This is a genomic window from Delftia sp. WSY_22 (assembly GCF_043104185.1).
In the GTDB taxonomy this organism is placed as follows: domain Bacteria; phylum Pseudomonadota; class Gammaproteobacteria; order Burkholderiales; family Burkholderiaceae_C; genus Comamonas; species Comamonas tsuruhatensis.
In genome coordinates this window covers 276,697-500,482 of sequence record NZ_JBICKN010000007.1, presented here as the reverse complement: position 1 = coordinate 500,482, position 223,786 = coordinate 276,697, and the positions used below count along the sequence as shown (strand labels likewise).

Sequence of the window (223,786 nt, the reverse complement as noted above, 5' to 3'; positions counted from 1 at the left end):
GTCATGCAGCGCAATGTAGAAGCGCTCCTTTTGCACGGTCTCCCAGATGCTCTTGATGGTGGCATCGCGCTTTGCCTTGTCGCTCTCCGAGGACAGGGACAGGATCTTGGCATCCACATCGGCATTGCTGTAGTGCGTGGCATTTTGCGCACCCCGGCTGTCCTTGCCGCGCGTATGCACCAGGAAGTCGAAGATGTAGGCCGAGTCGTAGGTGGGCACGCCCCAGCCGTACAGGTAGAAGTCGCTGTCCGCCTTGGTCAGCGAGACGCTGTGCATGGCGATCGGCCGGGCCGAGACTTCGGTCTTGATGCCGATGCGACCCAGGAAACCGGCCACCGCCGTGGCGATGGCCTCGTCGTTCACATAGCGGTCGTTGGGCGTGTTCAGCGTGATGGTGAAGCCGTTGGGGTAGCCCGCCTCGGCCAGCAGTTGCTTGGCCTTGGCGGCATCCGCCTTGGGATAGGCCGCGAAGGCCTTGTCGTAGCCATTGACGAACGACGGCGCGATCACGCCCGTGGGAATCGACAGGCCGCGCATCACCGAGCGCTTGATCGCATCGCGGTCGATGGCCAGCTCGATGGCCTGGCGCACCTTGGGATCGGCCAGCGGATTCTTGCCCTTGACGTTGCTGCTCTTGAGCTCGGCCGCACCCACGTTCAGGCCCAGGAAGATGGAGCGGTTCTCGGGGCCTTCATTGATGCGCAGGCGCTTGTCCTGCTTCAGGCGCGCCACGTCCTGCGCGGGAATGTCCTGGGCGAAGTCCACCTCGCCCGACAGCAGGGCCGCCACGCGCGTGGCCGGGGACTTGATGGGCAGGTAGACCAGCTCGGTCACCTGCAGCGGGAACTGGCCCTTGCCCCAGTAGTCGGGATTGAGCTTCATCACCGTCCGGGAATCGACCTCGCGGCTGGCCAGCACATAGGCGCCCGTGCCGTTGGCCGCGCGCGTGGCGCCATTCTCGGTCTTGCTGGCCGTGTCCTGCGTGGTCTCGGCGCCGTTGGCCTTGGACCACTTCTCGCTCATGATGAAGAGATTGGTCAGGTTGTCCGGGAAGATCAGGTTCGGCCCCTTGGTCTTCACATGCACCGTGAGATCGTCCACGGCCTTGGCCTCCTCCATCGAGGACAGCAGGGACTTGACCTGGGCGTTCTCGCCCTTGGCGCGGTTCAGCGAGAAGACCACGTCGCGCGCCGTGAACGGCGTGCCGTCATGGAACTTGACGTTGGGACGCAGCTTGAACTCCCAGACCGACGGGTCGGAGGTCATCTTCCACGAGGTGGCCAGCGTGGGCACCAGCTTGCCGTCGGCCGAGCGGATGACCAGGGTTTCGTAGATCTGGTGCAGCAGCACGAAATTGGTGCCCACGTTGAAGGCATGCGGGTCCAGCGAAGTCGGATCGGAGCCGCGCGCCCAGCGCACGGTCTCGGCCTGGGCCAGCGCGGCCGAGGTCAACAGGCCTGCGGCCAGCAAAGAACTGCCCAGAATCTTCATGATCATTTGTCTGCTCCCCTGTGGATTGATTGGAAAGGCGGCGGCCATGCGACGCAGCAGCCCGGGCGCCGCAAGAAGCGGGCCATATAGATGCGCCCCACTTTAAATAACTTTTTCAGCTTGTTGAATTGATTTTTATACTTAAAAGCCATTTCCAAATAACAAGACTGCCGCCGCGGCCCGCCAATGGTGTGCGGCCATCATGGACAGGCCAACGGCTTTGACAGCTAGTGAAAACGCGAAAGACCGACACGGCCCGCTCTGGCAAAGGTTTGCAATCGGGCACAGGTCTGCGCCGCACGGCGTGCTAATTTCAGGCCCTGTATCGAGCCTGCGGGTTGCCGCGGAAAGGAAGCATCCATGAAGACATCCATTGCCAGCGCACTGCTGTGCGCCATGCTGGGCCTGGGCGCCCTGCCTGCCCAGGCGTCGGGCCTGGGCGACTCGCTGCGCCAGGCCTCGGGCCTTGGCGGTGACAAGGCCGCCGCCAGCAGCGAAGGCGCCGGCTCCGGCCTTGGCGGCATGCTGGGTGCGGGGGCAGGCGGTTCGGGCGCGCTGTCCGCCCTGGGCCTGAGCCCCTCGGCCACGGCCGGCAATGCGGCAGGCGTCATCTCCTACTGCATGAAGAACAACTACCTCAATGCCGACAAGGCGGCCCAGGTCAAGGACCAGTTGCTGGGCAAGCTGGGCATGCAAAAGCAGGAAGAGCCCAAGGACACGGGATTCCAGAACGGCCTGGGCGGCCTGGTCACCGGCTCCAACGGCAAGAGCTTCAGCATCGACAAGCTCAAGGGCGACCTCAAGGAAAAGGCCTGCGACTTCGTGCTGGACAACGCTAAATCGCTGATCTGACCCCCTGAGCGGCTGCGCCGCTTCCCCCTTCTCGCTTCGCGGAGGGGGACGACGCCTTCGGCTGGGCGCCCCCGCCGCGAGGCGGCTCTTGCTCGGCGTCCCTGAGTTGGGCCGCGCCAGTTTCAACGGCGGCGCGCGATGCAGGCTTGCCTGGCTTGCGGGACAATGCCTGCTCCTTTTTGCAGCACCCCACGCCAGCCCCTCATGCAAGCCACGCGCATCATTGCCATCCGCCACGGAGAAACCGCCTGGAATGTGGACGCCCGCATCCAGGGCCATCTGGACATTCCTCTCAACGACCTGGGCCTGTGGCAGGCCGCCCAGGCCGGCAAGGCCCTGGCGGGCGAGCCGGTGGCCGCCATCTACAGCAGCGACCTTCTGCGTGCCTATGCCACGGCCGAGGCCGTGGCCGCAAGCACGGGGGCGACGCTGACGGCCGACAAGGGCCTGCGCGAACGCTGCTTCGGCAGCTTCGAGGGCCAGACCTTCAACGATATCGAGGCGTCCCACCCGGAGGACGCGCTGCGCTGGCGCAAGCGCGATCCCGAGTTCGTGCCCGCTGGCGGCGGCGAGTCGCTGCTGATGCTGCGCGACCGCATCTCGGCCACGGTGGACCGCCTGGCCGGCCGCCACGCAGGCGAGCAGATCGTGATCGTGGCGCATGGCGGCGTGATGGACGTGCTCTACCGCCTGGCCACGCACCAGGAAGTGCAGGCACCACGCACCTGGGCGCTGGGCAACGCGGCCATCAACCGCCTGCTGTGGACGCCCCAGGGCCTGGGCCTGGTCGGCTGGGGCGATGTGCAGCACCTGGAAGGCGGTGCGCGCGACGAGGTTTTCAGCTGAACGCCCGCACTGCAGCGCAGTCCCTCATTCCACCTGGATATTGGCGGACTTGACAATCTGCGTATAGCTCGCCTTTTCCTTCTTCAGGAACTGGGCGAACGTGGCCGGCGTGCCCGAGCCGGGCGTGGCACCGCTGTCCTGCAGGCGCTTGCGGACCTCGGGCAGCTTCAGCACCTCGGCCAGTTCGGCGGCCAGGCGGCTGACCACGGGTTCGGGCGTGCGGGCGGGGGCGAACAGGCCGGTCCAGGCTTCCAGCTCGAAGCCCTTCAAATCAGGAGCCTCCGCAAAGCTCATCACCTCGGGAATCACGTCGATGCGCTGTGCCGAGGTCACGCCCACGCCTTCCAGCTTTTTCTGCTGCACCAGCGGCGTGGCGCCGGTGGTCATCAGAATGCCCAGATCGACCTGGCCGCCCATGACCTCGCTGGTCACCTGGGCCACGCCGCGATAGGGCACATGGACCAGGCGGATGCGGGCACGCTCCTGCAGCCGCTCCATGGCCAGGTGCAGCACCGTGCCCACGCCCGGCGTGGCATAGGTCAGCGCGCCGGGCCGGGCGCGGGCCATGCTGATCAGCTCGTTGAGGTTGTGCACCGGCAGGCCCGGGCGGGCCACGATCACCATGGGCGCCGCGGTGACCAGGCCCACGGGCGCCAGATCTCGCTCGGCGTCATAGCGCACGGAGGAGTTCACCAGTTGCGCAATGCTCACCGGCCCGTCAAAGCCCAGCAGCAGCGTGTAGCCATCGGCATGCGAGCGCGCCACCTTGCTCACGCCCAGCACGCCGCCGGAGGCCGGCACGTTGTCCACCACCACCGACTGGCGCAGCCGCGCACCCAGCTTTTCGGCCACCAGCCGCGCCGTGGCGTCCACATCGCTGCCCGCGCCGAAGGGCACGATCAGCGTGATGGGCCCGGCTGCCGGCCAGGGCTTGCCCGCGCCCGGCGCGGCATGGGCGGCGGGTGCAGCGGCAAGGGCCGCAGCCAGTGAGGCGGCAGCCGATAGCAGGGAGCGGCGGGACAAGGGCATGGGGCTTGGGCATGCAAGGCGCATGCCGGCAAAGGCGGTGCGGGCTGGCGATGGCCTGCAGGGCAAGCACGTCCAGCGCGTGGAAAGCGGGCGATTCTGCCATAGGGCGCAATTTTCCTGCCACGCGCTTGCCATGAAGCCCCATTTATTGCAATCCGTTTCAACCCTTGTGATTCCGTGTCCTAGGGTTCACGCCTAAGGCGCCGCACAACGGCCCTGTCCAGAATTGGCAGGCCATGATGCCCTCACCCAGCCAAATCATCGTCTTCGCCACGCCGGCCTTTTTGCTGCTGATCGCGCTGGAATGGGGCGTGAGCCTGTGGCGCGGGCGCAATGCCTACCGGCTGGCCGACGCCATCAGCTCCATCAGCCTGGGCATGCTCAGCCAGACCAGCGCCGTCTTCACCACGCTGCTGCGCGTGGGCCTGTACACGCTGGCCTTCGAGCACCTGGCGCTGTGGCGCAACGATGCCTTCTGGACCAGCATTCCCGGCTGGCTGCTGGCCCTGCTGTTCTACGACTTCTGCTACTACTGGCTTCACCGCATGGGCCACGAGGTGGCCGTGCTGTGGGCAGCCCACGCCGTGCACCACCAGAGCCAGGACTACAACCTGTCGACGGCGCTGCGCCAGACCAGCTCGGGCGCGCTGCTGGGCTGGCTGTTCTACCTTCCCATGGCGCTGGCCGGCGTGCCGCCGCTGGTGTTTGCCATCGTGGGCCTGATCGATCTGCTCTACCAGTTCTGGGTCCATACCGAGCAGGTGCGGCGCCTGGGCTGGTTCGACCGCTGGTTCTGCGCGCCCAGCAACCACCGCGTGCACCACGCCGTCAATGACTGCTACCTGGACAGGAACTACGGCGGCATCCTCATCGTCTGGGACCGCCTGTTCGGCACCTTCAAGCCCGAGGACGACAGCGAGCCCTGCGTCTACGGCACGCGCGGCCTGCTGCAAAGCTGGGATCCGCTGTGGGCCAACGCCGTGGTGTACCGGCAACTCATCCATGACAGCTGGCATGCGCGGCGCTGGGGCGACAAGCTGCGCGTCTGGCTCAAGCCGCCCGGGTGGCGCCCTGCCGACGTGGCGCAGCGCTTTCCCAGGCCGGCCTTCGACCTGGACGCGCACCGCGTGCTCTACGCACCCGACATGCAGCGCAGCCTGCGCTGGTTTGCGGGCCTGCAGTTCGTGGCGCTGATCGCCGGGGTGTCGCTGTTCCTGTGGCATGCCGACCAGTCCTCGACGGCGCGCAATGCGCTATGGTTTGGCGTGCTGCTGGCCTGCCAGTGGGCACTGGGCGCGGCCATGCAGGGGCGCATCAGCCTGTGGGTGGCCCTGGCCATCGAGGCCGGCGCGCTGGCCACCGCCACCAGCGTGCTGGACATGCTGCACTGGCACTGGCTGTTCAAGCCGCTGGCCATGGTCTTTGCGCTGATCGCCGTCATGCAGATGTGGCGCGGCAGCGCGGCGTTCTCGGCGCTGGCGAAACCCGCGCGCGGCGCCTGCTGGCTGGCCGCGGCGCTGGCGGCCTCGATGGCGGGCGACGTGTTCCTGATGCTGCCCGATCTGTTCATCCCGGGCCTGGCCAGCTTCCTGCTCGCCCACCTGGCCTATATCGTGCTGCTGCGCCAGGATGCGCCCTGGTTTGCGCACCGGCCCTCGCTGGCCGCCACGCTGGCCCTGGGCGTTGCCATGTATGCCGTGCTCTGGCAGGGCGGCCTGCCCGCCGCGCTGCGCCTGCCCGTGGCCGCCTATGTGCTGGTCATTGCGCTGATGGCGGCGCAGGCCCTTGGCCGCGCCAGGCACCTGGGCGGCCAGCCCGCCTGGACCGTGGCCATCGGCGCCTGCTTCTTCATGGTCAGCGACTCGCTGCTGGCCATCAACCGCTTCGTGCAGCCTTTCGACGGGGCGCAAGCTGCCGTGCTGACCACCTACTACGCGGCGCAGTTGCTGATCGTGCAGGGCTGGCTGGCCCGTGGCGCATCGACATCAGGGTTGACCCGAGGCAGCTCGCAAGGCACAATGCCGGGATCGCATTTTCAGGAGTCCTTCCGTGGACAGTGCCAGTTCAACCAGTGACAAACAGCGCGCCGCAATGGCTACGCTGCTGGCTGACTGACCGACTCCTGTGAAGGGAGCGGCCATGTCGGCCGGCTTCCTTCCATTGCTGCGTTTCCCCTTGGATCTTCGCGCCCGCCCGGCGCTGCAGTGGCATTTGGCTTGCATCAGGCATGCCGCCCCTGCACCTGAGATTCCAGTTGCTGTGGTTCACTGACCGCGTGTCCGTGCCTGCCCCGTTGCAGCGCCCGGCACACGCTGCTTGACGGCCCTGCCCGCGGCAGTCTTCCTGGTTCGCCAAGGAGAAAGCCATGTCCACACCGTTCGTCCGCCCCGCAATGCAACGCCTGCAGCCTGCCACTGCCGCGCCCTGCCCCGGCGCCACCGGCACGCGCGTGGCTGCCTCTCAGGCAGCAATGCAGGCCAAGGCACAGGCACAGATGCAAGCCCAGGCCCCATCGGCCATGGAGCACGCCATGCACCTGGACCTGCAGACCCACTGGCCCACGCACCGCATCCGCAGCTTTCTGAGCCTGCAGCCGCGCTGAGCGCGCGCCGCAGCCTTGTCCGCCCCATCGTCAGAAAGGAGTTCCCCCATGGACCCCGATCCGAGTCGATCTTGCCCTGACCCCTCCGATACGGTCCGGCCGCACATGCCTGCGGCCCTTCCGCCCCTTCCCAAGGCCCCGGCCGGGAGGCCCGCGCACGTCCATTGACGGATAGGTGCCGGGCTTCTTTCGGCCGCAACGAAAGAAGCCCGCCATGCAACACGTCATCACCGCGCTGCGGACCACGCCGGCAACCACGCCCGCCACAGCACCCGTCTCCACGCGCGCCAGCCGCACCTCCCACACCACCCGCGCCAGCACCTTGCAGCTGGCCCTGCAAGCCGCCATTGCGGCACGCCATACCGGGCAACTGCACACCCTGCTGCAGCAACACGGCCCCGATCTCTTCGCCCATTCCCTCGTGGCGCTCACGCAGCGCCAGCAGGCCGACGTCCTGTCCCTGCTGGCGGCGCAGGAGCGCGCCGAGGTCTACCGCCACCTGCCTGCCCATGCGCGGCGCCAATGGCTGCAGTCGGCCACCGTGGCCCGCCCGCCGCTGCGCCGCCGCCTGCTGTGCGCCTGCCAGCGCAACTGGCACTGGCTGCGCGCCACCCTTCGCTCGAGCCAGGCCTGAGCCACCGGGGAGGTCGCCATGAAAAACCTCAAGCACCTGTTCCAGGCCTTTTTGCGCAGCCGCCACGCCCTGGGGCTGTTCCGGCGCAATGCCCTGCCCTCGGGCACGGCCGTGCACCACTCGCGCTCGGTATCGCCGACCCTCACGCGCGAGCTGCTGCGCGCCTCGCGCGATGACATCGCCGCCGTGCTGGCGCGCACCAGCTCCAGCGAGGACGGCCTGACCCGCGAGCAGGCCCGCGCCGCGCTCACGCGTCTGGGCCCCAACGAGGTCGAGCACGAAAAGCCGCTGCCCGGCTGGCTGCACCTGTGGTACTGCTACCGCAATCCCTTCAACCTGCTGCTGACGCTGCTGGCCGTGGTCTCCTACGCCACGGAGGACATGAAGGCCACGGTCGTCATCGCCTCCATGGTGCTGCTGTCCACGCTGCTGCGCTTTGTGCAGGAAGGCCGCTCCAACCGCGCCGCCGCGCGGCTCAAGGCCATGGTCAGCAGCACGGCCACGGTGCTGCGCCGCAATGGCGGCCCACCGGCCCCTGCAGATGCCGACTCCGCAGACGCCCCGCACAGCGGCTTCGGCCAGCAGGCGCGCCGCTACGAGGTGCCGCTGCGCGAGGTCGTGCCCGGCGATTTCGTGGTGCTGTCGGCCGGGGACATGATTCCTGCCGACTGCCGCGTGCTCAGCGCCAAGGACCTGTTCGTGAGCCAGTCCGCCATGACCGGCGAATCCCTGCCCGTGGAAAAGCGCGCCGACGCCAGTGCATCGAATGGCACCGGCGTGCTGGACGCCAGCAACCTGCTGTTCATGGGCACCAACGTGGTCTCGGGCACGGCGCTGGCCGTGGTGCTGGCCACGGGCAACCGCAGCTATTTCGGCACCATTGCCACGCGGGTGACCTCCAACGACCGCGCGCCCACGGCCTTCGAGACCGGGGTCAACAGCGTCAGCTGGCTGCTGATCCGCTTCGCGGCCGTGATGGTGCCCGTGGTGCTGTTCATCAACGGCTACACCAAGGGCGACTGGGCCGAGGCCTTCCTGTTCGCGCTGTCCGTGGCCGTGGGCCTGACGCCCGAGATGCTGCCCATGATCGTGACCTCCACCCTGGCCAAGGGTGCCGTGGTGCTCTCGCGGCGCAAGGTCGTGGTCAAGCGGCTGGACGCCATCCAGAACTTTGGCGCCATGGACGTGCTGTGCACCGACAAGACCGGCACGCTGACCCAGGACCGCATCGTGCTGGAGCGCCACACCGACGCCTTCGGCCAGCCCTGCGACGAGACGCTGCGCTTCGCCTACCTCAACAGCCACTACCAGACCGGCCTGAAGAACCTGCTCGACCATGCCGTGCTGGAACACGTGGAGCTGCACACCCAGATGCGGCTGGCCGAGGACTACCGCAAGGTCGATGAGATCCCCTTCGACTTCGAGCGCCGCCGCATGTCCGTGGTGGTGGCCGAGCGCGGCCACCACCACGAGCTGATCTGCAAGGGCGCGGTCGAGGAAATCCTGGGCGCCTGCACCCGGCTGCGCGAAGGCGACGGCACGCGCCCGCTGGACGAGGAGCAACTGGCCCGCGTGCGCCGCGTGACGCGCGAACTCAACCGCGAGGGCCTGCGCGTGGTCGCCGTGGCCATGAAGGAAGTGCCGCCGCACAAGAGCGACTACGGCGTGGCCGACGAGTCGGAGCTGACCCTGATCGGCTACATCGCCTTCCTGGACCCACCGAAGGAAACCACGGCCGAGGCGCTGGCCGCCCTGGCCGCGCACGGCGTGGCCGTCAAGCTGCTGACCGGCGACAACGAACTGGTGGCCGCCAAGGTCTGCCGCGATGTGGGGCTTCCTGCAGACCACTTCATCCTGGGCACGCAGATCGAGCACATGAACGACGAGATGCTGCGCCAGACGGTGGAGCGGCACCAGTTGTTCGCCCGGCTCACGCCGCTGCACAAGGAGCGCATCGTGCATGCGCTGCGCGCCAACGGCCACATCACCGGCTTCATGGGCGACGGCATCAACGACGCCCCGGCCCTGCGCGCGGCCGACATCGGCATCAGCGTGGACAGCGCCGTGGACATCGCCAAGGAAGCGGCCGACATCATCCTGCTGGAAAAAAGCCTGATGGTGCTGGAGCAGGGCGTGATCGAGGGCCGGCGCACCTTCAGCAACATGCTGAAGTACATCCGCATGACAGCCAGCTCCAACTTCGGCAACGTGTTCTCGGTGATGGTGGCCTCGGCCTTCATCCCCTTCCTGCCCATGCTGCCGCTGCACCTGCTGGTGCAGAACCTGCTGTACGACCTCTCGCAGATCGCCATCCCCTTCGACAACGTGGACGACGAACTGGTGCGCCAGCCGCTGCGCTGGAACCCGGCCGACCTGGGCCGCTTCATGGTGTTCTTCGGGCCCATCAGCTCGCTGTTCGACATCCTGACCTTCGCGCTGATGTGGTTCGTCTTCGCCGCCAACACGCCCGGGCAGCAGACGTTGTTCCAGTCGGGCTGGTTCGTCATCGGGCTGCTCACACAGACGCTGATCGTGCACATGATCCGCACGCCCAGGATCCCCTTCCTGCAAAGCCGCCCGTCCTGGCCGCTGCTGCTGGCCACGGCGGCCGTGATGGCGGCCGGCATCTTCCTACCGATGGGGCCGCTGGCCGGCTACTTCAAGCTGCAGGCGCTGCCGGCGGCCTACTTCCCGTGGATGATTGCCATATTGCTGGGCTACGCTTGCCTGGCCACGCTGCTCAAGCGCGTCTACATCCGCCGCTACGGCTGGCAGTGACGCACCCTTCAACCCATTCACCAGGAAAGTCCGGAACCCCATGCAGGCCCTGCAGAACCTCAACCCCGGCGCCATGCTGGACACCTTCGTCAGCCTGACCACGGCCTTCGTGTTCGGCGCCCTCATCGGCCTGGAGCGCCAGGTGCGCCAGCGCACGGCGGGGCTGCGCACCAACACCCTGGTCGCCGTGGGCGCGGCCGTCTTCGTGGACCTGGCCGTGCGCCTGGGTGGGGCCGAGGGCGCCACGCGCGTGGTGGCCTACGTGGTCTCGGGCGTGGGCTTCCTGGGTGCGGGCGCCATCATGAAGGAAGGGGCCAACATCACCGGGCTGAACACGGCGGCCACGCTGTGGGGCTCGGCCGCCGTGGGCGCCTGCGCGGGCGCCAGCCTGGTGGCCGAGGCCGGCCTGGCCACGCTCTTCGTGCTGGCCAGCAACACCTTGCTGCGCCCCGTGGTCAACCGCATCAACCGCCGCCCGGTGGATGACGAATCCACGGAGTCGACCTACTACGTCTACGCCATCTGCCACCGCGGCGCCCAGGGCGATGTGCGAGAGCAGATGCTGGAGCTGCTGGAGAACGCCAGCTACCCCGTGCGCGGCGTGGAAACCCATGCCTTCGGCCCGCAGGACACCGAGATCGAGGCCATGCTCTACGCCACCTCGGTGGACTCCGACGAGCTGGACCGCGTGATCGCCGCCATCGAGGCCCTGCCCGGCGTGCTGCAGGCCTTCTGGAACGCCGGCACGGAGGAATGAGCCTGCGTCAGCTGGCGTCGTCGCCCGGCACGGGAAGGCCCAGGTGGCGGTACGCCGCCTGGGTCGCCATGCGCCCGCGCGGCGTGCGCTGCAAAAAGCCCTGCTGGATCAGGTAGGGCTCGATCACATCCTCGATGGTGCCCGCTTCCTCGCCGATGCTGGCCGCGATGTTGTCCAGGCCCACGGGGCCGCCGTCGAAGCGGTGCACCACGGCCTCCAGCAGCTTGCGGTCCATGATGTCGAAGCCCTGGGGATCGACATCGAGCATGGCCAGCGCACGGTCGGCCAGCTCGCGCGTGATGCTGCCGTCGCCGCGCACATCGGCATAGTCGCGCACGCGGCGCAGCAGGCGGTTGGCAATGCGTGGCGTGCCGCGCGAGCGGCGCGCGATCTCGAAGGCGCCCTCGTCATCGATGGGCGCGTTCAACAGGCCTGCACTGCGCCGCACGATGCGCGCCAGCTCCTCGGCCGTATAGAACTCCAGCCGCGCCACGATGCCGAAGCGGTCGCGCAGCGGGTTGGTCAGCATGCCCGCGCGCGTGGTCGCGCCCACCAGCGTGAACGGCTGCAGGTCCAGCTTGATGGAGCGCGCCGCCGGCCCTTCGCCGATCATGATGTCGATCTGGTAGTCCTCCAGCGCCGGGTAGAGGATTTCCTCGACCACGGGCGACAGGCGGTGGATCTCGTCGATGAACAGCACATCGTTGGCTTCGAGGTTGGTCAGCAGCGCCGCCAGGTCCTTGGGCTTTTCCAGCACCGGGCCGCTGGTCTGGCGCAGGTTCACGCCCAGCTCGGCCGCGATGATGTGCGACAGCGTGGTCTTGCCCAGGCCCGGCGGGCCGAACAGCAGCACATGGTCCAGCGCCTCGCTGCGCTTTCGGGCCGCGCCGATGAAGATCTCCAGCTGCTCGCGCGCCTTGGCCTGGCCCACGTACTCCTGCAGCAGCTTGGGGCGCAGCGCGCGCTCCATGGCCTCTTCCCCGCGCGAGACCGGCGCTGCCGAAATCATGCGCGGCTTGTCCGGTGCCTTGTCGGGCGGGAAGCCCCCCTGCGCAAAGCCGCCCTGCCCGAAATCGTCGGTATGGATGCTCATGCGCCGCTCACTTGGCCAGCGCCTTCAGCGCCAGCTTGATGCCTTCGGTCACGCCCACGTCGGGCGGCAGCTTCTTGAGCGCGGCGGCCGCATCCTTGTCGGAATAGCCCAGCGCCATCAGCGCCTGCACGATGTCGTTCTGGTCGTTGTTCACGAACAGCGACTGCGCGCCCGTATCGGCGCCGATCTTGCCCTTGAGCTCCAGCAGCAGGCGCTCGGCCGTCTTCTTGCCGATGCCCGGCACCTTGACCAGGCGGCCCACCTCCTGCAGCGTCACGGCCTGGGCCAGGTCCTCCACGCTCATGCCGCTGAGCACCGACAGCGCCATGCGCGGGCCGATGCCGGTGATCTTGATCAGCTCGCGGAACGCCTGGCGCTCGCTGTGCGTGCCAAAGCCGTACAGAAGCTGCGCATCCTCGCGCACCACGAAGTGCGTCAGCAGGCTGACCCTGGCCCCACTGGCGGGCAGGTTGTAGAAGGTGCTCATGGGCACCTGCACCTCGTAGCCCACGCCGCCGCAGTCCACCAGCACCTCGGGCGGGTTTTTTTCCAGCAGCGTTCCTGTCAATTTGCCTATCATTGGTGTCCTTTGCCGCCCCAGGGGCGGCTTTTCATGCCCGTCCGCAACCGAACGCCGGCCCATTCACAGGGTATGGCACCACGCCCTCGCGCTGGCCGCCGCCCGGAATCTCTGGAATTATCCGCGTGATCCTGCGCCACACATTCACACCCCACGACAACAACCGGTTGAGCCATCTGTGCGGCCCGGCCGACGCGCACCTGCGCACCATCGAGATCGCACTGGGCGTCAAGATCGCCCACCGCCACGAGCAATTCAAGATCGACGGCCCCAAGGCCAAGGCCAACGACGCACTGGAGCTGCTGCAGGCCCTCTACGAGATGGCCGACGACCCCATCCTGGACGATTCGCTGCAGCTCATGCTGGCCGGCGACACCGAACTCATCGAGCAGCCCCTGGACGCCATCCAGCTGTCCACGCGCCGCCCCGACCTGCGCGCGCGCACGGCCAACCAGTCGGCCTACCTGGAGAACATCGCCCGCCACGACATCACCTTCGGCATCGGCCCGGCCGGCACCGGCAAGACCTACCTGGCCGTGGCCTGCGCCGTGGACGCGCTGGAGCGCAGCGCCGTGCAGCGCATCGTGCTCACGCGCCCGGCCGTGGAAGCAGGCGAGCGCCTGGGCTTTCTGCCCGGCGACCTCACGCAGAAGGTCGACCCCTACCTGCGCCCGCTGTACGACGCACTCTACGACCTCATGGGCTACGAGAAGGTGCAAAAGGCCTTCGAGCGCAATGTGCTGGAGATCGCGCCGCTGGCCTTCATGCGCGGGCGCACGCTGAACAACGCCTTCGTCATCCTGGACGAGGCGCAGAACACCACGCCCGAGCAGATGAAGATGTTCCTCACGCGCATCGGCTTCGGCGCCCGCGCCGTGGTCACGGGCGACGTCAGCCAGATCGACCTGCCCAAGGGCGCCCTGAGCGGCCTGATTGATGCCGAGCGCGTCTTGAAGCGCGTCAAGGGCATCGCCATCAACCACTTCACCAGCGCCGACGTGGTGCGCCACCCGCTGGTGGCCCGCATCGTGGACGCCTACGACGCACGCGGCCAGGCCCCGGCGCGCCGTGCCGCACCGCGCCTTGCAGCGCCTTGATCCCGACAGCCACAGCAGACGCCCGCCCACGGGCGCTCCAAAGCACAAGCTCACGCCCACGCACTTCCCCATGTCCCTGAACCAACTGCAACTGTCCCTGCAATTCGCGCGCTTTGCCGAGGCGCCCGCCCACCGCGCCGTGCTGTCCCGCAGCAAGGTCACGCGCTGGATACGCCATGCCCTGGCCGTCGATGCCGAAATCACCGTGCGCATCGTCGATGCCGAGGAAGGCCAGCAGCTCAACCGCGAGTACCGGCAAAAGGACTACGCCACCAACGTCCTGACCTTCGACTACCAGCAGGAGCCCACTGCCATGGCCGACCTGGTGCTGTGCGCCCCCGTGGTCGAGCGCGAGGCGCGCGAGCAGAACAAGACGCTGGAGGAGCACTACGCCCACCTGCTGGTGCATGGCACGCTGCATGCCCAGGGCTGGGACCATGAAACCAGCGAGCAGGACGCTGAGGAAATGGAAGCCTACGAGACCGAGATCATGGTCGAGCTGGGCTTTGCCGACCCCTACGCCAAGTAGGCGGCACCAGGCCCCGCGCGGGCCTCAGCGCGCCGTATCGATGACGACCCGGCCGCGCACCTGGCCGGCAAGCAGCCGGGGCGCCAGCGCAACCGCATCGGCCAGGCCCGCCTCTTCGGTATTGCACTCCAGCACCTCGCGCGGCAGTTCGGCAGCCAGCCGCGCCCAGGCCTGCTCGCGCCGCGCCTGCGGCGCATAGACGCTGTCGATGCCCAGCAGCGACACGCCGCGCAGAATGAACGGTGCCACGGAAGCCGGCAGGTCCAGCCCCTGGGCCAGCCCGCAGGCCGCCACGCAGCCGCCGTAGCGCAGGCTGGCGCACACATTGGCCAGCGTATGGCTGCCCACGCTGTCCACGGCCGCCGCCCAGACCTCCTTTTGCAGCGGCTTGCCGGGCGCATCCAGGCTGCTGCGCTCCACGATCCGCGCCGCGCCCAGCGCCTTCAGGTGCTCGGCCTGTTCGGGCCGCCCGGTGCCGGCGTGCACCTCGAAACCCAGGCGCGACAGCAGGGCCACGGCAATGCTGCCCACGCCGCCATTGGCCCCCGTCACCAGCACCGGGCCGCTGGAAGGCGTGATGCCATGCGCCTGCAGCGCCATCACGCACAGCATGGCCGTATAGCCGGCCGTGCCTATGGCCATGGCATCCCGTGCGCTGAAGGCCTCGGGCCGGCGGATCAGCCAGTCGCCGTTCGCCCGCGCCTGCTGGGCGAGCCCGCCCCAGTGGGTCTCGCCCACGCCCCAGCCGTTGAGCAGCACGACATCGCCGGGCTGGAAACGCGCGTCCTCGCTGTCCAGCACCGTGCCGGCCAGGTCGATGCCCGGCACCATGGGGAACTGGCGCACCACGGGCGAGCGCCCCGTGATGGCCAGTGCATCCTTGTAGTTGAGCGTGGAATGCGAGACGGCCACGCGCACCGCGCCGGCGGGCAGGCTGGCTTCGTCCAGCTCCACACACTCGGCACGGGTTTCACGCGGTACGGGTTGGGTCAGCAGCAAGGCTTTGAACATGGGGTCTCCAGCAAGGCAGTGGCAAAGGAATCCAAAGGCAATCAGGACTGCGGCGCGCCCAGCACGCCGCTGCGGCACAGGCGGGCGATGGCGTCATCCGCCATCCCCAGTTCCCGCAGCAGCGCAAGGTTGCCATCGCCCAGGACGGGGGCCGGCGCACCCGGCTGGGGCTCGGCATCCATCCACCGGAACCCCAGTCCCGGAGTGTCCACCGCAGCGCTGCCGGCGCCATAGCTCACAGGTGACACGGTGCCGGCGGCGCGGGCCTCGCCCAGAAATTCACCCAGGCGCCGCACCCTGGCGGCAGGCACGCCCACGGCGTTGAGCCGGGCTTCCATGTCCCGTGCACTGCGTGCGGCGAAGGCCTCGGCCAGACATGCCTGCAGCCGCTGCAGCGCGGACGCATCGCGCGCGGCGACAAAGCCGCCCTCGGGCGCGTTGAAGGCATCGAGGTCCAGCAGCGTGGCGTCCTCGCACAGCGCATCGAGCCCCAGCACGCTGGCAAGCCTGCGGAACTGCTGCGGCGTGTTGGCGGCCGTGGACAGCCAGCCGTCGGCGCACCGGTAGGTGTCGGCCGCCGGGCTGCCCGTATAGCCCCGGTTGCCCACGCGCCGAGGCTCCACGCCATGGGTGAGATAGGTACAGGCATGCGGGTACATCAGCATCAGCGAGGCCTGCAGCATGGAGGCATCGATGTGCTGGCTGCGCCGCTCGCCAGGCGCCCAGGCGTTGCGCTGGTGCAGGGCCGCCGTGACCGACAGCGCCCCCAGCATGCCCACCGCCACGTCGATCACGGGAAAGCCCACCTTCACGGGCGGCGCTTCCTCGTCGCCCCCCGCCATCATCATCATCCCCGTGAGCGCCTGCACCACATGGTCATAGGCGCCCCGCCCGGCCCACTCGCCCTGCTGGCCAAAGCCCGAGATGGAGCAGTACACCACGTCGGGGCGCACCGCCCGGATGTCCTCGTAGCCCAGGCCGTGGCGCGCCACCACGCCGGGGCGGAAGTTCTCGATGAACACATCGGCCGTGCGCGCCAGGGCACGCACGATGTCCGCGCCCTCGGGCTGGCGGATGTCCACCGCCAGCGAACGCTTTCCCGCATTGAGCGCCACGAAGCCCGAAGGCATGCCGCCCCCGGGCTCGCCGGGCGCCCGGCTGTTGCGCATGACCTCGCCACGCGTGGGCTCGACCTTGATGACCTCGGCCCCGAGCTGGGCCAGGTAGTGCGAAGCCAGCGGCCCCGCGATCACATGCGACATGTCGATGACGCGCACTCCTTGCAGCGGCTTGTCCATACCCGTCTTGCCTTTCCCTGGTTCAACTGTTGGCGGTGATGCCGGCCAGCTCGATGATGGCGGCCCACTTGCGGTTCTCGCTGCGCACGAAATCGGCGAAGGCCTGCGGCGAAGCGCTGGCCGTGGCCTCGTTGCCGACAGCCTCGAACGAGGCGCGCAGCGCTGGCTGGGCGGCGGCCTGGCGCACGGCAGCGTGCAGGCGCTCGACCACGGCAGGGGGTGTCCTGGCCGGAGCCCACAGCCCGAACCAGGACTCCTGCACCGCCAGCTCGCTGCCCAGCACCTCCTGCAGCGTGGGCACCTCGGGCAACTGCGCCAGGCGCTTGCGGCTGGTCACCGCCAGGGCCCGCAGCTTGCCGCCCTGCACCTGGGGGATGCCGGTGCCCGCCACCGGAAACGCATACTGCGTATCGCCGCGGATCAGCGATGCCGCAATCTCCACCGATCCCTTGAGCGGTATGTGCGTGACCTGCAGGCCCGCCAGCGAGGCCAGCGTGGCGCCCGCCAGATGGGCCGAAGTGCCTATGCCGCCCGAGCCGTAGTTGGCCTGCGCCGGCTGGGCCTTCAGCCCCGCGATCAGCTCCCGGGCCGTGCGCCAGGGCGCATCGGCACGCACCACCAGCACCGTGGGCGACGAGGCCAGGTTGCTGACGGGCGTGAAGTCGCCGATGGGGTCGAAGCGCAGGCCCGGTTGCAGCAGCTTCTGGATCAGGTGGGTGTTGGAGCCCATCAGGCAGGTGTAGCCATCGGCGGGCTGCTGCGCCACATACTGCGCGGCCAGCACGCCGGCCGCGCCCACCTTGTTCTCGATCACGATGGACTGCCCCAGGATCTCCCCCAGCACCGGGCCGGCCTGGCGCAACTGCACATCAGGCCCCCCGCCCGCCGCATACGGGGAAATCACCCGCACCGGCCGGCTCGGAAAATCACTGGCCCGCACCAGCGGAAGCGCGGCAGCCGCCAGGCTGCCTGCCAGAAAGACGCGTCTGTCCATGGTCCTGTCTCCTTGTCGCTTGTCGTCGTGGGGTCACGATAGAACGGCAGGCCCATTTCCAATAGTGATATGTTTGGATGGATGGCAAACCTCCGGTAATCACTCCACCCCCGGGAACATGCACGACTTCGACCCGCAACGCTTGCTGTCGCGGCTGCGCTTCAAGCACCTGCAGCTCCTGCTGGCCCTGCACCAGGGAGGCAGCCTGCGCGCCGCCGCCGGCCTCATGCATTTGACCCAGCCCGCGCTGAGCAAGGCCCTGGGCGAGATCGAGGCGGCCTTCGGCGTGACGCTGTTCCTGCGCAATGCGCGCGGGCTCGAACCCACGGCCCAAGGCGAGATCGCCATCCGCGGCGCGGCCATGCTGCTGGCCGAGCTGCGCCATCTGGGCAGCGAGACCGCCCAGCAACCCGCCATCACCTTGCTGCGCATCGGCACCCCGCCCTTCGTGGCACAGGGCTACCTGCCCGGCGTACTGGCGGACCTGGCCGCACAGCAGCCCCATGTCCGGGTACAGCTCAAGGAAGAACGCGTACCTTTGCTTGTGCAATGCCTGCTGGACGGCGAGCTCGATGCCCTCATCACCAGCTACCCCACCGAACTGCCCGAGGCTGCAGGCCAGCCGCTGCGCTACGAAAAACTGTTCGACACCGGCTTCACCGTCATCGCCCCGCCGGACCACCCTGCAGGCCACGCGCGCAGCAACCGCTGGGAGGAGCTGGCGCGCCAGCGATGGATCCTGCCCACGCGCAGCTCCATGCTGCGCCGCATGATGGAAGAGGTGTTCCGCCGCGAAGGCGTGATCGCGCCCACGCCCGTCATCGAATCCACCAGCCCCTTCACCAACCTGCAACTGGTCCGGGCCGGCCTGGGGCTCAGCGCCGTGCCCGACTCCACGCTGCAGGCCTCGCCCCGGTCGCTGGGGGTGCGCAGGGTGCATGTCACACCCGCCATCTCCATGGGCCCCGTGGCGTTGATCTACCGCAGCGCCGTCGCCAACCCGCGCGTTGCCCTGCTGCGCGCCACGCTGGGCCTGCCCGGCCCGGCGGTGGAGCCGCCCTAGTCGCCAGGTGGCCACCACGCCGGCGCGATCCTGTCCTTTTGCGCAAAGCAGCCCTGACCCAGCCGCCATGCCGGTGCGACAGCCCGGCCGATGGTCCGGCACTAAGATCGGCCTCGACCTATAACACCGGCCTGGCCGCGCAAGGCCACGGCGGCCTGCCGATGCCCGGCTCCAGGAGGAGACAACACCCATGTGGGACATCGCACTGCTCATGAGCGCCGCCTTCGTGGCCGGCGCGCTCAATGCCGTTGCCGGAGGCGGCAGCTTCCTCACCCTGCCCGCCCTGGTCTTCACCGGCGTGCCGCCCGTGGCCGCCAACGCCACCGGCACCGTCGCCCTGCTGCCCGGCTACATGGCCGGTGCCTGGGGCTTTCGCCAGGACATGGAGCCGCCGCCCGGCCTGGGCATGCGCGGCGTCATCCTGCTGTCGCTCATCGGCGGCTCGCTGGGCGCGGCCCTGCTGCTGGTCACGCCAGACCACCTGTTCCGCAAGGTCGTCCCCTGGCTGCTGCTGGCCGCCACCGCCATGTTCGCCTTCGCGCCCCAGCTCAGGCGCATGGCATCACGCGGCAGCGCCGAGCATGCCGCCCATGCATCGCCCCTGAAGGCCGGCGCCGGCATGCTGGCCGTGGCCATCTACGGCGGCTACTTCAACGGCGGCCTGGGCATCCTGCTGCTGGCCCTGTTCGGCCTGCTGGGCCAGACCAGGCTGCATGCCATGAACGGCATGAAGAACCTGGTCTCCGCCCTGCTCACGGCCATTGCCGTCGCCATCTATGCGGCCGGCGGCGTCGTGCAGTGGGAGCAGGCCCTGGTCATGATGATCGCCGCCACCGCAGGCGGCTACGGCGGCGCCCGCCTGGCGCGCCGCATCCCGCCCGAATGGCTGCGCGCGGGCATCGTGCTGACGGGGCTGGTGATGGCGGGGGTGTTTTTCTGGAGGCAGTGAGGCCTGAAAGCTACTTCTTCGACGCCGCACTCTGCGCTGACTTCGATACGCGCTTGCCTGTGGATTTTTCCGGCGTCGCCGCATCCGTGTCTGGCTGAGGGCCGCGCTGTGGCAGGGCCAGGGCTTGCGCAAGCGATTGCAACCGCTCTTCGATACGCTTCACGGTTTCCAGCGTTTCGTCACCGACGCGGGTATTCAGATTCATTTGCGAACTACCGCTGTCCATGCCCGAAACGCGCGGCGCCGCAAAGGTCTGCTGTAGCCGAGACACGACCTCGGCAGTCATTGAGCGCCGGTTCTCTTCAGAAGCGGCATCCAGCAGATCCTTCAACTCCTGAGGGATACGCATGTAGATGGTTGGGTCGTCGCGTGCCATCCGCGCACTTTGCCATGGAACACGCTTGCCATTTTCTATGCACAATGCATAGAATATTGAGTGCATAGATCGTGCATAGAAAGCCCGAGTCATTGAAGCGACGACAAAGGAATCGATATGGCTGCGTCACGACACCCAACGAACAAGCCCTGCACGATGGACACCGCTGCCTGGCCCACCATGCAGCAAATGATCGCCCTGTCCATTGCCCGCGCAGAGATGGGGCTGGTTGCCCTGATCGAAACACGCTGTGCCGACAGGGACTGGCATGACGCGGATGTAGAGGTGGACCTGGCCGCAGACCTGGCGCTGAATCACATCCGGCAAATTCGGCACAAGGTATTCGAGGACGCCAGCGAATTCGACAACGAGTGGTATCTCGCCCGCGCAGCCATCGCCCTGGCAGCCCAGGCCTTCAACCGGCCACAGAGCCTCTACGCCCGGCGCCTCAAACTGCTCTTGCAACTGTTTGATGAAGCACCGTCCTTTGTGGAATACGCGGAGCATGGCCCGGAAGGTTGAATGCAGAGGCTTCTCTGTCGCCTCCAAGTCAGCAGCCTTTCTGAGCTGCCTAAGCGGCAACGAACCTGAGCGCCCCCCCCCCGCGCCGGGCGGCTCCGTTTTCTGAGTTGCCTACGCGGCAGCGAACCTGTTCAGCGGGCCGATGGTCCGCGCCCTGCTTTTCTGAGCTGCCTACGCGGCAGCGAACTTTTCGAGGAAGGCGCCGGCCCAATCCTCCAGTTTCTGAGCTGCCTACGCGGCAGCGAACCCGTGGCGGGTATCGATCCGAGCCCCCGGCGGTTTCTGAGCTGCCTATGCGGCAGCGAACGTTCCACGGCTACGAGCCGGGGGAGGGGGTCATTTCTGAGCTGCCTATGCGGCAGCGAACTGCCAGTTCATGGTGTGTCCTCAGATTGCATCTTTCTGAGCTGCCTATGCGGCAGCGAACGCAACTACCGACCGCGACCTGGCGATCAAGCATTTCTGAGCTGCCTATGCGGCAGCGAACACAAGCCCGCCAGGCCCCAGGGGTCGCCGTCATTTCTGAGCTGCCTATGCGGCAGCGAACGGTGGGATGCCGAGGTGTTCCCGCGCGGCACTTTTCTGAGCTGCCTATGCGGCAGCGAACGGATGGCTGCGGGGTGATCATCTAGACCTCCTTTTCTGAGCTGCCTATGCGGCAGCGAACTGCAGCGCCTTGCGCAGATCGGTGTCGGCCGGTTTCTGAGCTGCCTATGCGGCAGCGAACGACGTCATGGCGGGCCGGTTTGAAGCCGCCGTTTTCTGAGCTGCCTATGCGGCAGCGAACTCGCGTGAGGGTGGTGGGGATGAGTTGCAGCATTTCTGAGCTGCCTATGCGGCAGCGAACACTGGCTGGAGGAACACGCGCTGAATCCCGAATTTCTGAGCTGCCTATGCGGCAGCGAACGTCACTGCAGCTGGAGGCTACGTCGCTACGAATTTCTGAGCTGCCTATGCGGCAGCGAACCCAGGCCTCGCCATCCCAGCGTCTGGCCCCAGTTTCTGAGCTGCCTATGCGGCAGCGAACGTGGAGGTTCGCCCGCGCCGACGGCGACCCATTTTCTGAGCTGCCTATGCGGCAGCGAACCCAGCGACCCATGTGGTTCTGGTAGCGCCAAATTTCTGAGCTGCCTATGCGGCAGCGAACGTCGCCCACGAACTGCGCCCAGGCCTTCTGCGTTTCTGAGCTGCCTATGCGGCAGCGAACGAAAGGCATCAACCCCTCCTCGCCCAGAGTCTTTTCTGAGCTGCCTATGCGGCAGCGAACAACATTGACCTGAAAACGGGCTGGGGAACTGATTTCTGAGCTGCCTATGCGGCAGCGAACTAGGCAAAAAATTCCCTAATCCATTGATTTTGAAAGAGCTTTCACCTCCAGCTGGCGAACACCCCAAATTCCGGGGCATCCGCCAAGCTGTTGATTTACAAGGCAGTCTTCAGGCCGCCAGAAAAAGGGTCAGAACCAGGGAACAGCAGTTCCCAGGCTCAGCCCGTAGGTGTTGAAGCCTTCCTGGCCCGCCGTTCCCTGCACCGCTTTCTGCTCCACGAACAGGCAAAACGGCTGGCCGGTGCTGGCGCTGCGCAGTTGAACGTAGGGCAGGTCCGGGGTGCGCTCCACGCTGTCGGGGATGGCGGCCGCGGCCTGTTCAGCGGTTTCTCCCTTGCGCCGCATGCGGCGGCGGCGCAGGCGGTCGGGGCTGGTCTTGAATTGCCGGCGTTGCACCAGGTAGGGCACGGCGCCCTCTGGCACCAAAGCTGGCGGCGTGCAGTGCACGTGATCGCGCATGCCCTGCAGCCAGGGCTGTTCCATCAGACCGCGCAGCGCGGCTTCACTGCCATGCAGGCGCAGGATGGTGCCCAGAGTGCGTGGACGCAGGCTGTAGCCGGGAAAGCTGATGCCTATGTCAGCGCTGCCCAGTTGCACGAGCGCGCGGTGCAGCTTGGCGACCAGCGCGCCCAGCAGGTGGGCGTGGCTGAATTCCGGGTCAGGCAGCAGCGTGATGTCGATGTAGTGCGAGGTCATGGCCATCAGCTCGCATCGCCGAAGACGCCGCCACGGATCAGCACGGCCATCACGAAGTGCTGCTGCTCGACGGGCGGCACCTTGTCCTTGAGCAGCCAGTCGTCCAGCAGGGTGTAGAAGTCCTGCTTTTGCTTGGGCTGGCGCCAGGCCTTGCCCTGGGTAGTGACGGAGCCGTAGGGCTCGACCGCGATGGGTCCCAGGTCCTGCGCGCCGTCGTACCAGGTGTCGATGGTGCGCAGGGCGTTGCCGATTTTCTGGGAGTGGATGGCGGCGACCTCCTGGCCTTTTTCCCCGATCTGGTAGAGCGTCTTGCTCTTTTTGGTGCTGCCCTTGTCAAGGATCAGTTCCTGCGAGGGGAAGACTTCCTGGCCCGCGCCCAGGCGCACAAAGGCGGTGATCTGCAGCAGCACATGGGCATTGCCCTCAAGCCCCTGCGCGATCACGCTGCCCAACGCAGCCACTTTCTCGTCAGGCTGCTCCAGCGTGCGCAGGTTGTGGGCCAGCGCATCGAACGACCATGCCTGCCCGGCCTTGCCATCCTTGAGCTGCACCACCTGCACCTGCACGCTTTCCGCGCCCACGCGGTTGCGCCACAGAAAGCGTCCGTTCGCCAGGTTGGCCGCATAGCGGTTGGCCAGTTCGGCAAAGCCCTGGGCCGAGGCATAGGCCTGCACCGTTTGCGCGAGCCTGGCCTGGTATTCGGCGCTGTTGCAGGCAGACGGGGTGCCTGCGCCAGACAGCACGCGCAGCGTGAACTGCACCTTGAGCGTGTCGGCATCGGCGGGCAGGGCTGCCACGTCCACGGTCTGCAGGTTGGGGTTCTCGATGGCAGCGTCGAGCTTGGCCGGGTCCTGGTCCTTGGTCTTGAGGCGGTTGGAGATGGTGCCGCGCACGGATTTCTCGCGCAGCTTGACGGAGGGCCAGGAGGCGGAGGCCGCCCGGTCATCCCAGTTGCCTGCGTGGAAGACGGCGTCAGAGGGGTCGAGCTTGCGTTCGAAGGCGAGGACGGATGCGGTCTTGAGGGTGCTGGACATGGTGTTCAATCCTTTGGCAATACGGTGTGAAAGGCGGCGGTGCAAGGACGCGGGTCAGGTGTATGCATAGCTGTCGTCGTCTTCCTGCTCCTGGGCTGCGGCGTCGTCAGGGTCGGCCACGGCTGCGGGGTCTGGGACGTAGCCGCTGCGGCAGCGGTAAAGGCCCCGCTTTTCATCGGTGTGCGCATGCCACAGCAGTTGCTCCAGATGGGTGAGGCGGTGCGGGCTGATCCATTCGCCCAGCGAGTAGACCGACTCCACGAAGCGCAGCGGCGTGGTGGCATCGCGGGCGTTGAGCACTTCGCCTGCGGCATGTGATGGCGAGAGTGCCGCATAGCCCACGGGCACAGGCACGATCCAGCCGCTGCCGGGGCCGCGCCAGGGATCTGCCCATGGATGCTTGCCATCGGCAGGCGGGGGCTGGCCTTCGGCCGCTGCCACGGGCTCATGGTTGAAGCGCGATGCATGCAGCCAGGCGTCGAGCAGCGTGGTGTGCGCCGCTTTGTCGCGCAGCCTGTGCAGGCGGTCGGCCAGCAGGTCGTCACGCCCCACCAGGGCGAAGCCCGGCAGCCACTGGCGCCGCCATTCGCGGAACTGGCGGCTGCGCTCGGTGGCGTCTTCTGCCAGCACGGCCAGCCTGGGGCGCACGCGCCTGCCGGGTGCGGCACGTGATGGCAGCAGGCTGCCGCCGGCCACGCGCATTTGCGACAGGATTTGCCCGGCTTCATCGGCCCATTGCTGCATCGGCTCGGCAGCGCTTTGCACCAAGGTCGGGGCCGAGTTGGAGCCGGGGTCGCGTTTTTCCGAGACGGTGAAGACCAGGGAGATGTCGAGGTGAATGCGCCCTTCCTCCACGATGGCGGCGGTGCTGCCGTCTTTGTCCACCGGGTTGCGCGTGAGGTTGAAGCTGCGCACATAGCCCTGCGTCACCTGCTCCTGATGGTGGTGGCAGACCACGCCCACCGCGTGCAGGCGCAAGGGGATGCCGGCCTGCGCCAGCTTGCGCTCCAGCGCCCACATCAGGCCGGTGAAGGCGGTGATGGAGGGGAAGCCGTGCGTGAGCGGGCTGGAGATGGCGTTGGCGTTTTGCACGCGCAGATGGGGGAAGGTCAGGATGGCCTGCGGTTGTGGCGATTGCGTCATACCGCGCCCCCCCTGTGCATCACCAGTTCATCATGCGTTTTGCGGATAGGGATATAGGCCGGGGCGTCCAGCCTTTTGCGCAGTTCACGCAACTGCTGCACAAAACCATCCTCATCGGTCAGCAGTTCTTTCCGCCACACACGCGCCTCGGCGTCGCCCACAGGCAACTGGCCGAACAGCTGGCTGTTGAGCCAGTTGGCAAAGCGCTTGCCTACCTCGGCAGGCCAGTCCATCCAAAGCCATTCGCGGGCGAAATCTGCCTCATCGCGCAGTTCGGCCCGCAATGGGTCCAGCCACAATTGCTCTTCACGCACCAGCTTGCCGAAGCGTTCCGAGTCGCAGCTCCAGCCAGCTGGCAGGGCCTGCTGCACTTCGCCGGCGAGCGAGACCATTTCATCGATCAGCGCATCGACGAAGGCCTCGCGGCGCTCGCGCGTTTGCAGGTTGGGCTCCGGGTCGGTCGCAAGGAAGGCACGCAGCTTGCGCACCGTGCTGCGCACCTCGGGACGGCCGATGAACAGCTTGTCGAACACGGAGCTGGCATGCACCGGCAGCCGTACATCGCTACTGCGCCAGACCGGTGGCAGCGAAGCCAGCAGGTAGTTGACCCCGCCACGCTCGCTGTTGAGCTGGGAAATATTCTGTGGCTTTGTCCCTCCCATCTTCTGGACGGCCAGCCCCGGGTAGTCATGTAAGACGCCGTCATGCGCCTTGCGCTCGCGCCGCGCCTGCCGGGCCGCCTTGTTGCTTTCCCCAAAGCGGTCTTCCTGCACCTGTGCATGCACGGCATGCGCCAGCGAGGTGGCAAACAACGGCGCCAGCAATTCATAGCCTTCATCGGCACAGGCATCGCTGCCCGTCAGCCAGTACAACTGCTTGGCCCGCGTGTGCGAACTGGGTGCGCCCGCGCGCGGCTGGGTCAGGCCGACGAAGGCATCGCGCAAGCCCATGGCCTGCTGCGGGTCCTCATGCAGGGCCTGGAGCGCGCCCGGGTCTTGCTCCAACAGCGCGGCCAGCAGGCTGGTGCCGTCCACCTCGACCTTGAGGAACTTGTAGACGTCAAGCGCCGCCGCATTGCCCACCACGTCGCCGGCGAATGACTGCCCCAGCGCATGGCTGCCCAGTTCCTGCAGCACGGGCAGGCTGGCCGGCTCCACATAGAGATTGGTGCCGCGCGCGTCGGGGTGTATGGGTTTGAGGGAGTGGGTGACGGCCTGGATTTGATCGACGCGCTTGGCAGCACTGGCCACCCAGGTATCACGCAGGAATGATGCGACGAGTTCGTCGCGCTGAGGATCGTCAGGCTTGAGCTTTTCGAGCTTGGATTGCAATCGTTCTTGCAGGAACTGGTCGATTGCCGCACGAAAACCTGCCTTGCGCCCTGTTGCCGGGGCGTTGGACATAGGGATCACCTTTCGTGAGAAATGAAAGATAATTCCCCGGTCAGCACAAACCGACCGGAGAAAGTGGAACTGACGGCAAGCCGTCAACGAACTAATAAGGTGACGTGGTTGCTAATCACTGTTCCTCCAATCCTTTGGTAGCCTGGAAGCTGGTGTTGATGGACCGTCGCCGTTGTGGAGCAGCGGCGACGGCTCCTATTGTGGAGTGGGCTTTATGCAAAGTCAAACCATACCTCAGTGATCGTGTTCCGAGAAGGAAGCTCAGCAAATACCGCAGTGGTGGTGCTCTTTTTCTGCCGTGTAGGCAGCTATGTTTTCGGCAGCACCAACATGCAAACCGCCAGCATTACTTCTTAAGGCCGGATGACGCTGGCATATCGCACGTGCAGAAAACTTCAAGCACACCGAACACGTGAAGATAGGAGCAGGAACATGACGAGGAACGGCATGCGCCCCATACACCCAGGTGAAGTCCTGCGCGAGGACTACCTGAAGCCCATGGACATGAGCGCCAACGCGCTGGCCAGGCACCTGCACGTTCCCGCCTCGCGCGTGAACGACATCGTGCTGGAGCGGCGCGGCATCACGGCCGACACGGCGCTGCGGCTGAGCCGCTTCTTTGGGGGCGACGCCCAGTCCTGGCTGAACCTTCAGACCGCCTACGACCTGCGCACGGCAGAGCTGAACGCGGAGTTGCAGGCGTCCGTGAGGCAAGTTCATCCGATGCAGCTGCATACCGCCTGATCCTCAGGCACGGCCCACAAAGCCCAGCACGCCATGCCAGCGCCAGCCCTGTGTCTTGTCGGGCAGGCTGGCCGTGGCGTACTTGCTTGCACAGGCATCCAGCGCCAGCCCCTTGCCCTGCGCCAGGGCAAGCAGTTCATGCATCAGGTCGGCCTGCCCCCATGCAGTGACAGACCCCTTCCGTGGGTCCAATGGCTCCCGGTGCAGCAGGCTGTCCTGCACCAGCACATACAGCTTGTCACCCCGCCGCTGGCCATCGACCACGCCGTGCAGTTGCAGGCCCTCTTCCTCCTCGTCCGGCAGAAACACCACATCCACGCGCGGCAGCGGGTCGTAGCGGAAGCGCTGGAACTGCGGCAGCAGGCCCGTGAGCCAGAAGCAGGCTGGGCTGGCCCAGTGCAGGCTGGCGGCGCGCAGCACCGGCGTGGCATCCGGGCTGTCTGCGGGGCGCGGCAGCATGGTGTCGTGCATGCGGGCGTGTTCCAGGTCCACGAGGTTCCTGGCCGGGTGGAACTGCTCCCTGGCCACTTCGATGCGGGCGCGGGCATCCACGGGCCAGAGGGGCTCGCCCTTGGTGTGCTTGGCCAGCAGCGATTGCAGGTCATGCGAGCGCAGGTGGAAGTACCGCGCCGTGTCCGCCTTGTCATCCACCGGCTCCATCTCGAAACCCGGCTTGCAGAATGCCGCCCTGCCTGGATGCTCGAAAGCGCGCAGGTTGCTGTCCAGCACCCGCATGTTGGCCTCCTGCACCGCACCCGGCCGGTGGCGCCGCACGCGTCCGGCCAGCTGGATCAGCGAGCGCATGGACGAGGGCTCGACCACGGCCCAGTCATAGTCATGGTCGCGGCCCACTTCGGTGACGGGGGAGCCGAGCACGATGAAGAGGTGATCGGCCTCATCGTTGGCATCAAGCAATGCGCGGATGGCCGGCCTCTGGAAGATGGGGTCTGCGCCGTCGGGGGAGCGGCGGTCCAGCACAGTGTCCAGGTGCCGCTCGATGCTGGAACGCGCCAGCAGCGGAAATTGCGAGTGGTAGACGCACAGGTGCACACGCACGCCCGGTGCAGGAGCGCCCTGGCCATACATGGCCAGGGCCACGTCGAACAGCGGTTCGATGTTGGCCATGCGGATGAGGCCGAAGCTCACGCGCTTGCCGCTGGCGGGATCGATGCCATGGTTGCCCGGCTGCTGGTGCAGCTGCCATGCATGCTCCAGCGCGATGCGCGCAAAATCCCGGCGCCGCGCGGCCGGGTCCAGCCCCTGCCAGCCGGCAGGCAGGGGAGCGATGGCAGCCAGGCGCCGCACCTCGGCCCGGGCGAGCTGGGCCACGCGCTTTTGCACAAAGCCTTCATGGCCTGTGCGAAACCCTGCGCCATCGGCGCAGTCCAGTGCCTGCTGGTGGAACTCGTCCACCCACAGGCAGCAGATGGCCACGGGCTCGCCGGGCCGCTCGCCGCGATGGCGCTGGAAGATCTCGCGCCCGGCGCGGTAGGCCAGGTAGAGCCCCTCCACCAGCGCTGGCGGCAAGGTGGCCGAGGACAGCAGCACGCGCGAGCCCAGCAGGCCCGCCCAGTGCACGAGCCGCGTGAGCGCGGGCAGGTCGGCCATGTCGAAATCATCGGGCTCGTCCAGTACCAGGTCGCCCGTCATGAGGCGCAGCATGGGCGCGATCTGCCGGCCGCCGCGCAGGCTTTCGGTGGCGGGCGTGAGGTGGTCCACGGTGCAGGCCAGCACGGGCGCGGCGATCAGCGAGCGCACCTGCGCATCGTCGGTCAGGCGCTGCAGCAGTGGGTGCTGGTCATTGCCGTCGAACAGGACTTGCCCGCCTTCGTCGAGCAGCGCCTGGCGCGAGGCCGAACCCGTGGCCTCGGCCTGCGCTTCCCAGTACTCGAACAGCGCGCGGCTGGCCGCGCCGCCGACCTTGATGGCGAGCTGGTCGTCGCCCAGGCCCAGGTCGTTCTGGAACACCCGCCCCGTCTGCAGCGTGAGCGTGCGCAGGCCGATGGCGAAGGCACAGCGCATGCCCACGCCCGGGTCGGCCAGCGCGTTCATGATGCGGGCATTGCCCAGCGTCTTGCCGCAGCCGGTGGAAGCCATGTTGACGATGAAGCCGCCCTGGCTGGCGGCCCGGTGGCGCACGCTGGCAGCCAGGTCGGCAGCCTTGTCCTGCCACTGGAAGCGCGCGTTGCTGCTGCGCTTCTTGAGGCCGCGATGGCTGCGCAGTGCCGGCAGGCTGCGCGCCAGCGTGGGCAGCGAGCGCGCCACCAGCGTGGCATGGGCCTGCACGCCAAGCAGGTGCTCGTCCAGCGTCTGGTTGAAAGCGGACGCGGCGCCTGGAACTGCACTCTTGCGCCGGGTGTTGGCGTACAGCGGATAGCCCGCGTTGCGGAAAGGCTGGCGGCGCGCTTCGTCCTCGATGCTGGAGTAGTGGTGGTCGGCCAGCATCAGGCACAGGCGCGAAAGGTGCAGCGTGAACGGATCGCCCAGGCTTGCAGCGTCAAGCGACCGGCCCGTCAGTTCCTGCAGTTTGAGCGCATAGCGCGCCGCCTGCTTGCGCCAGGCGGCCGTGGCCACCGGAAGGCCCTGCGGGAAGTCCCAATGGGAGCGCACTTTCGCCGGGTCGGCTTTCTCGCGCGGCTCGTTCCAGTCGGCGCTGATGCACTGCAGCAGTTGCTCGATCTCATTGCTGTTGACGAAGCGCGGGCGCGCGCCGAAGCGGCACCATTGGCGGCGGTCGGGCTCCAGATCGTCGTCGGACTCCTGCCGGCCTGCAGCGACCGGCATGCAGGGCAGCCGATGGTGTGTCAGAACCAGCCAGGCCACGGCGGTGGCCAGCGGCGGCAGCGCCTTGAACGGCAGATGCTGGCTGGCCTGCGGCTCGTCCAGGCCATCGCGCAGAAGGCGGCCGCTGCGGTGATCCAGCCATTGCGCCTCAAAGGCCCGGGCATCGGCGGCCTCATCCACACAGGCTGCCAGCCTTTGCAGCCATGCCGCGTCGCCGTCGCCGCCCACGAAAGCCTGGAACAGCCGCACCGACACCCATTCATGGCGGTAGTGGTTGCGCTCGCGCAGGCCAGGATTCTTCAGCCGGTCCTGGAATGCCTGGGTGGCCTTGCCCAGGTCATGCACCAGGGCCGCCAAAGCGGCCAGCGCCGTGATCAGTGGCAGGTGGTGCCAGTGGCTTTCATCTTCGGCGCGCAGCACGTTGCTGGCCGAGGTGTTGGTGGGCACGGCGCCTTCGGCGTTGAACTGGCGCCCGTCGCCTACGATCCACAGCAGTTCACTGTGGTCACGTCCGCGTATCCAGTGGCAGGCCACGGCGGTGTTCTTGCGCGCGCTCTGGCGCAGCAGCTTGCGCACGGTATCGAGCCCGGCCGCCGTGATGGGTGTCTGCCAGGTGCGGTCGCCGCGCCGCTCGGCAAACTGGTCGAGGATGCGGCGCGTTTCGGTGAGGGCGCGCTTGCTGCACTGGGAGACGAAGAGCACGTTCATGTGCCGCCCTCTTGCGCAGCGCCGGGCGTTGTGGGCGTGGTGGGCGCGCCGGCCATGCGCGCCGTGTCGACGGCAATGCGCTTGAGCGTGTCGATGATGAAGTCCAGCGATTCGCTGCGCGTAAGGGCCTCTATGCATTGGCGGCGAAATTGCGGCTCGTCGTCGCCGCGCATGGCCGACAGGAAGGCCTGGGGCAGGATGGCGGCATCCTTGACCAGGTCGGCCGCATCGAACACCAGGCCGCCGCGCCGCGTCTTGCCATGCAGAACGGCCAGACCGTGGGGCAGGCCCAGCACCCAGGTGGCCGTGGCGCCCAGTCCGTAGGCCAGGTAGTTGCCATGGTCCAGATAGCGGTTGGCTGCATCGGTGCCGGTGCCGCGCTTGGCGCGCGTGAATTCGCCATATCCCACGGCGTCCACGGCGAGCTTGAACAAGGCCTTGGTTAGCCGTGCCTCATCGGTCAGCAGTGTCATGACATCGGGCGCATTGGCCATCAGCGCCGCAAATTGCTGCACCAGCGCCTTGAGGCGCTCCATGTCCACGGCAAAGCCGGATTCACGCAAGGCACGTGCACCCCATTCCTGCTGCAGCCGCTGCAATCGCAAAGCCTGCAATTGTTTGGCGGCATGCAGGCGCAGTTCATCGTCAAACCAGAATTGGACCCAGGCCTGCAGGTATTCAGTGGGGCGGTACTCGCTTTGCGGAGTGAGCCAGGCGACTTCAACGTCAACTTCATTGGCGCTGAACAAGGGCGTTCCACCGCCGCCGCAAAAGCCCACCAGCACCCCAGCCTTGGCCAGCTCCCGCATGGCCGCCTGCGTGATGGAGGTGCCGGTGCCCAGCAGGATGCTGGTGGTGTTGGCAATGGGAATATTCCAATACAGGCTGCGCTTGCCGGCATCGGTCACATATTCCACCCGCCCGCCATTGACCAGGACACGGCAGTGCTCAAGGTAATAGATGTTGGCGCGCTTGGAATGGAGAATGGTCTTGAGATCCTGGCCCTTGATATCCTGCATTGCAGCCTCCCGCAGGCAGTTGTATCAAATTGCCAATCCCCTTCAATGGCCTGTCCCAGGAACAAAAAAGGCGCCTTGCTTCCACAAGGCGCCTTTCTTTACATCCCAGTGAATGATCACTGCATCTGCTTCAGATTCCCGATGCGCACCAGCATTTCCGTGAACATCTGCATGTCGGCGCGCAGGTCGGGCAGTTCCTTGTATTCGAGCGCGTTGTGCGCCGTGTACTTCTTGCCGGGCATGGCGGGGCCGAAGTTGATGGCGTTGGGCATGAGCTTGGCCGTGGTGCTGCCGGCCGTGGGCACGGGCTTGGCGTCCAGGCCCGTGGTGTCGCCGAAGATGTTGAGCAGGGTGGACAGCCAGGCGCCCTTGGGATCGCGCGCCATCCAGTTGCCCTGGGTGTACTGCAGGGTGAGGGGAACCTTGGCGGCCTCGCTCCAGCGGGTGATGCGCTGCTCGACTTCGGTGCGCAGCTGCTCGGGCGTCTTGCCGCGCGGCATGCGCACGTTGGTGGTGACTTCGAGCTTGCCGTCGGCCGCCTTGATGAGGTTGGGCGACAGGGTCAGCGGGCCCATGAAGTCGTCGGCATAGGCAACGCCCAGCTGCTTGCCGAAGTAGTCGAGGCCGAAGGCGCCGTTGATGTAGCGCAGGGCGTTGCTGTAGGCATTGGGCTGGACCAGGGCCACGCCATCGGTGGGCATGAGCACCTGCTGCAGGAACAGCGTCAGGCGCGGCACGGGGTTGACGCCTTCCTCGGGGCGGGAGCCGTGGGCCGAGGTGCCCGTGACCTTGACGGTGGCCGTCGCGCCGCTGTGCTGTATGTCGATGGTGAACGGCCCGCCCTGCCCGGCATAACTGGTGGTGAAGTCACCCTTGGCCGCCTGCAGGCGCGCGGCGATGGCGGCAATGGCGGCTTCGTCGCTGGCCGTGATGGTGGCGGTGGCGGTCTGGGCAATGGCGTTGGCCGAGGCGGCGCCGGCCATGGCGGTGATGGCCGGGCGGGCGGGGTCGGTCTTCACGTCGTCGAACACGGCCTTGAGCGCGCCCGAGCCTTTTTCCGCGACGACGGCCGGGTACTTGCTGTCCAGCACGATGTTGTAGGCAGGCAGCGTGGTCTTGCCCTGGTAGTACTTCATGGCGTCGCCGCCGGTTTCCTCGGTGGTCTCGATCATGAGGCGTATGCCGCGCGACAGGGGCAGGCCGCTGTCCTTGACGGCCTTCATGGCGAACAGCACGGTGGCGATGGAGCCCTTGTCGTCGATGGTGCCGCGCCCGTAGAGCTTGTCGCCCACGCGCGTGACCTTGAAGGGGTCGATGGCCTGGCCGTCCAGCACCCATTCGGCGGGGACGACGGGGACGACGTCTGCATGGGTAAGGATGCCGAATTCATCGGTGCCCGCGTTCGTGGCGTTCGCGGTGTTCGCGGTGTTCGCGGTGTTCGCAGGCAGGGTGACTTCGAAGATGCGGTTGTCCACGTTGCGGTACTGCAGGCCGAAGTCCTTGGCCATCTGCTGCACCAGTTCGCCGAAGGCGAGGATGGCCGGGCTTTCGTGCGGCGGCACCTTGGCATCGCGCACCGTGGGCAGGGCGACCATGCGCTCGATGCTGGCCAGCACGGCCCGCTCCTGCGTCAGCCGCGTGTACAGGCCCAGCAGGCGGGCGATGTGGTCGAGGTCCTCCCCCGCAAGCGCCTGGCCTGCCGCATGTCGCTGCACGGCCTGGGCGATGGCAGGCTGCGCGGCCGCGGCCTGCTTCAGGAAGCTGGCGAAGTCGGTGGGTGCCGGCTGGGCCTGGGCCAGCGCGTCCAGCGCGGGCTTCCTGAGGGTGTCGGCGCCGGCCGCGCCGCTCCACGCCAGGGCCATGCTCATGGCAAGGGCCAGGGTGGAGGCTTTGAACGGATGGTTCTTCATGGTCGTCGGTCTGTCGATGAATGCTGAGGCCGCAAGAATACGGGCTTTGCAGGCATGTTCCGACCAGGCCGCGCTCGCAGATCGCGCCAGAATCCGCCCCAGAACAGCAGGTCTGCGGCGCGCTATGCCGCGGAGGCCGGAGCTATCGACAGCGGAATGGTCACGGGCCCGTCGTTGAGCAGGTGCACCTGCATGTCGGCCCCGAAGCGGCCCGTGGCGACTTCCGGGTGCAGGGCGCGCGCCCGCTGCACGATGTAGTCGTACAGGCGCTCGCCCTCGGCCGGTGGCGCGGCGCGCGTGAAGCTGGGGCGGTTGCCGCCGCCGGTGTCGGCCGCCAGCGTGAACTGGCTGACGATGAGCAGGCCGCCGCAGGCGCCCTGCCCGTCCAGGTCCTGCACGCTGCGGTTCATCTTGCCCGCGTCGTCGGCAAAGATGCGCAGCTTGAGCATCTTGGCCAGCAGCTTGTCGGCCTCGGCTTCGGTGTCGCCGCGCTCTGCGCAGACCAGGGCCAGCAGGCCAGGGCCTATGCTGCCGGCGACCTGGCCATCGATTTCCACGCGGGCCTGTTGCACGCGCTGCAGGATGCTGATCATGGTTCGGGGTTCGGTTTCTTGTCGGTGGATGGGGAAGAAGTGTCCGCCTGGCCTGCCGCCTCGATGGCGGCTTCCATGGCTGTCTGCATGCCCAGCGGCAGCAGCTCGATGCGCGCGTACAGGCCGGGCACGGCCTGCAGCAGTTCGGCCTCTATCTCGGTGCGCAGCCGCGCGGCGCGGGCCACGCTCCAGTCGCCGGGCACGTGCATGTGCAGGTCGGCAAAGCTGCGCTCGCCGGCGCGCCGGCTGGAGATGTTGTCAAAGACCACGCCATGCGCGCGGTGCGCATGGCGGTCCAGAACGGCGTCGATGCGCAGGCGCTCGGGCGCGTCCAGGGCCTGGTCCATCAGGCCCTGGGAAGACTGCCAGACCAGTTGCGCGCCCTGCACGCAGATGTTGATCGCAACCCCGATGGCCACGGCCGCGTCCAGCCACAGCCAGCCTGTGAGCGCTGCGCCCATCAGGCCGATGACCACGCCGGCCGAGGTCCAGACATCGGTGAGCAGATGGCGGGCATCGCCCTCCAGCGCCATGGAGCGGTGCTGGCGCGCCGAGCGCAGCATGGCCACGGCCAGCAGGCCGTTGAGGGCAGAGCTGGCCACGGACAGCGCCAGGCCCCAGCCCAGCTGCTCCAGCGGCTGCGGGTTCCACAGCCGCGCCAGCGCCGCCCAGCCAATGGCCAGGCTGGCTCCGATGACCAGGATGCCCTCGAAGCCCGCAGAGAAGTACTCGGCCTTGTGGTGCCCATAGGGATGGTCGGTGTCCGCCGGCCGCTTGGCGATGGTGACCATGGTCAGCGCGAACACGGCGCCGGCCAGGTTGACGAAGGATTCGAGCGCATCCGACAGCAGGCCCACCGATCCCGTCAGCCACCAGGCCAGGGTCTTGAGCACGATGGTCAGCAGGGCCACGGCCACCGAGATGCGCAGCAGGCTGTGCGGCGCCATCCAGCCGGCCGCGGAAGCGGGGGCGGGAGCGTTGGCAGTAGAGGGAGTGGGTTCGGCCATGCTGCGCTGCGGTACGTGGGGGGGTGCTCCGGATTAGACCACCGCGTGCCCACCGCGTGCGCGAGCCGCATGACAGAATCCGCGCCATGAATGGATGGCAGCGAGCAGCGGGGTGGGTGCTGGCCTGGGCCCTGGCCGCAGGCTGCGGCGCGGCGTGGCTGGCGCACAAGCGCCTGCAGTCGCTGCGCGAGGTCTTCGACACCGATGCCCGCATCGCCCACCGGCTGCTGAGCCAGCGCATGGTGCAGCACGACGCCGTTCTGGGCACGCTGGCCCTGCTGCAGCCGCGCCAACCCGCATCCGGCCAGGCGCCATGGAGGCAGCTGCAGCGCCTGTATCCCCAGGTGCTGGATGTGGCGCGCCGCGCGGCCACCGCAGGCGAGCCCTGGCCCGAGACCTGGCCGCCCGGCATGGCCGAGGCCGAGCGCCGCTCCCAGGCCAGCGGCCAGGCCGAACTGGCCCTGGCCGACCTGGTCCGGGGCCGGCTGTACCTGGTGCAGGCCGGGCTGCCGGCCAGCTACGCGCTGCTGCTGGACCTGCGCGCCACGATTCCCGCCGACGAGTGGCCGCTGCCGCCCGCCACCAGCCCGGTGCGCGCATGGCTGGCCCTGGGCGGGCAGGAATTCGTGATCCAGCCGGGCCGAGCCGCCGCGCACGGCTGGAGCACATGGTCGTGGGAGGTGAGCAAGACCCTGGCCTCGCCCAGCCAGCCGCTGGTGCTGCACCTGCGCCAGCCGCTGGACGCCTCGGTACTGCCCTGGACGGCCATGCTGGGCTGGGCCCTGGGCTGCGCGCTGGCGGTGGGCGCGCTGCGCACCCTGCTGCGCCAGCGCGTGGCCCGCCGCCGCGCCGAGCAATTGCTGCAGCTGGGCCAGGTGGCGCGGCTCAATACGCTGGGCGAACTGGCGGCCGGCATGGCGCATGAGCTGAACCAGCCGCTGACGGCCGTGCTGTCCAACAGCCAGGCCGCGCGCCGCCTGCTGGCCGAGGACCCGCCCGAGATGGACGCCGCACGCCAGGCCATGGGGCAGGCTGCCGAGCAGGCCAAGCGCGCATCGGCCGTGGTGGGCAGGCTGCGCCGCCTGGTGGAGCGGCCGGGGCTGGCGCCCCAGGCCGAGCCGCTGGATCTGGGCCAGGCCGTTGCCGAGGCGCTGTATCTGCTGGAGCCCGAGCTGCGGCGCCGCCAGGTTCAGGTCATGGTGCAGGCCGCCGATCTGCCCGCCGCCCAGGCCGACCCCGTGGCGGTGCAGCAGATACTGCACAACCTGCTGGTCAATGCACTGCAGGCCATGGACGAGCAGCCGCCCGCAGCCCGCCATCTGCGGGTGGAGCTGGCACGCCGCGACAGCCGCCTGATGGTGGCCGTGCACGACAGCGGCCCCGGCGTGGCGCCCGAGATGCGCCAGCGCCTGTTCACCCCGTTTGCCACGGGCCGCGCCCAGGGCCTGGGACTGGGCCTGACGCTCAGCCAGAGCCTGGCCGAATCCATGGGCGGCACCCTGGAGCTGGCCGCATCCGCCGCCACCCCGCCGCAAGGCGGAGCGCGCTTCGAGCTGCTGCTGCCTGCGGCCCATGGCCCGGCACCTGCCGCACCCAACGCCCCTCAGGAACCACCGACCCCATGACTGCCGCGCCCGCCCAAGACCTGTCCCCGCTGATCCATCTGGTCGATGACGACGAGGCCGTGCGCGACAGCCTGGCCCTGCTGATCGGCACCGTGGGCCTGCGCGTGCAGTGCTGGGCCGATCCGCTGGCCTTTCTCGACGGGCTGGACCGCCAGGGCATAGGCGCCATCGTGCTGGACGTGCGCATGCCCGGCATCGGCGGGCTGGCCCTGCTGGGCCGGCTGATGGAGCAGGGTGTGGACCAGCCCGTGATCATGCTCACCGGCCATGGCACGGTGGACATGTGCCGGCGCGCCTTCAAGGCCGGCGCGGCCGAGTTCCTGGAAAAGCCCGTGGACGACGAGGTGCTGATCGATGCGCTGCAAAGCGCCGTGCGCCAGCATGTGCAGTCGCGCGAACGCCAGCAGGCCGACCGCGATGCCCAGCAGCGCTTTGCGCAGCTTTCCGCGCGCGAACGCGAGGTGCTGGCGCTGATCGTGCAGGGCCTGACCAACAAGGAGATAGGCCGCAGCCTGGAGCTGTCGCCCCGCACGGTGGAGACGCACCGCGCCAACCTGTTCGCCAAGCTGGATGCGCCCAGCCTGGCGCAGCTCATACGCCGCTACGCCAGCCTGGCCGATCCGGCGGCAGGCGCCTGAAGCTCCACCGCCGCGCCCAGCGCGCCTGGCTTCTCCGTATTTCTACGCAGCGGCGCACGTAACCGTCCGAATGGTGCGCGGCGACGGCATTTTCTACAGTGCATGCATGCCGTCCGGGCTTGTGTCCCGGGCCGTCCTGACCCCCAAGGAGAAGACCATGCAACGCCGCACCACCAAGCTCGCCACCCTCGCCGCCCTGACCCTGGGCCTGATCGCCACCGCCGCCCAGGCCGATGCCGTGCGCACGGAAAAGAACATGTCGCTGGAGCTGGCCAACCAGATCGCCGCACGCAGCGTGGCCGCCTGCGCCGCCGACGGCTATGCCGTCACCGCCACCGTGGTGGACCGCGCCGGCACCGTGCGCGCCGTGCAGCGCGCCGACAATGCTGGCCCCCACACGCTGGAGGCCAGCCGCCTGAAGGCCTACACGGCCGCATCGGCCAAGAACAGCACGCTGGCCATCATGGAGGGCGCGCAGAAGAACCCCGGCGCCGCCAACCTGGTGAATATTCCCGGCTACCTGCTGCTGGGCGGTGGCCTGCCGGTGAAGGTGGGCAACGAGGTGATCGGCGCCGTGGGCATCGGCGGCGCGCCTGGCGGCCACCTGGACGACAAATGCGCCCAGGCCGCGCTGGGCCAGGTGCAGGAACTGCTCAAGTAAGGCGCACGCAAGGGCTACCACACTGCGCCGCACCGCGCCCGGCCGCGCCTGCCCTTGATGCGGCGCTGCAAAAAAAAGACAGGCCGCCACGGCGGCCCCTGATGCCCGACAGCCGCACGCGCCCCCACGCGTCAGCGGCCGCTCACCCTCGCACAAGAGCGCTATCAAAATCTCTGCGATTCCGCTATAAATCACCAGCGAGGGGGACGCATGCCAGAGAACATCGATGCGCAAGACACGGGGCCCGATGATGCGCTGTTGCGGCTGATAGCAGACACGGCTCCGGCCATGCTGGCCTATTTCGATGCGCGCACGCTGCGCTGCCGCTTCGCCAACATCAACTACGCACGCAATTTCGGCTTGACGCCCGCCGAGGCCGTGGGCAAGACCGTGCGCGAGATCGTGGGCGAGGCCGTGTGGCAGCTCATCGCGCCGCAGGTGGAGCGCGGCCTGCGCGGCGAGCATGTGCGCTACGAGCGCGAGGTGCCCCAGCCGGATGGACCGCCTCGCCATATCGAGTCGCTGCTGATGCCGCACTTCGAGCAGGGCCGGCTGCAGGGCGCCGTGGTGCAGATCACCGACGTGAGCCACCACCACCATGTGGCGCAGAAGGTGCGTGACAGCGAAGAGCGCATGCGCAAGTTCACCGAGGTCACGACCGAGGCCATCGTCATGCACCGCGACGGCCTCATCATCGACGGCAACGAGGCCCTGTCCCGCCTGGCCGGCTACACGCTGGACGAGCTGATCGGCCGCCCCATCCTCGACTACATCTGCCCGGAATTCCGCCTCTACGCGCTGCAGTACATGCGCAGCGGCCGCGAGGACCGTTTCGATGGCGCCCTCCAGCACAAGGACGGCCACCGCATTCCCGTGGAGATCGAGGCCAAGACCATGCCGGCCGGGGGCAGGCCCTACCGCATCGTGCTGGTGCGCGACATCACGCTGCGCCAGCTGGCCCAGGAGCGCATGGACTTCCTGGCCCAGCACGACCAGCTGACCCAGCTGCCCAACCGGGTGCGCCTGATCCAGATGCTGCGCCAGGCGCTGTCGCTGGCCTCGGTCAAGCAGCGCACGCTGGCCGTGCTCCTCATCGACCTGGACCATTTCAAGACCATCAACGACTCGCTGGGCCACCAGGCCGGCGACCTGCTGCTGTGCGAGGTCGCCCAGCGCCTGCGCGGCAGCGTGCGCGCCCATGATCTGGTGGCGCGCGTGGGCGGCGACGAATTCGTGGTCGTGCTCACCGATGATCCCGATCCGCAGGAGACCGAGACCCAGGCCAGGCACCTGCAACGCATCATCGAGGCACCCTGCACCATCGACGGCACGCCGCTGGTGGTCTCGCCATGCATGGGCATCGCCATGTACCCGGGCGACGGAAAAAGCGCCGAGGAACTGCTCAACCGCGCCGAAAGCGCCACGCACACGGCCAAGGACAGCGGCCGGCGCAACCTGCAGTTCTACGCACCCGCCCACGGCGGCCAGGCCACCCAGATGCTGATGCAGGAGCAGCAACTGCGCGGCGCGCTGGAGCGCGGAGAGTTCGAGCTGCACTACCAGCCCCAGACCTTCACGGCCGATGGCCGGCTGGCGGGCTTCGAGGCCCTGGTGCGCTGGCGCCACCCGCAGCGCGGCCTGGTGCTGCCCGGCGAGTTCATCGGCTTTGCCGAGGCGCGCGGCCTGATCTCGGCCATAGACCACTGGGTGCTGCGCGAGGCCTGCCGCCAGGCTCGCCAGTGGCAGGACGAGGGGCTGCGGCCCGTACCCCTGTCCGTGAATGTCTCCGCGCTGGAATTTCGCCAGCGCAACATGGCGCGCGAGGTGGCCCTGGTGCTGGAGGAAACCGGCCTGGAAGCGCGCTGGCTGCACATCGAGCTGACAGAGTCCACGCTGATGCACACCAGCGGCCAGGTGCAGGACACCTTGCAGGCGCTGCAGGCCCTGGGCGTGGGCCTGGCCATCGACGACTTCGGCACCGGCTATTCCTCGCTGGCCTATCTGCGCCGCCACCCCATCAACCAGCTCAAGATAGACCGGTCCTTCATCGCCGACGTGCCCGATAGCGAGGACGACACGGCCATCGTCACCGCCATCGTGCAGATGGGCCACAGCCTGCATCTGGACATCGTCGCTGAAGGCGTGGAAACACCTGCCCAATTGGAGCTTTTGCGCGACCTGGGCTGCGGCATGATGCAGGGGTACCTTGTGGCGCCGCCCATGCCGGCCGACAGAGCGCGCGCCTGGCAGTTGCACAACAGTCATCCAGTCCAACGACAATAGCCCATGGTTTCGCTTCACAACCCCTCGCAGGCCTCAAGGGCCGCAGCCACCTTGCACACCGACCCCCAGCGGGCCCTGGAGCATGTACAGCAGATCTACCGCGAGCAGATAGAGCACCTGCGCACGAACATGCAGCGCTTCGTCTCCGGTGAAACCCCGGCCGCCCCCGTCCACGCCTACTACCCCTTCGTGCGCATGCATACGGCCACCGTGTCACGCGCGGACACGCAGCTGGCCTACGGCTTTGTCGAGGGGCCGGGCACGCACGAGGCCACGCTCACGCGGCCCGACCTGTTCTCGCGCTACTACGCCGAGCAGTTCCGCCTGCTGATCAAGAGCCACGGCGTGCCGCTGGAAGTGGGCCTGAGCGACAAGCCCATCCCCATCCACTTCTCGTTTGCCGAGAACGACCACATCGAAGGCACGCTGTCGCGCGAGCGCCGGCAGCTGATGCGCGATGTGTTCGACCTGCCCGACCTCGAGGCCATGGACGACGGCATCGCCAACGGCACCTGGCGCCCCCAGCCGGGCGAGGCCCTGCCGCTGTCGCTGTTCACGGCCCCGCGCGTGGACTATTCGCTGCACCGGCTGCGCCACTACACGGGCACCCAGCCGGAGTGGTTCCAGAACTTCGTGCTGTTCACCAACTACCAGTTCTACATCGACGAGTTCATCCGCCTGGGCCACGCCGAGATGGCCCGGGAAGACAGCGAGTACGTGGCCTTCATCGAGCCCGGCAACGTGGTCACGCGCCGCACCGGCCTGCCGGCCCAGCCCAATGACGAGCTGGGCACGCCGCCGCCGCGCCTGCCGCAGATGCCGGCATACCACCTGGTGCGCGCCGACCACAGCGGCATCACCATGGTCAACATCGGCGTGGGGCCGGCCAATGCCAAGACCATCACCGACCACATTGCCGTGCTGCGCCCGCACGCCTGGATGATGCTGGGCCACTGCGCGGGCCTGCGCAACAGCCAGCAGCTGGGCGACTACGTGCTGGCCCACGCCTATGTGCGCGAGGACCATGTGCTGGACGAGGAGCTGCCGCTGTGGGTGCCCATTCCCGCGCTGGCCGAGATCCAGCTGGCCCTGCAGCAGGCCGTGGCCGACGTCACGCAGATGGACGGGCCCGACCTCAAGCGCATCATGCGCACCGGCACCGTGGCCAGCACCGACAACCGCAACTGGGAGCTGCTGCCCAACAACCTGCCCCAGCTGCGCTTCAGCCAGAGCCGCGCCGTGGCGCTGGACATGGAAAGCGCCACCATCGCGGCCAACGGCTTCCGCTTCCGCGTGCCCTATGGAACGCTGCTGTGCGTGTCCGACAAGCCGCTGCACGGCGAGATCAAGCTGCCCGGCATGGCCAACCACTTCTACCGCGAGCGCGTGGACCAGCATCTGCGCATCGGCATGCGCGCCATCGACATCCTGCGCGAGGGCGGCACCCAGCGCCTGCACAGCCGCAAGCTGCGCAGCTTCGCGGAGGTGGCGTTCCAGTAGCGCCCCGCCACCGGCCACCTGCTGCCAAGGGCCCCGCTTCGCACCGCCATCCAGGGACGCACATGCCATCCACGCTGCCCACCCTGGATTTTTTCTCCATGACCTCGGTCGTGGCCCTCAACATGATGGCCATGTCGGCCGCCCTGCCGCTGGCCATGGGGCGGCGCGTCAGCGGTGCCGCGCGCCATGCCCAGCATTTCTTCCTGATCCAGGCCGGTGCCTGGATCTTCATCCTCATCGCCAGCCGCCTGCCGCAAGGCCTGCTCTCGCGCGAACTGCTGTCGCTGGGCGCAGCAGCCTGCGCGGCATCGGCACAGTGGCAGATGGCGCGCGCCTTGCGCGAATGGCTGGGGCCCCGGCCGCCCTGGCTGGAACGCGGCCTGATCGCGCTGTGCTTTCTGGGGCCGCTGGGCTTCACCCTGCTGCTGCCCCACTTGTCCTTGCGCACCGGCTGGTTCAGCGCCGCCCACGGACTGAGCCTGCTGGCGCTGGCCGGCCTGTGCCTGGAGCCACGCCGCCCCGTGGCACGCAGCTGGCGCTATCTGATGTGCGGCGTGGCCGTCTTCATGGGGCTGGTACTTCTGGTGCGCAGCTACCTGGCCCTGGCCACGCCCTTCCTGCCCAGCTTCACGGCCGACAGCGGCGCCAACCAGATATTCGCCCTGCTGGTCACGCTGAGCAGCACGCTGCTGATGGTGGCCGTGCTGGTGGCCTGGCGCGACGAGACCAACCAGCAGCTGCGCGACATGGCCTTGCAGGACATGCTCACCGGCCTGCCCAACCGCCGCGCCCTGCTGGAGCGCGCCCCCGCCATGCTGGCGCATGCCCAGCGCCACCGGCAGGCCCTGGCCCTGGTGATGCTGGACCTGGACCACTTCAAGCATGTCAACGACGAATACGGCCATGCCACGGGCGACCGTACGCTGTGCCTCTTCGCCCGCCTGCTGCAGCAGCAATTGCGCAGTGACGAAATCGCTGCGCGCTGGGGCGGCGAGGAGTTCTGCCTGCTGCTCTACACCACGGACGACGGTGTGGATACCATGTGCACCCGGCTGCAGTCCGCGCTGCTGCAGGCCTCGACGCAGACGCTGGGCTTCGAAGTCCGCTTCAGTGCCGGCTGCGCCCACGCGCCCCAGGTCTGGGACGGCCTGCGCCTGGAAATGCTGCTGCCTGCCGCCGATGCCGCGCTCTACGCTGCCAAGCGCCGCGGGCGTGACTGCTGGACGCAGGTGCGGCTGAGCCCACCGCAGCAGCAGGCCTGCGCCGATGCGCCAGCTGTATCGGAGACGCCGGAGACGCCGGATGCGCCGGCCAGGCCCGCACTGGCCGCCAAGCCTGCGCGCTAGCCCCGGACCCCAGGAAAACGCTCCATGCCCGCGCTCTTCGACGCCCTGAACCTGCGCAAGCGCTACGGCGACACCACGGTGGTCGATGACCTGTCCTTTTCCATCGCTCCCGGCGAATGCCTGGGCGTGATCGGCCCCAATGGCGCGGGCAAGACCACCACGCTGCGCATCTGCCTGGGCCTGACGGCACCCGATGCGGGCCATGTTCTCTACCACCCCGAAGACGGCTCGCCGCCGCTGCACATGCCTGCCGATGCACTGGCCATCAAGGCGCGGCTGGGCGTGGTCTCGCAGAACGACACGCTGGACCCCGACTTCAGCTGCGCGGAAAACCTGGGCGTCTACGCGCGCTACTTCGGACTGGGTACGGCGCAGATGCGTGACCGCATACCGCAGCTGCTGGACTTCGCGGCGCTGTCGCACAAGGCCGCGGCCAGGCCGGGCGAGTTGTCCGGCGGCATGAAACGGCGCCTGTCCCTGGCGCGCGCCCTGGTCAACGACCCGCGCCTGCTGCTGCTGGACGAACCCACCACGGGCCTGGACCCGCAGGCACGCCACCTGATCTGGGAGCGTCTGCAGTGGCTGCTGCAGCAGGGCAAGGCCATCTTGCTGACCACGCATTTCATGGACGAGGCCGAGCGCCTGTGCTCCCGGCTGCTGGTGCTGGACCACGGCCGCAAGATCGCCGAAGGCCGCCCGCGCGAACTCATCGCCGAGCACCTGGAGCCCGAAGTGGTCGAGGCCTACGGCAACGGCGCCCTGGGCCTGGCGCATGACACGGCACTGCGCCCCCTGGCCGGGCGCACCGAGGTCAGTGGCGACACCGTCTTCTTCTATACGCACGACGCGCGCCCGCTGCTGCAGGCGCTGGCCGCGCACAGCCACCTGCGCACCCTGCACCGCCCGGCCAACCTGGAGGACCTGTTCCTCAAGCTCACCGGCCGACAGATCAGAACCGACGGCTGAACCACCATGACCGAACCCGCATCGGACACCCCCAGCATCTGGCGCCCCCCCGACCTGTCGCTGCGCTGGTGGCCGGTGTTCCTGCGCAACCTGCTGGTGTGGCGCAAGCTGGCCCTGCCCAGCCTGATCGGCAACATCGCCGAGCCGCTGATGTGGCTGGTGGCCTTCGGCTACGGCATGGGCGCCTTGGTGGGCGAGGTCACCGTGGGCGCCACGGGCCGGCAGGTGCCCTACATCCTGTTCCTGGCCAGCGGCTCCATCTGCATGAGCGCCATGAATGCCGCCAGCTTCGAGGCGCTGTACTCGGCCTTCTCGCGCATGCATGTGCAAAAGACCTGGGACGGCATCATGAACGCGCCCATCAGCCTGGACAGCGTGCTGCTGGCCGAGATGCTCTGGGCCGCCTTCAAGGCGCTGTTCACGGTCACCGCCATCCTGGGCGTGATGCTGGCGCTGGGCATCAGCCATTCGCCCAGGCTGCTGGTGGCCTGGCCCGTGCTGCTGTGCGTGGGCATCATGTTCTCCAGCATCGCGCTGATCTTCAACGCCCTGGCCAAGGGCTATGACTTCTTCACCTACTACTTCACCCTGGTGCTCACGCCCATGATGTTCCTGTCCGGCGTGTTCTTCCCGCGCGAGCAGCTGCCCGAGGCCGTGCGCCTGGCCTCGGACTGGCTGCCGCTGACCAATGCCGTGGAGCTGGTGCGCCCGCTGTTCATGGACGAGTGGCCGGCCCACCCGCTGCGCCACGGCCTGGTGCTGGCCGCCACCACGGTGGCGGCCTACTGGTTTGCGCTGGCGATGACGCGCAGGCGCTTCAGGGCCTGAGATCCGGCCGTTCTTCAGCGCGCTGCGGCGCGGATCATGTCCACCGCCTTCTCCGCGATCATCACCGTGGGCGCATTGGTGTTGCCGCTGACGATGCGCGGCATGACCGAGGCATCGACCACGCGCAGGCCCTTGAGGCCGTAGACACGCAGCTGCGCATCGACCACGTCCATGGGCCCCGGCCCCATGCGGCAGCTGCCCACGGGGTGGTAGATGGTGTCGGCATGGCTGCGGATGAAGGCCTCGATGCCCGCATCGTCCTGCGCGCCGGCCGAGGCCGGCATCTCGCGCCCGCCCAGGGCCGCCAGCGCCGGCTGGGCCAGGATCTCGCGGGCGCAGCGCACGCCGTTCACCATGCGCCGCAGGTCCTGCGCATCGGAGAAAAAGGCCGGATCCACCAGCGGCAGGGCCAGCGGGTCGGCACTGGCCAGGCGCAGGCTGCCCCGGCTGGCCGGCTGCAGCACGCAGACATGCAGGGAATAGCCGTGGCCCCAGACCGTCTTGCGCCCATGGTCCACCAGCTTGGCGACGACGAAGTGCAGTTGCAGGTCGGGCGCGGCCTCGCCGGGGCTGCTGCGGATGAAGCCGCCCGCCTCGGCAAAGTTGGTGGTCAGCATGCCGCGCCGCTGGCTGCGCCATTGGCCCACGGCGGCCAGCAATCTGCGCGCACCGCCCAGTGACAGGCCGAAGCTGTCGGTCAGCTGCGCGCCATCGACCACCAGCACCACATCCGGGTGGTCATGCAGATGGGCGCCCACGCCGGGCAGATGGTGGACCACATCGATGCCCAGCGAACGCAGGTGCTCGCCCGGCCCCACGCCAGACAGCATCAGCAGCTGCGGCGACAGCAGCGCGCCGCCGCTGAGCAGCACCTCGCGCCGGCAGTGCAGTTGCTGCACCGTACCGCCCTGCAGGTACTCCACGCCCACGGCGCGCCGGCCCTCGAACAGAATGCGCAGCACCTGGGCACCCGTTTCCACGCGCAGATTGGGCCTGGCACGGTGCGGCGCCAGATAGGCCTTGGCGACGTGGTGGCGCTCGCCGTTGCGCTGGGTGACCTGGTACAGGCCCACGCCCTCCTGCGCCTGGCCGTTGAAATCCGCGTTGTGCGCATGGCCGGCCTGCACGCCCGCCTGCACGAAGGCCCGGGACAACGGGTTGGGATCGCGCAGCTCGGCCACGTTCAGGGGCCCGCCCGTGCCATGCCAGGCGTCGGCGCCGCGCTCGTTGTGCTCGGCGCGCAGGAAGTAGGGCAAGACTTCGCTCCAGCTCCAGCCCGGGTTGCCCTGGGCGGCCCAGTGGTCGTAGTCGGCCGGCTGGCCGCGCACATAGACCATGGCGTTGACCGCGCTGGAGCCGCCCAGCACCTTGCCGCGCGGCTGGTGGCCACGCCGCCCGCCCAGGCCCGGCTGGGGCACGGTGGACAGGCCCCAGCTGTGGCGCCCGCCCTTGGCCATGGCGGCCATGCCTGCCGGACAGTGGATGAGCACGCTGGAGTCGGCCGGCCCGGCCTCCAGCAGCGCCACCTGCGTCTGCGCATCCTCGCTGAGCCGCCCGGCCAGCACCGAGCCCGCCGAGCCGCCTCCGATCACGATGTAGTCCAGCATGCCTCCCCCTCCCCTGCGGTGTAGCCATCCACTGTTGCAGTCGCCTGCGCGGCGCCGCAAGCCGGGGCAAACCCGGTGGATGCTCCGAATCCCGCTACGATCGCTGGATCGCATTCACGTTCGCATTCACTTTGTTCGTTTGAGGAGACTGACAGTCATGGCAATTCAAACCGTAGGCATCATCGGCGCAGGCACCATGGGCAACGGCATCGCGCAGGCCTGCGCGGTATCGGGCATCGACGTGGTCATGGTGGACATCTCCGATGCCGCCGTCCAGAAGGGCGTGGCCACCGTCTCGGGCAGCCTGGACCGCCTGATCAAGAAGGAAAAGCTGACCGAGGCCGACAAGGCCGCCGCCCTGGCCCGTATCAAGACATCGACCGACTACGCGGCGCTCAAGGGCGCGCAGCTGGTCATCGAGGCCGCCACCGAGAACTACGAGCTCAAGGTCAAGATCCTCAAGCAGCTGGACGCCCTGCTGGATGCCGACGTCATCGTCGCCACCAACACCTCGTCCATCTCCATCACCCAGCTGGCCGCCGTGACGGGCCGTGCCGACAAGTTCATCGGCATGCACTTCTTCAACCCCGTGCCCATGATGGCGCTGGTGGAGATCATCGTCGGCCTGCAGACCAGCGACGAGACGCACGCCACGGTCAAGGAACTGTCCGAGCGCCTGGGCAAGAGCCCCATCACCGTGAAGAACGCGCCCGGCTTCGTGGTCAACCGCATCCTGGTGCCCATGATCAACGAGGCCTTCTTCGTGCTCGCCGAAGGCCTGGCATCGGCCGAGGACATCGACGCCGGCATGAAGCTGGGCTGCAACCAGCCCATCGGCCCGCTGGCCCTGGCCGACATGATCGGCCTGGACGTGTGCCTGGCCGTGATGGAGGTCTACCTCAAGGAATTCGGCGACAGCAAGTACCGTCCCTGCCCCCTGCTCAAGGAAATGGTGGCCGCCGGCCGCCTGGGCCGCAAGACGGGCCGCGGCGTGTACAGCTACTGATACACCGCCCCCAAGGCCAAGCGAAGGCGAAGGCAGCTCAGGCTGGCCTTCGCCTTTTGTTTTGGTGGCCGCGCGCTACTTGGTTTTGCGCACCAGCGCCAGCATGTCCTCGATGACGATGTGACGTATCGACCTGAGCATTCTCAGGTGGGCACTTCTTGTGGAATGGTCCATTGCAGAGTCGGCAGGCTGGTGGAGCTGGCCAGCCTCGAATTCTGCGATCAACGTATCGGCCTGCGGAGCCAGCATGCCAAGCATCCTGTCGAGCACACGTCCGCTTGTGCTCTGGGTCAGGCCCAAGGCCGTACCTGCGGCCAGCAGCTTTCCGTAGGTCACGTCGGCAAAGAAGGCCGCACCCCCAAGCGGAACCGTCAGCCGCTCCTGTGGCCATACCGCATGTTCATCGGCGTAAGCCCGCGTGTGATAGACGGCGGTGCTCAGGAGATCGTAGAACGGCGCCAGCCTGACGCCGCCCCGGTCCACCAGGAACGACAGATTCTTCAGATGACTGTCGCTGTTGCCCACCAGGGTGTTGAACAGCAGCCACTGATAGATGCCCATCCGGGCTTGCGCCTTTTCGCGGCAGCGGTCCATCAACGACGCCAGTGTCTGGATGCTGGCTCCTTGATATTTGAAAGTCCGGGCCAGGTCGAGCAGTTGGCAGGCATCCACCACATGCAGTCGCAGCCACTCTTGGGACGCTTCATCAAACACGCGGTCAAAGCGGTTGATGACATAGGCCGGCTCGGGCGTGTACAGCAGGTGTACCGGCGGCACATCAAGCCCCAGGCGCCCGGCAAGCTTCATGGTGAAGGCCTCGTTGACGGTCGAGTGCGGATAGCCTTCGGCCGTGGAGTCCGGCTTGAGGATATGGCTGGAAGCCGTCCCTTGGAAGGGTTCCTGCAGGCGAGCGGTTTTCTCGTCGTACAGCACCACCATTTTGTGCTGCGCTCCAGCCAGGGACATGCGCTTGGGTGATCCGGCATGCAAGGATGTGCGCGGCAAGTTCCTGAGTCTCAGCGACAGTTCGCCGAACTCCAGCCTCCTTGCGCCGCGCTCGGCTGCACCCGCCCCAGGCGGCAGCAGGACCAGGGATCCGGCCGATTCCGCGCCAAGGGCCTGCAAAAGGCCGAAGGCATCGTGCTCATTCACCTCCAGCTCTTTGCTGATCGCACTGCGCAGTGCTTCCTCGGGCAGCAGGTTGTCGAAGAACCATTGGACGCTGCGGTGCGTAGATCCGTCGATGTGCCTGCGCTTTGCCAAGGAAATGCCGGGCGCCAATGGGAAAGCGCGAGGGTCGCCCATCCACTCCTCCTCATAGGCAAAGCCCCAGACATCCCTGTTTTCGACCAGCTTTCCGGCAAGCCGGCCGTTGATGAATACGTCCAGGATGCGTGCGGTCACGGCCTGTTCTTTTCGAAGGCGGTGCGGAAGAACGCATCGTCCGAGTCGCGGGCACCGGGCTCCTCCCTGACTTCAGCGGCTGGCCCTCCGTCCGGTGCGCCCTGGCGCGTTCGGTACTCGTGGGAACCATGGGACTCAGGTGGCAGCCTGGCCTGGCGGCGCTGCAGATAGGCCTGCTCGGTTCCCTCGGGAAGGTCGATGAGCACCTCGATTCCCAGTTCGGACAGCAGTTGCAGCACGCGCCCAAACTGGACCGTGGGCTTGCCGCGCTCCACGTCCCGCACAAAGACATGGCTCACGCCTGCGGCGCCTGCTGCATCGTCCTGGCGCAAGCGCCGCGCCTTGCGAACGGCCCATACCGCGTCACCGAGTGCATCCACAGAGTCGATGGAGATCTTCATGGCTTCAATGAAATCGAAAGCATGGTTTCGATCTTATCGATCGGCAATGGCGCTGGCAATGAATCGAAACGAACTTATCGATTTTCATCGATCAGCTTCCCAAACCTCAGAAAACGAAAGCATTGCTTAGATATTCATTTCGTTTTCAACCGTCCTCTGCGCGACTGCACCCATCCCTGGCCTGCTCTAAGGTCCATGCGCAGGAGACACGCATGGACATCAACACCCCCACCCCGCCGCCCGAAGGCTGCATCAGCTGCGAAGTGCGCGGCCATGTGCTGCTGATCGGCATCAACCGTCCCGCCAAGCGCAACGGCTGGACGCCCCCCATGTTCCAGCAGCTGGCCGAGGCCTATACCCGGCTGGACGACGACCCGCAATTGCGCGTGGGCGTGCTGCATGCGTTCGGCAGCCATTTCACGGCGGGGCTGGACCTGCCGGTGATGGCGGAGTACCTGCGCTCGGGCAGGAAGGCCATCCCGCAAGGCCTGGTGGAGCCGCACGACTACGGCCTGGTCGGCTACCGGCGCCGCGCCAAGCCCATGGTGGTGGCGGTCAAGGGCATTTGCTTCACGGTGGGCATCGAGCTGATGCTGGGCGCCGACATCGTGGTGGCGGCCGACGACTGCCGCTTTTCCCAGCTGGAGGTGCAGCGCTGCATCATGCCCACGGGCGGCGCCACGCTGCGCATGGCCGAACGTGCGGGCGTGGGCAATGCCATGCTGCACCTGCTGACGGCCGACGAATTCGACAGCGCCGAGGCCTATCGCCTGAACTTCGTGCAGAAGGTGGTGCCGGCCGGCGAGGAGCTGGCCGAGGCGCTGCGCATTGCCGAGCGCATTGCCGCCCAGGCCCCGCAGGCCGTGGTGGCCACGCGGCTCAATGTGCTCAAGGCCATCGAGCTGGGCCAGGCCGCTGCCGTGGCCGACTTCATTCCCGTGCAGCAGCGCCTGGCCAGCAGCGAGGATGCGGCCGAGGGCGTGCGCTCCTTCATCGAAAAACGCCCCGCTCGCTTCACGGGCCGATAGGCCCCCTCGGTCCCTCGACCCCTCGACCCCTGCGGATCTTCACCTTCCGATCCGAAGGGGTTTTTCAAATTAAGTTGTGCACAATTTAATTGACAGCAATAATTCAACCCATGCCCAGCAGCCACCCCCTTCCTCTCGACAGCTCCGAGCTTCTGCGCCTGGACAACCAGGTCTGCTTCGCGCTGTACTCGGCATCGCTGGCCATGACCAAGCTGTACAAGCCCCTGCTCGATGGCATCGGCCTGACCTATCCGCAGTACCTGGTGATGCTGGTGCTGTGGGAGCGCGACGGCCTGACCGTGTCCGAGATCGGCGAACAGCTGTATCTGGATTCGGGCACGCTGACCCCGTTGCTCAAGCGCCTGGAAGGCGCGGGCCTGCTGGAGCGGGTGCGCGATGCGCATGACGAGAGGCGCGTGCGCATCACGCTCACGCCGCAAGGCCGGGCACTGCGCGATGCGGCTGAAAAGATTCCCGCCTGCGTGCTGCAGAGCACGCAGTGCACGCTGCCCGAGTTGCAGGCGCTGACGCAGCAACTGGGCGCACTGCGCCAGCGGCTGGTGCCGCGCCGCAGCGATTGACGACCACCCGCAGACGATTTCCTCCACCCGTCCGCACGCCGGACAACTTTGCAAAAGGAAGACACCATGGCCCAGCTCGAAAAAGTCCTGTACACCGCACGTGCCCACACCACCGGCGGCCGCGACGGCGCCTCGCGCACCGATGACGGACGCCTGGATGTGACCCTGTCCTCGCCGGGCACCAGCGGCACGGGCACCAACCCCGAGCAACTGTTCGCCGCCGGCTACTCGGCCTGCTTCATCGGCGCCATCAAGGCCGTGGCCGGCAAGCAGAAGATCAGCCTGCCCCAGGACCTGGCCATCGACGCCGAAGTGGACCTGGGCACCATCCCCAACGCCTACGGCATCGCCGCGCGCCTGAAGGTCAGCCTGCCCGGCATGGACAGGGCCGCCGCCCAGGCCCTGGTGGACGCGGCCCACCAGGTCTGCCCCTACTCCAACGCCACGCGCGGCAACATCGACGTGCAGATCACCCTGGCCTGATCAGGCCCAGTCCGGCCTCTGCAGCCAGTGCAGCCTGCGGCGCAGGAGGTCGTAGCGGGCGTGACAGGTCAACGGCCCGTGCAGCACATCGGCTGCATAGCTGACCAGCGCGATCTCGCCCACGGCGGCCTGCCAGTGCTCCTGCATTGGCAGGCCGCTCATCCATTGCAGCACCTGGTCACGGGGCCAGGCAGCGCTCCAGGCGCCCAGCGTCACATGGGGCACGTAGGGGCGCATCGCCTCGGTCAGCGCCAGCCCTGGCCCTGTCTGCGCGAGCACGCCATGCAGTCCGTGCAGCGTGCAGCCGTCCGGCCTGACGTCGCGCACCTGAAGGTAGGGCGCCATCTCGAAACTTCCCCAGCCACCGAACTCCAGCTGCAGCGGCGCGGCCGGCAGGTGCTGCAGCGCGAGCAGGTCGCGCGACAGTTGCGCCGCGCCGTAGGCCTGCGGCAGTTGCGCACCGCCATCCAGAAAGCCCGCGGTGGCAAGGGTCACGTGCAGTTGCCGCTGGCAGTGCGGGACCAGCGCCGCGCCCAGCCAGCGGCGTGCCTGCGCACAGGCGGCTTGCACGGCGTCGCGCACAGGCGGGGCCAGCGCCTGCATCGTCACCACCCAGACCGCATAGCGGCCACGGCCGAGGTGCCAGGCGCTCCAGTCGTCGGATGGCCCGGCCGCACTGGCGATGGCATGGGATTGCAGGAAGTGGGGCAGCAGCGGCACGGCGGGCGGATCGGCGTTGTCGGGCGGACGCAAAGCTTAAGCCAGCCCGGCGACAATCGCCCCATGTCTGCCACACCATACGATCCTGATCTGAGTGCCGTCCCCGATGCCGGTTCGCACGCCTATGCCCGGCTCACGCCCGACGCCGTGCTCGACGCACTGGCCTCGGTCGGCCTGTGGGGCGATGGCCGGCTCACGGCCCTGGCCTCCTACGAAAACCGCGTCTACCAGGCCGTGCTGGAGGACGGCGAACGCGTGGTGCTGAAGTTCTACCGCCCGGGCCGCTGGAGCCGCGATCAGATCCTGGAGGAGCACGCCTTCAGCGCCGAGCTGACGGCCGCCGAAGTGCCTGCCGTGCCCCCGCTGGTGCTGGCAGGTGCCACGCTGCACAGCTACGCGGGCTTTGATTTCTCGGTCAGCCCCTGGCGCGGTGGCCGCCCGCCCGAGCTGGACGATTTCGAGGTGCTGGAGTGGACCGGGCGCTTCCTGGCCCGCATCCACACCGTGGGCGAAGCCCGCCCGTTTGTGCACCGGCCCGCGCTGGATCTGGCCACCTTCGGCCACGACTCCATGCAATGGCTGCTGGACCGGAAAATGATTCCGCTGGAGGTGGAATCCACCTGGAAAGCCGCCTGCCAGCGCGCCCTTGAGCTGATGGCACCCGCTGCCGACGGCCTGAGCGCAGCCGGCCACTTCGGCCTGCACAGCGCGCGCACGCTGCGCCTGCACGGCGACTGCCATCCCGGCAACGTGCTGTGGACGCCGCTGGACGACGAAGGCCATGGCGGCCCGCACTTCGTGGACCTGGACGATGCGCGCACGGGCCCGGCCGTGCAGGACCTGTGGATGCTGCTGTCGGGCGACCGCAGCCAGCGCACGCGCCAGCTGGGGGCCCTGCTGGATGGCTATGAACAGTTCCGCCCCTTCGACCGCCGCGAGCTGGCCCTGATCGAGCCGCTGCGCACGCTGCGCCTCATCCACTACAGCGCCTGGCTGGCGCGGCGCCAGGACGACCCGATCTTTGCCATCAACTTCCCCTGGTTCGGCACGCCCGACTACTGGCGCGGGCAGGTGGACATGCTCAACGAGCAGATCGAGGCGATGCAGGAAGAGCCTCTATACGCCTGAGGCCACCGGGCCGCCTGCCTGCCGAAGACAGAGATCTTTACAAATTGTCCAGACCTCCTGCGCCCTATCCAGGGCTGCGGGTTCCGGGGTATTCTCGGCCCGAAATCCCACCGGCCATGCCCTACTCCGCCTTCCCCCCTACGCTGCCCAACCCGCTACAGCCCTTGCCTGCCGGGCAGAAGGTGCTTGTGGTGGACGACGTCCCGGACAACGCCGCCATCATCTGCCAGGTGATCAAGGATCTGTGCAGCGTGCTCATGGCCCACACGGGCGAGGACGCGCTGACCCTGGCTCGCCAGTACCTGCCCGACCTCATCCTGCTGGACATCCGCATGCCCGAGATGGACGGCTTCGAGGTCTGCCGGCGCCTGAAGGCGGACCTGGAAACCGCCCACATCCCCGTCATCTTTCTCACGGCGCTGACCGAGCCCCATTGCGAGGAACTGGGACTGAACCTGGGCGCGGTGGATTTCGTGACCAAGCCCTTTCGCCCGCCCGTGCTCAAGGCGCGTGTGCGCACGCATCTGGAGATTGCACAGCAGCGCAAGATGCTGCAGCTGCTCTCGCACAGCGACGGGCTGACGGGCACGGCCAACCGGCGCTTTTTCGGCGCCCAGCTGGAGCGCGAGTTCATGCGCCTGCAGCGGCTGGGCGAGCCGCTGTCGCTGGTGATGATCGATGTGGACCACTTCAAGGCCTACAACGACCACTACGGCCATCTGGTCGGCGATGAATGCCTGAGCCAGCTGTCCCAGGCCATACAGGGCGCGCTGCACCGGCCTGGCGACCTGCTGGCGCGCTATGGCGGCGAGGAATTCGTCTGCCTGCTGCCCCATACGGCGCTGGACGGCGCGGTGCTGGTTGCGCAGGGCATCGTCGATGCGCTCAGGGCGCTGGACCTGCCCCACGCCGCCTCGCCCCTGGGCCATGCGCTGACCGTCAGCCTGGGTGTGGCCAGCATGGCGCCTTCGCCCGACAACAGCGCCGACCAATTGCTGGCCGATGCCGACCGGCGCCTGTACCTCGCCAAGAATGCGGGCCGGGACCGTATCGTCTGGGCGGGGTGAACCGAAGCTCCCCCTGAGCGGCTGCCCTAGGCTGGGCCAGGCGCACCTTCCAGGGCGACGCATACGCTTAAGCGTTAGCAACGCCCGTCGACGCGGCAGGCCGGTACGACCTGACCGCTGGCGTCGCGCCATTGCAACTGGCCGGCGGGGGTCTGGGAGGGCGCTGCAGGTGCGGGCTCCTGCGGTGTTTGGGTGGCGGAGCGCTGCGGGTCGTGCAGCACGGTGGACGAGCCCACGCCCACACCCACCCGCGCGCCGCCCACGCCCGTGGAGGCGCCCACGCCGGCGCTGCCCAGTACCTGGCCGCTCTGGTTGACGCCCACCCCAACGCCCAGCGGCCCCACGCCCGTGCCGACACCGGCGCTCAGCCCGCCGCTGCCCAGCCCGACGCCCACCGATACCGGGCCGACGGGAATGCCTATGCCCACGCCGCCGCCTACCGAGCCGCAACCGGCCAGCAGCAGCGCGCAGGCGGCAAGCGCGGCCCCAGCCGCCTTGCGCAATGGCGGGCAGGTGATGAATGCGGTGGGTGGAACTGGCATGCCGGACTCTCAGGACAAGGGGAAAACACAGGGACGGCCACAGGGTACACCCGCCCGCCTGGCGCACGATGCCAGCGGTATGCCCGGGTGCATGCCAGGGGCTCGGAGGCGGCGAAACACCCAGGACACGCGGGTTTCTTAGAATTCACCCATTGGCCTGCGGGTCATTCCAGATTCCATGCGCTCCCGGACAGTGCCGCGGCGCCTCGGGGCGCAAGGCCTGCGCGGCGCCTCTTTCCCTCGCTTTCGTCTTCTTCGCGTTCCCTTTTTCTATGCAAACCCGTTGGCCGCCCTATGCGTGGGTGTGTTTTTCCATGTGCGTGGGTGTCATGGGCACGGCCCTGGCCAGCCCGCTGTACCCGCTGTACCAGCAGGCCTGGGGGCTACAGCCCAGCCACATCACGCAGATCTTCGTGGCCTACATGTTCGGCGCGCTGGCCAGCCTGCTGTTCCTGGGCCGGCTGACCGACCGCTTCGGCTTTGTCGCCGTGCTGCGCGCCGGGCTGATCCTGATGACGCTGGGCGTGCTGGCCTCCACCGTGGCCTGGAACGTGCCCAGCTTTGCGCTGGGCCGCGTGGTGATCGGCGTGGCTTCGGGGCTGATCACCACCTCGGCCTCGGTGGGCATGACCCGGCTCAACAACCGGGGCGACCTGCAGCGCGCCGCGGCCACGACCAGCCTGACCATTGCCTTCGGCTTCGGGCTGGGCCCCGTGGTGGGCGGGCTGATCGCGCAGTGGCTGCCCTGGCCGCTGGTCACGGCCTATATCCCCTCGCTGGGGCTGGGCCTGCTGGCCATCTATGCGCTGTACCAGGTGCGCATTGCCGAGCCGGCGGAGCTGGCCTCCACCCAGGCACGTGCGCTGCACTGGCGCGATTTCATGCCCACCATCACCCTGCCCGAGCGCCGCTTTGCGCGCCACTACGCGCTGGGCGGCATGTGTGCGTTCTGCGCCTTCGGCATGTTCAGCCTGTTCGCATCGCTGGCGCCCAGCTTCATGCAGCGCATGGTGCCCTGGCATGGGCCGGCCGTTTCGGGCCTGTCCATCGGCGTGATCCTGTTCCTCTCGGCGGGCTTCCAGTACCTGGCGCGCCCGCGCCCGACCAAGGGCTCGGCCATTCTGGGCTTTGCCTGCCTGGTGGCCTGCAACCTCCTGCTGCTGGTCAACAGCTTTGCGGGCTCGGCCCTGCTGTTCGCGCTCAGCGTGATCACCACGGCGGCGGGCCACGGCCTGTGCAACCTGGCGGGCATGTCCATCGTCAACAAGGTCTCCACGCCGGCCACGCGCACGGGCCTGCTGTCCACCTACCTGGTGGTCGGCTACCTGGGCACCATCGTGCCCATCCTCGGCCTGGGCTGGCTCTCGGACCACATCGGCATCACCGAGGCCCTGGTCGCCTACTGCATCGTCATGGGCGTGCTGGCCGGCTGGCTGTGCTGGATGTGCACGCGCACGCCCACGCTGCCCATGCCCAAACACTAGGACCTGTTCACGCCCAAGCGCAGGCTGTTCAGCGAAAGTGCGGCCCCGGCCCGTCCTTGGCCAGGCAATCGCCGTCATTGCGCAGCGGGCAGACCTTGAGGGACAGGCAGCCGCAGCCAATGCAGCCGTCGATCTGGTCGCGCAGCTGGGTCAGCCCCTGGATGCGCGCATCCAGCGCATGGCGCCAGCGCGCGGACAGCGCGCTCCAGTCGGCCTGCGTGGGCGTGCGGCCGCTGGGCAGCTCCTGCAGCGCCTCGGCAATCTCGGCCAGCGGCACGCCCATGCGCTGGGCCACCCTGATGACGGCCACGCGCCGCAGCACGGCACGCGCATAGCGGCGCTGGTTGCCGGGCGTGCGCAGGCTCTCGATCAGCCCCTGGCGCTCGTAGAAATGCAGGGCCGAGACGGAGATGCCACTGCGCCGGGCTACTTCGCCCACGGAGAGGATGGCCGGCCCGTCATGGTCGGACGCGGTGACACCGGCAGAAGACAGATTCATGGCAGCAGGAAAATAGGCGCAGGAAAAATAGGTCCAAGCAGGCCTGCATTTGACCTCAACTTTGGTTGAGGTTTCACACTGGCAAGCCTCGCCGGCCCAGCCGGCGCACTTTCGGACTCCAGGCCCACCATGCAACACGACGCACTTCCAGCCGCCTCGGCACAGCCCGCCGCTTCCACGGCCCCGCAACTGCACCATCTGCAGCCCGCCGGTCTCTACGACGCCACGCCCAACGGCTACACGCATGTGGTCACCGTGCACGGGCCGGCGCAATGGGCCTTCGTCTCGGGCCAGGGCGGCGAGAACCAGGCGGGCGACCTGCCCGACAGCTTCGCGGCCCAGGCGCAGCAGGCCCTGTCCAACCTCAAGCTGGCGCTGCAGGCGGCGGGCGCGGACATGGGCCAAGTGGCCAAGCTGACCCTGCTCATCGTGGACCACTCGGAGGCCCGCTTCAACGACTGGCAGGCCGCCGTGCGCCTGCATTGGAGCGACGGTGCCCCCGGCGATGGCGCCCCCAGCAATACCCTGCCGCGCTTTCCGGCCTGCACCCTGATCCCCGTGCCCCGGCTGGCCCTGCCCGGCATGCTGATCGAGGTCGATGCCGTGGCCGCACTGCCCGCCACCGCCCAGCCGGCGCGGCCGCCGCTGTGGGTCTGAGCCATCCGCTTGCCCCCCATCAGCAGATACCACAGGCATTCGTCCGATGAACAGATCCTCCCCGGCCCCCGCCCTGCCCTCGCCGCCCATGCAGGCCACCGCCGCGCCCGTGCTGCCCCAGAGCACCCTGCTGCTCATGGCCACGGCCTGCGGCCTGTGCGCGGGCGCCAACTACTTCAACCAGCCGCTGCTGCACTCCATCGCCATGGACCTGGGCATCAGCGAGGCGCGTGCCTCGCTGACGGTGACCATGGCCCAGGTCTCCTATGCGCTGGGACTGCTGCTGCTCGTGCCCCTGGGCGACATGCTGGAACGCCGCCGCCTGGTGCTGAGCCTGATGCTGCTGGCCGCGCTGGGCATGCTGGCCAGCGGCATGGCGCACAGCTTCACCCTGCTGGCGGCGGGCACGCTGATGACCGGGCTGTTCTCGGTCGCGGCCCAGGTGCTGGTGCCCATGGCGGCCAGCTTTGCGGCGCCCGGCGCCAGCGGGCGCGCCGTGGGCCTGGTCATGAGCGGGCTGCTGATCGGCATCCTGGCCTCGCGCAGCGTGGCCGGCGTGCTCTCGGACCTGGGCGGCTGGAATGCCGTGTACTGGGTCGGTGCCCTGGCCACGGCCGGCGTGGCCCTGCTGCTGCGGCGCGCGCTGCCGCTGGCGCAGCCGGCCCAGCGCATCGGCTATGGCGCGGTGATGCGCTCCCTGCTCACGCTGGCGCGCGAGCAGCCGCGCCTGCGCAGCCGGGCGCTGATCGGCGGCATGGGCTTTGCCACGGTGAGCGTGCTGTTCTCCACCATGGCGCTGCTGCTGGCCGGGCCGGGCTACGGGTTCGGCGATGCGCAGATCGGCCTCATCGGCCTGGTCGGCGTGGCCGGCGCCCTCATGGCCAACATGGCCGGCCGGCTGGCCGACCGGGGGCTGGAGCAGCGCACCACGCTGGCCGGCGGCCTGCTCATGCTGGCGGGCTGGGGGGCGCTGTGGCTGGGCGGCACCAGCCTGTGGTGGTTCCTGGCGGGGCTGCTCATCGTCGATGCTGCGCTGCAGGCCCTGCACATCAGCAACCAGAACGTGATCTACGCGCTGGCGCCTTCGGCGCGATCGCGCATCAATGCGGTCTACATGACGGGGTACTTCATCGGCGCCTCGCTGGGCTCGGCCGTGGGCTCGACGGTGTGGCTGCACTGGGGATGGACGGGTGCCGGCGTTGCAGGCCTGGCCCTGAGCCTGTGCACGCTGGCCGTGGTCGCCTGGGACAGAAGCCTGGCGCGCCAGGCCAAGGCACGGGCGTAGGGCATCGCACCAACCTGCGGCACGGCGGCGCAGGAATGCACCGCAAGCGTGCCGCATTCCGCCCCGCGCATGGCAGCGCACGCACCAATCCGATGCGCCAGCGCACCAGCAGGGCGCAGCCGCCACTGCACCGGATTGGCACGCTAAATGCATGACGGAAGGCCGTTACCACCCACACGCCCTGTACCGTCCGCCCCGCCCATGTCCGCAGCGCTACCGATCACCGCCGTGCCCACGTCCGCCTCGGGCTGGCAGGCCATGCTGGAGCTGCGCTTCGGGCACCGTGCCGGCCAGGGCAGCGTGCTTTCCCACGCACGCCACAGCGGCCCGCTGCGCGTGCAAAAACCGCTGCACCCCGAAGGCCCCGGCATCTGCCATGCCGTGCTGCTGCACCCGCCCGGCGGCGTGGCCGGCGGCGACCAGTTGCAGATCGATGTGACCGTGGAGCCCGGCGCCCACGCCCTGCTGACCACGCCAGGCGCCACGCGCTGGTACAAGTCCCAGGGCCGCCCGGCCGCGCAGCGCGTGCGGCTGCGCGTGGAAGAAGGCGCCATCCTGGAATGGCTGCCGCAGGAAAACATGCTGTTTGCCGGTGCCGACGCCACCATGGCGCTGGACCTGGATCTTGCGCCGGGCGCGCGCGCCATCGGCTGGGACGCCACGGTGCTGGGCCGCTATGGCGCAGGCGAGCACTGGAACCATGCCGACGCACCGCCTGCGCGGCTGCAGCTTCACAACCGGCTGACCCATGCGGGCCTGCCACTGTGGCTGGAACAGGGCGAGCTGCACTGCGGCCATGCCCTGCTGTCCAGCCCGGTTGCCTGGGCAGGCTTGCCCATACAGGCCAGCCTCTGGGCCGTGGCCCCGGACCCCCTGGCGGCCATGGAGCCATTGAGCGAGCAACTGGCCGCCAGCCTGCCCTGGAGCGACGAAGTGCGCGCCGGCGCCAGCCTGCTGGCCGGCCAGGGCGGCGCGCCCTCGGTGCTGCTGCTGCGCGTGCTGGCCCGCCGCATGGAGGCGGCACGGGCCGTGCTGCATGAAGGCTGGCGCCTGCTGCGCCCCGCACTGCTGGACATGCCCGCCCGCCCTCCCCGCCTCTGGGCCACCTGATCAACGGAGACTCATCCATGGAACTCACCCCGCGTGAAAAAGACAAGCTGCTGCTGTTCACCGCAGCCCTGGTGGCCGAGCGGCGCAAGGCGCGCGGCCTGAAGCTCAACTACCCCGAGGCAGTGGCGCTGATCAGCGCCGCCGTGCTGGAGTGGGCGCGCGACGGCAGGACCGTGGCCGAACTCATGCACCTGGGCACCACGGTGCTGACGCGCGCCGATGTGATGGAGGGCATTCCAGAAATGATCCCGGACATCCAGGTCGAAGCCACTTTCCCGGACGGCACCAAGCTGGTCACCGTTCATCATCCAATAGTTTGACCCCCTGAGCGGCTACGCCGCTTCCCCCAAGGGGGACGGCGCCATCGCTGCGGGGCGGCGCGGCCAGCTTAGGCCCTTGCTGGGCACCCCCAACCAGCCCGCTGCATCCGCTTGTGCCGTGGGCAGATCCAGTCTCGATAGCGATCAAGGAGATCTCCATGTTCAGATTCCGCAACACTTTCAACTACCTGCTCGCCCCGGCCCTGCTGGCCGCCGCCACGGCTGCCAGCGCCCATACGGGGGCCGGCGCCCACCTGCATGCCGGCGACGGCGCCATGCAGGCCCTGATGGCCGGGCTGTCCCATCCCATTGCGGGCCTGGACCATCTGCTGGCCATGCTGGCGCTGGGCCTGTGGTGCGGGCTGATGCTCAAGCGCCAGTGGCTGCCGCCCGTGGCCTTTGCCGCCTGCATGGCGCTGGGCCTGGCGCTGACGCAGACCCCGCTGGAGCTGCCGGCCGTGGAGCCCATGGTGGCTGCCTCGCTGCTGGCCTTCGGCCTGCTGCTGGTGGCCCAGCGCCGCCTGCCCGTGGCCCTGGCCATGGTGCTGGCCGGCGCCTTCGCGCTGTTCCACGGATACGCGCATGGCGAGGTCTTCCCCCACGCGCTGCCCGCAGCCGTGTTCTGGGCCTACATGGCGGGCATGGTCGCCACCACGCTGGTGCTGCATGCGCTGGGCGTGGCCTTTGGCCGGGCCATGCGCGGCGGCACGGCTTCGGCCTGGGCCGCACGCCTGGCCGGCGTGGCCGCCATGGGCTATGGCGCAGCAGCCCTGGCAGGCTGAGCGCGGGAGCCGCACATGACCGAGCGCATCATCCCCGGCGAGCTGCTGGCCGAGCCCGGCGAGATCCTGCTGAACGCAGGCCGGCCCGTGCAGACCCTCACGGTCACCAACACCGGCGACCGGCCCGTGCAGGTGGGCTCGCACTTTCATTTCTTCGAGGTCAACGAGGCCCTGCACTTCGACCGCGCCGCCGCACGCGGCTGGCGGCTGAACATCGCGGCCGGCACGGCCGTGCGCTTCGAGCCGGGCCAGGAACGCACGGTGGAACTGGTGGAAATCTCCGGCGACCGCATCATCTATGGCTTCAACGCCAAGGTGATGGGACCTCTCTGAAAGGGAACATTCATGGCAAGCATCACGCGTCAGGCCTATGCCGAGATGTTCGGCCCCACCGTGGGCGACCGCCTGCGGCTGGCCGACACGGCCCTGGTCATCGAGATCGAGAAGGACCACACGATCTACGGCGAAGAGGTCAAGTTCGGCGGCGGCAAGGTCATCCGCGACGGCATGGGCCAGAGCCAGCGCATGGCCGCCGACTGCGCCGACACCGTCATCACCAATGCCGTGATCATCGACCACTGGGGCATCGTCAAGGCCGACATCGCCATCAAGAACGGGCTGATCGCCGGCATAGGCAAGGCCGGCAACCCGGACATGCAGCCGGGCGTGACCATCGTCATCGGCCCCGGCACGGAAATCATTGCGGGCGAGGGCATGATCGTCACGGCCGGCGGCATCGACACGCACATCCACTTCATCTGCCCGCAGCAGATCGACGAGGCGCTGACCAGCGGCGTGACCACCATGATCGGCGGCGGCACGGGCCCGGCCACGGGCACCTTCGCCACCACGGTCACGCCCGGCCCCTGGCACATGGAGCGCATGCTGCAGGCCGTGGACGGCTACCCCATGAACATCGGCCTGCTGGGCAAGGGCAACGCCAGCCAGGCCGCGCCGCTGCGCGAGCAGATCGCGGCAGGCGCCATCGGCCTGAAGCTGCACGAGGACTGGGGATCGACGCCCGCCGCCATCGACTGCTGCCTGGGCGTGGCCGACGAGACCGACACCCAGGTCGCCATCCACACCGACACGCTCAACGAGGGCGGCTTCGTCGAGGCCACGGTGGCCGCCTTCAAGGGCCGCACCATCCACACCTACCACACCGAAGGCGCGGGCGGCGGCCACGCGCCCGACATCATCAAGGTCTGCGGCGAGGCCAACGTGCTGCCCTCGTCCACCAACCCCACGCGGCCCTACACGGTGAACACGCTGGACGAGCACCTGGACATGCTCATGGTCTGCCACCACCTGGACGCCTCGATTGCCGAGGACATCGCCTTCGCCGAAAGCCGCATCCGCCGCGAGACCATCGCCGCCGAGGACGTGCTGCACGACCTGGGCGCCTTCTCCATGATCTCCAGCGACAGCCAGGCCATGGGCCGCGTGGGCGAGGTCGTGCTGCGCACCTGGCAGACCGCGCACAAGATGAAGGTCCAGCGCGGCAGCCTGCCGGGCGACAACGCGCGCCACGACAACTTCCGCGTCAAGCGCTACGTGGCCAAGTACACCATCAATCCCGCACGCACGCATGGCATCGCCCATGTCGTGGGCTCGGTGGAGGTCGGCAAGCTGGCCGACCTGGTGCTGTGGCGGCCGGCGTTCTTCGGCGTCAAGCCCAGCCTCATCCTCAAGGGTGGCAGCATCGCCAGCGCCGCCATGGGCGACCCCAACGCCAGCATCCCCACGCCCCAGCCCGTGCACTACCGCCCCATGTTCGCGGGCCAGGGCAGCGGCGTGGCGGCGGCCAGCCTCACCTTCGTCTCGCAGGCCGCCCAGCAGGCCGGCGTGGCCGACCGCTACGGCCTGCGCAAGCGCACCGTGGCCGTGGAAAACTGCCGCAGCGTCAGCAAGCGCGACATGGTGCACAACGACTGGCAGCCCGACATCAGCGTCGATCCCGAGACCTACCAGGTCGTGGCCGACGGCCAGCTGCTGACCTGCGAGCCCGCCACCGAGCTGCCGATGGCGCAGCGGTATTTTCTTTTTTAAGGGGGAGCAATGGGGTCAGCGGGGCAAGGGCGCACTGTGCTCACGTATCCAGAGGGCGAACCCGGCCTCGTCCAGTTCGCCTGCGGCCAAGGCCACCATGGTCAGCACACAGGACTCGTCACCCGCCGTCAATTCCCAGCCATTGAGATGGAGAAACAGCTCGGTCGCCACAAAGGCTGTGCGTTTATTGCCATCCGCAAAGGGATGGTTGCGCGCGATGCCAAAGCCATAGCTGGCTGCCAGCTCGGCCGCATCAGGCGCCCCATAAGCGGCCAGATGGCGTGGCCTGGCCAGGGCGGATGCCAGCAACCCGGCATCACGCACGCCCGCCGGGCCACCATGCTCGGTCAGTTGCTCTTCGTGAACAGCCAGCATGACGGCCTCGCTGAGCCAGACCCAAACCTGCATGTTCCCGGTCATTTCGCCAGCTCACGCAAAACACCACGCCGCTTTTTCATGATCAGGCGCGCTGCATCCATCTGCTGCCCGAAGTCCTCGTCATACGGAGAAAGCTTGATGCCACCGTCGGCAACCTCGGTCAGATACACCGTGTCGCCTTTGCCCAGGTTCAGCTTCGCCAGAATCTCCTTGGGCAGGATCAAGCCCACGGAATTGCCGACCTGGGTGAGTTTGAGAGTGGTCATGATGGAATCTCCAGGGAAGTCATTGACTTCGCAATGTTATAACGAACGTTAATACGAAACAATTCATGCTCACCGTCAACAAACACATGCCCCAGGGCGGCGGCCTTGCCGCCGTGCTGGTCAGGCGCGCCGCCACGCTGGAACTGGACTGGGACATGCGCCAGAAGAGCCGCTTTGCGGCCATCGATTCCACGGGGCGCGAGCTGGCCGTGGTGCTGGCGCGCGGCAGCGTGCTGCGCGGCGGCGATGTGCTGGTGGCCGAGGATGGCAGCCTGGTCGCCGTGCGCGCCGCGCCCCAGGCGGTGTTGCGCGTGACGGCGGCTACGCCGCTGGGCCTGCTGCGTGCGGCCTACCACCTGGGCAACCGGCATATCCCGGTGGAGGTCACGCCCACGCACCTGCACCTGGAACACGACCCCGTGCTGCACGACATGCTGCTGCGCCTGGGCGCGCAGGTGGCCCTGGTGGATGCGCCCTTCGAGCCCGAGGCCGGCGCCTATGGCGGCGGCCACCGCCACGGCCATGACGCCAGCTTTGCCGAAGACCAGGCGCTGGCGCAGAGCGTGTATGCGCTGCATGACCATGGGCACGCACACGGCCATTCCCACGACCATTCACACGATCATTCCCACGGGCATGAACATGGCCACGACCACAGCCATGACCATGATCACAAAGGCTGCTGCGGACACGGGCACGGCCACGACCATCCGCATGGCTGACCTGTCGATACAGGGGCTGTGCGCCCTGCTGCACCTGGCATCGCCCCAGCTGCCCGTGGGCGGCTTCAGCTATTCGCAGGGGCTGGAGGCCGCCATCGAGCACGGCCTGGTCACGGATGCCGGCACGGCGCGCACCTGGATTGCCGATGCGCTGGCCCACGGCTTTGCACGCTGCGAGGCGCCGCTGTGGCTGCTGCTGCGCCGGGCCTGGAGCGAAGGCGACGAAGGGGCAGTGCACGAATGGAACCAATGGTTCATTGCCAGCCGCGACAGCCGCGAGGCCCGTGCCGAGACGCTGCAGATGGGCTGGTCGCTGCACAGCCTGCTGCGCTCCGTGCCCTGGGGCGGCGAGGCCTTTGCGCCCCGCATCGCACAACTGGGCGCCCTTGTGGACAACCCTGGCCTGGCCTATCCCACGGCCTTTGCCTGCGCCTGCGCCGCCGTGGATGCCGACGAGGACCATGCCCTGCTGGCCTATGGCTTTGCCTGGCTGGAGAACCAGGTGGCCGCCGCCATCAAGGCCGTGCCACTGGGCCAGGTGGCGGGCCAGAGCCTGCTGCTGGCCCTGCATCCGCTGCTGGAGCAGGCCGTGGGCGAGGCACGCCGCCGCGCCAGCGAGGCGCCGCCCCGGCTGGACACCATGCTGCCCCAATGGAGCGTGCTGCAGGCGCGGCACGAACACCAGTACTCCCGGCTCTTCCGGTCCTGATCACTCACCCCAAGTCCACCATGAACACCCGCACCAAGAAACTCCCCCCGCTGCGCGTCGGCATCGGCGGCCCGGTCGGCTCCGGCAAGACCACGCTGCTGGAGATGCTGTGCAAGGCCATGCGCGCCCACTACGACCTGGTGGTCATCACCAACGACATCTACACCAAGGAAGACCAGCGCCTGCTGACGGTGGCCGAGGCCCTGCCGCCCGAGCGCATCATGGGCGTGGAGACCGGCGGCTGCCCGCACACGGCCATCCGCGAGGACGCCTCCATCAACCTCGAGGCCGTGGACCGCATGCTGCGCCAGTTCCCCGAGGCGGACATCGTCTTCATCGAAAGCGGCGGCGACAACCTGGCCGCCACCTTCAGCCCCGAGCTGTCGGACCTGACCATCTACGTGATCGACGTGGCCGGCGGCGAGAAAATTCCGCGCAAGGGCGGCCCCGGCATCACCAAGAGCGATCTGCTGGTGGTCAACAAGACCGACCTGGCGCCCTACGTGGGCGCCAACCTGTCCATCATGGAAGCCGACACGCAGCGCATGCGCGCCCACAAGCCCTATGTGATGGGCAGCGTGAAAAGCGGCAAGGGCCTGCGCGAGGTGATCGACTTCATCACCGAGCGCGGCCTGCTGCCGCCCATGCCCGCTCAGGCCTGAAGTCGGCCGCGCACGGCCTTCAGCGCTGCGGCGTGCCGCTGGTGGCCTTGGCCTTGGGCAGGGTGGCCGCGCTGCTGGAAGACACCAGCGGGTGGCCGGTGGAGGTGGCGGCGCCATCGGTCTGGCGCCAGGCCGAGGGCTTGGGCGCCACCATGGGCTGGGGCGCGGCGGCAGGCGCCCGGCTGCGGTTCCAGGCCGGCAGCAGCACGCGGCGCACAAAGCCCATGTCCAGCGCCAGCCACAGCAGCACCGGGCACAGCGTGGGCACCATCAGCCCGCCCATCTGGTAGGCGTAGACGATGGCCTCCAGCTGCCATGTCTGTATGCCCAGCACGTTGAGGTCAAGCCGCGCCGCAAGGCACAGCTGCATCAGTACCTGCGAGACCACGCTGAAGGTCTGCAAGGGCAGCAGCGCCACATACCCCACCAGGATGCGCCACCACCGGCCCGGCCCCCAGGCCGCCAGCAGCATGGCCACCAGCACGGGCAGGCCGTAGCCGTAGCGGGCGGGATCGACCTCGACGATGGCCTCGGCGCGGCGCCAGCCGGTCTGCTCGTTGGAGACCTGGACCGAGGAATTGACGACCAGGTTGCGGGGCGTCTCCAGGTCCACGCGCTGCACCCAGCCGTTGGCGGCGTTCTCCAGCACCCACTTGCTCATGCCGGACACCGGCACGGCCAGCCAGCCGGCCGCCAGCGTCCAGGCCAGGGTCAGCACCACGATGCCGCCCATGGCCAGGGCCGCGAAGCGCGAGATGGGATTGCGTCCGATCATGGCCTGCTCCTCAGGCGGCCACGGCGGCGGAAGCTGCAGCGGCGGGCGGCAGCGGCGGCTGGCCGCCGTCATCGTGCGACGGCGCCTTGCGGCCGCTCCAGCGCACCCACAGCAGCCAGAACACCAGCACGTCCAGCATGATCAGCGCCTGCCAGAGGTACTCATGCGCGAAGTTGAAGGCCGTGGTGCTCCACTGGCCCAGGTAGAACAGGCTGATGACGCGCAGCACATTGATGGCCTGCACGGCCACGAAGCCGGCCAGCAGGCCCACCAGCTTCTGGCGCCATGACGAGGGGAAGGCCATCACGGCGGCAAACAGCACGATGTAGGCCTCCAGGCCATTGCAGCCGGCCTCGATGGAGACGCCGAAGCCCGTGGCCGTGTTCCACAGCACCTTGCCCGTGGCCGAGGCCGTGCTGTCGAACCAGGTCACCAGCGAGGCGCAGATGTGCGCAAGGAAGGCCGTCCAGGGCAGCACGATGTGCTGCTGCACCCAACTGAGCAGGTTCAGCCCGAACATCGTCAGCTGGATGGCCAGAAAGATCAGAAAGAAACGCAGCATGGCAGGTCTTGGAGTGTTGGTTGCCGGGCTTGCGACCTGGCGGTTGCGAAACAGTGTCCCTCTATAGGCTCGCATTATCTTCGGACCGCTCAAAGACGACAAAGGCCGGTGCGTGAATCACGCCACCGGCCCTTGTCGTCACGGGCGCATCACCGACGCTCGCGCCTGCGCATGGTCCCCAGTGCCATCAGCGCCAGCAGGGACGACATCAGCATCAGGCCCCACTGCGACAGCGTGGGAATGCTGGCCGTGCCGCCCGGCCCCGGCTTGAGCGGCGTGGTGGTCGTGCTCTTGTCGTTGTCGGGATTGCCGTCACCGGGCACCGAGACCGTTGCCGAGTTGACCAGCGGGCGGGCGCCCTTGTAGGGCTTGTCCAGCTTGGTCTCCAGCGTGAAGACGGCCGTGCCGCCCTGGGCCAGCTGCGGCACGCTGCAGGTCACGGTGCGCGTGCCGCTGGCATAGCTGCAGCCTGCCGAGGCCGAGACGAACTCCAGCCCTGCGGGCAGCACGTCGGTCACCGAGCCGCCCGCGGGCGACTGCGGATCGCGGCCGTAGTTGGTGACGGTCAGCGTGTAGCTGGCCGTGTCGCCATCGTCCAGCGGGCCGGCGGGGCCCTGCTTGCCGATCCCCAGGTCCACGGCATTGCCCTGGCGGCTGGTGGAGGTCCGGTCGGTGGTGGTGTTGTTGACGATCACATCGCCGCCATTGCTCAGCCATTCCGTCTCGAAGGGCTTGACCGAGGCCTCGTGGTAGATGGTGCCGCCCGATGCCTTGTCGGGCAGGGTCTGGGCGCGCATCTTGAACTTGATGGTCATGCTCTGGCCCGGCGCCAGCGAGGGGATGGTGCACTGCAGAGGCCCGCTGGTCGCGTTCAGCGCCGGCTGCACGCCGCACCAGGATGCGGAGGCGCCGGGAATGCCGGCCAGCGCCAGGCCGTTCTGGTAGCTGAAGGTGGCCGTGGAGCCCGATGCGGGGAACTTGTCGGTCACGACCACCTGGGTGGCGTAGGAGGGGCCGGAGTTGGTCACCGTGATGGTGTATTCGGTGTCCTCACCCAGCACCAGGCCGTCCGCCGTGTGGCGCATGCTGATGTTCACATCCAGCTCGGCACGCTTGAGCCGGGCCTTGGCCTCGGCCTGGTTGTTGGCCTTGGTCAGTTCCTCGGTGGCGGTGTCCACGGCGACCGTGTTGAGGATCTCCGTGTCGGCCGCCAGATCGCCGCGCGAGCGCATCTTGTAGGCCACGGTGTACTGCGCGCCTGTGGGCAGCGGATTGGCCCAGGCGCACTCCAGCGTTCCGCCCTGCACGCCATCGGTGGCAGCCGGAGTGCAGGTGCCGCCGCCGGAGACCGTGGGCGTGCCGATGAAGATGGCGTCTGCAGGCAGCACGTCCTTGAGCGTGACATTGGCGGCCGACGAGGGGCCGTAGTTGGGCACCGTGACCGTATAGGTCAGCGGCTCGCCCGCAGCCGCCACCTTGGGCGAGACCTGCTTTTGCGCTGCGATTTCCGCGATGGCCTGCACGGTGATGCTGGCCGTCGAGGAATCGTTGCCGGGATCGGCGTCGTGGATGTCCAGAGACTGGGCCGAGGCCGCGTTGGCATAGGTGCCGGTGGTGGCGCGCTTGGGGCGGATCTTGACCTCGATCACCACCTCGGCCTCCGGGGCCATGGAGGTGATGTCGCAGGTCAGATCGCGCGTCTCGCTGTTGACGCCGCCCGAAGGAGTGCCGCAGCTGGCGTTGGCGCCGGAGACGATGCGGCTGGAGACAAAGCCGCCGCCCGGGTAGGTGTACGGCACGGGATTGCCGGCCTCGTCCACCGGGTTGCCGCCCACGATGCGCACGCCGTCGGTCTGCTTGACCAGGGACTGCAGCGCGTCGCGCACGCGGACATTCGTCACCGTCGTGCTGGCCGAGTGGTTCTTCACCACCAGCTGGTAGGTGACCTCCTCACCGCTCTTGATGGCAGCCGGCGGCACGGGGCTGACCACGCTCTTGACGATGCCCACATCCACCTTGTCGGCAGACACGGTGACGGTCGCGGAGGTGGTGGCCGATGCATTGTCCCGGCCGATCACGCCAGCGGAGGCGTTGTTGGTGAAGTCCAGATGGCCCGAAGCCAGCGTGACCTTGGCCCTGACCTTGATCTGGCGGCTGGCGCCCACGGCCAGGCCCGCGGTCGAGGTGCAGCTCGGGGTGGTGCAGGTCCATTCCCCCGCGCCGGTGCCCGCACCGGACATGCTGACGATGGCCATGCGGCCGTCTGCGGGGTTGTCGGTCACGGTGATCTGCTGATTCGGCAGCACGGGCATGGGGCCGGTGTTGGTCACCGTGATCGTGTACTCGAACTCCTGGCCTGCCAGCACCGGGCGGCCAGGGCCGGCCTTGGCCAGCCTCAGCCGCGCATCGTTGCTGAAGTCCACGGCCGCGCTGGCCGTGTTGTTGGTCGTATTGGGCTCGTTGAGGCCGGGTGCCACACCGATCACGCCCTGGTTGACCAGCTGCGTGCCGGGTGTCCCGCCCGCAGCCACGACGGCCTTGAAGCGGATGGCCTGCATGTTGGCGTAGCCGGCCACCGGGTACTCGCCCGCATGGGTGCAGGTGATGGTGCCGCTGTTGTGGCCGCAGTTCCAGGGCGCCGTGCTGCCATCGAAGCCCGTGAAGGTCACGCCGGCCGGCAGGGTGTCGGTGACGGTGAGATCGCGCGGCACGAGGGAGCCGCCTTCGCGGCGCGGCTGCAGCGTGTAGGTGACCTCGGTCGCCTGCAGCGCATCCAGCACTGTAGGCGCCACCTGCTTGCGCAGCGAGACATCCACGAACTCACTGCCGCTGGAGACCACGGCGGCGCTGGCGGTGTTGTTGCCGGACTGGCCGTCGGGCATCTCCGTGCTGGCGTCCTTGTAGCCCTTGACGCTGGCAGCGCCGGCAATGGTGCCGCTCATGTTGGCGATGGCCGGCACGGTGATGGCTGGCAGCACGGCGCCTGGCAGCACCGGGCCGCCGCGCGTGCAGCTGAGCTCGCCCGAGATCAGCGGATAGCCCGAGGCCGGCGTGCAGCTCCAGCCGCTGCCTGAGGGCACGCCCGTGACCACGGCGCCGTTGGGCACGGGGAAATGCACCACGGTACGGCCACCGGCGGGGACTTCGGACGGGCCCTTGTTCTGCACGTCGATGACGTACTGGAAGGCGCCGCCGTTGGCGACGCTGGCGGGAGCCGCTATCGCAATGGCCAGATCGGCGGCCTCGGTGGTGGTGAAGTTGCGGTCCAGCTGCGTGTTGTTCTGGTCGTTGTCGTAGTCGGGCGAGGCCATGCGCGCGCTGGCCACGGCGCGCCAGTTGGTGCCGACGGTCGGCAGGATGACCTCGAAGCCCACGGACTTGAAGCCATCGGTGGGCGCAAGGTTGCCGATGTTGCAGACCAGCGTGTTGTTGCCTGCGGTGAGCACCGTGCCGGCCGCGGGTGCCGTGCAGGTGATGCCGCCCGGGCTGCTGCTGTAGCCCTGGAACACGGCGCCCACGGGCAGCACCTCGGTCAGGGTGACGCCTACGGCGTCGGGACCGATGTTGTTGTGCCTGACCTTGGCCACATAGGTGAAGGTGCCGCCGGCAGGCCCTGCCGATGCGTCCTGTCCGTCATAGAGACCATCCTGGTTGACCAGGATGTCGGTATCGGCCGGCGCCGCCACGGCAGCCGCTGTTGCCAGCAAGCCGCCGGACAGCAGCGCACGCGCCAGCCAGCCCTTTCTCGTGAAAGCCATACAAACCTCTCTTTTGCTTCGTTGACAGCGCCGAATGCCGCAGGCACGGACGCACGGGGTGCCCGGCTGGAACAGCTCTGTCAAAAAGCCGACAACCGGACGCACCAAAGGGAGGCATGATGGTTCTTTATTACCAAAAGTAAATATGATCTGGAATTTTTGACAAAAGTGAGTATTTAGAAGAATTTGTGAGTTTTCCGTGAGTCCACCGACGACTACCGGTTTTCCTCACGGATTGCAGACGTGAAAAAGCCGGTGGCAGCTTGGCTAGCACCGGCTTGGAAGGCTTGTCTGCCGTGCGCTGGCACGACAGTGAGCAGGCACTGAGGCCTATGGAATGCGCCTGGGCGATCCTTGTGAGGAACTCACGCGAGAAGAGCGTTCACGCGCTTGACGTAGGCGGCCGGGTCCTCGGGCATGCCGCCTTCGGCCAGCACGGCCTGGTCGAACAGGATGTTGGCCAGGTCATGGAAATGCACCGATCCGTCCAGCTTCTTGACCAGCGGATGCTCGGGGTTGACCTCCAGCACGGGGCGGGCGTCCGGCGCCTGCTGGCCGGCCTGCTTGAGCAGGCGCGCCAGCTGCAGGCTCATGCTGCCGTCCTGCACCACCAGGCAGGCCGGCGAGTCGACCAGGCGCGTGGACACGCGCACGTCCTCGGCCTTGTCCTTGAGCGCCTCCTTGAGCTTGGCCAGCAGGGGCTTGAAGGCTTCGGCCGCTTCCTCGGCGGCCTTCTTTTCCTCTTCGTCCTGCAGCTTGCCCAGGTCCACGGCGCCCTTGGCCACGGACTGCAGCGGCGTGCCGTCGAAGTCGGTCAGGTAGCCCATGGCCCATTCGTCCACGCGGTCGGCCATCAGCAGCACTTCGATGCCCTTCTTGCGGAAGACTTCGAGCTGCGGGCTGTTGCGCGCTGCCGTCAGGGAGTCGGCCGTGATGTAGTAGATCGCGTCCTGGCCTTCCTTCATGCGGGCCTTGTAGTCGGCCAGCGAGACCATGGCGTCTTCCTGGCTGGTGGAGGCAAAGCGCAGCAGCTTGGCGATGCGTTCCTTGTTGGCGAAGTCCTCGCCCAGGCCTTCCTTGAGCACGGCGCCGAACTCGGCGTAGAACTGGCTGTACTTGCCTTCCTTGGCCTTGTCCTCTTCGCTGACCACGTCGGTGACGCCGTCCGTGCCTTCGCCGGCCTCGTGGCGATCGTGCTTGGCCAGGTCTTCCAGCATGGACAGCACGCGCTTGGTGGAGCCGTCGCGGATCAGGCGCACGTCGCGGCTTTCCTGCAGCAGCTCGCGGCTGACGTTCAGCGGCAGGTCGGCCGAGTCGATCACGCCCTTGACGAAGCGCAGGTAGCCGGGCATCAGCGCCTCGGCGTCATCCATGATGAAGACGCGCTTGACGTAGAGCTTGACGCCGGCCTTCTTGTCGCGGTTGTAGAGATCGAACGGTGCCTTGGCCGGAATGAACAGCAGCTGCGTGTACTCGGTGTTGCCCTCCACGCGGTTGTGGCTCCAGGTCAGCGGGTTCTCGAAGTCGTGGCTGATGGCCTTGTAGAAGTCCTGGTACTGCTCGGCCGTGATGTCCTTCTTGGGACGCGTCCACAGCGCGCTGGCCTTGTTGATGGTCTCCCACTCGCCGGTCTTGACCATGGCGCCGGGCTGGTCGTTCTCGCCGTCCTTCCATTCCTCCTTCTCCATGAGGATGGGCAGGCTGATGTGGTCGGAGTACTTGCCGATGACCTGCTTGATCTTCCAGGCATTGAGGAACTCCTCGGCCTCGGGGCGCAGGTGCAGCGTGATGCTGGTGCCGCGCTGGGGGCGCTCGATCTGCTCGACCTCGAACTCGCCCGTGCCGCCGCTGGTCCAGCGCACGCCTTCGGAGGCCGGCAGGCCCGCGCGGCGTGTTTCCACGGTGATCTTGTCGGCCACGATGTAGCCCGAGTAAAAGCCCACGCCGAACTGACCGATGAGCTGCGAGTCCGACTTCTGGTCGCCCGACAGCTTTTCCATGAAGGCCTTGGTGCCGCTCTTGGCGATGGTGCCCAGGTTGTCGATGGCTTCCTGCTCGCTCATGCCGATGCCGGTGTCGGCAATGGTCAGCGTCTTGGCGGCGGCGTCGAAGGACACGCGCACTTCCAGGTTGGGCTGGTCTTCATACAGCGCGGCATTGTTCAGCGCCTCGAAGCGCAGCTTGTCGCAGGCGTCCGATGCGTTGGAGACCAGCTCGCGCAGGAAGATCTCGGGGTTGGAATACAGCGAATGCGTGACCAGGTGCAGCAGCTGTGCAACTTCGGCCTGAAAAGAATGGGTTTGCTTGCTCATGCAGACAGTGTCCTATGTCCTATGGGTTCACAACAGGGAAAAAATCAGCCCTCATCTCGGGTCGGCGGATGCAATTTCAAGAGCCTGCCGCCCCTGTGGCGACGCAGGCTGTGGACGATTGTTCACTTTCTTGCCCTCTCGGCAGGCCAGGCGCAGCGCTATAACTGCGCCACTTTCCGCCATTCGGCGGGCAGTGCGCGCAGGGCCCGGGCGCAGCGGCGGGCCTGTTTCAGGAGATTTCCCATGCACAGCTCTGTTCAAAAATGGTCCGCAGAATTCCTCGGAACCCTGTGGCTGACCCTGGGCGGCTGCGGTGCGGCCGTGCTGGCCGCCGCCTTCCCGCAGGTGGGCATCGGCCTGGTCGGCGTCTCGCTGGCCTTCGGCCTGACGGTGGTCACCGGCGCCTATGCCTTCGGCCCCATCTCGGGCGGGCACTTCAACCCTGCCGTCTCCGTGGGCCTGGCCATGGGCGGGCGCTTTGCCTGGAGCGAGCTGCCGGGCTACGTCGTGTCCCAGGTGCTGGGCGCCATCACGGGCGCAGGCATTCTCTACGTGATCGCCACGGGCAAGGCCGGTGCCGACATCGGCGGCTTTGCCACCAACGGCTTCGGCACGCATTCGCCGGGCGGCTACGGCATGACGGCTGCCCTGGTCACCGAGGTGGTGATGACGGCCTTCTTCATCCTGGTCATCCTGGGCGCCACGGCCAAGCGCGCGGCAGCCGGCTTTGGCGGGCTGGCCATCGGCCTGTGCCTGACGCTGATCCACCTGATCTCGATTCCCGTGACCAACACCTCGGTCAATCCCGCGCGCAGCACGGGCCCGGCCCTGTTCGGTCCCGAGATCGCCGTCTCGCAACTGTGGCTGTTCTGGGTGGCCCCCATCGTGGGCGCGCTGATCGGCGCCGTGATCTACAAGGCCCTGCTGTCCAATCCGGCCGACGAGTAAGGCCAGGCACGGGCGCAGCAGGCACCCCGCAGCAAACCCCGGCGGCTGGCGACAGCCGCTTTTTTTCGTCCGGCAGCAGCCGCGTTTTCATTGGACCTGTGGTGAAACACGGTTTTCGTTTGTTGCATGGCGGCAACGCGAAGGACTTTTACCCAGGGCAAACAGGCCAACTTTACGAAGCAGAAACCGAACACTAGTGATTCGCAATAACAATCCGCGGGCTTTCATCGGAGTGAACATGAGCAAAATCCAACAAATCCTCCCCCCCGCGAACCTCACCCAGCTGGCCCTTGCCGCTGCCCTGTGCCTTGCTGGCACCCCGGCCTTTGCGCAGGCCAGCACCACGCTGGGCACCGTGAACGTGACGTCTTCGACCGAAGCGCCCGTGAAGACCGACAACGCCTCCTCGGCCAAGTTCACGGCCCCGCTGGTGGACACGCCCAAGACGGTGCAGGTCATCAACGAGGAAATCATCAAGCAGACCGGCGCGACCAGCCTGCAGGAAGCCCTGCGGTCCACGCCCGGCATCACCTTCGGCAACGGCGAAGGCGGCAACCCCTCGGGTGACCAGCCCTTCATCCGCGGCATGGATGCCCAGGCCAGCACCTTCGTGGACGGCATGCGCGACATCGCGGCCGGTACGCGCGAAGTGTTCAACCTGGAATCGGTGGAGGTCATCAAGGGTGCCGATTCGGCCTATGCAGGCCGTGGCGGCGCTGGCGGCTCCATCAACCTGGTGACCAAGAAGGCCAGGAACGAGAACTTCATCAGCGGCGACGTGGGCCTGGGCACGGACAGCTACCGGCGCGCCACCATCGACGCCAACCGCGTGCTGGGCGAAGGCGTGGGCCTGCGCCTGAACGCCATGGTGCACGACGCCGACGTTCCCGGCCGCAGCGGCCCCGAGAACAAGCGCTGGGGCATCGCCCCCACGGTGACCTTCGGCATGGGCACGCCCACCGAGGTATCGCTGTCCTGGCAGCACCTGCAGACCGACAACATTCCCGATGGCGGCGTGCCCTACCTGTACACCAGCACGGCGGCCGCCGGACTGCCCGGCGGCAGCGTGGTGCGTCCCACCTACGGCAGCAACCGCGACAACTGGTACGGCCTGACCAGCCGCGACTACGAGAAGGAAAAGAGCGACCTGTTCACGGCCACCGTGGAGCACAAGTTCACCGACACGAACAAGTTCCGCAACAGCCTGCGCTACAGCAAGTCCGAACAGGACTACCTGTGGACCCAGCCCGACGACAGCAAGGGCAATGTCGTCAATGGCTATGTGTTCCGCCGTGGCAATGCACGCGTGGCCGACATCAAGACGCTGCAGAACCTGTCGGAATTCACGGGCAAGGCACAGACCGGCAGCGTGGGCCACAGCTACGCCTTCGGCCTGGAGCTGTCCAAGGAAAAGGCCGAGTCCCGCACCGCCGCGCTGCAGACCACCAACACCACCTGCACGGCCGCCAGCCTGTGGTGCGCCTCGCTGAACAACCCGGACAGCAGCCCGCTGTGGAACCTGCCCGTCACCCTGGGCGACCCCAGCCACAACAAGATCGACACCGTGGCGCTGTACGGTTTCGACACGCTCAAGTTCAACGACCGGTGGCTGCTCAACGCCGGCCTGCGCCTGGACCACTACAAGCTCAGCGCCTCCGGCCCCGCCGGCCGCAACACGCCGGCCTATGACCTGAGCCGTTCGGACACGCTTTTCAACTACCAGCTGGGCCTGGTCTACAAGCCGGCCACCAACGGCAGCATCTACGCCAGCCTCGGCACCTCCTCGCGCCCCGGCGGCTCCATGCTGGGCAACGGCAACGAGGACCTGGGCATCTCCACCGACCAGTTGGCCAACCTGGCGCCCGAGAAGACCCGCTCGCTCGAGCTGGGCACCAAGTGGGACCTGATGGAAAAGCGCCTGGCGCTGACCGCCGCGCTGTTCCGCAACGACGTGACCAATGCGCGCATCACCGAAAACGGCGTCACCTACATGGGCGGCAACAAGGTGGTCAACGGCGTGGAGCTGGGCTTCACGGGCAGCGTGCTGCCGGGCCTGAGCGTCTTCGGCGGCTACACCTACATGGACAGCGAGCAGAAGAACGCAGGCGCAGGCAACGTGGCCAACGGCCAGCCCTTCCCCAACACGCCCAAGCACAGCTTCAGCCTGTGGACCAGCTACAAGCCCATGGCCAAGCTGACCGTGGGCCTGGGCATCTATGCCCAGAGCAGTGTGAACCAGAGCTACATCCGCTCCACCGTGGATGGCGGCATCGTCACCAAGGGCGCCAGCGGCTATGCACGCTACGACGCCATGGTGGCCTACCAGATCGACCGCAATCTGACCGTGCAGCTGAACCTGTACAACCTGGGCGACAAGGTCTACTACAGCGGCGTGCGTTCGCCCCACTACGCGACCATGGCGGCAGGCCGCTCGGCCGTGGCCTCGCTCAAGTGGACGTACTGATCTGCTGATCGCCCCGGGCGAACGCGCAGCGGCTTGACGCTGCGCAGATCACCGCAAAGCCCCGCAGGCCATCGCCGCCTGCGGGGCTTTTTTGCGGGACACTCATTGATTCCGCCCCTGAGGACCGCATGCCATGATGCTCCGCATACCCGCCCTGCTCAGCCCCGACGAAGTGCGCCAGTGCCGCCAGGCGCTGGAGCAGGCCCCGTGGCAGGACGGCCGCGCCACGGCCGGCCCCCTGGCGGCCCAGGTCAAGGCCAACCTGCAGCTGCCGCTGGACAGCCAGGCCGGCCAGGCGATAGGCAACCTCATCCTCGACAGGCTGGGGGCCAGCGCGCTGTTCATGTCGGCCACGCTGCCGCTGAAGGTGCTGCCGCCGCGCTTCAACCGCTACGAAGGCGGCGGCACCTACGGCAACCACATAGACAATGCCATCTTCACCATCCCCGGCACGGCCATCAAGGTGCGCAGCGATGTCTCCACCACCGTATTCCTCAGCGAGCCCGACGAATACGAAGGCGGCGAGCTGGTCGTGGAAGACACCTTCGGCCACCAGAGCGTGAAGCTGGCCGCAGGCGACGCCATCGTCTACCCCGGCACCAGCCTGCACCGCGTCAACCCCGTCACGCGCGGCACGCGCTACGCCAGCTTCTTCTGGACCCACAGCCTCGTGGCCTCGGACGAGAAGCGCCGCCTCCTGTTCGACCTGGACCAGCAGATCCAGCAGTTGACGCTGCGCCACCCGGGCGACCCCGCCCTATCCGCGCTGTCCGGCACGTACCACAACCTGTTGCGGATGTGGTCGCAGGCCTAGTGGCACAGCCGCCAGGCAGCCGCATCAGAACCTGTAGCGGGCCGTGACCAGCACATTGCGCGGATCGCCATACACGCCCGTGCCGTACGAACCCAGGCCCGGCATATAGGTCTTGTCGAACAGGTTGTTGACGTTCAGCGTCACCGACCACTGGCGGTCCACGTCGTAGCGCGCCATCAGGCCCACCAGCGCATAGGCACGCTGGTCGGCGCGCGCGTAGGGAGCGGCGGACTGCTGGTAGTAGGTCAGGCTTTGCCAGGCCAGCGAGCCGCCCACGGTCCACTGCGGGTTGAGACGGTAGCTGGTGCTGAGCTTGAACAGGTGGCGCGGCTGGTTGGTGTTGACCGCGCTGAGGATCACGTCGGGCTGGGCCGGCGCACGCGAAGTGCGGTAGGTGTAGCCGCCGTAGATGTTCCAGGCCGGCGTGATGCTGCCCGACACCTCCATCTCCACGCCCTTGCTGGTCACGCCGTCGATGGCCGCATAGACCTCTTCCCCGGATTGCGGGTTGGCGCTGACGTACTGCGCGGCATTGCGCTGCTGGATGTGGAACAGCGCCAGCGAGGCGTTGAGCCGGCCGTCCAGAAACTCGCCCTTGACGCCCACTTCGCGGCTGCGGCCCGTGAGCGGCGGCAGCGGGCTGCCGGCAGCGTCCTTGTAGTAGGTCTGCGGATTGAAGATATCGGTCTGGCTGGCGTACAGCGACAGCTGGCGGTTCAGGTCATACACCACGCCCGCATAGGGCACGGTCTTGTGCGCCACGCGCAGCGCGTTGTTCACGACGTAGCTGCCGTTCAGGCCCGTGGTGTCGTCCAGCATGTCGTACCAGCTCACGCGCGCACCCAGGATCACCGACAGATCGTCCGTGGGCCGCAGGCGCGCGGCGCCGAAGACACCCTTTTCCACGATGCGCGTCATGCGGTGGTTGCGCAGCTGGAAATCGGGCCGGGGCACCTGGCCGTCCCACTCGAAGTAGTTGCCCACGGGGCCGTAGGCATTGCTGTAGCCGGGCGCATGGCGGCGCTGGCGCGACCAGCTGGCGCCGAACGACAGCTCATGCTCGCGCCCGAACAGCTGCAACGGCCCGGACAGCGCCGCATTCACGGCCTGCGTGGTGGCATCGGTGGGAATCTTGTTGGACAGCATGTTGATGCCCAGGCCGCTGACCGGGTCCACCATGCCGTGGGCTGCCACGCCGACCTCCACGTCGCGCGACTGGCGCAGCCGGCTGGCAGACAGGTCCATCTTCCAGCCATTGCCGAAGCTGTGCTTGAGTTCGGCAAACACGTTGGTGCTGTCGTTGTCCCAGTACGACCAGCGCGCCGCAGGGTTGAGCGAGGTGGGGAAATGCGTGCGGCTGCCATCCTTGAAGAACAGCGGGATGTGGCCGAAGCTGGCCCCGTTGGCGCGCGTCTGCATGTGGTCAATGCCCAGGCTGGCCACGGTGCCCGGGCCCAGGTCGGCCTCGATGATGCCGTACAGGCTGCGCACGTTGCGGCTGTAGTCGTCCACATGGGACCTGGCGTTCTGCGCCACGGCCACCACGCGGGCGCGCACGCGGCCGTCTTCGGTCAGCGGCGCGGAGATGTCGCCCACGCCGCGCAACCGGTCATGGCTGCCGATGGCCGCCTCGGCCGAGGCCTGGAAGGTCTTGGTGGGCCGCTTGCGCACCAGATTGACCACGGCCGACGGATAGCCCGCGCCCGTGAGCAGGCCTGTGGCGCCCTTGACCACTTCCACGCGGTCATAGATGGCGCTGTCGGCCAGCGAGGTCGTGTACTGGTTGGCCGAGTCCATGGTGTTGGGCACGCCGTCGAACTGGAAATTCTCGATGGCATAGCCGCGCGAGTAGAAGGTGGTGCGCTCGCTGTCGTTGCGGCCCACGGTGATGCCGGGCGTCTTCTCCAGCACCTCGGGCAGGCTGGTCAGGCCCTGGTCGTCCATCAGCTGGCGCGTGACCACGCTGACCGACTGCGGCGTCTCGCGCTGCGACAGGCCCAGCCGTGTGGCCGTGCTGGACTGGCGCGTGGCGTAGGAGCCCGTGCCTTCGGAGACCGCGCTGCGCTCGGCAGCGGCCGTCACGTTGACCGTGGCCAGCGCCGTGCCCTCGGCAGCGGAGACCGGCGCCGTCGGCACCGCCGCGCGCCGCAGCGCGTAGCCCCCGCCCTGCCCCGCCTGGGGCACGGCTTCCAGGCCGCTGCCCGCCAGCAGGGCGGCCAGGCCCTCGCGCACCGAATAGCTGCCATGCAGGGCCGCGCCGGTCTTGCCTGCCGTCAGGCTGCCATCGGCGGTCAGCAGAATACCGGCCTGGGTGGCAAAAGCGTTAAGGGCACGGTCCAGCGGCGCGGCAGGCAGATCGAAGCGCTGGGCGGCAGCCGGCGCGGCCATGGTTTGCGCGTGGGCGGCAGTGGCGCTCAGGCCACCGACAGCGCAGGCCTGCAGGGCCATGGCGAGCACGGTTCTGGCGAAGGCAGGCGCCAGCGCGGGAGCCTGTGCAGGAGGTCGGAAGCGGACAAGAGCGCCGGGCACGGGGTGCGGCATGGAGGATTCCTTTCGATGGATGGCGGACATAGCCATTCACTGCAGAAAATGGCTGTTGTCTCTATCCCGAACGAGATCCGGAAAGCGGCACGCCCTGCCGCAAATATTTTTTTGCCGGATCTCAGGCCGGTCCCACCGTGACCCAGAAACGCGTGGTCCGGCGCACGCGCACCGGCAGCGCGCCCTGCAGCGCGGCCAGCGTGGCATCGCTGTCGTCCAGCGAGAACACGCCCGAGACGATCTGCCCGGCCACGGCCGGGTCGCAGCGCAGCACGCCACGGCGGTAGCGCGACAGCTCGGCCAGAAAGTCTTCGAGGCGCATGCGCTCGGCCACCAGCAGGCCGCGTGTCCAGGCGGCATCGCCCTGCGGCGGCAAGACGCCGGCCTGCACCGTCTCGGCGCCGAAGTCTGCCCACTCGCCGGCCTCCACGCGGCGCGACGGCCCCTGCAGCGGAGCGACGGCCACCGCCCCCTCGAATACTTCGACCCGGTCCCGCCCCGCTGCGCCGCCACCGTCCAGACGCACGGAAAACCGTGTCCCCAGCGCCTGCAGCGTGCCCCGGGGAGTCTCCACTATGAAGGGGCGATGCGCGCCGGCCGGATCCGACGCCGTGCGCACATGGATGGCACCCGCTCGCAGCAGCAGGCGGCGTTCCGTGGCCGTGTAGCGCAGGTCCAGCGCGCTGCCTGTGTCCAGCGTGACCACGGAGCCGTCGGCCAGTCGGTGCTCGCGCCGCTCGCCCGTGCCCGTGTGCAGCGCGGCCAGCTGACCGCTGCGCTCCAGTGCGCCATGACCGGCATAGAGCGCCACGCCCGTGCCCGCGCCCCAGGCCAGCACGCGCAGCGCCTTGCGCCTCCCGGCCGCGGGCGCACGCGCCGTGCGCAGCGTGCGCGAGGCCAGCTGCGGCGGCACGGCCTGCAAGCGCTGCTGCATTTGCATCAGCTGCTGCCAGGCCTCCTCGTGACGGGCATCGGCCGCGCGCCACGCGGCCAGGGCCTGGTGTTCGGCCTCGGTGGCGCTGCCCGACAGCAGCACGGCCATCCAGTCGAAGGCCTGGTCCAGGGCCTCGGTCGGATCGGCGGCAAGGAGTCCGGTGGCGGTGTGCGTCATTCCATCAGCGCCTGGAAACATGCCTGCAGCGCATCGCGCATGTGCTTGCGCACCGTGCGCTCGGCCGTGCCCACGCGCGGGGCGATCTCGGCATAGGTCAGGCCCTCGAACTGCGAGAGCATGAACACCTCGCGCACGCGCGGCGGCAGCGCATCCAGCATGGCGTCCACGCGCACCAGGGTCTGCAGTGCAATCGCCCGCTCTTGGGGCGAAGGCGCAAACGATTCGGGCAGCAGCGCCAGCGCCTCCAGATAGGCGGCCTCCAGCCTGCGCCGGCGCAGCAGGTCCACCACCAGTCCCTTGGCGATCTGCACCAGGTAGGCGCGCGGCTCCTCTTCCTGCCGGGGCAGGCGGCGCGAGACGATCAGGCGCACCCAGGTGTCCTGCGACAGGTCCGCAGCGTCGCAGGCGTTGCCCATGCGGCGCCGCAGCCAGCCCAGCAGCCAGGGCTGGTGGGCGACATAGAGCGATTGGATGGGGTCGGGAGCGGAGGGTGATGAGTGAGGCATCGGGGCAAGGCGCCATGGAGTGCCACGGCGCCAAAGACGAATGGTTCTTATTATCCATTCATCCCGGCGCCCTCCGCCCGCGCCGCAGTCGCCTACCAGCGATAGGTCACGCCTGCGGACACGGTGCGCGCCCTGCCGTAGTAGCAGCCAAAGGCGTAGTTGCAGCTGGAGACATAGTTCTTGTCGAACAGGTTCTGGACGTTGATGGTGCCCTCCAGCCCGCGCAGGCTGGCGTCGATCAGGCCCAGGTCATAGCGCAGCGCGGCATCGAAGACCAGGTAGGCCGGCGTGCGGAAGCTGTTGGCGGAGTCGCCGAAGGCGCTGCCCGACCAGCGCGCGCCCGCTCCCACGCTCAGGCCCGCATGCAGGTGGTGGTTGACCCACAGCGAGGCGCGCCAGCGCGGCGTCGAGGCCCATTGCTTGCCGATTTCTTCGGCATCGTTGGACCGCAGGGTGCGCATGTCGGCGTAGCTGAAGCCGCCGGCAATGTCCCAGGCCGCGCCCAGGCTGGCCTTGATCTCCATTTCCGCGCCCCGGGACTGCACCTCCCCGGTTTGCACCGAGTAGCCGGGGTGCTCGCGGTCCGTGGTGGTGAGATTGCGCTGGCGTATGTCGAACACCGCCAGGCTCAGCAGCAGGTTCTTGCCGGGTGGTTGGTACTTCACGCCCGCCTCGATCTGCTTGCCCGTGGTGGGATCGAAAGGCCGGCCATGGAAGTCCGTGCCCACGATGGGCACGAAGGACTCGGAATAGCTCAGGTAGGGCGCCACGCCGTTGCCGACCAGCCAGGTCACCCCCGCACGGCCCGTGAAGGCCTTGTGGTCCTGGCGGGTGCGCGTGGCCTCCATGAGGTCCTTGTTGTCGATGCCGGCCCAGTCATGGCGTCCGCCCACGGTCAGCACCAGATCGCGCCAGCGCATCTGGTCCTGCAGGTAGACCCCGGTCTGATCCACGGTGTTGTCCCAGCGTGTGGTCAGTGTGGGCGCAGCCGTGGGCAGGCCGTAGTCGGGCGCATACAGGTCGATGGGGGCAGAGGCGTAGTCGTTGTAGCCCTCGTACTTGCGCGAGAAGCGGCGGTAATCCAACCCGCCCAGCAGCGTGTGGCTCACGGGGCCGGTGCTGGCCTTGACCTCCAGGTGGTTGTCCAGGCTCAGCACGCTGTTGTGCTGCGCCCAGTCCAGCTTGGTGCGGGTGGCGCGGCCGTAGTCGATGGCTCCCTCGGCGTCGCGCGCAAAGGCGCGCAGGTAAAAGCCCTTCCAGCGGTCACGCACGTCGGTGAAAAGCAGCTTTTGCCGCCAAAGCACACTGTCGTTGAAGCGGTGCGCGAAGTCGGCGCCCAGCACGGCCTGGTTGCGCCAGAAGTCGTTGTAGCCAGGCTGGCCGTTGAAGAAGCTGCGGCTGATCCTTTTGCCGTCAGGTCCCTCGAACAGGCTGCCCACGGCCGGCATGGCCTGGTAATCCCACACGCCCTGGTCGCGCTGCAGTTGCGCATACAGGGTCAGCGAGGTGCGAGCATCGGGCCGCCAGGTCAGGCTGGGGGCCACGAACAGGCGGCTGCTGCGCGTGTGGTCGGCCTGCTGGCCGCCGCCATTGGCCACAGCCACCAGGCGGTAGAGCAGACCGCGCTCGGCATCCAGGGTGCCGGAGAGGTCCAGCGCCGCATCAGCGCGCCCGTGGCTGCCCACGCCCAGCCGCACCTCGCGCAAGGGTTCGGCCATGGGCCGCTTGCTGACCAGATTGATCACGCCGCCGGGCTGGTTCTGCCCGTAGAGCACCGAGGCCGGGCCCTTGAACACCTCGATGCGCTCCAGGCTGTAGGGCTCGATCTGGGCGGCACCTCCCAGGCTGCCCGCATACGGCAGGTAGGCGCCATCGAGGTACAGCGATGCCGGAGAGAAGCCGCGCGAGGCGGTTTCGTCGGCCTGCATGTAGTTCTCGGTATAGCCCGAGGAATCCACGCCCGGCGTATAGCGCAGCGCCTGGGAAACGCTGATGGCGCCCCGCGCGGCGATCTCGTCGGCGGTGACCACGTTGATGGTCTGGGGCACCTCGACGATGGCCGTATCGGTCTTGGAGCCTGCCGTGCTGCGCCGCGCCACGTAACCGGCCACCGGGCCTTCGCCGCCCACCTCCTCGGCGCGCGCGGTGACGATGACGGGCGCCAGCTCCATCCCGCTGCCGGCCGGCAGCTGCCGGACCTGCTCCACGCGCCGCAGCGCATAGCCGCCGCCGGCCTGGCGCACGGCCTGCCAGGCGGTGCCGGCCAGCAGCGCCTCGAAGGCAGCCTCCACCGTGTAGCTGCCGCGCAGTCCCGCGCTGCGCTGTCCGGCCGTCTGATCGGCCGTGAAGATCAGGGCCACGCCGGCCTGGGCGGCCGTGCTGCGCAAGGCGGCATCCAGCGGGCCGGCAGCGACGTCATAGCTGCGCTGGGCCTGGGCCAGCACGGCGGCGGGCATGAGCGCGATGGCCAGCGCCAGCGCGGGGTGGGGCATGAAAAGGGGTTGCATGGTCCTGGGTTCTCCCTGTGTTCCGATATCGAAAATCAAAGCTCTCGGCAACAAGGAAGCGCGGCGCGGGAAATCGGGTCACACCCGGCGCAAAAAAAGCGAAAAGGAAGAAAGGGCCTCAGCCGCGCGCCTGCGCAGGCTCCACCACCACCCACCAGCGCGTGCGCCAGCGCAGCTGCACGGGCAGCGCACCGGGCAGCATGGCCAGCACGGCGTCCGTGCCATCGATGCCCCCTTCGTCCAGCGGGAACACGCCCGAGAACCGCAGCCCGGCCACGGCCGGATCGGCATGCAGCCAGCCGGGGCGGTAGCGGTTGAGCTCGGCCAGGAAGTCGTCCAGGCGCTGGTTGTCCACCCACAATTGACCCCGGCTCCAGGCGTCATCCGCAGGGCCGGCCGGCTGCACCGTGCCCCAGCCCGTGCGCGTGAAGTCCATGGCCTCGCCCGCCTGCAGGCGCCGTGCGGATGCGCCTGTGCCGGCCGGGCGCAGCTCCACGGCGCCCTCGAACACCGCCACGCGCGCACCTGCCTGGCTGCTGCGCACCATGAAGCGCGTGCCCAGGGCGCGCACGCGGCCGTGGGCGGTCTCCACCACAAAGGGCAGATCGCCCAGCGCACCTGCGGGATGACCGGTGGTGAACAGCGCCTCGCCGGCCAGCAGGCGGAGCCGGCGCTCGCTGCCGTCGAACTGCAAGGCCACGGCGCTGCCGGGGCCCAGCAGCATGTCCGTGCCGTCGGGCAGGCTCCAGCGGCGGCGCTGCGTGCCGGTGGAGTAGTCGGCCGCCATCTGCTGCCACTGCGGCGTGCGGCTGGCCAGCCAGCCCCCGCCCGCCGCCGTGCCCAGGCCCGCGAACAGGCCCAGCAGGCGCCGCCGCGCAGCCCGGGGAGCAGCGGACAGGCCGCGATAGCCCGCGCCACCGGCATTGAGCCCCGTCAGCGCGCCCGTGACGGCCTGCAGATGGGCCCAGGCGCGGCCATGGTCGGCGTCTTCATCGAGCCAGCGCTGCCAGCGCGCCCGGTCGGCGGCCGAGGCCTGGCCCGATTGCAGCAGCGCAAACCAGCCGGCCGCCGCCCGCGCCACGCCGGCCGGCAAGGGCCGGCCCAGCGCCTGGGGCGCCTGGATACTGCTGCCGGGTAGCGGCGTGGCGCTGGACAGGCGCCGAGGATCGGAAGGAGGCACCGGCGCCATCAGGACAGCGCCAGCACGAAGCAGCGCTCATAGCCCTGGGCCAGGTAGCGCTTGACGCTGGTCATGGACACGCCCAGGCGCGTGGCGATGTCCGCATAGCTCAGGCCTTCGAGGTGGGCCAGCAGGAAGGCCTCGCGCACCTTGGGCGCCAGCGCGTCCAGCGCCTGGTCCACGGCCTGCAGTGATTCGAGCGCGATCAGCCGCTCCTCGGGCGAGGGAGCCAGCTCGGCCGGCAACAGGGCCAGGGTGTCGAGATAGGCGCGCTCCAGCAGCCGGCGCCGGTGCTGGCGAATCACAAGATGGCGGGCCACGGTGGCCAGGAAGGGGCGCGGCTGCTCGATGCGGCCGGCCATGCCCGAGGTGATCACGTTGACGAAAGTGTCGTGCGCGATATCGGAAGCCTCGAACACATTGCCCAGCTTGCGGCGCAGCCAGCCTTGCAGCCAGCCGTGGTGTTCGACATAGAGGGTGTGTACAGGATCGGCCGGTGCGCGCATGAAAAGACGGACGCGCCCCGGACTGGCGTGCCGCAGCGCTGAAGCTCGTTTGAGAATGGTTCGCATTCTAAACACGAGCTCAAAACCGTCGCTGCCCAAATCAGGGGCACCGAGGAAGGGCCGTCCCGCACCGAGGGTGCCGTCCCCCTCCCGCGAAGCGAGAGAGGGGGAAGCGGCGCAGCCGCTCAGGGGGTGCTAAAAATTCTCGTGTGCACCCAAATAGCGCCACTGGCCCACAGGCAGATTGCCCAGCGTCACGCGGCCGATGCGGATGCGCTTGAGGCCCACCACGCGCAGGCCCACCAGTTCGCACATGCGGCGGATCTGGCGTTTCTTGCCTTCGGTCAGCACGAAGCGCAGCTGCTCGGGGTTCTGCCAGTCCACCTTGGCGGGCTTGAGTTCCTCGCCGTCCAGCGACAGGCCATGGCACAGGCGTGCCAGCTGCTCGGCCGGGAACACGGATTGCACGTCGATGTCGCGGTCGCCGTAGGTCACGCGTACCAGGTACTCCTTGTCCATCTCCGAGTCTTCGCCAATGATCTGGCGCGCCACGCGGCCATCCTGGGTCATGACCAGCAGGCCCACGGAATCGATGTCCAGCCGGCCGCAGGGCGCCAGGCCCTTGAGCTGCGCGAAGTTGAAGCGCGTGCGGCTGGTGTCCTGGTTCCAGTGGTTCTGGGGAGTGACCAGGACCACGGCGGGCTCGTGGCCATCCTCGGCCTGTCCGCTGACGTAGCCCATGGGCTTGTGGATCAGGATGGTGACCTGCTGGTCCTGGCGGTCACGTGCCTCGCGCTCGACCGTGATGCGGTCGGCGGCCACCACGTTCTGGCCCATGACGGCGAGTTCGCCGTTGACGCGGACCCAGCCCTTGTCCACCCACTCGTCGGCCTCGCGGCGCGAGCACAGGCCCATGTCGGCCAGGCGCTTGTTGATGCGCACGGCGCCCGGAACCTGCTCCTGCACGGGCGCGGGGGCACGCTTGACGGGAATCTCGCGGCTGGCGCCACCGTCGGCGGGACGGTAGGTGCGGATGCCGCTGAGCGGACGGTAGGCGGGTTCGGCCTGGGCCGGCGCATCGCGGCGCGGGCCGCGGGCGTCATCACGGCGGGGACCGCGCGCATCGTCGCGGCGGGGGCCCCGGGCGTCGTCACGGGGGCGATCACGGAAGCCGCCTTCCCGGGGGCCGTCACATTGCCCATCACGCGGACGCTCGTCGCGCTGGCCATAGGGCCGGTCGCGGCGATCATCCGGGCGGGGCGGACGCGGGGGACGGGAGTCGCGCATGTCGCCCGCATGGCGCGTGTCACGCGCATCACGGGGATCGCGCTGCTCGCGCGGGGCACGGTTTTCGCCGCCGCCCTGGCCACGCCAGTCGCCACGCGGCTGGGAACGGTCCAGGTCCTCGGCACGGCCGAAACCGCTGCTGCGCGGGCGCTGATCACGGGCGTCGCCGCGGGGTGCCGCATCACGGGCATCGCCGCGAGGGCCTGCGTCACGGCGGTCGGAGCGCTCGTAGCGTTCATTGCGCCCGCCGCGGTCATTGCGGTCATTGCGGTCGTTGCGCGGGCCGCGTGCGCCCGCAGATCTGCCTGCGCCACCAGAGGGGCGGCGGGCATCGCCAGCCGGCTCGGCCTGTGGCTTTTCGGGGCGGCGCAGCACAGGGCGCGCGGAGGGCGCTGCCGCCTCGTCGGCGCCGGGCCGGGACGGTTTGGAAGAAGTAGGGGATGACATTAGGCCGCCATTGTCGCGCGGCACGGCCTGCAGCGGCAGCGCCCTGCGGCCAATACGGGCATTGCGCTCGGCTATCGGCCCCGCGCTGCCCCGGCCCGCCGGGACCCCTGCGCGGTCCCGCAGCGAAGCGCCTGCACGAAGGACGGCACACCCGTTGTGCGAGCCCGATTCCCGTCCATGGCAATGCACCTGGCCCCCAGGCCCATCCCATTCGCTGTATCCGTCGCGATATGCATATTCATATGAATCCCCAATGAAAGATGGATCAGGTTGAATCAACTCGCCACGAAAATTCGCCATCCGGCCAATGAGGAAATAACAGCCCATGGCATTGAATATGTAAAAAACTGTATTTCTCACGAGCGCATTCATTCATTTTCCATTGCAAACCAATCCATTGGGCTTGCCATTTCCCATGTATCTCCCCATAGAATGGCGCCCGTCCAGAGACAGGGGCTCTCTTTCGAGACAACAGCCCTGCGCGCAGCGCCCGCTGCGGCATCCAGACCATCACGCCCGGAATCCCGCCTCATTTAACAAGGAAAACCATGAGCGATACACCCAACCTATTGAATTCCATGCCCTTGAAAGAACAATTCAAGGCGCTGCTCATCACCAAAATGGACTTGACGGGAATCGAGTGGTCCGATATGGAGACCGCCATCGGCCCGAATGCCGACAAATACCGTCCGCTGTGGGAGCGCATGGTCAGTGGGAAAAAGGGATTCTTCGCCGCACTCAGTCCCTGCTGGACGGCCATTCCCTTCATGGGCGTGTCCTGGGCCATTGCCCGCCGCGTCTACGCCTATGCCGTGGTGGCCTTCATCACCCTGTTGATCATCAACCTGCTGATGCCCGGCACGGGCGGCGCGGGCCGCGTGCTCGGCATCGCGGTGGCGATTTCCTTCACTGTCAAGCGCACCTACCTGCAGTGGCTGGTCACGCGCGTACAGCAGATCAACCAGAGGGGCCTGGTGGGCGCTGCGCGCGAAGAGGCGCTGCGCCAGATCGGTGGCCTGGACCAGAAGAACGGCTGGATCTCCTTCGGCGTGCTGCTGGCCATCGGCATCGTGCTGGCCGCCTTCTGAAGCGCCAGGCCCGCAGATCAGCGGTCCACGGGCAGCCGGTCGCACAGGGCCACCAACTGCGCCAACTGGGGGCCCACATCCCGGATCAGCGTGCGGGCCGGCATGCGCAGGCCCGGCACGGCGCAGTTGAACAGCAGCCGGCGCGACCCGTAGCGGATGCGGGAGGCCGCGCCCACTGCGCACACGCCCAGGCCGGAGTCGCCCATGTTGACCGCGAAGCCCCGGGCGGCATAGTGCGCCAGGCTTTCGCTGGCGTTGTCCCTGCAGCGCGCATATTCCTCGGGCCGCTGGCTGCGCACGCGGTCCAGGAAGCGCTGCAGTTCCCCGGCATCGAGCTGGGCAAGCCCTGCCCGGCCCATGGCCGTTTCCAGCACGCCGCGAACCGCGCCCACGCCGGGGCGCTTGAGCGTGCCGCCCTCCCAGGCGCAGGTATCCAGGTAGACCACATCCAGGTCCATGACCACGCCCACCGATACCGCCCCCTTCACACGGTCGGCCAGCGCCTGCATGGGCAGGCGCAGCGGGCCGAGCAAGGGCGTATTGATCACATAGGGGTAGCCCAGGGCGACGGCGGCCGGGCCGACGAAATAGCGGTCCAGCCGCTCGTCATGGTCCAGGTAGCCCATGGTCTGCAGGCTGCGGCACAGCCTGGACACGGTGGGGCGCGGCAGGCCCAGGCGGCGGGCCAGCTCGCTGTTGGCATGCGGGCGCGGGTCGCTGACGAAGCACTGCAGGATCATCAGCCCCTTGGCCAGCGTGCCCGCGAAATACGGGTCCTGCTCGCGGATGCGGCAGACATCCTGCGAATCCCTGGGTTGGTGGGCAATGGGGGTGTGGGGCACGTGGCGATTGTGCGGACCACCGCCGCAAAGCCGCAACTGCATTTCAATATTTGAAACTGCATTGCAGCCCTGGTGCCCGCGCTTCCTACAGTGCGGCCCATGAGCCAAGCCCCCACCCCCCATCCCGCCGACGCCCGCCTGCAGGCGTTGATTGCAGACATCCGCCATTTCGTGCGCCACCGCTGGCATCCGCTGGAGGAGCAGATCGAGCGCGATGACGAGATCCCGCCTGCCGTAGTCCAGGAACTGCGCGACAAGGGCTATTTCGGCTGGAGCATTCCCCAGGCCCATGGCGGCCTGGGCCTGAGCACCGAGGAGCTGGTGCGCTGCGCCTTCGAGCTGTCCCAGGCCTCGGTGGCGCTGCGGGCCCGCGTGGGCACCAACACCGGCATTGGCTCCGAAGCCCTCGTGGCCGACGGCACCGAGGCGCAAAAGCAGCGCTGGCTGCCGCGCATGGCGCGCGGCGAGCTCACGGGTTGCCTGGCGCTGACCGAGCCGGACGCGGGCTCGGAGGCGAGCAACATCCAGACCACGGCGCGCCGCGAGGGCGACCACTATGTGCTCAACGGCAGCAAGCGCTTCATCACCAATGCGCCGCTGGCCGATGTGTTCACCGTCATCGCCCGCACCGGCGAAGGCAGCACGGGCAGCGAGGGGCTGACGGCCTTCTTCGTGGAACGCTCGCCGGGCCTGGTGACGGGCCAGCCCTATCGCAAGATGGGCCAGGCGGGCTCGCCCGTGTCGGACGTGCATTTCCAGGACTGCCGCGTGCCGGCCGACCAGATCATCGGCGGGCGCGAGGGCCAGGGCTTCAAGACCGTGATGAAGGTGCTCAACAAGCAGCGCCTGCACCTGGCCGCGCTGTGCACGGGGCCGGCGATCCGCATGCTGGACCTGGCGCTGGCCCATGTGCGCCAGCGCGAGCAGTTCGGCCAGCCGGTGGCGAACTTCCAGCTGGTGCAGGCCATGCTGGCCGACAGCCGCACCGAGATCTTCGCGGCGCAATCCATGATCCTGGAGGCCGCCCGCGCCCGCGACCGGGGCGAGGACGTGGCGCTGTCCGCCTCCATGTGCAAGTACTTCGCCTCCGAGATGTGCGGCCGCGTGGCCGACCGCGCCGTGCAGATGTTCGGCGGCGCGGGCTATGTGGCCGACTTCAGCCCCATCGAGCGCTACTTCCGCGACGTGCGCCTGTTCCGCCTCTACGAAGGCACCAGCCAGATCCACCAGCTCAACATCGCCAAGCTCATGCTGCGCGAGAGTGCCTGACACCGGAGGCCCCCATGACACGCCCCCTCACCTCGAAGCACCTGGCCACCCTGGGCCTGCTGGCCGCGCTGTGTGCCTGCGCGCAGGCTGCCCAAGCGGCACAGACGGCCCAAGCGGCTTTTCCCGATCGGCCCGTGCGCGTGATCGTTCCCTTTCCCGCAGGCGGCAGCACCGACCTCGTGGCCCGAGCGCTGTCGGTGGAACTGGGCAAGGCCCTGGGACAGCCCGTGGTGGTGGAGAACAAGCCGGGCGCGGGCAGCCTGGTCGGCTCGGAACTCGTGGCCCGCGCCGCGCCCGACGGCTACACCCTGCTCATGGCAGGCCTGAGCAATGTCTTCCTGCCCCATGTGCACGCCAACCTCAAGTGGAATCCGCTGACCGACTACGAGTACATCGGCCTGGTGGCGGACCTGCCCAACGTCATCGCCGTCAACGCCAAGACCCCCTACCGCACGCTGGCCGAACTGGTGGCGGCCGACAAGGCCAGGCCCGGCACGCTGTCCTTCGGCTCGGCCGGCACGGCCACGCCCTCGCACCTGGTCTGCGAGATGGTCAACCACCGGCTCGGCACCAAGATGCAGCACCTGCCCTACAAGGGCAACGCCCCGGCCGTCAACGACCTCATGGCCGGCCACATCCCGGTGATGTGCAACAACCTGGGCGGCACCCTGCCCTACATGCAGGGCGGGCAGATCCGCATCCTGGCGCAGACCGGCAAGAGCCGCTCGCCCGCCGCGCCCGACATTCCCACCTTTGCCGAGCTGGGCGTGGCCGGGCTGGACACCGGCCTGTGGGTGGGCCTGGCCGCGCCCAAGGGCACGCCGCAGCAGATCGTGGCCACGCTCAACCAGGCGCTGGCCAAGGCCATGGCCTTGCCCAAGACACGAGACAAGCTGGCACGCCTGGGCGCCACGCCGCTGCCCACGCAGGCGGCGGACTTCCACCAGCGCGTGGCCGAAGACCGCCGCGCCTGGGAGCCCGTGCTGAAGAACGTGGACCTGAAAGGCAACTGATGCAGCGCCAAGGCTATCCGCTGGAGGGTGTGCGCATCCTCGACATGGCCACGGTGCTGGCCGCCCCCTTCTCGGCCACCCTGTGCGGCGACCTGGGCGCCGACGTCGTCAAGCTGGAGCTGCCCGGCGGCGGCGACACGCTGCGCAGCCTGGCCCCCGTGCACGACGGCCACGCCGTGTTCTGGAAAACCGCCAACCGGGGCAAGCAGGGCATCTCGCTGGACGTGCGCAAGGCCGAGGGCCGCATGCTGTTCCTGCGGCTGATCGAGGATTTCGACGTGCTCGTGGAGAACTTCCGCACCGGCACGCTGGACCGCTGGGGGCTGGACCTGGCCACCTTGCATGCCCGCAACCCGCGCCTCATCGTGCTGCGCCTGACGGGCTTCGGCCAGACCGGCCCCTATGCGCGCCGGCCGGGCTTTGCGCGCATCTTCGAGGCCATGAGCGGCTTCGCCCACCTCACGGGCGAGGCGGGAGGCCCGCCCCAGCACATGAACTACCCACTGGGCGATGCCGTGGCCGGGCTGTTCGGCGCCTTCTCCATCGCGGCCGCACTGGCCGAGCGCAATGCAAAGCCTCCAGGCGAACGGCGCGGCCTGGAGATCGACCTGTCGGCCACCGAAGCCATGCTGCGCCTGCTGGACCCGCTGGCGGCCGAGTACCAGCTGGGCGGACAGGCACGCAGCCGCACGGGATCGTGCGCGGGCTACACGGCGCCCTCCAACGTCTACCGCACGCGCGACGGCGCCTGGCTCACTGTGGTCGCCACGGGCGATGCCATCTTCGCGCGCCTGTGCCAGGCCATGGACCGCGCCGACCTGGCCGCCGACCCGCGCTTTGCGGACAACGCCGCGCGCATCCGCCACCTGCAGGCACTGGATGCGCTGATCGTGCAATGGTGCGCAGGCCTGGACTGCACCCAGGCCATGGCCGCGCTGGCCGCGCACGACATCCCGTTCAGCAAGGTCTGTTCGGCCCAGGACGTGCTGCAGGACCCGCATTTCGCGGCACGCGGCAGCTTCATCGCGCTGCCCGACCCCGACCTGGGCCCCCTCACCGCCCCCGCGCCCGTGCCACGCTTCACCGGCCGCCAGGCCCCTTCGCCCCGCAGCGGCCCGGCCACCGGCCAGGACAATGCACGCATCTATGCGGCATTGGGGCTGGATGCGCAGCAGCAGGAGAGGCTGCGGCGCGAGGGCGTGATCTGAAAATGTGCAGTGCTGGCGTCAGATGGCCAGCCGTGCGGCCAGCAGGTCCGCCTGCTCGGCGAACTTGCGGGGATGGGACGTGCGCAGCTGCGCCAGGTTCTGCACCTTCCATCGCACGCCGGGCAGGTGTTCGAGATGGGCGATGTCCAGCGCCGGCCAGTCGGGGGCTCCAGCGGCCAGCGACAGCAAAAAGCGCCGCTCACTGGCATCCAGCCCTTGCTGAAGCTCCCGCAGCAACCGCTCGCGTGCTGCGAGCAGAGATTGCAGCGACACAGGCTCGGCCGTCATGCCCCGGAAGTTGTTTTCGAAATCGTGCCGGACATCACGCAAGGGAGGAAACAGCACTTCGTGCAACGGCCGGTTGCTACAGGCCAGATAGACCACGAACGCGCGCCGGATGCCAGGAGTGATGCCGCCGTGCGCGAACAGCTGCATCACATCGAACAGATCACGCGGGTGCTGCCGATCCAGGGCGGCCACGAGCTTGCCGCCGTACACGTCCTCTGCGGAGACCACGGGAATCTCCAGGTCAGCCATCAGCACATCGCGCGCAGTTGGCGTGAGCGAGGCCTGCCGCACCGGCAGCACCGTGCCCCGCATGACATAGTTCACTTCGATCTTGACCTGCACGGGACCGCGGCGCACCAGCAGCTTGGTCTGGCCCGCTGCAGCCACCGGCGCATGGGTCTGGAAGCCCCGCTTCGTCAGACGTTCTGCCGCTTGCCGGATGGCCTCATTGATCCGTTGCAGCGCCTCATCGCGCGACGGCCTGTGGTCGGGAAACACCAGGTCCAGATCAACGGACAGACGCGGCATATCGCGCACGAACAGGTTGATCGCGGTTCCGCCCTTCAGCGCGAACGTGTCATCCACAAACACCAGCGGCGCGACCTGTGTCAACAGGCGCGCGGTATCGAGATAGGTCTGGTTCATGCCTTGAGCACCAACAGACCATCGGCTGATCGGGACACCCAGGGCCGGCCGCTGCCCGTGGGCAGCATGGCCGGATCGAGCCTTGCAGCCCAGGGCAGCGCCCCCTCGCGCCCGAGTTGAAGGCACAGGCGCACGGTCTTGACGCTGGTGCAGCGCTGCAGAAGTTCACGCAGCACATCGGCGCGCAGGCTGTACGCGCTCTCCACCAGCTCCCTGGCTTCCTGCAGCGGCTGGCGCACGCCCACATCGCTCAGAAGCTCCAGCAGTGCACGCTCCGGCGCCGAGACCTGGGCGGCACCGCTGCGTTGTTCGAAGGGCCCGACATGCAGCAAGGCACCGGGTTGCTCGTCGAACAGCCTCTTGCGGTGGTATTCAGCGGGAAAACGCTCGGTGAACCATGGCGGCAGCTGCCCGGCGGCCCAGCCATACAGCTGCAGCACCGGCTGCTGCGCCACATACTGGCGCATGCCGTACCAGTCCAGCGCCGACTTGCCCCCCACATGCAGGCCCTCCAGGCGGCGCTGCAGCACGCCCAGGCTCGGATGCAGGGCCAGACTGTCGTTGGGCCGGCAGAAGACCCCCCGCATCAGGCGCTTCAGCCAGCCCGCGCGCACGTAGTGGACAGCCAGGTCTGCGGAGATGCCCAGCCCTGCCAGATCCTGCGAGGTGATGGGTGTGCCCGCAGGCAGCTGCGTGTAGAGCGCGTTTAATTTGCTTGCCCCGGTCGTAGTCATGCTGCGATTCAAGCACTTATTCCAAACACGGGCAACTTTGATATTTCCTTCCAATCGTAGTTCTACTACGATTTTCAATACTTTTCAAAATTTCATGGCGACATGCATCGGTACTGGTCCATGCCGATGGGTACGGCGCCAAAGCGGACGCCGCGCATGCTCAGGCCGCCCGCCGCGCCGTCGCAAACAGCCCGCTGCGCAGCGCTTCCAGGTCGAGCACGCGCAGGCCGCCGTACTCCACGACGATGGCGTTTTCGCGCTGCAGCACGGACAGCGCCTCGTTGACGCGCTGGCGTGACAGGCCCACCAGGTAGGCCAGCTCCTGCTGGGTGATGCGCAGCACCTCGCCCACGCCCGGGTACAGCAGCGGGTGAAAGAGCGCGGCCAGGCTGCGGGCCACGCGCAGGTCGGGGTTGGTGAGGCGGTCGATTTCGCGGGCCGAGATGAACTGGCCCAGGCGCTCGTTGAGCTGGCTCATGACGAAGCGGTTGAAGCCGATGGAGTGGTCCAGCAGCCAGTGGAAGGTGTCGATGGGCAGGCCGGCGACCACGCTTTTGCGGATGGCCTGCACGTTGTAGCGGTAGGGCTCGCGCTTGACGGCCGTGCCCTCGCCGAACCAGCCGCCCGGAGGCAGGCCGGCCAGCGTCATGCTGGCGCCATCGGCGCCATCGGTGTTCATCTTGAGCAGGCCTTCGACCACGCCGAACCAGTAGGTGGGCGCGCGGCCGGTGCGGCAGACGTAGTCGCCGGACTGTGCGTCGCCGACGACCAGCGCCTTGTGCGCGCGCTCGCGCTCGGCGGGCTGGAGCAGGGCCAGCCAGGGAATGCCATCGAGTTCCTCGGGTCGGGGCGCACGGCGGCGCTGGTGCAGTGACAGTTCTTGGCTCATGGAGTCGCGGCGAGGGTGCGCGGATGAATCAACAAAACCACCCAAGCATTGCCCGAGGCCAGTGGCTGGCGTGAGCGGGATTTCCAGAAGGACGGCGACCCGCTGCGAACGGGCTGGAGCGCAAGCCCCCCAACGGGCAATGAGACCGTTTTGGCACCATTTGTTACGGCGCGTTTTCCCGATGATGAGTTTCCCGAAGATTGTCGTCAAACAGACACCACGGCGTCAAAGCCAGTCCTACGATGCAGTCCAAGCCGGTGGGTCTCAGCCTGGGCATTTGCACCACGCGGCCACCATCCACGAACAACCAAGGACATGGAATGACGACCACGTTCCCGCACCTGCTGCTCCAGCATGCTGCCCAGCGCCCACAGGCACCGGCGCTGCGCGAGAAGGAATACGGCATCTGGCAGACCTGGAGCTGGAGCGAGGCCGCGCAGACCGTGCGCCACATGGCCTGCGGCCTGGCGGCGCTGGGCCTGGCACGCGGCCAGAATCTGGCCTTCATCAGCGACAACCGGCCCCATGTCTACATGGGCTTCCTGGCCGTGCAGGCGCTGGGCGCCGTGCCGATCCCGCTGTACCAGGACGCGGTGGCGGCCGAGATGCGCTTCGTCATCGAGGATGCCGAGATCGACTTCGCCTTCGCCGAGAACCAGGAGCAGGTGGACAAGCTGCTGGAGGTGCGCGAGAGCGTCCGCGGCCTGGGCCACATCATCTATGACGACCCGCGCGGCCTGCGCCACTACGACCAGCCGGGGCTGATCAGCACCGAGGCGCTGCTGCAAAAGGGCAAGGAATGGGAGGCCGCCCACCCGGGCGCCTGGGATGCCATGCTGGCGGCGCTGTCGCCCGACGACGTGTCCGTCATCCTCTACACCTCGGGCACGACGGGCAAGCCCAAGGGCGTGTGCCAGACCCACCGCAGCTTTGGCGAGTCGGCACGCGGCGGTGTGCAGGTGGACCGCCTGGGCCCTGGCGACAACGTGATCTCCTACCTGCCTCCGGCCTGGGTGGGCGACCACCTGTTTTCCTTCGCGCAGTGGCTGGTGGCGGGCTTCACCATCAACTGCCCGGAGTCGGCCTCGACCGTGTCCATCGACCTGCGCGAGATCGGCCCCAGCTACTACTTCGCGCCGCCGCGCATCTTCGAGGGCATGCTGACTTCGGTGTCCATCCGCATGGAGGATGCCGCGCCGTTCAAGCAGTGGATGTACGGCCGCGCCATGGCCGTGGCGCGGCGCGTGGGATCGGACATCCTGGACGGCAAGAAGGTGGGCGCGCTGGACCGCCTGAAGTACGCGCTGGGCGACCTGTGCATCTACGGCCCGCTGCGCAATGCCATGGGCCTGTCGCGCATCCGCGTGGCCTATACGGCAGGTGCGGCCATCGGGCCCGAGCTGTTCCGCTTCTTCCGCTCCATCGGCATCAATCTCAAGCAGCTCTACGGCCAGACCGAGACCTGCGCCTATGTGTGCATACAGCGCGACGGGCAGGTGGAACTGAGCAGCGTGGGCCAGGCCGCACCGGGCATCGAGCTGAAGATCGCCGACAACGGCGAGGTGCTGCTCAAGGGCGTGTCCGTGCTCAAGGAGTACTACAAGCGCCCCGATGCCACGGCCGAAGTGGTGGATGCTGACGGCTGGTTCCATACGGGCGATGCCGGCGTGATCGACGCCAGCGGCCAGCTGCGCATCATCGACCGCGCCAAGGACGTGGGCAAGACCAGCCGGGGCGCCATGTTCGCGCCCAACTACATCGAGAACAAGCTCAAGTTCTTCCCACAGATCAAGGAGGCGGTGTGCTTCGGCCACGGCCGCGACCAGGTCTGCGCCTTCATCAACATCGACTACGAGGCCGTGGGCAACTGGGCCGAGCGCCAGGGCCTGCCCTATGGCGGCTATGTGGACCTGGCCTCGAAGGCCAAGGTGCTGGAGATGGTGGCCGACTGCGTGGCCCAGGTGAACGCCGACCTGGCCGCCGAAGCCGGCATGGCCGACACGCAGGTGGCGCGCTTCCTGGTGCTGCACAAGGAGCTGGACCCCGACGACGACGAGCTGACCCGCACGCGCAAGGTGCGCCGCGGCTTCATTGCCGACAAGTACGGCGTGCTGGTCGATGCGCTGTACACGGGCAAGCGTGAGCAGTTCATCGAGACCCAGGTCAAGTTCGAGGACGGCCGCACCGGCAGCGTCAGCGCCACGCTGTCCATCATCGATGCCAAAACCCATTCGGTGGCTGCCACCGCCAGGGCCTGACCGGAGCCGCTGACATGACCCACAAGAAGATCGGCGATGTCATCCTCGACATCAAGAACATCAGCCTGCGCTTCGGCGGGGTGAAGGCGCTGACGGACATCTCGTTCGATGTGCGCGAGCACGAGATCCGCTCCATCATCGGCCCCAACGGCGCAGGCAAGAGTTCGATGCTCAACTGCATCAACGGCGTGTACACCCCGTCCGAGGGATCGATCACCTTCCGGGGCAAGACCTTCAGCCACATGAACAGCCGCCAGGTGGCCGAGATGGGCGTGGCGCGCACGTTCCAGAACCTGGCGCTGTTCAAGGGCATGAGCGTGATCGACAACATCATGACCGGCCGCAACCTGCAGATCAAAAGCGGCATCCTGATGCAGGCCCTGCGCCTGGGCCCGGCCCAGCGCGAGGAGATCCGCCACCGCGAGTTCGTCGAGCACATCATCGACTTCCTGGAGATCCAGGCCTACCGCAAGACCCCCGTGGGCCAGCTGCCCTACGGCCTGCAAAAGCGCGTGGACCTGGGCCGCGCCCTGGCCATGCAGCCGCAGGTGCTGCTGCTGGACGAGCCCATGGCCGGCATGAACGTGGAGGAAAAGCAGGACATGTGCCGCTTCATCCTCGATGTGAACGACGAGTTCGGCTCCACCATCGTGCTGATCGAGCACGACATGGGCGTGGTCATGGACATCAGCGACCGCGTCGTGGTGCTGGACTACGGCAAGAAGATCGGCGACGGCGCACCCGACGAGGTGCGCCAGAACGAAGACGTGATCCGCGCTTACCTTGGCACAGGCCATTGAGGGGACTGACATGGGATTTTTTCTGGAAACCTTGTTCGGCGGCCTCATGGTAGGCACGCTGTACGCGCTGATCGCCATCGGCTTCGTGCTGATCTTCAAGGCCTCGGGCGTGTTCAACTTCGCCCAGGGCGCGATGGTGCTGTTCTCGGCCCTGGCCATGGCGCGCTTTTCCGAGTGGATCCCGAAGTGGATCGGCATGGAGCCGGGCTGGTTCACCAACCTGCTGGCCATCTGCGTGTCGCTGGCCATCATGGTGGTCGTGGCCTGGGTGATCGAGCGGCTGGCGCTGCGCCACCTGGTCAACCAGGAGCCCATCACGCTCTTGATGGCCACGCTGGGCATCGCCTACCTGCTCGACGGACTGGGCCCGATGATCTTCGGCAGCGCCGTCTACAGCATCAACGTGGGCATGCCCAAGGACCCCATGTTCATCCTCGACGGCCTGTTCGAGGGCGGCGTGCTGCTGAGCCAGGAAGACCTGTATGCGGCCTGCATCGCCGCGCTGCTGGTGGCCGCGCTCAGCGTGTTCTTCCAGAAGACCAAGACCGGCCGCGCGCTGCGCGCCGTGGCCGACGACCACCAGGCGGCGCAGTCCATCGGCATCCCGCTGTCGCGCATCTGGGTCATCGTCTGGTCGGTGGCCGGCGGCGTGGCCCTGGTAGTGGGCATCATCTGGGGCTCCAAGCTGGGCGTGCAGTACTCGCTGTCGCTGGTGGCCCTGAAGGCCCTGCCCGTGGTGATCCTGGGCGGCCTGACCTCGCTGCCCGGCGCCATCATCGGCGGCCTGATCATCGGCGTGGGCGAGAAGCTCTCCGAGGTCTACCTGGGCCCCATGGTCGGCGGCGGCATCGAGACCTGGTTCGCCTACGGCCTGGCCCTGTGCTTCCTGCTCGTGCGGCCCCAGGGGCTGTTCGGCGACAAAATCATTGATCGCGTTTGACCGTTACGGAGAACCTGCACATGTTTTATCGTGAGAACGGTCAATTCAAGACGACCTACGCATCCGACCAGCAGATCTTCGGCGTCGCCCAGGACCGCTGGGCCATCGTGGCGCTGCTGGCCGTCGCCTTCCTGGTGATTCCCTTCAGCGTCAGCGACTACACCTTCCAGGCCGTGCTGATCCCCTTCCTGATCATGTCGCTGGCGGCGCTGGGGCTGAACATCCTGGTCGGCTACTGCGGCCAGATCTCTCTGGGAACGGGCGCCTTCATGGCCGTGGGCGCCTACGCGGCCTACAACCTGCAGGTGCGTTTCGAGGGCATGCCGCTGCTGGTGGCCCTGATCGGTGGCGGCGTGCTGGCCATGGTCTTCGGCGTGATCTTCGGCCTGCCCAGCCTGCGCATCCGCGGCCTGTACCTGGCCGTGGCCACGCTGGCCGCCCAGTTCTTCGTGGACTGGCTGACCAGCCGCGCCGCCTGGGTGACGAACAACTCCTCTTCGGGCTCGGTGAGCGCGGGCCCGCTGTCCATCATGGGCTGGAAGATCGACACGCCCATGGAGAAGTACCTGCTGTGCCTGGGCATCCTGTGCCTGCTGGGCCTGGCGGCCAAGAACCTGGTGCGCGGCGCCATCGGCCGCGAATGGATGGCCATGCGCGACATGGACGTGGCCGCCAGCGTGATCGGCATCCGCCCGACCTACGCCAAGCTCAGCGCCTTTGCCGTGAGCAGCTTCATCGTCGGCGTGGCCGGCGCGCTGTGGGGCTTCGTACACCTGGGTGCCTGGGAGCCTGCGGCCTTCAGTCTGGACCGCTCGCTGCAGCTGCTGTTCATGATCATCATCGGCGGCCTGGGTTCGGTGGTCGGCAGCATCTTCGGCGCGGCCTTCTTCGTGCTGCTGCCGCTGCTGCTCACCCAGGTGCCTCACTGGCTGGGCCTGCCGCTGTCCACGGCCACGGCGACCTACCTGGAGCACATGATCTTCGGTGCGCTGATCGTGTTCTTCCTGATCGTGGAGCCGCACGGACTCGCGAAGCTGTGGGCCACAGCCCGCCAGAAGCTTCGCGTCTGGCCCTTCCCGCATTGATATGACACCCCCTGAGTCGCTTCGCGCCTTCCCCCTCTCTACTCGCTACGCGAGGGAGGGGGACGACACCCTCGGTGCGGGGCGGCCCTTCCTCGGTGTCCCTGACCTGGGGCTCGCCAGTTCCACAGATGGCGCCAGGAAACATGGAATGTTTGATTCTGATCGAGACAGGGCGCCACAGAGTGCCGGATAACCGGGGAATCTTCCCCAGCCAACTAGGAGACAACGTCATGATGTTCAAGAAAGTCGCCATCGCCGCCGCCACCGTCGCAGCCGGAATCGGCGGCCTCGTGGCCGCCCCCGCCGTCCAGGCCCAGGACCAGTTCGTGCCGCTGCTGGTCTACCGCACGGGCCAGTTCGCTCCGCTGGGCATTCCATGGGCCGATGGCAAGCAGGACTACATCAAGCTGGTCAACGCCAAGGGCGGCATCAATGGCGTGAAGATCGCCTACGAGGAATGCGAGACGGCCTACGACACGGCCAAGGGCGTGGAGTGCTATGAGCGCCTGAAGGGCAAGGGCGGCGGCGCGGCGGGCTTCGATCCGCAGTCCACCGGCATCACGTTCGCCGTGACGGACAAGGCGCCCGGCGACAAGATGCCCATCATCACCACGGGCTACGGCCTGTCGCAGTCGGCCGACGGCAAGGTCTTCGAGTGGAACTTCCCGCTGCTGGGCAACTACTGGACGGCGGCCGACTCCATCATCCAGGACATCCTCAAGAAGGAAAAGGGCAGCCTCAAGGGCAAGAAGATCGCCCTGGTCTACCACGACTCGCCCTATGGCAAGGAACCCATTCCGCTGCTGCAAAAGCGCGCCGCCAAGGAAGGCTTCGACCTGACGCTGCTGCCCGTGACGGCGCCCGGCGTGGAGCAGAAGTCCACCTGGCTGCAGATCCGCCAGCAGCGCCCCGACTACGTGCTGCTGTGGTCGGCCGGCGTGATGACGCCCACGGCCGTGCGCGAGGCGCAGGCCACCGGCTACCCGCGCGAGAAGATGTACTCCATCTGGTGGGCCGGCTCGGACCATGACGTGAAGGACATCGGCGCCGGCGCCAAGGGCTACAACACCGTGACCATCCACAACACGGCCGAGCACGACAAGGTGCACGACGAGGTCAAGGCCATGGTCTACGACAAGGGCCAGGGCACGGCCACCGACGCCAAGGAACTGGGCGCCATGGCCCATACGCGCGGCATGGTGATCTCCATGCTGCAGGTGGAGGCCATCCGCACGGCACAGGAAAAATACGGCAAGGGCAAGGTCATGACCTCCGAGCAGGTGCGCTGGGGCCTGGAGAACCTGAACCTCACGCAGGAGCGCCTCAACGAGCTGGGCTTCGGCAAGATCATCCGCCCCGTCAAGACCAGCTGCGACAACCACCTGGGCACCGACTGGTCGCGCATCGCCCAGTGGGATGGCGCCAAGTGGAAGGTGGTCTCCGACTGGTACCAGGCCGACAAGTCCATGGTCGAACCGCTGGTCAAGGAGTACGCGGACAAGTACGCCAAGGAAAAGAACGTAAAAGCTAGAACTTGCACCCCCTGAGGCGCTTGCGCGCCTTCGCCCTCTCTACCCGCTTCGCGGGGGAGGGGGACGACACCCTCGGTGCGGGGCGGCCCTTCCTCGGTGTCCCTGAGTTGGGGCATGCCCCGCGCAGAGATGCTTCGAGAGTTGCGGCCCCGCACTCCGCTTTCGTATCAACGCCCATGGACGACGCCATGACCACCGCACCCACCTCCGCCCTGGCCGCCAGCGATCCGCTGCTCGTGGTCAATGGCATCGAAGTCATCTACAACCATGTGATCCTGGTGCTCAAGGGCGTTTCGCTCCAGGTGCCGCGCGAGAGCATCGTGGCCATCCTGGGCGGCAACGGCGCGGGCAAGACCACGACGCTGCGCGCCATCTCCAACCTGCTCAAGGGCGAGCGCGGCGAGGTGACCAAGGGCACGATCGAGCTGGAGGGCGAGCGCATCGAAAGCCTCACGCCCTCCGAGCTGGTGCAGCGCGGCGTGGTCCAGGTCATGGAGGGGCGGCACTGCTTCGCCCACCTGACCATCGAGGAAAACCTTATGACCGGCAGCTACACGCGCACCGACAAGGGCGAGATCGCGGCCAACCTCGAGAAGGTCTACAACTACTTTCCGCGCCTGAAGACGCGCCGCACCTCGCAGGCCGCCTACACCTCGGGCGGCGAGCAGCAGATGTGCGCCATCGGCCGCGCGCTGATGGCCAACCCGCGCATGGTGCTGCTGGACGAACCCTCGATGGGCCTGGCCCCGCAGATCGTCGAGGAGGTGTTCAACATCGTCCGCGACCTCAACAGCAAGGAAAAGGTCACCTTCCTGCTGGCCGAGCAGAACACCAACATGGCGCTCAAGTACTCGGACTACGGCTACATCATGGAAAGCGGCCGCATCGTCATGGACGGCGCGGCCTCGGACCTGGCCAGCAACGAGGACGTCAAGGAGTTCTACCTGGGCGTGGGCGGCGGCGAGCGGAAAAGCTTCAAGGACGTGAAAAGCTACAAGCGCAGAAAACGTTGGCTTGCATGAATACCCCCTGAGTCGCTTCGCGCCTTCCCCCTCTCGCGTCGCGGGGGGGACGACACCCTCGGTGCGGGGCGGCCCTTCCTCGGTGTCTCTCGCCTGGGGCCGCGCCGGTTTCGCAGGCAACGGCGTTGCTGAATTTCTGGAATAAACCACTATCACTGGCCGGACTCCATCTGCCCTTTTCCACATACAGGACTAGCCATGAGTGCCTTCTACGACGCGCTGGAGACGCGCACCCCTGACGAACGCGAAGCAGCGCTGCTGGCCGCCCTGCCCCGGCAGATCGCCCATGCGCAGCAACAGTCGGCTGCCTTCGCCCGGATCCTGGACGGCGTCGACGCCGCGCAGATCACCAGCCGCGAGGCCCTGGCCCGCCTGCCGGTGACGCGCAAGTACGAGCTGCTGCAGCGCCAGGCCGAGCAGCGGCCCGCGCAGATCTTCGGCGGCTTCAACGCCATCGGCCTGGGCCAGCCCATGCCGCGCCTGTTCTGCAGCCCCGGCCCCATCTACGAGCCCGAGAGCCGCCGCCCCGACTACTGGCGCATGGCGCGCGCGCTGCATGCCTCGGGCTTTCGGCCCGGCGAGCTGGTGCACAACTGCTTCAGCTACCACTTCGTGCCCGCGGGCTCGATGATGGAAAGCGGCGCCCATGCGCTGGGCTGCACGGTGTTCGCAGGCGGCACGGGCCAGACCGAGCAGCAGGTGCAGGCCATGGCCGACCTGCGGCCCGCAGGCTACGTGGGCACGCCCAGCTTCCTCAAGATCATTGTGGAAAAGTCCGTGGAGATGGGCCTGCCCATCCCGTCCGTGACCAAGGCCATGGTCTCGGGAGAGGCCTTTCCGCCCTCGCTGCGCGACTGGCTGGCCGAGCGCGGCATCGCGGGCTACCAGTGCTACGCCACGGCCGACCTGGGCCTGATCGCCTACGAGACCGAAGCGCGCGAAGGCCTGGTGCTGGACGAGCAGGTCATCGTCGAGATCGTGCGCCCCGGCACGGGCGACCCCGTGGCGCCCGGCGAGGTGGGCGAACTGGTGATCACCACCTTCAACCCCGACTACCCGCTGATCCGCTTCGGCACGGGCGACCTCTCTGCCGTGCTGCCCGGCCAGTGCCCCACGGGCCGCACCAACGCACGCATCAAGGGCTGGATGGGACGCGCCGACCAGACCACCAAGGTGCGCGGCATGTTCGTGCACCCGGGCCAGATTGCCGACGTCGTGCGCCGCTTTCCGCAGGTGGGGCGCGCAAGGCTGGTGGTCACGGGCGAGATGGCCAATGACCAGATGCAGCTGCTGGTCGAAACCCGCGAGACCTCGCCGGGCCTGGCCCAGCAGCTGTCCGACGCGGTGCGCGAAGTGACCAAGCTGCGCGGCGACGTGCAGATGGTGCTGCCGGGCACGCTGCCCAATGACGGCAAGGTGATCGAAGACGCGAGGTCGTACAAGTAGCCACCGAGGCGCGGGGGACGGTGGCCGCGCCGCCGCGCAGCCGGCGCAATCCCTGAAAACATGACGCCTGTCAAGCCTCCAAGGGTTTGCACTAGATCAATGGCAAGGGAATCTGCTGCGGCGCAATAGAAACAATTCTTAAAATTCGTCTCCTCGTGCATTCGGTTTCTTTTGCGTGTTTGCCCTTTAGGGCGAAAACGCATCGCCCCCTATCATTTGCACGCCATTCACCTGGAGACACTATGAAAGCATTGTTCAAGATCGCAGCCATCGCCCTGGCAGCCGGCGCAGCCATTGGCGCTCATGCGCAGGACTATCCTGCCGCAGGCAAGACGATCACCCTCATCGTGCCGTTCACCGCAGGCGGCCCGACCGACAAGGTGGCCCGCGATCTGGCCGAGTCCATGCGCAAGCATCTGAACAATGCCACCATCGTGGTGGACAACGCCGACGGCGCCGGCAGCACCATCGGCACGGCCAAGGCTGCACGTGCCCGCCCTGACGGCTACACGCTGCTGATCAACCACATCGGCATGTCCACGATCCCGTCGCTGTACCGCAAGCTGTCGTTCAACGTGCTCAACGACTTCGAGTACGCCGGCATCATCAACGACGTGCCCATGACCCTGATCGGCCGCCCCAGCCTGCCGGCCAAGAACTTCGCCGAGGTCAAGGACTGGATCGGCAAGAACCAGGGCAAGGTCAACCTGGCCAATGCCGGCATCGGTTCCGCCTCCCACCTGTGCGGCCTGATGCTGCAGGCGGCCATGAAGACCGAAATGACGCCCGTGCCCTACAAGGGCGCCGCGCCGGCCATCGCCGACCTGATCGGCAACCAGGTCGACCTGCTGTGCGACCAGACCACCAACACCACGGGCCAGATCACGGCCAAGAAGGTCCAGGCCTATGCCGTGACCACGCCCAAGCGCCTGGTCATGCCCGCATTGAAGGACCTGCCGACGCTGGCCGAAGTGGGCGTGCCCGACTTCCAGGTCACCATCTGGCACGGCCTGTACGCGCCCAAGGGCACGCCGGCCGACGTCGTCAAGAAGGTCAACGAGGCCATGAAGGCCGCCCTCAAGGACCCCGAGTTCATCAAGCGCCAGGAAGCCCTGGGCGCCGTGATCGCCAGCGACGGCCGCATCGAACCCGAAGGCCACAAGAAGTTCGTCCAGGCCGAGATCGAGAAGTGGGGCAAGGTCATCAAGGCAGCCGGCACCTACGCCGACTGATCCCGAGGACCACCACCGCGACGGATCGCCCAGTTGCAACCACGATCAAGCCCGGCTTCGGCCGGGCTTTTTCGTTGGCGGGGACGGCGCGACAGCGGCGATGCAGGGTTCAGGGCGCCGGCCCGCGCAGCGCCATCACGGCCTGCCAGCTGCCGCCGCGCTGGCTTGCGTTGTAGAGGTTGCTCTGCGTGTTGCCGGGACCTTCGTAGTAGCTGCCGCGCATCAGGCATTGCGATCCCGAGGCCGTGCAGTGCACAAGCTCGACGCCGAACATCAGCGCCGGCCGGCCGCTGGCCCGGTCCAGCACCTGCTCGCCGCCCTTGCCCACGTCGCAGGCCGAAGCCGGCCGCACCTGGCTCTGGCCGCTGAGCAGGGCCAGCGTGCCGGCATCGGGGTCCAGCAGCGCCCAGCCCCGGCCGTTGCCTATGCAGTAGGCCGCCGCCTTGGGGCCGAGGTTGGAGGCGTTGTCCAGAAACAGCAGCGAATACACGGCCGCCGCCGCTCCCGGGGGCGCCTGCGGGCCGGTGGGCGCCTTGGGCCTGTCGGCGCAGGCGGCCAGCGCCAGCGTGGCGGCCAGCGCGCCCAGCCAGGGCAGGAATCGGGAGGAATGACGGAGGCGGTGCATGGAAGTCCTTTCTTTCTCGCAATCTGCGTGCGTGTTTAACACGGCGCGCGGCCCCTGCTGCGGCTCAGGCCGGGCCTTCGAGTTCGGCATGCCGCCGCTCGAACAGTTCAATGAGGTGGTCCGCCACGGCCCGCACCCGCCGCGACTGGGCAAGGTCGGCATGCATGGCAAGCCAGATCGGCTGGTCGGCGCCCAGCTGCGGCTCCACGCAGACCAGCCCCGCCTGCCGCGCCAGGAAATGCGGCAGCACGGCCAGGCCCAGGCCCGCCTGGGCCGCGGCCAGCTGCGCGGACAGGGTGTTGGTCTCCAGCCGGCAGGGACGCCCGCGCAGGGCGCGCGCCATCCAGCGTGCGGCGGGCAGGTGGGCATGGCTGTCGTCCCAGCCGATGAAGGCGTCGCCTTCGAAGGGGTCCGGGCCGCTTCGGCCAGCGCGGCCAGCAACATGGCCGGCCGATCCGTACAAGCCGAAACCCAGCGTTCCCAGGCGCCGGATCGTGACGTGGCCGGCCTCGGGCTGGGTCAGGCGCACGGCCAGGTCGGCATCGCGCCGGTGCAGGTTCAGCGTCTGCACGCCGCTGACCAGCTGCACGCGCAGCCCCGGATGGCGCGCGAACAACTGCGCCAGCGAGGGCACGATCAGCGGGTTGGCCAGGTTCTCCGCCGTGGCCAGCCGCACCACGCCCGCCACCTGTGCCTGGCTTTGCGCGGCATCGCCCAGGGCCTGGGCCGCCTGCTCCAGCGTCTCGGCCGGGGCCAGCAGCGCCTGGCCGTCGGCCGTGAGCCGATAGCCGCTCTGGTGGCGGCTGAACAGCGGCATGGCCAGCGCGGACTCCAGCCGGTCCAGCCGGCGCGAGACCGTGGCCACGCCCAGCCCCAGCGCGGCCGAGGCGCCGCTCAGGCTGCCAGCGCGGGCAATGGCCAGGAAGATGCGGGCGTCGTCCCACTGCAATGAAGTGCTCCTTGGTTTTCCTGGAAAGCCCTTGCGGAGAGCCTTTGCGGAAATGTTTTCCGGAAATGGAAGATCGAAGCGCGATTTTCTCAGTAGGCAAGCCCACCCCGGAAAACCATACTGGCCCCTTGTTTCAGCAAGAGGATATGCAATGCAACAACGCACACTTGGCCACGATCTGCAGGTATCCGCCCTGGGCCTGGGCTGCATGGGCATGAGCGAGTTCTATGGCCCGCGCGACGACGCCCTGGCGCTGCAGGCGCTGGACCATGCCGTGGAGGCCGGCATCGACTTCCTGGACACGGCCGATGTCTACGGGCCGCACCACAACGAGGAGCTGATCGGCCGCTTCCTGGCATCGCGCCGCCCGCGCGTGAAGATCGCCACCAAGTTCGGCATCGTGCGCAAGGCCGGGGAGTACCGGCGCAGCATCGACAACAGCGCGCAGTACGCGCGGCAAAGCTGCGAGGACTCGCTGCGGCGCCTGGGCGTGGAGCGCATCGACCTGTACTACGTGCACCGCGTCGATGCCACGCGGCCCATCGAAGAGACCATGCAAGGCCTGGCGGGCCTGGTGCAGGAAGGCAAGATCGCCCGCATCGGCCTGTGCGAGGTCAGCGCAGCCACGCTGCGCCGCGCCCATGCCGTGCACCCGGTGGCGGCGGTGCAGACCGAGTATTCGCTGTGGACGCGCGAGGTGGAGGACGAGGTGCTGCCCGCCTGCCGCGAGCTGGGCGTGGGGCTGGTGGCCTATTCGCCGCTGGGGCGCGGCTTTCTCACGGGACGCTTTCATGGCGGCACGGCCTTCGAGCAGGGCGATTTCCGCGCCAGCCTGCCGCGCTTTCAGCCCGGCAACATCGACACCAACCAGGCCCTGGTGGGTGCCGTATCGGCCCTGGCGCAGCGCAAGGGCAGCACGCCTGCGCAGATCGCCCTGGCCTGGCTGCTGGCCCAGGGGCCGGACGTGGTGCCCATTCCGGGCACCCGGCGCATCGCCCATCTGCAGGACAACCTGGGCGCGCTGTCCGTGGCACTGACGCCCGGCGAGCTGGACGAGCTGCGGCGCGCCAGCGACGAACTGCCCGTGGCCGGGCAGCGCTATACGGAGGAAGGCATGAAGGGCATCAACGCCTGACGGGCCAGCGGGGGCCTCCGGCTTACCAGGTGACGTCGCTGTTCTCGGCGGCGCTGCGGCGCAGCATGTCGATCATGGGCGCAGCGCGCTGGCGCAGGCTGACGGCATCGCGTGCGCCCGGTGCGGCATTGTCCTGGTCGCCATCCTGCGCATCCTCTTCCTGGTTGGCCTTGCGGCGGGCATCGTCATCGGCCACGGCGGCTTCCAGCGCATCGATGGCGGCCGGGATCTGCTGGACGGTGATGATGCCGCTGGCGCCGGGCGTCTTGCCGACGATCTCCAGGACCTGGCGGCCGTTGGATTCGAGCATGATGACGTCGGCCGTGGCACGGGACTTGAACTTGTAGAGCATGGCTATCCTTTTTCTGTGTGGCGTGTCATGCACTCAGCGGTACATGTACTCGCGGTTGAAAGCATAGTCCGATTGGGCTCCCACCATGGACCCCGACTGCAGCCGTCCGTCGGGATGCGTGCACAGCATCTGGTGCAGGGCGATCCAGCCGCGCTCGAAGCCCATGGCGCAACCCGCCAGATAGAGCCGGTAGGCGCGCAGCACCTTGGCGGCACCTTCGGCATCGGCATGCTGCTCAAGGATACGCTGCGCCTGCGGCAGCTGGGCCTCCAGTGCGTCGGACCAGTTCCACAGCGTGCGTGCGTAGTGGGGCCGCAGGTTCTCCGTGTCCACCATTTCCAGCCCGCTGTGGCCCATGTCGTGCAGCACGCGGCTCACATGCATCAGCTCGCCGCCGGGGAAGATGTAGCGGTCGATGAACTCGCCCATTCCCGCGCCCAGCTGGGTGTTGTCCACGCCGCCCGCGGTGATGCCGTGGATCAGCGCCATGCCGCCCGGGCGCAGCAGGCGGTGCACGGTCTGGAAGTACTCGGGCAGCTGGGCCTGGCCCACATGCTCGAACATGCCCACCGAGCCTATCTTGTCGAAGGGCTGGCCGGGCGCCAGCGCGCGGTAGTCCAGCAGTTGCATGTCCACCCTGCCCTGCAGGCCGCGCTCGGCAATCAGCTGCTGCACATGGCGGTGCTGGTTGTGCGAGAGCGTGATGCCCGTGGCCGTGACACCGTAATGCTCGGCCGCCCACAGCAGCAGCGCGCCCCAGCCCGCGCCGATGTCCAGGAAACGCTCGCCGGGCCGCAGGTCCAGCTTGCGGCAGATGTGGTCGAGCTTGGCCTCCTGGGCCTGGGCCAGCGTCATCTGCGGATCGCGGAAGTAGGCGCAGGAATAGACGCGGCGCGGGTCCAGCCACAGGCCGTAGAAGTCGTCGGAGATGTCGTAGTGGAACTGGATCTGCTGGGCGTCGCGCGCCAGCGTGTGCGCGGCCATGGAGCGCATGCGGGCCATGGCATGCACCCACCAGTGCGATGTGCCGCGCACCGGATCGGATTGCAGCAGGCTGGCGGCCACCGCCATCACGTCGCGCATGCGGCCATCGATGCGTACCAGCCCCTCCACGATGGCACTGCCCAGTGTCCCTATCTGCCCGGCCGCCAGGCTGGCCATGGCCGCCATGGACTGGAAATGCAGCACCACCTGCGCATCCGCAGGACCGGCGCGCTGGCCGGACGGCAGGATCACGGCCACGGGAATAGGGAGAGACGCCAGCCGCGCCTCGATGGAGCTCAGCACTTGTGTCATGGCGTTCATTTTTGACAGCAAGCCGCACTGCGTCAATCGCAGCCTGGGCTGTGCATGGCGGGGCATGGCGCCCCGCCACAGAGGTGGCGATCAGGCGATCAGCTGCCTGTAGTCGCGCCGTGTCTGGTCACTCACCGAAGCAAGCACTTGCTCGAAGGGCGTCTTGTGCCGTGCGACCAGCCGCAGGGATGCCACGGCGCGCGATTTGCAAAACCAATGACAGGTGTACTGCATGAGCAACAGCTCGGCCGTCATCATGAAGGCGCGCGCACGGCGTTCTTCCTCGGTGGCGCTGTCGGCCACGCGCACGGAGGCAATGCCGCGCGCATGCAGCTGCATGGCTTCGCGCAGATCGAAGCCGGACGACGGGAACAGCCGGTCCAGATAGGGCAGCGCCACGGGCAGCGTGCTCACGCGCGTGAGCTGCGGATCGGCCGAGGCCATTTCCTTGGCAAAGCGCTGGAACTGCTCGACCAGGCTGGTTTCGGTGTTGTCCAGCACGGTCCAGATCTGGGCGCGGCGCTGCTCGTCGTTCTCGCCCAGGGCGCGCAGATAGCCTTCGATCAGGCCGCCCATCAGCTTCTCTATCTGGAAACGCCCCAGATACTGGGCCAGCAGCAGGGTATGCCGGCGCTGCTCCTGCGTCTTGAGAAGGTAGATTGCGATGAAGACAATGATCGCCAGCGTGAAGAAGTCCATGAAAGCAGCAAGGGGGCCAAGGGTGCGTGAAGGCTTGAGTGTAGTCAGGCGCGGCCTGCCCGCGATTTTGGCGGGCATAGGCCTGCTGCTGGGCGGCTGTGCCAGCACGGGGGCCGGCGGCGACGGCCTGGGCTATTACTGGCAAAGCCTGCGCGGCCAGATACACCTGCTGCAGGCCAGCCGCCCCATTGACGACTGGCTGCAGGACGACAACCTGGCACCCGCGCTGCGCGAGCGCCTGCTTGCGGCCCAGCGCATGCGCAGCTTCGCCGTGCAACGGCTGGGCCTGCCCGATAACGCCAGCTACCGCCGCTACGCCGATCTGCAGCGGCCCTTTGCCGTGTGGAACGTGGTGGCCGCGCCGCCCGACAGCCTGGAGCTGCACCGCTGGTGCTTTCCCGTGGCCGGCTGCGTGGGCTACCGGGGCTACTTTTCCGAGGCAGACGCCGTGGCCCAGGCCCGGCTGCTGGCCGACCAGGGCCTGGAGTCCGGCAGCTACGGCGTGCCCGCCTATTCCACGCTGGGCTACCTGAACTGGCTGGGGGGCGATCCGCTGCTCAACACCTTCGTGGGCTGGGGCGAAGGCGAGTTCGCCGGCCTGCTGTTCCATGAGCTGGCCCACCAGGTGGTCTACGTGGCCGGCGATACCGCCTTCAACGAATCCTTTGCCACCACCGTGGAGCGCCTGGGCACAACGCTGTGGCTGGCCACCGAGGCCGGCCCAGCCGCCCGCGCGCGCTGGGAGTCCAGCCAGCTGCGGCGTACGCAGTGGCGGGCACTGACCGGGCGCACGCGCCAGGCGCTGCAGCAGCTGTACCAGGACCCGCAGCGCGGCCCCGCCATGCAGCAGGCCAAGGCGCAGATCTACCAGCAGTTGCGCAGCGACTACGCTGCGCTGCGTGCGCAATGGCGCAGCGCCGATGCAGCCTTGCTGACGACCGACGCACAGCGCCAGCTCTACGACCGCAACCAGGCGCGGCTGGACCAATGGGTGGCCGATGCCAACAACGCCAGCTTCGGCGCGCTGGCCGCCTATGACGACTGGGTGCCGGCCTTCACCGCGCTGTGGAAGCAGGCGCAGACCCAGGCGCCGGCCCAGGCCGGCGGCGAGGCCGCCCAGGGCTGGCAGCGTTTCTATGCCGAGGTAGAGAAACTGGCCGCCCTGCCTGCCTTGCAGCGCAACACAAGGCTGTGCGGTCTCATGCCCGCCGATGCGCCCCTGCCGTCTGCCTGCGCCCCGGATCAGGCCGGGGCGTCGGGATCCGCGGACGGATCGCGCCCCGGCAACTGAATGCGTGCCAGCAGGCCGCTGGAGCTGCCAGGCGGTGGCGACTGCAGCTCCAGGCTGCCGCCGTGCTGGGCCACGATCATGGACACGATGGACAGGCCCAGGCCATAGCCCGGCGATGCCAGTTCGCGCACGGCGCCCTGGGGCAGGCGCAGATCGTCCACATGGCGCACATGGCGCTCGCGCGCGGTGCCCAGCGCCACGGCGTCCATGCCCGGCCCCTCGTCGCGCACCTGGACGGTATGGCTGTCGCAGACTTCGAGCAGCACCTCCGAGCCATCGCTGTAGCGCAGCGCGTTCTCCACCAGGTTGCGCAAGGCAATGGCCAGCGTGTCCACGTCGCCCGCCACCGGCCCGCAGGGCTGCTCGGGCAGCACCACATCCAGCCGCAGCTGGGTGGATTCGTCCTGCTGCCAGAACTCGGAGGCCACCATGCTGGCCAGCGTGTCCAGCCGCACATCGTCCTGCGCCAGCGCCGAGCCCGAGGCCGCGCGCGACAGCTGCAGCAGCTTTTCCGTGCGCTGGCTCAGCCGCTCCAGCGCCTCGTGCGCGGCCCGCACGTCGGCGTTGTCCACGCCACGGTCCAGGGCCGTCTGCAGGCGCAGCGTGGCCACGGCCAGCGGCGTGCGCAGCTCGTGGGCCGCATTGGCGGCCATGGAGCGCTCCACCTGCAGCGCATGCGACAGGCGCTGCATCAGGTGGTTGATGCCCCGGCCCAGCCGCCACAGCTCGCGCGGCATGGCGTCCAGGTCCAGCGGCTCCAGGTTGGAGCCGCCGCGCTCGCTCAGCTGCAGCTGCATGTCGCGCAGCACGCGCAGGCGCCGCCGCGCGGTCACGCGCAGCGCCCAGCCCATGAGGGCGAGCATGACCAGCATCACCGAGCCCAGCGCCAGCAGCGCCCGCTGCAGCGCCTCGCTGCGCTCGACCATGGGATCGGCCAGCATCAGGAACAGCGGCTGCCGGGGATGGGCCACCACATAGATGCGCCAGCCCTCGCGCTCGTAGAAGCCCTCGCGCATGGGCACGGCAAAGGCCGCCACGGGGGCGGCCTGGGTGCGCAGCAGCACGTTGCCGCGGCCGTCCTGCAGTTGGTAGACCAGATCCTCGGCCTCGTCGCCCGGCTGCGAGGCCACATGCGGGCGCTGCACGCCCTCGCGCGAGTGGTCTTCCTGTTCCAGCTGGTGCACGGCCACCTCCAGCAGGCGGTGGCCGCTGTCGATCATTTCCTGGTCGAAGTTGTGGTGCACGATGTGGCTGACATACCAGGCCAGCGCCAGCACGCAGGCCAGCCAGACGGCGGCCAGGGCCAGTGTCAGCTCGCGGGCCAGCTGGTCTGCCAGACGGGGCGGCAGCGCCAGGCTGTAGCGCTGCGGCTCATCCATGCTCGAGGGCCAGGCGGTAGCCGGTGCCGCGCACGGTCAGGATGCGGTCGCGCCCGAGCTTGCGGCGCAGCCGGCTGATGAACACTTCCAGCGTGTTGCTGTCGGCCTCGGCATCGAAGCCGTAGAGCGCATCGAGCAGATGCTCGCGCGCGTGCACACGCTGCGGCTGGGCCGTGAGCACGCGCAGCAGCGCCCATTCCTTGGGCGTGAGCAGCAGGGTGCGGCCGGCGTCGCGCACCATTTCACGGGCCAGGTCGATCTCCAGCGTGCCCATGCGCAGCACGGCGTCCTGCCCGGCCTGCATGCCGCCGCCGCGCCGGCTCACGGCGCGCAGGCGGGCCAGCAGTTCCTCGGGGTCGTAGGGCTTGACCAGATAGTCGTCGGCGCCCGCGTCCAGCCCGCGGATGCGGTCGCTGACCTGGTCGCGGGCCGTCAGCACGATGGTGACGGGAGGCTGCGCCAGCCGGCGCAGCGTGGGCATGAGCGCCAGGCCGTCACCGTCGGCCAGGTGCAGGTCCAGCAGCACGGCCGCGTAGCTGGCACCGGCCAGGCAGGCGCGCGCCTGGGCCAGAGAAGGCACGCTGTCGATCAGAAAGGCCTTGGAGCGCAGATAGCTGCCCACCGCCTGGGCCAGGGCCTCATCGTCTTCGACCAGCAGGATTCGCATGGGAGGTTGGGCCTTCGCACATCAGGATGCGCACCGGATACGGACGGTACAAGCGTGGCGCAAGGGGGGCGGCAGGGGTTCAAGCTGAACGGAGTCTGAACGCGGGGTTCAGATGTTCTTAAGCTGCGAATTCTACGCTCGCGGCCATGTCAGAACGCCTGCTCGCCCGCCCCCCCTTTGCCGGCTCCTCCGGCACCGGCCAAGCCCCGGCCCCATCTTCTGCCCAGCCTGCCCAGGCGGCCCCCGCCAGCCTCGCGGCACGGCTGCGCACGGCCTGGACCGCACCGCGCTCGCCCCAGGCCGTGGCCCTGGTGCTGGCGCTGTGGCTGCTGGCCACCGCCAACTGGGCGCTGTGGCGGCGCCTGCCCCACCTGGAAGGCTATGACGGCAGCCTGGCCGCCCTGGTGCTGCGGCTGCTGCCCCTGGGCCTGGGCGGCCTGCTGCTGCTGCTGTCGCTGACGGCCTGGCCGCGCGGCATGAAGCCGCTGTGGATTGCCCTGCCCTGGATTGCCGGCGCGGCCCAGTACTTCATGACCGCCTACGGCACGGTGATGGACGGCGGCATGATCAACAACATCCTGCAGACCGACCTGCGCGAGAGCAGCGACCTGTTCAACCCCCAGCTGCTGCTGCAGCTGCTGCTGGTGGCCGGCCTGCCCACGGCCTGGCTGCTGCGGCTGCGCGTCATCCGCCCGCGCCGCGGCATGCAGACCGTGCTGCGCACGCTGGCGCTGCTGGCCGCCTCGGTGCTGCTGCTGGCGGCCTCGGTCTTTGTCTCGTACCGCGAGCTGGCGCCCGTGGTCCGCAACAACCTGTGGATGCGCCACATGCTCAATCCGGTCAGCCCGGTGCTGGCCTCGCTGGATGCGGTGCTCAAGCCCATCCTGCGGCCCAAGCGCCCGTTCGCCAGCATCGCGGCCGGCGCCACGCTGGGGGCCACCTATGCGGCCGAGCGCAAGCCGCCGCTGTTCGTCATCGTCGTGGGCGAGACGGCGCGCGCCGCCAACTGGGGCCTGAACGGCTATGCGCGCGACACCACGCCCGAGCTGGCCAGGCGCCAGGTGCTCAACTGGAGCAACGTGACCTCCTGCGGCACCAGCACGCGCGAATCCGTGCCCTGCATGTTCTCGCACCTGGGCCGCACCGGCTTCTACAAGAGCAAGGTGGACTACGACAACCTCGTGGACGTGCTGTACAGCGCCGGCCTGGCCGTGCTGTGGCTGGACAACCAGGCCGGCTGCAAGGGCGTGTGCGACCGCATTCCCAACGCCAGCACGGCCGACCGCCTGGACACGCCCGACGGCAAGGCCCTGTGCTCCAGCGATGGAGAATGCCTGGACGGCATCCTGCTCAGCGGCATCGACGAACGCATCGCCGCGCTGCCGCGCGAGCGCCGCGAGCGCGGCGTGGTGCTGGTCATGCACCAGATGGGCAGCCACGGGCCGGCCTACTACAAGCGCTCCACGCCGGAGACCAAGGTCTTCCAGCCCGAATGCCTGACCAACGCGCTGTCCAGCTGCACGCGCGAGCAGGTGGTCAATGTCTACGACAACTCCATCCGCTACAACGACCATTTCCTGTCGCAGACCATCGATTGGCTGACGCGCCAGCAATCGCGCTACCAGACCGGCATGGTCTACATGTCCGATCACGGCGAGTCGCTGGGCGAGATGGGCATCTACCTGCACGGCATGCCCTACGCCATGGCGCCCGACGAGCAAAAGCACATTCCCATGATCGCCTGGCTGGGCAACCTGGGCGAGCGCACCGGCGTGTCCGAACGCTGCGTGCGCGGCCAGCTGGACGCGCCGCTGTCGCACGACAACCTCTACCACACCACCCTGGGCCTGCTGGACGTGACCAGCCCCACCTACCAGAAGCCTCTGGACGCGCTGGCCGGCTGCCGCAGTTGAGCCGCCCGCGCAGGCGGCTCAGCCCTGTTGCCAGAAGCCCCGGTGCGGCGCCAGCATCTCCTCCTGCAGCGCAGGCACGGGCCCCACGACCTGCACGCTGCGCTGCCCGCGCGCGAAGACCTCGCGGCAGGGCAGGGACAGCGTGGGATTTTCGGGATGGTTGCCCGTCAGCGCCAGCAGCGCCGTTTCCTCGGCGCCGTAGAGCACGCGGCCTATGCCGGCCCAGTAGATGGTTCCGGCGCACATGGCGCAGGGCTCGAAGGTGGTGACCAGGGTGCACTGCGCCAGGTAGGCGCCCGGATAGTTGGCGGCGGCCGTGCGCGCCAGCGTGGACTCGGCATGGTTCACCGTGTCGATGTTGCCCTGCTCGGCCAGCACGGTCTCGCCGTCGGGCGCCAGCAGCAGCGCGCCAAAGGGGTGGCGGCCCATGGCCATGGCCCGCTCGGCCACGGCGCCTGCGCGGCGCAGCTGGCGGGCCGCCTGTTCGTCGGTCAGGGGCGTCATGGAAGGTGTCGTCGCGGGTGCGGGCGTCATGGCCGGATTCTCCTTCACTCGCCCTGCGAGCCGCGCCGGGCCCAGCCCGTGGTGCGCTTTTCGATGGCGCTGAACAGCTCGTACATCACCATGGCCATGGCGCCCACCACGATGAGGCCTGCAAAGGCCAGGCCCATCTGCATGGACGAGCCGGCCGACACCAGCAGGTAGCCGATGCCTTCGTTGGCCGCGGTCATCTCGCTGACCGTGGTGCCCACGAAGGCCAGGGTGATCGCCACCTTCAGCGAGCCGTAGAAGTACGGCATGGAGCGCGGCAGGCCGACCTTGATGAGCACGTCCCAGCGCCGGGCGCCCAGCACGCGCAGCACATCCTCCAGCTCGGGCTCCAGCGTGGCCAGGCCGGTGGCGATGTTGACCATGATGGGAAAGAAGCTGATCAGGAAGGCCGTGAGGATGGCCGGTCCCGCGCCGATGCCGAACCAGACCACCAGGATGGGCACGAAGGCCGCCTTGGGCAGTGCGTTGAAGGCGGTCATCAGCGGATAGAACGCCGCATAGGCCAGGCGCGAGGAGCCGATCAGAAAGCCCAGCAGCACGCCCACCACGATGGCGATGCCAAAGCCCGCCATCGTCACCCAGTAGGTGCGCCAGGCGTGGGCGGCGATGATGCCGCTGAACTCGGCCAGCTGCCGGCCGATGGCCCAGGGGCTGGGGAAGATGAATTCCGAGACCTCGAAGGCCGAGCAGATGACCTGCCACAGCAGGATGACCGCCAGCAGCAGCACCCAGGGCGCCCAGCGTTCCGCGTATTTCTTGTGCATGTGAATCTCCCCCGTTCTATTGTTGGATGGCCGCGCCGGTCTTGCGCATGGCGCCGATGTGGCCGCGCAGCTCGTGCACGATGTCGGTGAATTCGCGCGTGTAGGTCAGCTCCAGCTCGCGCGGGCGCGGCAGCTCGATGTCGCGGCGCACCACGAAGCGGCCCGGGCTCTTGCTCATCACGTACACGGTGTCGGCCAGGAAGACGCTTTCGCGCAGGTCGTGCGTGACCAGGATGACGTTGAAGCGCTGCTCGGCCTGCAGGTCGCGCAGCACGCACCACAGCTCCTCGCGCGTGAAGGCGTCCAGCGCGCCGAAGGGCTCGTCCAGCAGCAGCATCTGGGGCTCGTGGATCAGCGCGCGGCAGATGCTGGCGCGCTGCTGCATGCCGCCCGACAGCTGCCAGGGGTACTTGTCCTCGTAGCCGCCCAGGCCCACCTTCTGCAGCAGGGCGCGCGCACGCGCCTCGTACTCCTTGCGCTTTTGGCGGAACTGCGAGCGGTGCGGCTCCACGATCTCCAGCGGCAGCAGCACGTTGTCCACCGTGGTGCGCCAGGGCAGCAGCGACGGCGCCTGGAAGGCCATGCCCGAGATCTTCAGCGGCCCGGTCACACGCTCGCCGTTGACCATGACACGGCCCATGGAGGGCATCTTCAGCCCCGTGGTCAGCTTCATGAAGGTGGACTTGCCGCAGCCCGAGGGGCCGACGATGGCGATGAACTCGCCGCGCCGCACCTGCAGGTCGATGGCCTCGACCGCGAAGTGGTTGGCGCGCAGCAGCTCCTCGTTGTAGGCAAGCCAGACGTCGCGGAACTCGACGAAGAAGGCGTCGTCATCGCCGTGGGATGTGGAGGAATTCATGTCAGGCAGCAGGCAAGGGCCGTGCACGCCACCCGCTGGCGCACGCGCACGGTGTCAATCACTTTGTCGTCACTTCTTGGGCAGGATGTTCAGCTCGGCCGCAGACGGCAGGAAGCTGCCGTTCCAGACCTCGGCCGGGTTCACGCGCGTCTTGGTGGCGTAGACATCGGAGACCTGCGACGCCATCAGCGACAGCCGTGTGGGCACGACCTGGCCAAAGCCTTCGGCACGCGCGTCGGCGCTGTTGACCACGGTGTCGATGGCCAGCTGCAGGCGGCGCGTCTCCAGCTGGGTGTTGACGATGCCGTCGCGCTCCTTCACGTAGGCAATGGCCGCGCCCGGGTGGGCGATGACTTCCTTGGCCCCCTTGGCGAAGGCCTGCAGGAAGGCCTTGATGGCGGCCGGGTTCTCCTTGATCAGCTTCGGGCTGGCGATGATGGCGTTGCCGTACAGCTTCACGCCGAAGTCCGCATAGGGCATGACCACCACATCGGCGGCCTTGATGCCGCGCGCCTCCAGGTTCAGCAGCGAGGTGAAGGTGAAGCCCGTGATGGCATCCACGTCGCCGCGCACCAGCATGGTCTCGCGCAGCGGCGGGTCCATGGCCGTCCACTGCACGGTGCCGACCTGGTTGGCCTTGGCGAACAGCGGGAAGGCGCGGCGGCCCGCATCGAACACGGGCGCGCCCAGCTTCTTGCCGGTGAGGTCGGCCGTCTTGGCGATGCCGCTTTTCTTGAGCGCCATCACCGAGGCCGGCGTGTTGTTGTAGACCATCATCACGGCCACGGGCTTGTTGGGCATGTCCGGGTTGTTGGCCTGGAACTCCATCAGCGCCGCGATGTCGGCAAAGCCCAGGTCATAGGCGCCCGAGGCCACGCGCTGCACCACGCCGCCCGAGCCGCTGCCGGCATCGACCGTGACATCCAGGCCCGCGTCCTTGAAGTAGCCCTTGGCCACCGGCTGCAGGAAGAAGGCGGCCGGCCCCTCGAAGCGCCAGTCCAGCTGGAACTTCAGCGGCGTGGCCGCGTGGGCCTGTGTCTGGGCCATTGCCAGGCCCGCGCTGGCGGACAGGGCCAGGACGGTGTGCAGGAACAGTCGTTTTTGCATGGTGGGCTTCCTCTCTGGTGGTCAAAAGAAACGGTGGGGACGGAACGGGGCCGGGTCAGCTTTTCCAGGCGCCCTGGTGCGATGCGGCGGCCTCGCCGATCAGCGCCGGGCCTATGCATTCGATGGCGTGGGACGAGGCGGCGAACACATCGCGGCAGGACAGCTCGGCATCCTTCTGGTCCAGGCGCTCGCCGCGGAATTCGCGCAGGCGCACGGCGTCTATGCCGTAGACCACGCGGCCTATGGCCGACCAGAAGATGGCGCCCGCGCACATCACGCAGGGCTCGGCCGATGAATACAAGGTGGCTGCGGACAGCGCCTCGCGGTCATGCAGGGGGCTGGCCAGGCGGATGGCCGACAGCTCGGCATGGGCCGTGCAGTCGCCGCTCTCGCCGTTGGCGTTGGAGGCCTCGGCCAGCACGCGGCCATCGGCGGCCACGATGAGTGCGCCGAAAGGGCGGTTGCCGCGCTGGCGCGCGCGGTCGGCCATGGCGATGGCGCGGCGCAGGTACAGGCCGTCGCGCTCGTCGAGCGAGGCCTCAAGGGGCAGTGAAACGGTGGCGTGGTCCATGTGCACTCCCTCAGGCCTTGGCCATGCGCGCGGCCAGCGGCGGCAGCAGGCTGCGGTTGAACAGCGCATCGGCCGACACGGGTGCCTTGAGGCCGAAGGCCTGGCTGACCTGCTCGGCCTGGCGGGCCAGCAGCTGCGGGTCGATGTCGCCCAGGCCGTGGCGCTGCGTATCGGGCGCGGCCAGGTATTGCGAGGTGATGGCCCAGCGCGCCAGTTCCAGCTTTTCATCCAGGATGGGCTCGCGCTGGCGCACGGCGGCCACGGCCAGCGCAGGCTGGGCCAGGCATTCGATGAGGGCGCGGTTGCTGGCACGCAGGAATCCCGCCACCAGCGCCGGCTGCTCGGCCACCAGAGCGCTGGAGGCCAGGATGGCATTGCCGTACAGCTGCACGCCCGCATCGGTGTAGCGCAGCACCGACAGCTCCTCGGGCTTGATGCGTGCGAACAGCGACACGGCCGAGTCATGGAAATAGGTGGCCGCATCCACATCGCCGCGCACCACCACGTTGTCGCGCGCCGAGAACTCCGTCGTGGTCCAGGCGAACAGGTCGGCCGGCAGGTTCTGGCGCTGCGCGACCAGGGGCCAGACGCGGCGCGTGGACTCCACGGCGGCGGCGGCCACCTTCTTGCCCTTGAGGCTGGCGAACTCGCCCGTAATGCCCCGGTCCTTGCGGCCGATGATGGCGAACGGCGCGCGGTTGTAGTACTGGTAGACGGCCTGCACGCGCGCCGCGCCCGCGTTCTGCGCGTTGAACTCGATCAGCGAGCTGATGTCGCCCAGGCCCAGCTGGTAGGCGCCGCTGGCCACCCGCGTGATGGATGCCACCGAGCCCGAACCCACGTCGATGCTCACGTCCAGCCCCTCGTCGCGGTAGTAGCCCTTTTGCAGCGCCACGAAAAAGGGCGCGGTCTGCGAGGTCACGCGAAAGTCCAGCGTGAACTTCAGCGGTGTCAGCGCCTTGCCCTGGGCGAAGGCACCGGGCATCACGGCACTGGCAGCGGGAAGGGCGGCGGCGGCAAGGAAATGGCGGCGTTGCATGGTGGAACTCTCAGTCGCTATCAACATGGGGACCGGCCGCTGGCATGGGGCCGGGCGGCTGGCGTGACATGAGCAATTTCCGGGCAACGCGCACTGGGCGCGTGCTGAACGCTTCTACTCGTTCGTCCTTGTATGCAAATGGCGTACCACCCCCTGAGCGGCTGCGCCGCTTCCCCCTCTCTACTTGCTTCGCAAGGGAGGGGGACGACGCCCTCGCCGCGAGGCGGCTCTTGCTCGGCGTCCCTGGCTTTTGACCGCGCCGGTTTTGAAGGAAGCGGGCTGCATGCATCACCTTGGTGCACCACCGACGAGATACGGGCATGCACCACGATTTCTGTGGGCTGCTGCACCACGATGGAACGCGCGCAGCGACGAACCGGCCTGCGCGGGCTGGCGCGCTGTTTGCTTGGGTGGTTGGCAAGAGTAGAAGCGTTCAGCTTGCCGGCCTGTGCCGGCGCGGGTCATTGCTCTTGAAGCGGGTGCGGGAGCGGCGTGGCTGCGACCTGTGCCCTGTCAGCCACTTCAAGAGCGACGGGCGGGATCGGTGTCTTTTTGCGCCGGCCGCCGCGTGCCTTGCCACTGCCTTTGCGGCAAAGGAAACAGACCATGAACATGCTTGCCAACCCCACCCTGCCTTCGGCACCGGCGTCAGATTACGCGCTGGGTGAACTCGCCAAGGAGGCCCGCATGGGCGGCCAGGGGCAGGAGACGCGCGCACGGGAGGTGCGGGTGATCGATATCTCCGACTTCGACCGCCGCAAGGCCGAGATCGCCGATGCGATCTGGCAGGCCTCGGTGGAGATCGGCTTCTTCCAGGTGTCGGGCCACGGTATTCCCCAGCCCGATATCGATGCGGCCTTCGGGCGTGCCGAGCAGTTGTTCGCGCTGCCGCGCGAGGTGAAGGCGCAGTGGCCGCTGTCGCGCAATGCGGGCTGGGAGCACAAGGCGCAGATCCGGCCTTCCACGCGCACGCCCGACCAGAAGGAGTCCTACCAGGTGACGCGCCCGCGCATGGCCGGCCTGTGGCCCACGCAGCAGGAGCTGCCGGGCTTTCAGCAGGCCACGCTGGACTTTGAGCGCCAGTGCTGGCAGGTGGGCATGCAGCTGCTGTCGTGCTTTGCGCACAAGCTGGGCTTCGATGCGGACTTCTTCACGCGCGCCCACGACCCTTCGGTGCCCGCCTACCAGAGCACGCTGCGCATGCTGCATTACTTTGCGGTCGACCCCGCGCTCAAGGATGAGCTGGGCCTGTGGCGCGCAGGCGCCCACACCGACTTCGACTGCCTGACCCTGCTGTTCCAGCGCGCGGGCCAGGGCGGCCTGCAGGTGCTGCCGGGCAAGGAGATGGAGGGCCAGCAATGGACGCCCGTGGACCCCGTGGAGGGCGTGATCACCTGCAACATCGGCGACATGCTCACGCGCTGGAGCGACGACCAGCTGCCCAGCAACTTCCACCGCGTGCGCAATCCCCTGCCCCATGAATACCAGGGCGCGCGCTACAGCCTGGCCTTCTTCTGCCAGGCCAACGAGGACGCGGTGATCGAGGGCCCGCAAAAGAAGTACCCGCCCATCACGGGCGCGGAATATCTGCGCCAGCGCATCAGCGCCAACTTCTCGAACAAATATTGATCCCCCTGAGCGGCTGCGCCGCTTCCCCCTTCTCGCTTCGCGGAGGGGGACGACGCCTTCGGCTGGGCGCCCCCGCCGCGAGGTGGCTCTTGCTCGGCGTCCCTGAGTTGGGCCGCGCCAGTTTCCAGCGCTCCACTCTTTGACATAGTGTGGTGTGGCCTGGCCGGAAACGACAAGGCCCCGGAGTCCGGGGCCTTGCCTGTGTCTGCGATCGGTGGTGGTGTTGATCAGCGCAGCGATTCGATCAGGTCGATGTACTGCTGCTTGGCGTCGTCAGCCGAGGTGTCCTTGAGCTTTTCCCAGGCGTCCCACTTGGCGCGGCCGACCATGTCGGTGAAGCTGGGCTTCTTGGCCTCGTTGTCGCCTTCGGTGGCCTGCTTGTACAGCGCGTAGAGCTTGAGCAGCGTGGCGTTGTCGGGGCGCTCGCTGATCGAGGTGGAGTTCTTGACGGCGGCCTCGAAGGCGGCGTTCAGATCGGACATGGCGGGTCTCCTGGTGGGCGGTTCGTGTAGCGGCACAGTGTAGCCAAAAATGCAGGAATTTAGAACGACCGTGCTTTTTTCACCGTCATCCGAACCGAGACCGGCCATGCCCCTCCTATGCTGCGCTGCACAGGTGCCCGGCCATAGGCCATAGGTCTGCCTCGCAAGGCACGGGGGCCGGCGCCTGGCCCCGGGCGCTGCCCGGTTGCAGGATGCGGCCGTGCTCCATCACGACCACGCGGTCGGCGACGGCGAAGGCCTGCTGGCGGTCTTGCGTCGCATAGACGGCCGTACAACCCAGGCTGCGCAGCAGCCGGGGAATTTCCTCGCACAGGCGCTCGCGCAGGTTGCCGTCGAGGCCGGACAGGGGTTCGTCCAGCAGCACCAGGCGCGGGCGCTCCACCACGGCGCAGGCCAGCGCCGCGCGCTGCTGCTGGCCGCCCGACAGGCTGCCGGGAAGGCGCTCGCCCATGCCCTGCAGCCCGACCAGGCCCAGGGTCTGCTGCACCCGCTCGTGGATCTGCGCGCGAGGCAGGCCGCGCATTTCCAGCGCGAAGGCCACGTTGGCCTGCAGGCTCATATGGGGCCAGAGCGCATGGTCCTGGAGCACCAGGCCCAGCTCGCGCCGCTCGGGCGGCAGGGACTGCGAGGCGCTGGCCGCGCACTGCCCGCCCATCCAGACTTCGCCGCGGCTGGGCTGCTCCAGCCCGGCCAGGATCTTGAGCAGGGTGGTCTTGCCGCAGCCCGAAGGCCCCAGCAGGGCCAGCACCTCGCCGGGGGCGATCTGCAGGCTGATGTCCTGGAGCACGGCGCGCTCGCCGTGGATGCGCTTGAGCTGCCGGGCTTGGACGGCCACGCCCTGCGCGGCGGCCGTGGAGGATTCGATGGAGGTCACAGGGACCGCATGCTAGGTGCGGTGTGTGACATGCCGGTGTCGGCCGGACCCCGCAAGGGCCTCAGCGCGTGGGCTCGCTCAGCCAGCGCTGGGCCAGCTTCACCCAGAACGTGGCGCCCTGCGGAATCAGCTGGTCGTTGAAGTCGTAGCTGGGGTTGTGCAGCGTGCAGGGACCGCCGCCGTGGCCGATGGCGCGGTGGTCGCCGTCGCCATTGGCGATGAAGCAGTAGGCGCCGGGCTTTTCCAGCAGCATGAAGGCGAAGTCCTCGGCGCCCATGGACGGCTCCTGGGGCAGCACGTTGGCCTCGCCCACGACCTCGGCCATGACGCGGCGTGCGAACTCGGCCTCCGGGGCGGAGTTGATGGTGGGCGGGTAGTTGCGCACGAACTCGAACTCGCAGCGCGTGTCATGCGCCGCGCAGATGCTCTCGGCCAGGGTCTTCATGCGCCGCTCGATCAGGTCCAGCACCTCCAGCGTGAAGGTGCGCACCGTGCCCTGCAGCTCCACGCTGTCGGGCACCACGTTCGTGGCCTCGCCCGCATGGACCATGGTGACCGAGACCACGCCCGCCTCGATGGGCTTGACGTTGCGGCTGACGATGGTCTGCAGGCCCAGGATCAGCTGGGCCGCCACGGGCAGCGGGTCGATCACCATGTGCGGCATGGCCGCGTGGCCGCCCTTGCCGCGCACGACGATGCGGAACTCGTTGCTCGACGCCATGGCCGGGCCCGGGCCCACGGCCATGGTGCCGGCCTTCATGCCCGGCCAGTTGTGCATGCCGAACACGGCCTGCATGGGGAACTGGGTGAACAGGCCGTCCTCGACCATCTCGCGCGCCCCGCCGCCGCCCTCTTCGGCCGGCTGGAAGATCAGGTGCACCGTGCCCTCGAAGCTGTCGCGGTGCACGGCCAGGTACTGCGCGGCGGCCAGCAGCATGGCGACATGGCCGTCATGTCCGCAGGCATGCATTTTTCCGGCGTGGCGGCTGGCGTGCTCGAAGGTGTTGAACTCCTGCATGGGCAGGGCGTCCATGTCGGCGCGCAGCCCGATGGCCCGGCCGCTGGCGCCGCCGTCACGGCCGTGGATGGTGCCCACCACGCCCGTGCGGCCCAGGCCGCGGTGCACGGCAATGCCCCAGCCTTCGAGCTGCCGGGCCACCAGGTCGGCGGTGCGCAGTTCCTCGAAGCACAGTTCAGGATGGGCATGTATGTCGCGGCGCAGCGCGGTGATCTCGGGTGCGCTGTCCAGCAGCTCCTGCAGCAAGGCCATGGGGTTCTCCTTCTAGAGCTGCAAGCCTACACCCGGACCTTGCCGTCGCCGGTCAGCATGGACAACTCCACGAAGCGCGGCTTGGCCGATTGCGGCTTGAAGGCCAGCGGGAAGCCGGCCACCTGCTGGCCGTGCATGGCGTCGAGCGCGGCCACCAGGCCGTCGCGCGTGGGCTTGCCCGAGGCCGAGGCCTGGCGCAGCGCATCGGCGAACACGCGTGCCGCCAGATAGCCTTCCATGCTGGAGTAGTTGGGCGTCAGCTTGCCGCCGCCCTTCTGGATGGCCGCCAGGAAATCGCGCGTGATCTGGCGCGAGGTCTGGAAGGGCGAGGGCACGACCTGGGTGACGACCACCCCTTCGGCATCCTTGCCCAGCGTCTGCGCCAGTGCCTGCGAGCCGACGAAGGAGACGTTGTAGAACTGCCCGCCAAAGCCCGCCTGGCGCGCGGCGCGCACAAAGGCCGCGCTGGCCGAGTAGGTGACGATCTGCACGATGACATCGGCGCCCAGCGGCACCAGCGTCTTGACGGCCGCCGCCACATTGTTCGAGTTGCGCTCCACCGTGGCCGCGCCCACGGGTTCCAGCCCCTTGGCGGCCAGCGCCGCCTTGACGCCGGCCAGGCCCGATTCGCCATAGGCATCGTTCTGGTGCAGCACGGCCACCTTCTTCAGGCCCAGGCCCGTGAGGTGCCGCACCATCAGCGCCGTCTCGTCGGCATAGGAGGCGCGCACGTTGAAGACCAGTTGGGCCAGCTGGGGCTGGCGCAGCGCGTCGGCGCCCGTCAGCGGCGCGAACAGGGGCACGCGCGCCTTTTGCAGCAGCGGCAGCGCGGCCATGCTGGTGGACGTGCCCACGTAGCCGAACAGCGCGAACACGTCGTCGGACAGGAAGCGCTGGGTATTGGCCGCGCAGCGCTCGGGCTCGTAGCCGTCGTCCATCACGCGCAGTTCGATGTTGCGCCGGGCAATGCCCCCCTGCGCGTTGAGCTGTTCGAAGTACAGCTTGGCGCCTTCATGGAAGGGCTGGCCGATCTGTGCCGCGGGGCCCGTCATCGGGCAGGACTGGCCCAGCACGATGGTGCCTCCCGCGTCCTGGGCGCGCACTGCGCCGGTCCAGGTGGCGGCAGCCGCCGTGCTGGCTGCGATGAACTGTCTGCGGCTGAACGCCGTCTTGGGTCGGAGCATGAACTTGCCTGTTTTTGTCACTGGAATCGGCGCCGTTGCTGCGTGCAGCCGGCTGCAAGGGTCCGCATAATAAAGACAAGCGGCGATTGCGGCATGCAAGACCGGCACCGCCCCTTGCTCGTGACGGCCTTTTCCTGTTTTTCCGGCTTTCACGGTTCTTTCGCAAAGTCCCCACCCTGTCCGAGACCGCTGCCACCATGTCCTCCGCCACGCCCCCACTCCAGGCCACCTCACAGGTCCTGGGCGCCTGCCCCCATGACTGCCCCGATACCTGCTCGCTGGTGACCACGGTCGAAGACGGCATCGCCAAAAGAGTCCAGGGCAACCCCGACCATCCGCACACGGGCGGCGTGCTCTGCGCCAAGGTCAGCAAATACACCGAGCGCAGCTACCACCCCGAGCGTGTGCTCACCCCGCTGCGCCGCGTGGGCCCCAAGGGCTCCGGGCAGTTCGAGCCCGTGGGCTGGGACGAGGCGCTGGCCGACATCGCCGCACGCCTGCAGTCCCTGGCGGCGCGCGATCCCGAAACCATCCTGCCCTACAGCTACGCAGGCACCATGGGACTGGTGCAGGGCGAGAGCATGGACCGGCGCTTCTTCCACCAGCTCGGCGCCTCGCTGCTGGACCGCACCATCTGCTCCAGCGCCGGGGGCGAGGCCCTGAACCTGACCTATGGCGGCAAGCTGGGCATGCGCGTGGAGCATTTCACCGAAAGCCGGCTCATCCTCATCTGGGGCAGCAACAGCATCGGCAGCAGCCTGCATTTCTGGCGCTATGCGCTGGAGGCCAAGCGCAACGGCGCACGCCTGGTGTGCATAGACCCGCGCAAGACCGAGACCGCCGACAAATGCCACGAGCACCTGCAGCTGCTGCCCGGCACCGATGCCGCCCTGGCACTGGCCCTGATGCACGAGCTGATCACGCACGGCTGGCTGGACCATGACTACATCGCGCGCCACACGCTGGGCTGGGAGGAACTCAAGGCCCGCGCCCTGCAGTGGCCGCCCGAGCGCGCGGCCCAGGTCTGCGGCCTGCCCGTGGAGCAGATCCGCCAGCTGGCGCGCGACTACGGCACCACCACGCCCGCCGCCATCCGGCTGAACTACGGCGTGCAGCGCGCGCGCGGCGGCGGCAATGCCGTGCGCGCCATCGCCTGCCTGCCGGCCCTGGTGGGCGCCTGGCGCCACCGTGCCGGCGGCCTGCTGCTGTCCGCCTCCGGCGCCCTGCCCGCGCAGCGCGCCCGACTGCAGATGCCGCACCTGCTGGGCGAGCGCCGCCCGCGCACCATCAACATGAGCACCATCGGCGACGCCTTGCTGCACGAAGGCGGCAACGGCTTCGGCCCGCGCGTGGACGCCATCGTGGTCTACAACAGCAATCCCGTGGCCGTGGCGCCCGAGTCGGCCAAGGTCGTGGCAGGCTTTGCGCGCGAGGACCTGTTCACCGTGGTGCTGGAGCATTTCATGACCGACACGGCCGACCTGGCCGACTACGTGCTGCCGGCCACCACGCAGATCGAGCACTGGGACATCCACGGCAGCTACGGGCATACCGACGTGCTGCTCAACCGCCCCGCCATCGCGCCGCTGGGCCAGGCGCGCAGCAACGGCCAGATCTTCCGCGACCTGGCCGCGCACATGGCGCGGCATGACGACGCCTTTGCCGCCGCCCATTTCCAGACGGGAGACGAGCAACTGTGCCGCGAAGCCTTCGAGGGCCGCGGCGTGGACTTCGACGAGCTGCTGGACAAGGGCTTTGCCACCCTGGCCCTGCCCGAGGCCCCCTTTGCCGAGGGCGGCTTCGCCACGCCCTCGGGCCGCTGCGAATTCACCAGCGCCGAGCTGGCGCGGCGCGGCATGGACCCGCTGCCCGACTACCTGCCCAACTACGAAACCGCCGAAACGGATGCGCGCTACCCGCTGGCCATGATCTCGCCGCCGGCACGCAACTTTCTCAACAGCAGCTTCGTCAACGTCAAGAGCCTGCGCACCATGGAAGGCCGCCCGCTGGTGGAGCTGCACCCCGACGACGCCGCCACGCGCGGCGTGGCCGAGGGCGACCGGGTGCGCGTCTTCAACGACCGGGGCAGCTACGAATGCCACGCCACCCTCAACGGCCGCGCGCGCCGTGGCGTGGTCAACGGCCTGGGCATCTGGTGGCGCAAGCACGGCGACAACGGCACCAATGTCAACGAGCTCACCCACCAGCGCCTGACCGACCTGGGCCGCGCGCCCAGCTTCTACGACTGCGCGGTACAGGTGCAGCGGCTGGCCTGAGCCCCGCCCCGGAGACGGGCGATTCCTGCGCAATGGCGTCTGGCGCATCGGCACAATGGACCGCATTGCCACCACCGACAGGAGATGCCCATGCTGCAAACCGCCGTGGTCGCCGTGCGCGACCGTGCCCGGCTGCAGGAAATCGTCGGCGTGCTGCTGCGCTTCGGGCTGGCCGACCTGGTCGACACGCTGGGCCTGGCCCGCTTCGCGCCGCGCGGCAGCCAGCCCCATCCCGAGCATCCGCTGGATGCCAGCCGCCCCGAGCGCCTGCGCATGGCCCTCGAACACCTGGGGCCGAGCTTCGTCAAGCTGGGCCAGATCATGGCCACGCGCTCGGACCTGCTCGCGCCCGAATGGACGGCCGCGCTGCAGCAACTGCACAGCCACGCCGCCCCGCTGCCCTGGGAGACGGCCCAGCCATTGATCGAGCAGTCGCTGGGCCTGCCCGTGGAGCAGGTGTTCACGCATTTCGATCCCGTGCCGCTGGCCTCGGCCTCCATGGCCCAGGTGTACCGTGCGCGGCTGCCTGCGGCCGAAGACCGGGATGACCGGGAAGGCCGGGAAAGCCGGGAGGACGGCAGCGGCAGCGACAGCCCCCCTGCGGCCCGCGCTGCCGACATCGAAGTCGTGGTCAAGGTCCAGCGCCCCGGCCTGCGCCCCCAGATCGAGGCCGACCTGCGCCTGCTCGAGCACCTGGCGTTGCTGGCCCAGGAACAATGGCCGCAGCTGGCACGCTACCGCCCGCGCGAGGTCACGCGCCAGCTGGGACAGGCGCTGCGCGAGGAACTGGATTTCACCGTCGAAGCCCACAACGGCGACGCCGTGGCGCGGCACTTCGCGGCCCAGCCCGAGATCGTCGTGCCGGCCATCCACTGGGCATTGAGCGGGCCGCGCCTGCTGGTGCAGGACTTCGTGCCGGGCGTGCCAGCCTCGGCCGTGGGCGCGGACCCCGCGCTGGACGGCCCGCTGCTGGCGCGCCGTGGCGCCTGCGCGTTTTTGCAGATGGTGCTGCGCGACGGCCTGTTCCACGCCGACCCGCACCCCGGCAACCTGCTGGCCCTGCCCGGCAACCGCGTGGGCTTCATCGACTTCGGCATGGTCGGGCGGCTGTCTCCCCAGCGCCGCCGCCAGGTGCTGGGCCTGATGCGCGCCCTGGTCGAGGGCCAGGGCCGCAGCCTCTCGGGCGTGCTGCTGGACTGGGCCGCCGAAAGCGAAATGCCCGGCCGCGCCCCGCCGTCGGCCGCGCGCATCGAGGCTGCCGTGGACCGCTTCGTGACCCGCCATGGCCCCGGCGCCAGCAACGGCCGCCTGGTCATGTCCCGCGCCCTGCAGGACTTCATGGCCCTGGCCCGCGAAACCGGCGTGGCCCTGCCCGCCGACATGGCGCTGCTGCTCAAGGCCCTGATCACGGCCGACCAGGTGCTGCTGCAGCTGGACCCGCAATTCGACGTGGTGCAGACGGCCACGCCCCTGGTCAAGGCCCAGCTGCTGCAGCGCTACTCCCTGCGCAGCCTGGCGCGCCAGCGCCGCGCCGCCATGGCGCAATGGATGGACCTGGCCGACGACGCGCCGCACACCCTGCGGCTGGTCATGCAACGATTGCGCTCCGGCCGGCTGCAGGCCGACCTGGACATACGCCACATCGACCGCCTCTCCCAGGCCCTGGAACGCGCCGCCACCCGCCTGGCCCTGGCCGTGGTCTCCGGCGCCTTCATCCTGGGCCTGGCCCCCGGCCTGCTGACCATGGGCCCGCGCCTGTGGGGCATCCCCCTCTTCGCCGCCCTGGGCGTGGCCGGCGCCGCCGCCAGCCTGGCTGTTCTTTTCACCACCATGCGCAGGCAGAAGGCGCTGGATTGATGGCTGGATTGATCGCTGGATTGGCGATCAGGAACGCCAAAAAAAAGCAGCACCAGCGCATCAGATCAAAGCCGGGCGCCGCCCCCAAAACCGCCACGGCCCAACCCAGAGACACCGAGGAAGGGCCTACGCCGGCCGCGCCGCCCCGCACCGAGGGTGTCGCCGGCTGCCCGTACGCCCCCTCCGCGAAGCGAGAAGGGGCGCCGTGCAACGGGCGACGTGCAACGGGAAGCGGCGCAGCCGCTCAGGGGGTCAGTCCAATTTGACGCCCGCGCTCTTGATGATCGCCCCCCAGCGCTTGGACTCCGCGCGCGACATGGCCAGGAACTGCTCGGGCGTGCCGGGCAGCGCCTCCATGCCGAAGTCCTGCATGCGCTTGACCACGGCGGGGTTGGCCAGGGCCTTGTTGAGCTCGGCGTTCAGGCGCTGCACCACGGCCGGGGGCATCTTGGCCGGGCCCAGGATGCCCTGGAAGGCATAGACCTCGGTATCGGGCACGCCGACCTCGGCCAGCGTGGGCAGCTCGGGCAGGCTGGGCACGCGCTTGCCCGTGCCGATGGCCAGGGCGCGCACCTTGCCCGACTGGATCACGGGCAGGCCCGAGGCCAGGTCCAGGAACATGCAGGGCACCTGGCCGCCCATCACGTCGGCCAGCGCGGGCGCCGCGCCACGGTAGGGGATGTGCGTCAGGAAGGTGCCCGTGCGGTTCTTGAACATCTCCATGGCCAGGTGGTGGGGCGAGCCGTTGCCGGGAGAGGCGTAGTTGACCTGACCCGGATGCGCCTTCACGTAGGCCAGGAATTCCTTGAAGGTCTTGGCCTCGAAGTTCGGGTTCACCACCAGCGCCATCGGGAAGCGGCTGATGCCGCCGATGTAGGTGAAGTCCTTTTCAGGATTGAAGGACAGCTTGCTGAACAGGTGCTCGTTGTAGGCCAGCACGGCGTTGTCGGCCGACATGATGGTGTAGCCGTCGGGCTTGGCCGTGGCCACGATCTGGGCGCCGATGTTGGTGGAGGCGCCGGGGCGGTTGTCCACCACGATGGTCTGGTTCAGCGTCTGGCGCATGGCCTCGGCCACGGTGCGCGCCAGCACGTCGGTGCCGCCGCCGGGCGGATAGGGCACGACCCAGCGGATGTTGCTGGCGGGCCAGTCCTGCGCCTGTGCAAAAGGCGCGGCCATGCCGGCCGATGAGGCCGCCACGGCGGCCAGGAATTGTCTACGGTCCATTGTTGTCTCCTGTGGGATGGGTGTGGATGGGTCCTGGCCGCGCCCTGTTGCTTTTGTTCATGGAGGCGGCGGCCGTGTGTTTCAGGGCGGGCTGGCTGCGGGGAACTCCACGCGCTGCACCTTGAAGCCCTGGGCCGCCAGCAGCGCCGGCAGGCCGCGCGTGCCCACCATGTGCAGGGCGCCCACGGCGGCGAACACGCTGCGGCCGGAACGGATCTGCCGCGCCACTTCGCGCGCCAGGCCGGGGTTGCGGCCATAGACCATGCGGTCGTAGTCGGCACGCTCGGCGGCATTGGCCATGCAGTCGCACCAGTCGGGCAGGCTCTCCAGCAGGTGGATGCGGCCATCGGCCCAGACGCCTGCGATCAGCCCCAGTTTCTGGGACGCGGTGCCGCTTTCCAGCTGGCGCAGGCCGGACTCCACCGTCTCGGCCACGCGCGCGGGGTCGTCCGAGACCAGCTCGCGCAGTTGCAGCTCGGGCGTCTCCAGGGACAGCACGGGCTTGTCCAGCGCGCGTGCCATCCCGGCCAGAGAGAAGTCGATGCCGTAGGCCGCGTCCAGTCCCTCGCTGCGGCCGGCCAGCGACAACAGGGTGATCACCTGGGCGTCGGGGCGCAGCACGGCCAGCTCGGGGCCGGCGCAGGCCAGGCGCCTTTGCTCCTCAAGCCGGCGCTGGAGATCGCCGCGCAGCGGCGGCGCATCGGGCCGCGCCTGCATGCCCGTGAACAAGACCTTCATGACCTCGGGATCGAGGATGTTCAGCTCCAGCGCCAGGCTGTCGGAGGCGCGCAGCGCGTCCGCCACCGTGGGGCCGGGCACGCTCCAGCCGAGCTTGGCCGCGTGCATGGTCCCGTAGAGCCAGCTGGTGCGGCCGCGGTGCTCGATGCGCCACAGCAGCCCGCGGTCCTGCGCCTTGCGCTGCAGGGCGCGGATCTCGTCCGGGCCGGGCATGCGCGCCTCGGGCGGGCAGGTGACGGGGTCCGCGGCCGGGGGCGCCGCGAATGCCGCGGCCAGCGGCGACAGCGCCAGCGCGGCCAGGCCGGCGCGCAGCGACCTGCCCGCTAGGCGCCACCAGGGTGCGCAGACGCGGCTCATTCGGCAGGCTCGACGATGTTCTGGTCGATGGCGCCGAAGATGCTCTGGCCGTCCTTGCCCTTCATCTCGATGCGGATGGTGTCGCCAAAGCGCATGAACTCGGTCTTGGGCGCGCCGTCCTGGATGGTCTCTATGCAGCGCTTCTCTGCGATGCAGCTGTAGCCCTTGGGCCACTCCATGCGGCGGTTCTTGCCCTTGCCGCTTTCCACGCCCTTGTTGCTCACGGTGCCGCTGCCCACGATGGAGCCGGCGCGCACATTGCGCGTCTTGCAGATATGGGCGATGAGCTGGCCGAAGTGAAAGCTCATGTCCTCGCCCGCATCGCACATGCCGACCTTGCGGCCGTTCCAGGTGGACTGCAGCGTCAGGTGCAGGCGGCCGCCCTTCCAGGCGTCGCCCAGCTCGTCCAGCGTCACGGCCACCGGGCTGAAGGAGGTGGCGGGCTTGGACTGGAAGAAGCCGAAGCCCTTGGACAGCTCATTGGGGATCAGGTTGCGCAGGCTCACGTCGTTGGCCAGCATGACCAGGCGCACGCCGCCCAGCGCACGCTCGGGCGTGGCGCCCATGGGCACGTCGGCGGTGATGACGGCGATCTCGGCCTCGAAGTCGATGCCCATGGACTCGCTGGGCACCACCACGTCGTCGCAGGGGCCCAGGAAATCGTCGCTGCCGCCCTGGTACATCAGCGGGTCGGTGTAGAAATTGGCGGGTACCTCGGCGCCGCGCGCCTGGCGCACCAGCTCCACATGGTTGATGTAGGCCGAGCCGTCCGCCCATTGGTAGGCGCGCGGCAGCGGCGCCATGCACTGGCGCGGATCGAAGGCAAAGGCATGGACCGCCTTGCCGCTGTTGAGCAGGTGGTAAAGGTCCTGCAGCTGGGGCGCCATGTAGCTCCAGTCGTCGAGCACCTGCTGCATGCGGCTCGCTATGCCGGTCGCATAATGGGCCTGGCTCAGGTCGCGTGACACCACGACCAGTTGCCCGTCCCGCGATCCGTCCTTGTATGTGGCAAGTTTCATGCTGCTCCCCCGTGCCGCCGCCGCGCGCCACGGCATCCGGGCAGCGGCCTGGATACCCATGGCGACGCAGCCACGAATTACGATAAGTTAAATTGATTTAACTAAACAAAACCAAATTCTATTGCAATGGACAAGGAACGCGCAGGGATTCAATCGGTCGAGGTCGGTTTTACATTGCTGGAGGCGCTGACGCGCGCCCGGGGCCCGCAGATGCTCAAGGACCTGGCGTCTGACGCCGGCATGAGCGCCGCCAAGGCGCACCGCTACCTCGTGAGCTTCCAGCGCATCGGCCTGGTTACCCAGGACGCGCGCACCTCCCGCTACGACCTGGGCCCGGCCTCGCTCAAGCTGGGCCTGGCCTCGCTGGCGCGGCTGGATCCCGTGCGGCTGGCGCGCGAACGCATGCCCGCGCTCATGGAGCGCATCCACCACACGGCGGCCATCGCCGTCTGGGGCAACCACGGGCCGACCATCGTGCACTGGGAGGAAAGCGCGCAGTCGGTCACCGCCAATCTGCGCCTGGGCGACGTCATGCCCATGCTGGCCTCGGCCACCGGGCGCTGCTTCGCGGCCTGGCTGCCGCGCGAGGTCACGGCCCCGCTGCTGGAGCCCGAGGTGGACAAGGCCCGCCGCATCCAGCGCAAGGACCTGCCGCTCACCCCCGAGGCCATAGACGCCATGCTGGCCGAGGTGCGCGAGCGCGGCACCGCACGCGTGGTCGATACCGTGCTGCCCGGCATCGTGGCCTTTTGCACGCCGGTCTTCGACTCCTCGGGCCATATCGTGCTGGGCCTGACCACGCTGGGCTCGATTGCCACCTTCGACCCCGAATACGGCGGCGCCATCGATGCGCCCCTGCGCGAGGCCTGCGTGCAGCTGTCCCAGGACCTGGGCTGGAATGCCTGAAATGCACCTGCGCCAGCGCGCCCTGCCCGCCCTCACCGCCGTGGTGCTGGGCGGCCATGCGCTGGCCCTGCTGGGCCTGCCGCTGTGGAACCAGGTATCGGCACCGCGCACCGAGGTGGCGGCCATGCAGACACGGGCGCTGTCCCTGCCCGAGCCACCCGCGCCCCCGCCCGCCGCCGCGCCCGAGACACCTGCGCCCGTACCCAAGCCGCAACCCCGCCCTCGCCCCAAGGTCCAGCGCCCGACACCCGCCGCGCCCACCGCACCCGTGGCCGAGCCGCTGGACACGCCCATCCGCGAAACCGTGGAGCCCTTGCCGATGGCCGCAGCGCAGGAGCCTGCTGCATCGGACGCCTCGGAAACCGCCCGTGCTGCTGCCGATACGGGTGCCGGCAGCGAGCCAACTCCGGCCACACCGCCGGCGCCGCCCGCTCCCAAGCCCGAACCCGAAACACCGCCCACGCCCTCGGCCGGCCCGGCCCAGGGCATGGCCATCACCTCGCCCGACGGCACGCCGCTGGCCTCCGACGCCCCCGTTCCCGTGCAACTGCCCGATCCCGCGCGGCTGTCGTTCGCCGTCACCGGCCAGGCCAAGCGCTTCAACTATTCGGCCAATGCCGAGCTGGTCTGGCGCCATGCCAACGGCCAGTACCAGGCCAGCCAGGAAGTCAGCCTGTTCCTGCTGGGCTCGCGCTCGCAAACCAGCGAGGGCCGCATCACCGACAGGGGCCTGGAGCCCAGCCGCTTCAACGACAAGGCGCGCAAGGAGCAATCGGCGCAGCTGGCGTTCGACCAGAACCTGGCGCGCTTCAGCACGGGCGCGCCCGACGCGCCCATCGCGCCCGGCGCGCAGGACCGGCTCAGCGTGTTCCTGCAGCTGTCGGCCCTGCTGGCGGCGGCGCCGCAGCGCTACCCGGCGGGCACGCAGATCAGCTTCATCACCGTCAGCGCGCGGCGCGCCGACCGCTGGACCTTCCGCGTGGGCGAGACCGAGACGCTGGAGCTGCCCTCGGGCAGCACGCAGGCGCTGCGGCTGGACAAGATCGCGGCGGCCGGCGATGACCAGCAGGCCTCGCTGTGGCTGGCGCCGTCCATGCAATACCTGCCCGTGCGCATCCGGCTGGCGCAGGACAACGGCGACTTCGCCGATCTGCAGCTCAAGAGCCGCCAGGCGCCATGACACAGGGGCCACCGGTGGGACACCGGTGATTTCCCGGTAGTCCTGCACTTGCAGCCAACGCCACCGCCCGCCTACCACAGCGCGGCCTGCGGCACACGCCGCAGCGCATGCCAATCCGTGGAATACTGCATGCAAGTGCCTGCGATAGATCGGGACCCCCACGGTCCTTGAAATCCGGTGCTTCGCAGCCATGTAGGCTGTGCGACGCCCGGCAACGGGCCAGAAAGGGAACACCATGCAAATGCTTTACGACTCCGAATCTTTTGTGGTGCTCCATCTGCGTCCCGACATGGATCCGGATGCAGCGGCCGGCGAAGCTGCGGTCGATGCCGCCCGTCAGCTGCCACGCCACGGCTTCGAAATCGTGGACAAGCGCTCGGGCAAGGAGGTCTATCTGGACGGCTCCTGGGCCGAGATGTTCCAGAAGCAGATCATCGCCTGGCAGCAGGACGCCCCCACCGAGGAAGAGGTCGAGGACGCCCTGGAGCGCTACGCCGGCCTGGCCCAGCAGCCTGTCGTGGTCCACTGACAGCACACAGCGCACGGTCCCGTGAAGGGACTTCGCGCCAGGCCCGCCGCAGGTTCTCTGCGGCGGGCCTTTTCTTTGGGCGCGGCCATTGCGCGCACCCTGGTGCTTTCACCGATCCGCAGGCTGCGCCTGCTGCCTAGAATCGCCGCACAGGTTCAAGATTTGAAGACCATCTGTGAGATGGTCTTGTCGCGCCTGTACGGTTTGCCGGCCTCTTGCAGAAACACAGGAGGCCAGCATGCAGACCAGCATCCACAGGGTTCGCGGCGTTCAGGATGTCATCGCCTACATCGACGCACGCCAGGGCATTTCAGGCCGCGCCGGCACCATCTGGTGGCTGGCCCTCGGCGGACTTTTCCTCGACGCATTCTCCAACTCCGCACTCAGCGTGGGCCTGGGCCCCATGACGCGCGACCAGCAGCTGACGCCGGCCGAAGTGGCCTGGATGACGTCGCTGGCCTCCTGGGTGTCCATCGCCTTCAATCCCATCGGCGGCTGGATGGCCGACCGCTGGGGCCGCATGCGCCCGCTGGTCATCGCCAAGGTGCTGGCCGTGGCCGGCGCGCTGCTGGTCAGCATGGCGCCCGACTACGCCACCATCCTCTTCGGACGCTTCTTCGTGGGCGCGGCCTATGGCATCGACTTCGCCATCGCCATGGCGGTGCTGGCCGAATTCACGCCCGCCCGCCTCAAGAGCCGGCTCAATGTCTGGCAGGGCATGTGGTACATGGCCGTGTGCAGCAACCTGGTGCTGGCGCTGTGGTTCCATTCCTGGGATGTGGGCGATTCGCTGTGGCGCTATTCGGTGGCTGCCACGGCGGTGTTCGGCCTGTTCATCCTGGGCATGCAGGCCGCGCTGCTGGTGGAAAGCCCGACCTGGCTGGCACGCAAGGAGCGGCTGGATGACGCCGCCCGCGCCATGACGCGCATCTACGGCGCACACGGCCAGCGCTTCGAGGCCGCGCCGCCCGCCGAACGCCTGCCCGTGCTCAACCCGGCCCGGCGCGGGCTGGCCAATGTGCTGCTGATCTTTCGCGGCATCTACCTGCCGCGCACGCTGCTGGCGGCCACGGTGCAGATAGGCCAGTCCATCCAGTACTTCGCCGTGGGCTGGTACCTGCCGCTGATCAGCGCCTCGCTGTTCGGCAAGGATTTCCGCGAGGCCACGCTGGGCGCGCTGGTGTTCAACGTGTTCGGCATCGTCGGCGGCTTCCTGTCGCCCGTCATCGGGCGCCGGCTGGGCCTGCGGCGGGCCTCGGCCTTCGGCTTTGCGCTGGTGTTCCTGATGCTGCTGGTGCTGGGCCTGTTCAACGGCCGCATGCCCATCTGGCTGGCCGTGGCCGTGCCCTCGCTGTTCATCCTCTTTCACTCGGGCGGGCCCGGCGCCAACGGCAAGAGCCTGTCCACGCTGTCGTTCCGCAGCGAGCTGCGCGCGGGCGCCAACGGCGTGATCGGTGCGCTGGGCGCCATGGGCGCGGCGCTGGGGCTGCTGGTGTTCCCGCTGTTCCGCCAGCAGTACGGGCTGGAGAACACCTTCCTCATCCTGTCCGTGGTGCCGCTGCTGGCCAGCATCGTCTGCTTTTCCATCCGCTGGGACCCCACGCGCACCACCGTGAACCCCGACGACGAGCCCGGCGCGCCCCAGTTCGCGGAAGACGCCGCCCCGCCCGCCAAGATCGCTCAAACCACCGCCTGAAAGAGACCACCCCATGCACCATGAAGCCGTGATCCTTTGCATAGACGAAGGCACCTCGGGCACGCGCGCCGCCGTCGTGGGGCGCGACGGGCAGGTGTCCGCCCAGGACTATCTGCCGCTGGAAATCCATTGCCCGCGCCCCGGCGTGGTCGAGCAGGACGCCGACCTGCTGCTGGAGCGCACGCTGGACGTGTGCCGCCGCGCCATTGCCCGCGCCCAGGGCTGCGGCCAGCAGATCGTGGCCCTGGCCATTGCCAACCAGCGCTGCTCGGCCGTGCTCTGGGACACGGCCACGGGCCGGTCGCTGGCGCCCATCATGGTCTGGCAGGACTCGCGCCACCGCGACGAACTGGCCCTGCTGGCCGGCGATTGGGATGCCCGGCTGATCCGCCACGCGGGCCGGCCCGTGGGCGTGCGTTCGCCCTACCTGTGGGCCGCGCGCAAGCTGCGTGAGGATGCGGCCGTGGCCCGTGCCTGGCAGCAGCGCCGCCTGGCCTTCGGCACCATCGACTCCTGGCTGCTGTGGCATCTGTCGGATGCGCGCGCCGTGGTCACCACGCCCACCAATGTGACCTCGGGCAACGCCTATGCATTGGGCGATCACCGTTATCTGCAGGACTGGCTGGACGCGCTGGAGTTTCCCGCCGAGCTGCTGCCCCGCCTGTGCGAGGACGTGCAGGACTTCGGCCGCACGCGCAGCGAGCTGCTGGGCCTGGCCGTGCCCATCCTGGCCTGCGCGGGCGACCAGCATGCGGCCGCCGTGGGCCTGGGCTGCCTGGAGCGGGGCCAGGCGCTGTGCGTGCATGGCACGGGCAGCTTCGTCGATGTGCTCACGGGAACAAAGCTGCCCGCGCATGACGCGGCCCATGAAAGCTCGCTGACCATGACGGCGCGCCGCATGGGCGGTGTCTCGCGCTATGCCATCGAGACCTATGTGCCCACCACGGGCTCGGCGCTCAACTGGATCTGCGAGAAGCTGCAGTGGTTCGACAACCCGCAGCAGATCAGCGCCTTGGCCCGCGAGGCCGAGACGCCGGCCGACCTGGTCTTCATCCCCGCGCTCACCGGCCTGCGCCTGCCTGCCATGGAGCCGGGCGCGCGGGCCTCGATCTCGGGCGTGTCCATGGCCACCTCGCGGCCGCAGCTGGCGCGCTCCATCCTCGAAGGCATTGCGCATTCCGTGGCCTCCTGCGTGCAGGCCGACGAGGCGGCCGCAGGCACCGAGGTGGGCGAGCTGCTGGTGGGCGGCGGCCTGTCGGGCAGCGATGCGCTGCTGCAGATCCAGGCCGACCTGGGCGGCCTGCCCGTGCGACGCCTGGCCGATACCGACAAGGCCAGCCTGCGCGGCATCGCCTTCATGGCCGGCAGCGCGGGCCTGCTGTGGGACGGGCTGGAGCAGGCCTGCGCCACGCTGCGCACCGAAGCGGTCTTCACCCCGCGCATGGCCGCCGACGAGCGCAGCGAGCGCCGCCGCATCTGGCGCGCCCGCGTGGGCGACGAACTGGCCCGCGCCCGGTCCCCCGGCCGCAGCGCCGCCCTGGAGGGCTGCGCATGATGCAATGGCCCTTTGGCAAGGAGCGCAGGGACAGCGCCGCACTGACCCAGACCGCGCCGCTGCAGCTGCAGCGCGCGGACCAGCTGGCTCGGCTGGGCGACGAGGCCTTCGACCTGCTGGTCATCGGCGGCGGCATCACGGGCGCCTATGCGGCGCTGGACGCCAGCCTGCGCGGCCTGCGCGTGGCGCTGGTGGAGAAGGACGACTTCGCCTCGGGCACCTCGTCCAAGTCCTCCAAGATGGTGCACGGCGGCCTGCGCTACATCGAGCAGGGCAACCTGGGGCTGGTGCGGCACTCGCTGCTGGAGCGCCAGCGCCTGCGCCGCAATGCGCGGCACCTGGTGCAGCGCCTGCCCTTCCTGTTTCCCGTGATGGAGCGCGACGGCGTCTTCGACGCCCGCCTGGCCAAGGCCTTCGGCAGCCTGCTGTGGACCTATGACCTGGCCGGCGGCTGGCGCGAAGGCATCCTGCACCGCAAGCTCGGCAAGGCCGAGGTGCTGTCGCACTGCCCGACCTTCCGCGAAGAGCAGCTCCTGGGCGGCTACATGTACTTCGATGCGCGCGTGGACGATGCGCGGCTCACGCTGGCCGTGGCGCGCACGGCGGCCTTCCATGGCGCGGCCGTGCTCAACCATGCCCGGGCCACCGCCATCACGCGCAACGCCCACGGCGGCGTGGACGGCGCCATCGTCCAGGCCGATGGCCGCGAGATCACGGTGCGCGCGCGCAGCGTGGTCATGGCCACGGGCGTCTGGCTGCGCGACTGGGATGGCCGCAGGCCCGACCAGCAGGCGCAGCTGCACGTGCGCCCCGCCAAGGGCGTGCACGTGGCCATTCCCTGGCTGCGCATACGCAACGACTGCACCGTCACCATTCCCGTGCCGGGCCGCAGCCGGCGCGCCACCATCACGCGCTGGGGCGATGTCTCCTACCTGGGCACCACCGACGAGGACTATGCGGGCAGCCTGGACGACGTGCACTGCACGCGCGCCGAGCTGGACTTCCTGCTCGAAGGCGCGCGATCGGCGCTCAAGGTGGACCTGTCGCCCGAGGACGTGGTCGGCTCCATCGCCGGCTGCCGCCCCCTGGTCGGCCCGCCCGGCGGCAAGACCGTGGAGATGAAGCGCAACCACGAGATCCATGTGGCCGGCGACGGCCTGGTCACCATCGTCGGCGGCAAGCTCACCACCTCGCGCCACATGGCCGAGCAGACCGTGGACGCCGTGGAAAAGCTGCTGGGCCGGCGCACGCGCTGCACCACCGCCTCCGCCTTCCTGCTGGGCGCGGCCGGCTACGACGCCCAGGCCATCACGGCCACGGGCGGACTGTCGGCCCACCTGGGCGAGCGCTACGGCACGGAAGCGCGCTTCGTCAGCGACATCCTCGACGCGCATCCCGCGCTGGCCCGGCCCATCGTCGAGGGACTGCCCCACACCGAGGCCGAAGTCCTCTACGCCGCGCGCCACGAAATGGCGCGCACGGTGGAAGACGTGCTCTCGCGCCGCATGCGCGCACGCCTCATGGCGCGCGATGCGTCGGCCCGCGCCGCAGCGCGCGTGGGCGACATCCTGGCCCAGGAACTGGGGCTGGCACCTGCGCAGATAGCGCAGCAGATCCACGACTACCGCCGCGCCATGGAGCGCGAAAAACAGATTTTGATGGGAGACATCCAATGCTGAGCAAAGACGCAATCGCCCGCGGCTACAACCGCCGCAACTACGTGGTGGGCGCCCCCACGACCCCGGGCTGGGCGGCGCAGGCCGCACCCGCAGCCGACCGCCCTGCCTCCGAAGGTCCTGCCTGCGGCCTGCAGCACGAACCCGTGGCCGTGCCCGAGGCCGTGCTCGCCGCGCTGCGCGCCGCCTGCGACCGCGTGCAGACCGAGCGCACCGACATCGTTGCCGGCACGCGCGACTGGTGGGCCCGCACCATGGTGGCCGAGACCTCGGGCCACCCGGCCACGCCGCAGGCCGTCATCGCCCATGCATCCACCGTGGAGCAGGTGCAGGCCGTGATGCGCATTGCCGATGAACACGCCATTCCCGTCACCGTCTCGGCCGGGCGCAGCAACGTCACGGGCGCGGCCCTGCCCCTGCGCGGCGGCATCGTGCTGGACCTGTGCGAACTCAATCGCTTCATCGCCATGGACGAGCAAAGCCAGATCGTCGAGGTCGAGGCCGGCATGTTCGGCGACGTGTTCGAGGAAACCATCCAGCGCCGCCACGGCATGACCATGGGCCACTGGCCCTCGTCCTTCGGCATCAGCACCGTGGGCGGCTGGGTGGCCTGCCGGGGCGCGGGCCAGCTGTCCACGCGCTACGGAAAGATCGAGGACATGGTCCACGGCATGGACGTGGTGCTGGCCGATGGCCGCCTCGTCACCGTGGGCGGCTACGCGCGCGCGGCCATCGGGCCGGACCTGCAGCAGCTGTTCATCGGCTCGGAAGGCACGCTGGGCGTGATCGTGCGCATCCGCTTCAAGCTGCACCGCCTGCCCGACCACGGCCGCGCCATCGCCTATGGCTTCGCCAGCTTTGCCCAGGGCCTGGAAGCCTGCCGCCAGATCCTGCAGCAAGGCGCCAACCCCGCCGCGCTGCGGCTGTACGACGCGCTGGAAAGCGGCGTGCAATTCGGCCGCAGCGACCTCAACGTGCTGCTGATCGCCGACGAAGGCGCGCCCGAGATCGTCGATGCCGTCATGGCCATCTGCGAACGTGTGTGCGCACCCTTGGGAGAACGGCTGGACGGTGCCGCCACCCTGGAGCGCTGGCTGGACACGCGCTACCTGACCGGCAAGAGCGCCGAGGGCTTCAAGAAAGGCCCGGGCTTCGTCGCCGACACGCTGGAGATGTGCGGTCCCTGGAAAGACCTGCCGGCCATCTACGAGGAAGTGGTCGCCGCCCTGCAGGCCATCCCCGGCACCCTGGCCGGCTCGGCCCACCAGTCGCATGCCTATGTGGATGGCGCCTGCCTGTACTTTTCGCTGCGCGGCGAGGTGGCCGTGGACCAGCGCGCCCAGTGGTACCGCGCGGCCTGGGACGCGGCCAACGCCGTGCTGCTGCGCCACGGCGCCACGCTCAGCCACCACCACGGCGTGGGCCTGCTGCGCGCGCCCTACATGCGGCAGTCGCTGGGCCCGGCCTTTGCGCTGCTGGAGGCCACCAAGCGCATGCTGGACCCCAAGAACCTGCTCAATCCCGGCAAGCTGGGGCTGGACCTCTGACATGGGCCGCCCGGACAACTCCCTGGGCGCGCGGCTGGCGCGCCGCCCCGTCATCGCCACCCTGTATGGGGCCGAGCAGATGGACGCGCTGCTGGCCAGCCAGGCCGAAGTCGCCATCGTCGCCAACATCGAACTGCGCCGGCTGCGCTCGGTGATCTCCACCATCACCGGGGCGGGCAAGATCGCCATCGTCAATATCGACAGCTGCGACGGCATCTCGCCCGACAAGGGCGGCGTGGACTACCTTGTGGACCTGGGCGCCAGCAGCCTGCTGTCCACGCGCGTGGCCACCATCCAGCGCGCCAACAAGGCCGGGCTGCTGACCATGCAAAAGGTCTTCGTCACCGACCGCTCCACCTGGCCGCGCAGCATCAAGGCCGTGGAGCAGAGCGACCCCAACCTCGTGCAGATCATGCCCGCCCCCATGCTGGCCCACATCACCGAGGCCGAGCGCCGCATCCTGCCGCCGCTCGTGGCCTCGGGCTTCGTCTGCAGCCAGGAGCAGGTCCAGCAGGCGCTGGCCGGTGGGGCGATTGCGGTATCGACCAGCGACAGTGGGCTGTGGTGAGGCGGGCCCTAGGCCGTGCGCGACGCGGCCGGCCCGCGCGCCTCCACCCAGCGGAACAGCGGCGCCACCAGCAGCAGCACGGCGATCAGCCGGCAGACCTGGAAGGCCGTGACCACGGGCACGCCCAGCTGCAGCACCTTGGCGGTGATGGCCATCTCGGTGATGCCGCCCGGCGAGGTGCCCAGCAGCAGCGTGACCCAGGGCAGGTCCACGGCCAGGTGCAGCAGCCAGGCAAAGCCCGCGCAGATCGCCATGAGCCCCACGGTGCCCACGGCCACGGAGCCCAGCCAGCGCGGCGCGGTGTGCAGGAATTCGCGCTTGAAGCGCACGCCCAGGCTGATGCCGATCACCAGCTGCGCCGCATTGACCAGGGCCTGGGGCACGGCCGACAGTTCCTGGCCGCACATGGTCAGCAGCATGGACACCAGCAGCGCGCCCAGGAACCAGGGGTTGGCCCGCTTGAGCCGGTCCATGGCCCAGGCGCCCAGTCCCGTGAGCACGGCCAGCAGCGCCAGCCCCGGCCATTCGACGATGCGGATGCTGGGAGGCGTCAGCCCCTCCAGCCCATGCAGGCCGCTCCACTGCAGCGCAAACGGAATGCTCACGGTGACGATGACCAGGCGCAGGCTGTGGCTGGCCGCCACCAGGTCGGTGCGCGCGTTCTCGCGCTCGGCCAGCAGCGTCATTTCAGAGGCCGCACCAATGGCGCCAGCGAAATAGGTGGTGGCGCGCATCTCGCCCGCCGGTATCTGCGGCATGCGCGGCGCATGCACGCGGTACAGCCAGGCGCCGAAGCCCCAGCCCAGCAGCAGCGCCCAGACAATGGCCACGGCAATCGCCCACCACAGCCCCGCGATCAACTGCACCACGGCCGGCGTGAAGTACAGGCCCAGCGAGGCGCCGATGATCCACTGCCCGCCGTTGCGCAGCCGGCCCGCGCTGGCCGTGGGCGCACCCAGGATGGAGGCCAGCGAAGTGGCGATCAGCGGCCCCAGCATCCAGGGCAGCGGCGTGCGCAGCCACAGGCACAGCTGGGCGGCGGCAAAGGCGCCCAGCAGGGTCAGTGCGATGCGAAGCAGGAAAATGGGGCGGCGCTCGGGCATGGCAGGCGAGGCGGGGCAGGTCCAAAGCCTGCGAGTATCGCCGCGCCGGCTCCCGCGCGCTGCCGGCGGCGCTATCTCCGTGACAGGTCCGCGCCCCGCCGCACCGCCATCTCGCGGCCCATGGCCGCCTGCGCTGCCTCTGGCAGCATGCCGCGCGCCTGCGGGTAGGCCAGCCGCTCTTCATTCTCGACATGGCTGGCATAGCAGGCCGCGAAGCGTTCGAACACCGCCTCGTCAGCCGCGCCAAAGCCCTGGCAACGGTCCTCGGCCATGTCCAGCAGCGGCTGGCGCGCCAGCGCCCAGTCGGCGCTCATCAGGCCGTGCTCGCGCTGCAGGCGCTGCACCAGGGCCACGGTCTGCGCATCGCCCTGCTCCAGCAGCGGCGGGAAGACATGCAACTCTTCGTCCTCATGGTGCAGCGGCGCCGCCTGGTCGAAGTAGCGCAGGATGTCGCGCGCCGCCTGGCGTGCGCTGTCGTCGCAACCTTTGGTCCGGAGATGCACGCGCAGCCGGTCCAGCAGCGCCAGCATGCGCAGCACGCGCTCGTGGCAGGCTTCGAGCATCTCGAAGGGCTGGTCGAAGCCCGTGCCGGGCGCGCGCCAGCCGGGCACAGCATCGCCCTGCGGGCGCGGGGCCACGGTAACTTTCACCCACAGCTCCCCAGGTTGCCGCAGGCCGTGCAGTACTCGCAGCCGTCCTTGCGGATCACGGCATGGGCGCCGCATTCCTCGCATTTGCGGCCGGCCATGACCATGGGGTCGGTGGCCAGGGCTTCGGACTCGGGCAGCGGCGATGGGGCGGGCGGTGCGCCGCTGCCGCGCCGGGCCAGGATGTTCTGCACCGCATAGGCGATGGCGGCCACCTCGGAGTCGTGCCACATGGGCACGCGTGTGCCGTCTTCGCGCTGGTGGGTGCCCAGGCGCACGGGGCCCCGGTCCCAGGCCACCTTGCGCATGTCGCTGAGGGCGCGCTCCAGGAAGCCGCCGCGCGCGGCGAGTGACAGCAGGCGCATGCTGGAGGTCACCCATTGCTGGGATTCGCCGCTCTGGCCCACGGGCATGAAGAATTCGATGGCGCGGTCCACCGTGCGGCCATCGGGCAGGACCACGGGCAGGAAGGAGACGACCAGGTACAGGCGCTTGGGGCCTTGCTGGGTCCAGTACTCGATCTTCTCGGCCACGGCGTCCAGCGCGCCCTGCGGGCGGCTTTCTATCACGGTGCGCAGCGGGTCGGGTGCGGAAGCCGCCGCTCCCGCCGGCGCGGGGGAGGCCGGCTTTTCAGCAGATTCGGGCGCATGGGTCTCGAGCACGGCGCCCAGGATGGTGTTGGGCCGGTAGGTGGCCAGGCCCTTGAGGCCGGCCTTCCAGGCCTGGCGGTACAGGTCCTTGAAGTCCTCGTAGGGATAGTCGGCCGCCACGTTGACGGTCTTGGAGATCGCCGTGTCCACGAAGGGCTGCACGGCCTGCATCATGGCGATGTGGCCGGCCGCAGGCATCTGCAGCGCGCTGACGAAGTACTCGGGCAGCTGCTGCACGTCGCCCCCCAGCGAGCGGTACAGGCGCCAGGCATGGTCCTCGACCGCGTACTCGGCGCTGCCACCATCGGCCGTGCGTTTCTTGCGCTTGTAGGTCCAGGAGAACGGCGGCTCTATGCCGTTGGAGGCGTTGTCGGCAAAGGCCAGGCTGACCGTGCCCGTGGGCGCGATGGACAGCAGGTGGCTGTTGCGTATGCCGTGCGTGCGTATGCGCTGGCGCAGCGCATCGGGCAGGCGGCTGGCGAATGTGCCTTCGGCCAGGTAGCCATCGGCGTCGAACTTGGGGAAGGCCCCCTTCTCGCGCGCCAGCTCCACCGAGGCGCCATAGGCCGCATCGCGCATGCGCTCGGCAATGCGCGCGGCCATGGCCCGGCCCTCGGGCGTGTCGTAGCGCAGGCGCAGCATGGCCAGCGCATTGCCCATGCCGGTGAAGCCCACGCCGATGCGCCGCTTGGCCTCGCTTTCCTCGCGCTGCTGCGGCAGCGGCCACCAGGTCAGCTCCAGCACGTTGTCCAGCGCACGCACCTGCACGGCCACGGCGCGCTCGAAGGCCTCGAAGTCGAACACAGGCTCGCCCGCGAAGCCGAACGGATGGCGCACGAAGCGCGTGAGGATGACGGGGCCGAGGTCGCAGCAGCCGTAGGGCGGCAAGGGTTCTTCACCGCAAGGATTCGTCGCCGCGATCTCCTCGCAGTAGCGCAGGTTGTTGTCGTCGTTGATGTGGTCCAGGAAGAGGATGCCGGGCTCGGCGAAGTCGTAGGCCGAGCGCATGATGGTGTCCCACAGCGTGCGGGCGGGCAGGGTCTGGTAGACCCACTGGCCGTCGGCGCGCTGGTGGGCACCCTGCTCCAGCAGGGCGGTGCCGGGGCGGGCGCGGTGCACCAGGTGCCAGGGCTGGTCTTCGGCCACGGCCTGCATGAAGGCGTCGCTGACGCCGACCGAGACGTTGAAGTTGTTCCAGCGGCCCGGCGTGCGCTTGGCGGTGATGAATTCGAGCACGTCGGGGTGGTCGATGCGCAGCACGCCCATCTGGGCGCCGCGCCGCGCGCCCGCGCTTTCCACGGTGGCGCAGGACTGGTCGAAGACGTTGATGTAGCTGCACGGGCCCGAGGCCAGCGAGGCGGTGGCGCGCACCTCGGCGCCACGGGGGCGGATGCGCGAGAAGTCGTAGCCCACGCCGCCGCCGCGGCGCATGGTTTCGGCGGCTTCGCGCAGGGCTTCGTAGATGCCGGGGTAGCCGCCTTCGTCCACGCCCTGGATGCAGTCGCCCACGGGCTGCACGAAGCAGTTGATCAGCGTGGCCTGCAAGTCGGTGCCGGCCGCGCTCATGATGCGCCCCGCGCCTATGGCGCCGGCCTGCAGGTTGGCCAGGAACAGGGCCTCGCATTCGGCGCGGCGCGCCTCGGGCTCGACCGAGGCCAGGGCGCGGGCCACGCGGGCGTAGAGCTCGCCCACGCCGGTCTCGCCGTCCTTGAGGTATTTCTCGCGCAGCACATCGAGGCTGATGGGCTGCAGATCCGCCGCGTCCTGCGCGCGGCCCAGGTTTTCGCGATGCATTGGCATGGCTCCCGTGTTGACTTGCCTGCCGCCGTCCCTGGCACTTGCTCGGGCCTCAGTCGACAAGCACTTGTCCATCATGCTCCACGTAGGGCGGGTACGGCCCGGTGCCGCTGTGCGGAGCTTGAGATGCCGCAACAAAGCGGCCGGTCTGGACATCGAAGACATGGACTTCGCCGTCTTCGATGACATAGTGCCACCCGTGCAGGCTGAGCTGCCCGGCCTCTACCCGCGATCGCACCATGGGATAGTCCATCAGCCGTTCGAGCTGCAGCACGACGGCGCGCTGCTCGGTGCGGCGCAGCGCCTCGGGGCCGGCCTGCACGGGCAGCACGGCCTCGCGGCCCAGGTCCAGCCAGCGCTGCAGGTTGCGCGCCTCGGGCGAGACTTCTCCATACAGGGCCTTGATGGCTCCGCAGTGGCTGTGGCCGCAGACCACGATGCGGCTGACCTGCAGGTTGAGCACGGCGAATTCGATGGCCGCCGCCGTGCCGTGGTGGCCGTGCGATCCGTCGTACGGCGGCACGAAGGCGCCTACGTTGCGCACCAGGAACAGCTCGCCCGGCGGCGCCCCCGTAAGCAGGTAGGGCACGAGGCGCGAGTCCGAGCAGCCGATGAACAGCGTGGTCGGGTGCTGGCCCTCTTCGACCAGGGTGCGGAACTGCGCGCGGTACTGCGGGAAGGCGTGCTCGTGGAAGCGCCGCAGGCGCTGCAGCAGCTCGTCGTCGGGCATGGGCACTGCGCCTTTGCCCGGCTATTGCACCAGCGGCGAGTCGGCCGCAGCGATGCGCACGCCCACCACTTCGGACTGGCCGGCCAGCAGCTGCAGGTACTGGTGGAGCGCGCTCACCCAGGTCTGCTGGTGCAGGGCCTGGGCGACGGCCGGGCGCGCCTGCTGCCAGTCGGGCAGAACGCCCGTCTCGCGCGCGCAGACCTCGACCACGTGCAGGCCGAAGCGGCTGTGCACCAGGCGCGGCAGCACGCCGATTTCCTGGGAGGCAAAGACATCGCGCGCGAATTCGGGCGCGCAATCGCTGCGGCCCAGCCAGCCCAGTTCGCCGCCATGCTGGCCGCTGGGGCAGTTGGACCATTGGCGTGCGGCCTCGGCAAAGCGCAGGCCGGCGTCGTCGGCGCAGCGCAGCTCGATCAGCAGGGCCTCGGCCCGCTGGGTGAGGGCGCGCACGTCCACGCCGGGCGTGACGGCAAACAGCACGTGGCGCAGGCGCACGCGCTCGCCCTGGGCGAAGCGCGCGGGGTTGGCATCGAAGTGGCGGCGGCAGGCGTCCTCGCCGGGCTCGGGCAGGTGCAGCGATTGCTCCAGCAGCTGCTCTATGGCCTGGGAGGCGCGCTCGCTGATGACGCCGTCGTCGCCGGCCGCATCATCGGCGCCCAGCAGGCCTTCGCGCTGGGCCGCCTGGCGCAGCAGCTCGGTGCAGGCGCGCTGGCGCAGTTCGCGCTCGGGCGGGCGCTGTCCGGGTGCGTGCAGCGGCGTGGCGTTGATGCGGGCCACCTCGGCACCGGCCTCGCCCACGGGCTGGAAGGCCGGCACTTCGGGAATCGCCGGGAGATCCCCCATCGGGGCAGAAGAAGAAGAAGAAGAAGAAGAAGGGGTGGGAAACGCGCAGCCGCAGTGGCCGCCGCCCGATCCGTTGCATCCATGTTCCATGTCGCTCTCCTCAATGGCCGGGCTTGGCGTCACGGCGTGCCGACGATGCGGGCAGGCCCAGGCGGCGCGAGCGCACCAGCTGGTAGGGGCGCAGCAGGTAGACCAGGGTGCCGAAGCCGCTCCAGACGTGGACCAGGCGCGTGAAGGGGAAGACCAGGAAGATGCTCATGCCCAGGAACATGTGGGCCTTGAACACCCAGCCGGCCTCGGCCAGCAGTTCGGCCGCGCCGCCACGGAAGGTGACGATGCGCTGCGCCCATTCGGCCAGGGCCATCATCATGGAGCCGTCCATGTGCTTTGCCGACAGCGGAATGGTGGCCAGGCCCAGCAGCAGCTGCAGCCACAGCAGCCAGAGGATGGCGATGTCGCTGAACCTGGAGTTGGCGCGGATGCGCACGTCCGACAGCCGGCGGTGCAGCAAGATGGTGAGGCCGATGAAGCCCAGCGTGCCCGCGATGCCGCCGCTGACCATGGCCAGCAGCTGCTTGGCGCCTGCGGCCATGAAGGGCTCGTAGACGAAGTGCGGCGTGAGCATGCCCACGGTGTGGCCGAAGAACAGGAACAGCACGCCGATGTGGAACAGGTTGCTGCCCCAGCGCAGGCTGCCGCTGCGCAGCAGCTGCGATGAATCGCTCTTCCAGGTGTACTGGTCGCGGTCGAAGCGCAGCCAGCTGCCGATGAAGAACACGGCCAGGCAGATGTAGGGGTAGAGGCCGAAGAGCAGGTGGTCTATCCAGGAGGGGGTCATGTCAGGCTCCATTGGCGGGGTCCTTGGGCTTGGGGCGCCGCCGTGCGGCGCACGAAATGCACAGGCTGCTCGGCGCCGGGGCGCGATTGGCCCTGGCTGCTGCAGCCGTCGAAGGCGGCGGGTTCGGCCCAGGCCTCGTCCATGGCGGGCTCGGGGCGGATTTCCACGCGCTCGGCCCGGTGGCCGGTGATCTCCAGCACGGCCGCGATCACGCTGGCGTAGGGGCTGTCGCGCCGCACCAGCGCCGTGAACAGGGCGTTGAGGATGTGGGCCATCTCGCCCAGGAATTCACGGGCGATGGCCGGCGGCTGGGTGGAGGCGAACTCCAGCACCACGGCCAGGTGGTCGGGCAGTTCGTCGGCCTCGAAGGCCAGGCCCGCGCGCTCGTAGGTCTGCTGCAGGTCGATCAGCGCCGGGCCCCGGTCGGCCGAGTCGCCGTGCACATGCTCGAACAGGTGCAGCGAGGTCTGGTGGCCCCGGTCGAAGGTGTCCACGTAGCGGGCCTCGGCCTCGAAGGGGTCCATGGCCTGCAGCTGCTCGGCCAGCTGCTGCAACTCGCGCAGCCGCGCGGGCGCCACGGATTGCTCCAGGCGCAGGGCGTCGATCAGGCCCGGCAGCAGGGCGCGCAGCTCGGCGCCCGGGTAGCCGATGAGGCAGGCCAGCGCGCGCAGCGTCAGGCGCACGGGGGTGGAGGTGTTGTGATTGAACATGGCGGCAGTCCTCACATTTGCGCGCGGATGGGGATGGTGCGCGGCTTCTTGCCGCCGAACAGGCTGGCGTCGGTGTTGCCGTCGGAGCAGCCGTTGCCGAACGAGAAGCCGCAGCCGCCGCGCAAATCGAACGCGCTTTCGGCGTATTCGCGGTGGGCCGAGGGGATGACGAAGCGGTCCTCGTAGTTGGCGATCGCCATGGTCTGGTACATGTCCTCGACCTCGTGCACCGTCAGTCCCGCGTACTGGAGCACGGCCAGGTTCCGTTCCTGGTCCACGTGCTTGCTGCGCTGGTACGCGCGCATGGCCAGCATGCGCTCCAGCGCGCGCACCACGGGCGTGGTGTCGCCGGCGGTGAGCAGGTTGGCCAGGTACTGCACGGGGATGCGCAGCTGCGAGACATCGGGCAGGTCGCCATTGATGGGGCTGCGGCCGACACTGTCGAGATGCCCGGCGTTCGCCGCCGAGGTGATGGGCGACAGCGGCGGCACATACCAGACCATGGGCAGGGTGCGGTACTCGGGGTGCAGCGGCAGGGCCACCTTCCAGTCCACGGCCATCTTGTAGACGGGGCTGGACTGGGCGGCCTCGATCCAGGCGTCGGGGATGCCGTCGATGCGGGCCTGGCGGATGACCTCGGGATCATTGGGGTCCAGGAAGATGTCCAGCTGCGCCTGGTAGAGGTCGCGGTCGCGCTCCACGCTGGCCGCTTCCTCGATGCGGTCGGCGTCGTACAGCAGCACGCCCAGGTAGCGGATGCGGCCCACGCAGGTCTCGGAGCAGACGGTGGGCTGGCCGGCCTCGATGCGCGGGTAGCAGAAGATGCATTTTTCGGCCTTGCCGCTTTGCCAGTTGTAGTAGATCTTCTTGTAGGGGCAGCCGGAGACGCACATGCGCCAGCCGCGGCACTTGTCCTGGTCGATGAGGACGATACCGTCCTCCTCGCGCTTGTAGATCGAGCCCGAGGGGCAGGACGCCACGCAGGCCGGGTTCAGGCAGTGCTCGCACAGGCGCGGCAGGTACATCATGAAGGTGTTCTCGAACTGGCCGTAGATGTCCTTCTGGATCTGCTCGAAGTTCACGTCATGGCTGCGCTTGCTGAATTCGCCGCCCAGGATTTCCTCCCAGTTCGGACCCCATTCGATCTTCTCCATGCGCTGGCCCGAGATCAGGCTGCGCGCGCGCGCCGTGGGCGCGGCCTTGCTTTCCCTGGCCGACTGCAGGTGCTCGTAGTCGTAGGTGAAGGGTTCGTAGTAGTCGTCGATCTGGGGCAGGTTGGGGTTGGCGAAGATGCGCATCAACAGGCTCCACTTGCCGCCCTGGCGGGGCGCGATGGAGCCGTCCGTGCGGCGCATCCAGCCGCCGTTCCACTTGGCCTGGTTTTCCCACTCGCGCGGGTAGCCGATGCCGGGCTTGGTCTCGACGTTGTTGAACCAGGCGTATTCGACGCCGGGGCGGCTGGTCCAGACGTTCTTGCAGGTGACGGAGCAGGTGTGGCAGCCGATGCACTTGTCCAGGTTCAGCACCATGCCGATCTGTGCGCGGATTTTCATCGTGTTTGTCCTTTCAACGTGTGTGCACGTTTTCTTCGAGGGGTGCGCGTGGCGCCTTGAAACCGCAGGCTTTGCGGAGTAGCTGTCCTATATCGGGGACAGCAAGCAAGGGCCGCCCCGCAGCGAGGCTGTCGTCCCCCTCCCGCGTAGCGAGAGAGGGGGAAGGCGCGTAGCGACTCAGGGGGTGTTCACCTCTTCATCCAGCCAATCTATGCGGCGCATCTTGCGCACCAGGACGAACTCGTCGCGGTTGGTGCCGATGGTTCCGTAGTAGTTGAAGCCGTAGCTGTACTGCGCGTAGCCGCCGATCATGTGGGTGGGCTTGAGCACGATGCGCGTGACCGAGTTGTGGATGCCGCCGCGCGTGCCGGTGATCTCCGAGCCAGGCGTGTTGATGGTCTTCTCCTGCGCGTGGTACATCATCACCATGCCCGGCTTGACGCGCTGGCTGACCACGGCCCGCGCCGCGATGGCGCCGTTGGCGTTGTACAGCTCCACCCAGTCGTTGTCGGCGATGCCGGCGCTCTTGGCGTCGTCCTCGCTGAGCCAGACGATGGGGCCGCCACGCGCCAGCGTGAGCATCATCAGGTTGTCGCCATAGGTGGAGTGGATGCCCCACTTCTGGTGCGGCGTGATGAAGTTCAGCGCGATCTCGGGGTGGCCGTTGGGCTTTTGGCCCTGCACTTCCTGCAGCGCCTTCATGTGCACGGGCGGGCGGTAGCTGACGAAGCCTTCGCCGAAGTCGCGCATCCACGGATGGTCCTGGTAGAACTGCTGGCGGCCGGTGAGGGTGCGCCATGGGATCAGCTCATGCACGTTGGTGTAGGAGGCGTTGTAGCTGACCTTCTCGCTTTCCAGGCCCGACCAGGTGGGCGAGCTGATGATCTTGCGCGGCTGGGCCTGGATGTCGCGAAAGCGGATCTTCTCGTCCTCGCGGTGCAGGGCCAGGTGGGCGTGCTCGCGCCCCGTCTGCTTCGACAGCGCCTCCCAGGCCTTGACGGCCACGTGGCCGTTGGTCTCGGGCGCCAGCATCATCACCACCTCGGTGGCGTCGATGTCGGTGACGATGCGCGGGCGGCCCTGGCTCACGCCTTCCTCGCGCACCAGGCCGTTGAGCTCGCCCAGCTGCTCCACCTCGGTCTCGGTGTTCCAGCCGATGCCCTTGCCGCCGTTGCCCAGCCTGTCCATCAGCGGGCCCAGGGCCGTGAAGCGCTTGTAGAGGTTGGGATAGTCGCGCTCGACCACCGCAATCTGCGGCGCGGTCTTGCCGGGGATCAGGGCGCACTCGCCCTTCTTCCAGTCGCGCACGCCATCGGGCTGGGCCAGCTCGGCGGGGGTGTCGTGCATCAGCGGCGTGAGCACCACGTCCTTTTCCACGCCCAGGTGGCCCACGCAGACCTCGCTGAAGGACTTGGCGAAGCCCTTGTAGATCTCCCAGTCGCTCCTGGCCTGCCAGGCCGGGTCCACGGCCGCCGACAGCGGGTGGATGAAGGGGTGCATGTCGCTGGTGTTGAGGTCGTTCTTCTCATACCAGGTGGCCGTGGGCAGGACGATGTCCGAGTACAGGCAGGTGGTGCTCATGCGGAAGTCCAGCGTGACCAGCAGGTCCAGCTTGCCTTCGGGCGCCTTGTCGTGCCAGCGCACTTCCTGCGGCTTGGCCGAATGGCCGGCGCCGGGCCGCCCCAAGCCGGCCGCCCCCTGGGGGGAGGCGCGCAGCGCATCGGGGGGGTCTTGTTCTCCAAGGTCTTTTCCTTGCACGCCATGGGTGGTGCCCAGCAGGTGCTTGAGGAAGTACTCATGGCCCTTGCCCGAGCTGCCCAGGATGTTGGAGCGCCACACGAACATGTTGCGCGGCCAGTTGGCCGGGTGGTCGGGGTCCTCGCAGCTCATGGACAGCGAGCCGTCCTGCAGGGACTGCACCACGTGGTCCTTCACGTCCAGGCCCTGGGCCTGGGCGTCGCGCACCAGCTGCAGCGGGTTGGCCTGCAGCTGCGGGGCGCTGGGCAGCCAGCCCATGCGCTCGGCGCGCACGTTGTAGTCGATCATGGCGCCGCCGTACTGGCTGCGGTCGGCCAGCGGGGACAGCACCTCTTCCACGCCCAGCTTCTCGTAGCGCCACTGGTCGGTGTGGGCGTAGAAGAAGCTGGTGGAGTTCATCTGGCGCGGCGGGCGCAGCCAGTCCAGCGCAAAGGCCAGCGCGGTCCAGCCGGTCTGCGGGCGCAGCTTTTCCTGGCCCACGTAGTGCGCCCAGCCGCCGCCGCTCTGGCCTATGCAGCCGCACAGCATCAGCATGTTGATGATGCCGCGGTAGTTCATGTCGCAGTGGTACCAGTGGTTCATGGCCGCGCCGATGATGACCATGGACTTGCCGCGCGTCTTCTCGGCGTTGTCGGCGAACTGGCGCGCAATGGCGATCACCTGGTCACGCGGCACGCCGGTGATCTTTTCCTGCCAGGCCGGGGTGTAGGGCGCATCGGCGTCATAGCCGCCATCAGCGCCCTCGCCTTCCAGGCCACGGTGGATGCCGTAGTTGCCCGCCAGCAGGTCGAACACGGTGGCCACGATGGCCTCCTCGCCGTCCAGCACCATGCGCGAGACGGGCACGCGGCGCAGCAGCACATCCGTGCCCTGCTCGTTGGCGTCGAAGCCCGGCGACTGCAGGCCGCCGAAGTAGGGGAAGGCCACGTCGGCCACTTCACTGTCCACGCCCTGGCCGTCCAGCACCGAGAGCTTGAGCTGCACGTCGTTGCCCGTGCGCGCCTCCTTGGATTCGAGGTTCCACAGGCCCTCGTCGGCACGGCCGGCCTCGCCCCAGCGAAAGCCGATGGAGCCATTGGGCAGGGCCACGCCGCCGTCCTCGCCGTAGGCCACGGTCTTCCACTCGGGGTTGCTGTCCTGGCCCAGGTGGCCGTCGAAGTCGCTGGCGCGCACATAGCGCTCAGGCACCAGGGCCGTGCGGCCATCGGGCAGTTGCTGGCGCTTGAGGCGGATCAGCAGCGGCAGGTCGGTGTAGCGGCGCGCATAGTCCTCGAAATAGGCCGGGCGGCCGCGCTCGCCGAAGTAGAACTCCTTGAGGATGACGTGGCCCATGGCCATGGCCACGGCGGCATCCGTGCCCTGCTTGGGGTGCATCCACAGGTCGGCCAGCTTGGCGACCTCGGAGTAGTCGGGCGTGACGGCCACGACCTTGGCGCCCTTGTAGCGGACCTCGGTGAAGAAGTGGGCGTCGGGGGTGCGCGTCTGGGGCACGTTGGAGCCCCAGGCGATGATGAAGTTGGAGTTGTACCAGTCGGCGCTCTCCGGCACGTCGGTCTGCTCGCCCCAGGTCTGGGGGCTGGCCGGCGGCAGGTCGCAGTACCAGTCGTAGAAGCTCATGCACACGCCGCCGATCAGGCTCAGGTAGCGGCTGCCTGCGGCATACGAGATCATGGACATGGCCGGAATCGGCGAGAAGCCGATGATGCGGTCCGGCCCGTGCTTCTTGATGGTGTAGACGTTGGCCGCCGCGATCATGCGGTTGACCTCGTCCCAGCTGCTGCGCACGAAGCCGCCCAGGCCGCGCTGCTTTTGCCACTCGCTGCGCGCATCCTCGTTCTCGACGATGGCGGCCCAGGCATCGACCGGGCTCCTGGCCACGGCCAGGGCGGCACGCCAGTGCTTGAGCAGCCGGCCGCGCACCATGGGGTATTTGACGCGGTTGGCGCTGTACAGGTACCAGCTGTAGCTGGCGCCGCGCGCGCAGCCGCGCGGCTCGTGGTTGGGCAGGTCGGCGCGCGTGCGCGGGTAGTCGGTCTGCTGGGTCTCCCAGGTCACGATGCCGCCCTTGACGTAGATCTTCCACGAGCACGAGCCCGTGCAGTTCACGCCGTGCGTGGAGCGCACCACCTTGTCATGCGCCCAGCGGTCGCGGTAGGCGTCTTCCCAGGTGCGGTCCTCGCCCGTCACCTGGCCATGGCCGTTGGAGAATTCCTGCCGGGGCAGGGAGAAGTAGGAAAGCTTGTCCAGAAAATGGCTCATCGCGGGACTCCTTGTTGTTCGTTGCGGTGCGGTCTGCGGCCCGGGGCTCAGCAGGGCATCTCGGCGTTCCTGCGCGCGTAGTACCACCAGGTCACGCCCACGCACAGCACATAGAAGGCGGCAAACACCCACAGCGCCAGCTCGGGCCCGCCCGTGGCGGCGATGGAGCTGCCGTAGCTCTTGGGGATGAAGAAGCCGCCGTAGGCTCCCAGCGCGCCCGCAAAGCCCAGGGCGGCCGCGCCTTCGGTATTGCCCTCCTTGAGGGCATGGGCCTGCGCTTGCTCGCTGGGATGGGCGCCGAGCTCGCGCTGCTTGAGCGCCAGGAAAATCGCCGGGATCATGCTGAAGGTCGATCCGTTGCCGATGCCCGTGGTCAGGAACAGCACGAGGAACATCAGGAAGAAGCCCATGAAGCTGCCCTCGGCAGGGCCGAAGCCCAGCGCGTAGCCGCCGCTGCCCTTGGGCAGGAAATACAGCACGCCCACCACGGCCACGGCCATGACGAGGAAGTTCCAGAACGTCACGCGCGCGCCGCCCGCCTTGTCGGCCAGCCAGCCGCCAAAAGGCCGCGACAGCGCGCCCAGCAGCGGACCCAGCCAGGCATAGGCCAGTGGGTTGACCGCCGGGAACTGGCTCTTGATCAGCAGCGGAAAGCCGGCGGCAAAGCCGATGAACGAGCCGAAGGTGCCCAGGTACAGCAGGCACATCACCCAGTTGTGCTTGCGCCGGAAGATGGCGGCCTGGGCCGCGAAGCTGGCCTTGGCGTCGGCGATGTCGTTCATGCCGAACCAGGCGGCCAGCGAGGCGATGGCGATCCACGGCACCCAGATGAAGGCCGCGTTCTGCGCCCAGACCCGGGTGGTCTCGCCGGCCTTGGTGATGGTCTGCGCATCGCCGCCGAAGACGCCGAAGATGCCGGCCGTGATCACCAGCGGGCTCAGGAACTGCACCACCGACACGCCCAGGTTGCCCAGGCCCGCGTTCACGCCCAGGGCCGAGCCCTTGCGCTCCTTGGGAAAGAAGAAGCTGATGTTGGCCATGCTGGAGCTGAAGTTGCCCCCGCCCAGGCCGCACAGCAGGGCCAGGATCAGCATGGTCGGATAGCCGGTGCTGGCGTCCTGCACGGCGTAGCCGATGCCGATGGCCGGGATCAGCAGCGAGGCCGTGGACAGCGCCGTCCAGCGGCGCCCGCCCATCAGCGGCACCATGAAGGAATAGAAGATGCGCAGCGTGGCGCCCGACAGCGCGGGCGCGGCCGCCAGCCAGAACAGCTGGTTGGTGGAGTAGGTGAAGCCCAGCGCGGGCAGGTTCACGGCCACCACGCTCCAGACCTGCCAGATGGCAAAGGCCAGGAACAGGGCGGGCACCGAGATCCAGAGGTTGATCCTGGCGATGGCCTCGCCCTCGCGCTCCCAGAACTGCCTGTCCTCGGGGCGCCAGAGGGTCAGCACGCTGCCGGGGCGGCTGCGCGCGGATGCCTTTGCGGCGGTCTTGATGTTCGCATGCATGTGCAACTCCTGCGGTTCAGCGCGCGGCCGGCTGCACATCGCTGTGGCCGCCGTGGCTGTTGAGCACGTCGGTGCGGCGCACCTCGGTGAAATACATCCAGATCAGCGACACCCAGACCACGCCGTACAGCAGCATGAAGGCGCTGGAGCGGATGCCCGTCCAGTCCAGCAGCACGCCGAACAGGATGGGCAGGATGAAGCCGCCCATGCCGCCGGCCAGGCCCACGATGCCGCTGATGGCGCCGATGTTTCCGGGGTAGTCGTCGCTGATGTACTTGAAGACGCTGGCCTTGCCGAAGGCCATGGCAATGCCCAGCACGAACATCAGCGCGGTGAAGGCATAGACGTTCAGGCCCAGGTGAAAGCGGGTGCTGCCCTCGGTGGTGAGCACCGTGAAATCCGTCTGCGGATAGGACAGCAGGAACAGGCAGATCCAGCACACCCACAGCACCCACCAGGTCACGCTGTGCGCGCCGTACTTGTCCGACAGCCAGCCGCCGATGGCGCGCAGCACGCCGCCCGGCAGAGAAAAGCAGGCCGCCAGCAGCGCCGCCACGCGGATGTCCAGGCCGTACTCGCCCACGTAGTACTGCACCATCCACAGGCTCAGCGCCACATAGCCGCCGAAGACGATGCTGTAGTACTGGCAGTACTTGAGCACGCGCGGGTCCTTGAGCGCCTTCAACTGGTCGCTGAAGCGCACATTGCTGGGCACCAGGTGGGCCGGGTCGCTGTGGCTGAACAGCCAGAACAGCACCAGCGCGCCCAGCATGATGGCCGCATAGGCATGCGGCACGGCGGCCCAGCCGAAGGCCACCAGGATCACCGGCGCCACGAACTTGTTGACCGCCGCGCCCGAGTTGCCCGCGCCGTAGATGCCCATGGCCATGCCCTGGCGCTCCTTGGGAAACCAGCGCGCCACATAGGGCGTGCCCACCGAGAACGAGCCGCCCGCCAGGCCCACGAACAGGCCGATGGTCAGGAAGTGCCAGTACTCGGTGGCATAGCCCATCACCCAGATCGCGGGCACGGTGACGGCCATCAGCACCGCCATCACGATGCGCCCGCCGAAGCGGTCGGTCCAGATGCCCAGCGGCACGCGCACCAGCGAGCCCGTGAGCACGGGCATGGCCGTGAGCAGGCCGAACTGCGTGGCGTTCAGATCCAGCATCTTCTTGATGGGGATGCCGATGATGCCGAACATCATCCAGACCATGAAGCAGACCGTGAAGGCCAGGGTGCTGACGGCCAGGACCGACCAGGCCTGGCGGTCGTGGCGTGTGCCTGTGCTGGTGCTCTTGCGGGGGTCGCCCTGTGCGGTGGGCGCTGTGTTTGCCATTTTGTTTTCCTCGTGGGGGCTATGGCATCCATGGTCCCGCGCGAGGGCCGCGCCGCACATCCGCCAGCCGTACGCTCGGACAAGGCGGAAGAACTAGGAGCGCGCAGGCGGGCCTAGTTCCAAAGAACTATCGGGGACAAAAAGGCTTGACGCAGATCAGGAGCGGCGGCCAAAAACGGACTTCGGGCTGCGCCCGTAGAACCGCGCAAATGCCGCACTGAAGTTCGACGGATGGGCATAGCCCACCTGCCAGCCGGCCTGGGCGACCTGGCAGCCGGTCTCCAGCAGCGCCCAGGCGCGGCGCATGCGCAGCTCCAGCAGCAGGGCCTGGGGCGTGGTGCCGAAGACGGCGCGAAAGCCCTGCTTGAGCCGGTGCTCGCCCAGGCCCACGGCGGCGCTCAGGTAGGCCAGGGTCAGCGCGCGGTCCATCTGGGTGGACAGCAGTTCGCGCGCCTGCTCCAGCCGGGCCAGTTCGTCGGCCGACCAGCGCGGTGCCGCCCTGGCCGGCTGCGGCGCAGGCGCGAGATGCCGCAGCTCCAGCGCGGCCAGGCTCAGCATGGCGATGTGGCGGTCCAGCGCATCGGTGGGCTGGTGCCCGGGCGGCTGGGCCAGGCGCCGCGCCAGCGCCAGGCTGGCCGGCAGGCTGGCACGGTGGTCCAAGGGCCGCACGCCGGCCGCGCCGTCCACCTGGGTCAGGCGCTGCGAGAGTTCAGGCCCCAGATAGCGGTCCAGCGCCGCGCCCGACAGCAGCAGGCGCAGCTGGCGCACGGTCTGGCCGGCCGCATAGCGGCGCTCGCCCTGGCTGCCGCGAAAGGCTGCCAGCGTGGTCTGCCCTGCGCCGAAGCGCAGCGCCGCGCCCGTGCGCGCCACAAAGCCCGATTGCCCGGCCAGCCCCAGCGTGATGACCAGGGTGCGGCCCTGGTCCGAGGCATCGGCCTGCACGCTGTCCTCCACCAGGTCGCGCAGCGGGCAGTAGTGCGAGCGCGCCAGCACGATGCCGTCGCCCAGCGTGAAGCGCTCCGCATGGCAGTCGCCCAGCTCGGCGGGCAGGGCATGCCGCGTCCAGCCCGGCGCACAGGGCTGGGGCAAGGCAAGCGAGGAAGGGATGCGGGAGGTCATGGGAGAGGAATGGATGCGCGCTTCGCATAGGAAATGCTCCGGCGCGCATACGTTTTCAAATGATAGCGATTCTCATCTTCCCTAGCATCGGTCTCCAACGAGATTCCCTTTTGGAGAGGACGAGAAAACCATGGCATTCCCCCTTCGCTGGCCGGCCGCGCTGGCCCTGGTCCCCTTCACGGTGGCGGCCCAGGGCCAGGCGCCCGAAGCCGCCCTGCCCGAGATCACGGTCACGGTGAACAAGCAGGCCGAGAGCCTGGACGCCGTGCCCGCCAGCGTCTCCGTTTTCGACGGCGCGGCGCTGGAGGCGGCTGGCGTGCGCGGGCTGGACGCGCTTTCCGCCCAGGTGCCGGGCTTTGTGTTCCAGGCCTTCGGCCAGTCGGGCGTGCAGCCGCCCGTGATGCGCGGGCTGACGGCCAACTTCGTGTCGTTCTCCTCGTCCACGCTGCTGCTGGTCGATGGCGTGCCCACGCTGATGGCCCAGGGCTTCGAGCACAACCTGCAGGGCGTGGACCGCGTGGAGGTGCTGCGCGGCCCGCAATCGACGCTGTATGGCCGCAATGCCGAAGCGGGCGTGGTCAGCATCGTCACGCGCCAGCCCGGCGACATGCCGTATGCATCGATCAGCGCCGAGGCCGGCAACCACGGCCAGCGCGCGGGCAGCTTCGAGCTGGGCCGCGCGCTGGTGCCGGGCCAGCTCTACATCGGCCTGTCGGGCGAGTGGCGCGCGCAGGACGGCTTCATACGCCAGCAGGCGACGGGAGCGCGCGTGGACGACCGCGAGCGCGCCAGCGGCCGCCTGGCCCTGCGCTGGACGCCCACGGCCGAGACCGAGGCCACGCTGCGCTACGCCCAGCAGCGCTGGGACGACGGCGCCGCGCAATGGGGCAGCATTGCCGCGCCGCGCGCCACGGTGAACTCGGGCACGGACAGCTGGAACCGCTCGCGCGGGCAGACGCTGTCGCTCGATGTCTCGCACCGCTTTGCCTCGGGCCTGCGGCTGCGCTCCATCACCGCACGCAATGTCTTCGACGACCGCGTGCTGCAGGACACGGACTTCCAGAGCGCCGACCTGCTCCATGTACGGCGCGACTACCGCCTGGCCACGACCTCGCAGGAACTGCGCCTGGAGGGCGAGGCCGCAGGCCTGTGGAACGCGCGCTGGCTGGCCGGCCTGTACCTGGACCGCGACGACCATGACCTGCGCTACGAGCAAAAGCTGCCCGCCGCGCTGATGCGGCCCACGGCCGGGCTCAAGGGCAGCACGGCGGCGCTGTTCACGCACTGGACCGTCCCGCTGTCCGAGCGCTGGACGCTGGCGGCCGGCGCGCGCGCGGAGCGCAACCGCGTGGAACTGGCCCCCGTGGGCGCGGCGGCGCGCAGCGACGACTGGTCGCGCTTGAGCCCCAAGCTCTCGCTGCAATACCAGTGGTCGCCCCAGGGCCAGGTCTACACCAGCCTCAGCGAGGGCTACCGCGCGGGCGGCTTCAACGTGTTCTCTCCGGCCATGGGCTATGCGGCCTACGAGCCAGAGACCGTGCGCGCCTGGGAGATCGGCACCAAGGGCCGGCTGCTGGGGCAGCGCCTGCGCTATGCGGCCTCGGTCTACACCCAGCAGGTGCGCGACATGCAGGTGCAGCAGATGGGCCTGCCGGGCGTGGTCTACATCACCAATGCGGCGCGGGCGCGCTCCACGGGTGCGGACTTCGAGCTGGACTATGTGTTCGGCGGCGGCTGGCAGCTGCAGACCGCCCTGGGCCTGAACCGCACGCGCTTCGGAAGCTTCCGCGACGGCGGCGCCGTCTACGACGGCCACCGCAACCCGTTTGCGCCCGACATGACGGCCCATGTGGCGCTGCGCTACGACGCGCCCGGCCGCTGGTGGGCGCAGGCCGCCGTGCAGGGCACGGGCAAGGTCTACCTGGACGCCGCCAACGCCTACCGCCGCCCCGGCTACGGGCTGCTCAACCTGTCGGCCGGCTATGCCCAGGGGTCCTGGGAAATCGCCGCCTACCTGCGCAATGCCGCCAACCGCCGCTACGACGCCGTGGGCTACCTCAACGGCCAGGTCGTGGTCTACAGCCCGCCGCGCGAGTTCGGCGTGCGGCTGACCTGGCGCATGTGACTCCCTTTCGTGAAAAGGACCTTCCGATGAATACACCCCGCTGCGAATCCCCTACCCACGCCCCCTCCCACGCCCTTCAGCCGCTGTGGGACCTGGCCGCCGCCCAGGTGCAGGCCGAGGCCCTGGTGCTGGCCCTCGAATCGGGGGCACTGGACCGGCTGGCCACGCCCCAGACGCCGGCCGAGCTGGCCCAGGCCCAGGGCTGGAACGAGGCCAATACCTCCCATTGGCTGGAATTGCTGTGGAGCATGGGCCTGCTGCGGCGCGGCCAGCACGAGCCCGTGAGCTACCTGTTGGCCACCGATGCGCTGCGCTACCTGCACAGCGCATCGCCCGAGTCCTGCGGCGCGGCCTGGCTGTTCCGCCTGCGCTCGCTGCGCCACTCCGCCACGCTGCTGCGCGGCCTGGTCGAGCACGGCCCTGCCGGGGACGGCATGGCTTGCAGCGCCCCCTTGGCCACGGGCAATGCCGAAGGCTGGGCCGCCGCCGCGCGCGCCCAGATCGGCCAGGAGCAGCGCGCCGTCAGCGTGCCTGCCGCGCTGCAGGTGCTGGACCAGGTGCCCGAGGCCGCTGCCGGTGCGGGTACCGCGCGCCGCATGCTGGACCTGGGCGGCGGCCCCGGCTGGATCGCGCTGGCCCTGCTGCGCCAGCAGCCCGCGCTGCAGGCCAGCGTCTTCGACTGGCCCGAGGCCGTGGCCGTGGCGGCGGACAACGCCCGCCAGTCCCGCTTGTCCGACCGCTTCACCGCCCTGGGCGGCAACCTGGCCACGGACGGCATAGGCAGCGGCTACGACCTGGTCTGGTGCTCGTCTGTGCTGCACTTCGTGCCCGATGCGGCAGCCGTGGTGGCCAAGGTGTTCGACGCGCTGGCGCCCGGCGGCGTCTTCGTCTGCGCCCATGCGGAGGTGGACGACGCGCCCGAATCGGCCCTGCGCACCCTGCCCTACTACCTGCCCATGCGCCTGATGGGCCGCAGCGTGACCCGGCGCGGCGAGCTGCAGGCGCTGCTGGCGCAGGCGGGTTTCGAGCGCATCGAACGCATCGAGTCGCGCGAGTTTCCGATGGCGCCGCTGGCCGTGCTCATTGCCCGCAAGGCCGCGCCATGAAGGCCGCAGCTCCCCGCCCGGTCTGGCTGCTCCAGGCACTTTTCGGCTGGCTGCACCTGGCGCTCACCGCGCCCAGCGTCTACCTCTGGCTGGGCCTGCCCCTGGTCATGCGCCAGCATGGCTGGTCGGGCACGGCCATCGGCCTGTTCCAGCTGGCGGGCCTGCCCGCGCTGATCAAGTTCGCGCTGGCCGCGCCCGTGGAAGCGCGCAGCGCGAACGGCCGGCCGCGCTACCGCGCCTGGGCGCTGGCCCTGTGCCTGGCTTATGCGGCCGTGCTGCTGGCCCTGGGCTGGCAGCAGTTGCTGGCCGAGCGCCTGTGGCTGTTCGGCCTGGCCTTCGCGGCCGCGCTGGCCGCCACCTGGGCCGACATTCCCGTCAGCGCCCTGGCCATCCGCCTGCTGCCCGCGTCCGAGCGCATGCGCGCCGGGGGCGTGCGCGCAGCGGCGCTGTCGCTGGGCGCCATCGTGGGCGGCGGGATGATGCTGCTCATGCAGGCGAAATGGGGCTGGCGCGCGCCCTTCCTGTGCCTGGCCGGCGCGCTGGCCCTGGGCGCGCTGCTGATGGCCTGGGTGGTGCGCCATGAGCCGGGGGATGCGCCCTCGCCCCTGCTGCTGCCTGCGCCCAAAGCTGGACTGGCCGCCATGGTCCGCGGCTATGGCACCCAGCCTGGGGCCTGGCACTGGACCCTGGTGCTGGTCAGCTACTTCCCCTTCATCGGCGCGGCCTGGTTCTACTTGAAGCCGCTGATGCTGGACCACGGCTTCGCGCCCGCCCAGGCCGCCCTGCTGGCCGGCATGGGCGGCGGCGTGGTGGCCGCGCTGGCGGGCGCGGCCTCGCCCCTGCTCACGCGCCGCCTGGGCACCCGGCGCGCCCTGCCGCTGTACGCAGGCTGCAATGTGGCAGCGCTGGCGCTGCTGGCCGCCGTCATCGCAGCCGGCGCCCCGGCCCCGGGCTTGGTCGCGGCCGTGGCCTGCGTGGCAGCAGCCATGGGCGCCTCCTCGGCCTGCGTCTTCGGACTGATGATGCAATTCGCCCGCCCACGCTGGCAGGCCTTCGACTACGGCCTGCAGGCCAGCCTGTTCGCCGCCAGCCGCATGCTGGTGCCGCTGGCGGCCGGCGTGGCGCTCGACGCCTTGGGCGCAGCAGCCATGCTCACCGGGCTGACCGTGGCAGCCGCGCTGGCCTGGGTGTGGGCGCTGCGGTGTGCGGGGGATGGTTGGGCTTCAGCCACGGCGTAGCCCGCTAATCCCGCTGCCGCTCCGACGCATACACCGCCGCCTGCACGCGCGAGCTCAGGCCGAGCTTGCGCAGGATGTGTTGCACATGGATCTTGACCGTGGTCTCGGCAATGTCCAGCGTGCGGGCGATTTCCTTGTTGCTGGCGCCCCGGGCGATCTGGACCAGCACCTCTTCCTCGCGCGGGGACAGCGGCGAGGCCGGGGCCTCGTCCGGCTCGGGCGCCTGGGGCTCGGGCGCGCCCTGGGACTGGAAGGCGGCCACCAGCTTGCCCATCATCTCGGGGCTGACCACAGGCTCGCCGCGCGCGGCGCGGCGCAGGGCCTCGGACAGCAGGTCGCCGTCGATGGTCTTGAGCAGATAGCCCTGGGCGCCGTTGCGCAGCGCGGCCGCCAGGTCCTGGCCGTCCTCGCTCACGGTGAGCATGACGACGCGGCTGCCGGGCGATGCGGCCCGCAGGCCCGCGATGGCATCGACGCCCGGCACGCCGGGCAGGTGGTTGTCCAGCAGGATGACCTGGGGCGCCAGCGCGGGTACCAGGCGCAGGGCCTCGCCCGCGTCGCCGGCCTCGCCGACCACGCGCAGGCCTGCGTCCTGGGCGATGAGGGCGATCAGGCCGCGGCGGAACAGCGTGTGGTCGTCAATGACGAAGACGGAGATGGGGCTGGAGAAGGACATGGGGCGGGCTTTTTCTTGCGGGAGCGTGTCACGCGTTCGAGGGGAGGGCCGGCGCCGACGCCCCGGCCGAGGCCGACGGCGGCAGCTCGATCAGCACGCGCGTGCCCTCGCCGGGGCGGGAGTGGACATGGACCAGCGCCTGCGCCAGCAGGGCGCGCTCGCGCATGATGCCCAGGCCCACATGCAGCGAGTCCGGCGCCACGTCGGCGGGGACGAAGCCGCAGCCGTCGTCGCAGACTTCGAAGCGCCAGGGGTGGCGTCCCACGCGCAGCTGCACATGCCTGGCACCCGCGTGCTTGCGCACGTTGGACAGCGCCTCCTGCACCATGTGCAGCACCTGGATCTGCACATCGGGCGCCAGCGGCAGGCCCTGGCCCGTCATGCTCAGCGAGGTGGCAATGCCCGTCTGGTGCTCGAACTTGGACAGCGTGGCGCGCAGCGCGGCCTCGATGTCCTCGGCGCTGGTGCGCGTGCGGAAATGCACCAGCAGCTCGCGCACGTCGGCATAGCATTCGCGCACGCCCACTTCCAGCTCGCCCAGGCTGCGGTCGCGCGCCTCGTCGCGGCCCTTGGCCACGGCGTCGCGCACCAGCTGGGTCTGGATCTTGAGAAAGGCCAGCGACTGGGCAATGGAGTCATGCAGCTCGCGCGCGATCAGGCCGCGCTCCTCGGCCACGGCGGCTTCGCGCTCCAGCGCCGTGGCGCGCAGGCTTTCCATGGCGCTGGCCAGGTGGCGCGCCATGGCGGACAGCAGGTCGCGCATGTCGTCCGTGAGCACCACGGTGGAGCGAAAGAACAGGTTGACCTCGCCCAACAGGCGCTGCTGCAGTTGCACGGGGATGCTGACCACGGTCTCGAAGCCGGCCTCGCGGCAGTGCGGCAGCTGCAGGTCGCTGGCCGGCGTGATGGGGATCACGCGCAGCCGCGCCTGCTCGCGCGGCTGGCCGCACAGGCAGGCGCCCGTGTGCAGGCAGTGCTCCTGCACCGACATGGACTGGGGCAGGCCGTCGCCGGCCAGCAGCACGTAGCGCTCGTTGGCCTCGTCGGACCAGCGCACCGTGGCCGCATCGGCCTGGGCCGCCAGGCGGACCTGGCGCACAAAGCCTTCGGCCAGGGACTGCAGGCTGGCGGCCTCCGACGCCTGCACGCTGACCGCGTACAGCGCCTGCAGCTGCTGGTGCTGCACGTTGAGGCTGGCGGTCTTCTCGCGCACCTTGTCCTCCAGCTCGGCGTGAGAGCTTTGCAGCGACTGGGCCATCAGGTTGAAGCCTGCGGCCAGCTGGCCGAACTCGTCGTCCACCTCCACGCTCATGCGCGTGTCCAGGTGTCCGCGCCGCATGCGCTCCAGCGCCGAGCGCAGCTGGCCCACGGGATGCAGCACCAGCCAGTAGCTGGTGGCCATGAAACTCACGGCCGCGATGATGGCCAGCGCCATCAGACACATCTGAAACAGGTGCAGGATGGCCGTCCAGCGCGAGAGCCGGTCCTCGATGGCTTCGACAAAGCCGTCCACCTCGCGCACGAAGGCATCGGCGCTGCCCATGATGGCCTGCGCATCGGCCTGGTCCTCGGCCTGCCACTGCGTGCGCAGCTCGCTCCAGTCGCGGCGTATGCGCTCGTAGCGCGCCCTGACCTCGTCGCTCCAGGGCACGAACAGCGGGCGCGACATGTCGCCGCTGCGCAGCAGGTCCAGGCTGGCGTCGAACTGCTGCGCGCGCGCCTGCCACTGCGCAGGCGCCTCGTTCTGGCGCGCCATGGCCATGCGCACCATGCTCATGCGCAGCCGCCCGGCCTCGTTCACGGCGGCCGCGCCGCCCTCCAGCTGCCAGGCCACCCACAGCGTGAAGCCGATCGATGCCACGGCCGCCAGCAGGCAGGCCGCGCCCATGAGCAGCAGCTTGGTCGAAAGCGAGGGCTTGCCATGCATGGTCGCACTGTAGCCACGGCGCATTTGCGCGTCTTGACCTGAATCAAGCGTCACCCGTTTGCGCCGTGCCCCCGCCCCGATTCCTAGGATCCTTTCAACTGCCCCCAATGCCCACAGGGCCTATGGGGGCCCCGGGCAAGGCCAGTGTTTAGCATGGGGCCATGCAAGTCCGCTCCATCCCCCGCCCCTTCATCCGCACCCCGCGCCTTGCCGGCCTGGCTGCGGCCGCATGGCTGGCGGCAGCCCTTGCCGGCTGCGCCAGCTCCTCCACACCGGCGCGGGACTGGACGCAGCAGCTGCAGCGCTGGTCCGACGCACCTCTGGTGCTGCTGGGCGAGCAGCACGATGCGGCGGCCCACCAGGCCTGGCAACAGGCCACGGTGCAGCAGCTGGCCACGCAGGAGCGCCTGGCCGCGCTGGTGATCGAGATGGCGCCGCGCACGGGCTCCACGGCCAGCTTGGCGCGCGATGCCTCCGAGGACGCTGTGCAGCAGGCCCTGCAATGGCAGGACGCCGCCTGGCCCTGGCCGCGCTACCGCGGCGTGGTCATGGCCGCCGTGCGCGCAGGCGTGCCCGTGCTGGGCGGCAACCTGCCCCGCGCCGACATGAAGCAGGCCATGCGCAACCAGAACCTGGACACCCACCTGCCGCCCGAAGCCTGGCAGCGCCAGCTCGACGCCATCCGCGAAGGCCACTGCGGCCTGCTGCCCGACACACAGCTGCCGCCCATGGCCCGCATCCAGCTGGCCCGCGACGCCAGCATGGCCGAGGTGGCCAGGGCCGCAGTCAAGCCCGGCAAGACCGTGCTGTTGGTGGCCGGGCGCGGCCACGTACTGCGCGGCGTGGGCATTCCCACCTGGCTGCCCGAGGCCGCAGGCGCCAAGGTGGCCGTGGCGCAGGCGGGGGAGACATCGGTGGCGCAGGCCTCGGATGTGGATTGGCTGCAGAAGACGGATGCCCTGCCCGCCAAGGACCACTGCGCCGAGCTGCGGGAGAAGTTCAGGAATCCGCCGGCGCCGCGGGCGGATGCGGGTCGGGTGGACTGAGCTTCACCCCTGCACGGCCCACATCCCCTCGTTGCCCGAGACCCACTCGCCGAACGCCTGCGCAGGCATGGGCTTGCTGCACAGATAGCCCTGGAAGAAGTCGCACCCCTTGCCGCGCAGGAACGCCAGCTGCTCGGCCGTCTCCACGCCCTCGGCCAGCACCTTCAGCCCCATGGCATGCCCCAGCGCGATCACCGACCCGCTGATGGCCATGTCGTCGGCGCTGTGCGGGATATCGCGGATGAAGCCCTGGTCGATCTTGAGCAGGTCCAGCGGGAAGCGCTTGAGGTGGGCCAGCGAGGAATAGCCGGTACCGAAGTCGTCGATGGCCAGCCGCAGGCCCTGGGCGCGCAGGCGGCGCATGACGGCCAGGGCCTCCTCGGGGCGCTCGGCCAGGGCACTTTCGGTGATCTCCAGCTCCAGGCAGTGCGGGGCGAAGCCCGTGGCGGCCAGAGCGTCGGCGGTGGCACCGGCGATGTCGGTCAGCAGGAACTGGTGCAGCGAGACATTGACCGCGATGGTCATCTCCGGCAGGCCCTGATCGCGCCAGCGCTGGCCCTGGGCGCAGGCCTCGCGCAGCACCCACAGGCCCAGCGCGCCGATGACGCCCGAGCTTTCGGCCACGGGGATGAAGCGGGCCGGGGAGATGAGGCCCTCGTCCGGGTCCAGCCAGCGCACCAGGGCCTCGGCGCCCACCAGGCGGCCAGTGGCCAGGTCGATCTGGGGCTGGAAGTACAGGCGCAGGTGGCCCAGGTCTATGGCCTGCCGCAGCCGTGCCTCCATGGCCAGGCGCTCGCGCGCGGCCGAGGTCATGTCTTCCTCGAAGAAGCACCAGGCACGGCCGCTGCGCGACTTGGCGCCGTAGACGGCCGCATGCGCGCCCTGCAGCAGGTCCTGGGCATTGCCGGCGTGGGAGGGGTACATGCAGATGCCCACGCTGACGCCGGCCATGACGGACAGGCCGTCCGGCGAGCTCCAGGGCTGGCCGGCCGCCGCGATCAGTTGCCGTGCACGGGCGATGGCGTCGCCGCGCTCGCTCATGCCCTTGCACAGCACGGCCAGTTCGTCACCGGCCATGCGACCTATGAGGTCCTGGGGACCCAGGGAGTCGTGCACACGGGCGGCGATGTGGCGCAGCACCTGGTCGCCGATGGCGTGGCCGTAGCTGTCATTGACGTCCTTGAAGCGATCGATGTTCAGCAGCATCACGGCCAGCGTGCCCTGCTCGGCGGCCGCCTCGGCCACGGCGTCTTCCAGCAGCGCTGTGAAGCGCACGCTGTTGGGCAGGCCGGTGAGCATGTCGCGGTGGGCCAGGAATTCGAGCTGGGCCTCGCGCGCCTTCTCGGCCGAGATGTCGGTGAACATGCACACGTAGTGCGTGACCTTGCCCTGTGCGTCCTTGACGGCGCTGAGCGACATGCGCTCGGGAAAGACCTCGCCGTTCTTGCGGCGGTTCCAGATTTCGCCCTGCCAGTGGCCCGTGGCCTGCATGCTGTCCCACATGGCCTCGTAGAAGGCCTTGTCGTGGCGGCCGGACTTGAACATGCGCGGGGTCTTGCCCAGCATCTCCTGCTCGGTGTAGCCCAGCAGCCGCGTGAAGGCGCTGTTGACCGAGAGGATGCGGCTGCGCGCGTCGGTGACGACCACGCCCTCCATGGTGTTGTCCACCACGGCGGCGGCCAGGCGCTGGCGTTCGTCGGCCTCCCGCCCGGCGGCCATCGCGGCATGGGCAGTGCGCTCTCCACGGCGCATGCGCCACAGCAGCCAGCCGCCGCCCACGGCCGTGACCAGCACCAGGGCCACCGAGGACAGCATGCGCCGCTGCGCTGCCGGCCCCGGCGGTATCTGCAGGTGCGCCAGCAGCCATTCCACGCCCCAGAGCCACAGCAGACCTGCGCACACATACAGGGTCAATGCGCCCCAGAGCGGTATTCGGGGCTGCTCTCCCTGATCTTGCATGTGGTTCCTCAGAACGTTCCCAGAACGTGTGACTTGCGCAGGGTCGTGTGCATGCTGCGACAATTGCGCCGCTATGACCCAAGCCTATATTCTTACCCTTTCGTGCCCCGACCGGCTCGGTCTGGTACATGCCGTCTCGGGCTTCCTGCTCGAGCAAGGCGGCAACATCGAAGAGGCCGCGCAGTATAACGACCCGGCCACCGGACTGTTCTTCATGCGCGTGCAATTTGCCTGCAACGGCTGCGATCCCGCGGCTCTGAGGGCGGCCCTGGCCGACCTGGGCGGCCAGTACCAGATGAAGTGGCGCCTGCACACCAAGGCCGAAGCCATGAAGACCGTGCTCATGGTCAGCAAGGAAGGCCACTGCCTCAACGACCTGCTGTTTCGCTGGAAGAGCGGCCTGCTGCCGGTGGACATCCGCGCCATCATCAGCAACCACCGCGAGTTCTACCAGCTGGCGGCCAGCTACAACATTCCCTTCCACCACATCCCCGTCACGGCTGCCACCAAGGCCCAGGCCGAGGCAAAGCAGTTCGAGATCATCGAGGCCGAAGGCGCCGAACTCGTGGTGCTGGCGCGCTACATGCAGGTGCTGTCCAACGACCTGTGCACCAAGCTGGCCGGCCGCGCGATCAACATCCACCACAGCTTCCTGCCCAGCTTCAAGGGCGCCAAGCCCTACTACCAGGCCCATGACCGCGGCGTGAAGCTGATCGGCGCCACGGCCCACTATGTGACGGCCGACCTGGACGAAGGCCCGATCATCGAGCAGGACGTGGCCCGCGCCGACCACACCGACACCGTGGAAGACCTCACGGCCCGCGGCCGCGACACCGAGAGCCAGGTGCTGGCCCGCGCCGTCAAGTGGCACAGCGAGCACCGCGTCATCCTCAACGGCCACAAGACCGTGGTCTTCCGCTGAAGCCGGCTCCCGGCCGCCCATGGCGAACGTGACCCTTGCCGCCGGCAGCGGCTTTGCCCCGCCCGGCAGCGGCGCCCGCCGCATCCCGCCCATACAGTGCCTGCTCACTTTCGAGGCGCTGGCGCGGCTGCGCAGCGTGACGCAGACGGCCGAGGAGCTGTGCGTCACGCCCAGCGCCGTCAGCCACCGCGTGCGCCAGCTCGAGCAGATCCTGGGCACGCGGCTGTTCGGCCGCTCGGACTTTTCGCTCACCACCGAAGGCAGCGCCTACCTGTCCCACGTGCGCGAGGGCCTGGGCGCGCTGCAGCGCTTTCCGGGCGAGGTGACGGCACCGGGCCGCCGCAGGCTCAAGCTTGCGGTCACGCCCACCTTTGCGCGCGTGATCCTGATCCCGCGCCTGCGCCAGTTCACGGAAACCTATCCCGAGATCGACATCGCCCTGCAGGTCTCCATCCCGCTGCTGGACGTGGTGGCCGAGGATGCCGACCTGATGGTGCGCTTCGGCCCCGGCCACTACGCCGACGTGGAGCACATCGAGCTGGCGCGCGACGTGGTCACGCCGCTGGCCTCGCCGGCCTTCATCCGCGAGCATGGCCCCTTCGAGCAGCCCCAGGACCTGGAAGGCATGCCCCTGCTGCGCAGCCCGCTGGAGCCCTGGCGCACCTGGTTCGGCGCCACCGGCCTGGACTGGCCCGAGCCGCACGAGGGCTCGCAGTTCAACGACATCGGCCTGATGTGCGACGCGGCCTCGGCCGGCATGGGCATTGCCCTGGTGCGCCACAAGCTGGGCGCACCCTGGATGGACAACGGCACCCTGGTGCGCCTGTTCGACATGGACACGGCCAGCCCCCATGCCCACTACCTGTGCTGGCGCACCGGCACCATGGACCGCTGGGAATGCGCGGCCTTTGCTGAATGGTTGAAGAGGGCGATGGCCTGCTGAGGCGCCCACAACGGAATTCACGGATTTCGCGGATTTCACGCGCCGTTGCAATAAACATCAGCGCAGTCCCGCTGCACAAAGACGGCGGCATCGCCTAAAGTCAGGCCCCATGACTTCCGCCAGCTCCCCAGCCAGCCCTGCCCCCGGCGCCATGGCGTCGGCCGCCGCCGATGCCGCCCACCAGCAGCCCACAGTCTCCGAGCGCGCACGGCGCCAGGCCGAGGTCGTGGCCGCGCTGGCCCGCCATGTGCCCGCGCATGCCCTGCTGTGGAACGCCGAGGACACCACCCCCTATGAATGCGACGGACTCACGGCCTACCGCCAGCGCCCCCTGGTGGTCTGCCTGCCCGAGACCGAGGCCCAGGTCCAGGCCGTGCTGCGCGCCTGCCACGCCATCCAGGTGCCCGTGATCGCACGCGGCGCGGGCACCGGGCTGTCAGGCGGCGCCCTGCCCCATCCCATGGGCGTGACGCTGTCGCTGGCCAAGTTCAACAAGATCCTCCAGGTCGATGCCGCCAGCCGCACGGCCGTGGTGCAGTGCGGCGTGCGCAACCTGGCCATCAGCGAGGCTGCCGCGCCCCTGGGCCTGTACTACGCGCCCGATCCCAGCAGCCAGATCGCCTGCACCATCGGCGGCAACGTGGCCGAGAACTCGGGCGGCGTGCACTGCCTCAAGTACGGGCTGACCGTACACAACGTGCTGAAGGTGCGCGGCTTCACGGTGGAGGGCGAGCCGGTGGAGTTCGGCTCCACGGCGCTGGACACGCCGGGCTTCGACCTGCTGGCCATCCTGGTCGGCAGCGAAGGCATGCTGGCAGTGACCACCGAAGTCACCGTGCGCCTGATCCCCAAGCCCCAGCTGGCGCGCTGCATCATGGCCAGCTTCGACGACGTGCGCAAGGCCGGCGACGCCGTGGCCGCCGTGATCGCGGCCGGCATCATCCCGGCCGGGCTGGAGATGATGGACAAGCCCATGACGGCCGCCGTCGAGGACTTCGTCAAGGCCGGCTACGACCTCACGGCCGAGGCCATCCTGCTGTGCGAGAGCGACGGCACGCCCGAGGAAGTCGAGGAAGAGATCGCCCACATGAGCGAGGTGCTGCGCGGCGCCGGGGCCACGGCCATCACGGTGAGCGAAAGCGAGGCCGAGCGCCTGCGCTTCTGGAGCGGGCGCAAGAACGCCTTTCCCGCCAGCGGGCGCATCAGCCCCGACTACATGTGCATGGACTCCACCATCCCGCGCAAGCGCCTGGCCGACATCCTGCTGGCCATCCAGGAGATGGAAAAGAAATACGGCCTGCGCTGCGCCAACGTCTTCCACGCGGGCGACGGCAACCTGCACCCGCTGATCCTGTTCGATGCCAACGACCCCGACGAGCTGCACCGCTGCGAGCTGTTCGGCGCCGACATCCTGGAGACCAGCGTGGCCATGGGCGGCACGGTCACGGGCGAGCATGGCGTGGGCGTGGAAAAGCTCAACTCCATGTGCACCCAGTTCACCACCGCAGAGAACGACCAGATGTTCGCGCTCAAGGCCGCCTTCGACCCGCAGGCCCTGCTCAACCCCGGCAAGGTGATTCCCACGCTCAACCGCTGCGCCGAGTACGGAAAGATGCTGGTGCGCGGCGGCCAGATCTCACACCCGGACCTGCCGAGATTCTGAGGCGTGGTGCAACCGGCGTGGTGCAACGGGCGCGGTGCAACCGGCGCCGTGCGACGTGCAACAGGCGCCGTGCAGTCCTTCCCGCCCTCAGGGCTGCTGCAGGCAGCGCGCCCACAGTCCGTCAAGCGCCCGGGCCAATGCGCCTCCCTGGCGGGGCACGGCCTGGCCCTCGCCCAGGTCTTCGACCAGGGTGTCCAGCGGCGTGGCTTCGGTCAGCGTGCGCACGCCGCACTCCATGGCCAGGGCCGTGTCCAGGTAGACCACGCGTGCGCCGGCCACGCTCCAGCGCGTGAGCTCGCGCACGCGGCCCACCTGGCCCAGCCGCAGGCGCATGGCCTCCATGCGCGCGGCCAATGAGCGGCGTATGCGCTCGCCCGCCTCGGGGCGGTCTTCCTCCAGTCGGCGCAGCGCCGCCTCCTGCTGCTCCAGGGTGCGGTCCATCGCCTGCAAGGCCGCCTCGCGGCCCAGCCGGGCCTCGTCGTAGCGCGGCAGGGCCGCGCGCAGCCGCACCAGCGTCCGCTCCCGCTCGCGCGCATAGACATGCCCGGCCGCGCGCCCTGCCTGTGCACAGGCCTGGGCTGCCAGCACCAGGCGCTGCGGCGCGGCCTCGGCACTGAGGCTTTGCGGACGGAAGCTGCCGCACTCCTTCATGTCCCCCAGCACACGCAGATCCTCCAGGTGCCGCTGCCTGTGGTCGGCATCCCTTTGCGCCTCCTGCGCGTGGCGCCGCAGCATCTCCTGCCGCTGCCGCTCCAGCACGAGCAGCTCACGCCATTCGCCACGCAACCGCGCCTCGAACCGGGCCTGTTCGCTTTCGGCGGCGCGCTGCAGTGGCCCGACCTCCTGGCGCAGACTGGCCTGCAGGTAGTCACGCACGCCTGCGCGCTCGCAGGCGTACTCGACGATGCGCCCGCCGCTGCCGTCGCCCACGCTGCGCCAGCTGCTGCGCGCGCAGGCCGACCTGTCCTGCAGCACCTGCCCTATCGACACGCCCGAGGCGGCGCCCCAGGGCGCAGCCCGCACGGTCAGCACCTCGCCATCGTCACCGCCGCAACCGCCCAGCAGCAGGGCCAGGCCCGCAGGCAGCAGCCACACTCGTTGCCAGCGCATGGGCCCTCCTGTGCTTGTGATTTCTGGTTGAGTCTTTGATGTTAACTATCAATCACATCGGATATGTGATTTTTCACAATACTCACTGCACAATCAGACTTATCCCATAGCGTGCCCGCATGCAGGATGCGAAGCAGCGGTTTGCGCAGAAATTACGTGATTCCCTGGAGGCCCGTGGCTATGAAGCCAAGCCCTCGGTGCTGGAGCGCGAATTCAACACACGCTTCTGGGGCAAGCCCATGTCGCAGCACGGCGTGCGTCTGTGGCTGCTGGGCAAGACCATGCCCAACACCAAGAAACTTGCTGCGCTGGCCGACTGGCTGCAGGTGCCGCTGGAGGAGTTCCTGCGCGCGCCGCAGCCGGCGCGCGAGGTGCGTGAGCCCAAGGGCAGCTGGTCCGCCGGCCTGGGCTACGAGGACAACGAGCTGTTCAAGATCTACCTGCGCCTTCCCGTACCCAAGCGCCGCCTGGCGCGCGACGTGATCCTGGCCATCGCACGCGCCCATGAGGCCGAGGAAGCGGAACGCGCCGCAGGCTCGTAGCCGCGCGGCGCGTCGGTCATCCCCTGATACGGCTGCCGCGGGGCAGCATTGCATCGCCCCGCACGTGCATCAACCACCCATGGCACGCTGGCGTGCATCGCGCTGGGCAGGCGTTTCGTTGATCAGTTCATTGATCACTTCCTGCCGCGTCTTGCCGCCACCGGTCTGCGGTGCAGGCGCCGGGTAGACGCCGGCATTGAAGCGCGAGGTGCCGCCCTGGCGCACGGCCGCCTCGGCCTCGGCCGTCACCTGGGCGCGCGTCTTGCTGCTCTTGAAATGTTCGGGATGGACGACGGCACCCGCCTCGTTGTTGGCCGGGTGGATGTACCCGGCCGCCGATGCCATGCCCGGCAGCAGCAGCGCTGCCGATGCGACCAGGCCGGCGATCAGGGTAGCGGGGGTGAAACGGCGTTGCGACATGGTGTGTCCCTTTCAAAGAACGTTGGTGATTCGTTCTCCCCACGCCCCGCAAGGCGGAACGCCGGGGAGAGGACTCCAATGTAGAAATCGCCCCCCCACGCCACCCCCACAGGATGGTGACAATGCTGTCATACAACCGACACAGATGACCGCGCCACGGTGGCGCCTCGGCGCTCGTCAGCCCCGGTACTGCGCACGCGCGCGGCCGGGCGCCAGAGGGTCCAGGCGCACGTCCAGCAGGCCCTCAGCATTGCCCGCGATGCGCGCCAGCGTCTGGCCGAAGGGATCGGCGAACTGGCTGCCTCCGCTGAAAGCGTAGCTGTCGCCAGGGCCCACGCGGTTGGCCATGGCGATGTAGCACTGGTTGTCCATCGCACGCACGGGCACGGCATGGCGATGGATGTGGCCGTGGGGGTGCATCATCCCGTCCATCAGCACGATCAGGTCCACGCCCTGCGCACCCAGCGCGCGGGCCGGTGCCGCAAACTCGATGTCGAAGCAGATCAGCAGTCCCACTCGCAGGCCGCGCCATGTGCAGACGGGCTGGCGATCCCCGGCCTCGAAGACCCCGTGGTCCGAGTCGTAGAGCATGGTCTTGCGGTAGTGCAGCAGCACCTGCCCGTCGGCATCGATCAGCAGGCCTGCGTTGAAGCGGCGGCCCTGGTCTGCTTCGGCCAGGCCGATGGCGACGGCCACGCCGGCTTGCCGCGCGGCCTCGCGCAGCGCAGTGGCCGAGGGGCCGTCCAGCGGCTCGGCCAACTGCGCCACGTTGTCCGGCCGGGGAAATCCGCTGATGCAGGTTTCGGGAAAGACCAGCAGGTCGGCCTGCCCCGCGCTGGCCCTGATCGTCTTCAGCGTCATCGCCAGGTTGCCGGCAATGTCGCCGTCACGCAGACGGGGCTGGATGATGCGGATGCGGTGCTCCGTCATGGTGTGCGCTCCTTGAGATGCAAAGGGTGGCTGTCCTGCCGCGGCTGGCAACGGGCGGCCTCCTCGGCCTGCAGATCCAGGGTGCGGGCCAGCACCCAGTAAAGGCTGCCGGCGACGAGAATGCCCGGCAGCCAGGCGAAGTCCACGCCGCCCAGCCGCTGCGCAGCCCAGCCGATGAAGACCGCATGGCCATCGGTGGCGTCGTGGATGTGCATGAACGGCACCATGGCCGCAAAGCCGCCCAGATAGGCGCAGATGCCGCGCCAGCCCCAGGCGCCGTAGATGCCCTGTGGCGTGAAGAAATCAGCGATGGCGTAGCGGCCCTTGCGCACCAGGAAGTAGTCCACGAGGTTGACCGCCGTCCACGGCACCAGGAAGTACAGCAGCAGCGCCAGGAAGGAATGCAGCAAAGCCACGCCGCTGCCCTGGATGGACAGCACGCACGCGAGGATGCCGACGCTGATCGCCGCGATGGCAAAAATACGGGCGGCGCGCGTGGGCCGCATGCCGCCCAGCGAATCCGCCGCCGTGAGCACGGTCAGTGCCGCGCTGTACGTGTTCAACGCGATGATGGGCAGGAAGGCCACGACGGCCAGGGCAGGCAGCAGCCGGTCCGCGCCCGGGAAAAGCGCCGCGCCGATCTGGCCCAGCGCCGCCAGCGCGTCCCCGGCCTGCAGCCGCTGCGCCATCCACGCACCCAGCCCGATCATCCAGGCTCCGGACAGCGAGGCGCCCAGGAAGATGGCCGCGATCAGGCGCCGGGGCGCGGTATGGCGCGGCAGGTAGCGCGAATAGTCGGACACATAGGGCGCATAGGAGATGTCGTAGCTGGCCGCGATGGTGAACTGCGCGGCAAAGGCGCTCCATGCGAATCCTGGCAATGGCTCCGACCGACCGTGCAAGGCGGGCTCGCCCACGCCTGCCAGCAACGCCAGCGTGGCCAGCGCATACAGGGGCAGCGCCAGCACCAGTGCATGGCGGAAGGCCTTGTGCATCACATCGTGGCCGCAGACCGCCAGCAGCGCGCCCACGGCCACGGCCACGCACGCGGTGGGCACGGGCGGCAGGCCGAACACGGCCTGCATGCCCTGCATGCCCTGCATGCCCTGCATGATGAGCGAGACGTTGACGACGTTGAACCCCGTGAACACCAGCAGCGTGGCGCACAGCGGCAGGATGACACCGCGAAAGCCGAACTGCGCGCGCGACTGGATCATCTGCGGCAGCCCCAGCTGCGGCCCCTGCGCGCCGTGCAACGCCATGAACAGCGTGCCGAACATGATGCCCAGCGCCCCGGCCAGGGCGCTCCAGGGCGCCGACAGCCCCAGCGACGGGCCGACGAAGCCGATGGAAAGCGTGAAGAAGTGGAAGTTGCCCAGGAACCAGAACGGCCCCTGGTCGGCGAGCCGCGCGTGGCGCTCGCTGTCGGGAATGCAGTCGATGGACCGGCTCTCCACGGCGATGCGGGCACGGCCGTGCCGTCCGCTGGCGGGGCTGTTCATGGCCTTGTCCCTCCCGTTGTCCTTGCTGTTGTGGGACGAATTCTAGGCAGGGGTTCGCAGCCGCTCCATGCCAAATGCGCGAGGTTCACATCGATGGGCAAAGATGTGTGGCCCGGGATATCCCGGGCATGAAGAAACCCGCGGCAGCCAGGCTGCAGCGGGTTCCAAAGTGGCCGCCCGGGTGCTGCCCGGGCGCCGCGTCACACGGCAGGTGCCGGCGCGGCGGGCGCGGGGTCTGTGCCGCTGGCCTCCGACGGATCGTTGCGATGCACCAGCCGGTACAGCAGCGGCAGCACCAGCAGGGTCAGCAGCGTGGATGACAGGATGCCGCCGATCACCACCGTGGCCAGCGGCCGCTGCACCTCGGCGCCCGTGCCCGTGGCAATGGCCATGGGCACGAAGCCCAGCGAGGCCACCAGGGCCGTCATCAGCACGGGGCGCAGCCGGGTGAGCGCGCCTTCGGTCACGGCGTCGGGCACGCTGGCGCCCTGTTCGCGCAGGCTCCTGATCCAGGAGATCATGACCAGGCCGTTGAGCACGGCCACGCCCGACAGCGCGATGAAGCCCACCGCCGCCGAGATGGACAGCGGTATGTCGCGCAGCCACAGCGCCAGGATGCCGCCCGTGAGCGCGAACGGAATGCCCGTGAAGACCACCAGCCCGTCGCGCACATTGCCGAACATGGCGAACAGCAGCACGAAGACCATGAGCAGGGCCACGGGCACGACGATCTGCAGGCGGCGCGTGGCCGACTCCAGGTTCTCGAAGGTGCCGCCCCAGCGCGTCCAGTAGCCGGGCGGCAGCGACAGGCCCTGCAGCTTCTGCTGTGCCTCGCCCACGAAGGAGCCCATGTCGCGCCCGCGCACATTGGCGCTGACCACGATGCGGCGCTTGCCGTCTTCGCGGCTGACCTGGTTGGGGCCGGGCGCGGTCTCGAACGTGGCCACGGCCGACAGCGGCACGAAGCCGATGCGCCCGTCCGCCCCGCGCGGCAGGGCGATGGGCAGGCGGCTCAGGGCCTGCAGGTCGTTGCGCACGGCGTCCGGCAGGCGCACCTGGATGTCGAAGCGCTTGTCGCCCTCGAACACCGTGCCAGCCTCGGTGCCGCCCATGGCGGTGCTGATGGCGTCCTGCACATCGCCCATGTTCAGGCCGTAGCGCGAGGCCTTTTCGCGGTCGATCTGCACGGTGAGCATGGGCAGGCCCGTGGTCTGCTCGACCTTGACCTCGGAGGCTCCCGCGATCTGCTGCAGCATGCCGGCCACGGTCTGGGCGCTTTTTTCCAGCACAGCCATGTCGTCGCCGAAGATCTTCACGGCCACGTCGCTGCGCACGCCCGAGATCAGCTCGTTGAAGCGCAGCTGGATCGGCTGGGAGAACTCGTAGTTGTTGCCCGGGATGCGGTCCACCGACGCCTGCACGGCGGCCAGCAGCTCATCGCGCGGGCGCGCCGGGTCGGGCCACTCGCTGCGGGCTTTCAGCATGATGTAGCCGTCGGAGATGTTGGGCGGCATGGGGTCGGAGGCGATCTCGGCCGTGCCGGTGCGCGCGAACACGCGGTCGATCTCGGGGAACTCCTTCTTGAGCGCCTTCTCGATCTGCATCTGCATTTGCAGCGACTGCGTAAGGCTGGTGCCCGGGATGCGCAGTGCCTGGATGGCGAAGTCCCCCTCGTTGAGGTTGGGCGCGAACTCGCTGCCCAGGCGCGTGGCCAGCAGCAGGCTCAGCGCCACGGCCACGGCGGCGGCCGTGAGCACCACGGCGGGCGCGGCCATGACGCGCGCCAGCACGGGCGCATAGCCGCGGCGTGCCCAGGCCATGAGGCGGTTCTCCTTCTCGGCCACCTTGTCGCCCATGAACAGCGCAATCGCCGCCGGGATGAAGGTGATGGACAGCAGCATGGCGCCGGCCAGCGCAATGACCACCGTGAGCGCCATGGGATGGAACATCTTCCCCTCCACACCCGTGAGCGCGAAGATGGGCAGGTAGACCACCATGATGATGAGCTGGCCGAACAGCAGCGGGCGGCGCGCTTCCTTCGCGGCGGCGAAGACTTCATGGAAGCGTTCGCTGCGCGTCAGCGACCGTCCTCGCGCCTCCTGTGCATGCGCCAGGCGGCGCACGCAGTTCTCCACGATGACCACGGCGCCGTCGATGATGATGCCGAAGTCCAGCGCCCCCAGGCTCATGAGGTTGGCGCTGACCTTGTAGTGCACCATGCCCGTGAAGGTGAACAGCATGGACAGCGGGATGATCAGCGCCGTGATCAGCGCCGCGCGCAGATTGCCCAGGAACAGGAAGAGGATGACCACCACCAGGGCCGCGCCCTCCACCAGGTTCTTCTTGACCGTGGCGATGGCCTTGTCCACCAGGTTGGTGCGGTCGTAGACGGTGATGGCCTTGACGCCAGGGGGCAGGCCCCGGTTGATCTCGGCCATGCGCTGGTCCACGGCGCGCGAGACGGTGCGGCTGTTCTCGCCGATCAGCATGAACACCGTGCCCAGCACCACCTCGCGGCCGTTGTCGGTGGCTGCGCCCGTGCGCAGCTCCTGGCCCAGCCCCACCTCGGCCAGGTCGCGGATGCGGATGGGCTGGCCCTGGGCCGAGCCCACGATGACCTCGCGGATGTCGGCGATGCCGCCGACCTGGCCCGGCGCGCGGATCAGGTACTGCTCGCCCTGGCGCTCGATATAGCCCGCACCCACGTTGCTGTTGTTGCGCTGCAGGGCGGTGACGATGTCGGCCAGCGTGAAGCCGTAGGCCGCCAGCTTCTCGGGCGCGGGCGCCACCAGGTACTCCTTGGCGTAGCCGCCGATGGAGTTGATCTCGGTGACGCCGGGCACGTTGCGCAGCTGCGGCTTGATGACCCAGTCCTGGATCTCGCGCAGGTCCATGGGCGTGTAGGGCGTGCCGTCGGGCTTTTTCGCATCGTCCTCGGCCTCCACGGTCCACAGGTAGATCTCGCCCAGGCCCGTGGAAATGGGGCCCAGCGTGGGCGTGATGCCGGCAGGCAGGCTGTCGCGCGCCTGCTGTATGCGCTCGCCCACCAGCTGCCGCGCGAAGTAGATGTCCGTGCCGTCCTTGAACACCACGGTGACCTGGGACAGGCCGTAGCGCGACAGCGAGCGCGTCTGCTCCAGGTGGGGCAGGCCGGCCATCACCGTCTCTATGGGATAGGTGACGCGCTGCTCGGTCTCCAGCGGCGAGTAGCCGCTGGCCTGGGTGTTGATCTGCACCTGGACATTGGTGATGTCGGGCACGGCGTCGATGGGCAGGCGCTGGTAGTTGTAGATGCCCAGGCCCGCCATGGCCAGCACGGCCAGCAGGACCAGCCAGCGCTGCTCTATGGCGAATCGGATGATGCGTTCAAACATGGACTCTCCGATCAGTGGCTGTGTTCGGCGCTGGCCTTGCCCAGCTCGGCCTTGAGCATGAAGCTGCCCTCGGCCACGTAGGATTGGCCGGGCTTGAGGCCTTCGAGCACCTCGGTGGCCTTGCCATCGCTGCGGCCCACGCGCACGGGCTGGGCGCGGAAACCGCCCTGCACGGGCACGAAGACCACGGTCTGCTGCTCCATCTTCTGCAGTGCCTGCGTGGCCACGGCCAGCGGCGCCTGCCTGGACGATGCCGTCAGCTCCACATTCACGAACAGGCCCGGGCGCCACACGCCGTCGGGGTTGGGCAGGGTGATGCGCGCGGGGGCCGTGCGCGTGTCCTGGCCGATCAGGGCGCCCACATAGGCCACTTCGCCCGTGGCCGAGGAGTCGAAGGCCGTGGCGCGCACCGTGGCCTTCTCGCCCACGCGCACGGCGGGCAGGTCGGGCGCGGCCACGCGCATCTCGGCCCAGACGCTGCGCAGGTCGGAGATGGTGAAGACCTGGGTGGTGTCCTGCACGGCCTCGCCCACGGACAGGTGCTTTTCCACGATCACGCCGTCAAACGGCGCGCGCAGCTCGAAGCGGTTGAGCCCGCCTGCACCACCGCCGGCACCGGCGCCCGTGGCGGCCAGCTTCTGCTGGGCGTTGGAGACGGCGATCTCGGCCTCGCGCAGCGCCTGGCGCGCCTGCAGGTAGTCCTGCTCGGCCGAGACCTTTTCCTCCCACAGCTGCTTTTCACGCGCATAGGTGGTGCGGGCCAGCTCCAGGCGCTTGCCGGCGGCCAGCAGTTCGCTGCGCTGCTCGGAGACGGCGGCGCTGCTGAGCACGGCCAGCAGCTGGCCCTTCTTCACGTTCTGGCCCAGGTTGGCGGGAACGCTCTCGGCAATGCCGGCCACGCGCGGCACGACGTGGGCCGTGCGGTCTTCGTTGAAGCGGATCTCCCCGGGCAGCTGCAGCACGGAGCGCACGGTGGCCGGGCCGGCCTCGGCCAGGCGCACGCCGGCCGCCTGCATGCGCTGGGCGTCCATGGCGATCAGGCCTTCGTCGTCGCCATGGCCGGCTTCGGCGGCGGCTGCGGGTTTGGCGGCGGGCTTGGCCTCGGCTTTTTCCGCCTTGGAATCTTCATGGTGCTCATCGTCGGCATGGCCTTCGTCGTGCTTGTGGCCATCGGCTGCGGCTGCGGCTGCAGCGCCGTGGTGCTCGCCATCGGCATGGCCTGCGGCCTCGCTGTGGCCGTGGCCATGGCTGTCGGCCTTGGCGGCACCCGGCGGGCCGCTGCGCAGGATCAGCGTGGCGGCCAGCGCACCCACGGCCAGGATGACGGCAATGGCCACAAGGGTGCGGCGCGGTGCCAGGGGGGAGGAGGAGGGCTTGTTGTTCATGGTCTGGATGCAATCAGGTCGCTATCGGGGTCAGAGGCCGGCTTCTGTGCCGAGCAGGCGGTCGATGTCGGCGGCGGCGCGGTGCGTGGCCAGCAGCTGGTCCAGGTACTGGCTGCGCGCCTCGGACCAGGTGCGCTGCGCGTCCAGCACGTCGAGGTAGGCGAACTTGCCCAGCGCAAAGCCGCGCGAGGCCAGCTCGTAGGCCGTGCGCGCCGTGGGCAGCACCTCCTCGGCCAGCTGGCGCGCCTGCTCCCGGCTGGACTGCAGCAGCTCGCGCGCCTCGAACAGCTGGGCCTGCAGCTGAACGCGCGTGGCCAGCAACTGCTCCTCGGCCTGGTCGGCCAGGCGCAGGGCCTGCAGCTGGTTGCCCCGGTTGCTGTCGAGCACGGGCAGGGGCACGGAGACGCCGACCACGAGCTGGTTGCGCCCGACCTCGGTGGCGCGCTTGACGCCCAGGCTGACGGTGGGATCGGGCAGGCGGCGCGCACGCTCCAGGTCGGCCGTGGCGCGGCTTTGCTCCAGCGCCTGGCGCGCACGCAGCACGGCGGGAGCCTGTTCGATGCGCTGCTGCAGGGCTGCCAGTTCCGGCAGCTGGGGCAGCGCGTCCACGGCGCCCTCGGCCTGGCCGAAGGGGCGTACGCTCTCGCCCCACAGCGCCTGCAGCTGGCCGCGCGCCACGCGCAGGGCAGAGCGGGCCCGGGCCTGCTCCAGCAGGGCGCCGGACTCGGCCACGCGGGCCCGGGTCTCCTCCAGCGGCGCCACCTTGCCGGCCGCCACGCGCCGGGCCGCCGCTTCGCGCGCGCTGCTGGCGATCTCCAGCGTCTGCCCGGCCAGGACCACGCGCTGCTGCGCGGCCAGCACGCCGAAAAAGGCCGCGCCCACATCGGCGCGCAGCGCGGCCTCGGCCCCTGCCAGTTCGGCGCGGGCCAGGTCGCGGCCGCGCTCGGCCACGCGCATGCGGGCCTCGCGCTTGCCGCCCACTTCCAGGGTCTGGTTCAGCTGCACGGTCAGCGTGCGGGTGCTGCGGCGCGTGTCCTCCTGCGACCAGGCCAGCTCGGGATTGGGCCGGGCCTGGCTTTGCAGCACGGCCCCCTCCGTGGCGGCCAGCGCCTGGCGGGCCGCGCGCAGGCCGGGATTGCCGTCCAGCGCCAGGGCCCGTGCCTGCTGCAGGTCCAGCGGCGGGCCATCAGGAAGGGATGCGCCTGCAAAGGCGGGTGGCGCCACGGAATCGGCCGGTGGCTCGGCGGCCTGCACGACGCCGCAGGCGGCCAACGCCGCCAGCACCCACGGTGCGAAGGCTGTCCTCGACGGAAAGGACGAAGGAAAAGACATACACGGGCTCCTTGCCCGCAGCGCGGATCAGGCGTGATCGCTTGGTCGATCAGGCCCCACGCCACAGGGCGCGCACGGACGAGGGCCGCTGCGCGCGAAGGGATTTCTGGAAAATGCCGGTCCGGGGCGAAACAGGGCGATGAACGCCGAATGCCCGGCCGGCGGCTGCAGGAGCGTCAGCCCTGCCAGCGGGGCCGGTCGGGGCGCAGCAGCACGGCCGAGGCATGCCGGCGCAGCGGCTCGGCGAATTGCGCGGGCGGCGGGGCCACCGGCGCCGCCTGCCAGTGCTGTGTGGCAGCGGCCACCCAGGCGTGGCACATGGAGCAGTCCACGCTGAGCGAGGACTGCAGGCCCTGGTCGGCCTTTTGCGCAGGCGGGCCGGACTCGGCATCCGTGCCCGTGCCCGCATGGCGCTCGGCGCCCATGCCGTGCAGGCTCACGCCATGGACATGGTGGCCGAAGTGCCGGGTCTCATGCCCGTCGTGGCGGCACAGCGCAGCGGCCGCCATCCAGGTCCACTGGAACAGCAGCGCGATCACGAGGATGGCAAGGGCGGCAAGACGGGGCCGGGTCATGGAAGAGGGCATGGCAGAAGTGCGGGATTGTCGGGCATGGCGTTTGACCCCAATCGCGACTGCCCCATGCCGGCGAGTCTAGGGCGGCGCAGCGACCCGGCGCTGTCGGGCACATGACAAATTTGTCATCTCCGAAAACCCTTGCCTGCCCCGACAATGCTCGGCATGAAAGTCCTGGTCATCGAAGACGAAACCAAGCTGGCCGACTACCTCCGCAAGGGCCTGACCGAGGAGGGGTTCGTGGTCGATGTCGCGCACAACGGCATCGACGGCCTGCACCTGGCCACCGAGCTGGCCTACGACCTCATCGTGCTCGACGGCATGCTGCCCGGCATCGACGGCCTGGCCGTGCTGGCGGCGCTGCGCCAATCGCGCCAGACGCCGGTGCTGATGCTGACGGCGCGCGGCCAGGTGGAGGACCGCGTGCGCGGCCTGCAAGGCGGCGCCGACGACTACCTGGTCAAGCCCTTCGCGTTCTCCGAACTGGTGGCGCGCATGCATGTGCTGCTGCGCCGCGGCGGCGGCACGGCCCAGCCTGCGGCCGAGGCCACCACGCTGCGCATGGCCGACCTGGAGCTGGACCTGATACGCCGCCGCGCCACGCGCGCCGGCCAGCGCCTGGACCTGACGGCCAAGGAATTCAACCTGCTGAGCCTGCTGCTGCGCCGCCAGGGCGAGGTGCTGTCGCGCACCGAGCTGGCCTCCCAGGTCTGGGACATGAATTTCGACAGCGAGACCAATGTGGTCGAGGTGGCCGTGCGCCGCCTGCGCCTGAAGCTGGACCAGCCCTTCGCGCAGCCGCTGCTGCACACGGTGCGCGGCATGGGCTATGTGCTGGAGTCGCGCGCACCGTGAGCGTTGCCCCTGCCGACATTCCCCATCTGGGCCGGCGCCTGTCGCGCTGGCTGGCCCTGCAGACCATGCTGGGCCTGGGCCTGGTGTGCGCGGCCGTCTACGGGGTGGCATCGATGACGCTGGAGCAGCACCAGCACGAGACGCTGGACCTCAAGCAGCAGGCCGTGCTGCACCTGATGACGGAAAGCCGCAGCGCCCACAACGAAGCCGGGCTGGCCCACATGCTGGACGACTTTCTCACGGGCCTGGACGAGATGTCGCTGCGCATCACCGACCTGCAGGGCCGCGTGCTCTACGAACGCCTGCGCACGCCCAAGAATCCCGGCCGCACGCTGCAGCGCAGCTTCGAGGTCGTGCTGGCCGACTCCGGCCAGCAGGCCCGTGCCCAGCTCACGCTGGACCGGGCCGAAGACGACCGGCAACTGTCCCTGCTGGCCTGGACGCTGACCCTGGCTGCCGTGGGCGGCGCGCTGCTGGTGTCGCTGACCGGCATCTGGCTGGTGCGCCTGGGCCTGGCGCCGCTGCGACAGCTGACCGAGCAGACGCGCCAGCTGTCGGCCCAGGACCTGCAGCGGCGCCTGGACGACAGCGGGCAGCCGCAGGAGCTGCGGCCGCTGATCGCACAGTTCAACGCCCTGCTGGAGCGGCTGTCCGTGGCCTACCGGCAGATGGAGGCCTTCAACGCCGACGTGGCCCATGAGCTGAACACGCCGCTGACCACGCTGATCAGCAGCTGCGAGCTGGCCCTGCGCAAGCCGCGCAGCGAGGCCGAGCTGCGCGAGGTGCTGGCTTCCAACCTGGAGGACCTGCGGCGCATGGCCGGCATCGTGGCCGACATGCTGTTTCTCTCGCAGGCCGACCGGGGCCAGGGCGCGCGCCTGGCGCCCTGGGCCAGCCTGGCCGCCCTGGCCCACGAGGTCATCGACTTCCACGAGGCCGCGCTGCAGGAGGCCGACCTGCAGGTCGTCGTCCAGGGCGACGCGGCCGCCGAGGTCGATGCGCGGCTGCTGCGCCGGGCGCTGTCCAACCTGCTGGGCAATGCCACACGCTATGCACAGCGCGGCTCCACCATCACCGTGCAGATCGGCGCCCGGCCCTGTACCCACCACGAGGGCGCCGGCGATGTGGCGCTGGCGGTGCTCAACCGGGGCCCGGCCATCGATCCCGTCCACCTGCCGCGCCTGTTCGACCGCTTCTACCGCGCCGACGCCGCGCGCAGCCAGGCCGACCGCAACCATGGCCTGGGCCTGGCCATCGTGGCCGCCATCGCGCGCATGCACGGCGGGCGCTGCTTTGCCGAGTCCGAGGGCGGCTTCACGCGCATCGGCCTGGAACTGCCCGACAGCCCGAGCCCGCCGCGCGATTCCCCGGCCTGAACACAGGCACCGGAGCGGCGGCACAATGGCGCCCCATGACGCAAGACGCCCCCTCCTCCTATGCAACGCTGCTGGCCGAAGGCAATGCCCTGGTGGCCCAGGCACAGCGGGCCGCCACCCAGGATTTCGCCCAGGCCCGGGCGCTGTGGCAGCAGGCCGGCAAGCATTTCTATCTGGCCCACAAGGCCGACCCGGACCAGGCGGAAGCCGCGTTTCGCCTGGCCCAGGCCTGGATGGCCGAAGCCCATGCGCTGCAAAAGGAAGACTCGCCAGACGCCGTGGTGATGTGGCGCAACGCCGCCGCGCAATGCGAGCTGGCGTTCGACCTGGAGCCCGAGAACGGCCGCCTGGCCATGACGGCCGCCAGCTGCCACATGTTCGGCGGCCAGCATGACGCGGCCAAGGCCTGGCAGCAGATCGGCCAGCATCTGCTGCCGCCGGCGCCCGAAGGCGACGGCGCCTGAAGCCAGGCTACAGCGCGATCAGCTTGAACACGGCCCTCGCCGTGCACACGGCCTGGCCCGCGCTGTCCAGCACATTGCCCTCGCAGAACACGGTGCGCGCGCCTGCGCGCAGCACGCGGGCCTCGATCAGCAGGTCGGTAGTGGCCGATGCCAGGAAATGCGTGCTCATCTCGATGGTCACCACGCCCAGCCCCAGCGGGTTGGACGAGCGCGCGGCCGCGCTCAGCGTGAAGTCCAGCGCGCTCATCAGCGCGCCGCCATGGCCATGCCCCCGGCTGTTGGCCAGGTGCGGGCGCATGGGCAGCCGCGTGCGCGCCAGGCCGGGCGCCAGGCTCACGGGCTCCAGGCCGATGTGGGACATGAAGGGCACGTCGATGCCGAAGTAGCCGCGCGCCAGCGCGGCGGCCTCCAGGTCCGGGGTGGTGGAGATTCCAACGGCGTTCATCCGATCTCCGCAATCGCCTGGCCTTCGGCCACCGGCTCGCCCACGGCCACGAGCATGCGGCGCACGACGCCTGCCACCTCGCTTTCCACGGGAATCTCCATCTTCATGGACTCCACGATGATGAGGGTGTCGCCCAGGGCGACGGTGCCGCCTTCGGCGGCTTCCACAGCGGCCACGAGGCCGGCGATGGGGCTTGTGATCAGGTTCGGGGTGGTGGTCATGGGTAGGGCTTTCAAAGGGGGGCCAGTACGCGCTGGGCGATGCCGGTGTCGATGCGCAGGTCCAGGAAATCGGCGTGGCCCAGGATGCGTTCGATGAAGGGGATGTTGGTCTTCACGCCCTCGATGCGGGTCTGCGCCAGTGCCTGGCGCAGCCGTGCGATGGCCTGGGCGCGGTCGCTGCCATGGGCCACGAGCTTGGCGACCATGGGGTCGTAGAAGGGCGTGACGCTGCAGCCCTGGGCATAGCCGGTCTCCACGCGCAGGCCTTCGCCCTGGGGCATCTCGAAGCGGTCCAGGCGCCCTGGCGAGGGCAGGAAGCGCACGGGGTCCTCGGCATAGATGCGCGCCTCGATGGCATGGCCGCGGGCCACGGGTTCGGCGGGCAGCACCTCCCGCATGCGCTCGCCGGCGGCCAGGCGGATCTGGGCCTCGACGATGTCGATGCCCGTGATCTCCTCGGTCACCGCATGCTCGACCTGCAGCCGCGTGTTCATCTCCAGGAAGACAAAGCCGTGCTGCGGCGTGTAGAGCATCTCCACGGTGCCGATCACGTCATAGCCCGTGCGCGCCAGCAGGCCGGCCAGCAGTTGCCGCATGTCGGCCAGGGCCTGCGCGGGAATGCCTGCGGGGCGGGCCTCTTCCACCACCTTCTGGTGGCGGCGCTGCACCGAGCAGTCGCGCTCGAACAGCACGCGCACCTCGCCATGGCGGTCGGCCAGCACCTGGAACTCGATGTGGCGCGGCGCCTCGATCAGCTTTTCCAGGTACAGCTCGGCCGTGCCGAAGTACTTGGCGGCCATGCCGCTGGCCTTGGACCAGGCGGCCTCCAGCTGCGGTGCATCGTGCGCGGGCAGCATGCCGATGCCGCCGCCCCCGCCTGCGGGCTTGACCAGCACGGGAAAGCCGATGCGCGCCGCCTCCGCCTGCGCCTCCTGCACGCTGTGCAGCACGGCCGAGCTGGCCGCCTGCGGCATGCCCTGGGCGGCCATGAAGGCCCGCGCCTGGGTCTTGTGGCCCAGCGTGCGTATCCAGTGCGGCGAGGGGCCGATGAAGCACAGGCCCTGGCGCTGCACGGCCTCGGCGAACTCCGCGTTCTCGGAGAGAAAGCCGTAGCCCGGGTGCACGGCATCGGCGCCGGTCTCGCGCGCCACCTGCAGCAGCCGCGCCTGGTCCAGATAGCTTTGCGCGGCGGGCGCAGGGCCTATGCACACGGAATGGTCGGCCGCGCGCACATGGGGCAGGCTGGCATCGGCCTCGGAGTACACGGCCACGGATTCAAGGCCCATGCGCCGCAGCGTGCGGATCACGCGTGCGGCCACGGCGCCCCGGTTGGCGACCAGCACGCGGCGGATGGGGTGCGGGGCGCCGCTCATGCCGCCTCCGAGGAGACCGCTGGCGCGGCGGCCACGGCCACCACCGCATCGACGATGACCGGCGCCTGTGCGCCGCGCGCCACGAGCACGGGATTGGCATCGACCGACTGCACGCGCCCGCCCTGGGCCAGCATCCAGTCGCCCAGCCTCACCATCATGGCGGCCACGGCGTCCAGCTCCACGGCCGGCATGCCGCGCACGGCCGCAAAGGCCGGGGCGATGGACAGGCGCGCAAGGGCATCCAGCGCCTGCCGCGCACTGAAGGGGGCGACAAGGAACTGCACGTCCCTGAGCGCCTCCACCAGCACGCCGCCCTGGCCGACCATGACCACCACGCCGAACTCGGCATCGACATGGGCACCCAGCGCCAGCTCGAAGTCGGCCCTGTGCTGGGCGCCCAGCAGCAGGCCGCCATCGGCCGCGCCCAGGCGGGCCAGCGTGGCGGCGAAGTCGCCAAAGGCCTGCAGCGCCTGCTCCGCCTCGTGGATGTTGAGCCGCACCAGGCCATGCTCGGACTTGTGCGAGAGATCGGCGGACACGCCCTTGGCCACCAGGGGCCGGGGCAGGGACTCGATGGCGGCGCGCACCTCGTCCTCGCTCCTGCAGACCAGATGGCGCATCACCGGCAGGCCGGCGCGGGCGAGTTCGGACAGGCTGGAGGGCTCGTCCAGCGTAACCAGCGTGAGGGAGCGGGAGGCCGCCACCGGCACCGATGCCTCGGCAGACGGCACCTGTGCCTGCCTGCCGCCGGCCTGCTCGGCCAGCAGCGCCAGGCCGCGCATGGCGGCGCGTTCGCTCCAGAAGGTGGGCACGCCCTGGTCCTGGAAGGCCTGGGCCACCCAGTCCTGGTTGACGCTGACCGCAATGGGCACGCCGGTATCGCGCGCAAAGCGGCTGGCCTGGCCCGCGAAGTCGGCGAAGTCATAGCCCTCGCCGCCGATCGGGAAGCCCACGTGAACGAGGTCCGCCGCACCGCTGCCCGACAAGGCCCGCAGCGTGTCGCCAAAGGTCTGCGGCCTGCCCAGCAGGGCCGTGGTCATGTCGATGGGATTGCGCGCTGTGACATAGGACGGCAGGGCCTGGGACAGGCCGTCCAGCGTGGCGGCATCGAACGGCTCCAGGGCCAGGCCACATTCCTCGGCCGCGTCGGCCGACAGCACGCAGGTGGCGCCCGAATTGCTGATGCTGACCACGCGGCGACCGCGCGGCGCGGGCTGGGACAGGAACAGCGGCGCGTAGTCGATCAGCTCGCGGAAGTCGGCCAGGCGCGGTATGCCGTGCTGGCGCAGGAAGGCATCGGCCAGCGCGTCCTCGGCCGCCAGCGCGCCCGTGTGCGAGCTGGCCGTGGCCTGGCCTGCGCGCGTGCGGCCGGCCTTCACGGCCAGGATGGTGACGCCGCGCGCATGCGCCAGGCGCGCTGCCTCGGCCAGCCAGGCGCTTTGCCTGAGCGTCTCGATGTAGAGCACGACCAGGCGGATGCCTTCGTCCTCGACCACGGCGCGCACGGCCTCGGCTGCGCAGACATCGGCCTCGTTGCCCGTGGACAGCATGTAGCGCACGCCGATGCCCGCGCGGCGCAGGCCGCCGTAGAGAATGGCCGCGCCCGCGCCGCTCTGGCTGACGATGGCCACGGGGCCGTCGGCCGGCGCGTTCTCGTTGATCATGGTCGAGAAGTTGAGGATGGCGCCCGTGGCGAAGTTGGCCACGCCCTGGCAATTGGGGCCGAACAGGCGCAGCCCGCCGCCTGGCGCCCGGCGCGCCCGCGCCACCAGGTCGGCCTGCTGCCGGCGGCCCTCCTCGCCCAGCTCCGCAAAGCCCGAGGAATAGATCACGGCCAGGCGCGCGCCCACGGCCACGCAGTCGTCGATGGCGGCGGCCACGTCCTCGCCGGGCAGGCTGATGACCACGGCGTCGGGCGCCTCGGGCAGCGCGCGCAGCGAGGGGTAGGCAGCCAGGCCCTGGACCTCGGCGCGCTTGGGATTGACGGGCAGGATGCGGCCTGCGAAACCATGGCGCCGCAGGTAGTCGATGGGCCGGCCACCGGCCTTGATGGGGTTGTCGGATGCGCCAAGGATGGCGACGGAGCGGGGGTTCAGTGCTTGCAACAGAGACATGCGTACCTCATCAATCCAAAGACAAGGCTTCGCGCTGGATGACTTGGCCCCAGTCGGCCACTTCCTTGGCGATGCGCTGGCCGAACGGCGCGGGCGGCATCATCACGGGCTCGCCCTGGCTGCTGAGCACGGCGCGGATGCGTGCGTCCTGCAGCACGCCCCTGGAGGCCTCGTAGAGCCGGTTGACGATGGCCGGCGGCGTGCCCGCGGGCGCCAGCAGGCCGGCCCAGAAGGTGACGTCGAAATCGGCATAGCCGGCCTCGGCCATGGTGGGCACCTCGGGCAGCTGCTGCATGCGCCGGGGCGCGGTGACGGCCAGCGCCACGAGCTTGCCGCTGGCGATGTGGGGCAGCGCGCTCCAGGTGTCGAACTGCGTGTCCAGCTCGCCGCTGAGCACGGCCATCTGGGCCTGCGACGCGCTCTTGTAGGGCACATGCGTGGTCTTCACGCCCGTGCGGTTGCTCCAGGCCGCATAGGCCAGGTGGGCGATGTTGCCGGGGCCGGCCGAGCCGTAGCTGAGCTTGTCGGGATGGCCCTTGGCGAAGGCGATCACATCCTTGGCCGAGCGGATCTGGTGCTTCTGCGCCCACTCGGGGTTGACGGTGAGGATGAAGGGCGCATCCAGCACCATGGTGATGGGCGCGAAGTCCTTGGCGCGGTAGGTGATCTTCTTGTAGATCTGGGGGTTGATGGTGATGCTGCTGGAGTTGGTGACCAGCAGGGTGTAGCCGTCGGGCGCGGCGCGCGCCACCTCGCCCACGCCGATGGCGCCGTTGGCGCCGGGCTTGTTCTCCACCACCACGGGCTGGCCCAGCGACTTGCTCAGCGGCTCGGACAGCGCGCGTGCAATGGTGTCGGTGAACGAGCCTGCAGGGAAGCCGACCACGATGCGCACGGGGCGCGTGGGCCACTTGTCCTCCTGGGGGGCCTGGGCCTGGGCCGCCGTCGCGGCGCAGATGGTCAGGCACGGCGCCAGGCACAGGGCCAGGGCGGTGCGGCGCGAGGGCGCGCGCGGTTGTCTGGTTGCCATTGCTTTGTCTCCTTGGGTTTTTTATGCGTTCAGGGCCGCAGGCCGAACTGCGGCGCTCCGGCCTCGCGCAGCGGCGCGGCCAGTTCCACGAATTCGCTGAGCAGGGCGCGCGTGTCGCGCGGATCGATCACCTCGTCGATGCCGAAGGCCTCGGCCGTGCGGAAGGGCGAGGTCAGGCTGCGCACGCGCTGCTCGATCTCGGCGCGCTTTTGCACGGGGTCGTCGGCGCCTTCGATCTCGGCCTTGTAGGCCACCTCCAGCCCGCCCTCGATGGGCAGCGAGCCCCAGTTGGCCGAGGGCCAGGCATAGCGGAAGTTGAAGCGGCCCATGTGCTGGTGGCCCGCCGCCGCCACGCCGTAGGCGCGGCGGATGAGGATGCTGCACCAGGGCACGGTGGCCTGGTAGACGGCGGCCAGGGCGCGCACGCCGTAGCGCATGACGCCGGCCTTCTCGGCCTCCACGCCGATCTGGAAGCCCGCGATGTCCACCAGGTTGACCACGGGCAGGTGGAAGGTCTGGGCCATGTCCACGAAGCGCGTGAACTTCTCGGCGGTGGGGCCGTCCCAGCCGCCGCCGTAGAAGTACGGGTCGCTGGCCACCACGGCCACGGGCCAGCCGTCGATGCGCGCCAGCCCCGTGACGATGGCCCGGCCCCAGTGGCGGCCCGTCTCCAGGAAGGAGCCCTCATCGACCAGGCATTCGACGATGGGCCGGATCTTGTAGACCTTGCGGCCATCGCGCGGAATGGCCGACAGCAGCCATTCGTCGCGCCGCCGCGGATCGTCCTGCGGCGCGGTGCGCGCAGGCAGCTCGTACACCGACGATGGCAGGTAGGACAGGAAGCGGCGCACGCGCTCGAAGGCCTCCTGCTCGGTGGCCACCTCGTCATCGACCACGCCGTTGCGCGTGTGCACCTGGCTGCCGCCCAGCTCGTTCTTGGTCACGTTCTGGCCGATGCGCGCCACCACGGGCGGGCCGGCATTGAACAGCTGGGCCGTCTCCCTGACCATCACCGAGTAATGGCTGGAGGCCACGCGCGCCGCGCCCATGCCGGCCACCGAGCCCAGGGCCAGCGAGACCACGGGCACGGTGGACAGGTTCTGCACCACCTGGCTCCAGACCTTCATGGTGGGCACGCTGGTGTAGCCCTTGGTCTCGATGTTGCGCACCGAGCCGCCGCCGCCCGTGCCGTCCACCAGGCGCACCATGGGCAGGCGCAGGTCGTGCGCCATCTTCTCGGCAAAGATCAGCTTGTCGCCCACGGCGCCGTCGTTGGCGCCGCCGCGCACCGTGAAATCGTCGCCCACCACGACCACGGGCCGCCCGCCCACGCGTGCTCGCCCCATGATGAGGTTGGAGGGCGTGAAGTCCGTCAGCCGGCCCAGGCCGTCGTACTGGCCCGAGCCGGTGAGCGAGCCCACCTCCACGAAGGACTGCGCGTCCGTGCAGGCATCGATGCGCTCGCGCACCGTGAGCTTGCCCGCGGCCTTGTGCCGCGCCACCTTGTCCTCTCCGCCCAGTTTGGCCGCCAGCGCGCGGCGGTATGCGATCTCGTCCACTTCGGGTTGCCAGCTCATGTCGTCGTGTCTCCTTGTGCCTGTGGAGATGCACAAGGCGTGCCAGACTGCAGCGCGTTGAATTCAAAGGACTTTTTTCACATTCGACCTTCACGTGTCCACAACAAGGACAACCTCGAAGACACGGGTTGGGCACTGTCTTCAATGGAGACACCACGGGGACAGACCCGTGGCCTGCGCGCCGCTAGAGTGCGTTCACCCCAGCCACTGCCCGCCCTGCCCATGCCCAGCTCCCCTGACCACCGATTCGGCGTTCTCGTCTGGCGGCGCGACTCGCCCGAGCCCGTGGCGCGGCTGGGCCTGGCGCAGGAGCCGCTGCTGCATGCAGCCGTCACCGAGGCCCTGGCCCGCGCGCACGGCGACGGGCACAACCCCATCGGCCATGGCCAGCTGCTGCACGTGGAAACACCGGGCCCGCGCGGCACGGTGGCCCGCCATGTGGCCGTGGTGCTGGCCGATGCCGAGGGCGAGGTCGCCCTGCTGCGCCCGGCCGACGAGGCGGCGGCGCTGTTCGACATGGTGGCCAGCGTGCCCTTCGCCTTCGCCATCCTCAACATGTTCCTGACCAACCCGTACCAGGCGATCACGGTGGCCGACCATGAAGGGCTGATGCGCTACATCAGCCCCGTGCACGAGAAGTTCTTCGGCCTGGCGCCCGGCACGGCCGCAGGCCGGCGCGCCGAGGACGTGATCCCCAACTCGCGCCTGCCCCACGTGGTGCGCAGCGGCCGGGCCGAGATCGGCGACCTGCAGCAGCTGGGGCCCGGCGTGAGCCGCATCGTCAACCGCATGCCGGTCTACGAGGGCGGCGCCGTGGTGGGCGCCGTGGGCCAGGTCAGCTTCAGCGGCGTGGAGGCACTCAACCGCATGCAGCAGCGCCTGAACCAGCTGCATGACGAGGTGCAGCACTACAAGCGCGAACTGAGCCAGTTGCGCGGCGGCACGCCCACGGCGCAGATGGTGGGCGCCAGCGCCCCCATGCAAAGGCTGGCACGCGAGATCGACGCCGTGGCGCGGCTGGACGTGCCCGTGCTCATCCTGGGCGAGAGCGGCAGCGGCAAGGAGCTGGTGGCCCAGGCCCTGCATGCGCGCGGGCGCGATGCCGACGCGCCCCTGGTCAGCCTCAACCTCGCGGCGCTGCCGGCCACGCTGATCGAGTCCGAGCTGTTCGGCTACGAGGCCGGCGCCTTCACGGGCGGGCGCCGGCAGGGCCAGCCCGGCAAGCTGGAGCAGGCCGAGGGCGGCACCCTCTTCCTCGACGAAGTGGCCGACATTCCCATGGAGATCCAGGTCAAGCTGCTGCGCGTGCTGGAGGACCGCCAGGTGCAGCGCCTGGGCGCGCACAGCGGCCGGCAGGTGAACTTCCGCATCGTGGCCGCCACGCACCGCGACCTGCGCGGCCTCATCGACAGCGGGCGCTTCCGGCTGGACCTGTTCTACCGCCTCAGCGGCGTGGTGCTGCATGTGCCGGCCCTGCGCCAGCGCCTGGAGGACATCCCGGCCCTGGTGCAGCGCTTTGCCCAGTCGTTCTGCGAGCGCAACGGCATTGCGCTGCCCCGCATCGCGCCCGGCGTCATGCCCTACCTGGCCCGGCAGGCCTGGCCCGGCAATGTGCGCCAGCTGCGCCAGCGCGTGGAAGAGGCCCTGGTGTTCTGCGACGGCCACCTGCTGGGCGTGGACAACTTCGCGCGCCACGAGGACCCGCTGGCCGGCGCACGGCCTTCGCCCGTTGCCGAGCCCGGCCTGCCCGCCACCGGCGCCGTGGCCCCGCTCAAGGACCAGGAGCGCAACGCCATCCTCGACGCCATTGCACGCTGCGGCGGCAACAAGAAGCTGGCCGCGCAGGAGCTGGGCATCTCGCGCTCCTATCTGTACAAGGTGCTGGGCGCGGCAAACCAGGGCTGATCCCTGCGGGCCCAGGGCCTGCAGGGGAATGAAGCAGCGGGCCGGCTGTGCCGTTGCCATACTAGGCGCCCCACATCCGCCCCACATCCGCGTACCCGCCCCGTACCCGCCGCCATCGGCCTCCTGAATGCAAGACACCCGAGACGCGCTCGAACAGCGCCAGATCCCCATCTACTTCGCCGCCGTGGCCCTGGCCGCAGTTGCCGCCTGGGCGCTGCCCGGCACGGGCGTGCTGGAGCGCGCCATCAACCCCGCGCTGGCACTGATGCTCTATGTGACCTTCTTGCAGGTGCCCTTGGCCGAGCTGCGGCGCGCCTTCGGCCAGGTGCGCTTCCTGGCGGCGCTGATGACGGCCAACTTCATCGTGGTGCCGCTGCTGGTCTGGGCCCTGCTGCAGTTCCTGCCCGCCGCCCCCCTGCTGCGCCTGGGCGCGCTGCTGGTGCTGCTGGCGCCCTGCATCGACTACGTGGTCACCTTCTCCCACCTGGGACGCGCCGATGCGCGCCTGCTGCTGGCAGCCACGCCGGCCCTGCTGATCGCGCAGATGCTGGCCCTGCCCGGCTACCTGGGCCTGTTCCTGGGCGACGATGCGGCGCGGCTCGTGCAGGCAGGGCCTTTCCTGCATGCGTTCGTGTGGCTGATCGCCGTGCCGCTGGCCCTGGCCGCCGCCACCCAGTGGTGGGCGGCCCGCAGCCGTCGCGGGGCCAGCGCCTCGGCATGGCTGGGCCTGCTGCCCGTGCCGGCCACCGCGCTGGTGCTGTTCGTGGTGATCGCCTCCGTGCTGCCCCAATTGGGCCCGGCCACGCAGGCCGCCTGGAGCATGGTGCCCGTCTATGCGGCCTTTGCGGTGGCGGCACCCGCACTGGGCTGGCTGGTGGCGCGCGCCTTTCGGCTCCCGGCAGCCTCGGGCCGCGCCGTCGCGTTCAGCGCGGGCACGCGCAATTCGCTGGTCGTGCTGCCGCTGGCCCTGGCCGTGCCCGGCGCCATTCCCGTGCTGCCGGCCGTCATCGTCACGCAGACGCTGGTGGAGCTGCTGGCCGAGCTGGCCTATGTGCGCGTGATTGCGCTGTGGGGCCGGGACCGGGAGCCGGCCCTGGCCCGCGGTCAACGCGATGACGCCGCGCCATAGGCCTGGCGCAGCTGCGCCATGTTGTCCAGCAGCGCCGTCGGCCCGGCGCTGCCCATCAGGTACCAGCCCTTGGGATCGAGGAAGACGACCTGCCCCTTGCGGCCGGCCGCCGTGGCGTGGATCCGCGCGTTGTCGAACACCTTGCGCGAAGCCATGATCTCGCCGCCGCCTGCCGCCTGGCCCGTGGCCGTGTTGCGGTCGATGACATAGATCCACTCGGGGTCCAGCCGCGCCACATCATCGAAGCCGTAGGCGGTGCCGCGGGCTGGCAGCTGCGCGGCCGATAGCGCCGAGCGCGCGCCGAACACATCGAACAGAAAGCCGAAGCGCGATCCCGGCGCCTGCGGCAGGAGCTTGTCGTTCACGGCCATCAGCAGCAGGCCCGGCGCGGCCTGCGAGGCCTGGGCATGCAGGCCCTGCAGCTCGGCGTGGAGGCGCTGCACCAGCGCACGGCCCTGCGCCTGGCGGCCGAACAGCAGCGCCAGCGTGGCGATGTTGCGTTCGATATCGGCCAGCATGTGCTTGCCGCTGACGCTCAGGTCCAGCGTGGGCGCGATGCGTCCCAGCACCTCGGCCTTGCCGGCCGAGCGCCCGCCCACGATGATCAGGTCGGGCGCCAGGCGGCTCAGCGCCTCGTAGTCGGGCTCGAACAGCCCGCCCGCCGCAGGCCGCTGCGCGAAGCTGTCCAGATACCGGGGCAGCTGCGCCCGGGGCACGCCTGCGACCGCCGACGCGGGCACGCCCAGCGCATGCAGTGCATCCAGCGCCCCCAGGTCATAAACCACCGCGCGCCGGGGTGCGCCGGGCAGGCTGGTCATTCCCCCGGCATGCCGCACGGACAGCGGGGCCGCCGCCGCAGTCCCCAGGAACAAGGCCGGCAAGGCCAGCGCCGCCGCACGGCGCGTGATATCGAAGGTCATGGCAAAGAATCCCAGGAAAAAATGAAAGGAGTTCCGGCCTCCGGAGGCGGGTGCCGCGCCGGGAAGCGGCGCGGCCCGATCCGCAGGCCACGGGCAGCGGCCGCCCTTGCGGCCGGGATGCCTAGAACTTCACGTTCATGCCGATCCAGTAGCGCCGGCCGTCCTGCACCGTGGCGTAGTCCTCGTAGTACACGTCCTTGTCGAACAGGTTGTATATGCCTGCGTAGAAGGTCACGTCCTTGCTGTAGTTGTAGGAGCCGCCCATGTCGAACATGGCATAGCTGCCGGCCACCCAGGTGCGCGCCGAACGGCCGCCCGTGGGCTGGCTTTCCTTGCCCCGGTAGGACAGCTTGGCCCAGCCCGCCCATTGCTGCGAAGGCTTCCAGTTCAGCGCCAGGTTGAGCATGTGGCGCGGCAGCTGGCTCAGCGGCTGCCCCGCGAACTCGCCGCTCTTTTGCTCGGACTTGGTGAAGGTGTAGCTGCTGCTCAGGTCCAGCGTGCGCGCCAGCGGGGCCTTGAACGTGGCTTCGATGCCGCGCGTGATGGCCTTGTCGATATTGACGTTGGTGGTGGGCGTGTTGCCCGAGGAATTGGCCGGTCCGCACTCGGGACAGGCGATGCGCGTGATCTTGTCGTTGAACTCGTTGTCGAACACCGTCAGGCCTGCCGACAGGCCGGCGCCGTTGTTGTAGAGCACGCCCAGTTCCTTGCTCAGCGAGGTTTCGGGCTTCAGGTCGGGGTTGCCGTAGATGTTGCCGCCGCGGCTGGACTGGCCCCAGTCGCCCAGGGTCTGGCGCAGCGAGGGCGCGCGAAAGCCGGTGGACACGCCGCCCTTGACGGTCCATTGCGCGTCGAGGTTCCACACGCCGTACAGGCGCGGGCTCCATTGCGATCCGCCCTTGCTGTCGTGGTCGTAGCGCAGGCCGCCGGTCAGGGCGAAGTTCTCGCGCAGGCGCCACTCGTCCTCGGCGAACCAGGCGTACTGCGTGCGATCGGCCGTGGTGCGCGCCGAGCCCGGCAGCGTATTGGTCGTCGTGTCGCGCAGGTCCTGCTGGTTGTAGTACACGCCCGTGGTCAGCAGGTGCTGGCGGCCCAGCGGCGCCACCCAGCTGCTGTTGAACACCGTGTTCCTGATGGTCATGTCGCGCGACAGGTTGCGCGTTTCCTCGCGCTGCAGATAGGTGTCGGAGGAAGCCCAGCCCCAGCGGCCCTTGTGCTGCAGCGAGTAGTTCTCGCGCTCGAACTTGCGGTCGCTGGGCGCATCGGTGGGCAGCAGGGTCATGCCAGGCGACGAAACGAAGTGCTGGCGCGAAGTGCCGATCTCGGCGATCAGGTCGTGGTCCTTGCTGGGGGTCAGCGCCAGGCGCAGGTTCAGCGAACGGTTGTCGCTCTTGTTGTAGCCCTGGTAGATGCGGTCCTGGTCGCGCTTGCCGTAGTTGCCGTACAGGCTCAGGCCCAGCAGGTCGGTCTTGATCGGGCCTGACAGGTAGAAGTTGGTCTGGTAGGCATCGCCCGAGGTGGAGCGCTCCTGCAGCGTGGCGTCGGCGCGCACCGAGCCATGCCAGTTCTTCGCCACCTTGCGGGTGATGACGTTGATCACGCCGCCCATGGCGTCCGAGCCGTACAGCGAGGACATGGGGCCGCGCACCACCTCGATGCGCTCGATGGCCTCCAGCGGCGGAATCCAGCTCTGGTCCGTGCCCGTGCTGCCGTTGGTCTGGGTCTCGCGCGTGCTCATGCGCTTGCCGTCCACCAGGATCAGGGTGTAGTTGGCGCCCATGCCGCGCAACGAGATGTCGTTGGAGTTGTTGTCCGAGGGCGTGAGGATCACGCCGGGCACATCGCGCAGGGCATCGTGCAGGTTGCGGTAGGCGCCCTGCTCCAGTTCCTGGCGCGTGATCACCGAGATCGAGGCCGGCGCCTGGCTGATCTCCTGCTCGAAGCCGCTGGCCGTCACGACCAGGGTTTCCAGCGTCGCCCCGCCTGCTGCCTGGGCCAGCGCGCTGCCCGAGGCCAGCAGGCCCAGGCAGGCGCCCAGCGCGGTGCGGCGCAGGGGAACGACGGTGGAGGGAAACGAAGCACGCAGGGAGGTGCAAAGGGCGGACAGGGCAAAGCCACGGCCCGCCGCGGGGGCTGTGCAGTTGTGCATGGGAAAGCTCGCAAGAAGAATCACGAACGGTCGAACGACCGGGGTGCGCATCCGCTCTGTTGTTTTTGATGAGTGCGAATCGTTCTTATTTTATTTTCCCGCCAACAACGGCCTGGCCGACGGCAGCGCAGCTGCTGTTTTTCTTTACAAGCGGACCGATCTGTGAGCAATTCATTCAGGATGCTGAATGTTGCCTTGTTCATCAATGACATGCAGGGCCGCCAGTGCCCGGGCGCGTGCGGCGCCCGGCCAGATTCACGGCGTTCCGGCGAACACGGCGGCTTTGTAAAGTTGGCCCGATGTGGCCGGCAGGCAACATCCTGATACGAAGATCAGGACCACAGCCGCCCCGCATTGGAGACCAGGAACAGCAGCAGCCCCACGGCACCGCCGACCACGGTGCCATTGATGCGGATGTACTGCAGGTCCTTGCCGATGTGCAGCTCGATCAGCTCGGACAGCTCGCGCGCATCCCAGCGCCGCACGGTGTCGGCGATGTGCTGGGCCAGGAACTGCGAGACATCGGGCGCCAGCGCCTGGGCCCAGCGCTTGAGGCGTTCGTTCATGGAGTGGCGCAGCGCCTCGTCGTGCGCCAGCGACTGGCCCAGCCAGCGGCCCATGGCCGCGGTCTTGCGCGCCACCTGCGAATGCTCGTTGGCCAGGTCCGCCTGCAGCCTGGCGCGCAGGCCCAGCCACAGCGAACGCAGGTAGCCGGCCAGCTTCTCGTCGTGCAGCAGGTAGTCGCGCAGGCGCTCGGCGCGATCGGCCATGGCCGGGTCGGACTGCAGCCGGTCAATCAGCCGCTGCACGGAGGCATCGAACGCCTTGCGCATGTGGTGCCCGGGATCGCTGGCGATGTCCTGCAGCAGGCTGTCCAGCGCCCCGGCGATGGCCGTGGCACCCTTGTCGCCGAGCCAGTCCGTAGGCAGCATCTTTTCCTTGAGCGGATGCTCGCGCTTGAGCCACAGCACGATGGTCCGGGCGATCAGCACATGGGTCTCGGATTCGCGCAGCACGCCGCTGACGCGCGCCAGCACATCGTCGAGCACGGCCTGGTGGCGCCCGTCCTGTGTCAGGCCCGACAGCAGGTCCGCCGCCGCGCGCGGCAGGTCCAGATGCTCCAGCAAGGCCTTGAACGAGTGCGAGAGAAAGCGCTCCACCTGCCGGTCCTGCACCATCTCCAGCGCCGCCAGCGCCAGCCGCGCCACCTGCCGCCCCAGCAGCGTGCTGTTGGCCGGTGAGGTCAGCCAGCCCGCCAGCACGCGCGCGGGATCATGGCGCTCGATCAGCGCCACCAGCGAAGGCCCGTCCAGGAACTTGTCGCGCACGAAATTCGCCAGGTTCAGCCCGATGCGGTCCTTGTTGCGCGGAATGATGGCCGTGTGGCGCCCGACCACGGGCAGCGGAATGTGCCGGAACAGGGCAGACACCGCAAACCAGTCGGCCAGCGCGCCGACCAGCGAGGCCTCGGTCACGGCCTTGATGCAGGCCAGCCACAGCGGCACCTGCTGCCAGTGCGCTGCCGCCACCGACGAGGCCACGAAGCCCAGCGCCATGAGCAGCAGCAACGCCAGCGGCAGGCGCTTGGCCGACTTCAGTGTTTGACGTTGCTCTGGCGACAGCATGGAGCGCAGCATACGACGCCCGCCGGGCCCCGCGTGGCGATGCCTGCCGCCAATGCCTGTCAGCCAGCGCCTGACCCCGGATTGCGCGGACAATACCGGCTTTCTTCAGAACCCTCTTGCGAGAACAAGACCATGACCGACGCCAACGCATCCGCCGAGCGCCCCGCCCTGCCCGACCACCTGTCCATCGACCCGCGCAGCCCGCACCACGTGGCGGCCGTGTTCGAGCACGACATCGGCATCCGCTTCAACGGCAAGGAGCGGTTCGACGTGGAGGAGTATTGCGTGAGCGAGGGATGGATCAAGGTGCCCGCGGGCAAGACGGTGGATCGCAAGGGCAGGCCCTTGCTGATCAAGCTCAAGGGCACCGTGCAAGCCTTCTACCGCTGAGCCTTCGGACCTTGTCGCGCCTCTTGCCACAGAGGTGCTACAAGGGGCGCGACAAGGGCGCGACAAAGGCATGCCAGGGGTGCGGCAGAGCCAGGAACCACCCAGGGCAGGCTCCGGCAAAGCCTACTGGAGCGCCTCGGCCGGCCCAAAAAACTCATACCGCACCTGCTCCTGCGGCACCCCCAGGGCCTTCAACGATTCCTTCACCGACCGCATGAACGGCCGAGGCCCCAGGAAGTAGACATCGGCATCCACGGCGGGCAGCCATTCACCCAGCTGGCGGGCGGTCAGCAGGCCCTGCGCATCGACCCCATCGCCCTCCTCCGCCCGGTCATAGCAGTAATAACGGGTGAGCTGCGGATGCACGGCAGCCAGCGCATCCACATGCTCGCGGAAGGCATGCACCCCGCGCTCGCGTGCGCAGTGGATGAAGACCACGGGCCGCCGGGTCGGCAAGGCCGCGTCCAGCATGGGCAGGGTCGGCGTGATGCCCACGCCGCCGCTGATCAGCACCAGCGGGCGCTCGCCGGGCTGCAGCGTGAAGTGGCCTGCGGGCGGGAACAGCTGCAGCGTGTCGCCGACCCGGACCCGGTCGTGCAGGAAGTTGGAGACCTTGCCACCCGCCTCGCGCTTGACGCTGATGCGCAGGCTGCGCCCGTCTGCGGGTGCGGACAGGGAGTAGTTGCGCCGCTGCTCCTGGCCGTCCACCACCAGGCGCAGGCCGATGTACTGGCCGGGCTGGTGGGCGATCACGGGGCCGCCGTCGGCGGGCACCAGGTAGAAGGACGTGATCTCGGCGCTTTCCTGCACCTTGTCCTCGACCACGAAGGCGCGCTCGCCGCGCCAGCCGCCTTCGGCCGCCGCCGTGCGGTCATAGGCCTGGCGCTCGGCGCCGATCAGGATGTCGGCCAGCTGCTGGTAGGCGGCGCCCCAGGCAGCTATGACCTCGTCGGTGGCAATCTCGGCGCCCAGCACTTCGCGGATGGCGCGCAGCAGGCAGGTGCCGACGATGGGGTAGTGCTCGGGCTGCACCTGCAGCGCAACGTGCTTGTTGATGATCTGCGCGGGCAGGTCGCCCAGGGCGTCCAGCCGGTCGATGTGCCTGGCGTACATGAGCACGCTGTAGGCCAGGGCACGCGGCTGGGCGCCGCTTTGCTGGTGGGCCATGTTGAACAGGGCGCGCACCTCGGGGTACTCGCCCAGCATGGTTTGGTAGAAATGCGTGATCAGCGCTTCGCCGCCGGTTTCAAGCAGCGGAACGGTGGATTGGACGATGGCACGTTGGCGGTCGGTCAGCACGGGAAACTCCTTGGGTACGGGGACGGACATGCCCGGTGCGATGCCGGACATGCCTTGGCAAAGGCAAGGGCCGTGCCAGTCCCGCGACCCTTGAAGAACAAGGGCTTGGCGTTTCATGCGTCAATATGACTCTCGTCAAATCGAGTCCTTTTGACAGCCATCGCAGTCTTTATGACCACATCCACCGCCCTGCACGCCCTCACCCCCCTGGTGGCCGACCTGGCCCAGGACCTGCCTGAGCGCGAGCGCTTTCGCCGCCTGCTGGCAGCCCTGCGCGCCGTGCTGCCGGCCGATGCCGCCGCCCTGCTGCGCCTGGAAGGCGAGTGGCTGCGGCCCGTGGCCATCGATGGCCTGGTGCCCGATGCGCTGGGCCGGCGCTTTCGCATTGCCGAGCACCCGCGCTTCGCCCAGCTGCTGGCCGCGGGCCAGGCCATGCGCTTTGCGCCAGACAGCCCGCTGCCCGATCCCTATGACGGCCTGGTGGCCCAGGGCCACGGGCCGCTGGAGGTGCACGACTGCATGGGCTGCGTGCTGCAGACGGGCGGCCTGCCCTGGGGCCTTCTCACGCTGGACGCGCTGGACACGGGGCGCTTTGCCGACCCGGCCGCGCTGGCGGCGCTGCAGGCCTTCAGCAACCTGGCGGCGGCCACCGTGACCACGGCCGAGCGGCTGCGCCGGTTGGCGCGCAGTGCGCGCGCCCTGCCCGCACCCGGCGCCGCCCCGGGGGGCGATTCATCGCGTCCGCTGATCGGCCAGAGCCCGGCCATGCGCGCGCTGCAAAAGGACATCGCCCTGGTCGCGGCCAGCGACCTCAACGTGCTGATCACGGGCGAGACCGGCACGGGCAAGGAACTGGTGGCCCAGGCCGTGCATGCCCAGTCGGCGCGCGCGGGCCGGGCGCTGGTCAGCATCAACTGCGCGGCCCTGCCCGACAACCTGGTCGAAAGCGAGCTGTTCGGCCATGTGCGCGGCGCCTTCACGGGCGCGCTGTCCGAGCGCAGCGGCAAGTTCGAGCAGGCCGACCAGGGCACGCTGTTCCTGGACGAAGTGGGCGAGCTGTCCCTGCCCGTGCAGGCCAAGCTGCTGCGCGTGCTGCAAAGCGGCCAGCTGCAGCGCCTGGGTTCGGACCGCGAGCACCATGTGGACGTGCGCGTGATCGCCGCCACCAACCGCGACCTGGCCGCCGAGGTGGCGGCCGGCCGCATGCGCGCCGATTTCTTCCACCGCCTGAGCGTCTACCCGCTGCGCGTGCCCGCGCTGCGCGAGCGCGACAGCGACGTGCTGATGCTGGCCGGCTTCTTCCTCGAGGAAAACCGTTCCCGCCTGGGCCTGGGCGGACTGCGCCTGCACCCCGCTGCGCAATCGGCCTTGCTCGCCCAGGACTGGCCCGGCAATGTCCGGGAACTGGAGCACCTCATCAGCCGCGGCGTGCTGCGGGCGCTCAGCCGTGCGCCCTCCGGCACTCCGGCCGGTGGCCGGGCACGCATGGTCACGCTGGGGCAGGCCGATCTCTGGGATGACGCGCAGCCCCCGGCGACGGCCACCCCGACCCTGCCCGTCCCACAGGTCGCATCGCCCGGCGCCAGCCCCCAAGGCCTGCGCGAAGCCGTGGAGAGCTACGAGCGCCAGCTGATCGAGGCCAGCCTGCAGCGCCACCACGGCAGCTGGGCCGCCGCAGCACGCGAGCTGCAGATGGACCGCGCCAACCTGCAGCGGCTGGCGCGGCGGCTGGGACTGGCATGAGGGGTCATGCGGCCGGCCCGCCGCCTTGAGACGAAGGCTTATTTAAGTCTGCTTAACTTGGCGCTCTCGTTATTTAAGAAAAACCGCATTTGCTTAAATAAGCGTCCAAAGCCATAGTCAGCCCCATGCCCGATTCCCCTACCAGCCAGCGGCTTGGCCGCTTCATCGAGACATCCGCAGCAGGCGAAAAGGTGCGCGCCTTCGTGCCGCCACCGCTGCCGCCGGAGCCGGCCATCGATGTGCTCGTCCTCCTGGAAAAGCTCAGCCTTGCCGAGCGTGCGCTGGGACGGCTCGATGGCATCACCATGCTGCTGCCCCGCCAGGAGCTGTTCCTCTACATGTACGTGCGCAAGGAGGCCGTGCTTTCTTCGCAGATCGAGGGCACGCAATCGACGCTGTCGGACCTGCTGCGCTTCGAAGCCGAGGCCCAGGCGGGCCAGCCCATCGACGACATCCGCGAAGTTTCGAACTATGTGGACGCGATGATGTACGGACTGGAGCGCCTGCGGGACCTGCCGCTGTCACTGCGCCTGATCCGCGAGATGCATGGCCGGCTGCTGCAAAGCGGACGCGGCGGCACCAAGAGCCCCGGCGAGTTCCGGCGCTCGCAGAACTGGATTGGCGGCACGCGTCCAGGCAATGCCTTGTTTGTGCCGCCGCCTGTCAACGAGCTTGGCCCCTGCCTCGACGCATTTGAACGCTTCATGCACGAAGATGCCTCTCGCCTGCCCGCCCTCATCAAGGCCGGCCTGCTGCACGTGCAATTCGAGACACTGCATCCGTTCCTCGATGGCAATGGCCGCATCGGCCGCCTGCTGGTCACGCTGTACCTCTGCATCAACGGCGTGCTGAACAAGCCGCTGCTCTACCTCAGCCTATTTCTCAAGACGCACCGGGCCGAGTACTACCGGCTGCTGCAGGAAGTGCGCGAGAACGGCAATTGGGAAGCCTGGCTCGATTTCTTTCTCACCGGCGTGGCACAGACCGCGAACCAGGCCTTCGAGGCCGCCACGCATATCGTCGACCTGTTCAGGCAGGACCGCGAACGCATCGCGACCGAAGGCGAGCGCGCCAGCTCCACGCTGCGCATCCACGACCTGTTCCAGCTCAACCCCTTCCTGACGTCCAACCAGCTGGTCCGGCAGACGGGACTGTCCTCGCCCACCGTCAACACGGCGCTCGCCGACTTGCAGCGCCTGGGCATCATCGAGGAAGTGACCGGCCGCAAGCGAGGCCGTGTCTTCAGCTATCAGCGCTATCTTTCCGTGCTCAACGAGGGCACGGATCCGCTACCCCGGCCGGCCTGATCCCTGGCCTCACCGCCTGAGCGACATCAGCCACCCATACCCGCTCACCAGCAGCACCCCCGCCAGCACCATCAGTGCCCCGGCCAGGAAGTTGGGCTCGATGGGCTCGCTGAGCAGCCAGGCACCGAAGACCACGCCGAAGATGGGCGTCATGAACGAGAACACGCCCAGGCGCGAGGCCAGGTATTGCGTGAGCAGCCAGAACCAGACCAGGAAGCTCACGAAGCAGACCAGCACGGACTGGAAGGCCAGGCCCGCCCAGGCCAGGGGCGTGGGCTCGAAGCGGGTCTGGCCCAGCAGGAAGGCGGCGGGCAGCAGCAGCGCAAAGCCGGTGGCCAGCTGGTAGAGCAGGGTCTGCGCGGCGGGCAGCGATGCCAGCCGCGTGGTGCGGATGGCCACCGTGGTGGCGCCCCAGGCCACGCCGGCGGCCAGGGCCAGCAGGTCGCCCAGCAGCATGGCGGCGCCGGCTGCCTTCGAAGGCTTGCCGCCGCCCAGGAAGGCCAGCGCTATGCCGGCAAAGGCCAGTGCGATGCCCAGCCATTGCAGCGGCGCCAGGCGCTCCGAGGGCAGCTTCCAATGCAGGCCCAGCGCCGCGAACACGGGGGCGGAATACAGGAAGACCACCACATGGGCGGCCGAGGTGTGGTTGATGCTCTCGCCCACCAGCAGGAATTCCAGCGCAAACAGCGTGCCCACGGCCAGGCCCGGGCGCCAGCTGCCGTCGCCCCACTGCACGCGCATGCCGCGCCAGCGCATGAACAGCCACACCAGCACGGCGCCCACGCCCGAGCGCAGCGCGATCTGCAGCGTGGGCGCGATGGCATCGGCCGTGGCCTTGAGCAGGATCTGCTGCAGGCTCCAGATCAGGCACAGCATGAGCATCAGCGCGGCGGCGCGCGCGTCCAGCGGTTTGCGTGGGTCCACGACGTCTTCCTTTCAGCGACCGTGAAAAAGCCGGCCCGCAGGCCGGCTTCGCATCAGGCGGGGGATGGCCCGGCCAGCGGGCCGGCCATCACTTGATGCCCAGCAGTTCCACCTCGAAGTTCAGCGTGGCGTTGGGCGGGATCACGCTGCCCGCGCCACGGCTGCCGTAGGCGATGGAGGGCGGGCAGGTCAGCTTGGCCTTGCCGCCGACCTTCATCTTCTGCACGCCTTCGGTCCAGCAGGGAATCACGCCGGTCAGGGGGAACTCGATGGGCTGGCCGCGCGTGATGGAGCTGTCGAAGTCCTTGCCCGTGTCGGGGAAGTAGCCGCGGTAGTGCACGCGCACCGTGTCGCTGGCCTTGGGGCTGGCGCCTGTGCCTTCCTTGAGGCTTTCATAGACCAGGCCGCTGGCCGTGGTGACGGGTTCGGCCGCATGGGCCGCCACGCCGGTCAGTGCGGCGAGCATCAGGCCGCAGGAGGCGGCCAGGGTGGTGAGGGTCTTGTTCATGAGGGCTCTTTCAAATCAAAAAATGCATTCAACAGCAATGCCATGCCGTGCGGCCTCAAGCGCTGACACTGCCTGAAGGCGAGACGCCGAGCAAGAGCCGCCTCGCAGCGAAGGCGTCGTCCCCTGGGGGAAGCGGCGCAGCCGCTCAGGGGGTGCCATTTACACCGATGTCGTCCAGCGCTTTGGCGATGTGGCCGACGGTGCGGTCCACGTTATGCCATTTTTCCAGGCCGAACAGGCCGATGCGGAAGGTCTTGAAGTCCGGGCCTTCGTCGCACTGCAGGGGCACGCCCGAGGCGGTCTGCAGGCCGGCTTCCATGAACTTCTTACCGCTCTGGATGCCGGGGTCGGTGGTGTAGCTGACGACCACGCCAGGGGCCTTCCAGCCCTCGGCCGCCACGCTGGGAAAGCCGCGCGACTCCAGCAGTGCGCGCACCTTGGCGCCCAGGGCGATCTGCTCGTCGCGCACCTTGGCGAAGCCGTAGGCGCGCGTCTCCAGCATCACGTCGCGCAGGCGGACCAGGGCGTCGGTGGGCATGGTGGTGTGGTAGGCGTGCTGGCCTTTTTCGTAGCCCTCGGCGATCTGCATCCACTTCTTGAGGTCGCAGGAGAAGCTGGAGCTTTGCGTGTGCTCGATGGCTTCGCGCGCACGCTGCGAGAGCATGACCATGGCGCAGCACGGCGAGCTGCTCCAGCCCTTTTGCGGCGCGCTGATCAGCACGTCCACGCCGGTCTTTTCCATGTCCACCCACATGGCGCCCGAGGCCACGCAGTCCAGCACGAAGAGCGCACCCACCTCGTGCGCGGCATCGGCCACGGCGCGCAGGTAGCTGTCGCTGAGGATGATGCCGCTGGCCGTCTCCACATGGGGCGCGAACACGACCTTGGGCTTCTCGGTGCGGATGGCGGCGGCCACGTCCTCGGCCGCGCAAGGCGCCCAGGGGTCCTGGCTGCCCGGGCCCTGGCGGCGGGCCTTGCAGACCACGGCGCCACCACCCAGGCCGCCTTCCTCGAAGATCTGGGTCCAGCGGTAGCTGAACCAGCCGTTGCGCACGATGAGCACCTTTTCGCGGTTGGCGAACTGGCGCGCCACGGCCTCCATGCCGAAGGTGCCGCTGCCCGGCACCAGCACGGCCGTGTGGGCGTGGTAGACCTCCTGCAGCGTGGTGAGGATGTCCTGCATCACGCCCGCGAAGCGCTTGGACATGTGGTTGAGCGCGCGGTCGGTGTAGACCACCGAGAATTCGAGCAGGCCGTCGGGATCGATATCGGGCAGAAGTCCGGGCATGGGAAGGTCTCCAAAGGCAGCGGGGCCCGCTTGAGCGGGCCCGCCATCGTGTTCGTCGAAAAGAGGATCAGCTTAGCACGCCGCCTGCAGCGTTTTCAGGGCCTACCAGGTGTCCACGAGGCCCGCCTGGGCGGGTGCCACGCGCGCCCCCGCCAGGCCGCGCGACAGCCAGGCGCGCGTGTCGGCGGGGTCGATGACGGCGTCGATCTCCAGCGTGCCGGCCATGTGCATGGCCTCGCCGTGGGCGTACTGCTGGGCCAGCAGCCGGTCGAACAGGGCGTTGCGTTCGGCGCCCTCGGGCAGGGCCTGCAGTTCCTTGCGAAAGCCCAGGCGCACGGCGCCTTCCAGACCCATGGCGCCGAACTCGCCCGTGGGCCAGGCCACGTTGAACACCGGCGCATGGAAGCTGCCCGCCGTCATGCCCATGGCCCCCAGGCCGTAGCCCTTGCGCAGCACCACGCTGAAATACGGCACGCGCAGCTTGGCCGCCGTGACGAACAGGCGGCTGACATGGCGCACCTGGGCCGTCTTCTCGATCTCGGGGCCGACCATGAAGCCGGGCGTGTCCACCAGGCTCACGATGGGCAGGCCATGGGCGTTGCACAGCTGCATGAAGCGCGCGGCCTTGTCGGCCGCATCGGCGTCGATGGCGCCGCCCAGGTGGGAGGGGTTGTTGGCCATCAGCCCCACGGGCCGGCCTTCGATGCGCGCCAGCGCCGTGTGGATGCCTGCGCCAAAGCCCGTGCGCAGCAGCAGCAGGCTGCCTTCGTCCACCAGATGCGCCATGGCCGCACGCGTGTCATAGGCACGCAGCCGGTTCTCGGGCACCACATGGCGCAGGGCGCGCGTGTCGGGCGCGGTCCACTCCGTGGTGCGGCCCTGGAAGAAGGACAGGTAGTGGCGCGCGGCGGCCACGGCCTGGGCCTCGTCCTCGACCAGCACGTCGATCACGCCATTGGCATGCTGGATGCCGCTGGGTCCTATCTCTTCAGGGCGGAACACGCCCAGGCCGCCGCCCTCGATCATGGCTGGCCCGCCCATGCCGATGGTGCTGGCGCGCGTGGCGATGATGACGTCGCTGCAGCCCAGCAGGGCTGCATTGCCCGCAAAGCAGCGGCCGTGTGCAATGCCGATCACCGGCACCTGGCCCGACAGCGCCGCATAGGCGGCGAAGGTGTGCACATGCAGGCCGGCGACCACGGGCGTGTCGGTATCGCCGGGCCGCCCGCCGCCGCCTTCGGCGAACAGCACCACGGGCAGCTTCTGCGCCAGCGCAATGCCCAGCATGCGGTCGGTCTTGGCATGGTTGCGCGCGCCCTGGGTGCCGGCCAGCACGGTGGCGTCATAGGCCATGACGACGGCGCGCGAGCGCTCCTGGCCGAACTGCGCGCCGTTGATGGAGCCCATGCCCGTGACCATGCCGTCGGCCGGCGTGTTGGCGATCAGGTCGTCCATGCTGCGTCGGCGCGTCTGCGCGGCAATGGCCAGCGCGCCGTACTCGATGAAGCTGCCCTCATCGCAAAGATCGGCGATGTTCTCGCGCGCGCTGCGGCCGCCCTGGGCATGGCGTTTGGCCATGGCCTCGGGCCGGGCGGTGTCCAGCGTGAAGGCATGGCGGTCGATGACGCGGCGCAGGTCGGCGCGGATGTGGTCCGGGTCCTGGGCGATCTGCTGCGCGCGTGCGTCGGCCCGCACGCCTTCGGCGGCGGCCAGCACCAGCAGGGGCTGGTCCTGGGCCACATAGGCACCGGCCTGGGCCAGCAGTTGCGTGATGGCGCCGGCCTGCGGCGCCAGCAGCACATGCTCCATCTTCATGGCTTCGAGCACGCCCAGTTCGGCGCCTGCGGCCACGGCATCGCCCACGGCCACGCTCCACTGCACGATGCGTGCGGGCATGGGGGCCGTGATGGCGCCTTCGGGGACGGGCGCGCCAGCAGCCTCGGCCGCCGCCGGAACCTCGGCGGCCGCATCCGTGCGGCGCGCGCCTTCGGCCAGCGCCTGGGCGTCCGCCACCAATTCTGGAAGGGCCTCTTCAAGCCAGCGTGTGTGCACGGCCTGCGACGCCATCTCGGGCCGGCCGGCCAGCGCCTGCAGCAGCGGCAGGTTGGTGGCCAGCCCGTCGATGCGGCATTCGTCCAGCGCGCGGCGTGCGCGGCGCAGCACGTCTTCGAAGCGCGGCCCGCTGCTGTGCACGATGAGCTTGGCCAGCAGCGTGTCGTAGTGCGGCGAGGGGCTGGCGCCCGCCACCGCATGCGTGTCGATGCGGATGCCGGGGCCGGCCGGCCACTGCAATGCGCCTATGCGTCCGCTGCCGGGGCGCGAATGGCCTGCGGCATCCAGCGTCTCGGCATTGATGCGCCACTGCATGGCATAGCCGCGCGGCGCGGGGGGTGTCCTGGCATCCAGGCCCAGCTCGCCCAGGTGATCGCCCGCCGCAATGCGGATCTGGGCCTGCACCAGGTCGATGCCGAAGACTTCCTCGGTGATGGTGTGCTCGACCTGCAGGCGCGGGTTGGCCTCAATGAACACATAGGGCAGGGAGTCGGAGGCGGCATCGACCAGGAATTCGAAGGTGCCCAGGCTCTCGTAGCCGATCTCGGCGGCCATGCGCAGCGCGTCGCGCGTGATGCGCTCGCGCAGCGGCTGCGCCAGGCTGGGGCTGGGCGCGATCTCGACCAGCTTCTGGAAGCGCCGCTGCAGCGTGCATTCGCGCTCGCCCAGCGCGATGGGGCCTGCGCCGCCGTCGCCCAGGATCTGTACCTCGATATGGCGCGCGCCCGTCATCAGACGCTCCACATAGACACCGTCCACGCCGAAGGCGGCGCGCGCCTCGCTGCGGCAGCGCTCGTAGGCAGCGGGCAGGTCCTCGGCACGCGCCACGGCGCGCATGCCGCGCCCGCCGCCGCCGCCGATGGCCTTGACCATGATGCCGCTGGCGCCCCCGGCCTGCTGCGCCTCGAAGAAGGCCTGGGCCTGTTCCAGCGTGACGGCCTCGCTGCTGCCCGGCATCAGCGGCACGCCGCAGCGGCGTGCCAGATCGCGTGCGCGGGCCTTGTCGCCCAGCAGCGCCAGGTGCTCCGGCGCGGGACCGATGAAGCGCAGTCCCGCATCGGCACAGGCCTGGGCAAAGCCGGCGTTCTCGCTGAGAAAGCCGTAGCCCGGATGGATGCCGTCGCAGCCGTGCTCGCGCGCAATGCGCAGCAGGTGGGCGCCGTCCAGGTAGGCCGAGGGGCCGCTGGCGTCCAGGGGCACGGCTGCATCGGCAGCGGATACATGGGGCGCCTGCGCATCGTCTGCGGCATGGACGACCAGGCTCGGCACACCCAGCTCGCGCAGCGCGCGCACGATGCGCAGCGCGATCTCGCCGCGGTTGGCAATCAGGATCTTCTGGAACATGGGACTTCGGTCTTTCTCATTGATCGCGCAGCAAGCGACGCAGCACCTTGCCTGCGCCGGTGGCAGGCAGCGCCTCGATGAAACGCACCTCGCGCGGCGCCTTGTAGCTGGCCATGTTCTCGCGCGACCACTGCACCAGGTCCTCGGCCGCGATCTGCTGGCCCGGCCGCGTGACGATGAAGGCGCGCACGACCTCTCCCTTTTGCGGGTCGGGCACGCCGATCACGGCGGCCTGGGCCACGGCCGGATGCTTGATGAGGATGGCCTCCACCTCCTCGGGGAAGACGCTGTAGCCCGAGACCTTGATCATTTCCTTGAAGCGGCCGATGAAGGTCAGGTAGCCATCGGCGTCCATGCGGCCCATGTCGCCCGTGTGGACCCAGCCGTTCTTCAGGGTCCTGGCCGTGGCCTCGGGCTTGTTCCAGTAGCCCTTGAAGTTGCCGGGGCCGCGGATGGTGATCTCGCCCACTTCGCCGGCCGGCAGGGGCTCGCCGGTCTCGGGGTCGATGATGCGCACCTCGTTGCCGGGCAGCGGCTTGCCGTGCGTGCCCCAGCGGATGGCATCGCCCGGCATGGTGGTGTCCATGGTGTGGGTCTCGCTGAGGCCGTAGGCCGCCTCGCTGGAGATGCAGTTCGGGGTGAAGCGCCTCCACTGCCGCGCCAGCTCCTCGGTGTAGGCAATGCCGAAGCTGGTCACCGTGTTGCGGCGCAGCGCGGAAAAGTCCATGGCCTCCACGCCCGGCAGCTGCATCACGGCCACGTTCATGGGCGCGATGCTGTACCACCAGGTCACGCGGTAGCGCTCCAGCGCCTGGGCCACGGCCAGCGGGTCGAAGCGGTGCAGCAGCACGCAGGTGGCGCCGCTGTGCACGGGCATGTTCACGCCCATGGACATGCCGGCAATGTGATAGAGCGGCGCCACGGCCAGCAGCATGTCGCCGGCGTTCACGCCCGTGGCGCTGGAGGCGCCGGCCGTCTTGCTGGCCGCGTTGCCGTAGCTGAGCATGGCGCCCTTGGGCAGGCCCGTCGTGCCCGAGGTATAGGTCATCAGCGAGACATCGTCCATGGCGACATCGACGGGCACGGGCTTGGCGCCGCTGTGCATGACATCCCAGAACGATTCCACGCCCTCGGGCAGCGGCTGCACGGGGGCCTGCAGTTCGGGCGGCAGCGCCAGCGTGGCCGATTCAGGAAGCCAGTCGCCATAACGCACGGCCAGCACATGCCTGAGCGCCGTGCTGGCGCGCACCTTGTCCACCACGGGCAGCAGCACATCGGCCGCGACGATGACGCGGGCCTGGAGGTCATCGAGCTGGTACTGCAGCTCATGCTCCTTGTTCAGCGGCCCGCAGGGGCAGACGATGGCGCCGACCTTCTGGATGCCGTAGTGCGCCACGATGTACTGCGGGCAGTTGTTCATGAACAGCGCCACGGGCTCGCCCCGGCCCACGCCCAGCGCCTGCAGCCGCGCGGCAAAGGCGTCGCTGGCCGCATCCACCTCGGCCCAGCTGATGTGGCGGCCATACCAGATGTAGGCGTCGCGGCCGGGGTGGTTGCGCGCATTGCGGCGCAGGGCCTCATGCAGGGGAATGAGGGTCTCGGAATCCGCCATGCTTGTCTCCTGGGTGTCTGGCCATCCCGGAACCAGTCCTAAGGGATAGCCTTGATTTGTTTTGGGGTCCAGCGGCTTGCCAATATATACCCGCTGGTAGAACATTGCTACCCATCGGTATAACCATCGCAGCCACCGACGCGACACGAGATTTCCCGCATGCCCAAGCCCCCTGTCACCCCGCGCGGCCGCCAGCGCCTTCCCACGGCCGGCTCCGATGAAAAGCGCGAACGCATCCTCAAGGCGGCCGAGGCCCTGTTCGACCGCAACGGCTACGCCAACACCACGATGGAGCAGATCGTCCAGGCCCTGGGCGTGACCAAACCCTTCGTCTACTACTACTTCCGCAACAAGCAGGAGATCTTCGAGACCCTGTGCTGGGCGCCCACCGAGGCCTGCTTCACGGTGCTGGACTTCGCAGCCGACGATCCGCGCGCCGCGCACGAGAAGGCCGTGGACGGCCTGCAGCGCCTGATCGCGGCCACCATTGCCCACTACCCTGCGGCCTTTTTTCCCTACCGCGAGCCCCAGGCGTTCAGCCCGGCGTACATGAAGGCCTCGCGCACGCTGGCGCGCCAGTTCTACCGTCAGTTCTGCGCGCTGCTCGAAGAAGGCCGCGCCAGCGGCCACCTGGACTTTCGCGAGACACGCATCACCGCCCAGGCCGCCTGCAGCCTGCCGGGCTTTCTCTACAACTGGTACCGCCCCGGCGGCCGCCTGGGCACGGCCGAGATGGTGGCCGAGCTGACCGAGCTGGCCAGCCGCGTGCTGGGCCTGCGCACGGCGCCAGCCACCGCGCCCGAAGCCATTGCCGCATCCCCCGCGAAAAAGACGCCTGCACGGCGCAGCCGGCCCCGGGCCGAGCCGCCCGGCAAGGACTGACGACCATTCCTTCGAGGAGACAAGACATGCCGATCCGCCGCCATTGCATCCGACGATATTCCCAGCCATCCATGGCACTCGCCGCCGCCCTGCTGTGCGCCACGGCCGCCCACGCCCAGGGCGGCGAGACCTTCAAGATCGCCTTCATCGACCCGCTGTCCGGCCCCTTCGTCAGCACGGGCGAGCTGATGCGCGACCACGTGCAGTACGCGGTCGAGGACGTGAACGCCAAGGGCGGTCTGTTCAACGGGGCGAAGCTGCAGCTGCTGCAGTTCGACAGCAAGCTCTCGGCCCAGGAAAGCCAGGCCGCGCTGCAGGCGGCCCTAGACCAGGGAGCGCGCGTGGTGGTGACCGGGGGATCGGGCTCGTCGGTGGTGGCAGCCCTGGTGCAGGCGGCCTCGCGCCACAACCAGCGCAATCCGGGCAAGGAGGTGCTGGTGCTCAACCACTCCTCCATCGACCCCGAGCTGACGGGCAAGGCCTGCAGCTTCTGGCATTTCATGTTCGATGCCAACACCGCCATGCGCATGCAGGCGATTGCCAGCTACATCAAGACCCAGCCGGGCATCCGCAAGGTCTACCTGCTCAACCAGGACTACGCCCACGGCAAGCAGTGGGCGGCCTACGGGCGCCAGATGGTGAGCGCGGCCCGGCCCGACATCCAGTTCACGGGCGAGATGCTGCACCCCATAGGCCGCGTCAAGGACTTCGCGCCCTACGTGGCCAAGATCAAGGAAACGGGTGCGGACTCGGTGATCACGGGCAACTGGGGGCAGGACCTGACCCTGCTGCTCAAGTCGGCGGCCGACTCGGGCTATGACCTACGCTACTTCAACCACAGCGCAGGCGGCATGCCGGGCACGGTGACATCCTTCGCCCAGACCCGCATCGGCCAGCTGACCTGGGTGGCCGAATGGCACCCGGGCCAGGCCGGCCGCCCGCTGGCCGACGCCCGCGCCCAGGAATACAAGGCCCGCATGGGCAAGGACTTCCTGGCCCCGCGCATGGACCTGGTGCCGCGCATGCTGGCCGCCGCCATGGCCAAGGCACAGTCCACCGAACCTGTGAAGATCGCGCTGGCCCTGGAGGACCTGCAGATGGACACCGTGGTAGGCCCCGTGCGCATGCGCGGCAAGGACCACCAGCTGCTGCTGCCCCAGGTGGTCAACACCATCGCGCCCGTGGATGGCAAGCTGGTCAAGACCGGCTGGGAAGGCACGAACTACGGCTTTCGCACCGACGCCGTCTACACGCCCGAGCAGGTGGAGCTGCCCACGGACTGCCAGATGAAGCGGCCCGGCAGCCGCTGAGGCTGAGTATCCCGCCAGCTACGCCCCGCTCAGCGCGGGGCGTAGTTTCTCTGGCCGAAGATGCCGCTACCCACGCGCACCATGGTCGATCCGGCGGCCACGGCCGCTTCCAGGTCGCCCGTCATCCCCATGGACACCGTGTCGAAGCGCTCCAGCCCCGGCAGGCCGCTGGCGCGGATCTGCGTGAACACGGCCGTGGCGCGGGCATGCACCTCGCGCTGGGCCTCGAAGCCCGGCACATCGTCGGGAATGCTCATCACGCCGCGCAGCACCAGGCGCGGCAGCTGCACGATGGCGGCGGCCAGCTCCAGCGCCTGCTGGGGCGCCACGCCGGCCTTGGTCTCGCCGCCATCCACGTTCAGCTGGATGCAGACCTGCAGCGGCGCCAGGCCTTCGGGGCGCTGGGCCGACAGGCGTTCGGCGATCTTCAGGCGGTCCACGGTCTGGGCCCAGTCGAAATGCTCGGCCACCAGGCGCGTCTTGTTGCTCTGGATGGGGCCTATGCAATGCCATTGCAGGGCCTCGCCGCCCGGCAGGCCCATGGCGCGCACGGCGGCGATCTTGTCCACGCCTTCCTGGATGTAGTTCTCGCCAAAGCTGCGCTCGCCGGCCAGCACGGCCTCGCGCACGGCGTCGGCGCCGAAGGTCTTGGAGACGGACAGCAACTGCACCGAGCCGGCCGCCCGGCCCGCCTGCGCGCAGGCCGAGGCAATCCGTTCGTGAATCTGTTGAAGCTTGTTTTCAATCGTCGTCATAATTGCCGCCAGCGTACCAAACGAGGGAGCGAACTCCGTGGACATCACCCAATTGCTGGCTTTCAGCGTCAAGAACAAGGCCTCCGACCTGCACCTGTCCGCGGGGCTTCCGCCGATGATCCGCGTGCACGGCGATGTGCGCCGCATCAATGTCGATCCGCTGGACCACAAGACTGTCCACGCCATGGTCTACGACATCATGAGCGACTCCCAGCGCAAGGCCTACGAGGAGTTCCTGGAGGTGGACTTCTCGTTCGAGATCGAGGGCCTGGCGCGCTTTCGTGTCAACGCCTTCAACCAGTACCGGGGCGCGGCCGCCGTCTTCCGTACCATTCCCAGCAAGATCCTGACGCTGGAGCAGCTCAACGCGCCGCGCATCTTCGCCGACCTGGCCCTGAAGCCGCGCGGCCTGGTGCTGGTGACCGGCCCCACGGGCTCGGGCAAGTCCACCACGCTGGCCGGCATGGTCAACCACCTCAACGAGACCGAGTACGGCCACATCCTGACGGTGGAGGACCCCATCGAATTCGTGCACGACTCCAAGAAGTGTCTGATCAACCAGCGCGAGGTCGGGCCGATGACGCAGTCGTTCTCGGCCGCCCTGCGCTCGGCGCTGCGCGAGGACCCGGACGCCATCCTGGTGGGCGAAATGCGTGACCTCGAAACCATTCGCCTGGCCATGACCGCGGCCGAGACGGGCCACCTGGTCTTCGGCACCCTGCACACCTCCAGCGCCGCCAAGACCATCGACCGCATCATCGACGTCTTCCCGGCCGAGGAAAAGGAGATGGTGCGCGCCATGCTTTCCGAATCGCTGCAGGCCGTGATCTCGCAGACGCTGTGCAAGACCAAGGACGGCCAGGGCCGCATCGCGGCCCACGAGATCATGCTGGGCACCAGCGCCATCCGCAACCTGATCCGCGAGGCCAAGGTGGCCCAGATGTACTCCACCATCCAGACGAGTCAGAATGTGGGCATGCAGACGCTGGACCAGAACCTGACCGATCTGGTGCGGCGCAACCTGATCAGCCCGGCCGAAGCGCGCGCCAAGGCCAAGATACCGGACAACTTCCCGGGCTGACCGCCACCGGCCCAGCCTCTCGCCACGCGCCATGAAAAGCATTTTCCGCAAGCTGCGAAGCGGCCAGGACCCTTCGGCCCCGGCCTCCGAGTCGGCCTTCTTCACGACCACGCTGGCGGCGCATGGCTTCATGGACCCGCACACGCCTCCCGTTCCCTGGGAGGCGCGCGCCATCGAGGTGGGCGCCACGCGGCTGCCGCGCGGCAGCGTCACCCAGCTGGAGCAGCTGTGGTCGCGCGACCGCTACCTGGGCCAGCTTGACGCCGCCAGCCTGCACCGGCTGAGCGAATACTTCATCTACGCGGCCGTGGCGCCGCAGCGCGACGTGATCCGCCAGGAAGAGAACGGCAGCTTCATGGCGGTGGTGCTGTCCGGCCAGATCGCCGTGGAGCGCCAGCAGCCCTGGGGCGAGCGCATGCGCCTGGCGCAGACACGGCCCGGCGACATCCTCGGCGAGATGTCGCTGCTCGACGGCGGGCCGCGCTTTTCCAGCTGCACCACGCTGACCGACTGCGAGATCGGCGTGCTCAGCGCCGAGGCGCTGGACGAAATGATGGTCAAGGATGCCGCGCTGGCCGCCAAGCTGATGGCGCTGCTGGCGCGCAAGCTCTCGTTCCGGCTGCGTGCCATCAGCGTGCGCCTGGGCGAGGAGCAGCACACTTAGATGGCGAATGAGTCGGCGAATGAGTCGAATATGAGGACGCCTGGCCCATCCGGGCCGGACCGGACCACCTGCACATAACAAAACAACCTGCGCGCCACGACGGCGCGCAATGCCCGGGGGAATACGGCAATGGAAAGAGATCAGGCCACCAAGTTCATCAACGACCTGCTCAAGCTCATGGTCAGCCGCAACGGCAGCGACTTGTTCATCACGGCGGAATTCCCGCCGGCGATCAAGATCGACGGGCGCATCACCAAGGTGTCGCCGCAGCCGCTGTCGCCGGTGCACACGCTGACGCTGGCGCGCTCCGTCATGAGCGACAAGCAGATCGCCGATTTCGAGCGCACCAAGGAGTGCAACTTCGCCATCTCGCCGCCGGGCATAGGGCGCTTTCGCGTCAACGCCTTCATCCAGCAGGGCCGCGTGGGCATGGTGATGCGGACGATTCCGCTGGCCCTGCCCACCATCGACAGCCTGGGCGTACCCCAGGTGCTCAAGGAAGTGACCATGACCAAGCGCGGCCTGTGCATCCTGGTCGGCGCCACGGGCTCGGGCAAGTCCACCACGCTGGCCGCCATGGTGGACTGGCGCAACGAGAATTCCTACGGCCACATCGTGACCATCGAGGACCCCATCGAATTCGTGCACCCGCACAAGAACTGCGTGGTCACGCAGCGCGAGGTGGGCCTGGACACGGACAGCTGGGAAGCAGCGCTCAAGAACTCCCTGCGCCAGGCACCGGACGTGATCCTCATGGGCGAAATCCGGGACCGCGAGACCATGGAGCACGCCATCGCCTTCTCGGAAACCGGCCACCTGTGCCTGGCCACGCTGCACGCCAACAGCGCCAACCAGGCGCTGGACCGCATCGTCAACTTCTTCCCCGAAGAGCGCCGCCCGCAACTGCTGATGGACCTGTCGCTGAACCTGCGCGCCATGGTCTCCCAGCGCCTGCTGCCCAAGCAGGACAGCAAGGGGCGCGTGGCCGCCATCGAGGTGATGCTCAACTCGCCGCTGATCTCCGACCTGATCTTCAAGGGCGAAGTCACCGAGATCAAGGAGATCATGAAGAAAAGCCGCAACCTGGGCATGCAGACCTTCGACCAGGCGCTGTTCGACCTGTTCGAGTCCAACCTCATCACCTACGAGGATGCCCTGCGCAATGCGGACTCGGTCAACGACCTGCGGCTGCAGATCAAGCTGGGCAGCCAGCGCGCCAAGTCGCTGGACCTGGCGGCGGGCACCGAGCATTTCGCCATCGTCTGAACGCGCCTTCAGCGCGCCGAGCCGGGACACCGGCTCCTTCCAGGGCCGCACACCGCGCGCCCCTGCGCCACCCGCTCCCACCACCTCTCAGGAATCCCCCATGTCCGACTCCTCCATCGCCGCCCGCAGCTATGCGGCCATCGCTCCCCTCTCCGTAGCCTTCCTGGGGCTGGGCGTCATGGGCTATCCCATGGCCGGCCACCTGGCCACGGCAGGCCACCGCGTCACGGTCTACAACCGCACGCAGGCCAAGGCCCGCGCCTGGTGCGAGGAGTTCAACGGCGGCCATGCGGCCACGCCGCGCGAGGCCGTGGCCGGCGCCGACATCGTGTTCAGCTGCGTGGGCAATGACGATGACCTGCGCTCGGTCGTGCTGGGGCCGGACGGGGCCTTCGCGGGCATGCGCCGCGGCGCCATCTTTGCCGACCACACGACGGCATCGGCCGAAGTGGCGCGCGAGCTGCATGCGGCCGGGCTGGAGCTGGGCCTGCAGTTCATCGACGCACCCGTCTCGGGCGGCCAGGCAGGCGCCCAGAACGGCCAGCTCACCGTGATGTGCGGCGGTGACGAGGCCGCCTTCGCCACCATGCAGCCCGTGGCCATGGCCTTCTCGCGCGCCTGCACGCTGATGGGCGACAGCGGCGCCGGCCAGCTCACCAAGATGGTCAACCAGATCTGCATCGCCGGCCTGGTCCAGGGCCTGTCCGAGGCCATCGCCTTCGGCCAGCACGCGGGCCTGGACATTCCCGCCGTGCTCGACGTCATCGGCAAGGGCGCAGCCCAGAGCTGGCAGATGGACAATCGCGGCCGCACCATGGCCGAAGGCAAGTTCGACTTCGGCTTTGCCGTGGACTGGATGCGCAAGGACCTGGGCCTGGTGCTGGCCGAGGCCCAGCGCAACGGCGCCCGCCTGCCCGTCACGGCCCTGGTGGACCAGTTCTATGCCGATGTGCAGCAGATGGGGGGCAGGCGCTGGGATACCTCCAGCCTCATCAAGAGGCTCACCCCCTGAGCGGCTTACGCCGCTTCCCCCTCTCTACTTGCTTCGCAAGGGAGGGGGACGACACCATCGCTGCGGGGCGGCCCTTGCTTGGTGTCCCTGGCTTTAGGCCCTGCCAGATTCAAGTGCTATGCCCTGAGGAACGAGATCTTCCTATGTCCAAAACAAAAAGCCGGAACATGTTCCGGCTTTTGCTTTCAGGCGGCGGTGATCACTTCACCGGGGTGGCGGTGGCGCCTGCGGGGGTGGACAGGCTGCTTTCCGAGAGGCTGGTGGGAGCGCTGGCTGCGGCGGCCTTGCCGGAGTCGTCGGTGACCACGGGGGCGGACTGCGGCTGCATGCGGGCCAGTTCGTCCTCGGAGATGACTTCCACCACGCGCACGACCTTGGTCACGTCGTTGATGCCGCGGGCGATTTCGGCGCCGCGCTTGGCTTCGCGCGGGGTGACGATGCCCATCAGGAAGACGACCTTGTTCTCGGTCACGACCTTGAAGGCCGAGGCCTGGATGTCCTTGGCGTCCAGCAGGCTGGCCTTGACCTGGGTGGTGATCAGGGTGTCCTTGGAGCGCTGGCTCAGCGTGGAAGTGAAGGGCGCCACCACCACTTCGTTGAAGACATTGCGCACCGTGGGCTGCTCGCGCACGAGCTTCTCGATGGTCTGGCGGTCGGCCTCGTTGCCGGCCTCGCCGGTCAGCAGCACCTGGCGGTTGTAGCTGGTGACGTTGACATGGGCCTTGTCGCCCAGCACTTCGGAGATGCGGTTGTTGGCGCGCAGCTCGATGCCCTGGTCTTCCACCTGGGTGCCGGTGGTGCGGCGGTCCGCCACCGACATGCCGGCCATCACGGCGCTGCCGCCCACCAGGGCGACGCAGCCCGACAGGGCGGCGCCCAGGGACGCAACGGCGAGCACACCGCAGGCGGCGCGGGACCAACGGAACTTCATAGAGGCATCTCCTGTTCACCAAGTAACTGGGCATCCACGCCGTCGCACAGGCAGTGCAGCACCAGCGTATGGGTTTCGCGCACGCGCGCCGCACGGTCATGCGGCACGCAGATCAGAACATCGGTCTCGCGCACGCGGCCGGCCAGGGAGCCGCCCGTGCGGCCGGTCAGCACCACGGCCATCATGTCGCGCTCATGGGCGGCATCCAGGGCCTCCAGCACGGCCACGTCGTTGCCCGTGGCGGACAGCACCAGCAGCAGGTCGCCGGGCTGGCCCAGGGCGCGTATCTGGCGCGCCAGGTACTGGGTGGCGTTGCCACCCGAGCCCGTGGCGCCCACGGTGCCCAGCAGGCCACCGTCGGACACCAGGGCCACGGCGGCCAGCTCGGGCCGGTCGCGCTCGAAACCGGCCACGCACAGGGCGGCGAAGAGCTGGGCGTCGCTGGCCGAGGCGCCAGCGCCGCAGGCCAGGACCTTGCCGCCGCTGGTCACGCAGGCCAGCATGGCCTGTACCGCTGACGCAATGGGCTGGCTCAGCGCCTGGGCGGCCTGGTATTTCAGGTCGGCGCTGTCGATGAAATGCTGTTGGATACGTTGCTCAAGCATGGAGGCCCGATGATAACTGCCGCCCCTGAAGTCTTTCGTAGCCAGGCGTTATTTGTGCTGCAGCGGTAACGGATCAGGCGCCTTCGGCGTCAAAGGCGGCCTGCAGCCACTGCACGGCAGGCCCGGCGCCAGGCTCGACCAGCACCACGTCGAAGCGGCACGGCGGCGGCGCGGCCCATCGCATCAGGTAGTGGCGCGCGGCAAACACGATGCGCCGCTGCTTGGTGGCGCCTATGCTGGCGCCGGCACCGCCGAAGGCGCGCGTGCCACGGCTGCGCACCTCGACGAAGACCACGGTGCCGTCGCGCGCCTGCACTATGAGGTCGATCTCGCCGCCGCCGCGCCCCGGCGTCCGATAATTGCGCTCGACCAGACGCAGGCCGGCCGCCTGCAGATGGGCCAGCGCCGCATCCTCGGCCTGCTGGCCCCGGTGCCGGGTCGTGAGGGCAGACGGCCCCGCGCCTGCCGGCTTTTTCGCAAGGAAACCCATTGACTACCTCTTTCGCCACCGCGCTGGGCGCAGCCAAGGATGCTGCGGCATCCCAGCATTATCCGCAGGGCGCCCTCTACGTGGTGGCCACCCCCATAGGCAAC

At 68.8% G+C, this 223,786-nt stretch carries 193 protein-coding genes and 1 CRISPR repeat array (2 of these 194 running past the window's edge); of the genes, 91 read left to right on the top strand and 102 right to left on the bottom strand.

What is annotated here, in order from left to right; genetic code table 11:
* Positions 1 to 1,497 carry the 5' portion of an ABC transporter substrate-binding protein gene (locus ACF8NF_RS07330; RefSeq protein ID WP_047326233.1) on the bottom strand. 96 nt of this gene lie to the left of the window's left edge, so the window shows 1,497 of its 1,593 coding nt (coding positions 1-1,497); the start codon lies at positions 1,495 to 1,497; its stop codon lies beyond the left edge, outside the window.
* 354 nt (positions 1,498 to 1,851) lie between these two features.
* On the opposite strand from ACF8NF_RS07330, the gene ACF8NF_RS07325 reads away from it, so the two are divergent.
* Positions 1,852 to 2,343: a DUF2501 domain-containing protein gene (locus ACF8NF_RS07325; protein WP_392450340.1), complete on the top strand. Its 492-nt coding sequence runs from the start codon at positions 1,852 to 1,854 to the stop codon at positions 2,341 to 2,343.
* A gap of 204 nt (positions 2,344 to 2,547) precedes the next feature.
* Positions 2,548 to 3,189, top strand: a complete 642-nt coding sequence (locus ACF8NF_RS07320) for a histidine phosphatase family protein (RefSeq protein WP_392450339.1) — start codon at positions 2,548 to 2,550, stop codon at positions 3,187 to 3,189.
* 24 nt (positions 3,190 to 3,213) lie between these two features.
* On the opposite strand, the gene ACF8NF_RS07315 is transcribed toward ACF8NF_RS07320, so the two are convergent.
* On the bottom strand, positions 3,214 to 4,218 hold the full coding sequence (locus ACF8NF_RS07315) for a Bug family tripartite tricarboxylate transporter substrate binding protein (protein ID WP_392450337.1): 1,005 nt from the start codon (positions 4,216 to 4,218) through the stop codon (positions 3,214 to 3,216).
* Positions 4,219 to 4,457: 239 nt separating this feature from the next.
* On the opposite strand from ACF8NF_RS07315, the gene ACF8NF_RS07310 reads away from it, so the two are divergent.
* The 5 genes from ACF8NF_RS07310 (at position 4,458) to ACF8NF_RS07290 (ending at position 10,989) form a co-directional block, all read left to right on the top strand.
* Positions 4,458 to 6,293 carry a lysoplasmalogenase family protein gene (locus tag ACF8NF_RS07310; protein ID WP_392450405.1) on the top strand — a complete coding sequence of 612 codons (1,836 nt, stop codon included), beginning with the start codon at positions 4,458 to 4,460 and terminating at the stop codon, positions 6,291 to 6,293.
* A 290-nt stretch (positions 6,294 to 6,583) separates the two neighbouring features.
* On the top strand, positions 6,584 to 6,820 hold the full coding sequence (locus tag ACF8NF_RS07305) for a hypothetical protein (RefSeq protein ID WP_012203161.1): 237 nt from the start codon (positions 6,584 to 6,586) through the stop codon (positions 6,818 to 6,820).
* Between the two features lie 214 nt (positions 6,821 to 7,034).
* Positions 7,035 to 7,454 (top strand): hypothetical protein, encoded by a 420-nt coding sequence (locus tag ACF8NF_RS07300; RefSeq protein ID WP_160851732.1) that lies wholly within the window; start codon positions 7,035 to 7,037, stop codon positions 7,452 to 7,454.
* Between the two features lie 18 nt (positions 7,455 to 7,472).
* Positions 7,473 to 10,232 (top strand): magnesium-translocating P-type ATPase, encoded by a 2,760-nt coding sequence (gene mgtA / locus ACF8NF_RS07295; protein ID WP_392450336.1) that lies wholly within the window; start codon positions 7,473 to 7,475, stop codon positions 10,230 to 10,232.
* Positions 10,233 to 10,272: 40 nt separating this feature from the next.
* Positions 10,273 to 10,989, top strand: a complete 717-nt coding sequence (locus tag ACF8NF_RS07290; RefSeq protein ID WP_012203158.1) for an MgtC/SapB family protein — start codon at positions 10,273 to 10,275, stop codon at positions 10,987 to 10,989.
* A gap of 7 nt (positions 10,990 to 10,996) precedes the next feature.
* On the opposite strand, the gene ruvB is transcribed toward ACF8NF_RS07290, so the two are convergent.
* Both ruvB and ruvA read right to left on the bottom strand, forming a co-directional pair.
* Positions 10,997 to 12,082, bottom strand: coding sequence for a Holliday junction branch migration DNA helicase RuvB (gene ruvB, locus ACF8NF_RS07285; protein ID WP_212645093.1), 1,086 nt, complete (start codon positions 12,080 to 12,082; stop codon positions 10,997 to 10,999).
* Between the two features lie 7 nt (positions 12,083 to 12,089).
* Positions 12,090 to 12,662, bottom strand: a complete 573-nt coding sequence (ruvA, locus tag ACF8NF_RS07280; protein ID WP_016446532.1) for a Holliday junction branch migration protein RuvA — start codon at positions 12,660 to 12,662, stop codon at positions 12,090 to 12,092.
* A 125-nt stretch (positions 12,663 to 12,787) separates the two neighbouring features.
* Between ruvA and ACF8NF_RS07275 the strand changes: the two genes are divergently transcribed.
* Together ACF8NF_RS07275 and ybeY are read left to right on the top strand one after the other, a co-directional pair.
* On the top strand, positions 12,788 to 13,759 hold the full coding sequence (locus ACF8NF_RS07275) for a PhoH family protein (protein ID WP_016446533.1): 972 nt from the start codon (positions 12,788 to 12,790) through the stop codon (positions 13,757 to 13,759).
* Between the two features lie 70 nt (positions 13,760 to 13,829).
* The gene (gene ybeY, locus ACF8NF_RS07270) at positions 13,830 to 14,288 is read left to right on the top strand and encodes an rRNA maturation RNase YbeY (RefSeq protein WP_016446534.1); all 459 of its coding nucleotides are present in this window, start codon (positions 13,830 to 13,832) and stop codon (positions 14,286 to 14,288) included.
* A gap of 24 nt (positions 14,289 to 14,312) precedes the next feature.
* On the opposite strand, the gene ACF8NF_RS07265 is transcribed toward ybeY, so the two are convergent.
* From ACF8NF_RS07265 to ACF8NF_RS07255, 3 genes are read right to left on the bottom strand one after another with little or no spacing between them, the layout of a single operon-like run.
* Positions 14,313 to 15,299: an MDR family oxidoreductase gene (locus ACF8NF_RS07265; protein ID WP_392450335.1), complete on the bottom strand. Its 987-nt coding sequence runs from the start codon at positions 15,297 to 15,299 to the stop codon at positions 14,313 to 14,315.
* 41 nt (positions 15,300 to 15,340) lie between these two features.
* On the bottom strand, positions 15,341 to 16,597 hold the full coding sequence (locus tag ACF8NF_RS07260) for a CaiB/BaiF CoA transferase family protein (RefSeq protein WP_392450334.1): 1,257 nt from the start codon (positions 16,595 to 16,597) through the stop codon (positions 15,341 to 15,343).
* Positions 16,598 to 16,619: 22 nt separating this feature from the next.
* The gene (locus tag ACF8NF_RS07255; RefSeq protein WP_013804299.1) at positions 16,620 to 17,591 is read right to left on the bottom strand and encodes a tripartite tricarboxylate transporter substrate binding protein; all 972 of its coding nucleotides are present in this window, start codon (positions 17,589 to 17,591) and stop codon (positions 16,620 to 16,622) included.
* Between the two features lie 118 nt (positions 17,592 to 17,709).
* Here ACF8NF_RS07255 and ACF8NF_RS07250 point away from each other — a divergent pair, with 118 nt between their 5' ends.
* Positions 17,710 to 18,654 carry a LysR family transcriptional regulator gene (locus ACF8NF_RS07250; protein WP_238003696.1) on the top strand — a complete coding sequence of 315 codons (945 nt, stop codon included), beginning with the start codon at positions 17,710 to 17,712 and terminating at the stop codon, positions 18,652 to 18,654.
* A 190-nt stretch (positions 18,655 to 18,844) separates the two neighbouring features.
* Positions 18,845 to 19,603, top strand: a complete 759-nt coding sequence (locus ACF8NF_RS07245) for a sulfite exporter TauE/SafE family protein (RefSeq protein WP_244387560.1) — start codon at positions 18,845 to 18,847, stop codon at positions 19,601 to 19,603.
* A 10-nt stretch (positions 19,604 to 19,613) separates the two neighbouring features.
* Here the strand turns inward: ACF8NF_RS07245 and ACF8NF_RS07240 are convergent, their stop codons facing one another.
* A complete protein-coding gene (locus ACF8NF_RS07240) occupies positions 19,614 to 19,979 on the bottom strand; it encodes an Arc family DNA-binding protein (RefSeq protein WP_244387562.1) in 366 nt (121 codons plus the stop codon).
* Between the two features lie 156 nt (positions 19,980 to 20,135).
* Between ACF8NF_RS07240 and ACF8NF_RS07235 the strand changes: the two genes are divergently transcribed.
* Positions 20,136 to 20,501 carry a hypothetical protein gene (locus ACF8NF_RS07235; protein WP_034367332.1) on the top strand — a complete coding sequence of 122 codons (366 nt, stop codon included), beginning with the start codon at positions 20,136 to 20,138 and terminating at the stop codon, positions 20,499 to 20,501.
* A gap of 37 nt (positions 20,502 to 20,538) precedes the next feature.
* Positions 20,539 to 21,828: a CRISPR direct-repeat array (repeat unit 28 nt; unit sequence TTTCTGAGCTGCCTATGCGGCAGCGAAC).
* A gap of 129 nt (positions 21,829 to 21,957) precedes the next feature.
* Here ACF8NF_RS07235 and cas6f read toward each other — a convergent pair.
* From cas6f to csy1, 4 genes are read right to left on the bottom strand one after another with little or no spacing between them, the layout of a single operon-like run.
* Positions 21,958 to 22,524, bottom strand: a complete 567-nt coding sequence (gene cas6f, locus ACF8NF_RS07230) for a type I-F CRISPR-associated endoribonuclease Cas6/Csy4 (protein ID WP_034366869.1) — start codon at positions 22,522 to 22,524, stop codon at positions 21,958 to 21,960.
* 5 nt (positions 22,525 to 22,529) lie between these two features.
* Positions 22,530 to 23,558 carry a type I-F CRISPR-associated protein Csy3 gene (gene csy3 / locus ACF8NF_RS07225; protein ID WP_034366809.1) on the bottom strand — a complete coding sequence of 343 codons (1,029 nt, stop codon included), beginning with the start codon at positions 23,556 to 23,558 and terminating at the stop codon, positions 22,530 to 22,532.
* Positions 23,559 to 23,612: 54 nt separating this feature from the next.
* Positions 23,613 to 24,701 (bottom strand): type I-F CRISPR-associated protein Csy2, encoded by a 1,089-nt coding sequence (gene csy2 / locus ACF8NF_RS07220; protein ID WP_034366812.1) that lies wholly within the window; start codon positions 24,699 to 24,701, stop codon positions 23,613 to 23,615.
* Positions 24,698 to 26,104, bottom strand: coding sequence for a type I-F CRISPR-associated protein Csy1 (csy1, locus tag ACF8NF_RS07215; RefSeq protein ID WP_034366815.1), 1,407 nt, complete (start codon positions 26,102 to 26,104; stop codon positions 24,698 to 24,700). Before csy1 ends, csy2 begins: the two co-directional genes overlap by 4 nt.
* Before the next feature lie 432 nt (positions 26,105 to 26,536).
* On the opposite strand from csy1, the gene ACF8NF_RS07210 reads away from it, so the two are divergent.
* Positions 26,537 to 26,848: a HigA family addiction module antitoxin gene (locus ACF8NF_RS07210; RefSeq protein ID WP_034366817.1), complete on the top strand. Its 312-nt coding sequence runs from the start codon at positions 26,537 to 26,539 to the stop codon at positions 26,846 to 26,848.
* A 3-nt stretch (positions 26,849 to 26,851) separates the two neighbouring features.
* Here the strand turns inward: ACF8NF_RS07210 and cas3f are convergent, their stop codons facing one another.
* From cas3f to ACF8NF_RS07185, 5 genes are all read right to left on the bottom strand, one after another.
* On the bottom strand, positions 26,852 to 30,340 hold the full coding sequence (gene cas3f, locus ACF8NF_RS07205; protein ID WP_392450333.1) for a type I-F CRISPR-associated helicase Cas3f: 3,489 nt from the start codon (positions 30,338 to 30,340) through the stop codon (positions 26,852 to 26,854).
* The gene (gene cas1f, locus ACF8NF_RS07200) at positions 30,337 to 31,359 is read right to left on the bottom strand and encodes a type I-F CRISPR-associated endonuclease Cas1f (protein WP_252651529.1); all 1,023 of its coding nucleotides are present in this window, start codon (positions 31,357 to 31,359) and stop codon (positions 30,337 to 30,339) included. The genes cas3f and cas1f overlap by 4 nt, the downstream gene beginning before the upstream one ends.
* A gap of 116 nt (positions 31,360 to 31,475) precedes the next feature.
* Complete coding sequence (locus ACF8NF_RS07195; protein ID WP_392450332.1) at positions 31,476 to 33,269, bottom strand: dipeptidase; 1,794 nt, start codon at positions 33,267 to 33,269, stop codon at positions 31,476 to 31,478.
* A 122-nt stretch (positions 33,270 to 33,391) separates the two neighbouring features.
* On the bottom strand, positions 33,392 to 33,862 hold the full coding sequence (gene dtd, locus ACF8NF_RS07190) for a D-aminoacyl-tRNA deacylase (protein WP_279493463.1): 471 nt from the start codon (positions 33,860 to 33,862) through the stop codon (positions 33,392 to 33,394).
* On the bottom strand, positions 33,859 to 34,869 hold the full coding sequence (locus tag ACF8NF_RS07185; RefSeq protein ID WP_034366824.1) for a cation diffusion facilitator family transporter: 1,011 nt from the start codon (positions 34,867 to 34,869) through the stop codon (positions 33,859 to 33,861). Before ACF8NF_RS07185 ends, dtd begins: the two co-directional genes overlap by 4 nt.
* Before the next feature lie 86 nt (positions 34,870 to 34,955).
* Here ACF8NF_RS07185 and ACF8NF_RS07180 point away from each other — a divergent pair, with 86 nt between their 5' ends.
* From ACF8NF_RS07180 to ACF8NF_RS07145, 8 genes are all read left to right on the top strand, one after another.
* Positions 34,956 to 36,494: a sensor histidine kinase gene (locus ACF8NF_RS07180; protein WP_392450331.1), complete on the top strand. Its 1,539-nt coding sequence runs from the start codon at positions 34,956 to 34,958 to the stop codon at positions 36,492 to 36,494.
* A complete protein-coding gene (locus ACF8NF_RS07175; protein ID WP_277849360.1) occupies positions 36,491 to 37,132 on the top strand; it encodes a response regulator transcription factor in 642 nt (213 codons plus the stop codon). Before ACF8NF_RS07180 ends, ACF8NF_RS07175 begins: the two co-directional genes overlap by 4 nt.
* A gap of 157 nt (positions 37,133 to 37,289) precedes the next feature.
* Positions 37,290 to 37,793: a heme-binding protein gene (locus ACF8NF_RS07170; RefSeq protein ID WP_202396483.1), complete on the top strand. Its 504-nt coding sequence runs from the start codon at positions 37,290 to 37,292 to the stop codon at positions 37,791 to 37,793.
* A 210-nt stretch (positions 37,794 to 38,003) separates the two neighbouring features.
* On the top strand, positions 38,004 to 40,076 hold the full coding sequence (locus ACF8NF_RS07165; RefSeq protein ID WP_016446545.1) for a bifunctional diguanylate cyclase/phosphodiesterase: 2,073 nt from the start codon (positions 38,004 to 38,006) through the stop codon (positions 40,074 to 40,076).
* Positions 40,077 to 40,079: 3 nt separating this feature from the next.
* Positions 40,080 to 41,576 carry an AMP nucleosidase gene (locus ACF8NF_RS07160; protein WP_016446546.1) on the top strand — a complete coding sequence of 499 codons (1,497 nt, stop codon included), beginning with the start codon at positions 40,080 to 40,082 and terminating at the stop codon, positions 41,574 to 41,576.
* Positions 41,577 to 41,638: 62 nt separating this feature from the next.
* Positions 41,639 to 42,922 (top strand): GGDEF domain-containing protein, encoded by a 1,284-nt coding sequence (locus ACF8NF_RS07155; protein WP_392450330.1) that lies wholly within the window; start codon positions 41,639 to 41,641, stop codon positions 42,920 to 42,922.
* 24 nt (positions 42,923 to 42,946) lie between these two features.
* Complete coding sequence (locus ACF8NF_RS07150) at positions 42,947 to 43,888, top strand: ATP-binding cassette domain-containing protein (protein ID WP_016446548.1); 942 nt, start codon at positions 42,947 to 42,949, stop codon at positions 43,886 to 43,888.
* 6 nt (positions 43,889 to 43,894) lie between these two features.
* Complete coding sequence (locus tag ACF8NF_RS07145) at positions 43,895 to 44,716, top strand: ABC transporter permease (RefSeq protein ID WP_017406567.1); 822 nt, start codon at positions 43,895 to 43,897, stop codon at positions 44,714 to 44,716.
* A 14-nt stretch (positions 44,717 to 44,730) separates the two neighbouring features.
* On the opposite strand, the gene ACF8NF_RS07140 is transcribed toward ACF8NF_RS07145, so the two are convergent.
* Positions 44,731 to 46,323: a GMC family oxidoreductase gene (locus tag ACF8NF_RS07140; protein WP_046239436.1), complete on the bottom strand. Its 1,593-nt coding sequence runs from the start codon at positions 46,321 to 46,323 to the stop codon at positions 44,731 to 44,733.
* A 157-nt stretch (positions 46,324 to 46,480) separates the two neighbouring features.
* Here ACF8NF_RS07140 and ACF8NF_RS07135 point away from each other — a divergent pair, with 157 nt between their 5' ends.
* On the top strand, positions 46,481 to 47,329 hold the full coding sequence (locus tag ACF8NF_RS07135; protein WP_016446551.1) for a 3-hydroxybutyryl-CoA dehydrogenase: 849 nt from the start codon (positions 46,481 to 46,483) through the stop codon (positions 47,327 to 47,329).
* A 75-nt stretch (positions 47,330 to 47,404) separates the two neighbouring features.
* Here the strand turns inward: ACF8NF_RS07135 and ACF8NF_RS07130 are convergent, their stop codons facing one another.
* Both ACF8NF_RS07130 and ACF8NF_RS07125 read right to left on the bottom strand, forming a co-directional pair.
* Complete coding sequence (locus tag ACF8NF_RS07130; RefSeq protein ID WP_017406565.1) at positions 47,405 to 48,733, bottom strand: HipA domain-containing protein; 1,329 nt, start codon at positions 48,731 to 48,733, stop codon at positions 47,405 to 47,407.
* Positions 48,730 to 49,134 (bottom strand): helix-turn-helix domain-containing protein, encoded by a 405-nt coding sequence (locus tag ACF8NF_RS07125; RefSeq protein ID WP_016446553.1) that lies wholly within the window; start codon positions 49,132 to 49,134, stop codon positions 48,730 to 48,732. Before ACF8NF_RS07125 ends, ACF8NF_RS07130 begins: the two co-directional genes overlap by 4 nt.
* 212 nt (positions 49,135 to 49,346) lie before the next feature.
* Here ACF8NF_RS07125 and ACF8NF_RS07120 point away from each other — a divergent pair, with 212 nt between their 5' ends.
* The 3 genes from ACF8NF_RS07120 (at position 49,347) to ACF8NF_RS07110 (ending at position 51,226) form a co-directional block, all read left to right on the top strand.
* Positions 49,347 to 50,162: a crotonase/enoyl-CoA hydratase family protein gene (locus ACF8NF_RS07120; protein ID WP_047218472.1), complete on the top strand. Its 816-nt coding sequence runs from the start codon at positions 49,347 to 49,349 to the stop codon at positions 50,160 to 50,162.
* Positions 50,163 to 50,272: 110 nt separating this feature from the next.
* Positions 50,273 to 50,743, top strand: a complete 471-nt coding sequence (locus ACF8NF_RS07115) for a MarR family winged helix-turn-helix transcriptional regulator (protein ID WP_016446555.1) — start codon at positions 50,273 to 50,275, stop codon at positions 50,741 to 50,743.
* Between the two features lie 66 nt (positions 50,744 to 50,809).
* Positions 50,810 to 51,226: an organic hydroperoxide resistance protein gene (locus tag ACF8NF_RS07110; RefSeq protein ID WP_016451896.1), complete on the top strand. Its 417-nt coding sequence runs from the start codon at positions 50,810 to 50,812 to the stop codon at positions 51,224 to 51,226.
* On the opposite strand, the gene ACF8NF_RS07105 is transcribed toward ACF8NF_RS07110, so the two are convergent.
* Entirely contained in the window at positions 51,227 to 51,979 is a 753-nt protein-coding gene (locus tag ACF8NF_RS07105; RefSeq protein WP_392450328.1) for a 2'-5' RNA ligase family protein, read from the bottom strand.
* A 30-nt stretch (positions 51,980 to 52,009) separates the two neighbouring features.
* Here ACF8NF_RS07105 and ACF8NF_RS07100 point away from each other — a divergent pair, with 30 nt between their 5' ends.
* Together ACF8NF_RS07100 and ACF8NF_RS07095 are read left to right on the top strand one after the other, a co-directional pair.
* A complete protein-coding gene (locus ACF8NF_RS07100) occupies positions 52,010 to 53,074 on the top strand; it encodes a serine/threonine protein kinase (RefSeq protein WP_016446558.1) in 1,065 nt (354 codons plus the stop codon).
* Between the two features lie 116 nt (positions 53,075 to 53,190).
* The gene (locus tag ACF8NF_RS07095) at positions 53,191 to 54,141 is read left to right on the top strand and encodes a diguanylate cyclase (RefSeq protein WP_016446559.1); all 951 of its coding nucleotides are present in this window, start codon (positions 53,191 to 53,193) and stop codon (positions 54,139 to 54,141) included.
* A 74-nt stretch (positions 54,142 to 54,215) separates the two neighbouring features.
* Here the strand turns inward: ACF8NF_RS07095 and ACF8NF_RS07090 are convergent, their stop codons facing one another.
* Entirely contained in the window at positions 54,216 to 54,683 is a 468-nt protein-coding gene (locus tag ACF8NF_RS07090; protein ID WP_016446560.1) for a hypothetical protein, read from the bottom strand.
* Positions 54,684 to 54,997: 314 nt separating this feature from the next.
* Between ACF8NF_RS07090 and ACF8NF_RS07085 the strand changes: the two genes are divergently transcribed.
* Positions 54,998 to 56,167 (top strand): MFS transporter, encoded by a 1,170-nt coding sequence (locus tag ACF8NF_RS07085; RefSeq protein ID WP_244451733.1) that lies wholly within the window; start codon positions 54,998 to 55,000, stop codon positions 56,165 to 56,167.
* 28 nt (positions 56,168 to 56,195) lie between these two features.
* Here the strand turns inward: ACF8NF_RS07085 and soxR are convergent, their stop codons facing one another.
* Positions 56,196 to 56,666 (bottom strand): redox-sensitive transcriptional activator SoxR, encoded by a 471-nt coding sequence (gene soxR, locus ACF8NF_RS07080; protein ID WP_017407202.1) that lies wholly within the window; start codon positions 56,664 to 56,666, stop codon positions 56,196 to 56,198.
* A gap of 129 nt (positions 56,667 to 56,795) precedes the next feature.
* Here soxR and ACF8NF_RS07075 point away from each other — a divergent pair, with 129 nt between their 5' ends.
* From ACF8NF_RS07075 to ureC, 7 genes are all read left to right on the top strand, one after another.
* Complete coding sequence (locus tag ACF8NF_RS07075; RefSeq protein WP_392450327.1) at positions 56,796 to 57,323, top strand: RidA family protein; 528 nt, start codon at positions 56,796 to 56,798, stop codon at positions 57,321 to 57,323.
* Positions 57,324 to 57,369: 46 nt separating this feature from the next.
* On the top strand, positions 57,370 to 58,608 hold the full coding sequence (locus tag ACF8NF_RS07070) for an MFS transporter (RefSeq protein ID WP_392450325.1): 1,239 nt from the start codon (positions 57,370 to 57,372) through the stop codon (positions 58,606 to 58,608).
* A gap of 201 nt (positions 58,609 to 58,809) precedes the next feature.
* The gene (locus ACF8NF_RS07065) at positions 58,810 to 59,718 is read left to right on the top strand and encodes an urease accessory protein UreD (RefSeq protein ID WP_392450324.1); all 909 of its coding nucleotides are present in this window, start codon (positions 58,810 to 58,812) and stop codon (positions 59,716 to 59,718) included.
* Positions 59,719 to 59,735: 17 nt separating this feature from the next.
* Positions 59,736 to 60,038 (top strand): urease subunit gamma, encoded by a 303-nt coding sequence (locus ACF8NF_RS07060; RefSeq protein WP_012203116.1) that lies wholly within the window; start codon positions 59,736 to 59,738, stop codon positions 60,036 to 60,038.
* Positions 60,039 to 60,196: 158 nt separating this feature from the next.
* Positions 60,197 to 60,820 carry a HupE/UreJ family protein gene (locus ACF8NF_RS07055; RefSeq protein ID WP_133073963.1) on the top strand — a complete coding sequence of 208 codons (624 nt, stop codon included), beginning with the start codon at positions 60,197 to 60,199 and terminating at the stop codon, positions 60,818 to 60,820.
* A 27-nt stretch (positions 60,821 to 60,847) separates the two neighbouring features.
* Positions 60,848 to 61,153, top strand: a complete 306-nt coding sequence (locus ACF8NF_RS07050) for an urease subunit beta (RefSeq protein ID WP_174538844.1) — start codon at positions 60,848 to 60,850, stop codon at positions 61,151 to 61,153.
* A gap of 12 nt (positions 61,154 to 61,165) precedes the next feature.
* Positions 61,166 to 62,869 carry an urease subunit alpha gene (ureC, locus tag ACF8NF_RS07045; RefSeq protein ID WP_012203113.1) on the top strand — a complete coding sequence of 568 codons (1,704 nt, stop codon included), beginning with the start codon at positions 61,166 to 61,168 and terminating at the stop codon, positions 62,867 to 62,869.
* 15 nt (positions 62,870 to 62,884) lie between these two features.
* Here ureC and ACF8NF_RS07040 read toward each other — a convergent pair whose 3' ends face one another.
* Together ACF8NF_RS07040 and ACF8NF_RS07035 are read right to left on the bottom strand one after the other, a co-directional pair.
* The gene (locus ACF8NF_RS07040) at positions 62,885 to 63,289 is read right to left on the bottom strand and encodes a type II toxin-antitoxin system death-on-curing family toxin (protein ID WP_034366858.1); all 405 of its coding nucleotides are present in this window, start codon (positions 63,287 to 63,289) and stop codon (positions 62,885 to 62,887) included.
* A complete protein-coding gene (locus ACF8NF_RS07035; RefSeq protein WP_016446570.1) occupies positions 63,286 to 63,513 on the bottom strand; it encodes an AbrB/MazE/SpoVT family DNA-binding domain-containing protein in 228 nt (75 codons plus the stop codon). The genes ACF8NF_RS07040 and ACF8NF_RS07035 overlap by 4 nt, the downstream gene beginning before the upstream one ends.
* Before the next feature lie 65 nt (positions 63,514 to 63,578).
* Here ACF8NF_RS07035 and ureE point away from each other — a divergent pair, with 65 nt between their 5' ends.
* From ureE to ureG, 3 genes are read left to right on the top strand one after another with little or no spacing between them, the layout of a single operon-like run.
* Positions 63,579 to 64,235, top strand: coding sequence for an urease accessory protein UreE (ureE, locus tag ACF8NF_RS07030; RefSeq protein WP_133073964.1), 657 nt, complete (start codon positions 63,579 to 63,581; stop codon positions 64,233 to 64,235).
* On the top strand, positions 64,228 to 64,944 hold the full coding sequence (locus ACF8NF_RS07025) for an urease accessory protein UreF (RefSeq protein ID WP_392450403.1): 717 nt from the start codon (positions 64,228 to 64,230) through the stop codon (positions 64,942 to 64,944). The genes ureE and ACF8NF_RS07025 overlap by 8 nt, the downstream gene beginning before the upstream one ends.
* A 20-nt stretch (positions 64,945 to 64,964) precedes the next feature.
* Positions 64,965 to 65,606 (top strand): urease accessory protein UreG, encoded by a 642-nt coding sequence (gene ureG, locus ACF8NF_RS07020; protein ID WP_016446573.1) that lies wholly within the window; start codon positions 64,965 to 64,967, stop codon positions 65,604 to 65,606.
* A 19-nt stretch (positions 65,607 to 65,625) separates the two neighbouring features.
* Here the strand turns inward: ureG and ACF8NF_RS07015 are convergent, their stop codons facing one another.
* The 4 genes from ACF8NF_RS07015 to htpG form a co-directional block, all read right to left on the bottom strand.
* Positions 65,626 to 66,381, bottom strand: coding sequence for an exosortase H-associated membrane protein (locus ACF8NF_RS07015; RefSeq protein ID WP_012203109.1), 756 nt, complete (start codon positions 66,379 to 66,381; stop codon positions 65,626 to 65,628).
* A 10-nt stretch (positions 66,382 to 66,391) separates the two neighbouring features.
* Positions 66,392 to 66,943 (bottom strand): exosortase H, encoded by a 552-nt coding sequence (gene xrtH, locus ACF8NF_RS07010; protein WP_034366861.1) that lies wholly within the window; start codon positions 66,941 to 66,943, stop codon positions 66,392 to 66,394.
* 149 nt (positions 66,944 to 67,092) lie between these two features.
* Positions 67,093 to 70,701, bottom strand: coding sequence for an IPTL-CTERM sorting domain-containing protein (locus ACF8NF_RS07005; RefSeq protein ID WP_392450322.1), 3,609 nt, complete (start codon positions 70,699 to 70,701; stop codon positions 67,093 to 67,095).
* 365 nt (positions 70,702 to 71,066) lie between these two features.
* Entirely contained in the window at positions 71,067 to 73,013 is a 1,947-nt protein-coding gene (gene htpG, locus ACF8NF_RS07000; protein ID WP_392450320.1) for a molecular chaperone HtpG, read from the bottom strand.
* A gap of 243 nt (positions 73,014 to 73,256) precedes the next feature.
* On the opposite strand from htpG, the gene aqpZ reads away from it, so the two are divergent.
* The 3 genes from aqpZ (at position 73,257) to ACF8NF_RS06985 (ending at position 77,239) form a co-directional block, all read left to right on the top strand.
* Entirely contained in the window at positions 73,257 to 73,961 is a 705-nt protein-coding gene (aqpZ, locus tag ACF8NF_RS06995) for an aquaporin Z (protein WP_016446578.1), read from the top strand.
* Between the two features lie 238 nt (positions 73,962 to 74,199).
* The gene (locus tag ACF8NF_RS06990) at positions 74,200 to 76,425 is read left to right on the top strand and encodes a TonB-dependent siderophore receptor (RefSeq protein ID WP_046239192.1); all 2,226 of its coding nucleotides are present in this window, start codon (positions 74,200 to 74,202) and stop codon (positions 76,423 to 76,425) included.
* Between the two features lie 133 nt (positions 76,426 to 76,558).
* Entirely contained in the window at positions 76,559 to 77,239 is a 681-nt protein-coding gene (locus tag ACF8NF_RS06985) for a Fe2+-dependent dioxygenase (RefSeq protein ID WP_046986753.1), read from the top strand.
* A gap of 24 nt (positions 77,240 to 77,263) precedes the next feature.
* Here the strand turns inward: ACF8NF_RS06985 and ACF8NF_RS06980 are convergent, their stop codons facing one another.
* From ACF8NF_RS06980 to ACF8NF_RS06950, 7 genes are all read right to left on the bottom strand, one after another.
* Positions 77,264 to 79,627, bottom strand: coding sequence for a TonB-dependent siderophore receptor (locus ACF8NF_RS06980; RefSeq protein ID WP_337223185.1), 2,364 nt, complete (start codon positions 79,625 to 79,627; stop codon positions 77,264 to 77,266).
* 274 nt (positions 79,628 to 79,901) lie between these two features.
* Positions 79,902 to 80,891, bottom strand: a complete 990-nt coding sequence (locus ACF8NF_RS06975; protein ID WP_070080687.1) for a FecR domain-containing protein — start codon at positions 80,889 to 80,891, stop codon at positions 79,902 to 79,904.
* Positions 80,888 to 81,400, bottom strand: coding sequence for a sigma-70 family RNA polymerase sigma factor (locus tag ACF8NF_RS06970; protein ID WP_047218485.1), 513 nt, complete (start codon positions 81,398 to 81,400; stop codon positions 80,888 to 80,890). Before ACF8NF_RS06970 ends, ACF8NF_RS06975 begins: the two co-directional genes overlap by 4 nt.
* A gap of 92 nt (positions 81,401 to 81,492) precedes the next feature.
* Positions 81,493 to 83,907, bottom strand: coding sequence for a TonB-dependent siderophore receptor (locus ACF8NF_RS06965; protein WP_392450319.1), 2,415 nt, complete (start codon positions 83,905 to 83,907; stop codon positions 81,493 to 81,495).
* Positions 83,908 to 84,025: 118 nt separating this feature from the next.
* Positions 84,026 to 85,096 (bottom strand): FecR domain-containing protein, encoded by a 1,071-nt coding sequence (locus ACF8NF_RS06960; RefSeq protein ID WP_392450318.1) that lies wholly within the window; start codon positions 85,094 to 85,096, stop codon positions 84,026 to 84,028.
* A complete protein-coding gene (locus ACF8NF_RS06955) occupies positions 85,096 to 85,593 on the bottom strand; it encodes a sigma-70 family RNA polymerase sigma factor (protein WP_013804342.1) in 498 nt (165 codons plus the stop codon). Before ACF8NF_RS06955 ends, ACF8NF_RS06960 begins: the two co-directional genes overlap by 1 nt.
* A gap of 195 nt (positions 85,594 to 85,788) precedes the next feature.
* Positions 85,789 to 87,699 carry a pseudouridine synthase gene (locus ACF8NF_RS06950; RefSeq protein WP_392450317.1) on the bottom strand — a complete coding sequence of 637 codons (1,911 nt, stop codon included), beginning with the start codon at positions 87,697 to 87,699 and terminating at the stop codon, positions 85,789 to 85,791.
* Positions 87,700 to 87,875: 176 nt separating this feature from the next.
* Between ACF8NF_RS06950 and ACF8NF_RS06945 the strand changes: the two genes are divergently transcribed.
* Positions 87,876 to 88,415, top strand: a complete 540-nt coding sequence (locus ACF8NF_RS06945; protein ID WP_392450315.1) for a hypothetical protein — start codon at positions 87,876 to 87,878, stop codon at positions 88,413 to 88,415.
* 17 nt (positions 88,416 to 88,432) lie between these two features.
* Here ACF8NF_RS06945 and ACF8NF_RS06940 read toward each other — a convergent pair whose 3' ends face one another.
* Positions 88,433 to 89,299: an IclR family transcriptional regulator gene (locus ACF8NF_RS06940; RefSeq protein ID WP_016446586.1), complete on the bottom strand. Its 867-nt coding sequence runs from the start codon at positions 89,297 to 89,299 to the stop codon at positions 88,433 to 88,435.
* Positions 89,300 to 89,356: 57 nt separating this feature from the next.
* Between ACF8NF_RS06940 and ACF8NF_RS06935 the strand changes: the two genes are divergently transcribed.
* Genes ACF8NF_RS06935 through ACF8NF_RS06925 form a run of 3 tightly spaced genes read left to right on the top strand, consistent with a single transcriptional unit; the run spans position 89,357 to position 92,747 of the window.
* A complete protein-coding gene (locus tag ACF8NF_RS06935; RefSeq protein ID WP_312840059.1) occupies positions 89,357 to 90,526 on the top strand; it encodes an acyl-CoA dehydrogenase family protein in 1,170 nt (389 codons plus the stop codon).
* A 14-nt stretch (positions 90,527 to 90,540) separates the two neighbouring features.
* Positions 90,541 to 91,539, top strand: coding sequence for a tripartite tricarboxylate transporter substrate binding protein (locus ACF8NF_RS06930; RefSeq protein WP_126311341.1), 999 nt, complete (start codon positions 90,541 to 90,543; stop codon positions 91,537 to 91,539).
* Positions 91,539 to 92,747 carry a CaiB/BaiF CoA-transferase family protein gene (locus ACF8NF_RS06925; RefSeq protein WP_154835897.1) on the top strand — a complete coding sequence of 403 codons (1,209 nt, stop codon included), beginning with the start codon at positions 91,539 to 91,541 and terminating at the stop codon, positions 92,745 to 92,747. The genes ACF8NF_RS06930 and ACF8NF_RS06925 overlap by 1 nt, the downstream gene beginning before the upstream one ends.
* An 18-nt stretch (positions 92,748 to 92,765) precedes the next feature.
* Here ACF8NF_RS06925 and ACF8NF_RS06920 read toward each other — a convergent pair whose 3' ends face one another.
* The 3 genes from ACF8NF_RS06920 to ACF8NF_RS06910 all read right to left on the bottom strand — a co-directional run bounded on the left by ACF8NF_RS06920 (position 92,766) and on the right by ACF8NF_RS06910 (position 95,303).
* Positions 92,766 to 93,680, bottom strand: coding sequence for a nucleotidyl transferase AbiEii/AbiGii toxin family protein (locus ACF8NF_RS06920; protein ID WP_154835899.1), 915 nt, complete (start codon positions 93,678 to 93,680; stop codon positions 92,766 to 92,768).
* Positions 93,677 to 94,414, bottom strand: coding sequence for a type IV toxin-antitoxin system AbiEi family antitoxin (locus ACF8NF_RS06915; RefSeq protein ID WP_017405425.1), 738 nt, complete (start codon positions 94,412 to 94,414; stop codon positions 93,677 to 93,679). The genes ACF8NF_RS06920 and ACF8NF_RS06915 overlap by 4 nt, the downstream gene beginning before the upstream one ends.
* 160 nt (positions 94,415 to 94,574) lie before the next feature.
* A complete protein-coding gene (locus tag ACF8NF_RS06910) occupies positions 94,575 to 95,303 on the bottom strand; it encodes a Crp/Fnr family transcriptional regulator (RefSeq protein WP_016446592.1) in 729 nt (242 codons plus the stop codon).
* 320 nt (positions 95,304 to 95,623) lie between these two features.
* Between ACF8NF_RS06910 and ACF8NF_RS06905 the strand changes: the two genes are divergently transcribed.
* The 8 genes from ACF8NF_RS06905 (at position 95,624) to ACF8NF_RS06870 (ending at position 105,618) form a co-directional block, all read left to right on the top strand.
* A complete protein-coding gene (locus tag ACF8NF_RS06905; RefSeq protein WP_017405426.1) occupies positions 95,624 to 97,561 on the top strand; it encodes a long-chain fatty acid--CoA ligase in 1,938 nt (645 codons plus the stop codon).
* Positions 97,562 to 97,575: 14 nt separating this feature from the next.
* Entirely contained in the window at positions 97,576 to 98,361 is a 786-nt protein-coding gene (locus ACF8NF_RS06900) for an ABC transporter ATP-binding protein (protein ID WP_012203089.1), read from the top strand.
* A gap of 10 nt (positions 98,362 to 98,371) precedes the next feature.
* Positions 98,372 to 99,301, top strand: a complete 930-nt coding sequence (locus tag ACF8NF_RS06895) for a branched-chain amino acid ABC transporter permease (protein WP_016446594.1) — start codon at positions 98,372 to 98,374, stop codon at positions 99,299 to 99,301.
* A 20-nt stretch (positions 99,302 to 99,321) separates the two neighbouring features.
* Positions 99,322 to 100,386, top strand: a complete 1,065-nt coding sequence (locus ACF8NF_RS06890; RefSeq protein ID WP_016446595.1) for a branched-chain amino acid ABC transporter permease — start codon at positions 99,322 to 99,324, stop codon at positions 100,384 to 100,386.
* Positions 100,387 to 100,616: 230 nt separating this feature from the next.
* Positions 100,617 to 101,933: an ABC transporter substrate-binding protein gene (locus ACF8NF_RS06885; protein WP_016446596.1), complete on the top strand. Its 1,317-nt coding sequence runs from the start codon at positions 100,617 to 100,619 to the stop codon at positions 101,931 to 101,933.
* A gap of 173 nt (positions 101,934 to 102,106) precedes the next feature.
* Positions 102,107 to 102,940, top strand: coding sequence for an ABC transporter ATP-binding protein (locus ACF8NF_RS06880; protein WP_312840064.1), 834 nt, complete (start codon positions 102,107 to 102,109; stop codon positions 102,938 to 102,940).
* Between the two features lie 198 nt (positions 102,941 to 103,138).
* Positions 103,139 to 104,386 (top strand): phenylacetate--CoA ligase family protein, encoded by a 1,248-nt coding sequence (locus ACF8NF_RS06875; RefSeq protein WP_016446598.1) that lies wholly within the window; start codon positions 103,139 to 103,141, stop codon positions 104,384 to 104,386.
* Positions 104,387 to 104,628: 242 nt separating this feature from the next.
* Positions 104,629 to 105,618 carry a tripartite tricarboxylate transporter substrate-binding protein gene (locus ACF8NF_RS06870; RefSeq protein ID WP_016446599.1) on the top strand — a complete coding sequence of 330 codons (990 nt, stop codon included), beginning with the start codon at positions 104,629 to 104,631 and terminating at the stop codon, positions 105,616 to 105,618.
* A gap of 109 nt (positions 105,619 to 105,727) precedes the next feature.
* Here ACF8NF_RS06870 and ACF8NF_RS06865 read toward each other — a convergent pair whose 3' ends face one another.
* Together ACF8NF_RS06865 and ACF8NF_RS06860 are read right to left on the bottom strand one after the other, a co-directional pair.
* Positions 105,728 to 106,243 carry a hypothetical protein gene (locus tag ACF8NF_RS06865; RefSeq protein WP_016446600.1) on the bottom strand — a complete coding sequence of 172 codons (516 nt, stop codon included), beginning with the start codon at positions 106,241 to 106,243 and terminating at the stop codon, positions 105,728 to 105,730.
* Positions 106,244 to 106,307: 64 nt separating this feature from the next.
* Positions 106,308 to 107,192: a LysR family transcriptional regulator gene (locus tag ACF8NF_RS06860; protein ID WP_392450314.1), complete on the bottom strand. Its 885-nt coding sequence runs from the start codon at positions 107,190 to 107,192 to the stop codon at positions 106,308 to 106,310.
* 151 nt (positions 107,193 to 107,343) lie between these two features.
* On the opposite strand from ACF8NF_RS06860, the gene ACF8NF_RS06855 reads away from it, so the two are divergent.
* Entirely contained in the window at positions 107,344 to 108,327 is a 984-nt protein-coding gene (locus ACF8NF_RS06855; RefSeq protein ID WP_047472828.1) for an aldo/keto reductase, read from the top strand.
* Between the two features lie 22 nt (positions 108,328 to 108,349).
* Here the strand turns inward: ACF8NF_RS06855 and ACF8NF_RS06850 are convergent, their stop codons facing one another.
* From ACF8NF_RS06850 to ACF8NF_RS06840, 3 genes are read right to left on the bottom strand one after another with little or no spacing between them, the layout of a single operon-like run.
* Positions 108,350 to 108,679 carry a DUF1840 domain-containing protein gene (locus tag ACF8NF_RS06850; RefSeq protein WP_016446603.1) on the bottom strand — a complete coding sequence of 110 codons (330 nt, stop codon included), beginning with the start codon at positions 108,677 to 108,679 and terminating at the stop codon, positions 108,350 to 108,352.
* 33 nt (positions 108,680 to 108,712) lie between these two features.
* A complete protein-coding gene (locus ACF8NF_RS06845; RefSeq protein ID WP_392450312.1) occupies positions 108,713 to 110,041 on the bottom strand; it encodes a class I SAM-dependent methyltransferase in 1,329 nt (442 codons plus the stop codon).
* Positions 110,042 to 110,065: 24 nt separating this feature from the next.
* The gene (locus ACF8NF_RS06840) at positions 110,066 to 110,674 is read right to left on the bottom strand and encodes a hypothetical protein (protein ID WP_016446605.1); all 609 of its coding nucleotides are present in this window, start codon (positions 110,672 to 110,674) and stop codon (positions 110,066 to 110,068) included.
* Positions 110,675 to 110,696: 22 nt separating this feature from the next.
* On the opposite strand from ACF8NF_RS06840, the gene ACF8NF_RS06835 reads away from it, so the two are divergent.
* Positions 110,697 to 111,965 carry an aminopeptidase gene (locus ACF8NF_RS06835; RefSeq protein ID WP_392450402.1) on the top strand — a complete coding sequence of 423 codons (1,269 nt, stop codon included), beginning with the start codon at positions 110,697 to 110,699 and terminating at the stop codon, positions 111,963 to 111,965.
* On the opposite strand, the gene ACF8NF_RS06830 is transcribed toward ACF8NF_RS06835, so the two are convergent.
* Together ACF8NF_RS06830 and ACF8NF_RS06825 are read right to left on the bottom strand one after the other, a co-directional pair.
* Positions 111,917 to 113,344 (bottom strand): ATP-binding protein, encoded by a 1,428-nt coding sequence (locus ACF8NF_RS06830; protein WP_392450311.1) that lies wholly within the window; start codon positions 113,342 to 113,344, stop codon positions 111,917 to 111,919. The two genes, ACF8NF_RS06835 and ACF8NF_RS06830, sit on opposite strands and share 49 nt — an antisense overlap.
* Positions 113,337 to 114,011 (bottom strand): response regulator transcription factor, encoded by a 675-nt coding sequence (locus ACF8NF_RS06825; protein ID WP_016446608.1) that lies wholly within the window; start codon positions 114,009 to 114,011, stop codon positions 113,337 to 113,339. The genes ACF8NF_RS06830 and ACF8NF_RS06825 overlap by 8 nt, the downstream gene beginning before the upstream one ends.
* A 146-nt stretch (positions 114,012 to 114,157) precedes the next feature.
* Between ACF8NF_RS06825 and ACF8NF_RS06820 the strand changes: the two genes are divergently transcribed.
* A complete protein-coding gene (locus tag ACF8NF_RS06820) occupies positions 114,158 to 115,924 on the top strand; it encodes a phosphoethanolamine transferase (RefSeq protein WP_252651550.1) in 1,767 nt (588 codons plus the stop codon).
* A gap of 18 nt (positions 115,925 to 115,942) precedes the next feature.
* On the opposite strand, the gene ACF8NF_RS06815 is transcribed toward ACF8NF_RS06820, so the two are convergent.
* The 6 genes from ACF8NF_RS06815 to ACF8NF_RS06790 form a co-directional block, all read right to left on the bottom strand.
* Positions 115,943 to 116,458: a nucleoside deaminase gene (locus ACF8NF_RS06815; protein ID WP_074920674.1), complete on the bottom strand. Its 516-nt coding sequence runs from the start codon at positions 116,456 to 116,458 to the stop codon at positions 115,943 to 115,945.
* A 14-nt stretch (positions 116,459 to 116,472) separates the two neighbouring features.
* Positions 116,473 to 117,240 carry an ABC transporter permease gene (locus ACF8NF_RS06810; RefSeq protein ID WP_012203071.1) on the bottom strand — a complete coding sequence of 256 codons (768 nt, stop codon included), beginning with the start codon at positions 117,238 to 117,240 and terminating at the stop codon, positions 116,473 to 116,475.
* Positions 117,241 to 117,256: 16 nt separating this feature from the next.
* On the bottom strand, positions 117,257 to 118,099 hold the full coding sequence (locus ACF8NF_RS06805) for an ABC transporter ATP-binding protein (RefSeq protein WP_017406667.1): 843 nt from the start codon (positions 118,097 to 118,099) through the stop codon (positions 117,257 to 117,259).
* A 69-nt stretch (positions 118,100 to 118,168) separates the two neighbouring features.
* Positions 118,169 to 119,206, bottom strand: a complete 1,038-nt coding sequence (locus tag ACF8NF_RS06800; protein WP_392450309.1) for an ABC transporter substrate-binding protein — start codon at positions 119,204 to 119,206, stop codon at positions 118,169 to 118,171.
* Positions 119,207 to 119,261: 55 nt separating this feature from the next.
* Positions 119,262 to 119,777: a nucleoside deaminase gene (locus tag ACF8NF_RS06795; protein ID WP_012203068.1), complete on the bottom strand. Its 516-nt coding sequence runs from the start codon at positions 119,775 to 119,777 to the stop codon at positions 119,262 to 119,264.
* A gap of 10 nt (positions 119,778 to 119,787) precedes the next feature.
* A complete protein-coding gene (locus ACF8NF_RS06790) occupies positions 119,788 to 120,816 on the bottom strand; it encodes an ABC transporter substrate-binding protein (protein WP_016446613.1) in 1,029 nt (342 codons plus the stop codon).
* Positions 120,817 to 121,422: 606 nt separating this feature from the next.
* Here ACF8NF_RS06790 and ACF8NF_RS06785 point away from each other — a divergent pair.
* Complete coding sequence (locus tag ACF8NF_RS06785; RefSeq protein WP_016451933.1) at positions 121,423 to 122,445, top strand: isopenicillin N synthase family oxygenase; 1,023 nt, start codon at positions 121,423 to 121,425, stop codon at positions 122,443 to 122,445.
* 227 nt (positions 122,446 to 122,672) lie between these two features.
* On the opposite strand, the gene ACF8NF_RS06780 is transcribed toward ACF8NF_RS06785, so the two are convergent.
* From ACF8NF_RS06780 to ACF8NF_RS06765, 4 genes are all read right to left on the bottom strand, one after another.
* On the bottom strand, positions 122,673 to 122,927 hold the full coding sequence (locus ACF8NF_RS06780) for an acyl-CoA-binding protein (RefSeq protein WP_012203065.1): 255 nt from the start codon (positions 122,925 to 122,927) through the stop codon (positions 122,673 to 122,675).
* Positions 122,928 to 123,042: 115 nt separating this feature from the next.
* A complete protein-coding gene (locus ACF8NF_RS06775) occupies positions 123,043 to 123,822 on the bottom strand; it encodes an ABC transporter ATP-binding protein (protein ID WP_017407671.1) in 780 nt (259 codons plus the stop codon).
* Between the two features lie 61 nt (positions 123,823 to 123,883).
* The gene (locus ACF8NF_RS06770) at positions 123,884 to 125,092 is read right to left on the bottom strand and encodes a M20 aminoacylase family protein (protein ID WP_133073434.1); all 1,209 of its coding nucleotides are present in this window, start codon (positions 125,090 to 125,092) and stop codon (positions 123,884 to 123,886) included.
* A 26-nt stretch (positions 125,093 to 125,118) separates the two neighbouring features.
* Complete coding sequence (locus tag ACF8NF_RS06765; protein ID WP_016446617.1) at positions 125,119 to 126,276, bottom strand: ABC transporter substrate-binding protein; 1,158 nt, start codon at positions 126,274 to 126,276, stop codon at positions 125,119 to 125,121.
* A 197-nt stretch (positions 126,277 to 126,473) separates the two neighbouring features.
* Here ACF8NF_RS06765 and ACF8NF_RS06760 point away from each other — a divergent pair, with 197 nt between their 5' ends.
* Positions 126,474 to 128,552 carry a molybdopterin-dependent oxidoreductase gene (locus tag ACF8NF_RS06760; protein ID WP_392450307.1) on the top strand — a complete coding sequence of 693 codons (2,079 nt, stop codon included), beginning with the start codon at positions 126,474 to 126,476 and terminating at the stop codon, positions 128,550 to 128,552.
* A 90-nt stretch (positions 128,553 to 128,642) separates the two neighbouring features.
* Positions 128,643 to 130,409: an ABC1 kinase family protein gene (locus ACF8NF_RS06755; RefSeq protein WP_392450306.1), complete on the top strand. Its 1,767-nt coding sequence runs from the start codon at positions 128,643 to 128,645 to the stop codon at positions 130,407 to 130,409.
* Positions 130,410 to 130,661: 252 nt separating this feature from the next.
* On the opposite strand, the gene ACF8NF_RS06750 is transcribed toward ACF8NF_RS06755, so the two are convergent.
* The 3 genes from ACF8NF_RS06750 to ACF8NF_RS06740 all read right to left on the bottom strand — a co-directional run bounded on the left by ACF8NF_RS06750 (position 130,662) and on the right by ACF8NF_RS06740 (position 133,750).
* Positions 130,662 to 131,636 (bottom strand): tripartite tricarboxylate transporter substrate binding protein, encoded by a 975-nt coding sequence (locus tag ACF8NF_RS06750; protein WP_016446620.1) that lies wholly within the window; start codon positions 131,634 to 131,636, stop codon positions 130,662 to 130,664.
* Between the two features lie 81 nt (positions 131,637 to 131,717).
* On the bottom strand, positions 131,718 to 132,731 hold the full coding sequence (locus tag ACF8NF_RS06745) for a TraB/GumN family protein (protein WP_392450303.1): 1,014 nt from the start codon (positions 132,729 to 132,731) through the stop codon (positions 131,718 to 131,720).
* On the bottom strand, positions 132,728 to 133,750 hold the full coding sequence (locus ACF8NF_RS06740; protein WP_026062874.1) for a fumarylacetoacetate hydrolase family protein: 1,023 nt from the start codon (positions 133,748 to 133,750) through the stop codon (positions 132,728 to 132,730). Before ACF8NF_RS06740 ends, ACF8NF_RS06745 begins: the two co-directional genes overlap by 4 nt.
* 126 nt (positions 133,751 to 133,876) lie before the next feature.
* Between ACF8NF_RS06740 and ACF8NF_RS06735 the strand changes: the two genes are divergently transcribed.
* The 8 genes from ACF8NF_RS06735 (at position 133,877) to ACF8NF_RS06700 (ending at position 143,407) form a co-directional block, all read left to right on the top strand.
* Complete coding sequence (locus ACF8NF_RS06735; protein WP_012203056.1) at positions 133,877 to 134,656, top strand: IclR family transcriptional regulator; 780 nt, start codon at positions 133,877 to 133,879, stop codon at positions 134,654 to 134,656.
* Complete coding sequence (locus tag ACF8NF_RS06730; RefSeq protein WP_392450302.1) at positions 134,649 to 135,836, top strand: DUF3108 domain-containing protein; 1,188 nt, start codon at positions 134,649 to 134,651, stop codon at positions 135,834 to 135,836. The genes ACF8NF_RS06735 and ACF8NF_RS06730 overlap by 8 nt, the downstream gene beginning before the upstream one ends.
* Before the next feature lie 235 nt (positions 135,837 to 136,071).
* Complete coding sequence (locus tag ACF8NF_RS06725; RefSeq protein ID WP_034363542.1) at positions 136,072 to 136,365, top strand: DUF3567 domain-containing protein; 294 nt, start codon at positions 136,072 to 136,074, stop codon at positions 136,363 to 136,365.
* Between the two features lie 238 nt (positions 136,366 to 136,603).
* Positions 136,604 to 138,061 carry a nitrate/nitrite transporter gene (locus ACF8NF_RS06720; protein WP_392450301.1) on the top strand — a complete coding sequence of 486 codons (1,458 nt, stop codon included), beginning with the start codon at positions 136,604 to 136,606 and terminating at the stop codon, positions 138,059 to 138,061.
* 13 nt (positions 138,062 to 138,074) lie between these two features.
* Positions 138,075 to 139,616, top strand: coding sequence for an FGGY family carbohydrate kinase (locus tag ACF8NF_RS06715; protein WP_392450300.1), 1,542 nt, complete (start codon positions 138,075 to 138,077; stop codon positions 139,614 to 139,616).
* On the top strand, positions 139,613 to 141,295 hold the full coding sequence (locus ACF8NF_RS06710; protein ID WP_392450299.1) for an FAD-dependent oxidoreductase: 1,683 nt from the start codon (positions 139,613 to 139,615) through the stop codon (positions 141,293 to 141,295). Before ACF8NF_RS06715 ends, ACF8NF_RS06710 begins: the two co-directional genes overlap by 4 nt.
* Entirely contained in the window at positions 141,289 to 142,839 is a 1,551-nt protein-coding gene (locus tag ACF8NF_RS06705) for an FAD-binding oxidoreductase (protein WP_392450298.1), read from the top strand. Before ACF8NF_RS06710 ends, ACF8NF_RS06705 begins: the two co-directional genes overlap by 7 nt.
* 1 nt (position 142,840) lies before the next feature.
* Positions 142,841 to 143,407: a glycerol-3-phosphate responsive antiterminator gene (locus tag ACF8NF_RS06700; RefSeq protein WP_012203049.1), complete on the top strand. Its 567-nt coding sequence runs from the start codon at positions 142,841 to 142,843 to the stop codon at positions 143,405 to 143,407.
* 8 nt (positions 143,408 to 143,415) lie between these two features.
* Here the strand turns inward: ACF8NF_RS06700 and ACF8NF_RS06695 are convergent, their stop codons facing one another.
* The 12 genes from ACF8NF_RS06695 to ACF8NF_RS06640 all read right to left on the bottom strand — a co-directional run bounded on the left by ACF8NF_RS06695 (position 143,416) and on the right by ACF8NF_RS06640 (position 160,261).
* Positions 143,416 to 144,510 (bottom strand): AbrB family transcriptional regulator, encoded by a 1,095-nt coding sequence (locus ACF8NF_RS06695; RefSeq protein ID WP_043820322.1) that lies wholly within the window; start codon positions 144,508 to 144,510, stop codon positions 143,416 to 143,418.
* A gap of 71 nt (positions 144,511 to 144,581) precedes the next feature.
* Entirely contained in the window at positions 144,582 to 145,160 is a 579-nt protein-coding gene (locus ACF8NF_RS06690) for a hemerythrin domain-containing protein (protein ID WP_392450297.1), read from the bottom strand.
* Positions 145,157 to 147,601 carry an adenosylcobalamin-dependent ribonucleoside-diphosphate reductase gene (locus ACF8NF_RS06685; RefSeq protein WP_392450296.1) on the bottom strand — a complete coding sequence of 815 codons (2,445 nt, stop codon included), beginning with the start codon at positions 147,599 to 147,601 and terminating at the stop codon, positions 145,157 to 145,159. Before ACF8NF_RS06685 ends, ACF8NF_RS06690 begins: the two co-directional genes overlap by 4 nt.
* A gap of 55 nt (positions 147,602 to 147,656) precedes the next feature.
* Positions 147,657 to 148,334: a carbonic anhydrase gene (locus ACF8NF_RS06680; protein ID WP_016451950.1), complete on the bottom strand. Its 678-nt coding sequence runs from the start codon at positions 148,332 to 148,334 to the stop codon at positions 147,657 to 147,659.
* A gap of 21 nt (positions 148,335 to 148,355) precedes the next feature.
* Positions 148,356 to 149,177 (bottom strand): peptidylprolyl isomerase, encoded by an 822-nt coding sequence (locus tag ACF8NF_RS06675; protein ID WP_392450401.1) that lies wholly within the window; start codon positions 149,175 to 149,177, stop codon positions 148,356 to 148,358.
* Positions 149,178 to 149,277: 100 nt separating this feature from the next.
* A complete protein-coding gene (narI, locus tag ACF8NF_RS06670) occupies positions 149,278 to 150,015 on the bottom strand; it encodes a respiratory nitrate reductase subunit gamma (protein ID WP_071954236.1) in 738 nt (245 codons plus the stop codon).
* On the bottom strand, positions 150,012 to 150,725 hold the full coding sequence (gene narJ, locus ACF8NF_RS06665; protein ID WP_016451953.1) for a nitrate reductase molybdenum cofactor assembly chaperone: 714 nt from the start codon (positions 150,723 to 150,725) through the stop codon (positions 150,012 to 150,014). Before narJ ends, narI begins: the two co-directional genes overlap by 4 nt.
* Positions 150,726 to 150,736: 11 nt before the next feature.
* Positions 150,737 to 152,278, bottom strand: a complete 1,542-nt coding sequence (gene narH, locus ACF8NF_RS06660; RefSeq protein WP_392450295.1) for a nitrate reductase subunit beta — start codon at positions 152,276 to 152,278, stop codon at positions 150,737 to 150,739.
* Between the two features lie 177 nt (positions 152,279 to 152,455).
* A complete protein-coding gene (locus ACF8NF_RS06655) occupies positions 152,456 to 156,295 on the bottom strand; it encodes a nitrate reductase subunit alpha (RefSeq protein WP_392450294.1) in 3,840 nt (1,279 codons plus the stop codon).
* A 47-nt stretch (positions 156,296 to 156,342) separates the two neighbouring features.
* Positions 156,343 to 157,803: an MFS transporter gene (locus tag ACF8NF_RS06650; protein ID WP_203400046.1), complete on the bottom strand. Its 1,461-nt coding sequence runs from the start codon at positions 157,801 to 157,803 to the stop codon at positions 156,343 to 156,345.
* A 16-nt stretch (positions 157,804 to 157,819) separates the two neighbouring features.
* Positions 157,820 to 159,142, bottom strand: a complete 1,323-nt coding sequence (locus ACF8NF_RS06645; protein ID WP_012203038.1) for a nitrate/nitrite transporter — start codon at positions 159,140 to 159,142, stop codon at positions 157,820 to 157,822.
* Positions 159,143 to 159,298: 156 nt separating this feature from the next.
* A complete protein-coding gene (locus ACF8NF_RS06640) occupies positions 159,299 to 160,261 on the bottom strand; it encodes an AraC family transcriptional regulator (protein ID WP_277849333.1) in 963 nt (320 codons plus the stop codon).
* 130 nt (positions 160,262 to 160,391) lie between these two features.
* Here ACF8NF_RS06640 and ACF8NF_RS06635 point away from each other — a divergent pair, with 130 nt between their 5' ends.
* From ACF8NF_RS06635 to ACF8NF_RS06625, 3 genes are read left to right on the top strand one after another with little or no spacing between them, the layout of a single operon-like run.
* Positions 160,392 to 162,386, top strand: a complete 1,995-nt coding sequence (locus ACF8NF_RS06635) for a TonB-dependent receptor (RefSeq protein WP_392450293.1) — start codon at positions 160,392 to 160,394, stop codon at positions 162,384 to 162,386.
* Between the two features lie 26 nt (positions 162,387 to 162,412).
* Positions 162,413 to 163,492: a class I SAM-dependent methyltransferase gene (locus ACF8NF_RS06630; protein ID WP_392450291.1), complete on the top strand. Its 1,080-nt coding sequence runs from the start codon at positions 162,413 to 162,415 to the stop codon at positions 163,490 to 163,492.
* On the top strand, positions 163,489 to 164,730 hold the full coding sequence (locus ACF8NF_RS06625; RefSeq protein ID WP_343739827.1) for an MFS transporter: 1,242 nt from the start codon (positions 163,489 to 163,491) through the stop codon (positions 164,728 to 164,730). Before ACF8NF_RS06630 ends, ACF8NF_RS06625 begins: the two co-directional genes overlap by 4 nt.
* 4 nt (positions 164,731 to 164,734) lie before the next feature.
* Here ACF8NF_RS06625 and ACF8NF_RS06620 read toward each other — a convergent pair whose 3' ends face one another.
* Together ACF8NF_RS06620 and ACF8NF_RS06615 are read right to left on the bottom strand one after the other, a co-directional pair.
* Positions 164,735 to 165,406, bottom strand: coding sequence for a response regulator (locus ACF8NF_RS06620; RefSeq protein WP_016446642.1), 672 nt, complete (start codon positions 165,404 to 165,406; stop codon positions 164,735 to 164,737).
* A 28-nt stretch (positions 165,407 to 165,434) separates the two neighbouring features.
* Positions 165,435 to 167,333, bottom strand: coding sequence for a type IV pili methyl-accepting chemotaxis transducer N-terminal domain-containing protein (locus tag ACF8NF_RS06615; RefSeq protein WP_392450400.1), 1,899 nt, complete (start codon positions 167,331 to 167,333; stop codon positions 165,435 to 165,437).
* Between the two features lie 161 nt (positions 167,334 to 167,494).
* Between ACF8NF_RS06615 and ACF8NF_RS06610 the strand changes: the two genes are divergently transcribed.
* On the top strand, positions 167,495 to 168,379 hold the full coding sequence (locus ACF8NF_RS06610) for a ChaN family lipoprotein (protein WP_047219785.1): 885 nt from the start codon (positions 167,495 to 167,497) through the stop codon (positions 168,377 to 168,379).
* A 3-nt stretch (positions 168,380 to 168,382) separates the two neighbouring features.
* Here the strand turns inward: ACF8NF_RS06610 and ACF8NF_RS06605 are convergent, their stop codons facing one another.
* Positions 168,383 to 170,338 carry a bifunctional diguanylate cyclase/phosphodiesterase gene (locus ACF8NF_RS06605; RefSeq protein ID WP_016451962.1) on the bottom strand — a complete coding sequence of 652 codons (1,956 nt, stop codon included), beginning with the start codon at positions 170,336 to 170,338 and terminating at the stop codon, positions 168,383 to 168,385.
* Positions 170,339 to 170,411: 73 nt separating this feature from the next.
* On the opposite strand from ACF8NF_RS06605, the gene purU reads away from it, so the two are divergent.
* The 3 genes from purU to ACF8NF_RS06590 all read left to right on the top strand — a co-directional run bounded on the left by purU (position 170,412) and on the right by ACF8NF_RS06590 (position 173,866).
* On the top strand, positions 170,412 to 171,260 hold the full coding sequence (purU, locus tag ACF8NF_RS06600; protein WP_013804418.1) for a formyltetrahydrofolate deformylase: 849 nt from the start codon (positions 170,412 to 170,414) through the stop codon (positions 171,258 to 171,260).
* A gap of 19 nt (positions 171,261 to 171,279) precedes the next feature.
* Entirely contained in the window at positions 171,280 to 172,203 is a 924-nt protein-coding gene (locus ACF8NF_RS06595; protein ID WP_017405258.1) for a LysR substrate-binding domain-containing protein, read from the top strand.
* A gap of 151 nt (positions 172,204 to 172,354) precedes the next feature.
* Complete coding sequence (locus ACF8NF_RS06590) at positions 172,355 to 173,866, top strand: FAD-linked oxidase C-terminal domain-containing protein (protein ID WP_392450399.1); 1,512 nt, start codon at positions 172,355 to 172,357, stop codon at positions 173,864 to 173,866.
* A gap of 87 nt (positions 173,867 to 173,953) precedes the next feature.
* Here the strand turns inward: ACF8NF_RS06590 and ACF8NF_RS06585 are convergent, their stop codons facing one another.
* Positions 173,954 to 174,976, bottom strand: coding sequence for a hypothetical protein (locus ACF8NF_RS06585; protein WP_026062354.1), 1,023 nt, complete (start codon positions 174,974 to 174,976; stop codon positions 173,954 to 173,956).
* Between the two features lie 119 nt (positions 174,977 to 175,095).
* Here ACF8NF_RS06585 and ACF8NF_RS06580 point away from each other — a divergent pair, with 119 nt between their 5' ends.
* Positions 175,096 to 175,518, top strand: coding sequence for a hypothetical protein (locus ACF8NF_RS06580; protein ID WP_016446649.1), 423 nt, complete (start codon positions 175,096 to 175,098; stop codon positions 175,516 to 175,518).
* 69 nt (positions 175,519 to 175,587) lie between these two features.
* On the opposite strand, the gene ACF8NF_RS06575 is transcribed toward ACF8NF_RS06580, so the two are convergent.
* The 7 genes from ACF8NF_RS06575 to ACF8NF_RS06545 all read right to left on the bottom strand — a co-directional run bounded on the left by ACF8NF_RS06575 (position 175,588) and on the right by ACF8NF_RS06545 (position 185,036).
* On the bottom strand, positions 175,588 to 175,938 hold the full coding sequence (locus tag ACF8NF_RS06575; protein ID WP_016446650.1) for a DUF4148 domain-containing protein: 351 nt from the start codon (positions 175,936 to 175,938) through the stop codon (positions 175,588 to 175,590).
* A gap of 177 nt (positions 175,939 to 176,115) precedes the next feature.
* Positions 176,116 to 176,868: a carbon-nitrogen hydrolase family protein gene (locus ACF8NF_RS06570; protein ID WP_133072587.1), complete on the bottom strand. Its 753-nt coding sequence runs from the start codon at positions 176,866 to 176,868 to the stop codon at positions 176,116 to 176,118.
* Positions 176,865 to 178,370 carry a purine-cytosine permease family protein gene (locus ACF8NF_RS06565; RefSeq protein WP_392450290.1) on the bottom strand — a complete coding sequence of 502 codons (1,506 nt, stop codon included), beginning with the start codon at positions 178,368 to 178,370 and terminating at the stop codon, positions 176,865 to 176,867. Before ACF8NF_RS06565 ends, ACF8NF_RS06570 begins: the two co-directional genes overlap by 4 nt.
* A gap of 200 nt (positions 178,371 to 178,570) precedes the next feature.
* Positions 178,571 to 181,744 (bottom strand): CusA/CzcA family heavy metal efflux RND transporter, encoded by a 3,174-nt coding sequence (locus ACF8NF_RS06560; protein ID WP_392450288.1) that lies wholly within the window; start codon positions 181,742 to 181,744, stop codon positions 178,571 to 178,573.
* Between the two features lie 11 nt (positions 181,745 to 181,755).
* Positions 181,756 to 183,129, bottom strand: a complete 1,374-nt coding sequence (locus tag ACF8NF_RS06555) for an efflux RND transporter periplasmic adaptor subunit (RefSeq protein WP_392450287.1) — start codon at positions 183,127 to 183,129, stop codon at positions 181,756 to 181,758.
* A gap of 30 nt (positions 183,130 to 183,159) precedes the next feature.
* Positions 183,160 to 184,461: a TolC family protein gene (locus tag ACF8NF_RS06550; protein WP_392450286.1), complete on the bottom strand. Its 1,302-nt coding sequence runs from the start codon at positions 184,459 to 184,461 to the stop codon at positions 183,160 to 183,162.
* A gap of 176 nt (positions 184,462 to 184,637) precedes the next feature.
* Positions 184,638 to 185,036, bottom strand: coding sequence for a hypothetical protein (locus ACF8NF_RS06545; protein WP_016446656.1), 399 nt, complete (start codon positions 185,034 to 185,036; stop codon positions 184,638 to 184,640).
* Between the two features lie 165 nt (positions 185,037 to 185,201).
* On the opposite strand from ACF8NF_RS06545, the gene ACF8NF_RS06540 reads away from it, so the two are divergent.
* Genes ACF8NF_RS06540 through ACF8NF_RS06530 form a run of 3 tightly spaced genes read left to right on the top strand, consistent with a single transcriptional unit; the run spans position 185,202 to position 187,731 of the window.
* On the top strand, positions 185,202 to 185,891 hold the full coding sequence (locus ACF8NF_RS06540) for a heavy metal response regulator transcription factor (RefSeq protein WP_026062596.1): 690 nt from the start codon (positions 185,202 to 185,204) through the stop codon (positions 185,889 to 185,891).
* On the top strand, positions 185,888 to 187,267 hold the full coding sequence (locus ACF8NF_RS06535; protein WP_392450284.1) for a heavy metal sensor histidine kinase: 1,380 nt from the start codon (positions 185,888 to 185,890) through the stop codon (positions 187,265 to 187,267). The genes ACF8NF_RS06540 and ACF8NF_RS06535 overlap by 4 nt, the downstream gene beginning before the upstream one ends.
* Positions 187,268 to 187,302: 35 nt before the next feature.
* Positions 187,303 to 187,731, top strand: coding sequence for a hypothetical protein (locus ACF8NF_RS06530; RefSeq protein ID WP_043789224.1), 429 nt, complete (start codon positions 187,303 to 187,305; stop codon positions 187,729 to 187,731).
* Positions 187,732 to 187,738: 7 nt separating this feature from the next.
* Here ACF8NF_RS06530 and ACF8NF_RS06525 read toward each other — a convergent pair whose 3' ends face one another.
* From ACF8NF_RS06525 to ACF8NF_RS06500, 6 genes are read right to left on the bottom strand one after another with little or no spacing between them, the layout of a single operon-like run.
* A complete protein-coding gene (locus ACF8NF_RS06525; protein WP_016451973.1) occupies positions 187,739 to 188,176 on the bottom strand; it encodes a PaaI family thioesterase in 438 nt (145 codons plus the stop codon).
* The gene (locus tag ACF8NF_RS06520) at positions 188,173 to 188,397 is read right to left on the bottom strand and encodes an acetyl-CoA carboxylase biotin carboxyl carrier protein subunit (RefSeq protein WP_016446660.1); all 225 of its coding nucleotides are present in this window, start codon (positions 188,395 to 188,397) and stop codon (positions 188,173 to 188,175) included. The genes ACF8NF_RS06525 and ACF8NF_RS06520 overlap by 4 nt, the downstream gene beginning before the upstream one ends.
* 11 nt (positions 188,398 to 188,408) lie before the next feature.
* Positions 188,409 to 189,770, bottom strand: a complete 1,362-nt coding sequence (locus ACF8NF_RS06515; RefSeq protein ID WP_074920747.1) for an acetyl/propionyl/methylcrotonyl-CoA carboxylase subunit alpha — start codon at positions 189,768 to 189,770, stop codon at positions 188,409 to 188,411.
* Positions 189,767 to 191,884 carry an acetate--CoA ligase family protein gene (locus ACF8NF_RS06510; RefSeq protein ID WP_392450283.1) on the bottom strand — a complete coding sequence of 706 codons (2,118 nt, stop codon included), beginning with the start codon at positions 191,882 to 191,884 and terminating at the stop codon, positions 189,767 to 189,769. Before ACF8NF_RS06510 ends, ACF8NF_RS06515 begins: the two co-directional genes overlap by 4 nt.
* A gap of 10 nt (positions 191,885 to 191,894) precedes the next feature.
* Positions 191,895 to 192,914: a tripartite tricarboxylate transporter substrate binding protein gene (locus ACF8NF_RS06505; RefSeq protein WP_016451976.1), complete on the bottom strand. Its 1,020-nt coding sequence runs from the start codon at positions 192,912 to 192,914 to the stop codon at positions 191,895 to 191,897.
* Positions 192,915 to 192,943: 29 nt separating this feature from the next.
* Positions 192,944 to 194,491 carry an acyl-CoA carboxylase subunit beta gene (locus ACF8NF_RS06500; RefSeq protein WP_392450282.1) on the bottom strand — a complete coding sequence of 516 codons (1,548 nt, stop codon included), beginning with the start codon at positions 194,489 to 194,491 and terminating at the stop codon, positions 192,944 to 192,946.
* A gap of 222 nt (positions 194,492 to 194,713) precedes the next feature.
* On the opposite strand from ACF8NF_RS06500, the gene ACF8NF_RS06495 reads away from it, so the two are divergent.
* On the top strand, positions 194,714 to 196,396 hold the full coding sequence (locus ACF8NF_RS06495; RefSeq protein ID WP_043789220.1) for a sigma-54-dependent Fis family transcriptional regulator: 1,683 nt from the start codon (positions 194,714 to 194,716) through the stop codon (positions 196,394 to 196,396).
* Between the two features lie 127 nt (positions 196,397 to 196,523).
* Entirely contained in the window at positions 196,524 to 197,525 is a 1,002-nt protein-coding gene (locus ACF8NF_RS06490; protein WP_016446666.1) for an arsenic resistance protein, read from the top strand.
* On the opposite strand, the gene ACF8NF_RS06485 is transcribed toward ACF8NF_RS06490, so the two are convergent.
* Both ACF8NF_RS06485 and ACF8NF_RS06480 read right to left on the bottom strand, forming a co-directional pair.
* Positions 197,501 to 198,445, bottom strand: coding sequence for a siderophore ABC transporter substrate-binding protein (locus ACF8NF_RS06485; RefSeq protein ID WP_392450280.1), 945 nt, complete (start codon positions 198,443 to 198,445; stop codon positions 197,501 to 197,503). The genes ACF8NF_RS06490 and ACF8NF_RS06485 overlap by 25 nt on opposite strands.
* 121 nt (positions 198,446 to 198,566) lie before the next feature.
* Entirely contained in the window at positions 198,567 to 200,594 is a 2,028-nt protein-coding gene (locus tag ACF8NF_RS06480) for a ligand-gated channel protein (RefSeq protein ID WP_013804398.1), read from the bottom strand.
* Here ACF8NF_RS06480 and ACF8NF_RS06475 point away from each other — a divergent pair.
* Positions 200,593 to 200,760 carry a hypothetical protein gene (locus ACF8NF_RS06475; protein WP_392450279.1) on the top strand — a complete coding sequence of 56 codons (168 nt, stop codon included), beginning with the start codon at positions 200,593 to 200,595 and terminating at the stop codon, positions 200,758 to 200,760. The two genes, ACF8NF_RS06480 and ACF8NF_RS06475, sit on opposite strands and share 2 nt — an antisense overlap.
* Positions 200,761 to 200,926: 166 nt before the next feature.
* On the opposite strand, the gene ACF8NF_RS06470 is transcribed toward ACF8NF_RS06475, so the two are convergent.
* Positions 200,927 to 202,231, bottom strand: a complete 1,305-nt coding sequence (locus tag ACF8NF_RS06470; RefSeq protein WP_016446669.1) for a DUF445 domain-containing protein — start codon at positions 202,229 to 202,231, stop codon at positions 200,927 to 200,929.
* 120 nt (positions 202,232 to 202,351) lie between these two features.
* Here ACF8NF_RS06470 and ACF8NF_RS06465 point away from each other — a divergent pair, with 120 nt between their 5' ends.
* Entirely contained in the window at positions 202,352 to 202,609 is a 258-nt protein-coding gene (locus tag ACF8NF_RS06465; RefSeq protein WP_016446670.1) for a DUF3297 family protein, read from the top strand.
* A 123-nt stretch (positions 202,610 to 202,732) separates the two neighbouring features.
* Here the strand turns inward: ACF8NF_RS06465 and hmpA are convergent, their stop codons facing one another.
* Positions 202,733 to 203,959, bottom strand: a complete 1,227-nt coding sequence (hmpA, locus tag ACF8NF_RS06460) for an NO-inducible flavohemoprotein (protein ID WP_017407870.1) — start codon at positions 203,957 to 203,959, stop codon at positions 202,733 to 202,735.
* A 120-nt stretch (positions 203,960 to 204,079) separates the two neighbouring features.
* Between hmpA and norR the strand changes: the two genes are divergently transcribed.
* Both norR and ACF8NF_RS06450 read left to right on the top strand, forming a co-directional pair.
* Positions 204,080 to 205,651 (top strand): nitric oxide reductase transcriptional regulator NorR, encoded by a 1,572-nt coding sequence (gene norR / locus ACF8NF_RS06455; protein ID WP_392450278.1) that lies wholly within the window; start codon positions 204,080 to 204,082, stop codon positions 205,649 to 205,651.
* Between the two features lie 125 nt (positions 205,652 to 205,776).
* Complete coding sequence (locus ACF8NF_RS06450) at positions 205,777 to 206,958, top strand: Fic family protein (RefSeq protein WP_016446673.1); 1,182 nt, start codon at positions 205,777 to 205,779, stop codon at positions 206,956 to 206,958.
* A 9-nt stretch (positions 206,959 to 206,967) separates the two neighbouring features.
* Here the strand turns inward: ACF8NF_RS06450 and ACF8NF_RS06445 are convergent, their stop codons facing one another.
* The 5 genes from ACF8NF_RS06445 to ACF8NF_RS06425 form a co-directional block, all read right to left on the bottom strand.
* Positions 206,968 to 207,882 (bottom strand): DMT family transporter, encoded by a 915-nt coding sequence (locus ACF8NF_RS06445; protein ID WP_392450276.1) that lies wholly within the window; start codon positions 207,880 to 207,882, stop codon positions 206,968 to 206,970.
* An 88-nt stretch (positions 207,883 to 207,970) separates the two neighbouring features.
* Positions 207,971 to 208,390 (bottom strand): FKBP-type peptidyl-prolyl cis-trans isomerase, encoded by a 420-nt coding sequence (locus ACF8NF_RS06440; RefSeq protein ID WP_016446675.1) that lies wholly within the window; start codon positions 208,388 to 208,390, stop codon positions 207,971 to 207,973.
* Positions 208,391 to 208,535: 145 nt separating this feature from the next.
* Complete coding sequence (locus ACF8NF_RS06435) at positions 208,536 to 209,678, bottom strand: alanine--glyoxylate aminotransferase family protein (protein WP_016451985.1); 1,143 nt, start codon at positions 209,676 to 209,678, stop codon at positions 208,536 to 208,538.
* Positions 209,679 to 209,780: 102 nt separating this feature from the next.
* Entirely contained in the window at positions 209,781 to 213,074 is a 3,294-nt protein-coding gene (locus ACF8NF_RS06430) for a carboxyl transferase domain-containing protein (protein ID WP_392450275.1), read from the bottom strand.
* A 16-nt stretch (positions 213,075 to 213,090) separates the two neighbouring features.
* Positions 213,091 to 214,686, bottom strand: a complete 1,596-nt coding sequence (locus ACF8NF_RS06425; protein WP_016446677.1) for an AMP-binding protein — start codon at positions 214,684 to 214,686, stop codon at positions 213,091 to 213,093.
* Between the two features lie 159 nt (positions 214,687 to 214,845).
* Here ACF8NF_RS06425 and ACF8NF_RS06420 point away from each other — a divergent pair, with 159 nt between their 5' ends.
* Both ACF8NF_RS06420 and ACF8NF_RS06415 read left to right on the top strand, forming a co-directional pair.
* Entirely contained in the window at positions 214,846 to 215,568 is a 723-nt protein-coding gene (locus ACF8NF_RS06420; RefSeq protein WP_016446678.1) for a TetR/AcrR family transcriptional regulator, read from the top strand.
* 26 nt (positions 215,569 to 215,594) lie between these two features.
* A complete protein-coding gene (locus ACF8NF_RS06415; RefSeq protein ID WP_016446679.1) occupies positions 215,595 to 216,878 on the top strand; it encodes a branched-chain amino acid ABC transporter substrate-binding protein in 1,284 nt (427 codons plus the stop codon).
* A gap of 29 nt (positions 216,879 to 216,907) precedes the next feature.
* On the opposite strand, the gene ACF8NF_RS06410 is transcribed toward ACF8NF_RS06415, so the two are convergent.
* The gene (locus tag ACF8NF_RS06410) at positions 216,908 to 217,633 is read right to left on the bottom strand and encodes a YggS family pyridoxal phosphate-dependent enzyme (RefSeq protein ID WP_392450274.1); all 726 of its coding nucleotides are present in this window, start codon (positions 217,631 to 217,633) and stop codon (positions 216,908 to 216,910) included.
* Positions 217,634 to 217,670: 37 nt separating this feature from the next.
* On the opposite strand from ACF8NF_RS06410, the gene ACF8NF_RS06405 reads away from it, so the two are divergent.
* From ACF8NF_RS06405 to ACF8NF_RS06390, 4 genes are all read left to right on the top strand, one after another.
* Positions 217,671 to 218,714, top strand: a complete 1,044-nt coding sequence (locus tag ACF8NF_RS06405) for a type IV pilus twitching motility protein PilT (RefSeq protein ID WP_016450723.1) — start codon at positions 217,671 to 217,673, stop codon at positions 218,712 to 218,714.
* Between the two features lie 31 nt (positions 218,715 to 218,745).
* The gene (locus tag ACF8NF_RS06400; RefSeq protein ID WP_016450724.1) at positions 218,746 to 219,378 is read left to right on the top strand and encodes a cyclic nucleotide-binding domain-containing protein; all 633 of its coding nucleotides are present in this window, start codon (positions 218,746 to 218,748) and stop codon (positions 219,376 to 219,378) included.
* Between the two features lie 129 nt (positions 219,379 to 219,507).
* Positions 219,508 to 220,644, top strand: a complete 1,137-nt coding sequence (locus ACF8NF_RS06395; protein ID WP_016450725.1) for a PilT/PilU family type 4a pilus ATPase — start codon at positions 219,508 to 219,510, stop codon at positions 220,642 to 220,644.
* A gap of 100 nt (positions 220,645 to 220,744) precedes the next feature.
* Positions 220,745 to 221,656, top strand: a complete 912-nt coding sequence (locus ACF8NF_RS06390; protein ID WP_016450726.1) for an NAD(P)-dependent oxidoreductase — start codon at positions 220,745 to 220,747, stop codon at positions 221,654 to 221,656.
* A 199-nt stretch (positions 221,657 to 221,855) separates the two neighbouring features.
* Here ACF8NF_RS06390 and ACF8NF_RS06385 read toward each other — a convergent pair whose 3' ends face one another.
* The 3 genes from ACF8NF_RS06385 to ACF8NF_RS06375 form a co-directional block, all read right to left on the bottom strand.
* Positions 221,856 to 222,587 (bottom strand): BON domain-containing protein, encoded by a 732-nt coding sequence (locus ACF8NF_RS06385; protein ID WP_016451991.1) that lies wholly within the window; start codon positions 222,585 to 222,587, stop codon positions 221,856 to 221,858.
* Positions 222,584 to 223,192, bottom strand: a complete 609-nt coding sequence (locus ACF8NF_RS06380; RefSeq protein WP_016451992.1) for an SIS domain-containing protein — start codon at positions 223,190 to 223,192, stop codon at positions 222,584 to 222,586. Before ACF8NF_RS06380 ends, ACF8NF_RS06385 begins: the two co-directional genes overlap by 4 nt.
* A 73-nt stretch (positions 223,193 to 223,265) precedes the next feature.
* Positions 223,266 to 223,682, bottom strand: a complete 417-nt coding sequence (locus tag ACF8NF_RS06375; RefSeq protein ID WP_016450729.1) for a YraN family protein — start codon at positions 223,680 to 223,682, stop codon at positions 223,266 to 223,268.
* Between ACF8NF_RS06375 and rsmI the strand changes: the two genes are divergently transcribed.
* Positions 223,682 to 223,786 carry the beginning of a 16S rRNA (cytidine(1402)-2'-O)-methyltransferase gene (gene rsmI / locus ACF8NF_RS06370; RefSeq protein ID WP_392450273.1) on the top strand. It continues 837 nt past the right edge of the window, so only the first 105 of its 942 coding nucleotides appear in the window; its start codon is at positions 223,682 to 223,684; its stop codon lies beyond the right edge, outside the window. The genes ACF8NF_RS06375 and rsmI overlap by 1 nt on opposite strands.

Excerpts from the sequence above, each read along its gene's own strand:
- ACF8NF_RS06475 (WP_392450279.1), top strand. The coding sequence starts at position 200,593 with ATGGGAAAGCTCGCAAGAAGAATCACGAACGGTCGAACGACCGGGGTG.
- ACF8NF_RS07060 (WP_012203116.1), top strand. The coding sequence starts at position 59,736 with ATGGAACTCACCCCGCGTGAAAAAGACAAGCTGCTGCTGTTCACCGCA.
- ACF8NF_RS06990 (WP_046239192.1), top strand. The coding sequence starts at position 74,200 with ATGAGCAAAATCCAACAAATCCTCCCCCCCGCGAACCTCACCCAGCTG.
- htpG (WP_392450320.1), bottom strand. The coding sequence starts at position 73,013 with ATGAGCAAGCAAACCCATTCTTTTCAGGCCGAAGTTGCACAGCTGCTG.
- ACF8NF_RS07180 (WP_392450331.1), top strand. The coding sequence starts at position 34,956 with ATGAATGGATGGCAGCGAGCAGCGGGGTGGGTGCTGGCCTGGGCCCTG.
- ACF8NF_RS07155 (WP_392450330.1), top strand. The coding sequence starts at position 41,639 with ATGCCATCCACGCTGCCCACCCTGGATTTTTTCTCCATGACCTCGGTC.
- ACF8NF_RS06630 (WP_392450291.1), top strand. The coding sequence starts at position 162,413 with ATGAATACACCCCGCTGCGAATCCCCTACCCACGCCCCCTCCCACGCC.
- soxR (WP_017407202.1), bottom strand. The coding sequence starts at position 56,666 with ATGAATCTGTCTTCTGCCGGTGTCACCGCGTCCGACCATGACGGGCCG.
- ACF8NF_RS06880 (WP_312840064.1), top strand. The coding sequence starts at position 102,107 with ATGACCACCGCACCCACCTCCGCCCTGGCCGCCAGCGATCCGCTGCTC.
- ACF8NF_RS06675 (WP_392450401.1), bottom strand. The coding sequence starts at position 149,177 with ATGGGGGATCTCCCGGCGATTCCCGAAGTGCCGGCCTTCCAGCCCGTG.
- ACF8NF_RS06755 (WP_392450306.1), top strand. The coding sequence starts at position 128,643 with ATGCTGCAAACCGCCGTGGTCGCCGTGCGCGACCGTGCCCGGCTGCAG.
- ACF8NF_RS07235 (WP_034367332.1), top strand. The coding sequence starts at position 20,136 with ATGGACACCGCTGCCTGGCCCACCATGCAGCAAATGATCGCCCTGTCC.
- ruvB (WP_212645093.1), bottom strand. The coding sequence starts at position 12,082 with ATGAGCATCCATACCGACGATTTCGGGCAGGGCGGCTTTGCGCAGGGG.
- ACF8NF_RS06965 (WP_392450319.1), bottom strand. The coding sequence starts at position 83,907 with ATGCAACCCCTTTTCATGCCCCACCCCGCGCTGGCGCTGGCCATCGCG.
- ACF8NF_RS06790 (WP_016446613.1), bottom strand. The coding sequence starts at position 120,816 with ATGCAACGCCGCCATTTCCTTGCCGCCGCCGCCCTTCCCGCTGCCAGT.
- ACF8NF_RS06565 (WP_392450290.1), bottom strand. The coding sequence starts at position 178,370 with ATGAACAGCCCCGCCAGCGGACGGCACGGCCGTGCCCGCATCGCCGTG.
- ACF8NF_RS06740 (WP_026062874.1), bottom strand. The coding sequence starts at position 133,750 with ATGAAACTTGCCACATACAAGGACGGATCGCGGGACGGGCAACTGGTC.
- ACF8NF_RS06485 (WP_392450280.1), bottom strand. The coding sequence starts at position 198,445 with ATGACCTTCGATATCACGCGCCGTGCGGCGGCGCTGGCCTTGCCGGCC.
- ACF8NF_RS06750 (WP_016446620.1), bottom strand. The coding sequence starts at position 131,636 with ATGGACCGTAGACAATTCCTGGCCGCCGTGGCGGCCTCATCGGCCGGC.
- cas6f (WP_034366869.1), bottom strand. The coding sequence starts at position 22,524 with ATGACCTCGCACTACATCGACATCACGCTGCTGCCTGACCCGGAATTC.
- ACF8NF_RS06380 (WP_016451992.1), bottom strand. The coding sequence starts at position 223,192 with ATGCTTGAGCAACGTATCCAACAGCATTTCATCGACAGCGCCGACCTG.
- ACF8NF_RS06625 (WP_343739827.1), top strand. The coding sequence starts at position 163,489 with ATGAAGGCCGCAGCTCCCCGCCCGGTCTGGCTGCTCCAGGCACTTTTC.
- ACF8NF_RS06560 (WP_392450288.1), bottom strand. The coding sequence starts at position 181,744 with ATGTTTGAACGCATCATCCGATTCGCCATAGAGCAGCGCTGGCTGGTC.
- ACF8NF_RS06585 (WP_026062354.1), bottom strand. The coding sequence starts at position 174,976 with ATGCGCTGGCAACGAGTGTGGCTGCTGCCTGCGGGCCTGGCCCTGCTG.
- ACF8NF_RS07070 (WP_392450325.1), top strand. The coding sequence starts at position 57,370 with ATGAACAGATCCTCCCCGGCCCCCGCCCTGCCCTCGCCGCCCATGCAG.
- ACF8NF_RS06650 (WP_203400046.1), bottom strand. The coding sequence starts at position 157,803 with ATGCATGCGAACATCAAGACCGCCGCAAAGGCATCCGCGCGCAGCCGC.
- narJ (WP_016451953.1), bottom strand. The coding sequence starts at position 150,725 with ATGTTCAATCACAACACCTCCACCCCCGTGCGCCTGACGCTGCGCGCG.
- ACF8NF_RS06915 (WP_017405425.1), bottom strand. The coding sequence starts at position 94,414 with ATGACTACGACCGGGGCAAGCAAATTAAACGCGCTCTACACGCAGCTG.
- ACF8NF_RS07290 (WP_012203158.1), top strand. The coding sequence starts at position 10,273 with ATGCAGGCCCTGCAGAACCTCAACCCCGGCGCCATGCTGGACACCTTC.
- ACF8NF_RS06510 (WP_392450283.1), bottom strand. The coding sequence starts at position 191,884 with ATGTCTCTGTTGCAAGCACTGAACCCCCGCTCCGTCGCCATCCTTGGC.
- ACF8NF_RS06390 (WP_016450726.1), top strand. The coding sequence starts at position 220,745 with ATGTCCGACTCCTCCATCGCCGCCCGCAGCTATGCGGCCATCGCTCCC.
- ACF8NF_RS06800 (WP_392450309.1), bottom strand. The coding sequence starts at position 119,206 with ATGCAAAAACGACTGTTCCTGCACACCGTCCTGGCCCTGTCCGCCAGC.
- ACF8NF_RS07325 (WP_392450340.1), top strand. The coding sequence starts at position 1,852 with ATGAAGACATCCATTGCCAGCGCACTGCTGTGCGCCATGCTGGGCCTG.
- ACF8NF_RS07195 (WP_392450332.1), bottom strand. The coding sequence starts at position 33,269 with ATGAAGAACCATCCGTTCAAAGCCTCCACCCTGGCCCTTGCCATGAGC.
- ACF8NF_RS06710 (WP_392450299.1), top strand. The coding sequence starts at position 139,613 with ATGATGCAATGGCCCTTTGGCAAGGAGCGCAGGGACAGCGCCGCACTG.
- ACF8NF_RS06850 (WP_016446603.1), bottom strand. The coding sequence starts at position 108,679 with ATGCTCTACAAGTTCAAGTCCCGTGCCACGGCCGACGTCATCATGCTC.
- ACF8NF_RS07150 (WP_016446548.1), top strand. The coding sequence starts at position 42,947 with ATGCCCGCGCTCTTCGACGCCCTGAACCTGCGCAAGCGCTACGGCGAC.
- ACF8NF_RS06890 (WP_016446595.1), top strand. The coding sequence starts at position 99,322 with ATGTTTTATCGTGAGAACGGTCAATTCAAGACGACCTACGCATCCGAC.
- ACF8NF_RS06785 (WP_016451933.1), top strand. The coding sequence starts at position 121,423 with ATGAACATGCTTGCCAACCCCACCCTGCCTTCGGCACCGGCGTCAGAT.
- ACF8NF_RS07210 (WP_034366817.1), top strand. The coding sequence starts at position 26,537 with ATGACGAGGAACGGCATGCGCCCCATACACCCAGGTGAAGTCCTGCGC.
- ACF8NF_RS06575 (WP_016446650.1), bottom strand. The coding sequence starts at position 175,938 with ATGTCGCAACGCCGTTTCACCCCCGCTACCCTGATCGCCGGCCTGGTC.
- ACF8NF_RS06420 (WP_016446678.1), top strand. The coding sequence starts at position 214,846 with ATGCCCAAGCCCCCTGTCACCCCGCGCGGCCGCCAGCGCCTTCCCACG.
- cas3f (WP_392450333.1), bottom strand. The coding sequence starts at position 30,340 with ATGAACGTGCTCTTCGTCTCCCAGTGCAGCAAGCGCGCCCTCACCGAA.
- ACF8NF_RS07035 (WP_016446570.1), bottom strand. The coding sequence starts at position 63,513 with ATGACCACTCTCAAACTCACCCAGGTCGGCAATTCCGTGGGCTTGATC.
- ACF8NF_RS07255 (WP_013804299.1), bottom strand. The coding sequence starts at position 17,591 with ATGGACAGACGCGTCTTTCTGGCAGGCAGCCTGGCGGCTGCCGCGCTT.
- ACF8NF_RS06375 (WP_016450729.1), bottom strand. The coding sequence starts at position 223,682 with ATGGGTTTCCTTGCGAAAAAGCCGGCAGGCGCGGGGCCGTCTGCCCTC.
- narH (WP_392450295.1), bottom strand. The coding sequence starts at position 152,278 with ATGAAAATCCGCGCACAGATCGGCATGGTGCTGAACCTGGACAAGTGC.
- ACF8NF_RS06865 (WP_016446600.1), bottom strand. The coding sequence starts at position 106,243 with ATGCACCGCCTCCGTCATTCCTCCCGATTCCTGCCCTGGCTGGGCGCG.
- ureG (WP_016446573.1), top strand. The coding sequence starts at position 64,965 with ATGAACACCCGCACCAAGAAACTCCCCCCGCTGCGCGTCGGCATCGGC.
- csy1 (WP_034366815.1), bottom strand. The coding sequence starts at position 26,104 with ATGTCCAACGCCCCGGCAACAGGGCGCAAGGCAGGTTTTCGTGCGGCA.
- ACF8NF_RS06700 (WP_012203049.1), top strand. The coding sequence starts at position 142,841 with ATGGGCCGCCCGGACAACTCCCTGGGCGCGCGGCTGGCGCGCCGCCCC.
- ruvA (WP_016446532.1), bottom strand. The coding sequence starts at position 12,662 with ATGATAGGCAAATTGACAGGAACGCTGCTGGAAAAAAACCCGCCCGAG.
- ACF8NF_RS06620 (WP_016446642.1), bottom strand. The coding sequence starts at position 165,406 with ATGTCCTTCTCCAGCCCCATCTCCGTCTTCGTCATTGACGACCACACG.
- ACF8NF_RS06515 (WP_074920747.1), bottom strand. The coding sequence starts at position 189,770 with ATGAGCGGCGCCCCGCACCCCATCCGCCGCGTGCTGGTCGCCAACCGG.
- ACF8NF_RS06400 (WP_016450724.1), top strand. The coding sequence starts at position 218,746 with ATGAAAAGCATTTTCCGCAAGCTGCGAAGCGGCCAGGACCCTTCGGCC.
- ACF8NF_RS06680 (WP_016451950.1), bottom strand. The coding sequence starts at position 148,334 with ATGCCCGACGACGAGCTGCTGCAGCGCCTGCGGCGCTTCCACGAGCAC.
- ACF8NF_RS06815 (WP_074920674.1), bottom strand. The coding sequence starts at position 116,458 with ATGACGCCCGCACCCGCGACGACACCTTCCATGACGCCCCTGACCGAC.
- ACF8NF_RS06395 (WP_016450725.1), top strand. The coding sequence starts at position 219,508 with ATGGAAAGAGATCAGGCCACCAAGTTCATCAACGACCTGCTCAAGCTC.
- norR (WP_392450278.1), top strand. The coding sequence starts at position 204,080 with ATGACCACATCCACCGCCCTGCACGCCCTCACCCCCCTGGTGGCCGAC.
- ACF8NF_RS06440 (WP_016446675.1), bottom strand. The coding sequence starts at position 208,390 with ATGAACAAGACCCTCACCACCCTGGCCGCCTCCTGCGGCCTGATGCTC.
- hmpA (WP_017407870.1), bottom strand. The coding sequence starts at position 203,959 with ATGTCCGGCATCGCACCGGGCATGTCCGTCCCCGTACCCAAGGAGTTT.
- ACF8NF_RS06730 (WP_392450302.1), top strand. The coding sequence starts at position 134,649 with ATGCCTGAAATGCACCTGCGCCAGCGCGCCCTGCCCGCCCTCACCGCC.
- purU (WP_013804418.1), top strand. The coding sequence starts at position 170,412 with ATGACCCAAGCCTATATTCTTACCCTTTCGTGCCCCGACCGGCTCGGT.
- ACF8NF_RS06970 (WP_047218485.1), bottom strand. The coding sequence starts at position 81,400 with ATGCCTCACTCATCACCCTCCGCTCCCGACCCCATCCAATCGCTCTAT.
- csy2 (WP_034366812.1), bottom strand. The coding sequence starts at position 24,701 with ATGACGCAATCGCCACAACCGCAGGCCATCCTGACCTTCCCCCATCTG.
- ACF8NF_RS06495 (WP_043789220.1), top strand. The coding sequence starts at position 194,714 with ATGCCCAGCTCCCCTGACCACCGATTCGGCGTTCTCGTCTGGCGGCGC.
- ACF8NF_RS06640 (WP_277849333.1), bottom strand. The coding sequence starts at position 160,261 with ATGACCTCCCGCATCCCTTCCTCGCTTGCCTTGCCCCAGCCCTGTGCG.
- ACF8NF_RS07075 (WP_392450327.1), top strand. The coding sequence starts at position 56,796 with ATGCAACACGACGCACTTCCAGCCGCCTCGGCACAGCCCGCCGCTTCC.
- ACF8NF_RS06795 (WP_012203068.1), bottom strand. The coding sequence starts at position 119,777 with ATGGACCACGCCACCGTTTCACTGCCCCTTGAGGCCTCGCTCGACGAG.
- ACF8NF_RS06745 (WP_392450303.1), bottom strand. The coding sequence starts at position 132,731 with ATGAGCCGCGTCTGCGCACCCTGGTGGCGCCTAGCGGGCAGGTCGCTG.
- ACF8NF_RS07175 (WP_277849360.1), top strand. The coding sequence starts at position 36,491 with ATGACTGCCGCGCCCGCCCAAGACCTGTCCCCGCTGATCCATCTGGTC.
- ACF8NF_RS06945 (WP_392450315.1), top strand. The coding sequence starts at position 87,876 with ATGAGCGATACACCCAACCTATTGAATTCCATGCCCTTGAAAGAACAA.
- ACF8NF_RS06545 (WP_016446656.1), bottom strand. The coding sequence starts at position 185,036 with ATGACCCGGCCCCGTCTTGCCGCCCTTGCCATCCTCGTGATCGCGCTG.
- ACF8NF_RS06805 (WP_017406667.1), bottom strand. The coding sequence starts at position 118,099 with ATGAATTCCTCCACATCCCACGGCGATGACGACGCCTTCTTCGTCGAG.
- ACF8NF_RS06940 (WP_016446586.1), bottom strand. The coding sequence starts at position 89,299 with ATGCAGTTGCGGCTTTGCGGCGGTGGTCCGCACAATCGCCACGTGCCC.
- ACF8NF_RS07250 (WP_238003696.1), top strand. The coding sequence starts at position 17,710 with ATGCACGACTTCGACCCGCAACGCTTGCTGTCGCGGCTGCGCTTCAAG.
- ACF8NF_RS06520 (WP_016446660.1), bottom strand. The coding sequence starts at position 188,397 with ATGACCACCACCCCGAACCTGATCACAAGCCCCATCGCCGGCCTCGTG.
- ACF8NF_RS06845 (WP_392450312.1), bottom strand. The coding sequence starts at position 110,041 with ATGCCCCGCCATGCACAGCCCAGGCTGCGATTGACGCAGTGCGGCTTG.
- ACF8NF_RS06980 (WP_337223185.1), bottom strand. The coding sequence starts at position 79,627 with ATGGCCGCGCCGGCTGCCGCCCAGCGCTTCGATCTGCCTGCCGCGCCG.
- ACF8NF_RS07055 (WP_133073963.1), top strand. The coding sequence starts at position 60,197 with ATGTTCAGATTCCGCAACACTTTCAACTACCTGCTCGCCCCGGCCCTG.
- ACF8NF_RS07015 (WP_012203109.1), bottom strand. The coding sequence starts at position 66,381 with ATGATCGGACGCAATCCCATCTCGCGCTTCGCGGCCCTGGCCATGGGC.
- ACF8NF_RS06635 (WP_392450293.1), top strand. The coding sequence starts at position 160,392 with ATGGCATTCCCCCTTCGCTGGCCGGCCGCGCTGGCCCTGGTCCCCTTC.
- ACF8NF_RS06895 (WP_016446594.1), top strand. The coding sequence starts at position 98,372 with ATGGGATTTTTTCTGGAAACCTTGTTCGGCGGCCTCATGGTAGGCACG.
- ACF8NF_RS06975 (WP_070080687.1), bottom strand. The coding sequence starts at position 80,891 with ATGACGCACACCGCCACCGGACTCCTTGCCGCCGATCCGACCGAGGCC.
- ACF8NF_RS06590 (WP_392450399.1), top strand. The coding sequence starts at position 172,355 with ATGGCGTCGGCCGCCGCCGATGCCGCCCACCAGCAGCCCACAGTCTCC.
- ACF8NF_RS06920 (WP_154835899.1), bottom strand. The coding sequence starts at position 93,680 with ATGAACCAGACCTATCTCGATACCGCGCGCCTGTTGACACAGGTCGCG.
- ACF8NF_RS07320 (WP_392450339.1), top strand. The coding sequence starts at position 2,548 with ATGCAAGCCACGCGCATCATTGCCATCCGCCACGGAGAAACCGCCTGG.
- ACF8NF_RS06435 (WP_016451985.1), bottom strand. The coding sequence starts at position 209,678 with ATGCCCGGACTTCTGCCCGATATCGATCCCGACGGCCTGCTCGAATTC.
- ACF8NF_RS06525 (WP_016451973.1), bottom strand. The coding sequence starts at position 188,176 with ATGAACGCCGTTGGAATCTCCACCACCCCGGACCTGGAGGCCGCCGCG.
- ACF8NF_RS07125 (WP_016446553.1), bottom strand. The coding sequence starts at position 49,134 with ATGAAGATCTCCATCGACTCTGTGGATGCACTCGGTGACGCGGTATGG.
- ACF8NF_RS07135 (WP_016446551.1), top strand. The coding sequence starts at position 46,481 with ATGGCAATTCAAACCGTAGGCATCATCGGCGCAGGCACCATGGGCAAC.
- ureC (WP_012203113.1), top strand. The coding sequence starts at position 61,166 with ATGGCAAGCATCACGCGTCAGGCCTATGCCGAGATGTTCGGCCCCACC.
- ACF8NF_RS07170 (WP_202396483.1), top strand. The coding sequence starts at position 37,290 with ATGCAACGCCGCACCACCAAGCTCGCCACCCTCGCCGCCCTGACCCTG.
- ACF8NF_RS06855 (WP_047472828.1), top strand. The coding sequence starts at position 107,344 with ATGCAACAACGCACACTTGGCCACGATCTGCAGGTATCCGCCCTGGGC.
- ACF8NF_RS06505 (WP_016451976.1), bottom strand. The coding sequence starts at position 192,914 with ATGGCAACCAGACAACCGCGCGCGCCCTCGCGCCGCACCGCCCTGGCC.
- ACF8NF_RS07110 (WP_016451896.1), top strand. The coding sequence starts at position 50,810 with ATGGCCCAGCTCGAAAAAGTCCTGTACACCGCACGTGCCCACACCACC.
- xrtH (WP_034366861.1), bottom strand. The coding sequence starts at position 66,943 with ATGCTGCGTTTCTTTCTGATCTTTCTGGCCATCCAGCTGACGATGTTC.
- ACF8NF_RS07310 (WP_392450405.1), top strand. The coding sequence starts at position 4,458 with ATGCCCTCACCCAGCCAAATCATCGTCTTCGCCACGCCGGCCTTTTTG.
- csy3 (WP_034366809.1), bottom strand. The coding sequence starts at position 23,558 with ATGTCCAGCACCCTCAAGACCGCATCCGTCCTCGCCTTCGAACGCAAG.
- ACF8NF_RS07025 (WP_392450403.1), top strand. The coding sequence starts at position 64,228 with ATGGCTGACCTGTCGATACAGGGGCTGTGCGCCCTGCTGCACCTGGCA.
- ACF8NF_RS06985 (WP_046986753.1), top strand. The coding sequence starts at position 76,559 with ATGATGCTCCGCATACCCGCCCTGCTCAGCCCCGACGAAGTGCGCCAG.
- ACF8NF_RS06580 (WP_016446649.1), top strand. The coding sequence starts at position 175,096 with ATGCAGGATGCGAAGCAGCGGTTTGCGCAGAAATTACGTGATTCCCTG.
- narI (WP_071954236.1), bottom strand. The coding sequence starts at position 150,015 with ATGACCCCCTCCTGGATAGACCACCTGCTCTTCGGCCTCTACCCCTAC.
- ACF8NF_RS06550 (WP_392450286.1), bottom strand. The coding sequence starts at position 184,461 with ATGTCTTTTCCTTCGTCCTTTCCGTCGAGGACAGCCTTCGCACCGTGG.
- ACF8NF_RS06875 (WP_016446598.1), top strand. The coding sequence starts at position 103,139 with ATGAGTGCCTTCTACGACGCGCTGGAGACGCGCACCCCTGACGAACGC.
- mgtA (WP_392450336.1), top strand. The coding sequence starts at position 7,473 with ATGAAAAACCTCAAGCACCTGTTCCAGGCCTTTTTGCGCAGCCGCCAC.
- ACF8NF_RS06430 (WP_392450275.1), bottom strand. The coding sequence starts at position 213,074 with ATGTTCCAGAAGATCCTGATTGCCAACCGCGGCGAGATCGCGCTGCGC.
- ACF8NF_RS06595 (WP_017405258.1), top strand. The coding sequence starts at position 171,280 with ATGGCGAACGTGACCCTTGCCGCCGGCAGCGGCTTTGCCCCGCCCGGC.
- ACF8NF_RS06465 (WP_016446670.1), top strand. The coding sequence starts at position 202,352 with ATGACCGACGCCAACGCATCCGCCGAGCGCCCCGCCCTGCCCGACCAC.
- ACF8NF_RS07245 (WP_244387560.1), top strand. The coding sequence starts at position 18,845 with ATGTGGGACATCGCACTGCTCATGAGCGCCGCCTTCGTGGCCGGCGCG.
- ACF8NF_RS07005 (WP_392450322.1), bottom strand. The coding sequence starts at position 70,701 with ATGGCTTTCACGAGAAAGGGCTGGCTGGCGCGTGCGCTGCTGTCCGGC.
- ACF8NF_RS06530 (WP_043789224.1), top strand. The coding sequence starts at position 187,303 with ATGACGCAAGACGCCCCCTCCTCCTATGCAACGCTGCTGGCCGAAGGC.
- ACF8NF_RS06950 (WP_392450317.1), bottom strand. The coding sequence starts at position 87,699 with ATGAATGCGCTCGTGAGAAATACAGTTTTTTACATATTCAATGCCATG.
- dtd (WP_279493463.1), bottom strand. The coding sequence starts at position 33,862 with ATGATCAGCATCCTGCAGCGCGTGCAACAGGCCCGCGTGGAAATCGAT.
- ACF8NF_RS07260 (WP_392450334.1), bottom strand. The coding sequence starts at position 16,597 with ATGGACAAGCCGCTGCAAGGAGTGCGCGTCATCGACATGTCGCATGTG.
- ACF8NF_RS06735 (WP_012203056.1), top strand. The coding sequence starts at position 133,877 with ATGGACAAGGAACGCGCAGGGATTCAATCGGTCGAGGTCGGTTTTACA.
- ACF8NF_RS07145 (WP_017406567.1), top strand. The coding sequence starts at position 43,895 with ATGACCGAACCCGCATCGGACACCCCCAGCATCTGGCGCCCCCCCGAC.
- ACF8NF_RS07240 (WP_244387562.1), bottom strand. The coding sequence starts at position 19,979 with ATGGCACGCGACGACCCAACCATCTACATGCGTATCCCTCAGGAGTTG.
- ACF8NF_RS06825 (WP_016446608.1), bottom strand. The coding sequence starts at position 114,011 with ATGCGAATCCTGCTGGTCGAAGACGATGAGGCCCTGGCCCAGGCGGTG.
- ACF8NF_RS06500 (WP_392450282.1), bottom strand. The coding sequence starts at position 194,491 with ATGAGCTGGCAACCCGAAGTGGACGAGATCGCATACCGCCGCGCGCTG.
- ACF8NF_RS06840 (WP_016446605.1), bottom strand. The coding sequence starts at position 110,674 with ATGGACTTCTTCACGCTGGCGATCATTGTCTTCATCGCAATCTACCTT.
- ACF8NF_RS07040 (WP_034366858.1), bottom strand. The coding sequence starts at position 63,289 with ATGACCGGGAACATGCAGGTTTGGGTCTGGCTCAGCGAGGCCGTCATG.
- ACF8NF_RS07160 (WP_016446546.1), top strand. The coding sequence starts at position 40,080 with ATGGTTTCGCTTCACAACCCCTCGCAGGCCTCAAGGGCCGCAGCCACC.
- ACF8NF_RS06610 (WP_047219785.1), top strand. The coding sequence starts at position 167,495 with ATGCAAGTCCGCTCCATCCCCCGCCCCTTCATCCGCACCCCGCGCCTT.
- ACF8NF_RS07185 (WP_034366824.1), bottom strand. The coding sequence starts at position 34,869 with ATGGCCGAACCCACTCCCTCTACTGCCAACGCTCCCGCCCCCGCTTCC.
- ACF8NF_RS06655 (WP_392450294.1), bottom strand. The coding sequence starts at position 156,295 with ATGAGCCATTTTCTGGACAAGCTTTCCTACTTCTCCCTGCCCCGGCAG.
- ACF8NF_RS06615 (WP_392450400.1), bottom strand. The coding sequence starts at position 167,333 with ATGCATGGCAAGCCCTCGCTTTCGACCAAGCTGCTGCTCATGGGCGCG.
- ACF8NF_RS06605 (WP_016451962.1), bottom strand. The coding sequence starts at position 170,338 with ATGCAAGATCAGGGAGAGCAGCCCCGAATACCGCTCTGGGGCGCATTG.
- ACF8NF_RS06910 (WP_016446592.1), bottom strand. The coding sequence starts at position 95,303 with ATGAGCCAAGAACTGTCACTGCACCAGCGCCGCCGTGCGCCCCGACCC.
- ACF8NF_RS07120 (WP_047218472.1), top strand. The coding sequence starts at position 49,347 with ATGGACATCAACACCCCCACCCCGCCGCCCGAAGGCTGCATCAGCTGC.
- ACF8NF_RS07090 (WP_016446560.1), bottom strand. The coding sequence starts at position 54,683 with ATGCCAGTTCCACCCACCGCATTCATCACCTGCCCGCCATTGCGCAAG.
- ACF8NF_RS06830 (WP_392450311.1), bottom strand. The coding sequence starts at position 113,344 with ATGGATGAGCCGCAGCGCTACAGCCTGGCGCTGCCGCCCCGTCTGGCA.
- ACF8NF_RS06415 (WP_016446679.1), top strand. The coding sequence starts at position 215,595 with ATGCCGATCCGCCGCCATTGCATCCGACGATATTCCCAGCCATCCATG.
- ACF8NF_RS06925 (WP_154835897.1), top strand. The coding sequence starts at position 91,539 with ATGCAGCGCCAAGGCTATCCGCTGGAGGGTGTGCGCATCCTCGACATG.
- ACF8NF_RS06900 (WP_012203089.1), top strand. The coding sequence starts at position 97,576 with ATGACCCACAAGAAGATCGGCGATGTCATCCTCGACATCAAGAACATC.
- ACF8NF_RS06450 (WP_016446673.1), top strand. The coding sequence starts at position 205,777 with ATGCCCGATTCCCCTACCAGCCAGCGGCTTGGCCGCTTCATCGAGACA.
- ACF8NF_RS06720 (WP_392450301.1), top strand. The coding sequence starts at position 136,604 with ATGCAGACCAGCATCCACAGGGTTCGCGGCGTTCAGGATGTCATCGCC.
- ACF8NF_RS06930 (WP_126311341.1), top strand. The coding sequence starts at position 90,541 with ATGACACGCCCCCTCACCTCGAAGCACCTGGCCACCCTGGGCCTGCTG.
- cas1f (WP_252651529.1), bottom strand. The coding sequence starts at position 31,359 with ATGCAGGATATCAAGGGCCAGGATCTCAAGACCATTCTCCATTCCAAG.
- ACF8NF_RS07115 (WP_016446555.1), top strand. The coding sequence starts at position 50,273 with ATGCCCAGCAGCCACCCCCTTCCTCTCGACAGCTCCGAGCTTCTGCGC.
- ACF8NF_RS07140 (WP_046239436.1), bottom strand. The coding sequence starts at position 46,323 with ATGCTGGACTACATCGTGATCGGAGGCGGCTCGGCGGGCTCGGTGCTG.
- ACF8NF_RS06780 (WP_012203065.1), bottom strand. The coding sequence starts at position 122,927 with ATGTCCGATCTGAACGCCGCCTTCGAGGCCGCCGTCAAGAACTCCACC.
- ACF8NF_RS06765 (WP_016446617.1), bottom strand. The coding sequence starts at position 126,276 with ATGCTCCGACCCAAGACGGCGTTCAGCCGCAGACAGTTCATCGCAGCC.
- ybeY (WP_016446534.1), top strand. The coding sequence starts at position 13,830 with ATGTCCCTGAACCAACTGCAACTGTCCCTGCAATTCGCGCGCTTTGCC.
- ureE (WP_133073964.1), top strand. The coding sequence starts at position 63,579 with ATGCTCACCGTCAACAAACACATGCCCCAGGGCGGCGGCCTTGCCGCC.
- ACF8NF_RS06470 (WP_016446669.1), bottom strand. The coding sequence starts at position 202,231 with ATGCTGCGCTCCATGCTGTCGCCAGAGCAACGTCAAACACTGAAGTCG.
- ACF8NF_RS06725 (WP_034363542.1), top strand. The coding sequence starts at position 136,072 with ATGCAAATGCTTTACGACTCCGAATCTTTTGTGGTGCTCCATCTGCGT.
- ACF8NF_RS06425 (WP_016446677.1), bottom strand. The coding sequence starts at position 214,686 with ATGGCGGATTCCGAGACCCTCATTCCCCTGCATGAGGCCCTGCGCCGC.
- ACF8NF_RS06870 (WP_016446599.1), top strand. The coding sequence starts at position 104,629 with ATGAAAGCATTGTTCAAGATCGCAGCCATCGCCCTGGCAGCCGGCGCA.
- ACF8NF_RS06685 (WP_392450296.1), bottom strand. The coding sequence starts at position 147,601 with ATGCATCGCGAAAACCTGGGCCGCGCGCAGGACGCGGCGGATCTGCAG.
- ACF8NF_RS06935 (WP_312840059.1), top strand. The coding sequence starts at position 89,357 with ATGAGCCAAGCCCCCACCCCCCATCCCGCCGACGCCCGCCTGCAGGCG.
- ACF8NF_RS06715 (WP_392450300.1), top strand. The coding sequence starts at position 138,075 with ATGCACCATGAAGCCGTGATCCTTTGCATAGACGAAGGCACCTCGGGC.
- ACF8NF_RS07085 (WP_244451733.1), top strand. The coding sequence starts at position 54,998 with ATGTGCGTGGGTGTCATGGGCACGGCCCTGGCCAGCCCGCTGTACCCG.
- ACF8NF_RS06820 (WP_252651550.1), top strand. The coding sequence starts at position 114,158 with ATGTCAGAACGCCTGCTCGCCCGCCCCCCCTTTGCCGGCTCCTCCGGC.
- ACF8NF_RS06705 (WP_392450298.1), top strand. The coding sequence starts at position 141,289 with ATGCTGAGCAAAGACGCAATCGCCCGCGGCTACAACCGCCGCAACTAC.
- ACF8NF_RS06955 (WP_013804342.1), bottom strand. The coding sequence starts at position 85,593 with ATGCGCGCACCGGCCGATCCTGTACACACCCTCTATGTCGAACACCAC.
- ACF8NF_RS06555 (WP_392450287.1), bottom strand. The coding sequence starts at position 183,129 with ATGAACAACAAGCCCTCCTCCTCCCCCCTGGCACCGCGCCGCACCCTT.
- ACF8NF_RS06490 (WP_016446666.1), top strand. The coding sequence starts at position 196,524 with ATGCAAGACACCCGAGACGCGCTCGAACAGCGCCAGATCCCCATCTAC.
- ACF8NF_RS06410 (WP_392450274.1), bottom strand. The coding sequence starts at position 217,633 with ATGACGACGATTGAAAACAAGCTTCAACAGATTCACGAACGGATTGCC.
- ACF8NF_RS07265 (WP_392450335.1), bottom strand. The coding sequence starts at position 15,299 with ATGTTCAAAGCCTTGCTGCTGACCCAACCCGTACCGCGTGAAACCCGT.
- ACF8NF_RS06770 (WP_133073434.1), bottom strand. The coding sequence starts at position 125,092 with ATGGCCTTGCTGCAGGAGCTGCTGGACAGCGCACCCGAGATCACCGCG.
- ACF8NF_RS07315 (WP_392450337.1), bottom strand. The coding sequence starts at position 4,218 with ATGCCCTTGTCCCGCCGCTCCCTGCTATCGGCTGCCGCCTCACTGGCT.
- ACF8NF_RS07300 (WP_160851732.1), top strand. The coding sequence starts at position 7,035 with ATGCAACACGTCATCACCGCGCTGCGGACCACGCCGGCAACCACGCCC.
- ACF8NF_RS06905 (WP_017405426.1), top strand. The coding sequence starts at position 95,624 with ATGACGACCACGTTCCCGCACCTGCTGCTCCAGCATGCTGCCCAGCGC.
- ACF8NF_RS07065 (WP_392450324.1), top strand. The coding sequence starts at position 58,810 with ATGTCCGCAGCGCTACCGATCACCGCCGTGCCCACGTCCGCCTCGGGC.
- ACF8NF_RS06885 (WP_016446596.1), top strand. The coding sequence starts at position 100,617 with ATGATGTTCAAGAAAGTCGCCATCGCCGCCGCCACCGTCGCAGCCGGA.
- ACF8NF_RS07165 (WP_016446545.1), top strand. The coding sequence starts at position 38,004 with ATGCCAGAGAACATCGATGCGCAAGACACGGGGCCCGATGATGCGCTG.
- ACF8NF_RS06480 (WP_013804398.1), bottom strand. The coding sequence starts at position 200,594 with ATGCACAACTGCACAGCCCCCGCGGCGGGCCGTGGCTTTGCCCTGTCC.
- ACF8NF_RS06570 (WP_133072587.1), bottom strand. The coding sequence starts at position 176,868 with ATGACGGAGCACCGCATCCGCATCATCCAGCCCCGTCTGCGTGACGGC.
- ACF8NF_RS07095 (WP_016446559.1), top strand. The coding sequence starts at position 53,191 with ATGCCCTACTCCGCCTTCCCCCCTACGCTGCCCAACCCGCTACAGCCC.
- ACF8NF_RS06540 (WP_026062596.1), top strand. The coding sequence starts at position 185,202 with ATGAAAGTCCTGGTCATCGAAGACGAAACCAAGCTGGCCGACTACCTC.
- ACF8NF_RS06760 (WP_392450307.1), top strand. The coding sequence starts at position 126,474 with ATGTCCTCCGCCACGCCCCCACTCCAGGCCACCTCACAGGTCCTGGGC.
- ACF8NF_RS06810 (WP_012203071.1), bottom strand. The coding sequence starts at position 117,240 with ATGCACAAGAAATACGCGGAACGCTGGGCGCCCTGGGTGCTGCTGCTG.
- aqpZ (WP_016446578.1), top strand. The coding sequence starts at position 73,257 with ATGCACAGCTCTGTTCAAAAATGGTCCGCAGAATTCCTCGGAACCCTG.
- ACF8NF_RS07305 (WP_012203161.1), top strand. The coding sequence starts at position 6,584 with ATGTCCACACCGTTCGTCCGCCCCGCAATGCAACGCCTGCAGCCTGCC.
- ACF8NF_RS06695 (WP_043820322.1), bottom strand. The coding sequence starts at position 144,510 with ATGCCCGAGCGCCGCCCCATTTTCCTGCTTCGCATCGCACTGACCCTG.
- ACF8NF_RS06645 (WP_012203038.1), bottom strand. The coding sequence starts at position 159,142 with ATGGCAAACACAGCGCCCACCGCACAGGGCGACCCCCGCAAGAGCACC.
- ACF8NF_RS06385 (WP_016451991.1), bottom strand. The coding sequence starts at position 222,587 with ATGAAGTTCCGTTGGTCCCGCGCCGCCTGCGGTGTGCTCGCCGTTGCG.
- ACF8NF_RS07100 (WP_016446558.1), top strand. The coding sequence starts at position 52,010 with ATGTCTGCCACACCATACGATCCTGATCTGAGTGCCGTCCCCGATGCC.
- ACF8NF_RS06960 (WP_392450318.1), bottom strand. The coding sequence starts at position 85,096 with ATGGCGCCGGTGCCTCCTTCCGATCCTCGGCGCCTGTCCAGCGCCACG.